This is a genomic window from Sphingomonas palmae (genome assembly GCF_900109565.1).
Lineage (GTDB): Bacteria > Pseudomonadota > Alphaproteobacteria > Sphingomonadales > Sphingomonadaceae > Sphingomonas > Sphingomonas palmae.
On sequence record NZ_FNZZ01000002.1, the window covers coordinates 284,542 to 515,227 of the forward strand.

Here is a 230,686-nt window from a genome sequence, read left to right on the forward strand (position 1 = left end):
CGTGGCTGGTCGAACTCGTCACCCGCCACCGCGCGCAGTTGATCGGCCCGTAGCTTACCGCGCCGGGTACCGCTGCTGCAGCGCACGCACGACACCGTTGGTCCAGCCGAACCCGTCCTGGGTCGGATACTCGCCGCCACCACCTGCGCGGCTCTCCTCGACGTCGTACTTCTCCAGCAGCTTGCCCGAGGCGCGATACTCGCGCTCCGCGGTCGCGACGAAGCGCCGTGCGACCGCGCGCGCCAGATCGTCGCGGCCGTAACGCGCCAGCCCTTCGACCGCGATCCACTGCAACGGCGCCCAGCCGTTGGGCTTGTCCCACTGCTGCCCGGTATCGACGGTCGTCGTGCGCAGCCCGTCGGGCGCGAGCAGCAACCGCTCGGTCGTCACCGCCACGCGCGCGCCGTGCGCCGGCGAGGCGAGCCCGGCGAACAGCGGGTAGAGCGTCGCCGCGGTCACACCGGCGCGCAGGCGCTTCTGCCGCAGATCATAGTCGCCGTAGCGATCGCCCGCCTCGTCCCACAGCCAGCGCTCGATCGCCGCCTGCCGCGCCGCCGCCCGCATGGAGAAGTCGCGCGAGCAACCGCTGTCGCCCGCGTCCGCGCAGCCGCGCGCGATCGCCTGCTCCAGCCCGAACAACAGGCTGTTGAGATCGGCCGGGACGATCTGCGTCGTGTCGATGGTGGCGAGCGTCCGCCCGTCGGCCAGCCAGCGCGAGGAGTAATCCCACCCGCTCTCCGCGCCCGCGCGCAGGTCGCGATAGACCTCCGCCACTGGTCGCCCGCTCGCCCGCGCCGTCTCGACATCCTCGCGGTACGACTCATCACGCGGTGTCGCGCGCGCGTCCCAGTAATGCTGTAGCCGGGCACCGTCCGGCATCACCGCGGTGCGCTGCGGCGTAGTCCAGTACGCCCACTCGCGCCTGAGTGCCGCCAGCCGCCGCGCCTTGACGCCCGCGTCGTTCGCCGGCGACAGCGCCATCATCGCGTACAGGAACGGCGGCTGCGAGCGGCTGAGATAATAGGTCCGCGTTCCGTTGGGGACATGACCGTGGCGCTCGACCAGCGAGACGAAGTCGTCGATCATGCTTTCGACCAGCGCATCCTCGCCGTCCGCCTTCAGCCCCAGCATCGTGAAATAGCTGTCCCAGTAATACATCTCGCGGAAGCGCCCGCCCGGCACGATGTACGCCCGCGGCAGCGCGAGCGCCGACGATCCCGCGACCGGGTCGAGCGGCGGGCGGGTGAGCACGGGCCACAAGCGGCGGATATGCTCCGCCATCCGGGCGCTCTTGCCGCCATTCGCCGGCGCGGGCGCACTGCCGGTTTCCGGCACGTCGAAGTTCGCGAGCACGAACGCGCGCAAGGCAGCATCATCCATCGCGCCGGCCGCGCGCCAGTCGCGCATGATCTCAGGCACGGGGCGCTTCGCCACCGCGTCGACGAAGGTCTTGCCGTCGGGGAAGATGCGCCGTGTCTGCACCGCCGCGAACAAGTCGCCGTACAGGTCCGCGGGCGTCTGCACGGACGCGAGGTCGGTCGCCGCCATCGGAGGTGTCGCCGGCGTCGTCGCGCAGCTGCCGACCAGGAGCAGCAGCGCCGCCGCGACCGTGCGCAGGGGAGCGGTGCGGATTGGGTGAAGCGAGATCATCCCCGCTTCTCACCACATCACGGCGCCCCGCGACAACCGCTTGTCGCCGCTACGGGTGCGCCATAGACAGCAACTCGATCGTCTCAGAGGTTACCAGCTACCATGCGCTTCGCCGTTACCGCCGCCCTGCTGCTCGCCTGCTCGGGCGCTGCCTTCTCCCAGGCGCTGCCGCCCCCCGCCCCGATGGCGGGCGACAGCGCGGAGGACGCGCGGCTCAAGCGGCTGTTCTACGACAGCGACGAGGCCAGCCTGAAGCGGAACCCGATCAACGCGATCTCGCGCGGCGACCTGCGCTACGCCGACCGGCTCGGCGATCCGCTGTCCGACGCGTCGATCGCCGCCGAGCGCGCCGCGAACGAGCGCGACCTCGCCGCGCTCAAGCAGATCGACCGCGCCAAGCTGACCCACGTCGACCAGATCGCGTACGACGTGTTCAAGTACCAGACCGAAGTCGCGCTTCGTGGGCTCCAGCCCGACATCGTCGCGCTGACGATCGTCCGTCCGCTCGACCATTTCTACGGCTTCCAGGCCTTCTACCCCGACTTCGCCTCCGGCGTCGGTGCGGCGCCGTTCAAGACAGTGGCGGACTATGACAACAACCTGAAACGCAACGCGCAATATGCTCACCTGATGGACGAGGCGATCGTCCGCTTCCGTCAGGGCATGAAGGCGGGCATCGTCCAGCCCAAGCTGGTCGTGCGCAACATGATCGAGCAGTTCGACAATCTGCTCAAACAGGGCATCGAGGGCTCGACCTTCTACGGTCCGGTCAAGAACTTTCCCGCCGGCATCTCCGCCGCCGACCAGACCCGCCTGCGTGCCGCCTACGCGCAGCAGATCCGCGACGTCATCAACCCCGCGCACAAGCGGATACGCAATTTCCTCGAAACCGAGTACCTGCCGGTCGCGCGCGACAGCGTCGGGCTGTCGGCGATGCCCGGCGGCGCCAAGCTCTACGATTACCTGATTGAATCGAACACCACGCTGCCGTTGAAGGCTGAGGAGGTGCATCAGCTCGGCCTGTCGGAGGTCGCGCGCATCCTCAAGGCGATGGAGGTGCAGAAGGCGAAGGTCGGGTTCAAGGGCACGCTGCCCGAGTTCTTCACCTATCTGCGCACCGACAAGCGCTTCCAGCCGACCTCGGCCGAGCAGCTGCGGCTCGGTTACGAGGCGATCGGTCGCCGCGTCGACGCGCGCGTGCGTGAGCAATTCTCGCTGATCCCGAAGACCAAACTGGAAATCCGCCCCGTCCCCGCCTTCCGCGAGAAGACCGACGCGGGCGGCTCCTACAACGGCGGCACCCCCGACGGGTCGCGGCCGGGCGTGTTCTACTACAACACCTACGACCTCCCATCGCGCTACATGTGGGAGATGGAGACGTTGTACCTGCACGAGGCGGTGCCGGGGCATCACTTCCAGATCAGCCTCGCGCAGGAGAATACAGCGCTGCCCGCGTTCATGCGCTTTGGCGGCAACACCGCTTATGCCGAGGGATGGGGCCTCTACGCAGAGACGCTGTGGAACGAGCTCGGCATGGAAACCGACCCGTATCAGCGCATGGGCGGGCTGAGCGACGAGATGCTGCGCGCGATGCGGCTGGTGGTCGACACCGGCATCCATGCCAAGGGTTGGACGCGCGACCAGGCGATCGAATACATGCTCGCCAACTCTCCGATGGCGCGCACCGACGCGACTGCCGAGGTCGAGCGCTACATCGCGATCCCCGGGCAGGCGCTGGCGTACAAGCTCGGCCAGCTGACGATCTCGCGGCTGAAGGCATCGAGCAAGGCGACGCTCGGCGCGAAGTTCGATCCCCGCGCCTTCCACGCGCAGGTGCTCGACACCGGCGCGCTGCCGATGCCCGTGCTGGAGCAGAAGATTAACGCGTGGGCGAAGACGGGGAAATAAGCGGGATAGAATAAAAACCCTCTCCCCGTTTGGGAGAGGGCTAACTGGTTTTCCTACTCCACCGTCTGCTCGATCACCCCGAAGATCGGGTGGTGCCGGTCATCTTCGGCCCAGATACGCACCGTGTCGCCCTTCTTGAGGAACGGCGTCGTCGCCTTGCCCGACGCGATTGTCTCGACGGTGCGGACCTCGGCGAGGCACGAGTAACCGACCCCACCTTGCGCGATCGGCTTGCCCGGCCCACCGTCTGCGTCGCGGTTCGACACCGTGCCCGACCCGACGATCGTCCCCGCGCCCAGGTTTCGCGTCTTCGCCGCGTGCGCGACCAGCGTGCCGAAGTCGAACGTCATGTCCTCGCCGGCCTCAGCGCGCCCGAACGGCTGCCCGTTCAGGTCGACGCACAACCGGCGGTGGAGCTTGCCGTCCTTCCACCAGTCACCCAGCGCGTCGGGCGTCACGAACACTGGCGAAAACGCGCTCGCCGGCTTCGACTGGAAGAAGCCGAACCCCTTGGCGAGCTCGCCCGGGATCAGGTTGCGCAAGGACACGTCGTTGGTCAGCCCGACCAGCCGGACCGCGGCGAGCGCCTCGTCGCGGCTGGCGCCCTGCGCCACGTCGCCCGTCACCACCACGACCTCGGCCTCCAGGTCGCAGCCCCACTCCTCGTCGGCGAGCGGGATCGGGTCGCGCGGGCCGAGGAAGCCGTCCGACCCGCCCTGATACATCAGCGGATCGTGCCAGAACGTCTCGGGCATCTCCGCCCCGCGCGCCTGCCGCACAAGCGCGACGTGATTGACGTAGGCGGAGCCATCCGCCCACTGGTAGGCGCGCGGCAGCGGCGAGGCGGCGTCGTGCTCGTGGAAACGCTCGCGCGGTATCGTCTGGTGCTCCAGATCGGTCGCCAGCAGCTCCAGCTGCGGCGCGACGCGGTCCCAGTCGTCCAGCGCCGCCTGCAACGTCGGGCAGATGTGCTGCGCGTCGGCGTACCAGGCGAGGTCGTTCGACACGACGACGAGCTTCCCGTCGCGACCCCGCTCGGCATTGGGCTTCAGGCTGGCCAGTTTCATGCGCATGCTCTCCTTCTACCGCCGACCATAGGAGCCATCGCGCGCCCAAGTCGAGCGATCAACCGCTACGGCAAGCGGAACACGACCGCCTGCTGGCGTCCCGCACACGCCAGCGCGCCTTCGGGACGGAAGCTGCTGGTGAAACGACTATCGCGCAGGATGCCAGTGGCCGCTTCGTCGAACACGAACGGCGGGTAGGCGATCACCGCGCGCGGTTCGATTGTGCGGCCGTCGGCGGAAATGTCGAACTCGGTCGAAACCCAGCCCTCGAACCCGTAGCGCTGTGCCGCCATCGGGAAGTCGTTGCCTGTTGTGCCGGTGCTGCGCAGCCCCGGCGTGATACCCAGCAGCGAGCATTGCTCTGCGGTCAGCCCGGTGGCGGCAAACGCCTGTTTCGCGCCCGCCAGATCGCCTTTCGCCGCGCGCACGTTCGCCTGCTGCAGCATCGCCGCGACCTTCAACGGATGCCGCTCCGGCAGGTTCGGCTCGGCGATCACCGCGTCGAGCAGTTGCGGCGCGTCGTCGGCCGGCCCGCTGCGATAGCCGGGCACCGCGATCAGCACGCGCAGCGTCGCCGCACTGAGCGGGTCGGCCGCCATCTGCGGATCGGCGAGCAGGCGCCGCAAGGCGCTGCGGTAAGCGTTGCCGTTATCCTCGTCGATCGCGTTGATCGCGGCAAAGGTGCGAACCGCCGTCGGCGCGTGAAGTGCGTTGGCGCGCGTCAGCGCCTGCGCGGCAAATTGCGCGCGCTCGTCCGCCGGGACCACCGCGTTGCGCGACAAGGCGAACAGCGTGGCGAGCTGCTGGGCAGCGGCTCCCTGGTTCATCGCCGCTCGTTGCAGCGGCAGCGCCGCCGCGTCGGACAGGTCGGCCCACGGCGGTGAAGTGGGAACGCCCTGCCCGGTGATCCACGCCTCGGTCGCGTCCGCCAGCGGCGTGACGAGCGAGGGAGCCGACGGCGTCTTCAGGCAGCGAAGCTCGACGCGGCTGGCCAGTCGGAAGAACGGCTTGATCGCCTTCACGTCATCGCTGCGCCACGACCAGTCGGATACTGCCTGCGCGAACGCGATCGCGGCAGCGCGCTTACCCGTAGTGAAGATCGGCACGGCGCCGACGACCCGACCGTCGTTGGCGAGCGAATATTCGACGATGGCGACATCCTGCGGCGTCAGGCCGGGCACGTCGGCACATATGGGCGGCTTCATCGTTACCGCCCGTGCGTAGGGCGCATCCGCCATCCGCCCTGCGCCGGTATAGGCGAGGTATTGCCGCGCATTGTCCATGTCCTTGTTGCGGAGCGCCGCGATCGCGAGGTCGGAACGCGTCGCCACGTCGTCGAGCCCGACACGCGAGGTCAGCCCGCCGCGCTTGGCCAGGCTGTCCTTCAGCACCGCGTAAGCTTCCTTGTCGCGCCCCTCGTTCATCAGCACGCGCGCGTAGATCGTCTGAACGTTCGCCACGTCCTTCTTCGACAGGCTCTGGTCGGCCAGCGCGATCGCACGCGCTTCCTGCGCGTAAGCCAGCGCTTTGCCGTCGTGATCGAACATCAGCGTGTCGGCGAGCAGCATCAGCGGGCGCAGCCGCGCCGTGCCGGTAGAGAGTGCGAGCGCGGCACGCCCATCAGCGGCCGCGGCGTCATAGTCGAAGCGCGCATGCGCCTCGCGTGCCAGCCGCAGGTGCGCGTCGATCACCTCATCGTTGAACGACGCCCCTTGCGCGGCAAGCACGGGCAGCGAAGCGCGGATCATCGCCGCGCCCTCTGGACCCCGATCGAGGTAGATCAGGCACTTGCCCTTGCGCACCCTAAGCGCCGCGGTGCCGACCGGCGACTTCGCCAAACGGGGCGCCACCGCGTCGAAGATCGCCACGGCCTCCGCGCACTTGTCCTCGCCCGCCAGCTGCGTCGCCTGGTCGAAGCGCTGCTGCAGCGTTTGCGCACCCGCGGGCGCTGCTGTTGCTGCGGCTCCTCCCGCAGCTTGACCCAGCGCGAGCAGTGCGAGCACAATCGACGACATCATCCATCCCCCCGGTTTGATCGCCAAAGGACCACGCGAACGCCGCCGTGTCGAGCAATATGTCAACACGACTGACACAGAGAAGCGCGTGGCGCCGTGGCGGCGTTTTGCTCGCCGCCGCGCTCACGTGGACCATGTCGGTCGCGACTGGCGAGCCGCCGGCTTCTCGCCCCGTCCGCGACGATCCTCGACTGCCGCCACGTTCGGTGATCGTCCTGGTCGCGTCATGGTGCGCGCCGTGCCGCGGCGAACTCTTGCGGCTCGACACGATCGCGCCGGTAATCGGTGGCCGGGCCCTGCGCGTGCTCGCGATCGACGACAGCGCCGCCACCGCGCGCATGCTACGCGTGATCGATCCCGCGCGCGTCTGGCGTCCCGACACACGTGTCGACCACGTCCGCGCGTTGCTGCTCGCGCGTACCGCCGGGCTGCCGTTCAGCGTCGTCAGCGACGGGCGCGGCGTCGTCTGCGCGCAGGAGAACGGTGGCCTCGACGCTCATCGCGCGGCCGCGCTCGTACAACGCTGCGCGACGCCATAACAAAAGTTACTTGACCGCACCGCTGGCGCCCGTGACACTCGCGCAAATCATTCGCGAGAGGGCGCCCATGACACTCGACACCGTCGCCGGCCGGCAGGCCTATACCGAGGATCACGAGGCGTTCCGCCAGACGGTACGCAGCTTCCTGGCCCGTCAAGGCCAGCCTTTCGCCGACCAATGGAACAAGGACCGGCTGGTGCCCAAGTCGTTCTGGCGGCAGGCGGGCGAGGTCGGCATGCTGTGCCCGACGGTGCCCGAAGCGTACGGCGGGCTGGGGCTCGATTTCGGCTACAATGCGATCGTCGACGAGGAGATGGCCTATGCGGGCGTCCCCGCCGGCTTCTCGCTCCAGTCCGACATCGTCGCCGGCTATATCGAGCATTACGGCAGCGAGGAGCAGAAGGCGCAGTGGCTGCCCAAGATGGTGTCGGGCGAGGTCGTCACCGCGATCGCGATGACCGAGCCGGGCACGGGCAGCGACCTGCAGTCGATCCGCACCTCGGCGAAGAAGGACGGCAATCACTACGTCATTAACGGATCGAAGACGTACATCACCAACGGGCAGAACACCGACCTGACGTTGGTAGTCGCGAAGACCGACCCCGACGCGAGCCCCTCGTGGAAGGGCATGTCGATCATCCTGGTCGAGAGCGACCGCGAGGGGTTCAGGAAGGGCCGCAAGCTCGACAAGATCGGGCAGGACGCCGCCGACACGTCCGAACTCTTCTTCGACGACGTGCGCGTGCCGATCACCAACTGCCTGGGCGAAGAGGGCAAGGGCTTCATCTACCTGATGAGCCAGCTGCCGCAGGAGCGCCTGTCGATCGCCGTCTCGGTACAGGCGACCGCGCAGAAGGCGTTCGACGAGACCGTCGCCTTCACCAAGGATCGCAAGGCCTTCAAGGGCACGGTGTTTGATTTTCAGAACACGAAGTTCGTGCTCGCCGACCTGAAGGCGAAGCTGCAGGTCGGCTGGGCGCACCTCGACTGGTGCATCAAGCGCCATCTGGCGGGCGAGCTGACCAACGAGGAGGGTGCCGCGGCCAAGCTGTTCCACACCGAACTCGAGTGGGAGGTGATGGACAAATGCCTCCAGCTCCACGGCGGTGCGGGCTATATGAACGAATATCCGATCGCGCGGTCGTGGCGCGCGGCGCGCGTCAGCCGCATTTACGGCGGCACCAACGAGATCATGAAGGAAGTGATCGCGCGCAAATTGTGACGGCGCCGGGGGATAGGGGAGCGATCGCCCCCCACCATGCGTGTTACGCCGCGGCGTCGGCGCGCAGTTCCTCCACGAAGCGATCGGTCGACTGACGCAGCCGGCTGGCGTGCGCCGACAGGCTCGCGGCGGCGCTGCGCACGTCGACCGACAGCGTCTCGGCCGCGGTCGCGGCGCTCGCCACCACCGCGATCTGCTGCTCGACGTAATCGGCGCCGCGCGCGGCCTCGTGCGCGCTGCGCTCGATCTCGACCGCCGCCGCACGCTGCGCACCCACCGCGTCGCGGATGTCGTTCGCCGCCACCGTCACGCGCGTCACCATCGCGCTGGCAGCGTCGAGGTCGCTCGCCGCCGCGGTCACGCCGTGCTGGATGCCCGAAATCAGGTCGGCGATCTTCTGCGTCGCGTGCGCGGTGCCGGCGGCCAGCTGCTTCACCTCGCCCGCGACCACCGCGAAACCGCGCCCGGCCTCACCCGCGCGCACCGCCTCGATCGTGGCGTTGAGCGCGAGCAGGTTGGTCTGCGCGGCGATCCCGCCGATCTGCTCGACGAAGCCGCCGATGTCGCCGGTTCGCACGGCCAGGTCGCGCACCGCACGGTCGCTCGACGCCGCGCTGTCGCGCGCGGCCTGCGTCAGCGCGCGCTGCTGCTCGGCATGTTCCGCCACCGTCTCCATCGATCCCGACAGGTATCGGATCGCCGACGCGACCCCCTGCGCCGCCGATGACGCCTGTACCGCCCCCGCCGCGACCTCGACCGCTTGGTGCCCCGCGTCAGCCGCCAGCTCGTTGAGCGACACCGCCGAGCTGACCAGCTGCGCCGACGCCTCGTCCAGCGCGATCGCCACCCCCGCCACCGTATGTTCGAACGCACCGGCGAGCGTCAGCAGCGCCGCGCGGCGCTCGGTCGCCAGCCGCTGTTCCGCCTCCTTGCGCCGCACGCGCTCGCGCGCCGACGTTTCCTCCGCCACCTGCGCGGCGGCGAGCGCATCGACCGCGCGTGCGGCAGCGGCTTCGGCGGCGAGCGACAGCTGCTCGCTGTGCAGCCGTGCCTGCTCCTGCGTGCGGTGCGCCTCGTCCTGCGCGATGATGAGCGTGCGCAGCGCCTGCGTGACGTAAGCGAGCGCACCGAACTGCAGCACCACCGCCACCGCGTGGAACACGACCCGGCCGAGATTGCCCGATCCGGTGAAGACCCAGTCGGGCACCACCGCCTCGAACAACAGGTGGTGCACCGCGATCAGTGCGGAGGCGAGCGCGATCGGACGCCAGTCGCACAACAGCGTCAGCGCGGCGAGCGCGACGAAGAAGTACATGTGCGCATCCATCTGCCACGCGTGCCCGCGCAGCAGGTAGACGAACAGCGCCGGCATCACCGCCGCCTCCACCGCGACCGTCAACCGCGCCGCACGATCGAAGCGGCCCTTTATCGCCACAACGGTCGGCAGGATCATCGTCAGCGCCGCGACGATCAGCTCGAACCCGACGCCGCGACGATCGAGCAACAGGTCGCCTACGACGAGCAGCGGCAGGCACAGCCATCCCGCGATCACAAGTGCGCGCACCCCGCGCCGCCTGAGCGCATCGAGTGCGACCGAACGGTGCGCCGAGGCTGAAAGAACCTCGCTCACGCTGCAACCTCCGCGCCGCACAGCGCGCTGGGCGCCGCCGTGACCAGGATGCCTGCGCGCAGCAACGCGACCGTGTCCCGCGCACCATCGCCGCGCACGACCACCGATCCGATCGGCCCGCGTGCCAGCAGCGCGAAGCCATCGGCCAGCGCCGCCTGCGCGGGCCGCGCATCCCGTGTCAGCGGTACGAACAACAGGTTGCCGCGCTCGGGCGGCGCGAAGGCGAAGGCGATCAGTGCCGCTGCGCCTCCTATGATCTGCACCAGCGGCGAAATGTAAGAAACTGCGGTTGCCATGAGCGCCCGCTACGCCCGCGATCGTTACCGAGCGGTTTAGCATGGACGCGACCTTACCTGCGGCTGGATCGATGATGCGTGACTTGCGTAGTCCCCCGACGACAGGACCAAGCGGCGACGGAGGTGACGGATGAGCGAGGCGGACGGACACGCACCCATTGAAAGCGCTGCATTTCCGGTTGGACGCACCGCCTTCGCGCTCGGCTTCGCAGGCCTGCTGCCACAGATTGCGGCGGCGCTGCTGGCGGGCCTGGGATATTTTTCCGGCGGCGCGATCGCGGTCGGCTACGCCGCGCTGATCCTCAGTTTTCTGGGCGGGATGTGGTGGGGATTGGCGATGTTCCTGCGACTCGGTCAGGGCGTGGTCGTCACGCTGGCCGTGGTGCCGAGCCTGGTCGCGGGCGCGCTCGCCGCGTTCGCCTTCGTCCACCTGCCCTCCGCACTCGTCGCGCTCGGCAGTGCGATCCTGCTGACGCTGCCGGTCGACCGCTGGCTGACGACGCGAGGGCTCGCGCCGCCCAACTGGATGAGCCTGCGCATACCACTGTCGGTCGGTCTGGGATCGCTGACGATCATCGCCGGCGTCCTCGCTGCCTGAACCCTTAATCCGCGAGCAGTAGGCTGACCTTGGCCGCGAGCGTATCCATCGCGAACGGCTTCGTCACCAGCGCCATGTGCGGCGCGAGCTGACCGTTCCCGATCACCGCATTCTCCGCGTAGCCGGTGATGAACAGCACCTTCAGTCCCGGCAGCCTCGCCAGCGCCGCATCGGCGACCTGCCGCCCGTTCATCTGCCCCGGCAGCCCGACATCGGTGACGAGCAGGTCCGGCGTCACCTCGGAGGCTAACAACGCGAGCGCACTCGCGCCATCACCCGCCTCCACCACGGTGTAGCCCTGTTCCGACAACACCTCGGCGACCAGCATGCGGATCGTCGGCTCGTCGTCGACGACCAGCACCGTTCGGCGACCATCGACACGCGCGACCGCGAGTTCGCTGCCCGCTGCAACGACCTCGCCTTCCTGCGCGCCATAGTAACGCGGCAGGTAGATGCACAGCGTCGTGCCCTCGCCCACTTCGCTGTAGATGCGTACCTGCCCGCCCGACTGCCGCGCGAAACCGTAGATCATTGACAGACCCAGGCCCGTGCCCTCCCCCATCGGCTTGGTCGTGAAGAACGGATCGAACGCGCGCGCCTGCACCTCGGGCGTCATGCCTGAGCCCGTGTCGGAAACGCACAGCGACAGATACTGCCCGGGCGTCAGGTCGCGTTCGCGCCCGGTACGCTCGTCGATCCACTTGTTCGCGGTCTCGATCGTGATCCGCCCGCCGTCGGGCATCGCGTCGCGCGCGTTGATGCACAGGTTGAGGAGCGCATTCTCCAGCTGGTTCGGGTCGACCAGCGCGGGCCACAGTCCGGCGGCGCCGACCACCTCCAGCGTGATCTGCGGACCCACCGTGCGCCCGATCAGCTCCTCCATTCCCGCAATCAGCCGGTTGACGTCGGTCGGCTTGGGATCGAGCGTCTGTCTGCGCGAAAAGGCGAGCAACCGATGCGTCAGCGCCGCCGCGCGCCTGGTCGCGCCCTGCGCTGCGGCGACATAGCGGTCAAGTTCGTTGACGCGCCCCTGCCCGACACGCAGCTGCATCATCTCGAGCGAGCCGGAAATGCCGGTCAGCAGATTGTTGAAATCGTGCGCCAGCCCACCGGTCAGCTGCCCGACCGCCTCCATCTTGAGCGCCTGACGCAGCTGCTCCTCCGTCCGCATCAGCTCGGCCGTGCGCGCCTCGACCTCGTCCTCCAGCCGCGCGTTCAGGTCGGCGAGTTCCTGCTCCGCGCGCCGCCGCTCGACCGCGTCGCGCACGCGCTCGGCCACGTCGCGGACGAAGGCGATCTCCGCCTCGCTCCACGCGCGCGGCACCGCGTTGTTGAGGTACAATAGCGCGACGAACCCGCTCTGCTCGGTGACCGGCAGGTTGATGAAGGACATCGCCGACAGCTGCCGCAGCCCTTCCGCCGTGTCGCGCGTGCGCGAGTCGTCGCGCACGTCGGCGATCGCGACCGTCACGCCTGCCTTCAGATCCTCGATATAGCTGCCATAGTCGCGGAAATGCAGCAGCGCGGGCAGCGGCACGATCCCCTCGGCGCAGTAAGCGCGCTCGGTCGTGATCGTCTCCGCACGCGGATCAACCGTGCCATAGCCTGCGCGGCTCACGTCGAGCACGCGCCCCAGCACTTCCGCCGCGGCAAGCGCCAGATCACCCGGATCGCCGCCCGCGCGCAGCCGGTCGTTGATCTCGACGATGGCGGCGAGCCGCAATTCGTGCCGCTTGCGCGCGTCGATATCGTAGCTGATGCCGGGGAAGGCGACCACCGCGCCCGCCTCGTCGCGCTCGACCCGCCCCTGTGCCACCAGCCAACGGACCTGCCCGTCGAGCCCGATGACGCGATATTCTTCCTCGAACGGCTCGCCGTTGGCGAGCGTATGCGCGATCGCTGCCTCGACGCGCGGCAGATCACCCGGGTGAATGCCGCCGAAGAAGGTCGCGATCGGCGCACCTTCCGCCGCCACCTCGGGCTCGACGCCGTACAGCGTCGCGAACGACGCGTCGGCGGTGATCCGGTCGGCGGGAACGTCCCAGTGCCAGCGGCCGATGCTCGGCGCATCGTCGAGAGGGGGAACGGGGGGCAGAACGGTCATGGTCGAAATCGACTATCCGAATTGGGCGATACTGATGGACGGAAGTGCCTGAACACGCGCTGAGCCGGCTTGTTCAACCCGCGACCTTGACTTTTTGCGGCCGATCGAGCACATGGCGGGGCATCGAGGCGTTTGCAGCGTGATCGATCCCGCAAGGGGTCCGGCTCCGCCTCGGTCGATTATCGACCGACCTCCCATGTCACGCGGGGTGTCTCCTCTACCCCCCACCCTCCTCACGCCCTTCGCGTGTCGGGGGTTCGACTATTTGGACTATATTTCCATGTCATTCGCACATCTCGGCCTCGCCGAGCCGCTCGTCCGCGCGATCGAGGCCAAGGGCTATTCCGAGCCGACGCCAATCCAGCGCGACAGCATCCCGACCCTGCTCGAAGGCCGCGACCTGCTCGGCATCGCGCAGACCGGCACCGGCAAGACCGCGGCCTTCGTCCTTCCTTCGATCCAGCGCCTCGTCGCCGCCGACAAGCGCGTGCTGCCGACACACGTCCGCATGCTCGTGCTCGCGCCGACGCGCGAACTCGCCAGCCAGATCGCGGAGAGCGCGCGCGGCTACGGCGCCTTCTCCAAGATGTCGGTCGCGACCGTGTTCGGCGGCACCAGCATCAACAAGAACCGGCAGGACGTGGCGCGCGGCGTCGACATCCTCGTCGCGACCCCCGGCCGCCTGATCGACTGCGTCGAGCAGGGCTATATCAACTTGTCGATGATCGAGATCCTGGTGCTCGATGAGGCCGACCAGATGCTCGATCTCGGCTTCATCCACGCATTGAAGAAGATCGTTCGGATGGTCCCGCGCAAGCGCCAGACTTTGTTCTTCTCCGCCACCATGCCGGTCGCGATCCGCGATCTGGCGGCGCAGTTTCTGACCGATCCCGCCACCGTCTCGATCAAGCCCGCGGCGACCACCGCCGAGCGCGTCGACCAGAGCGTGATCTTCTGCAACCAGACCGAGAAGCAGGCGCTGCTCACCATTCTGCTGCGCGAGACCGAGATCGACCGCGCGCTCGTCTTCACGCGCACCAAGCACGGCGCCGACCGCGTGGTGAAGCTGCTCGCGGGCAACGGCATCGCGTCGAGTGCGATCCACGGCAACAAGAGCCAGCCGCAGCGCGAGCGCGCGCTCGCCTTGTTCAAGTCGGGCGAAGTGCCGATCCTGGTCGCGACCGACATCGCCGCGCGCGGCATCGACGTGTCGGGCGTCAGCCACGTGTTCAACTTCGAGCTGCCCAACGTGCCCGAGCAATACGTCCACCGTATCGGTCGCACCGCACGCGCGGGTGCGAGCGGCGAGGCGATCGCCTTCTGCGCCGATGATGAGCGGCCGTACCTGAAGGATATCGAGAAGGTCACGCGCCAGAAGATCCCGTCGGTGCCGCTGCCCGACGACTTCACCCGCCGCGCCGACCAGCTGAAGGCCGAGCGCGTCAAGGCGATCGGCGCTGACCCCGCGCCGCGCGCCGACCGCCAGCGCGGTCCTGCGCGCCCGAAGGCGACGCACGCCCCGCGCCCGTCGCATGGTTCGCGCCAGCACGAGCCGCAGGCGCCCGCCCGCGCGCACGGCGGCGGTCAAGGCGGCAGCGGTCGTCCGGCACACGGTGGCCAGCGCCCGGCGCAGGGCGGCGCACATGGTAGTGCTCAGGGCGGCAACGGCGGCGCAGGTGCCAACACCGGCGGCCGCAACTACGCCAACGCGAGCGGCAACCGTCGTCGCGGCGGGCGTGGCCGCGGCGGCGCGGGTGGCGGACGCAGCATCTCCGCCTGATCCTCGCCGATCGTAAGCGGCCCGCGTGGCGCTCGCGCTCTGCCCTTTCGAGGCGAGCGCGGGAGCCGCGCGGGCCGCTGGCGTTTCGGATGCAGGAGGTCGCATCATGCATCTATCCTTTACGCCGCTCGTCGAACGCATCGCGCGCGTGCTCAGCGCATCAGCGCGAACGGCGCCGGCCAGGAAGTATCGGCGGGCAGACTGATCGACGCGAACTGGCCCGACTACCGTGACGACGCGTTGGCGTTGCTCCACACCCTGCGCGATTCTTCACGCGCGATGGCGGACGCTGGTGATCCCGCGATCTGGGAGCGCATGGTCCTCGTCGCGCTCGACGAGGCCAAACCCCACACCGCCGATTAACGCGAGCGTAGAGCGTCGACTCGGCACCATAGGACCCTACAAGGGTCGATGATGACCGATACGACTGCCACCCCGCCTCGCCCACTCGCCGGTTTGCGCGTGCTCGAACTCGCGCGCATTCTCGCGGGGCCGTGGTGCGGGCAGCTGCTCGCCGATCTCGGCGCGGACGTGATCAAGGTCGAGCGGCCGGGCGAGGGCGATGACACACGCCACTGGGGTCCGCCCTTCGTCACCGCCGACGACGGCACCGACCTGTCGGCGGCCTATTACCACGCCTGCAACCGCGGCAAGCGCTCGGTCGCGATCGACATTGCGAGCGCCGATGGACAGGCCCGCGTCCGCGCGCTCGCCGATGGCGCCGACGTGGTGATCGAGAATTACAAGGTCGGCGGTCTCGCCAAATACGGGCTCGACGCCGCCACGCTGCGCGCGGCCAACCCGCGGCTGATCGTCTGCTCGGTGACCGGGTTCGGGCAGACCGGCCCCTACGCGCACCGCGCCGGCTACGATTTCATCATCCAGGGCATGGGCGGGATCATGTCGCTGACCGGCGAGCCGGACGGCGACCCGCAGAAGAGCGGCGTCGCGATCGCCGACCTGTTCACCGGCGTCTATTCCGCAGTCGCGATCCTCGCCGCCCTGCGTGAGCGCGAGCGGACCGGCGTCGGCGCGCACATCGACATGGCGCTGCTCGACACGCAGGTCGGCGTGCTCGCCAATCAGGCGCTCAACTGGATGGCGAGCGGCGCCGTGCCCGGCCGCATGGGTAACGGCCACGCCAACCTCGCCCCGTACCAGAGCTTCCCGACGAGCGACGGCGACCTGATCGTCGCGGTCGGCAACGACCGGCAGTTCGCCAAGCTGTGTGCTGTCCTCGGCGCGCCTGCACTCGCCGCCGACGAACGCTTCGCGACCAATCCCGCGCGGGTGCGCAACCGCGCCGCGCTGCTGCCGCTGATCGTCGCGGAGTCGGTGAAGTGGGAGAGCGCACAGCTGCTCGCCGCACTGGAGCAGGCCGGGGTACCGGTCGGCCCCGTCAACCGCATCGATCAAGTCTTCGCCGACCCGCAGGTGGTGGCCCGCGGCATGCAGATCAGCGTCGAAGGGCTGGCGGGCCTCGCCGCCCCAATCACGATCGACGGTCGCCGCGTCATCGCTGAACGTGCCAGTCCCAGGCTCGGCGAGCATGCCGACGCCAACTGGGCTTGATCGCGCAATCGTTCACCTTCGCGACGTTAAGGCGATCGGGTCGCGACGTGGCTAAGGAGGTCGCTTCCCGGCCACGAGTAATCGCATGATCCGCCCCACCCTCTCGCTCGCTCTGCTGCTGGGCAGTGCGCCCCCGGCCTTCGCCCAAACGCCCGCGCCAGCCGAGCCGCTGCCGGACGAGGACATCGTCGTCACCGGCTGGGGCCTGAGCGATCGCCTCGGCGACGCCGCCGCCAGCGTGGTGACGATCAACGCCGAGCAGATCCGCAGCAACGCCGCCGACCGGCTCGAAAGCGTGCTCGCCGATGTGGCGGGGGTGCAGCAGTTCCGCCGCTCCGATTCGCGTTCGGCCAATCCGACCAGCCAGGGGATCTCGTTGCGCGGGATCGGCGGCAACGCGTCGAGCCGCGCGCTCCTGATCCTCGACGGCGTGCCGCAGGCTGACCCGTTCGGCGGCTGGGTGCCGTTTCCCGCCTACGCGACCGACCGCATCGGGCGCATTCGCGTGACCCGCGGCGGCGGAAGCGGTTACTTCGGCCCCGGCGCGCTCGCCGGCACGGTCGAACTGGAGAGCGCCACCCCGACGCAAGTGCCGCGCTACCTCGGCAGCGTCGCTTATGGCAGCCGCAACGCGCTCGACGCGCAAGGCTCCGCCACGCTCAGCAACGACGGCGGCTTCGCGACCCTGTCCGCCGCCTACGCGCGCGGCGACGGTTTCGCCCCGATCGTCGTGGAGGACCGCGGCCCCGTCGACGGTCGCGCCCCATACGAGCAGGCGTCGGGCGCGATACGCGGCGTGATCCGCACCGGCGCCGACAGCGAATTGCAGGCCAACGTCAGCGCCTTCACCGACCGGCGCACGCGCGGGCTGCCATTCACCGCCAACCGCAGCGAGGGCGCGGACGCGAGCCTGCGCCTGATCGGGCGCGGACACTGGGGCTATTCGGCGCTCGCCTATGTGCAGACGCGCGCCTTCGCGTCGCAGTTCGCCAGCGTCGACGCCGCGCGCACCACTGCAACGCCGACGCTCGACCAGTACAACACGCCCGCGACCGGCATCGGTGCGCGGCTTGAGCTGATGCCGCCGCTCGGCACGGGCGCCGACCTGCGGCTGGGCGTCGACTGGCGCGATGTCAGCGGGCGGACGCAGGAACTCTACAGCTACACGGGTGGCGTGCCGACCAAGCGCCGCGTGGCGGGCGGCAGCAGCACGACGCTCGGCGCCTTCGCCGACGCCAGTTTGGAGCGCGGCCCGCTCACGCTGACGCTCGGCGCGCGCGTCGATCGCTGGTGGATCACCGATGGACGATTGAACGAGCGCGCGCTCGCCGCCGCGACCGTCTTCACCGACGATCGCTTCGCCGACCGCGCCGGCACCGAGGCGACCGGGCGCGCGGGCGCGGCGTACCGGCTGGGCGAGCAGGTTACGTTCCGCGCCTCCGCCTACCGCGGCTGGCGACTGCCGACACTCAACGAGCTCTACCGCCCGTTCCGCGTCGGTGCCGATGCGACTGCCGCCAACGCCGCGCTCTCACCCGAGCGGCTGACCGGCATCGACGGCGGCGTCACGATCACCCCCGCCGCGCGCGTGACGCTCGCCGCGACCATATTCTGGAACCGGCTGGAGGATGCGATCGCAAACGTGACGGTCGCGCGCGGGCCCGGCACCTTCCCCGGCGTCGGCTTCGTCTCGGCGGCGGGCGTGTACCGCATCCGCCAGAACCTCGACGCGATCCGCTCCACCGGGCTCGAGGTCGACGCCGACTGGGATCTCGCGGGACCGTTGTTCGCGCGCGCGTCGTGGAGCCACGTGTCGCCGCGCGTCGAGGCATCGGGCAGCGCCGCTGCGCTGGCTGGCCTGCGCCCCGCGCAGACACCGCGCGACCTCGTCTCGGCGACGCTCGGCTGGCGGCAGGACGCGCTCACCGCGTCGGCGACGCTGCGCCACGCCGCGCGCCAGTTCGAGGATGACGCCAACACGCGCACGCTCGCCCCCGCAACGACCGTCGACGGCTATCTGTCGCTGCCGCTCACCCGCGCACTGGCGCTGGAGGCGCGGGCCGAGAACCTGTTCGACGCGCGTGTCGAGGCAGGCATCAGCGGCGCGAACCTGGTCGAACGCGCGACGCCGCGCACCTTGTGGATCGGGTTTCGACTGCGCGGATCGTGAGCAAATTCGATGCCGCCAAGTAATGCCGCGCCGTATGGAAGCGATCGAGGCTCAACACCCACAACAACGACCTTGATCGATATCAGCGTTCTTTTCCTGTTCACGGCGAAACTACCGGCTGTTCTTCCGGGTTGAGGGTGCATGTCGTGACCCCGTGCCGCGTCACCCGCCTTCCTGTCCGAATAGGAGAGAAGAGAATGAAGACACTCACCAGCATCGCCATTGCGCTGGCCTCCGTCACCGCCGCTCTGCCCGCCGCCGCGCAGACCCCGCCGCCCTCACCGCCCGCCGAGGCGAAGTCGCAGGCGATGCCCTATGTCATGGCCTCGGGCATGAGCGACCTGTACGAGATCAACTCCAGCCAGATCGCGCTGCAGAAGTCGCAGAACTCCGCGATCAAGCGTTTCGCGACGATGATGATCCGCGACCATCAGAAGACGACCACCAACACGATGGCGGCAGCGAAGAAGGCTGGTCTCACGCCGACGCCGCCGATGCTCGACGCCGGCGCGACCGCGTCAATCAACGAACTGCAGCAGGCCGCACCGGGCGACTTCGACCGCATCTATCTCGCGCAGCAGCTGCCCGCGCATCAGGCGGCACTCGACCTGCAGCAGAGCTACGCCGCCGGCGGCGATCAGGCGGCGCTGCGTGCCAACGCGAAGGCCGCAGCCCCGATCGTCAAGCGTCACGTCGACATGGTCACGAAGATGCAGGCCGGGAAGATGGATGCCGGGCACAAGATGTGACCCGCGCCGCTCATGCGCGACGCTGACCGGCTAGAAAGCGTTGCGCAGAAGCGACTGGAAGCATGGCGGCGCTCGCTGGTCGACAGCGGACGCCGCATACCGTTGTTAGACCCCGCCGACGGCGGCGCGGGCGCGCGCCTGCTGATCCTGCTCGAGACACCCGGCCCCGGTGACGACGGTGACCGTATGGTGTCGCGCGACAATCCGACCGGCACCGCGCGCAACCTGACGCGGTTCCTCCATGAGGCCGCAATCGCGCGCCGCGACACGATCCTGTGGAACACCGTGCCGTGGATCGTGCACGAACCCGGCGCGCGCAACCGCCCGCTCCGTCGCGGCGAAATACGCGAGGGGCTCACCGCCCTGCCTGATTTCCTCGCCTTGCTCCCGCACCTCCGCGTCGCCGTGCTCGCCGGCCGCGTCGCGCGCGAGGCCGCGCCGGTGCTCGCCGACTGCTGCCCTCACGCGGCGGTGCTGACGATGCCGCATCCCTCGCCCACGATCGTCTGCACCAGCCCGGAGATCGCACGCATGATCCGCAACACGCTCGCGCAGGCTGCCGCGCTGCTGGGTGCCGCGAGGTCATAGCCGAAAGCGGCGCCGGAACGCGCTGAAACAGCGAAAAACCGCTCCTCGCCCCTTCCCGTTTTCGCGCACTTCGCTAAGGTGCGATCAACCTTCGCAGAAGGTTCCATCCAGCTTGAAATAATCATCGCGCGCTCGCCGATCATGCCGGCGCGCGCGACTGCGAGACCCGCAAAGGACGCCATGTACCTGCCGACCGACGACTGCCGTACCGACCTTCCCCTCGCCACGCACGCTCCCCTGCCCGCCTACGACGTCGTCGTCCCCTGCTACAATCGCGCGCACGTCGTCGCCGATGCCTTGAAAAGTGTCCTCGCGCAGGATCACGCGCCGACCCGGGTCGTGCTGGTCGACGATGGATCGAGCGACAACAGCGCCGCGGTGATCCGACGGCTCGCGGCCATGCACGCGAACGTCGAGGCCGCGGTGCTGCCGCGAAACGGCGGCGCGTCGAACGCGCGCAATGTCGGCGTGTCGCTCTGCACTGCGCCCTGGATCGCCTTTCTCGACAGCGACGACGTCTGGCTGCCGGGTGCGGTGCGCGCGCTGCTGGAGCGATCCGCGGGCCACGACATCGTCGTCGGCTTCTTCGCGCGGGTCGAGGGCGCCGCGCCGCCGGGCGAGCCCGAGTGCGGCTGGAGTGGCGACGACATCCGCCGCGCGCTCGCCAGCGGCGGCGTGATCGGGCCGAGCTGGTCGATCGTGCGCCGCGCCACCGTGACGGCGGTCGCTGGCTTCGATCCCAGCTTCCACAATTGCAACGACTGGGATTTCTACACCCGCGCCGCTGCGGATGGCGCCCGCTTCGCGCGGATCGACCGCTGCGTCGCGCTGTACCGCACCGTCGCCGGCGCGCGACTGGTCGACGACGATGCGATCAACGCAGTCAACGCGCGCCGCGTCCGCGCGCATCCGTATCTGTCGGAGCTGCTGCAACCAGCCTGACGCCGGATCGGGGATTAGGGGGATCAGGCAAGCCGCACCGGGCGTTCGGGCCGGCAATGACGCGCTTCTTCACCGCCGACACGCATTTCGGCGATCACCGCACGATCAACATTCAGCGCCGCCCCTTCGCGTCGGTGGCGGAAATGGACGCACTGCTCGTCGCGCGCTGGAACGAGGTGATCGGCGTGGATGACGAGGTCTGGCATTTGGGCGATGTCGCGCGCCGCGCTTCGGACGTGTCCGCGCTGCTCACGCGCCTGAACGGCACCAAGCATCTGATCCGCGGCAACAACGATCCCGACGCGACGCTCACCGCACAGGGCTGGGCAAGCGTGGCCGACTATGCCGAACTGGAGGAGGACGGTCGCAAGCTCGTGCTCTGCCACTATCCGTTCCGCTCATGGAACGGGCAAGGGCGCGGCGCGATCAACCTGCACGGACACAGCCACGGCCGGCTCAAACCGATGCCACGCCAGTTCGACGTCGGTGTCGACGCGCGCGATTTCTCACCCGTCCGCCTCGCCGATCTGCCCGCGCGTTAGCGGCGGTCTTTCCCGCCACCTGCGCGCAGCGTCGGAATCGCGGCGATGAAGTTCGCGATCTCCAGCCGTCGTCGGTCCTCGTGCGCGAACTCGTCGTCGACGCCCAGCTCCCAGCGTGCGGCGTGGTCGTCGGGGTCGCGCTGGATGCGATCGAGCAGCACGGCACGCTGTTCCACCGCCGCCTCGTCGCTCGCCAGCCCTTCCTCGACCAGTGATGCGCCCTGCGCGCGGATCGCCGAGGCAATCTCGCCCGGGCTCAGCTCGGGATGATATTGCACGCCCCAGAACACGCCGTTGCCGTGCCGGATTTCCACCGCTTGCACCCGCGTCACGCCGTTCGTCGCCAGCAGCAGCGCGCCCTCGGGCAGTTCCTCGACCTCGTCGCCGTGCACCGATGCCGCATCCCACGCCGGCGCACGTCCGGCGAGCAGCGGGTGGTCGCGCCCCGCCTCGGTCGTCGTGATCCGCCGGCCTACAGCTGCCTCCAGTCGCTCGGGCATCTTGCGCACCCGCCCGCCCGCTGCCGCGACCGCGACCTGCAATCCCGCGCACGAACCGAACGACGGCACCCCGCTGTCGAACACCGCGCGCATGAAGGCGAGCTGCCGTTCGACCTCGGGCGCGTCATCGTAGACGTGTAGCGGCGATCCGGTCAGGAACACCGCGTCATAAGCGGCGATCTCGTCCGCGCTCAGTTGGTCGCCGTCCGCGTCGGCCGGCTCGACGCGCGTAACTTCCGCACCCGGCGCCATCTGCTCCAGCGTCGCCTGGAAACTCTCGCCCGAACTCTTGCCCGCCCGCTCGCGCCGGTCGGCACGGTCCTGCGCAGTCTCGCTTTCCGCCACCAGAAATCTCACACGCGTCCGATCGAATGATTGTTGTGAATGTGAGTGAACGCTTGGCGCCCCACGTCGTTCTTCCCTGCAACACATTGAAAGGAAGAAAGATGGCGATCTTCAACAAGGACATGGTCGAGCTCGCGAACAACAACGAGCTGTGGCAGAAGGAAGTGTTCCGCGACAACAAGGTGCAGGTGGTGCTGATGAGCATCCCGGCGGGCGAGGACATCGGTCTGGAGACGCACAACGCCGATCAGACCACCTTCATCGTCACCGGCGAGGCGCAGGTCACGATCGACGATCATCACACCAAGGCCGGCCCGAACCATATGGTCGTCGTGCCCAAGGGATCGAAGCACAATTTCACCAACAAGGGCTCAACCCCGCTGAAGCTATTCTCGGTCTACGCGCCGCCCGCCGAGCCCGAGGGCGCCGCGTTCAAGACCAAGGCGGAGGCCGAGGAGGCCGAGAAGGGCCTGCTCGCCAAGGCGACCGACGCGGTCAAGGACGCGATCGGCCGGTGAGCAAGCGATCCTCCATCTTACGCATCGTCATCACCGGCGCGTCGAGCGGGATCGGCGCCGCCACCGCGCTCGCTTTCGCGAAGAAGGGTGCGCACCTCGTGCTCGCCGCGCGCGGGCAAGCGGGGCTGGAGGACATTGCCGCGAAGGTACGCGCCGCGGGCGGTACCGCCGAGGTGCGATCGGTCGACGTGACCGACGCCGCAGCGGTCGCCGCCTTCGCCGCCGAAGCAAAGGCGATCCTGGGCGAGATCGACCTGTGGTTCAGCAACGTCGGCGTCGGCGTGGTCGGCAAGTACCAAGACGTGCCGATGGCGGATCACAAGCAGGTGATCGACGCCAATCTGCTGGGCCACATGAACGATGCGCACGCGGTCTGGCCGATCTTTCTCGCGCAGGACCGCGGCACCTGGGTCAACATGATCTCGGTCGGCGGCTTCTTTGCGACGCCCTATGCCGCCGCCTATGCCGCGAGCAAATTCGGGCTGCGCGGTTTCAGCCAGGCACTGCGCGCCGAAGTGTCCAAGCACCCGCACATTCACGTCTGCGACGTCTACCCGACCTTCGTCGACACGCCGGGCATCGATCACACGGGCAATTACACCGGCGCGACGCTGTCGCTGCCCCCCGGCGCGCTCGCGCCCGAGACGGTGGCGAAAGCAGTGGTGAAACTCGCCAAACGCCCTCGCAACACGACCGTCATCGGCGCACCCGCCTGCGCGATGAAGCTCGGGCAGTTCGCCGCGCCGAACCTCGGTGCCGCGATCATGAACGGCTTCATGGACGTGTGGTCCGACCGCGCCGAATCGGGTGAAGACGACGCTGGCGCGCTCCACGAACCGCCCGCGGCGGCGAGCGGGGTCGATGGTGGTCGACGTCATCCCGAGCGGCGACGCAAGGCCGGAATCGTCGCCGGCGGTGTCGCCGCCGCGGGGCTGGCCGGGCTCGCCGCATTCCTCTGGGGGCGTCACCACGACTGACCGCGCGCCCGTCACCCCGGACGGCCGCTACCTCGTCGTACGCGGTCGTTTGTGGCGGCGGAGCAACCCTGCACTATCCGACGACGCGCGCACCGCGCTGGTCGCCGAGTTGATGGACGCGCGGCGAGTCATCGGCAGCGCTGGCCGCACCGGGAACACCGAAGCAGTCGCCGCCGCACGCGGCCGGGTTCACGCCGCCAAGGTCGCGCTCGGCGAGCGTGGCCCCGTCTGGTGGAACGACGGCGCCCCCGATCTCAACCGCCACATGGCGCGCAACACACCCTACGCCGACTGGTTCGCGTCGCTGGACCTCTCCGCCGACCATCCCTCCTCGGACGGACCAGCAGGTTAGGTATCAAACCAAGCCACTCAGACCGACACTGCCGCCTCGGCTCGCCCGCCGTTACCAAAGATGCGCAGATAACGTTCGATCTCGCGCGGATCGCCCGTCGCCTTGGACGGATTGTCCGACAGCTTGACCGCGGGTCGCCCGTTCGCCTCGATCACCTTGGCGACGAGCGAGATCGGCTCCAGCGCGTGTCCGCCTTGGGGATCGCAACCGCGGAAATCGTTGGTCAGGTTCGTGCCCCAACCAAAGCTCATCCGCACCTGCCCCGCGAAGTGGCGGTAGGTCGCTTCGATCGAGTCGACATCTATGCCGTCGGAAAAGATCAGCAGCTTGGCGCGCGGATCGCGACCACGCGCGCGCCACCAGTCGATGATCTGCTCGCCCGCTTGGACCGGCGGCAAGCTGTCGGGGCGGAAGCCGGTCCAGTCGGCGACCCAGTCGGGCGCGTGCTCGAGGAACGCCTTGGTGCCGAACGCATCGGGCAGCACGACGCGCAGATTGCCGCCGTAATGCGCCTGCCATTCCTCCAGCACGCGGTACGGCGCCGCGGCGACCCCCGCATCGTCGTCGGCGAGTGCGGCCATTACCATCGGCAGCTCGTGCGCGTTGGTCCCGATCGCCTCCAGGTCGTTGTCCATCGCCAGCAGCACGTTGGACGACCCGATGAAGTGGCTGCCGAGCCCCTCCTTCAGCGCCTCGACGCACCAGCGCTGCCACAGGAAGCTGTGCCGCCGCCGCGTGCCGAAATCGGAGATGACGAGCTCGGGCAAGTGCCGCAGCCGCTCGACCTTCTCCCACAATTTCGCCTTGGCGCGCGCGTAGAGCACATCGAGCTCGAACCGCCCGCGCGCCCTGAGCGCGGCGCGGCTGCGCAGTTCGTTGACGATCGCGAGCGCGGGAATCTCCCACATCGTCGTGTCGGTCCAAGCGCCCTCGAAATGCAGCTCGTACTGGCCGTCCGCCACGCGAAGGTCGTAGTCGGGCAGCCGAAAGTCGGCCAGCCAGGCGAGGAAATCGGGCGCGAACATCCGCCGCTCGCCGTAGAAGGTATTGCCCGCCAGCCAGATCAGCTCCTTCTTCGCCAGCCTGACCCCGCGCGCGTGGTCCAGCTGCTCGCGCAGTTCCGCCTCGTCGACCGCTTCGGCCAGCCGCACCGATTTCGTCCGGTTAATCAGCGCGAAGGTCGCGCGCACGTCGCGGTGCTCGCGCCAGATCATCTGCAGCATCAGCAGCTTGTAGAAATCGGTATCAAGCAGGCTGCGGACGATGGGGTCCAGCCGCCAGCTATGGTCGTACACGCGCGTGGCGATGTCGGTCACCGCCACGCGGAGTCCTCCTCAACAGGTCAGAGGAACGGCGTACCACCCGTCACCGGGATTGTCGCGCCCGAGATATAGCTCGCCTCGTCGCTCGCCAGCATGACGTAGGGCGGCGCGAGCTCCGCCGGCTGCGCCGCGCGCCCGATCGGCGTTTCCTGCCCGAACGACTTCACCTGATCGGCGGGCATCGTCGACGGGATCAGCGGGGTCCACACCGGCCCCGGCGCGACCGCGTTGACGCGGATGCCGCGCTTGGCGAGCATCTGCGCCAGCCCGGCGGTGAAATTGTGGATCGCGCCCTTGGTGGTGGCATAGGCGAGCAAGGTCGGCAGCGGCTTGTCGGCGTTGACCGATGTCGTGTTGATGATCGACGATCCCTCGCGCATGTGTGGCACCGCGGCTTTGCAGAGATAGAACATCGCGTGCATGTTGATCGCGAAGGTCTTCTCCCATTCGTCATCGGCGATGTCCTCGATCTCGGCGAAGGTGTGCTGGTAGGCCGCATTGTTGACCAGCACGTCGACGCGCCCGAACGCCTCCACCGCCTTGGCGACGACCGCGCGGGCGTGTTCGGGATCGCTGATGTCGCCGGGCACCAGCACCGCCTTGCGTCCCGCGTCCTCGACCAGCCGCTTGGTCTCGGCCGCGTCGTCGTCCTCGTTCAGGTAGCTGATCAGCACGTCCGCGCCCTCGCGCGCGAAGGCGAGCGCGACGGCGCGCCCGATCCCGCTGTCGCCGCCGGTCACGATCGCCTTGCGGTTGTTCAACCGACCATAGCCGATGTAGCTGTCCTCGCCGTGATCGGGGCGCGGGTCCATCTGCTCGGTGTGGCCGGGCACCTCCTGCTGCTGCTCGGCGAAAGGCGGTTCGGGGCGAAAGGTCATGCGTGACTCCTGCATCTGCCGACGCACAAAGAACCGGGTCGCCGATGCGTTCCCGCACGCGGTCAGGCGACCGCGGCGGCACCCTCCCCCTCGATCCGCGCCGCGACCATCGCGCGAATGTCGACCCGCGCCTTCAACCGCGCGGCGAGCAGCGCGGTGCCGCTGATCTTGCGCTGGACGAACAGGGTGTCGATCGGCGGCACGTGCCAGGTCGAACGGTCGCGCGCCATGTCGATCGCCTGTTCGCGCAACACGCCGACGAAGGCGCGGTCGCCGAAATCGAACACGCCGGGCTGGTTGAGCTCGGACAGGATCACGTCGATCATGCGGTCGACCAGCGCGCGGTGCGCGGTCGCCGCCGCCTCGCCCATGAACCCCGCCGCGACCGCCGCCTCGCGCACCGCGTCGCGGTTCCCCGACAGTCCTGCGGCGAGCAGCCGGCGATAACCCGCGCTCGTTTCCGCCGGCACGCCGCGCGCGGCACCGAAATCGAGCAGCACCAGCCGACCGGTCTCGGGCTGCCAGCGATAATTGGCGAAATTGGGGTCGGTCTGCATCAGCCCCCAGTCGAACAGCTCGCGCAGCACCAGCGCGATTAGCCGCGCCATCGCGGCGTCGCGCACCGTCTGGTCACCGTCCTCCAGCGTCTCGATCGGCACGCCCGCGACGAAGTCCATCGCCAACACGCGCTCGGTCGTCAGCGATGGTTCGAGCTTCGGCACCACGAACCCGTCCTCGCCCGCCAGCAGTTCGCCGTAGCGCGTCAGCATCGCACCCTCGCGGCGGTAATCGGCCTCCTCGTGCAGCTGCCGCTTGGCTTCTTCCAGCAACGGCTTGATGTCGAGTTCACGCGGCAGCAGCCCCGACACGCGCAGCAGCGTCGCGACATTGTCGACGTCGGCGTCGATGCTCTCCTTGACGCCCGGATACTGCACCTTGATCGCCAGTTCGCGCCCGTCGGGCAATCGCGCGCGGTGGACCTGCCCGATCGAGGCGGCGGCGATCGGGTGCGCCTGGAAATGCGCGAAGCGCCTGCGCCAGCCCTGACCCCACTCGCGCGCCAGCACCGCGTCCAATTGCTTGGGCGGCATATGGTGCGCGTTGTCGCGCAATCGCGCGAGAATTTGCGTCAGTTCGGGCGGCAGCATGTCGCCGGCGTCCATCGACACCATCTGCCCGAGCTTCATCGCCGCCCCGCGAAGGTTGGCGAGCTGGTCGGCGACACGCGTCGCGTTGGCGGGGGTGAGCAGCAGGTCGCCCATCCGCGGGCGCTCGCCGTTCGCCAGCCGCCGCGCGCCCTCGGCAACGACGCCGCCGGCGACTCCGCCCGCCAGCCGCCCGAACGCGCTCACTCTCGCGATCCGCCCGCTCGGCACTGCGCGGCCGCCACCCGTCATCCGATCCTCGTCACTCACGCCGGCACTCCTTCACGCGCCCAACGTTCGCGAATGACGAAGGCTGCGCGAGGTGCTGGCTGGCAGAGCGTGCTGACTGGGCGGCGCGTCAGCAGCGCCGCCTGGGTCCGCTCGGCAGGTAATCGCGCGCGTCGGCAACGTTGAACGTGCCCGACTCGCTCGCGTAGGCGCGCAGCAGCGGTGCGTGCCCGCCGCCGAAGATCACCACCGTTCGGTCGCCCGGTCGACCCGCGACGCGCGCGAGATTGGCGTAGATCTTCAGATTGCGCGCGTGCCACTGCCCGACCCAGTTCGCGCCCGGGTTCTCCCGCGCGTCGCCGAAGCGCGCGATGGTGTAATAGGGTGCCTCATTACGCCGGGCGGTGTCGGGATCGGCGTAGTGACGCAGCCAGTCGCCGACCGACGAGCAGCGCTGACGTGCGCCATTCGCGTCCGCCTCAGCCTGCGCCTGGCGCTGGAACGCGGCCCACTCGGTGCTGCGCCCATGCGCCTTCATCCAGGCGACGAAATCATAGTCGGCGTCCTTGCCGGGCTTCTCACCCTGGAAGTCGACCGCGTCGACGCGCGGCAAATTCAGCTTCGCGGCGAGCCGCAGGCCCAACTGGTCGCTTTCATCGGCGGTCAGCTTGTAACGGCCGGCGCGATAATCGGCGTAGCGCTTGTCGAGCTTCGCCTGATCGGCTGTGTCCCACTCGACCGCGACATGGTTGGGGTGAAACCGTGCGAGCCGATCGACCACCGCTTCGATCTCACGCTGGCGATCAGGCGTCAGCACGTTTTCTACGCGTGTATTGCCGATGTCCTGTCCGGGATTGCCGAAGTGCGGCGATCCGACGATCAGCAACGCCGGCCTGTTGCCGGAAAAGGACACGCCCTGCGCCGCCACCACGCTCGTGATCGCACCGACCGACAGCGCCGCCAGCGCTGCCCCGAACCACTTACGCTTCATCGCATCAACTCCCCGCCGTCACCACCGTGGTACACGGCGGGGAGGATGCTTCAACCCGTCAGGTCCAGAAGGTCACACGCGCGGCGGTACGCCGGCGCGCGACGCCTTGTGGCGGTCGTAAGCCTTCTTGCCCAGGTACGCCGCGCTCGCCGCCATGCCGAGCGGCCCCATGCGCGAAAGCCCGCGCGTCAGCAGCCCGCCGATCACTGCGCCCTTCACACCGCCACCGCGATTGCTCTGGCTCACTTCGCGGCCGACCAGCGCACCCAGTATCGTCCTCAACATCACACAGCCTCCTTGATCCGGTCGCTCAGCACCGCGACGCCTTTCAACACGCCCCACCCGATCGCGTAGGTAACCGCGATCGGCAGAACCACTTTCAACACGTTTGCGGTGACCGCGCCGATCAGCGCGCCGTCCGCGGCGCTGTCGTCGCCCGACATGCCGTCGATCGCGCCGCCGATCAGTGCTCCGATGGTTGTTGCACCCATGAAATGATCTCCTTTGCCGGGGTAATGAGCGGAGGCGAGCCGCGGTTCCGGCGCGGACCTACTTCGTGCCGATCTCAGCGCCCGATCATCGATTCCGGGCGCACGACGCGGTCGAACGTCTCGGCATCGACCAGCCCGAGCGCCAGTCCCGCCTCGCGCAGCGTCAGCCCCTCGGCGTGCGCGTGCTTGGCGATCTTGGCGGCATTGTCATACCCGATCTCGGGCGCGAGCGCGGTGACGAGCATCAGCGAGCGGTCGAGCAGCTCCGCGATCCGCACCTCGTTTGGCACGATGCCGGTGACGCAGCGCTCTTCGAACGCACGCATGCCGGTTGCCAGCAGGTCCATCGATCGGAGCACGTTGCTGCCGATCAACGGCTTGAACACGTTGAGCTCGAGATGCCCCTGCATGCCCCCGACCGTCACCGCGACGTGGTTCCCCGTCACCTGCGCGGCGACCATCGTCAGCATCTCGCACTGCGTCGGGTTGACCTTGCCCGGCATGATCGAGCTGCCGGGCTCGTTCGCGGGCAGATCGATTTCGGCCAGGCCCGAACGCGGACCCGACGCGAGTAGGCGGATATCGTTGGCGATCTTGGTCAAGGCGACCGCCAGCGTGTTGAGCGCTCCCGACAGCTGCACCAGCGCGTCGTTGCTCGCCAGCGCCTCGAACTTGTTGTCCGCGGGGACGAAGCGTATGCCGGTCAGCGCCGCGATCTCGGTCGCCACGTCGCGGTCGAACTTGGGCGGTGCGTTCAGGCCCGTACCGACCGCGGTGCCGCCCTGCGCCAGCTTGTTGACGTCGATCAGCGCCGCGTCGATCCGCGCGCGGCACGCGGACAGCTGCGCGGCGTAGCCCGAGAATTCCTGCCCCAACGTCAGCGGCGTCGCGTCCTGCAAATGCGTGCGCCCGATCTTGACCAGATCGTCCCATTCGCGCGCCTTCGCGTCGATTGCGTCGTGCAGGCTGGTCAATGCGGGCAGCAGCTCCGCCGCCGCCTTGATCGAGGCCGCAACGTGCAGCGCGGTCGGGAAGCTGTCGTTCGACGACTGCCCGCGGTTGACGTCGTCGTTGGGGTGAACGGGTGTCTTGCCGCCACGCGTGCCGCCAAGCGCCTCGTTGGCGCGTCCGGCGATTACCTCGTTGACGTTCATGTTCGACTGCGTGCCCGACCCCGTCTGCCAGATGACGAGCGGGAACTGGTCATCCAGGCGACCGTCGATCACCTCGCGCGCCGCCGCCTCGATCGCGTCGGCCTTGTCCGCCTCCAACCCGTGGCGCTTGTTGACGCGCGCCGCGGCCAGTTTGACGAAAGCCAGCGCGCGGACGATCTCGATCGGCATCCGCTCGCGCGCGCCGAACGGAAAGTTCTCCAGGCTGCGCTCGGTCTGCGCGCCCCAGTAAGCGTCGGCGGGGACCTCGATCGGTCCGATCGAATCGGTTTCGGTGCGTGTGTCGGCCATGCACGATCAAGCGCGCGGGCACGCAAGTCGTTGCACGCGCCCGCGGATCAACCGCGCGTGAGCCGCCTCACTTCTTGCGCTTGAAATCCACCGCGACGACGTTGCTGCCGTCCTGCTGCTCTGCGGTCGGCGTTCCGTCATTCTCCGCCGGATCGTGCCCGCCCGGACCGTCGCCCGGCCCTTCCTGCGCCTGGAAACGCAGCTCGAAATTGACTGCGGGATCGTGAAACCCCGTAATCGCCGAATAGGGGATCACCAGCTTCGACGGCACCTGGTTGAACGACAGCCCGACCGAGAATTTCTGCTCGTCGACCAGCAGGTCCCAGAACCGGTTCTGCAGCACGATCGTCATCTCGTCGGGAAAACGCTCGATTAGTCGCTGCGGAATGTCGACGCCGGGCGCCTGCGTCTTGAACGTGATGTAGAAATGGTGCTCGCCGGGCAGCCCGCCCGTTTCCGCCACGGTGTTGAGCACGCGGCCCACCACCGCACGCAGGGCTTCCTGGACGATCTCGTCGTACGGTATCAGGCTGTCGGGCATCTCGCTCATCGCGGCGCATGGGTAGCGCCGTGGCTGGCCCGGTCAAGAGTGCGCGGCAGCCGCGAACTTGCCTGGCGCGGCGGCGGCGCTAAGGGAGCCTCCATGCGGACCGCGACCATCAAGCGCTCGACCAGCGAGACCAGCATCGAGGTTACCGTCAACCTCGACGGCACCGGCGTCTACCATGTCGCCACCGGCGTTGGCTTCTTCGACCACATGCTCGAACAACTCTCGCGTCACTCGCTGATCGACCTGGACGTGAAGACGACGGGCGATCTCCACATCGACGCGCACCACACGGTCGAGGATACCGCGCTGGCACTCGGTGCCGCGGTCGCGCAGGCGCTCGGCGACAAGCGCGGCATCCGCCGCTACGGCGACGCGCTGTCGCCGATGGACGAGGTGCTGACGCGCGTGTCGCTCGACATCTCGGGGCGTCCGTGGCTGGTGTGGCGCGCACCGTTCGGGCAGGCGACGCTCGGCACGATGGACACCGAATTGTTCGAGCATTTCTTCCACTCGTTCGCCCAGACCGCCGGCATTACGCTCCACGTCGAATTGCTCCACGGCCACAACAACCACCATATCGCCGAGAGCGCTTTCAAGGGCCTCGCACGCGCGCTGCGCACCGCGACCGAAATCGACCCTCGTAAGGCCGACGCGATCCCATCGACCAAGGGTGTGTTGTGAGCGTGCAACCGTGACGCTCGCGCTGATCGACTACGGCGCGGGCAACCTCCACTCGGTCGAGAACGCGCTTCGGGCAGCGGGCTGCACCGACCTGACGGTCACCGCCGACGCCGACACGGTCGCGCGCGCCGACCGAATCGTCCTGCCCGGCGTCGGCGCGTTCGGCGCCTGCGCGACCGCGTTGCGCGGCGTGCCCGGCATGGTCGAGGCGCTGGAACAGCGCGTCCGGCGTGAGGGCGCACCATTCCTCGGCATCTGCGTCGGGATGCAGCTGATGGCGGAAGCGGGCGAGGAACTGGGCACGCACGCCGGGCTCGGCTGGGTCAGCGGGCGCGTGCGGCTGATCGACGCCGCGGGCACTGATGCGAAGGTGCCGCACATGGGCTGGAACGACGTGGTGCCGACGCGCGCGCACCCGTTGATCGCGCCGGGCGAGGCCTATTTCCTTCACAGCTTCGCGTTCCAGGGCGACGATTCCGATGTGATCGCCACCACCGATCACGCCGGCGCCGTGACCGCCGCCGTTGCGCGCGACAACATGGTCGGCGTGCAATTCCACCCCGAGAAGAGCCAGCGCTACGGCCTCGCCCTCCTCGACCGTTTCCTGAAGTGGCGTCCATGAGTCTGATTGTCTTCCCCGCCATCGACCTGAAGGCCGGTCAGGTCGTCCGCCTCGCCGAAGGCGACATGGCACGCGCCACCGTCTACGGCGACGACCCCGCGGCGCAGGCTGCCAAGTTCGCCGACGCCGGCGCGGGCCACCTCCACGTCGTCGACCTCGACGGCGCGTTCGCAGGAGAGAGCGTCAACGGCGATGCGGTACGCCAGATCGTGACGACCTTCCCAGGTCACGTACAGCTAGGTGGCGGCATCCGAACGCCCGAGGCGGTCGCCGCCTGGTTCGACCTCGGCGTCGCGCGCGTCGTGATCGGCACCGCCGCGCTCGAGAATCCCGACTTCGTCCGCGACATGGCGCGCGACTTCCCCGGCGGCATCGTCGTCGCGGTCGACGCCAAGGACGGCATGGTCGCGACCAAGGGCTGGGCCGACGTCTCGACCGTTTCGGCGACCGACCTAGCGCGCCGCTTCGAGGACGCGGGCGTCGCCGCCGTGCTCTTCACCGACGTCGGTCGCGACGGGATGCTCAAGGGCTGCAACGTCGAAGCGACGGTCGACCTCGCGCGCAGCGTCGACATCCCGGTGATCGCGAGCGGCGGGGTGAAGGGGATCGCCGACATCCACGTCCTCGCGCTCCACGCGGGCGACGGCGTCGAAGGCGTCATCACCGGCCGCGCGCTCTACGATGGGCGGCTGGACCTCGCCGCCGCGCTGTCGGTCGCATCCGCCGCATGACCGTCCGCGCGCGCGTCATCCCGTGCCTCGACGTGGCGAACGGGCGCGTCGTGAAGGGCGTCAACTTCGTCGATCTGATCGATGCGGGCGATCCGGTCCAGCAGGCGCGCGCCTATGACAAGGCAGGCGCCGACGAGCTCTGTTTCCTAGACATCACCGCCAGTCACGAGGCGCGGGGCACGATCCTCGACGTGGTCCGTCGCACCGCCGCTGTCTGCTTCATGCCGCTGACCGTCGGCGGCGGGGTGCGCACCGCGGAGGACGCGCGCGCGCTGCTGCTGGCGGGCGCGGACAAGGTCGCGGTCAATTCCGCCGCCGTGTCGCGGCCCGAGGTGGTCGCCGACATCGCCGAGCGCTTCGGCGCGCAATGTTGCGTTGCCAGCATCGACGCGCGCCGCGTCGAGAACGGCTGGGAGGTGTTCACGCACGGCGGGCGCCGCGCGACCGGCATCGACGCTGTCGCGCACGCGCTCCGCCTCGCCGAACTGGGTGCGGGCGAGCTGCTCGTCACCTCGATGGACCGCGACGGCACGCGCGGCGGCTACGACCTCGAGCTAGTCCGCGCGATCGCCGACCGCACGAGCGTGCCCGTCGTCGCCTCGGGCGGCGTCGGTACGCTGGGCGACCTCGTCGCCGGCGTGACGCAGGGCCACGCATCCGCGGTGCTCGCCGCCTCGATCTTCCACTTCGGCGAGGCGACGATCGCCGACGCGCACGCGGCACTCGCAGCCGCGGGCGTTCCGGTGCGCACGCACTGACGCCAACCTTTCGGTGATAATCGTCTGCTAGGGCCAAGACGATGAACCCGCGCCTGCTTGCTCTCCTGCTCGCCCCCCTGCTCGTCGCGGCGAGCGGACACGACGGGCACCCGCGCCCGCGTACCGCACCCGAGTTGTCGGACGTGGCGCTGTTCGTCTTCGCGGTCATCGCGGTGTGGCTCACGCGTCGTGCGCTGAGACGCCGCGCCGCAACCCGCAAGGATTGATCGGGAGCGTCGCCGCTAAGGATTGACCCGCGTCGCGGGCGGGGGCACCCCGCGCGACATGGCCGACGACATCCTCGATCGCCTTCAGGCGACGATCGCTGAACGAAAGGGCGCCGACGCGGGCGCCTCCTACACCGCCTCCTTGTTCCACAAGGGCCGCGCGCGGATCGCGCAGAAACTGGGCGAGGAAGCGACCGAGACGATCATCGCCGCGATGGGGGACAACCCGCACGCGATCGTGCCCGAGGCCGCCGACCTCATCTACCACCTGCTCGTGCTGCTCGCCGACGCCGGGCTGAGCCTCGGCGACGTGCGGATGGAGCTTGCCAAGCGCGAGGGACTAGGCGGACTCGACGAAAAAGCCGCGCGCACCCCGGCCGGACTCCCCCTCTCCTTTCGTCCCTGATCCCGGAGCCGCAAGCATGACCGTCGACGCCACCCAACCCTACGACGACAACAACATCTTCGCGCGCCTGCTGCGTGACGAGATCCCCTCGACGCGCGTGTACGAGGACGATTACGCGGTCGTGTTCCGTGACATCGCACCCTGGGCGCCGACCCACCTGCTCGCGATCCCGCGTGGGGCCTACGTCAGCTGGGACGATTTCAGCGAACGCGCATCGGATGCGGAGATCGCCGGCTTCACCCGCGCGATCGGCCGCGTCGCGCGTGACGCCGGGCTGGTCGCCGGCGGCTATCGCCTGATCGCCAACATCGGCGGCGACGCGCACGCCGAGGTGCCGCACCTCCACGTCCACATCCTCGCCGGTCGCGCGCTCGGACCGATGCTGGTATCGAACGACAGCCGAAGCTAGTAACAACGGCTACTAACTCGGCCTTGCTTGTCATCGGGCCTACTTGTCACCGCGGGAGAGGTCGCTAGGCTCCCCGCTTTCGCATACCCGCCGGGAGGGGGCATTTTCTTGATGTTTTTCGAACGCATGAAACCATTGGACGCCATCCTGGCGACCGCGGAGGAGAAGTCGCTCCACCGCTCGCTCGGCTGGTTCCAGCTGATGCTGTTCGGCATCGGATGCGTCATCGGCGGCGGCATCTTCGTGCTGACCGCGGTCGGCGCGCAGAAGGCAGGACCCGGCCTGATGCTCGCCTTCGCGATCGCGGGCGCGATCTGCATCGTCGCCGCACTCTGCTACGCCGAGATCGCGGCGATGATCCCGGTCGCGGGCAGCGCCTATACTTATAGCTACACCACCATCGGCGAGACGATCGCGTGGACGGTCGGCTGGGCGCTGATCCTCGAATATGCGGTCGCGGCGAGCGCGGTGGCGGTCAGCTGGTCGGGCTATTTCAACGGCACGATCCTGCAGCAATTCCTCGGCATCCACCTGCCCGCTTGGGCGAGCGCGGGTCCGCTGGCGCTGGGTGGCGCGCCCGGCGGCTTCGTCAATCTGCCCGCCGTCTTCATCTCGCTGCTGATGACCTGGCTGCTGATGGTAGGCACGTCGGAGAGCGCGAAGGTCAACGCGATCCTGGTCGCGATCAAGGTCGTCGCGCTGGTGATCTTCTGCACACTCACCCTGCCCAAGATCGATACCGCCAACTACAGCCCGTTCCTGCCCGCGGGCGTGTTCGGCGGGCTCGGCACCGGCGTCGGTGCGGTCGGCGCGGCGGCGACGATCTTCTTCGCCTATGTCGGCTTCGATGCGGTCTCGACTGCGGCGGAGGAAACCAAGAACCCGCAGCGCAACGTGCCCATCGGTCTGATCGGGTCGCTGCTGATCTGCACCATCTTCTACATCGTCGTGTCGGCAGGCGCGATCGGCGCGATCGGCGGACAGCCGGTGATGAACGCGCTGACCGGCATGCCGCTCGAGGCGGGGTCGCCCGAACTCGCGCGCCAGTGCGCGCTGCCGCAGTACCGTGACGCGCTCGTCTGCTCGAACGAGGCGCTGGCGCACGTGCTGCGCGTGGTCGGCTTCGGCAAGATCGGCAACCTGCTCGGCATCGCGGCGAACATCGCGCTACCCTCGGTCATCCTCATCCTGCTGTTCGGTCAGACACGCATCTTCTTCGTGATGAGCCGCGACGGCCTGCTGCCCGAGGCGCTCAGCCGCGTGCACCCGAAGTGGAAGACGCCATATATCGTGACCGCGCTGACCGGCATCGCGGTCGCGATCGCCGCCGCCTTCCTGCCGGTCGGTCAGCTCGCCGATTGGGCCAATGCGGGTACGCTCTACGCATTCATGATGGTCGCGATCAACGTGATGCTGCTGCGCCGCCAGCAGCCGAACGCCAAGCGCTCGTTCCGCACGCCCGCGCTCTGGCTGGTCGGGCCGCTGACGATTGCGGGGTGTATCTTCCTGTTCGTCAACCTGCCGTGGCAGGCGATGCTGGTGTTCTTCGTCTGGGGCGCGATCGGCCTCGCCGTCTATTACGCCTACAGCCGCAAGACGAGCCACCTGGGCCAAGGCCGCGTCGTCAATCCCGACCTCGACGGCGACCTGACCGGCGTCCACTGATCGGAACAGCACCACTTAAGAATGGGCCGGGGGAGCGATCCTCCGGCCCGTTTCATTTTACGTACCTCACCGTTTGCCCTTCGCGCGCGCCTTCACGTGTCCTATATGGCTGACACAGACCTAGGGAGTGAGCCGAGACGATGACCAACCGTGCCGTTGCCGCCGCGCTGATGGCGCTTCCGCTCGCCGCGTGCGGGCTCAACAGCGTTCCGACCGCGGAGGAGACCGCGAAGACGCGATGGGCCGACGTCCAGAACCAGTATCAGCGCCGCGCCGACCTGATTCCCAACCTCGTCTCGACGGTGAAGGGTTATGCCAAGCAGGAATCGGACGTGCTCACCCGCGTGACCGAGGCCCGCGCGAACGCCGGACGTGTGCAGCTGTCGGCCGACGACCTGAAGGATCCCGCCAAGGTGCAGCAATATGCCAACGCGCAGAATGGCCTGAGCGTCGCGCTGACCCAGCTGCGTCCGTTGCAGGAAGCCTACCCGGACCTGAAGAGCAACGCCAATTTCATGGCGCTGCAATCGCAGCTCGAGGGCACGGAGAACCGCATTGCGATCGCGCGGCGCGACTACAATTCGGCGGTACAGGATTACAATACGCGCATCCGCACCTTCCCCGACGCGGTCGGCGCCAAGATTTTCTACGGTGCGAAGCCGATGGTGCCGTTCCAGGCGACCACGCCCAATGCGCAGACCGCGCCGACGGTGAACTTCGGCGCCTGAGCCGCCAAACGTGACCTTGCCTCCCGTGTCGCGGCTGATCCGCTCGATCCTCGCGCTGCTGCTGGTCGCGTTCGCGCTGCCGGCGGCGGCGCAGACGTTTCCCAAGCTGACCGGCCGCGTCGTCGATGATGCGCACCTGCTCTCGCCCGAACAGGTGCAGCAGCTGACGCAGCTGAGCGCGAGTGTCGAACAAGCCTCGACGCGGCAGCTGGTGGTGGCGACGATCCCCGACCTGCAAGGCTACCCAATTGAGGATTACGGCTACCGCTTGGGTCGCGCCTGGGGTCTGGGCCAGAAGGACGCGAACAACGGCGTGATCCTGCTGGTCGCGCCCAGGGAGCGCAAGGTCAGGATCGAGGTCGGTTACGGGCTGGAGCCGATCGTTACCGACGCGCTGTCCAGCGTCATCATCAACCAGACGATTCTGCCGCGTTTCCGCGACGGCGACATGGCCGGCGGCATCGTCGCTGGCGCGAACGCGATTGCGGAGCAGCTGAAACTGCCGCTCGAAGCCGCGGAGCAGCGTGCCAAAGCGGCGGGCGCCAAGCGTTCGCAAGCCAGCGGCAGCGACCGCGGCGGCCTGATCGCGGTTTTCTGGATCATGGTGGTGCTGTTCTTTGTCGTGCCGCTGATCTTCCGCCGCGCGGGCGGCCGGCGCTTTGACGACGATGACGACGACGATCATGGCAGTGGTGACGGCGGCGGTGGCCGGCGTCGTCGCAGCGGCGGCTTCGTGCCGCCGGTCGTGATCTGGGGCCCGGGCATGGGCGGCGGCTGGGGCGGTGGCGGCGGCAGCGGCGGTGGGTTCGGTGGCTTTGGCGGCGGCGGTGGCGGCTTCGGTGGCGGCGGCGGATCGTTCGGCGGCGGCGGCGCGAGCGGGGGATGGTAATGGCGACCTTTTCCGACAGCGAGCGCGACGCGATCGCCGCCGCAGTCACCGCAGCGGAGGCGACCACCGACGGCGAAATCGTGACGATCGTCGCGCAGCAGTCCGACGCCTATCACGACGTCGCACTCCACTACGCGCTCGCCGCCGTCCTCGCGGTCACCGCACTCGGTGCGATCAAGCCCGACTGGCTCACCCCGTTCGACAATGGCTGGGAGCATGAGCCGAGCATCCACGGCATGTTGTTCACGCTGCTGATCGCGCAGGCAGTCGCGTTCCTTCTTGTTCGGCTGCTGCTCGCCTATCGCCCGCTCCGGCTCGCGCTCACTCCTTCGGCGACCAAGGCACGCCGTGTTCGTCGTCGCGCGCTGAAAGCATTCCGCGTCGGCACCGAACGTCGCACCGCCGGGCACGAGGGCGTGCTGCTCTATCTCTCGCTTGTAGAACACCGTGCCGAGATCGTCGCCGACGCCGCCGTCCACGCCCGCGTCGCGCCAGAGCGCTGGGGCAAGGCGATGGCGACGCTCGTGTCCGCGATCCGCGCGGGCCGCACCGCCGAAGGGCTCGCCAGCGCAGTCACCGCGATCGGCGTCGTGCTGGCCGAGGTGCTGCCCAAGACCGACGACAATCCCAACGAACTACCCGACCGGATGATCGAGCTATGAGCGTCGAGGATGCCGACAAACCCGTCGAGGTAATGTGGGAAGGCCGCTTCATCCGCGCGGTGCGCCGCGGACGGTGGGAATATGTCGGCCGCCGCGGCGGGATCGAGGCGGCGGTAATCTACGCCGAGACTCCTGCGGGCGAAGTGATCCTGGTCGAGCAATACCGCGTGCCGCTCGGCCGCCGCAGCCTCGAACTACCCGCGGGCCTCGTCGGCGACGACGCGCAAAGCGAAGATGTGGCGAGCGCCGCCGCGCGCGAGCTGGAGGAAGAAACCGGCTACCGCGCCGGACGCATCGAGGAACTCGGCTTCTTCTACGCCTCCCCCGGCATGACCAGCGAAGGCTTCACGCTGGTGCGCGCACACGACGTGGAGAAGGTCGGCGACGGCGGCGGCGACGCGCAGGAAAATATCGAGGTCATCCTGGTCCCGCGTGCCGACCTGCCCGCCTTCGTTGCCGCAAAACGCACGGCCGGCGTCGCGATCGACGTCAAGATGCTGCTGCTACTCGGCGAGGCGTTGCTGTAGCGACGGGCTCTACTCGCGCGCGACCAACACCATCTCGAACACGCGATCGGCGTCCTCCAGCAGCAGGAACTGCGGGATAGGATCCAGCGACGGCACCCAGTAGCTGACGCCCGACCGGCCGAAGCCGAACAGCGGGGTAGCAGCACCGAAGCGGATCGTCCCACGAGCGCCCAGCTCGGTCGTCACATGTACGTCGCCGACCGCGTGCAGGTCGACGATCGTGCGCACGCCGAACGGCTCCGCGCGCTCGATCGCCGCGCGTCGCCCGGTCAGGACATACCGCGTCCGGCCGCGTAGCCAAGCGTCGACGAAGAAGCGTCCGACAAAGAAAAACAGCCCGATCAGCAGGAAGAGGAGGCCGAACAGTCGGAACGGCAACGGTGCACCGTCGCTATGACCCACGCCGATGTTCCAGAAGATGACGAAGCCGAGCCAGACCATGCTGAACGGCACCAGCATCAGGTCCCGCCGCGTCAGCCGCAACCCGCGCGCGGGCGCACCCTGCCACACGATCCGCTCGCCCGGCGCCAGTCTGGGCCAGGGCGTCGCGGACAGCGTCACCGGAAATTGTCGGCGTAGCTCTGCAGCTTGAGCTTCTTGGTCGGTGTCGGGATCACCGTATAGGCGAGCCCCTGATCCTCGGCGTAGGCGACCGCGGCGTCGCACGACGGAAAGCTCAGCTTCACCTGATCGCGCACGTCGCCGCTGCCGGCCCATCCGGTCAGCGGGTCGGCACGCTTGGGCTCGGTCGGCTCGAACTCCAGCACCCAGTGATCGGTCGCGAACCGACCCGACTGCATGGCGTTCTTCGGGCGCTGATAGATGCGGGCGTTGGCCATTAGCAAAACTCTCGAACCGGTCTCGTATGTTGCCAGATGCTCTAGCGCGCGCCGGCGTTCCGCGCATCCGCCTTTTTGGTCCTGAGCGTCGCGGTCGCTGCGGCCGGATCGTCGGGCCAGGGATGCTTGGGATAACGCCCGCGCATCTCCTTCGCCACCGCCACCCACGATCCGCGCCAGAAACCGGGCAGATCGCGCGTCGTCTGGATCGGGCGCCCCGCGGGCGAGGTGAGCGACAGCACCAGCGGCACGCAGGCCTCACCGACGACCGGGTGCTCGGCCAGCCCGAACAGCGACTGCACCCGCAGCGTGACGGTCGGGCCGGCTTCAGCGGCATAGTCGATCGCGTGCGTGCTGCCCGCCGGTGTGGTGAACTCAGGCGGCGCGAGCCGGTCGATCTGGCGCTGCGCGTCCCAGCCGATCAGGTTCCGCAACGCGTCGGTGAGCGCACCCGGCGGGATCGCGTCCAATCGCCGCCGCCCCTCGACCAGCGCTGGCAACCATTCGTCCAGCCGCTCGGTCAACATCTCATCGTCGAGCGCGACCCTCGCGAACGCTGCACGCTGCCGAAGCGCGATCGCCCCCTCGCCCCACGGCAGCAGCGCGACACCATGCGCGCGCACGCCCTCGACCAGCGCGGCGGCGATCGCTTGTGGATCGGCGCGCGTATCCGGTCCCGACGACAGCCGGATCGCCCCGAGCCGCCGCTCACGCACCGGCTGCACCGTCCCAGTGTCGGGGTCGAAGGTCGCGCTGCGTACCGTCTCGATCCGGTCGGCGAACAGCGCCTCGACCTCGGCGAGCGTCAACGCCGCCGCCGACAGGATGCGGGCGCCCGCCGCACTCCCCTGCGTTTCCGCGACCGCGAGCCATTCCGCGCGCGCGAGCGAGGCGGTCGCGTCGAGCCGGAACCCGCGCCCGCCGACCGATGCCCAGCGCTCCCCGCTAGCATCGCGGCGGCGCGAGACGCGATCGGGAAAGCCGAGCGCCAGCGTCGCGCCGATACTCGCCTCCTGTTCAACGGCGCCCTCCGCGCGTCCGGCTGAGGTCGCCCAGCGCGCCGCGAGCTTGCGCGCGCCCTCCGACTTATGCCCACGCTCGCCGCGCCAGCGTCGTAGTCGCACCTCCAGATCGGCGTCGGGGCCGCCCAGCCCGCGCTCCTGCAACAGCACCGCGATCTCGGCCGCCAATCGCTTATCGGGCGCGGCGAGCAGCATGTGCGCGAGCCGCGGCGCCATCGGCATCGCCGCGATCCGCCGGCCGTGCGGCGTCGGGCGCCCGTCCTCACCCAGCGCGCCGAGCGTCGTCAACCGCGCACGTGCCTCGGCGATCGCAGCCTCGGGCGGCGGGTCGATCCAGCGCAGCTCGCGCGGGTCGGCGACGCCCCAGATCGCGGTGGCGAGCAGCAGCGCCGACAGGTCCGCCTCCAGGATCTCGGGCGGATCGAAGCGCGGCATCCCCGCGGTCGCCGCCTCTTCCCACAGCCGGTACGCGACGCCCGGCCCCTGCCGCGCCGCACGGCCGGCGCGCTGCGTCGCCGCCGCCTGGCTCTCGCGCTCGGTCACCAGCCGCGTCATCCCCGCCGCGCGGTCGTAGCGCGGGCGCCGCGCGAGCCCGGAATCGACCACCACGCGGATGCCGTCGAGCGTCAGGCTCGTCTCCGCGATCGATGTCGCGAGCACCAGCTTGCGTGCACCATCCGGCTCGGCGCGAATGGCAGCGCGCTGCGCCGCCGGGTCGAGGCTGCCGTGCAACCGGTGGAGGGTGAAGCCGGGCAAATCGCCGAGCGCCGTCGCGGTCCGCTCGATCTCCGCGACGCCCGGCAGGAACGCGAGCACCCCGCCCTCTTCCTCCGCCAGCGCCTGCCGGATCGCCCCGGCCATCGCCTGCTCAATTCGCTGCTCGCCCGCGCGTCCGACGTGGCGCAGCGTCAGCGGGTAGCTCCGCCCCGCGCTCTCGATCACCGCCGCCTTGTCCATCAGCGCGGCGAAGCGCGCGCCATCGAGCGTCGCCGACATCGCCACCACGCGCAGGTCCGGCCGCAACCCGGCTTGCGCGTCGAGCGCCAGCGCCAGTCCGAAATCACCGTCGAGGCTGCGTTCGTGCACCTCGTCGAAGAGGATCGCCGATACGCCCGACAGTTCGGGATCGGTTTGCAACCGCGCAGTCAATATGCCTTCGGTCACGACCGTCACGCGCGTCGCCGCCGACCGCTTGCTGTCGAGCCGCGTCGCGTAGCCGAAGGTGCGCCCGACCGCTTCGTCGGCCAGCGCCGCCATCCGCTCCGCCGCCGCGCGCGCGGCCAGCCGACGCGGGGAGGTGACCAGCACCTCGCCCGTGCACCAATCCTCGGCTAGCAGCGCGGGCGCGACCGCCGTCGTCTTGCCCGCCCCCGGCGGCGCCACCAAGACCGCCGATGACCGCGCGCGCAGCGCCGCGAGCAGGTCGGGCAGAACGGCGTGGATCGGCAGCGCCGTCACGGGATTACTCCGGTCAGAGCGCCTTCTGCGCCAGCTCCTTCAGGTCCGCGATCGGACGCGCGCCGAAATGGCTGATGACCTCGGCCGCGCATACCGCGCCGAGCGTCAACGACTGCTCCAGCGTTTGCCCACGCGCCTGGCCGTGCAGGAAACCGGCGGCGAACAGGTCGCCCGCCCCGGTCGTGTCGACCACCGCGTCAATGGGCTGAGCCGGCACCGTCACGCGCTCGGTTCCCGCCTGCGCCAGCGCGCCGCGCTCGCTCAGCGTCACGACGACCAGCGGCACCTTGGGCGCGACCGCCGCGATCGCCGAGTCGACGTCCGCCGCCTGCGTCAGGAACACGATCTCCGCCTCGTTGGCGAACAGCACGTCGATCAGCCCCTGGTCGATCAGTTCCTGGAACGCGTCGCGGTGGCGATCGATCACGAACTCCGCCGACAGCGTGAACGCGACCTTGCGCCCGGCCTTGCGCGCGATGTCGATGGCGGCGCGCATCGCCGCGCGCGGCTCCTCCGGGTCCCACAGGTAACCCTCGAGGTAGAGGTAGCGCGCATCCTCGATCAGCGTGGCGTCGATCGACTCCGCCGGCAGGTAGTGCGACGCGCCCAGGAACGTGTTCATCGTCCGCTGCCCGTCTGGCGTCACGAAGATCAGGCAGCGCCCGGTGGTCGGCTGCCCCGCACGCGCCGACACGTCGAAGCGAATGCCCGCGGCGTGGATGTCGTGCGCGAACACCTCGCCCAACTGGTCGTCGGCGACCTGCCCGATGAAGGCGCACTCGCTGCCCAGCGCCGCCATCCCCGCGATCGTGTTCGCGGCCGAACCGCCCGATACTTCCTGCCCCGGCCCCATCTTGGCGTAGAGCGCGTCGGCCTCCTCGGGCGAGAACATCAGCGCCATCGCGCCCTTGGTCATGCCGTTCTCGGCGACGAAGGCGTCGTCGGCGGGCGAGAGGACGTCGACGATGGCGTTGCCGATCGCGACAACATCGTAACGGGGTTCGGTCAAAAGGGTGCTCCAACAGGGGCGCGGGCATATCGGCCGGCGCGGATGGCGCTCGCGGTAGCCAAGCGGCCGGCACGCCGCAACCATTGACGCATACACCGCAGGCAGCGATCCTCGCACCCATGTTCCGCGCGCTGCTGCTCTCGCTCGGCCAACTCGGCGACCCTGCGATCCGGCGCGTGCTGGCCAAGTCGCTGGCGCTGACGCTCGCGATCTTCGCGGCGCTCGGCGCGGCGATCTGGTGGGGGCTCGACGCGGCGCTGGCGGAATGGCGCTATCACGGGGCGCTCGCGGGTGCGGCGGCGAGCGTCGCGACGCTGCTGGCGCTGTGGCTGCTGTTCCGCGCCGTCGCGGTGCTGGTCGTAGGCGTGTTCGCCGACGACGTCGTCGCCGCGGTCGAGCGCAAGCATTATCCCGAAGCATTGGCGAGCGCTCGTGCAGTCCCGCTTCATCGCTCCATGCAGATGGGTCTGGGCTCCGCGGTGCGGTTCCTCCTCGTCAACCTCCTCATGACGCCGGTGTACCTTGCGCTGCTGGTCACTGGCGTTGGCACCGCGGCCGCGTTCTTCGTGGTCAACGCGTGGCTGCTCGGACGCGACCTGTCGGACATGGTGGCGAGCCGGCATCTGTCGCGTGCGGCGGTGCGCGACTGGCGCAAGGCGAATGCGGCCAAACGCTTCGTGCTGGGGCTTGCGGGCACGGGGTTGTTCGTGGTTCCGGTGGTCAATCTGCTTGCCCCCGTGCTCGGCGCGGCGATGGCGACCCATCTGTTCCACAGGACGCGACCATGATCCGCCGCTTGCTCCCGCTCGCTCCCTTCGCCGCCCTCGCCGCCTGCGGACCGACCGGCGTCACACCGCCACCCGCGCTCAGCAGCGCGCCGTCGCAGGCCAATCTGCCGGTGATGGGACAGGACGCCGCCGGGCTCGTCCGACTTTTCGGCGATCCCGACGCCGACGTACGCGAAGGCACCGCGCGCAAGCTCCAGTTCGAGAGCGCGATCTGCGTCCTCGACGCCTACCTCTACCCAAAAGGCAGCGGCGACCCGCGCGTCACCTGGGTCGACGCGCGCCAGCGCGACGGCAGCCCGATCGACCGCGCCAGCTGCATCGCGGCGCTGTCGAGACGCGAGGGCGGCAAGTAATCGCACCCGCGAGGACGGCAAGTAACGCTTCCGGGCCACGCAACGCCGCGCTACCACGACCGGCGAACGACGGGGGCGATGGCGTGGCAGGGGATTGGGCGGTCACCGCCGAGGGATTGGTCAAGCGCTTCGGCGAGCGCCGCGTCGTCGACGGCGTCGATCTGGCGGTTCCGGCGGGTGCGATCTACGGCGTGCTCGGCCCCAATGGCGCGGGCAAGACCACGACGCTCCGGATGCTGCTCGGCATCATCGAACCCGACGAGGGCGAGCGCACGCTGCTCGGCCGCGCGCAGCCGCAGGACGCGAGCGATCACGTCGGCTATTTGCCCGAGGAGCGCGGGCTCTACCCGGCGATGAAGGCGCGCGAGGCGATCGCGTTCATGGGCGCATTGCGCGGGCTCGACTGGCGCCTAGGGCGCACGCGCGCCAGCGAGATGCTGGAGGCCGCCGGGCTCGGCCATGCCGCCGACGAGAAGATCCGCAAGCTGTCGAAGGGCATGGCGCAGCTCGTCCAGCTGCTCGGCTCCGTCGTCCACCAGCCCGACGTGCTCGTGCTCGACGAACCCTTCTCCGGGCTCGATCCCGTCAACCAGGAGCGGCTGGAGCGCCTGATCGTCGCCGAGCGCGATCGCGGCGCGACGATCCTGTTCTCGACCCACATCATGTCGCACGCGCAGCGCCTGTGCGACCGGCTCGCGGTGATCGCGGGTGGCAAGCGCCGCTTCGAGGGCACGGTCGAGGACGCACGCGCGCTGCTGCCGCAGCAGGTCCATTATGTGCCCAATCATCCCGGCGCCGACATCGCTGCCACGCTCCCCGACGACGCGACCCGCGACGGCGAGGGCTGGCGCTTCACGCTGCCCCCGGACGGAATAGAGCGCACCTTGAAGCAGCTGATCGACGCCGGTCACGGCATCTCAGGGCTGTCGATCGAGCGGCCTGCCCTGCACGAGGCCTTCGTCCACATCGTCGGCGCGCAGGCCGTGGAGACCGCACGATGACTCGCTTCCAACGCCAGCTCCGCCAGACGCTGACGATCGCGCGACGCGACTTCATCGCGACCGTATTCACGCCGATCTTCCTGCTGTTCCTGTTCGCGCCGCTGATCATGAGTTCGTTCGGTGCGATCGGCGGGCTGGGCGCCGCGAACGCGGCCGATGGTTCGTCCGACAAGCAGCGCATGGTGCTCGTCATGCCGCTCGACGAGGCACGGCTGGTGCGCGCGGCGGACGAGCAGTTACGCGCCACCTTTCCTCGCGACGCGCGCCCCCCTGCGATCGTTGTCGTCGCCGATCCGGTTGACCCGCGCGGGCAGCTGCAACGGCGCGACTTCGACGTGTCCGCGGTGATGCAGGGGCCGCTCGACCGCCCCGCGATCTTTTACGCCGCGGGCAATCGCCGCGACGCGCGCTACCTCGCCGCCGTCGCCGACGTGGCGCTGCGCCGCCACGCGACCGGCGAGGCGCGGTTGTCGACCCCCGTGATCGAGCGAGTCAGCGTCTCTACCCCGTCGCAGGGCGGACAGAAGACCGCCGCGTTCTTCGCCGTGTTCGGCATCTTCTTCCTGACGCTGTTCCTGTCGGGGCAGGTCGTCGGCACGATGGCGGAGGAGCGCAACAACAAGGTGATCGAGGTGCTCGCCGCCGCGGTGCCGCTTGAATCGGTGTTCCTCGGCAAGCTGCTCGGCATGTTCGGTGTCGCGGTGCTGTTCGTCGCCTTCTGGGGCACGATCATCACCCAGGTGGGGCAGTTCCTCCCGGCCGATCTCGCTTCGCAGGCGGCACAGCTCGTGCCGGCGGTAGGGCTCGGCTGGTTCGCGCTGCTGTTCGTCGCCTATTTTACCACCGCCTATCTGCTGCTCGGCGCGGTGTTTTTGGGCGTTGGCGCTCAGGCATCGACGATGCGCGAGATTCAGATGCTCTCGCTGCCGATCACCGTCGTACAGGTTGGCATGTTCGCGCTCTCCAGCGCCGCCGCGTCGCGCCCGGGGACGTGGATCGCGACGCTGGCCGAGTTGTTCCCGCTCTCCTCTCCCTTCGCAATGGCGGGGCATGCCGCCAACCGACCCGAGCTGTGGCCGCACGCCGCGGCGCTCGCGTGGCAGCTCATGTGGGTGTCGATCTTCATCACCGTGGGCGCGCGGCTGTTCCGGCGCGGGGTGCTCCAGTCCGCCAGCAGCAAGCCGGCGTGGAAACGGCTTTTCGCGCGCGGCTGATCGCAACACTGTTGACAGCAATGTCAGTTAGGTTTCTTCTCGCAACCAAATAGGAGAGAGAAGATGGCGACGCTTGCGCGAGACGCTGCCCCCGCGGTCGACCCGTTCGACGTCAGCCGGCCTGAGCTCTACCGTGACGATACTTGGGCTGAGCCGTTCCGCCGCCTGCGCGCCGAGGCGCCGGTCCACAAGGTCGAGCATTCCGAGTTCGGGCCCTATTGGTCGGTGTCGACCTACAAGCCGATCGTCGAGGTCGAATCGCTCCCCGACCTCTATTCGTCCGAAATCGGCGGCTTCACCATCGCGCCGTTCGCACCCGAGGGCAGCGAGGTGCGCATGCCGATGTTCATCGGCCGCGATCGTCCCGTCCACACCGGACAGCGCCGCACCGTCGCCCCCGCCTTCACGCCGAGCGAGATGGTGCGGATGACCGCCGACATCCGCCGCCGCACCGCCGAGATCCTCGACGCACTCCCCTATGGCGAGACGTTCGACTGGGTTGACCGCGTCTCGATCGAACTGACGACGCAGATGCTCGCGATCCTGTTCGACTTCCCCTGGGCCGATCGGCGCAAGCTGACCGAATGGTCCGACTGGGCGGGCGATATCGAGATCATCAAGAACGATGCGTTGCGCGAGCAGCGGCTGGCCAAGATCTACGAGATGGGCGCCTATTTCCAGGGCCTGTGGAACGCCAAGCTCAATGCGGAGCCTACCCCCGACCTGATCAGCATGATGATCCACTCGGACGCGATGAGCCACATGGACGCGCACGAGTTCATGGGAAACCTGATCCTGCTGATCGTCGGCGGCAACGACACCACGCGCAACACGATGAGCGGCCTCGTCTACGCGCTCGACCAATTTCCCGGCCAGCGCGCAAAACTCGAGGCGGACACCGGCCTGATCGCCAACACCACCAGCGAGATCATCCGCTGGCAGACCCCGCTCGCGCACATGGCGCGCACGGCGACCGGCGACACCGAACTCGCCGGACAAAGAATCGCGGCCGGAGACAAGGTCGTCATGTGGTACATTTCCGCCAACCGCGACGAGAGCGTGTTCGGCGACAATGCCGACGACTTCCAGGTCGACCGCGCCAACGCGCGTCGTCACCTCGCCTTCGGCCACGGCATCCACCGCTGCGTCGGCGCGCGGCTGGCCGAGCTGCAGGTGTCGATCCTGCTGGAGGAGATGGCGGCAAGGCGGATGCGCGTGAACGTCGTCGGCGAACCCGCGCGCGTCGCCGCCTGCTTCGTCCACGGCTACCGCGCGCTGCCGGTCGAACTGTCGCGCTATTGAGGACTTGAGCCCCCGCCGTTTGCGGCTAGCATCGCTGCCGACAAGCGGGGGCTTCGACATGGTTGGTGAGATGGCAGCGGACGTGATGACCGGCGGCGTGATCGCGCACGCGGTCGAGCCGCGCGCAGGCGGGCACGTGGCGGCGGGTGAGTTCGAGCACGGCCTATGCCTCAACTGCGGCACCGCGCTGATCGACGCACACTGCCATCGCTGCGGACAGGCCGGCCACGTCCACCGCACCGCCGGCGCCTTCTTTCACGACATACTCCACGGCGTGTTCCACTTCGAGGGCAAGGCGTGGCGCACGCTGCCGATGCTCGTGCTTCACCCCGGCGCACTGACGCGCCGCTACGTCGCGGGCGAGCGCGCGCGCTTCGTCTCGCCGATCGCGCTGTTCCTGTTCTCGGTCTTCCTGCTGTTCGCGATCCTGGCGCAGCTGCCGATGTTCCACCTCGGCGACAGCGCTTTGCTCAAACCAGGCGCGGGGCTGAGCGAGGTGCAGGGTCGCGTCACCGCCGAGCAGCAGGCCACGCGCGAGGAGCTGGTCGGTTTGCGTTCCGCGCTCGACACCATCAAGCGCACACCGGGCAGCAACCCCGCCACTGTTGCGCACATGGAACGCCAGATCGTGGAAGCGCAGGACAAACTCTCCGGACTCCAGACCGCGCAGCGTGTGCTTCCGCGCGAAACGACGCATGTCGGCGACAAAAGCGACTGGTTCGGCGCGATGGTCGAACACGCCAAGGAGAACCCGAAGCTGCTGCTCTACAAGCTGAAGAGCAGCGGCTACAAATACAGCTGGGCGCTGATCCCCCTGTCGCTCCCCTTCCTGTGGCTGCTATTCCCGTTCAGCCGGCGCTTCGGCTTCTACGATCACGCGGTGTTCGCGACCTACTCGCTCACATTCATGTCGCTGCTGACGATCGTGACCGCACTGTTGATAACGGCGGGTGCATCGTCGTCGGTGGTGATCGTCGCGCTCGCCGCCGCAATGGTACACATCTACAAGCAACTGAAAGGTGCCTATTCGCTCAGCCGCGGCGGCGCGCTGGTGCGGACGCTGGTTCTGGCAACCTTCATCTGCTGGGCGATCGTGCCGTTGTTCCTGACCGGTCTGCTCTACCTCGGGCTCGCCGACTGATCGCGCAACCTGTGGCGGGTGTTTGCGTTACGGAACCCACCGACGATGCACCATTCACCCAGGGAGAATTGTACCATGCGTAAATTCCTGCTCACGCTAGCGGCCGCCGGGCTCGCGGTGCCGACTGCCGCCGTCGTCGCACCGACGCACAAGGCCGAGGCGCGCGAATATCATGGCAAGAGCTACAAGCACCGCCGCTACCGCGGCGCGCGTCGCTGCCGCTACTCGAGCGGTACGACCGGCCTGATCGCGGGCGGCGTCGGCGGCGCGGTACTCGGCAACGCCGTCGGCGGCGGTCTGCTCGGCACCGTCGCCGGTGGCGCGGCAGGTGCGCTCGGCGGCCGCGCGATCGACCGCACGATCACCGCGAAGAAGCGCTGCCGCTGACGTCATGCTCCTCCCGCTCACATAGGCGGGAGGACGCCATTTGGTCGATCAGTCGCGATCGCCTACGTTTGCGCTGTTCAACGCCCGCTGTAGCGCTGCCGCGATCGGCGGCATTCTCTCAGCCTCTACTCCATCAGCGTTGTGAAGTTTGCGGCCCTTCGCGGCCGAGGATTGGTCGCTCACCAGGCTTAGGATCTCTGCGCGATCTGCGCAGCGACGGCTTTTCGGCTCTTCTTTCAGGCCACCCGCATCTCGGGCGAATCTACCGATGATGACAGGTTCAGCCTGCTTTCCACCGTCCTTCGATCGGGCTGATCATGACCGGTCGGGCGTGTACCTGGACGGAACGAACCAAACGAAAAGGCCGCGGAAGGTGTCCCCTCCGCGGCCCTTTGCTGTTTCACGTACGACGGCGTGTCAAGCCCCCGCGGGTGACGGGCTGCCGAACGGACCGCTCGGCCGCTTGGTCTTCGGAATCGAGGTACCCGCACTCGGCACCACCACCGTCTTCGCACCCGGCTCGCTGCGGCCGATGTCCTCGCCCGCGATCAATCGCTTGATCTCTTCGCCATTGAGCGTCTCATACTCGAGCAGCGCACCCGCGAGCGAGTGAAGCTGATCGATGTGATCGCTCAGCACCTGCTTCGCGCGCGATAGACCGCCCTCGACGATGCCCTTGATCTCGTCGTCGATCAGCTGCGCGGTCGAATTCGACATCCGCACCGGCTGCGACGAGGAGTAACCCAGGAAGCTCTCGCCCTCGGGCTGCGCGTACTCGACCGGCCCGACCTTGTCCGACATGCCCCATTTCGTAACCATGTCGCGCGCCAGACCCGTCGCGTACTGGATGTCGCCCGACGCACCCGACGACACCTTGTCGTAACCGAAGATGATCTCCTCGGCGACGCGTCCGCCCATCGCGACGGCAAGGTTCGCGTACATTTTGTCGCGGTGATAGCTGTAGCTGTCGCGCTCGGGCAGGCGCATCACCATGCCCAGGGCACGGCCACGCGGGATGATCGTCGCCTTGTGGATCGGATCGGACGCGGGCTCGTGCATCGCGACGACGGCGTGACCCGCTTCGTGATACGCGGTCATCCGCTTTTCATCATCGGTCATCACCATGCTGCGACGCTCGGCGCCCATCATGACCTTGTCCTTGGCCTCCTCGAACTCGGCCGATGCGACCAGCCGCTTGCCCTTGCGCGCCGCCATCAGCGCCGCCTCGTTGACGAGGTTGGCGAGGTCCGCGCCCGAGAAGCCCGGGGTGCCGCGCGCGATCACGCGTGCGTCGACGTCGGGCGCCAGCGGCACCTTCTTCATGTGCACTTCGAGGATCTTGACGCGACCGTCGATGTCGGGACGCGGCACCACGACCTGGCGGTCGAAGCGGCCGGGACGCAGCAGCGCGGGGTCGAGCACGTCGGGACGGTTGGTCGCCGCGACGATGATGATCCCCTCGTTCGCCTCGAACCCGTCCATCTCAACCAGCAGCTGGTTGAGCGTCTGCTCGCGCTCGTCATTGCCGTTGCCCAACCCTGCACCACGGTGACGACCAACCGCGTCAATCTCGTCGATGAAGACGATGCACGGCGCCGACTTCTTCGCCTGCTCGAACATGTCGCGCACGCGGCTGGCGCCAACGCCGACGAACATCTCGACGAAATCCGAGCCCGAGATGGTGAAGAACGGCACGCCCGCCTCGCCCGCGATCGCGCGGGCGAGCAGCGTCTTGCCGGTACCGGGCGAGCCGACCAGCAGCGCGCCCTTCGGAATCTTGCCGCCCAGCCGCGCGAACTTGGTCGGGTCCTTCAGGAACTCGACGATCTCAGTCAGCTCGGCGCGCGCCTCGTCGATGCCGGCGACGTCGTCGAACGTCACCTTGCCGTGCTTCTCGGTCAGCATCTTGGCGCGGCTCTTGCCAAAGCCCATCGCGCCGCCCGCGCCGCCACCCTTCTGCATCTGGCGCACGACAAAGAAGGCGATACCAAGGAACAGCAGGAACGGCAGCGACTGGTAGAGCAGAACCATCCAGATCGACGGGCCCTCCTCAGGCTTGCCCGCGACCTCGACGCCAGCCTTGCGCAGCCGTTCGATCAACCCGCTGTCCTGTACCGGATAGGTGCGGAACTTGTCGCCGGACGAGAAGGTGCCGGTGATCATGTCGCGCGACACGTTAACCGTCTTCACCGTGCCCTCGTCGACCTTGTCGAGGAAGGTGGAATAAGCAACCGTGTTGCCCTGCGCGCCGCTGGTGCGTCCGTCGAACATCGTCACGACGACCGCGAGCGCCAACAGGATGCCTACCCAGATCAGCAGGCTTTTCATCCACGGGTTCGGGCCACCGGGATTGCCGCCGCCGTCACCGTTGCCAGACTGCTTGTCGTTGTCGTTCATTCGGGAGCCTTTCGTCCGCGAATATGTAGGCGCGCCGGGGTTAATGGCAATGGAACAAGACCGTTCACGATGATCGACGCGGCCGCGCCCGGACGAAGCGCCAGACCGGTCCGTCGCGCGGGTCGCGCAATGGCCGGCACAGCACCTCGCCCAGCGTCACCGTCGCGCCGCGGTCCAGCGCTGCAACGCCCCGCGCCACCGCCGATCCGCGAGGGTCACCGGCCGGATCGATCGTCAGCACACAGCGCGCGACCAGCCGACGCCGCAGATCGAACGGCAGTCCCGCCGCAGCCATGACGACTTCGCCGTCCGCCTCGGAGCACCGTTCTTCCCACATGCGCTGCGTCATCCAGTCGAGCGCTTCGTCCGCGTCCGCGAGCGCCGAGGCGCTTCGCGACCATGCCGCTGCATTGATCCAGCCCGCGCCTGCCAGTGCCGCACGCACCCGCGCCCGGTCAAAACGCGCATCACGGTTGCTCGGATCGTCGACCGGCGTAATGCTGCACGCCGCCACGATCGCTGCCAGCTCGTCGCGCCGCCAGCCGAGCAGCGGCCGGATCACGTCTCCGTTCCCGGCCCGCACCCCGGCGAGCCCCGACAGCCCGGCACCGCGATTCAGGCGCATGGCGATCGTCTCGACCTGATCGTCGGCGTGGTGCGCGGTCGCAATCGCCGCCGCTCCGACCTCGCCCGCGTGCGCGCGCAGCAACGCGTAGCGCAGCGCCCGCGCCCGCGCCGACACGTTGCGCGTGCCAGCGGCGCGCGTCGGCAGCGCACCCGTCAACACCGCGTGCCGTACGCCGATGCCCGCGCACAGATCGGCGACCCACCGCGCCTCAACAGCCGCTTCCGCGCGCAGACCATGATCGACCGTCGCCGCGACGCAGCCGTCCCCGAGCACGCGGTGCGCCAGCAGCAGCAGCGCGACGCTGTCGGGTCCGCCCGATACCGCGACCAGCAGCGGCGCGTCCGGCGTGAACGTCCGCCCGAGATCGTCCGCGAAGCGCGCGACCGCCGCGGGATCAATCGCGCGCGAACAGGTCAGCGCGAGGTTACTTGCACTTGGCGGTAACACGCGCCTTAGCGATATCGGCCTTCATACTGGCGGAGATCTTGTCGCCGTAAACGTCGGTCAGCTCGCCGTAGACCTTGCATGCGTCCGCGGGCTTGTTGAGCTTGGTCAGCGACTGTCCGAGATAATAGAGGCTATCGGGCGCGCGCTCGCCTTCGGGGAACTTCTTATAATTGTCGTAAAAAGCGATCGACGCCAGGCTCGGCTTGCCTTCGTCGAGGTAGCTGCGGCCGAGCAAATTTTGCGCGTAGCTGGCGCGGCGGTGCTTGGGGTAGGTCGCGACCACCTGCTTCAGCTGCGCCTCGGCCTCGGGATACTTGCCCGCGGCGTACAGGCGGTAACCGTAGACGTAGGCGTCCTCGCCCGCGTCGCCGGTGCTGGGCTTCTCGATCCCGCTGGCAGCAGCCGCGCGCGCCGGGGCAGCGTCGTCGGGCGGGGTCAGCACGCCGCCGCCGCGCGCGACCGGCTTGCCGCTCGCCGCCTCTGCCGCCGCCGCGCGCGGGGCCGAGGGCACCGTCACCCCCGCCGCATCGACGTCGCGCGGCGCGCCGGCGCCCTGCCCCGCGAGCTTCGCGTCGGTCGCCTTCTTATAGGCGGCGAACTGATCCTCGATCTGGCGCAGGCGATATTGCGTCTGCTCGATCTGCCCCGTCATCGTCGCCATCTGCTGCTCCAGCGCGACGACGCGGTTGTTGAGGTCGGTAACCGGACTGGTCGCCGGAGTCCCCGCGGGCACCGCCGCGCTCGTTTCGGGCGAGATCTGCGGCTCGACCATCGCGGCATTGCCGTTCGGGAACACCTTGCGCTGCACCGCGCGCATCTCGCTCTCCAGCCGGCCGACGCGTCCCTCGACGTTCGACTGCGCGGTCGCGGGCGCAATGCCTGCCACCAACATCATCGCGCCGACCGCGCTTCCCGTACCCAACCACAATCTGTTCATGCGTCGCCCCCGACCCTCGATCATCATGCGCCCCAACTCGCCCAACGCACCTGTCCCTTCGCTGAAGCAGCCTATTGCGCGGCCGGCGTGGCTGTCGCAGCCGGCGCGGCGCCCTGCGTCGCGGCACGGTTGGCAGCCGCGGCATCGTCCGCGGCCGGCGACGCGAACGCTGGCGGCAGCGCGTTGCTGCGGCGCTGACCGGCCGCACGCGCCGGCACCGCGCGCGACACGACCGGCGTCGACGCGCCCGCACTTGGTGTCGGCGATGGCGCCGCGCCCGTGGCACGCCCGGCCAGCGCGGTCGCACTGATGCCGATGTCCTTCAGCGGCCGGCTGCCGTCACCCAGCGGCGCGATCACGCGGTCGCCGACGGTGATCCGCAGCTTGTCGGGGCGCCCGACGTTGATCTTGGGATCGTTCGCGTTCGCCGGCACCTCGAACCGCTCGCCCGGCTTCATCGTGCCGATAAACAGCGTCTTGTCGGCGGCATCGTAGACGCGCAGCCAGACATCGTCGGCGGCGGTCAGCACCACCGGACCGTTCGCGGCCGGTGTCGGCACCACCGTGGGTGCGGGCACCGCGGCGGTCACCTGCGCGTTGCCGATCGCCTCCGACCCGCTATCGCCGCCGCGAAACACGCCGGTCGCGAACCACAGCAGCGCCAGGATCAGCACCGCGAGCGCCAGACCCAGCGCGACGATCACCACGGTGCGCGACGGCCCGCGCGCGGGATCGGCGATCTCCTGCACGTGATGGTGCTGGCGCTGCACCGCACCGGGTGCATTCATTTCCTCGCGTATCTCGCGGCCGATCACGACCTGGTCCATCCCCACCGCGCGTGCGTACGCCTTGGCGAAGCCGACCGCGTAGGTCGACGAGGGCAGATCCTCCAGCCGGCCGTTCTCAATCGCTTCCAGGAACCGCTGCGTGACCCGCGTGCGCGTCGCGACCTCGGGCAGCGACAGTCCCTGTGCCTCGCGCGCGGCGCGCAGCCGCTGACCGACCGTCGCCGGTTTCGCGCCCGCCATCTCGCCCAAGTCGCCGTCGCTCATCTTGTTCTCCAGCGCGCAGCCTTTCCCCGATCTGGGCCCCGATTGGCTGCAACCCGAACCTGCGTGTTTCAAACGGGCCGGTGAGTGTCAACCGGACCCGCGCGTCAGCGATCGCAGGATCACGCCAATTCGACGCCTTCGCCCGTCGCCCACTCCGACAGTGCGCCGCGGAAGTCGCGCGGCGGCTGCGCCAGCAGCGCCGTCATCCGCTCGCCAAGGCGCGCGCGGTCGATCGAGCGGATCATCGCCTTGATCGGCCCGACCGCCGCCGGGGTGATCGACAGCCGCTCTATACCGAGCCCGATCAGCGCCATCGCCTCAAGCGGCCGCCCGCCCATTTCGCCGCACACCGCGACCGGCACGCCGGCGGCACGCGCCTGATCGGACACCAGCTTGACGAACCGCAGGATCGAGGTCGACAACCAGTCGTAGCGTTCGGCCAGCTTCGGGTTGGCGCGATCGGCGGCGAACAGGAACTGCGTCAGGTCGTTGGTGCCGATCGACAGGAACTGCACGCGTGGCAGCAGCAGGTCGAGCTGATAGGCCAGACTCGGCACCTCCAGCATCGCGCCGTAGCGTATCTCATTCGGCAACCGCCGCCCGCGCGAGGCGATCCAATTGCGCTGCGCCTCGAACAAGGCCTTGGCCTCGTCGAATTCCCACGCCTCGCTCACCATCGGGAACATAACGTTGAGTGTCCGCCCCGCCGCCGCCTCCAAGAGCGCGCGCGCCTGCGCCTTCATCAACCCGTCGCGTTCCAGCGCGAGCCTGAGCGCACGCCACCCCATCGCCGGGTTCTCCTCCTCCGCGTCGTCGGAGACGAGGTAGGGCAGCGCCTTGTCGCCGCCGATGTCGACGGTGCGGAACACGACCGGCCGGTCACCCGCCGCGTCGAGCACCTCGCGGTAGAGCCGCTGCTGACGCTCGCGCTGCGGCAGGGTGGCGGATACGAGAAACTGGAATTCGGTGCGGAACAGCCCGATCCCGTCGGCACCCGTCACGTCGAGCGCCGCCACGTCGTCGCGCAGCCCCGCGTTGACCATGACGGTGATGCGGTGGCCGTCGCGCGTCTGCGGCGCCAGATCGCGCAGCGCGGCGTAGGCCGCCTTGCGCTTCTGCCGGAGCACCAGCTTGGCGTCGAACGCTTCCTCCATCGGCAGCGTCGGGCGCACCAGCACCGATCCTTCTGTCACGTCGAGCAGCAGCAGATCGCCTTCCGCGATCGTCCGCCGCACGTCGCGCACGCGCCCGAGAACCGGAACCCCCATCGCGCGCGCCACGATCGTGACGTGCGCGGTCAGCGACCCTTCCTCCAGGATTACGCCCTTCAACCGCCGGCGATCGTATTCAAGCAGCTCCGCCGGACCCAGATTGCGCGCGATCAGGATCGTGTCCTGCCTGAGCCCCAGCTGCGCCGCCGTGCCCATCTGACCCGACACGATCCGCAGCAACCGGTTCGACAGGTCCTCCAGATCGTGCATCCGGTCGGCGAGCAAAGGATCGTCGATCTGCCGCATCCGCTGGCGCGTGCGCTGCTGGACCCGCTCGATTGCGGCCTCGGCGGTCAGTCCGCTGTCGATCGCCTCGTTGATCCGTCGTGCCCAGCCCTCGTCATAGGCGAACATCTTGTAGGTGGCGATCACCTCCTGATGCTCATCGCCGACGCCGAACTCGGCCTCGCGCGCAATGCGGTCGATCTGCTCGCGCATCTTGTCGAACGCAGCGTAGACGCGGTGGCGCTCGGCCTCGGTATCCTCCGCAACCGTATGCTCGATCGTGACACGCGGCTGGTGGAACACCGCATATCCCGCCGCCATCCCGTCGACCAATTTCTGCCCCGCGGTGCGGACGGTCGCGGTCGACTGCACGCGGTCCTTCGGCCCGCCCTGATCGATCAGCCCAGCGTTGGCGATCAGTTCCGAGAGCACCATCGCCACCGTCTGCAGCGCCTCGATCTCGATGTCGGCGTAACGGCGCGGATCGGCGTGCTGCACCGCCAGCACGCCGACCGAGCGCTCGCGCCGGACGATCGGCACGCCGGCGAAGCTGTGGTAACGATCCTCGCCCGTTTCGGGCTTGTACGCGAAGTCGGGGTGGCTCGCCGCCTCGTCGAGGTTGAGGATCTCGTTCTGCTCGGCGATGGTGCCGACCAGCCCTTCGCCCAGCGCCAGCTTGGTGACGTGCACCGCCTCCGGCGCGAGGCCCCGCGTCGCAAACAATTCGAGCACGCCCTCGCGCAGCAGGTAGATCGAGCAGACCTCGCTATCGAGCGCCTCGCCAATGATCTCGACCACCTGGTTGAGCTTCGCCTGCGCCGGCGACCGCGCCGCCATCACGTCGTGCAGGCGGGTCAGGATTTCGCGGGCGGAGGCGGCAGCGGAGACAGGCATGGCCGGGAGGCTAACAGACGTGGGCCGAGGGTGCCACGCAACATATCGTTGGCGGCACCGACACGATTGTTAGCACCGCGTCACGCTGCCTCGGCCTTGTTCGCCGGCTTCGGCTTCTTCGGCTTTGGCGCTTGCTTCGGCTTGTGGGCCGCCGGCTTCTTGCCCTTCTTCGGCTTCGACCGCTCTTCCATCAGGAACACGCCCGCCGCGAGTGCCAGCGCTGCCGCCCCGACACCCACCGCTGCGCCGATCGCCAGCGCGCGGGTGTGGTCGTCCTTCGCTTTCGCCTTGGCAGCAGGCGACGCAGGCTTGTCTGCCGGCTTCGTCCCGGTATGCGAGTGCGGCGGTTCCTGGATCGGATAGGGCGACTGGTTACCCTCCGGCACAGGCGGCGTGTGGGCGTGCGACATGCAGAACTCCTTGGATTGCTGGAAAGCGCAACGCGACGGCGCCGCGTCTGCTCCCTCACGCGCACTCAGGTAAGACATGACCCACGTGCAAGACCACGTGTGCCGCCACCCGGTGCTCATCGGAACGAGGCTGTACAAACCTGAGCGATCGTGGATGATGGCCGGATAATCCGGGGGAAGCAAAGTCATGAAATGGATCATCGCCAGCGCCGTTCTGGTCACCGGCAGCACGACGCTCGCGCAGCAGAACACGCCCAGCTTCTGCGCGCGGCTCGCGCCGCAAATCGGCCTGCACGCGGCCAGTACGCCCGGCCTCTACGAAGGCCGGCTGATCTCGGGCCTGAAAGCCGCCTTTATCGGCGGATCGGCGTCGATCGCCTTCGGGGTGGAATCGGTCGGCGATGTCTCGCCCGGCGACGAGGCCGCGCTGCGCAAGGCATGCAGCGTGAAAAAGGCGGAGTATCGCTGCGTCGTCGATCGCCCGATGGTGCTGATGGTATCAAGCAGCAAGGGCGACGGTCGCGTCGAGGCACAAGCGGGCGAGAAGGCGCTGGTGACCACCAAGGGCATGCGGGTGCGCTGCGCCGACGGCGTCACCAGCTGAGCCGGCGTTCGTTAGCTACGCATCGTTGATGCCGGGTGAGCGCTGATCTGACACCTTACCCCGCGTCGAACAATCCGTCTTGACTGCCCGCCGGCGGGTTGAGGCCTAGGTGCTTCCACCCGCCCGCGTTCAGCACCCGTCCGCGCGCGGTTCGGGCGACGAGGCCGAGCTGGATCAGATACGGCTCGATCACCTCCTCGATCGTGTCGCGCGGCTCGGACAGGCCGGCGGCGAGCGTTTCCACCCCCACCGGCCCGCCGCGGTACACGTCCGCGATCATGTGCAGGTAGCGCCGGTCCATCGCGTCGAGCCCCAACTGGTCGACCTCCAACCGGTTGAGCGCGCGGTCGGCCGCGCCCGCGTCGACCACCGCCACGCCCGCCACGCTGGCGAAATCGCGCACCCGGCGCAGCAGCCGCCCCGCAATCCGCGGCGTCCCACGTGAGCGGCGCGCCACCTCGGCCGCGCCGTCCGACGCGATCGCCATGTCGAGCAACCCCGCCGCGCGCGTCACCACCCGCGTCAGTTCCTCGACCGAGTAGAATTGCAACCGCAGCGGAATACCGAACCGATCGCGCAGCGGGGTCGTCAGCAACCCCTGCCGTGTCGTCGCGCCGACGAGCGTGAAGCGCGGCAGGTCGATGCGCACGCTGCGCGCCGACGGCCCCTCGCCGATCATCAGGTCGAGCGCGCGGTCCTCCATCGCCGGGTAGAGCACCTCCTCGACCGCGGGCTGCAGGCGGTGGATCTCGTCGATGAACAGCACGTCGCCGTCCTCGAGATTTGTGAGCAGCGCCGCCAGATCGCCCGACTTGGCGATCACGGGGCCGGAGGTGGCGCGGAACCCCACCCCCATCTCGCGCGCCACGATCTGCGCCAGCGTCGTCTTGCCCAGCCCCGGCGGCCCGAAGAACAGGACATGGTCGAGCGCGTCGCCGCGCCCGCGTGCCGCATCGATGAACACGCGCAGATTCTCGCGCGCAGCCTTCTGCCCGACGAAATCGTCGAGGCTGCGCGGGCGCAGTGCCGCATCGACGTCCTCGGGCCGCCGCGCGGGCGTGAGCAGGCGTTCGGTGTCGGTCACGTGCGGGCTTCCAGTTGAGCGGCGAGCGCGGTCAGGCTGTCCGCCTCATAGTCCCAGTCCTGCCGCTGATCGCGGTCGGGCGCGGGCGCGCCACCATATTCCATCGGCCGGTCGATGTACGCGGTCATCAACCCCGCCTCTCGCGCCGCCGCCAGGTCGCTGTGGTGCGCGGCGACGAGGCAGAACTCACCCGCCTCGACCCCGCTCGCCGCCGCGGTCGCGAGATACACCTCACGCGCCGGCTTGAACCCGCGCGCGTGCTCGGCTCCCAGGATCGCGTCCCACTCGAGTCCGGCGCGGCGCGAGAGCTCGATCATCAGCGACACATTGCCGTTCGACAGCGTGACGACCGGCGCCAGTGCGCGGAGCCGCGCAAGCCCCGCGGCTGAATCAGGCCAGGGATCGAGCCGATGCCACGCATGCGCCCAGTCCGTCACCAGCACCGGGTCGAGCGCGTCCGCGTCGACGCCGTGATGGCGCAGCAGGTCGACCAGCATCTCGCGGTGGAGCACGTCGAGAATGACGAACTCGCGACGCCCATCGCGCACGTTCGCCATCGCCGGCTGGTAGCGCTGGCGCCACACATCAGCGAAGCGCTCGGCATCGAGGTCGCCGCGGCCAATCGCAGCGAGAAAGCCCGCACTCTCGCGCGCGATGCTCGTGCGCCAGTCGACGACGGTGCCGAACACGTCGAAGCCGAAGGCCTTTGGTCGCTTCATTTCGCCGCCTTCCTGAGCGCCAGCCGCACCAGCGCGTCGAGCGTCGCACTGTCGCCCAGTTCCTCCTCGGCCGCCGCCACTGCCGCACTCGCCTCGGCGGGGCGGAAGCCGAGATTGAGCAGCGCGGAGACCGCGTCCGCACCCGCGCCGACCGGCACCACCTGCGCCGCCGCCGACGGGCCGATCGCGACCCCGCCGACCTTATCCTTCAACTCGCGCACGATCCGCTCGGCGAGCTTCGGCCCGACGCCGTTGGCGCGCGCGACTGTCGCCTTGTCCTGCGCCATCACCGCGCGGCTGATATCGTTGGGCTCGAGCGCCGACAGGATCGCCAGTGCGACGCGCGCGCCGACTCCCTGCACGCCCGTCAGCAGCCGGAACCAGTCACGCTCGGCTGCGGTCGCGAAACCCACCAGCCGCAGGAAATCCTCGCCGACGAGCAAGTCGGTATGCAGCACGCACGCCTCGCCAACCGGCGCGAGCGCTGCAAGCGTCCGCGCCGATGCGCCGACGAGGTACCCGACGCCACCGACATCGATGACGGCATGGTCGACGCCCGTAGATTCCAGCCGACCCTTAAGGTGCGCGATCATCGAATGTGTGGCCCAAGGGAGGTCATGCAGCGGAACCTAACAGGAACGGGGCGACAGCGGGAGGACAAATGTCGCCCGCTGCCCGACGCCTGGTGCTTGCTACGCCATGACCCGCGCGCGCCGCATCATCCCCTCCGCGCTCGCCAGATGGTGCGCGTGCGTGATCGCGACCGCCAGCGCGTCGGCGGCATCGGGGCCCGACAGCTTCGCGCCCGGCAGCAGGTGGCCGAGCATCGCCTGAATCTGGCGCTTCTCCGCGCCGCCGGTGCCGACCACCGCCTTCTTGACCGCGCTGGGATGATATTCCCCGACGATCAGCCCCGAGGCAGCGGCGGCGAGCAGCACCGCGCCGCGCGCCTGCCCCAGTTTCAGCGTCGACTGCGCATTGCTGTTGCCCAGCACCTCCTCGACCGCCGAACTGTCGGGCTTCTCGGCGCGGATCACGTCGATCAGCGCGGAATGGAGGTTCCACAGCCGCCGGGCGAGCGGCATCGTCGTGTCGGTCTTGATCTGCCCGTTGGCGACGTGGGTCAGCCGGTTGCCTTCGGCACGGATCACGCCCCAGCCCGTGGTACCGAGCCCGGGGTCCATGCCGAGGATGATGAGGGGCTTGCTCAGCCCAATTTCTCCATCACGGCGTCGGACACTTCGTAATTGCCCCACACCTGCTGCACGTCGTCGTCGTCGTCGAGCGTGTCGATCAGCTTGAACAGGGTAGCCGCATCGCCCTCACCGACCTCGACATTGGTCTGCGGCCGCCACGCGAGCTTCGCGCCGGTCGACTCGCCCAGCACCGGCTCCAGCGCCTTGGCAACTTCGTGCAGGTCGCCGACCGCGGTCCAGATCTCGTGCCCATCCTCGCCCGAGGTCACGTCCTCCGCGCCCGCTTCCAGCGCCGCCTCGAACACCTTATCCGCATCGCCCGCGCTCGCCGGATAGGTGATGAGGCCGACGCGGTCGAAGCCGTGGCTGACCGAGCCCGCAGTGCCCAGATTACCGCCGTTCTTCGACACCGCGGTGCGCACGTTGGTCGCGGTGCGATTGCGATTGTCGGTCAGCGCCTCGATGATGAGGCTGACGCCGCCCGGACCGAAGCCTTCGTAGCGGATTTCCTCGTAGCTCTCGGTATCGCCCTTCGACGCCTTGTCGATCGAGCGCTGGATGTTGTCCTTGGGCATCGATTGCGCCTTGGCCGCAGCGATCGCGGCACGCAGGCGCGGGTTCATGTCAGGATCGGGCAGGCCCATCTTCGCCGCCACGGTGATTTCGCGGGAAAGCTTGGAGAACATGCTGGAGCGCTTCTTATCCTGCGCGCCCTTGCGGTGCATGATGTTCTTGAACTTGGAATGGCCTGCCATCTGAACCCTGCAAACTAAAGCGTTGTCCGGTCCTTAGAGCGGCGCGCCTGTTCGCTCAACCATGCCCACCCGAGTCGCCGCCTTGCTCCCGCCCCGTCCTGCGGGCACAGGCGGCCACATGACGGTACGCGTGGACATGGGGCTCGACGAGCGTGGCTCGGCGGTCGCGATGGACCTTGAGGAATTGCTCGCCACCCGCCTGCTCGTGCAGGGTAATTCGGGGTCGGGAAAGTCGCACCTGCTGCGCCGATTGCTCGAACGCTCGGCCGGTCAGGTGCAGCAGGTCGTGATCGATCCCGAGGGCGACTTCGTCACGCTGTCGGGTGCCTACGGCCACGTCGCGATCGAGGCGGCGGATTATTCGGTGCCCGAGATCGAGCGCTTCGCCGGCCGCCTGCGCGCGCACCGCACCTCCGTCGTGCTGAGCCTCGAGGGGCTGGAGGCCGAGGGTCAGATGCGCTGCGCCGCCGCGTTTCTGTCGGCCTTGTTCGACGCGCCGCGCGAGCATTGGTATCCCGCGCTCGTCGTGGTCGACGAAGCGCAATTGTTCGCGCCGACGACCGGCGGCGAGGTCGCGGAGGAGGTGCGCCGCGCATCGCTGTCGGCGATGACCAACCTCATGTGCCGCGGGCGCAAGCGCGGGCTCGCCGGCGTCATCGCGACGCAGCGGCTGGCGAAGCTCGCGAAGAATGTCGCGGCGGAGGCGTCGAACTTCCTGATGGGGCGCACCTTCCTCGACATCGACATGGCGCGCGCCGCCGACCTGCTCGGCATGGAGCGGCGGCAGGCGGAGGCGATCCGCGACCTGCCGCGCGGCACCTTCATGGCGCTAGGCCCCGCGGTTTCGCGCCGCCCGGTCAGTGTGCGCATCGGCGAGGTCGAGACCTCCGCGCGCTCGTCGAGCCCGAAGCTCGTACCGCTGCCCGACGCGCGCCCGCTCGAACTCGCCGACCTGATCGTCGAGCCCGTGGTCGACGCGCCCGAACTGCCGATGGCGCACGTTCCGCGCCCGCGCCGCGTGCCCGCGACCGAGGTCGCCGCCGACCTGTCGCGCAGCCCCGCCGCCAGCGTCGCCGCGACCGCGCAGCCCGACCGCAGCGAGGATGAGGTCGAGGCGATCTACGCCGAGGCGTTGCGCGGCGTCGTCGCCGATCCGGAGGCGTTCGGGCGCCCGGCGTCTGTCCTGTTCCAGGATTTCCAGGTCCGCTGCCGCATGGCGGGCCTCGCGCGGCCGGCGATGGACCTGACCGCCTTTACCCGCCGGCTGAGTTGCGCACGCGCAGGCATCTTCGACGTGCGCGCGGAGGAATGGGCCGATGCGCTCCGCCTCGCCGACACGCTTCCGGAGGACATGATGGGCGCGTTCCTGCTCGTCGCCCGCGCCGCGCGCGAGGGCGAGCCGTGCCCGTCGGACGAGCAACTGGCGCACACCTATGGCACCAGCTCGCTCGGCCGCGTCCGCCGCCTGATCGGCTATATCGAGAGCCGCGAACTGTTCGTCAGCCGGGTCGACCTGTCTGGCAAGCGCTCAATCACCATCCCGCACCTCGGCTGGACCACCGCGGCGGCGGAGGCGGCGTAAGGGAGCAGCACCGCGCTCCCGCGCGTTGTTGCCGAATGTTTCCCGCCTGGCTCCACCTGCTCGCTATCGCCTCACTCGTCGTCGCGGGCGCGTGCGCGCTGCTGATCGCATTCGATGAGACGCGTCGCGCGCAGAAGATGTGGATCATGTACCTGGTCTGGCCGCTCACCGCGCTGTTCGGCGGATTGCTGTGGCTATGGCTCTACTGGCAGCACGGTCGCGGCCCTGCGCCCGGCAGCGACGACGCTGGCGGCGAGACGCCGATGCGCATCGCGGTGGCGAAGGGCGCGAGCCACTGCGGCGCGGGCTGCACATTGGGCGACATCGTCGCGGAATGGCTCGCCTTTGCGCTACCCGGCATCGCGGTCGCGTTCGGCTGGGGCTCGCTGTTCGCCGAGAAGACCTTCGCCGTCTGGGTGTTCGACTATCTGCTCGCCTTCGCGATCGGAATCGTGTTCCAGTATTTCACGATTAAGCCGATGCGCGACCTGTCGGTGGCAGGCGGGATCAAGGCGGCGGTCAAGGCCGACTTCCTGTCGATCACCTCGTGGCAGGTCGGCATGTACGGCGTCATGGCGCTGCTGCAATTCGCCTGGCTGCGCCCGAGCTTCGGCCAGATCGCGCCCGTGAACAGCCCGGAGTTCTGGTTCGTCATGCAACTGGCGATGGTGGCAGGGTTCGTCACCGCCTACCCGGTCAACTGGTGGCTGGTACACGCCGGGTTCAAGGAGAAGATGTGAACCCGGCGGTCGTTCGGGCGGGGGCGCCAGTCGCGGCGCAACCCGGCCCGTACGCGGATCAGATCATGCCCAGCGCCTGCATGTAGACCTCGAGGATCGCTTCCTCTTCCTGATATTCCTCGCGCTTCTTCTTGCGGATCGACATGATCTTGCGGATCGCCTTCGGATCGTAGCCACGGCTCTTCGCCTCCGACATCACGTCCTTGATGTCGTCCTGGATACCCTTCTTCTCTTCTTCCAGCCGCTCGGCGCGCTCGATCAGCAGCCGCAGCTCGTCCGCTGCGACGTGACCGCCACCCATGCCCTCGCCCCGCTCTTCCGCCATGCTCTCTGTCCGTCCTCGTGAAAGAATAGGCCGCGCGCCCTGCCGCGCGAGAAGCGGGCGGGGTTCGGCCGGTTAACCCTGATGGGTGTGGGCGCGGCACCTAGTGGACGCCGCGCCCGCGCTCAAGCGTTAGTCGACAATCGGTTTGGCGATCTGACCACGGTGCATCACGAAATCGACGTGCTCCAGCCGCCGCACGTCTTCCAGCGGCGAACCCGTCACCGCGATCACGTCGGCGCGCTTGCCCGGCTCCAGCGTGCCGATGTCGTCGCGCCCGAGCAGGTCGGCCGCCGCCACCGTCGCGCTCGCGATCGCCTGCGCCGGGGTCATGCCGAGATCGATCAGATAGGCGAACTCGGTCGCGTTATCGCCGTGCTTGGACACGCCGGTGTCTGTGCCGAACGCGAACTTGACGCCTGCCGCCCACGCCTTCTTGTGGTTGGCATGCATCGCCGCTGCGGCCGCCTCCGCCTTGGGGATTGTCGCGGGCGGCAGCGCGCCCGATCGCGCCTGCGCGAGCGCGGCGACCGGCGCGATCTCGGTCGGGACCAGATACGCGCCCTTCGCCTTGAACAGCCGGATCGTCTCCTCGTCGAGGTAGCTCGCGTGCTCGATCGAGTCGCAGCCCGCCTCCAACGCCGCCTTGGTCCCTTCCGCCGCGTGGCTGTGCGCGGTCGCCTTGCGCCCGAGCGCATGCGCGGTCTCGACGATCGCGCGCATCTCCTCGGGCGTCATCGCGCGCCCGAGGCCACCCGAGACGTTGGAGAGGACGCCGCCGGTCGCCGCGAACTTGATCACCTGCGCGCCGAGACCGACCTGCTGGCGCACCGCGCGGCGGCAATCGTCCGGGCCGTCGCACACGTTGATCTGATGCGCGTGCACCGCATCCGCGAAGCTCTCGCCAAGGCCATTGGTGCCGTCGCCGTGACCGCCCGTGACCGAGATCATCTGCCCCGCGTTGACGATCGTCGGCCCCTCGACATCGCCGCGCTCGACCGCGTCGCGCAGCGCACGGATGCCGCGCGCGTCGCCGCCCAAATCGCGCACCGTGGTGAACCCCGCCTCCAGCGTCTTTCGCGCATTGACCACCGCGACCATCATGTCATCGGCCTGGTCCTGCGTCGCCTCGGCCAGCCGCGCGCGCATCGGATCGCCGCCGATTCCCCACAGATGGACGTGCATGTCGGTCAGCCCCGGCAGCACGAAGCGGCGCGACAGGTCGACCAGCTTCGCGCCCGCGGGCGGCGCGACGAAGCCGTCGCGCACCTCGACCACGCGTCCGTCGCGCACCACGATCGTGCTGTTTCCGCGCGGCGGCTTGCCCGGATGGTCGAGCAGCTGCCCGGCGTGGATATAGGTGACGACCGATCCGGCTGCGGGCGCGGACGTCGGCGCCGAGACCTGCGCCACCGCGGGCACCGCGAGAACCAGCGCCAGCGCGCTACCGACGAACTTCAACAACGGCCTGTCTCCCCCTGTCGCGCGCCTGCTCCGGCGCGCCTCCCGCTGGCAGCAGGTTGGCCGGTTCTCACCGCAGCGGCAAGGGGTGCGAGGTCAGGCGTTCTTCTTCACGCTCACCGCCATCCGCTCCAGCTGCTCGGGCGTCGCGTCGGCCTGATGGTTCGCCTTCCACTCGGCGTAGGGCATGCCGTAGATCGCTTCACGCGCCTCGTCCTTGCTCATCCCCGACGCTTCCTGCGTCCAGTCGGACAGGCAGTTACGGCAGAAGCCCGCCAGCCCCATCAGATCGACGTTCTGCGCGTCGGTGCGGTGGCGCAGGTGGCGTACCAGCCGGCGGAAAGCGGCGGCGGCCGCCGCGTCGTCTAGGGTCTCGAGCCGGTCCATGTGTCACTCCGTTGACGCGGTTGCGCGTCTAGTAGGTTGATAAGCCGCGGTTAGCGGTTAAGGCACGCACGCGCAAAGCAGGAAGCCTCCCCATGACCCACTCCTTCGCCCCCCGTTCGCGGAAGGTCCGCGTCCTTGCGACCCTCGGCCCGGCGAGCAACACGCCCGAAATGATCGCGCGGCTGTTCGAGGCCGGCGCCGACGCGTTCCGCATCAACATGAGCCACGGCGATCAGGCATCCAAGGTCGACGTGATCAAGGCGATCCGCGCGCTGGAGCAGGAGTTCGACCGTCCCTCCACCATCCTCGCCGATCTGCAGGGGCCGAAGCTGCGCGTCGGACGCTTCGCGGAAGGACGCGTCGTGCTGGAAAAGGGCAGCACCTTCGTGCTCGACCATGACGCGACGCCGGGCGACGCGACGCGGGTGCAGCTGCCGCACCCGGAGATCTTCGCCGCGATGGAGGCGGGCGCGCGGCTGCTGCTCGACGACGGCAAGCTCGTGCTGCGCGTGGTGGAATGCGACGCCGACCGGCTGGTGACGACGGTCGAGGTCGGGGGTCCGCTTAGCAACAACAAGGGGCTGAACGTCCCCGACGTGGTGGTGCCGATGGCGGCGCTGACGGCCAAGGACCGCAGCGATCTCGCCTTCGCGATCGACCAGGGCGTCGATTGGATCGCGCTCTCCTTCGTCCAGCGGCCCGAGGATTTGTGGGAGGCGCGCAAGCTGATCGAGGGCAAGGCCGCGCTCCTCGCCAAGATCGAGAAGCCCGCCGCGATCGAGCGGCTGGAGGAGATCGTCGAGGCGTGCGACGGCGTCATGGTCGCGCGCGGCGATTTGGGTGTCGAGCTGCCGCCGCAGTCGGTGCCGCCGTTGCAGAAGCGCATCGTCGAGACCTCACGCCGCCTCGGTCGCCCGGTGGTGGTGGCGACGCAGATGCTCGAGTCGATGATCGTCAGCCCGTCGCCGACCCGCGCCGAGGTATCGGACGTCGCCACCGCGATCTACGACGGCGCCGACGCGATCATGCTGTCGGCCGAGAGCGCGGCGGGCCAGTGGCCGGTCGAATCGGTGTCGATGATGAACGCGATCGGCGACGCGGTGGAGCGTGATCCGATGCACGGCGACCGCATCCACTTCACGGTCACGCGCCCCGACCCCACCACCGCCGACGCGCTGGCGGAAGCGGCGAAGAACATCGCCGAGACGGTGTCGGCCTCCGCGATCATCTGCTTCACGACTTCGGGCTCGACCGCTCGGCGGATCGCGCGCGAGCGGCCGGGCGTGCCGATCCTGGTGCTGACCCCGCAGCTGGAAACCGCGCGCCGCCTGGGGCTCTTGTGGGGCACGCACAACGTCCACACGCGCGACGTCGCCTCGTTCGAGGAGATGGTCGCCAAGGCCAAGCGCATCGCGCTGCGTCAGGGTGTCGCAAAGGCGGGCGACAGCGTGATCGTGATGGCGGGCGTGCCCTTCCGCACGCCGGGGTCGACCAACGTCCTCCACGTCGTCCGCATCGCCGGCGACGAACTCAAGAACTACGAGGCGGAAAAAGCGGCGCGCTGAGCGCCGCCTCCGCGGAAATCAACGCAAGCCCAGCGCCTTGTGCGTCTGGAGCGACAGCCGCCAGCGCGGGCGCTCCATCACCAGCGCGATCACCGCGTCGACGTTCGCTGCCCCGCGCGCGTCGTCCATCGGTTGCAGCAGCAGGTGACGGAAGTCCCAGCCTTCCATCGCCTCCACGTCGCTGCCCGGTTGCGGCCAGACGAGCTTCAACTCGTCGCCCGAGCGCTGCACCGTCTCGCTACCCGCCTTGGGGCTGATGCAGACCCAATCGATCCCGGGATGCACGGCAATCGTCCCGTTGCTCTCGATCGCGATCTCGAACCCGGCGGCGTGGAGCGCGTCGACCAGCGCATCGTCGACCTGCAACATCGGCTCGCCCCCGGTCAGCACGACGAAGCGACGTTTTGCGCCCTCGCCCCAGAAGCCCGTCACCGCGTCGACCAGCGCGGCCGCGTCTGCGAACTTGCCCCCGCCCGCGCCGTCGGTACCGACGAAATCGGTGTCGCAGAACCGGCAGATCGCGCGCGCCCGGTCCTGCTCGCGCCCGGTCCACAGGTTGCACCCGGCGAAGCGCACGAACACCGCGCGCCGCCCCGCCTGCACGCCCTCACCCTGGAGCGTCAGGAACACTTCCTTGACCGAATAGGTCATCGCAGGCTCATCATCAGGGTGCCGGCGGGGACACGGCATAAACGGTCGGATCGGAGACGCCGGCGTCCTCAAACCCCTTGTGACGCAGCCGACAGCTGTCGCACAAACCGCAATGCTGCCCCGCCGGGGTTGGATCGTAGCACGACCAGCTCAGCCCCATGTCGAGCCCGAGGCGTGCCCCCTCGCGCACCACGTCCGCCTTAGTCATGTGCTGCAACGGCGCGTGGATGCGGAACGGCGCGCCCTCGACGCCCGCCTTGGTGGCGAGCTCGGCCAGCCGCTCGAACCCGGCGATGAACTCGGGCCGGCAGTCGGGATAGCCCGAGTAATCGAGCGCGTTGACCCCGACGAACAGGTCACGGCCCCCTGCGGCCTCGGCCCAGCCGAGCGCGAGGCTCAAGAAAATTGTGTTGCGCGCTGGCACGTAGGTGACGGGGATCGCACCCGCCTCGACGCCGTCCTTCGGCACCGCGATGCTGTCATCGGTCAGCGCCGAGCCGCCGAATGCCGACAGGTCGAGCGGCAGGACAACGTGGCGCTGCGCCCCGACCGCCTTCGCCACGCGCGCCGCGGCGGCGAGTTCGACGCGGTGGCGCTGGTTGTAGTCGACCGAGAGCGCGAGCACCGGATAGCCCGCCTCGCGCGCGAGCGCGGCGGACACCATCGAGTCGAGCCCGCCCGAGACGAGGACGACCGCAGGAGTTTGCTGTGTCATGATCCGCGCGCCGCTAAGCCGATCAGGAGCGATACGCAACCCTTCGACACATTCGTGATACCGCGTGGATCATATGGCCGACGTGAAAAGGGCCGCCCCGTCGGGCGGCCCAGGCGGCTGCAGAAAGCCGTTTTCTTGGGAGAAAACATACTCGGATGAGGAGTATGTCAGCGGCCCTACCCTATAATCCCTACCGAAGCGTTAACAAAAAACGTTACGCTTCAACATCTTCGGCCTTGAGCGGGAAAACGGTGGCGCAGAACGCGCAGTCGACCGCGATCACGCCGTGTTCGTCCGCCATCTCCAGCCGGTCGGCGAGCGGGAATTTGGCCAGCACCGATCGGATATGCTCGGGCGTGCAGCGGCAGCCGCGCGAGATCGTCGCGCGGTCAAGCACGCGCACCTCGCTCTCCTCGTTGAACAACCGCCACACCAATGTCTCCAGCGGCACGGTCGCGTCTGCCAGCTCGTCGACCCCCATCGTGCTGCCGAGCGCCGCGACATGCTCCCATTCGGGATGGTCGAGCCGGACGTGCAACCGCTCGCGCCCCAACTCACCCTCGGGCAGGTGTTGCAGTAGCAGCCCGCCCGCGACCGTTCGCCCGTCCCCACCCTTCTTCACACCGACCCGCAGCAGCGTCGGGATCTGCTCCGATTGAAAGAAATAGCTCTGCGCCGCGTCCGCGATCGTCTCGCCGTCCAGCGGCACGATCCCCTGATACCGCTCGCCGGTGCTGGCGAGGTCGAAGGTGATCGCGAGATAGCCCTGCCCGAACAGGGCGAACAGGCTCGGCTCCTCACCAACGTCGGCGAGCTTGTCGGCGTCGAACTGAACGTAGCCGCGCAGCTCGCCGCCGCGATAGTCGCACACCATCAGCGTGACGACCCCGTTCTGCGTCTGCGTCTGCATCGTCAGCTGCCCGCTCGGGTCCTTGAGCGTCGAGCCGATCAGCGCAGTCAGCGTCAGCGCCTCGGCGAGCAGCCGCTCGATCACCGGCGGATAGGCGTGCGCGGCGAGAATCGTGTCGAGCGTCGGCCCCAGCCGCATGACGCGCCCGCGCGCGTGTCGCTCGGGGATCGCGAAACCGAGCGCGCGGTCGAGGTCGGCGTTAATCTGGTCGGTCAAGATCGGCGGCTCCGTCAGCGAATCGACGCAGACCCGTACGCCGGAAAAGGCGGCGCGACGGGCCAGCAAGTCGTGGAATGCCACCTATTTGGGAGGCTACCCGCCGGCGATCAACCGATCACCCGATCTGCCCGAAACACCAGCGCAGGATCGCCTTTTGCGCGTGCAGCCGGTTCTCCGCCTCCGCCCAGATCAGCGACTGCGTGCCGTCGATCACCTCCGGCGTCACTTCCTCGCCGCGGTGCGCGGGCAGGCAGTGGAGAAATTTCGCGTCGGGCTTGGCTTGCGCCATCAGGCTGGCGTCGACCTGATACGGCATCATCGCGGCGAGCTTGGTCTCGGCCTGCGCCTGCCCCATCGAGATCCAGGTGTCGGTGACGACGATGTCCGCACCCTCCACCGCCTCGCGGGGGTCCGCGACGACGCGGGCGCGCCCCGACGCGCGCGTGATCGCCTCGTCGTCGGGCTGGAACCCCTGCGGGCAGGCGGCGACGACATCGAAATGCATCAGCCCCGCGGCCTCGACGATCGAGGCGAGCACGTTGTTGCCGTCACCCAGCCACGCGACCTTCAGGCCGGGCAGCGACTTGCCACTCTCGATGATCGTCAAGAGGTCAGCCATGATCTGGCACGGATGCGACGCGTCGGTCAGCCCGTTGATGACGGGCACGCTCGCGTAGCGCGCCATCTCCTCGACCTTGGCATGGTCGTCGGTGCGGATCATGATCGCGTCGACGTAGCCAGACAGCACGCGCGCGGTGTCGGCCACCGTCTCGCCGCGGCCCAGCTGCATCTGCCCGGCTTCCATCACGATCGACTGACCGCCGAGCTGGCGGATCGCCATGTCAAACGACACGCGCGTGCGGGTCGAGTTCTTCTCGAAGATCATCGCAAGGACGCGCCCGGCGAGCGGCGCGTCGGCGTCGACCTGCCCCTTCGGCCAGCCGGCTCGCGCCTGCTTGCGGGTCAGCGCATCGTCCAGCATCGCCGCGATCGCGTCGGCGCCGGCATCGGACAGGTTCAGGAAGTGGCGCATCATAATATCCTCCCCGGCACGGGGAGGGGGACCAGCGCAGCTGGTGGAGGGGGTTCGCCCCACACGCACCGCCAACTCGCAATCCCCCTCCACCAGCTTCGCTGGTCCCCCTCCCCACGAGTGGGGAGGATAAAGATTATCAATCGTCGGCGGCCGGCACGAACACGCGCGCGCCGTCGCTCAGCTTGGTCACGAACTCATCGATGTGCGCTTCCTCGATGATCAGCGGCGGCAGGATGCGCACGACGTTCTCGCCCGCCGACACCAGCAGCAGCCCGTGATTGTCGCGCAGGTGCGCGACGAACTGCCGCGCGTCGGCCTCCGGCTTCAGCTTCACGCCCGTCATCAGGCCCTTTCCGCGCAGGCCCGGCTCGAACACGTGGTCGAAGTTGGGGATCATCTGCTCGAGTGCCGAACGCAGCCGCTCGCCCATCTTCGCGACGTTGTCGAGGAAGCCATCGCCCTGGATCACGCCCAGCACCGCCTCACCCGCCGCCATCGCCAGCGGGTTGCCGCCATAGGTCGAGCCGTGCGTGCCGAACACCATCCCCTTCGCGGCCTCCGCGGTCGCCAGGCACGCGCCGAGCGGAAAGCCGCCGCCGATCCCCTTCGCGACCGACATGATGTCGGGGGTGATGCCGTAATGCTCGTAAGCCCACATCTTGCCGGTACGCCCGTAGCCGCACTGCACCTCGTCGAGCACCAGCAGCAGCCCGCGCTCGTCCGCGGCCTTGCGCAAGCCCTGAATGAACTCAGGCGTCGCCGCCGACACGCCGCCCTCGCCCTGGATCGTCTCGACCATGAAGCCGGCGGTGTTGTCGTCGACCAGCGCGAGCGCCGCCTCTAGGTCGTTGAACGGCGCATAGGCGAAGCCCGGCAGCAGCGGCTCGAACCCGTCGCGCATCTTCGCCTGGTTGGTCGCGCTGATCGCGCCCATCGTGCGGCCGTGGAACGCGTTGTTGAACGTGATCAGCGTGTGCCGCTCGGGGTTGCCGTTCGCGAAATGATAGCGCCGCGCGGTCTTGATCGCGCACTCGACCGCCTCGGTGCCCGAATTGGTGAAGAACAGGGTGTCGGCGAACGACGCGTCGACCAGCTTCTGCGCGAACGCCTCGCCCTGCGGGCTGCCGTACAGGTTCGACACGTGCATCAGCGTCGCCGCCTGATCGGCGATCGCCTTGGTCAGCACCGGGTGCGCGTGGCCCAGCGCGTTGACTGCGATCCCGCTCGCGAAATCGAGATACTGCTCGCCGCGTTCGCCGTAGAGGTAGACCCCCTCGCCGCGCACCGGTCGCACGTCGCACCGCGGGTAGACGGGCATCAATGCGGGCATGGAAGCGGACACAGGGCTTCTCCTCGTTCAAACAGCAAGGGCGACCAACGCGGTCGCCCGGACACGCCTAATACCGGGTGAGTTACCGGCGAATCAACCCGGCTCCACGTTGCACGACCGCTGTATCATCCATATAACACACTAAAACTAATTCAGGAGCCTTCCATGCCGAACAGTCCCTGGTCGCACATGCGCCGCGATGGCGTCGCCGACGACGTCGATTTCGAGATCAAGGGCCAGGAGCTCCAGTTCGTCGAGATCGAACTCGATCCCGGCGAGAGCGCGGTTGCGGAAGCGGGCGCGATGGTGTGGAAGGACGCCAGCATCGCGATGACCACCGTCTTCGGCGACGGCAGTTCGTCGGGCTCGGGCGGCGGCTTAATGGGCGCGCTGCTGGGTGCTGGCAAACGGCTGGTCACGGGCGAGAGCCTGTTCACCACCGTGTTCACGCATCAAGGATCGGGCAAGGCGCGTGTCGCCTTCGCCTCGCCCACCCCCGGCTCAATCCTGCCGCTCCGCCTCGCTGATCTGGGCGGCACGCTGATCTGCCAGAAGGACAGCTTCCTCGCCGCGGCCAAGGGCGTGCAGATCGGCGTCGCGTTCCAGCGCCGCGTCATGACCGGCCTGTTTGGCGGCGAAGGCTTCGTGATGCAGCGGTTGGACGGCGACGGTTGGGTGTTCGTGCAGATGGGCGGCACCGTGGTCAAACGCGAGTTGCGCGCGGGCGAGGAACTCCACGTTGATACCGGCTGCCTCGCTGCCTATACGCCGTCGGTCGATTTCGACCTCGTTACGGTCGGCGGCGTGCGCACGATGTTCACCGGCGGCGAGGGCGCGTTCTTCGCGCGGTTACGTGGCCCCGGCACCGTCTGGGTACAGTCACTGCCGTTCGCACGCCTCGCCGGCCGAATGCTCCAGGCCGCGGGCGGACGCGGCGGCAACCGCGGCGAGGGGTCGGTGCTCGGCGGGTTCGGCGACTGGGTCGGCGGCAACGACTGATCTCCACGCTTGGATCAACGCGTCTCGCGCCAGCGGGCGACGCTGGCGTCGTAAACCTCCTGCGCACGGCGCTTCGCCCGCTCCAGCTCGGCGAGCGCCTGCTCGTGCCGCTCGGTTGCGTTCCGCCGCTCGCGGTCGAGCGCCGTCTGTCGTTCGGCAAACTCGCGCTGTTCCTTTCGCCACGCGCGCTCCGCCGTGTCGATCGCGTCCCGCGCGGCATCTAGTGCCTCGCGCGACGGCTTGGGCGCGCGCACGGGCGCAGGTTCTCGCGCCTCGACCTTGGCGCTGCGTTTCTTCGCCTTCGGCCGATCCGCCGGTAGTGCCGCGAACTGCTCCGCCGCACTGCCGCGCAACCGCTTGATCACCTCGCCGGGCCGCGCGAGCGGTTCCTCCATCAGCGCCGGGTCGGTCACCTCCTCCGCCGCCCCGCGCGCGAACAGATCGCGCTCGGCGCCCCATGCGGCGAGCGCGGCCTTCCGGCTGGTCGCGGCGACATAAGCGTCGTGGAACCCCGCGGCCGTGCGGAACACCTTCAGCTTGCGCGCCACGCTGCCCCTTAACCCCCTATTTCGCGCCACAACGCGGGCGAACACAAAAAGCCGCACGCGCGCCCCTTTTCGCATCCGCAACACACTGCTATCGCCCGCGGCGACCTTATATTCAGGCCAACCATCAGGCTATCGTCGGCGCCCGCGCGGGTCCCCCCGCCTCCCCGAGCCCGCCGATGCAACAGCAAAGGACGCCCCATGACCGCGATCGGCCACGACACGCTGAAGGCCCGCAAGACGCTCACCGCCGGCGGCAAGAGCTACGATTATTATGCGCTCGACGTGGCCGCGGCGAAGTACGGCGACGTCAGCCGCCTGCCCTTCTCGCTTAAGGTGCTGCTCGAGAACATGCTCCGCTTCGAGGACGGCGTGACCGTGACCGAGGCCGACATCCAGGCGATCGTCGACTGGCAGAAGAACCCCAATTCGCCCGATCGCGAGATCCAGTATCGCCCCGCGCGCGTGCTGATGCAGGACTTCACCGGCGTTCCCTGCGTCGTTGACCTCGCCGCGATGCGCGACGCGATCACCAAGCTCGGCGGCAACCCGGCGAAGATCAACCCGCAGGTCCCCGTCCACCTCGTCATCGACCACTCGGTGATGGTCGACGAGTTCGGCACGCCCAAGGCGTTCGACGACAACGTCGAGCTCGAATATCAGCGCAACGGCGAGCGCTACGAGTTCCTCAAGTGGGGATCGAAGGCGCTGGACAATTTCAAGGTCGTGCCGCCGGGCACCGGCATCTGCCACCAGGTCAACCTCGAGTACGTCAGCCAGGCGATCTGGTCCTCGACCGAGACGGGTGAGCACGCAACCGGCGAGAACGCGATCGCCTATCCCGACACGCTGGTCGGCACCGACAGCCACACCACGATGGTCAACGGTCTCGGCGTGCTCGGCTGGGGCGTCGGCGGGATCGAGGCGGAGGCGGCGATGCTCGGCCAGCCGGTGTCGATGCTGATCCCCGAGGTCGTCGGCTTTAAGCTGACCGGCCAGCTTCGCGAGGGCATCACCGCGACCGACCTCGTGCTGACCGTCACGCAGATGCTGCGCGCCAAGGGCGTCGTCGGCCGCTTCGTCGAATTCTACGGCCCCGGCCTCGACCAGATGACGCTCGCCGACCGTGCGACGATCGCCAACATGGCGCCCGAGTATGGCGCGACCTGCGGCTTCTTCCCGGTCGACGACAAGACGCTCGACTATATGCGTCTGACCGCGCGCTCGGAGGAGACGGTCGCGCTGACCGAGGCCTATGCGAAGGCGAACGGCTTCTGGCGCGCCGCCGACGCACCCGATCCGATCTTCACCGACACGCTCGAACTCGACATGGGCTCGGTCGTCCCCAGCCTCGCGGGTCCGAAGCGCCCGCAGGACAAGGTCAGCCTCGACACCGTCGACGAGGTGTTCAACGGCGACCTGCACAAGATCTACCACAAGGAGCGCGCTGCGCGCGTCGCGGTCGATGACCGCGACCACGACATCGGCGACGGCGACGTGGTGATCGCGGCGATCACCAGCTGCACCAACACCTCCAACCCCTCGGTGCTGGTCGCCGCCGGCCTCGTCGCGCGCAAGGCCCGCGAGAAGGGTCTGACGCCGAAGCCGTGGGTCAAGACCTCGCTCGCCCCCGGTAGCCAAGTCGTCACCGATTACCTCGACAAGGCCGGGCTGTCGGCCGACTTGGACGCCATGGGGTTCAACCTCGTCGGCTACGGCTGCACCACCTGCATCGGCAACTCGGGCCCGCTCGCCGCGCCAATCAGCAAGGCAATTAACGAGAACGACCTCGTCGCTGCCTCTGTGCTGTCGGGCAACCGCAACTTCGAAGGCCGCGTGTCGCCGGACGTGCGCGCGAACTTCCTGGCCAGCCCGCCGCTCGTCGTCGCCTATGCGCTGAAGGGCACCGTCACCACCGACATGAACGAAACGCCGATCGGTGAAGGTACCGACGGTCCGGTGTACCTGAAGGACATTTGGCCAACCAACCAGGAGGTCGCCGACCTCATGGCCGCCAACATCGACGACAACATGTTCCGTTCGCGCTACGGCAACGTCTACGCCGGCGACACCAAGTGGCAGGGCATCTCGGTCGAGGGCACCGACACCTACAGCTGGCCTGCAGCATCGACCTACATCGCCAACCCGCCCTATTTCGAGGGCATGGAGATGACGCCGAAGCCCGTCACCGACATCATCGAGGCGAAGCCGCTCGCGATCCTGGGCGACTCGATCACCACCGATCACATCAGCCCGGCAGGCTCGATTAAGGCCGACAGCCCGGCGGGCAAGTGGTTGCAGGAGCGTCAGGTCAGCCGCGGCGACTTCAACAGCTACGGTGCGCGCCGCGGCAACGACAACGTCATGGTGCGCGGCACCTTCGCCAACATTCGCATCAAGAACGAGATGGTCCCCGGCGTTGAGGGCGGCATGAGCCGCTACGACGGCGAGGTCATGCCGATCTACGACGCGGCGATGCGCCACAAGGCCGACGGTACGCCGCTGGTCGTGGTCGCGGGGAAGGAATACGGCACCGGCTCGTCGCGCGACTGGGCGGCGAAGGGCACCAACCTGCTCGGCGTCCGCGCGGTGATCGCGGAAAGCTTCGAGCGTATCCACCGCTCGAACCTCGTCGGCATGGGCGTGCTGCCGCTCCAGTTCGCCGCCGGCACCGACCGTTCGACGCTCAAGCTGACCGGAGACGAAACCTTCACGATCGAGAATGTCGCAGGCCTGCGCCCGCGTCAGGACGTGACGGTCAAGCTCGCGCGCGCCGACGGCTCGACCGAGACGTTCCAGGCGCGCTGCCGGATCGATACCGTCAACGAGCTGGAATATTTTCTCAACGGCGGCATCCTCCAGTACGTGCTGCGCAAGCTCGCCGCCTGATCGGCGCGCTTGACTGAGTGACAAGGGAGCCCGCGTCGCGAGCGATGCGGGCTTCGTTGCATTTGGGCAACGTCGACGTTCTGCTGGGCCCGACGGATGCAGCGATGCTGTTCGCGCGGCTGGGCATTTCGCCGGCACCAACCTCTTGTCATCCACGCTTTCGATTGGACCGGTTCGGTCGCTGGACGACGACACCGGTGACGGTCGAGTTCATGGACGGGTTCCGGCTGCGGGATCGTGACGGTGGATGGAGGGAAGTGCAGCCGCAAACACGCGTGCCCGTGCGTGTGGGTTGAGCGACCGTGTTCATCCCGGCACTCCAAGAGGTGCGGGACATGTTCGAGCGCTTTGGTCGCGCGAAGGACCGCGCGCGCGTCGATCTGATCGACCGCCTCCTCTGATCTCGCCGCGGCGTGAGAGGCCAGCGCCGCTGCAACTTCACGCCACGGGTAGGCAGGCAACACCAGCCAGCCGTTCCCCGAGGGGTAGTTCTGCACCCCTCGTTGCGATCCTCGTGGCGGAACCGCGGCTCGCACCCATCCGTTCGCGCCGCTCCTTCTTTCGGAAACACAGACGCTTATGGCCGACGAGACTCGCGACGCTTCCACGCTGATCGGCAGCGCACCCGCCGCGCCGACGCTCGAGACGGGGGAGATCGCGGCGGCGGCAGCGGCGTTGCTGAATGACGGCGACGTGATGATCGCGGCGGTTGACGAGGCGCGCGCGATCGCGATCGCCCACGCGCTGGCGGCGGCGGCGCCGGAGGCATGCGTGCTGTTCTGTCCGGGCAGCGACGCGCTGCCGGGTGACGACGCGCCCGCCTCCCCGGCCAATGTCGGGCAGCGCGTGTCGGCGCTGCGTCAGTTGCGGCTGCTGACCGCGAAGAAGAAGCGTGCGCCGGTCGCCTGCGTGACCACGGGCGAGGCACTGGCGCGCGCCTATCCGCCACCGGCCGAGTTCGAGGCGACGCCGCCGACGGTCGAGTTAAACGCCGCGATCGACTTGGCTGCGCTGTCGGACAAGCTGCTCGAACTCGGCTACGTCGCCGACGAGCGCGTCGACGAGCCGGGCGAGGTCGCGCTGCGCGGCGCGGTGCTCGACGTCTTCCCCGCCGACGCCGACCTGCCGCTGCGCGTCGAGATGGCGGACGGCAAGGTGACGAGCCTGCGCTGCTACGACCCCGCCGATCAGCGCACCGTGGGCGAGATCGAGCGGCGCGAGCTGGGCCGCGTATCCGAGCCGAAGCTGGGTCAGGACCGCACGACGCTGCTCGATCATCTGCCCGGCGCGCGCGTGGTGATCGGGGCGGCCGCGGACGAGCGGCGGCGGCGCTTTCTCGCGCTGTCGGCGGACGCGGAGAAGCGCCGACCGCGGCGTGCGCTGAGGGAAGTGGTCGACGAGCGCGCCTGGGCGAAGGCGCTCGGGAAGGTCGAGCAGGTGACGATCGAGCGCGAGGGCGACCTGCCGCCGCGCTTCGTCGAACAGAAGGCGCCGCTGCGCGCCTTTGCCAAGGTCGCGCGCGCGACGTGGGACTTGGGCGAGCGCGTTGTGTTGATGGGCAGCGCGCGCGATCTGCGCTTCCTCCGTCGCCGCGTCGCCAAGGCGGTGAAGCGCGAGCCCGAGCAGGTTGCATCCTGGGCCGAGGTGGAGAAGGCGAAGGGCGACGCGTTCCTGCTGCTGGAGATGGCGACCGACCGCGGGTTCCGGCGCGAAGGCGTGCTGGCGATCGCCGCCGCCGACCTGCTCGGCAGCCGGGCGGAACGCGACACGACCTCGACCGGACCGGCCGACACCGCGTTGTTTGACTTCGGCGAGATCCGCGTCGGCGACGTGGTGGTGCACGAGGAGCACGGCATCGGCGTGGTCGCGGGGCTGGAGCGGATGACCGCCGAGGAGGGCAGCATGACCGGTGACGCGATCAAGCTGACCTATGCCAACGACGCCACGCGACTGGTGCCGGTGACCGAGGCCGACCGCATCTGGCGTTATGGCGCGGAAGCGGACGCGGTGACGCTCGACAAGCTCGACGGGTCGAGCTGGCAAAAGCGCCGCGGCGAGATCGAGCAGACGATCGCGAAGGATGCCGAGGCGCTGACCGCGCTGGCGAAGGAGCGGGCCGAGCGCGAGGCGCCGGTGCTCGATCCCGACACGGCGGCGTATGAGCGGTTCGCGGCAGGTTTCCCATTCACAGAGACCGTCGACCAGGCGCGCGCGATCGCGGCGGTGCGCGCCGATCTCGCCTCGGGCAAGCCGATGGACCGGCTGGTGATCGGCGACGTGGGATACGGCAAGACCGAGGTTGCGCTGCGCGCCGCCGCACTCGCCGCGCTGGCGGGGGGTCAGGTCGCGATTGCCGCGCCCACGACGGTGCTCGCACGCCAGCATCTGGAGAGCTTCACCAGCCGGTTCGAGGGCAGCGACGTGGTCGTCGCCGGGCTGTCGCGCTTGTCGACCGCGGCGGAGAAGAAGCGCGTCAAGGCGGGGCTCGCCGACGGCAGCATCCACGTCGTTGTCGGCACCGGCGCGGTCGCGGGCAAGGGCGTCGACTACCACAATCTCGCGCTGGTCGTGATTGACGAGGAGCAGCGCTTCGGCACGGCGGACAAGCAGCGCTTGCGCGACCTGTCGGCGGGGCACGTGCTGTCGCTGTCGGCGACGCCGATCCCGCGCACGCTGCAGTCGGCCTTGGTGGGATTGCAGCAACTCTCCGTCATCGCGACGCCCCCTGCCCGCCGCCAGCCGATCCGCACCGCGGTGGCGAGTTTCGACGCCGAGGTGATGCGCGCGGCGCTGCTGCGCGAGAAAGCGCGCGGCGGGCAGAGCTTCGTTGTCGTGCCGCGGATCGAGGACATGGCGCCGCTCGCCGACAAGCTGGCGCGGCTGGTGCCCGAGCTCGAGCTGTTGCAGGCGCACGGCAAGATGCTGTCGAGCGAGATCGACAATGCGATGGTTGCGTTCGGTCGCGGCGACGGCGACGTGCTGCTGGCAACCAACATCATCGAGGCGGGGCTCGACGTGCCGCGCGCGAACACGATGGTGATCTGGCGCGCCGATCGCTTCGGGCTGTCGCAGCTGCACCAGCTGCGCGGTCGCGTCGGGCGCGGCAACCGGCGCGGGCAGGTGCTGCTGTTCACCGAGCCCGATCACGAGATCGCGCCGCGCACGCTGAAACGGCTGCGCACGCTGGAGGCGTTCGACCGGCTGGGCGCGGGGTTCGCGATCAGCGCGCGCGACCTCGACATGCGCGGCGCGGGCGACCTGCTGGGCGAAACTCAGGCGGGGCACATGAAGCTGATCGGGATCGACCTGTACCAGCAGCTGCTCGAGGACGCGCTGCGCCGCGCGCGCGGCGAGGAAGCCGACCGCTGGACGCCCGAGCTGCAACTGGGGGTAGAGGGATGCCTGCCCGATACGTGGATCCCCGACGAGGAGTTGCGCGTGTCGATCTACGGCCGCATCGCGCGACTGTACGATGCCGAGGCACTCGACGCGCTGGAGGAGGAACTGGAGGACCGTTTCGGTGCGATGCCAGAGGAAGCGCGCACGTTGATCGCGGTGGCGCGGCTGCGCGCGGAGGCACGCGCGGCGCAGATCCAGCGCATCGTTGCGGGGCCTGCTGCGATCGCACTGGAGCCGCGGCCGCGCGTGACGCTGAGCGCCGACGCGCTGGAGGAGAAGAACGGGCGTTACCTGCTGCGCGAACGGATCGAGGATGCCGACACGCGGCTGGCAAAGGTGCAGGAGGTGGTCGCCGCACTGGCGGAGTGACGCACGCTGGCGCGACACTGCTGGCGTTCCGCGCGCATATACCACTTGTTGCGAGCGCCGGCGATACGTGTCGGCGACCGGCACCAATGCGGCGTCAGAGGTTCGCCTGTTCGTCCTGCGGCAGATCGGCGTCCGGACCGTAATATAGCTCGGCGCACTCCTGTCGCAGGCAGCCGCCCTCGATGGTGATGTCGTCGCGGTAGGCGTGCGTGACGAAGGCGAGCGTGTCGACCCCGTGCGCCTCGAAATACATCGGGTGCACGTCTGCACCCTCGGCACCGTAGACGACGCGGCCGACCTTGGACCAGATCGAGGCCATCGTGCACATGCCACACGGTTGCAGCGTCGAGTAGAGCGTCGCCCCGCGCAATTCCATGTCGCCCAGTTCCTCGCACGCGCGACGGATCGCCATCATCTCTGCGTGGGCAGTGGCGTCGGGCAGTTCGTGCGTCTGGTTGCGCTCGGCAGCGAGCACCTGCCCGTCGCGCACGATCACGCAGCCGAGCGGCGAGGTCGAGGGATCGGACCCCTTCGCGCGCGCGACCTCCAGCGCCAGGCGCATCCAGCGTTCGTCATCCTCGGTCATCGGCAATCCCTTTCGCGCGAACGAACGTGCGACGCGGACGAAAGACGCGTTCGATCGACCACGAGGTCGGAAGCGACGAGGCCACAAACGCAGACGCGCCCCTGCCGGGGGGCGGCAGGAGCGTGTCGCGTTCGGCTCAGATACGCGCCTGGATCAGGCGAGCGTCAGGCCGACATCCAGATTACCGCGAGTGGCATTCGAATAAGGACAGATTTGATGCGCGGTGTCGACCAGCTTATGCGCATCGGCACGATCTATTCCAGGCAGATCGACGACGAGGTCGGCGGTGATGCCGAAGCCGCCTTCGCTGCGCGGGCCGATGGCGACCTTGGCGGTGACCTGCGTTTCCGCCGGCACCTTGAGCTTTAGCTGACCGCCCGCGACCTTCAACGCGCCGATGAAGCACGCGGCATAGCCGGCCGCGAACAGCTGCTCCGGGTTGGTGCCATCACCGCCTGCGCCGCCGAGTTCCTTCGGCGTCGACAGCTTGGCCTCGAACGCGCCGTCCTCGCTGCGGGCATGACCGTCGCGCCCGCCTGTCGCGGTTGCCTTGGTCGCATATTTCACATCGACTGCCATGATCGTGATCCTAGTGAGCTTACAACATCGTTGTTTATCGCGATAAGTATTATCTAGGATTGCAGTCGACCCTTGTCCAGCGATTTATTTGTCGCGATATGCTTTCGAAAGGCCGGATCGTCGCCGGCACGGAGAACGCTCATGTCCGCCCCGCTGCCGCTGGACCAGCAGCTCTGCTTCTCGCTGTATGCGACGTCGATGGCGATCAATCGTGCCTACAAGCCGCAGCTCGACGCGCTGGGCATCACCTACCCGCAATATCTGGTGCTGCACGCATTGTGGGAGGAGGACGCACGCACGATCGGGCAGATCGCGGAGCGGCTGGCGCTCGAATCGAGCACCGTGACCCCATTGGTGAAGCGGATGGAGGCGGCCGGGCTGATGACGCGGACGCGCAATCCGGCGGACGAGCGGCAGGTGCAGGTACGGCTGAGCGAACGCGGGTGGGCGCTGCGGGAGGAATGCGGGTGCCTCGGCGAGACGCTGGTCGGGCGATCGGGGATGACGCTGTCCGAGGTGGAGGCGCTCAACCGACAGGTCCAGCAACTTCGCGACGCGCTGGCAACGTCGGGTCGATAGGCACGGGCGGAGCAGCGCTCCGCCCGCACCGCTCAGGTCAGCGGCAGACGCGTACCTGGCGATGGTTGCGCCACGTCACGTAGCAGCGATTGCGCCCATAACCATTGTAGCCATAGCGGCGGTAATCGCGTCCATAGTGGTGGCCGCGATCACCGCGCCAGTCGCGTCCGCGGTGATGGTCGCCGCGCCAGTCGTGGCGGCCGGGTCCACGATCGGGACCGCGCCCCGGGCCGCGATCATCCCAGTGGTGATCGCCGCGCGGACCGGGACCGTGCGGACCGCGCGGCCCCTGCGCGTCGGCGGTAGCGGACACGCCCAGGCTGGCGATGACGAGGCCGGCAGCGGCGAACATGCGTGTAAGCTTCATGGCGTATCTCCTTGCCCGATAACCGGGTTGCCCAACGCCTAGCCGAGCCGATCGGCACCGCGGCTGAACCGCCCTGTAGGCTCCGGTACATGTTGCGCGCCGCAGACGGCGCACGCGCGATCACCCGCGCCGGTTGCCCGACGCGGGTGGGTACGCTGCCTGTCGGGGGTTCGGATCAGGCGGCGAACTGGTTCCCCCTCGCTGCCCTCAGGCGGCGAACTGGTTCATCGTGTTGTGCGCGCCGCCGGCCTTGAGCGCCGCCTCGCCCGCGAAATATTCCTTGTGGTCGTCGCCGATGTCGGAGCCCGACATGTTCTGGTGCTTGACGCAGGCGATGCCCTCGCGGATTTCCTTGCGCTGCACGCCCTTGACGTAGCCGAGCATGCCGGCTTCGCCGAAATATTCCTTGGCCAGATTGTCGGTCGACAAGGCCGCGGTGTGATAGGTCGGCAGCGTGATCAGGTGATGGAAGATGCCGGCGCGCGCCGCCGCGTCCTTCTGGAAGGTGCGGATCCGCTCGTCGGCCTCGGCCGCCAAATCGGTGTCGTCATAGTCGACGCTCATCAACCGCGCGCGGTCATAGGCCGACACGTCGCGCCCCTCGCCCGCCCAGGCGTCGAACACCTGCTGGCGGAAGTTGAGCGTCCAGTTGAAGCTCGGCGAATTGTTGTAGACGAGCTTCGCGTTGGGGATCACCTCGCGGATGCGGTCGACCATCGAGGCGATCTGCTCGATGTGCGGTTTCTCCGTCTCGATCCACAACAGGTCGGCGCCGTGCTGGAGCGAGGTGATGCAGTCGAGCACGCAGCGATCCGCGCCTGTCCCCTCGCGGAACTGGAACAGGTTGGATGGCAGTCGCTTCGGGCGCATCAGACGCCCATCGCGGTTGATGATGACGTCGCCGTTGACGCTCGACAGGTCGGTGATCTCCTCCGCGTCGAGGAAGCTGTTGTACTGGTCGCCGATGTCGCCCGGTTCCTTCGAGAATGCGATCTGCTTGGTGAGGCCTGCGCCGAGCGAGTCGGTGCGCGTGACGATGATCCCGTCCTCGACGCCCAATTCCAGGAAGGCGTAGCGGCAGGCGCGGACCTTGGCGAGGAAGTCGTCGTGCGGCACGGTGACCTTGCCGTCCTGATGGCCGCACTGCTTCTCGTCCGACACCTGGTTCTCGATCTGGAGCGCGCAGGCGCCCGCCTCGATCATCTTTTTTGCGAGCAGATAGGTCGCCTCGGCATTGCCGAAGCCGGCGTCGATGTCGGCGATGATCGGCACGACGTGGGTCTCGTAGTGGTCGATCGCGTGGATCAGCCGCTGCGCCTCGATCTCGTTGCCTGCGTCGCGTGCCTTGTCCAGCTCGCGGAACATCATGCCCAGCTCGCGCGCATCCGCCTGCTTGAGGAAGGTGTAGAGTTCCTCGATCAGCGCAGGGACGCTTGTCTTCTCGTGCATTGACTGGTCGGGGAGCGGTCCGAAATCGCTGCGGAGTGCGGCGACCATCCAGCCGGAGAGATACAGGTAGCGGCCCTTGGTGGAGCCGAAATGCTTCTTGATGCTGATGAGCTTCTGCTGCCCGATGAAGCCGTGCCAGCACCCGAGCGACTGCGTGTAATTGGCAGGATCGGCGTCATAGGCGGCCATGTCGCGGCGCATGATGCCGGCGGTGTACTTGGCGATGTCGAGCCCGGTGTTGAAGCGGTTCTGCAACCGCATCCGCGCGACTGCTTCGGCGTCGATCCCGTCCCACGTGCCGTTCTGACGCGCGATCAGCTGGCCGATCTGGCTGGTGTGCTCCCCGTAGGTCATGGCTTTTGCCCCTTGTCTGCGTGTGTGGTCGGGGCGTGTCGAAATGGTCGCCGACGCGTTGCCGCGCCGGCGAACCACCTTTCCTCCCCAGGAACTTGGTCGCCCGTGCGGGACGGGCGTTCGCGTCAGCCGAGCCGGCCGAGGCGGTGGTAGAGGTTGGAGAATTTGGCCGAGCGGGGATCGTCCGCGATCTGGCGGACGTAATTCGCGACGGCTTCCTTCATCAGCCCGAAGTCTTCGGTCGAGAAGACGGCACGGCTGCGCTGCGGTTCGGTCGGCATGGACGGTCTCCTCTGATGTTGCACTACCCGGCGGGTGTTCCGCCGTTGAGGAATGGATAAGCCGCCGAATCGCGTAGCGTGAACAAGGATTGACAAAGTTTCGTGTCGTCGGGTCGGCGAAACGAGCGTAGAAGCTGTCACGCTGTCAATTTCTTTACAGGCAAGGCATGGCGCGCGAGAAGGTGATGGGTGGGCACGCGGTCAGACGGCTGAGGCGCCGTACCGGGCTGACGCAGGCGGCGATGGCGGAGATGCTGGGCGTATCGCCGAGCTACCTCAACCTCATCGAGCGCAACCAGCGCGCGTTGCCGACCGGGCTGCTGGTCCGGATGGCCGAGGTATTCGACTTCGACCCGCGCGCGCTGGTGGCGGGGGAGCCGGGCGGCGGAGCGGAGGCGATCCGGCGGCGCCTCGCCGATCCGCTGTTCGCCGATCTGGAAATCGACCGCAGCGAGGTGGAGGAATGGTTCGCTGCCGCACCCGGCGGAGCGGAAGCGTTCGCGCGCGCGTTCGACCGCGCTGGCGTGGCGAGCGTCGCGACTTCGGGCGATGGCGACGATCCGACGGTGGCGGTCCGGCGTGAGATCGACCGCTGGCGCAACCATTTTCCCGATCTCGACGGTGCGGCAGAGGCAGTAGCCGACGAGCTGCGGCTTGCGGGGGCTGATCTGTACGGCGCGCTCACCGAGCGGCTCCGCGTGCGCCACGGCCTCGCGATTCGCATCCTGCCCGCCGAGGTCATGCCCGACCATCTGCGCCGGCTCGACCTGCACGCGCGGCAGTTGCAGCTGGGCGAGATGCTGTCGCCGGCGAGCCGAGCCTTCGCGCTGGCGTTCCAGCTGGCGCAATTGGAAGCGCGCACCGAGATTGATGCGCTGGCGCGCGGTGCGGCATTCGCCAGCCGGGTTTCGGAGCGGCTGTTCCGGCGACATCTCGCCGGCTACTTCGCCGCGGGCGTCATGATGCCCTACGCCCGGTTTCTGCGCGCGTGCGAGGGGAGCGGCTATGACCTGGCCACGCTACAGCATCGGTTCGGCGCGAGTGTCGAGCAGGTCGCGCATCGTCTGACGACCCTGTCACGGGTCGGCGCGCGCGGGCTACCGTTCTTCCTGCTGCGGGTCGATCGCGCCGGACAGGTGTCGAAGCGCTTCGCCGGGGCGAGCGGTGCCGCGCTGGTCGCGGCCGAGGCGCGCTGCCCGTTGTGGCGGGTGCATCACGCGTTCGACCGGCCGGGTATGGCAATCGCGCAGTTGATCGAGCTTGAGGACGGCACGCGCTGGTTCACGCTGCAGGTCGCGGTGTCGGGTACGCGCTCGGTCGGCATAGGTGCGAGTGCAGTTGCGGCGGAGTTCGCGCTATCGATCGGCGTGCCCGCGGAGCAGGCCGCGACGCTCGCCGCGGCGCGCGGGCTTGACTTGGCGGGTGCGGCGACGCCGATCGGGCTCGGATGCCGCGCATGCCTGCGCCCCGATTGCCCGCAGCGCTCGCTACCACCCGCCGCGCGCGCACTGGTGATCAACGAGCGCGAGCGGCGGGTGTCGGCGCTGAGCTTCGTTGCCGGCTAGGCTTACGGACGACGACCCTGCGGCTTGCGCGGGTTGGTCGGGCGCGCGCGGTGCATCGGTGCGCCCCGCGCGCCGCCGGTCCGCGGAGCGCCACGCGGCGCACCGTTGCCGCCGGGCGCGGGACCGTTGCCCGGGATGATGCGGATGCCGCTCTCATCCTCGCCGTCCTCGCGCGCGGTACGCTGCACCGCGGCGTTGAACTTGGCGGCGATGCCGGTCGGAACCTGGAACCAAGTCTCGTTCGGACCGATGCGGATCGCGCCGATCTCGTTGCGGGTGATGTGACCGCGGCGACAGAGCAGCGGCAGCAGCCAGCGCGGATCGGCATTCTGGCGCCGTCCGATGTCCATCACGAACCACTGCGTGTCGTCGAAGCCGGGACGGTGGCGATCGGCCTGTGCGGCGCGCTGCGCCTCGGGCGTCGCGGCGACCAGCTCCTCGGGCTCGGGCAGACGCGCGCGGTGTGCCTGAACGAGCATTGCGGCAATATCCTCGGGCGATTTCTCCGCGATCAGACGCTGGGCGAGCGCGCGGTCCTCCTCGTCGATTTCGACCGGCTCGAGCAAAGTCGTGATCAGCCGCTCGCGGTCGCTGGCGCGGATGTCGTCGGCGGTCGGCGGGTTGGTCCACTCGACGTTGATCTTGGCGCCGCGCAGCATCATCTCGACGCGGCGGCGGCGCGGGTACGGCACCATCAGCACCGCGGTGCCCTTGCGACCCGCGCGTCCGGTACGGCCCGAGCGGTGCTGGAGCGTTTCGGCGTCGCGCGGCAGCTCGACGTGGATGACGAGGCTCAAGCTCGGCAGGTCGATGCCGCGCGCGGCGACGTCGGTCGCGACGCAGACGCGCGCCCGCTTGTCGCGCAGCGCCTGGAGCGCGGCATTGCGCTCGTTCTGACTGTGCTCGCCCGACAAGGCGACCGCGGCGAACCCACGCTCGACCAGGCTGGCGTGGAGCCGGCGGACGTTGTCGCGCGTGGCGCAGAACAGGATCGCGGTCTCCGCCTCGTGCAGGCGAAGCAGGTTGATTGCGGCATGCTCGATGTCCGCCGGCGCGACCGTCACCGCGACGTAGGAGATGTCGCCGTGACCGCGGTCCTCGCCCTTGGTCTCGATCCTGAGCGCGTCTTTCTGATAGCGCTTGGCGAGCGCGACGATCGGCTTGGGCATCGTCGCGGAGAACAGGAGCGTGCGACGCTCGGCGGGCGTCGCGTCGAGGATTTCTTCCAAATCTTCGCGAAAGCCCATGTCGAGCATCTCGTCCGCCTCATCGAGCACCGCGGCACGCAAGCTCGACAGGTCGAGTGCGCCGCGCTCGAGGTGATCGCGCAGGCGGCCCGGCGTGCCGACGACGATGTGTGCGCCGTGTGACAGTGCGCGGCGTTCGCGCGACGCGTCCATGCCGCCGACGCAGGTCGCGATGCGCGCGTGTGCAGACGCGTAGAGCCATTGCAGCTCGCGGCTGACCTGCAGCGCCAGTTCACGCGTCGGCGCGATAATGAGCGCGAGCGGGGCGGCGGCGGGCGGCAGTTGGCCCTCCGGCATCAGCTCGCCCGCCATTGCGAGGCCGAAGGCGACCGTCTTGCCCGAGCCGGTCTGCGCCGAGACGATCAGGTCGCGCCCATGCGCCTCGGGCTCGATCACCGCCGCCTGAACGGGAGTGGGAGCGGCGTAACCGCGCGCGGACAGCGCCTCGGCGAGAGGCTGGGGAAGGTTCGGGAAGGTCATGAGGCTTTCAAAATTGGGTGGCTGCGCGTTGGCTGCAAGGGCAGCACGCCGCTTCGGCGCTCGCGCATGTTCGTTCAGGACAAGTTCGGGCAGGTAGCGCTAAGAGGCGCGGGTGTCGAGCAGGATCGGTAAATGGTGGTGGGCGGCGCTGGCCGCACTCGTCGGGTGTGCGGTGCCCGTGAGCGCGCAGGTGCCCGCCACTGCGCTGCCGCCGCCGGCGGCCACCCTGCCGCTTCGGCAGTCGGGCGCGGACGCGATCGCGCAGGACGCGGGCGAGTATGCGCGGATGTACAATGTCTCGCTGCCGGAGGCGCGCGCGCGGCTGCTCGCGCAGGAGGAAACAGTGCCCTTCACCGACGCGCTCGCGATCGAGCTGGCCGACCGGCTGGCGGGGATCGCGATCGAGCATCGGCCGACATACCGCATCGTCGTGCTGCTGACCGGGGACGAGCCGCTGCCCGACCGCGTCGTCGTGGCGGGCGGGATGAGCGTAGCGATCACGTTCCGCACCGGTGCGCGCGCGACGCGCGCCGCGCTCGAACTCGCGCTCGCCTCGCACCAGGCCGAACTCGCCGCGGCAGTGGCGCATCCGCCGGGCATGGGGATCGACCTCGCGGCCGGCGAACTGGTCGTGGTCGTCAACCCGGGCGACGTCGACCGCGAAGGCGTCGACGCGCTGACCGCGCGTCTGTCAGGAATCGCGGGCGTGCCGGTGCGCGTGCGAAGCGACCGTGTCGTCGCGAGCGCGGACATGGCGGCGGAAGGCGGCGCGCGTGTCGTCGGCGTCGATCCGGCGGATGGGCGCCGCTACGCCTGCACCACCGGTTTCGTCGTGACTGATGGTACGCGCACGGGGATCGCGACCGCGGCGCACTGCCCCGACGCGCTCAGCTACGTCGGCCCGAACGGCGAGACGCAGGCGCTCTCCTTCGTCGGACAATGGGGCTGGGGTTATCAGGACGTGCAGGTCAACGCGAGTGACGTGCCGCTGCAACCCGTCTTCTACGCCGACACGGGCAAGACGGTCAGCCGCGCGGTCGCGGGGCGGCGCGCGCTGACCAGCATGCGCGCGGGTGATATGGTGTGCCACCGAGGCGAGCGGACCGGCTACAGCTGCGCGCCCGTCGAGCTCGTCTCGTTCGCCCCCGCCGGGCAATTGTGCGGCGGCGCGTGCCTGCCGACGTGGGTCACCGTTGCAGGGCCGAACTGCCAGGGCGGAGACAGCGGCGCGCCGGTGTTTCTGGGAACACGTGCCTTTGGTCTGGTGAAGGGCGGCAGCTATCGCAGTGACCGGACGTGCGCCTTCTATTTCTACATGTCGACCGACTATCTGCCGACCGGCTGGCGCTTGCTGGAAGAGCCGTTGCCTACGCCGATCACGCCCGGCGCACCGCCCGCGCCGGCACCACCGCCCTTCTACCCGGCCCAGGCGCGACCGCAGCGCTGATCGCTCACATGGATTATGTCGAAAGGTTGCTGATCCGCGGAACGCCACCTTCTCCGCTCACGTTCTCACCGGCGTAACGAAGGAGAGTATCGATGTTGTGGACAATCGCGGTGATCCTGCTGGTGCTGTGGCTGCTAGGCTTCAGCCTTCACGTCGCGGGCGGATTGATCCACATCCTGTTGGTGGTCGCGATCATCGTCGGGCTGGTGCAGCTGTTCCGCGGGCGCGCCGTCTAGGGAAATCGGCGCCGTAGCGATCAGGAGCGACGGCGCGGGTACGAGGGTCAAGCGTGCCAGTTACACGCCGCTTAGACCGGTCTCATCGATCTTCGGGTGTGCGCTGCCGATAGCGCACACCCTGATGTAGGGATCAATCAGCGAACAGCAGGACTGGCGTTTCGAGCAGCTTCTTGAGCGCCTGGACGTAGCTGGCCGCGTCCCAGCCGTCGACAACGCGGTGGTCGCAGCTGATCGACAGGTTCATCAGCTTGGCGCGGACGATGTCGTCGCCGTGGAACACCGGACGCTCGACGATCTTATTCGGGCCGATGATCGCCACTTCGGGCCGGTTGATGACCGGCGTCGTCGCGATGCCGCCGAGCGGCCCGAGCGAGGTGACGGTGATCGTGCCGTTGCCGAGTTCGTCGGGCTTCAATTTGTTCGCGCGCGCCGCCTCGGCCAGCCGCGTGATCTCGGCGGCGAGTTGCCACACGTTCTTGTCCTGCGCGTCGCGGATCACGGGCACAGTGAGGCCGGCGTCGGTCTGGGCCGCCATGCCGAGGTGGACGCGGCCCGACCGCGTCACCACGCCCGCCTCGTCGTCGTAGCGCGCGTTGAGCATCGGGAAGTCGGGCAACGTGCGGCAGATCGCGACGATCATCAGCGGCAGCATGGTGAGCTTGGGCCGGTTGCCGCGGTTGGCGTTCAGGTCGGCGCGGACGCGCTCCAGCTCGGTCACGTCGATCTCGTCGACGTAGGTGAAGTGCGGGATGTGGCGCTTCGACGCGGCCATGTTCTCGGCGATACGGCGGCGCATGCCGATGACGCGGACCTGCTCGTCGTCGCGCGCGCGGCTGGTGTGCGGGGCATGATAGCCCTGCCCCGAGCCGTAGCGCAGATAGGCGTCGAGGTCAGAGTGGCGCAGGCGGTCGCCCTCCGCCTTCACCTCGGCGAGGTCGATGCCCAGGTCACGCGCGCGCGCGCGGACCGCGGGGCTGGCGAGCACGGCGCGTGCGGGCGTAGCGGGCTGCTCGATCGTGGGCGCACGCGGCGCGAGCGCTGCGGCCTCGTAGGCCGGGGTCCCGCCGCGCGCGTCGGCGACGCCGGGGTTCTCGGCCTCGACGTTGTTCGTCTCGGTTGCCGGGGCCGGTTGCGGCTGCGCGGTCGACGAGGTGTCGGACGCAGCGGCTGCGGGCTTGGCCGGGGACAGGTCGCTGCCCGTCTCGTCGGTCGGCTGCACGACTGCCTCAGCCTCGCCGCTCTCGGCCGCGTCGGTCTCGATCACCACCAGCGCGGCGCCGATCGACACCTGGTCGCCGACCTCGCCCGCGAGTTCGACGACGGTGCCCGACACCGGCGATTCCATCTCAACGGTCGCCTTGTCGGTCATCATGTCGGCGAGCTGCTGGTCCTCCTCGACACGGTCGCCAACGGCGACGTGCCACGCGACGATCTCGGCCTCGGAGATGCCTTCGCCGATGTCCGGCAGCTTGAAGGTGAAACGCGCCATCGCCCTTAGTCCTTCAGAATCTTCTTGAGCGCCTGTCCGATGCGGACCGGGCCCGGGAAATACGCCCATTCGAGGCTGTGCGGATACGGCGTGTCGAACCCGGTCACGCGCTCCACCGGCGCCTCCAGGTGGTAGAAGCAGCGCTCCTGCACGAGCGCGGACAGTTCGGCGCCGAAGCCCGCGGTGCGCGTCGCCTCGTGGACGATCAGGCAGCGGCCGGTCTTCTTCACCGACGCCTCGATCGTCTCGATGTCGAGCGGCACCAGCGTGCGCAGGTCGATGATCTCCGCGTCGACGCCGGTGTCGGCGACGACCTGAGCGCAGACGTGGACCATCGTGCCGTAGGCGAGCATCGTCACCGCCTGGCCCTCGCGCACCACGTTCGCCTTGCCCAAGGGTATTTTGTAATAGCCCTCGGGCACCGCTCCCGCCGGGTGCTTGGACCAATTCTCCGCCGGGCGGTCCCAATGGCCGTTGAAGGGGCCGTTGTAGATGCGCTTGGGCTCGAAGAAGATCGTCGGATCATTGTCCTCGATCGCCGCGATCAGCAGCCCCTTGGCGTCATAGGGGGTCGAGGGGATCACCGTCTTGATCCCCGACATGTGCGTGAACAGCCCTTCGGGTGACTGCGAGTGCGTCTGCCCGCCGAAGATGCCGCCGCCGAATGGCGAGCGCACCGTGATCGGCGCGGTGAACTCACCTGACGAACGGTAGCGCAGCCGCGCCGCCTCGCTGACCAGCTGGTCGAGCGCGGGGTAGATATAGTCTGCGAACTGGATCTCGGGGACTGGACGCAGGCCGTAGGCGCCCATGCCGACCGCGACGCCGATGATCCCGCACTCGGTGATCGGCGTGTCGAACACGCGCGTCTTGCCATATTTCTTCTGCAGGCCAGCGGTCGCGCGGAACACGCCGCCGAAATAGCCGACATCCTCGCCCATCACGACCACGCCCGCGTCGCGCGCCATCATGACGTCCATCGCGGAGTTGATCGCCTGGATCATGTTCATGCGGGCCGTCTCGCTCGCCTGATCCGCGCCATCCTGCGGCACCTGCTCGCTCACGGCGCTTTGCGTATCCGCCATCGTCACTTCCTCGCCCACGGCCGGCCGCTCGCTTCTTCCTCGTCGATCATCTGCTGGCGCTGTTCCTTGAGGTGCCACGGCATGTCCTCGAACACGCCGTCGAACAGCGAGTCGAGCGGCTGGTGCAGGCCGTGACCGAGGATGCCGTTCTTCTCGGCTTCCTTCTGCGCCGCCTTCACTTCCTCTGCGACCTCGCGGTCCATTGCCGCCTGCCGCTCGTCGTCCCACTCGCCCAGCGCGATCAGGTGATCCTTTAACCGCGTGATCGGGTCACCCAGCGGCCACGCCGTCGGCTCGCCGGCCGAGCGGTATTGCGTCGGATCGTCGGAAGTCGAGTGACCCTCGGTGCGGTAGGTGAAATGCTCGATCAGCGTCGGCCCCGCATTGGTGCGCGCGCGCTCCGCCGCCCAGGCGGTGGCGGCGTAGACCGCGAGCGCATCGTTGCCGTCGACGCGAAGCCCCGCAATCCCGTAACCGACCGCACGCGCGGCGAAGGTCGTCGCCTCCGCGCCCGCGAACCCTGAGAAGCTCGAGATCGCCCATTGGTTGTTGACGACGTTGAAGATGACGGGCGCGCGGTAGACGGTCGCGAAGGTCAGCGCGGAGTGGAAGTCGCCTTCCGCGGTCGACCCCTCGCCGCACCACGTCGCCGCAATCTTGGTGTCGCCCTTCGAGGCCGATGCCATCGCCCAGCCGACCGCCTGCGGGTATTGCGTCGTCAGATTGCCCGAGATCGAGAAGAAACCGAACCTTTTCTCCGAATACATGATCGGCAGCTGCTTGCCCTGCAGCTTGTCGCCCTTGTTCGAGTAGATCTGGTTCATCATGTCGACCATCGGGCAGCCGCGCGCGATGAGCAGCCCCTGCTGGCGATAGGACGGGAAGCACATGTCGTCGTTGTCGAGCGCGTGCGCGCCCGCCACCGCGACTGCCTCTTCGCCCAGCGATTTCATGTAGAAGCTGGTCTTGCCCTGCCGCTGCGCGCGGAACATCCGCTCGTCAAAGGCGCGAACGGTGGCCATGTGGCGCAGCATGCGGCGCATCTTGTCGGGCGACAGCTGCGGGTTCCACGGGCCGACCGCCTGGTTCTGCTCGTCCAGCACGCGCACCAATGTGTAGGCGAGGTCGGTGAACTGGCTCGCAGCCTCCGCGGTGTCGGGGCGGCGCGCCGAGCCCGCGGGCGGCACGTCGACATCGGCGAAGTCGACCGCGTCGCCGGGCCGGAACTTTGGCTCCGGGACATGGAGCGAGAGGCGCGGCATGTTCTGGCGCGGCATGTCGGCGCTTGGCAGATTGGTGGGCGCGTTGCTCGCCACGTCACTCTCCATCATGCGGCTGCTTCACGCGTCCGCGTTGTGCGTTTCCGATACCGAACGCTCGAGAACGCTTTAGGCGCACTTGTAATTATGTTTCAAGAGCGCGCGCCGCTGCCGGACAGGCGGCACAGCGACGCTGCGGCATGGCATGGCGCGGCAAGATCGTGGCGGGCAAGCGGGCGTACACGACTGCTGACGCGCGTCGCTGCGGCATGAACGGCAACAAAGCTGCGGGCACCGCATGAAGGTGGGCCCGTCGGGGCGACGTGGCCTGCGAAAAAATTATCCACATCCAAATGCCTGCACCGGGACAATCGCGGTCGCGAGGCGGATTGACAGCGTCGTGTTCAAGAGAACAAAATAGGAACAACAGCCGCAACGAGTCGTATTGTTCATCGTGTCACAGCCCGCCGAACCACTGCCGGATACGCAATCTGCCGTGCTCGCGCAGCTGCGCGAGACGCTGCGCGCGATCGAGGGTGACGGGCATCGCCGCCGCCCGGTGCTGCCCTTCGGCGCCGGTGGGATCGACGCGCGGCTCGCCAACAACGGCCTTCGTCTTGACGCGCTGCACGAAGTGACGGCGGCCACCCCGTCGCTGGGCGACGATGCCAGCGCGACCTTGTTCATGGCGGGCATCGCGGCGCGCGCCTGGGGACCGATATTATGGGTGGTGCGCCGCCGCGACCTGTTCGCGCCCGCGCTCTACCAGGTCGGGCTCGCGCCCGAACGCGTGCTCTACGCCGAGGCCGCCGACGATGCCGAGGTGCTGGCGTTGATGGAGGAAGGATTGCGCCACCGCGCGCTCGGCGCCGTGATCGGCGAGGCGCGCCGCGTCGGCATGCCCGCGACGCGGCGGTTGCAGCTCGCGGCGGAAGGCGGGCGCACGATCGCGCTGTTGATGAAACGCCACGCACGCGAGGGTGCCGACACGCTCGGCGCGCCGTCCGCCGCGGTGACGCGCTGGCGCATCGGCTCCGCGCCCAGCACGCCGATCCCCACCGCCGGGATCGGGCGCGCGCGCTGGCACGTCTCACTCGTCCGCCAGCGCGGCGGCGAACCCTTTCAACTCACAGTGGAGGCCTGCGATGAAACGGGTCGCATCGCTCTACCTGCCAAACTGGTCGATCGATCGCATCAGGCGGGCGGAGCGGCAGCACACGCCGCCGCCTGAGCGCGCTATCATCGGAGCGGCCGGACTCGCCGCGCTGAAACAGGCGAGCGACGCCGAGCAGGGCGGCAAGCAGTGCGACGCGCCGCGGGGCAGTGGCTGGCGCCCTGGCGCGCGCTGGGCTCGCAGCGATGCGGCCGCAGACGTGCGCCCCTTCGACCGCCCGCTCGCCGGCAAGGACGAGCGCGCGGGCGGCGGCTCGGCCTGCTGGGCGGGCGAGACGCGCGCCGACGTCGAGCAGCGCATCGCGCGGATGCAATCGCACCAGCGTCCGCCGATGCGCGAAATGGGTCGCCGCAGCGAGGCGGCGGAACACGCGTTCAAGCGGCTGCCCGGCGACGATGGCGGCAAGTCGAGCGGCTGGCCCGAACCGGGCTTTGCAGGGGTGCCGGGTGCCCGTGGCGGGATGGTCGCGATCCGCTTCGGCGGCGAGGGCGTGCGCCCGACCTCGATCCAGCGGCGACGCGATCCTGTCGTGCGGACGGAGCCCCTGCCCTCAACTTCTGCTTCGCCCGACGCAGGTGCGGTCACCGCGGTAGCGCGCGATGGCGGGCGGGTCAGTCACGCCGCCGGATCGATCGCTGCGCCGACCGGACCGGCACCGATGTGCCGCAGCGTCGACCTTCACGACCGCACAGCGACGCGCGAGACGCCGTTGCCGCGCGTGACAGGTGACCGGACACCGCGCGTCGATCCGGGCGGGCCGCTGCCGGCACTTCACGGCCGGTCGGATGCCGGCGTGCGTTCGGCAGCGACGATCGTTGGACGCGCCGACTATCCCGATATCAGCGCATCAACACGCCACGCCGCGTCGCGCCGTGATCCGCTCGCGATTGCGTCGCCGGGTATTACGACCGATCCCTCACTCCCGGCCCTGCGGCTCGTCGGAGTGGCCGGCGCCATAGAGTCAGCCGCATCGATCGGAGCGACGACGAGCGACGCCGAGCCGGCGCGCGTGCGACGCAGTGAGAGGCCGGCGATCGTGCCGCACGCGCTTCGCCCCGCGGTGAGCACGATCCGCTACCCCGGCGATGGCCCGCACCCCGACAAGCCGAGCGGCGGAAAGGGCATCGGCGAGCGTCGCGTGACGAACGGCCGCGTCGGCTCGAACGACGCGGGCGCGAGTGTGCTGCCGGTCGCGCCGTTCTTCGACACCGGGCGCAGCACCGCGGGCACGGTGGCGCGGGTCTGCCCGCCGGACACGCCCACACATCCTCATGCAATGCCGCCACACCTGTCGGTGCACGCGCCGCTGGTCACCGTCCACAAGGTCGGCAGCCGGGTCGAGGTCGCCGCCGCCTGCCCCGCCGCGCGGATGCTGGGGATCGAGTGCGGCATGGCGCTGACGCAGGTGCGCGCGGCGACCCCCGACGTGGCGGTACGCGACGCCGACGCGGTTGGCGACCGCGCCGCGCTCGACCGGCTCGCGACTGCGCTGGCGCGGCGCTGGTCGCCGGGCGTGTCGGTGTCGGATGCGCCACCCGACACTATCTCGGGCGAGGCCGGACTGTTCATCGACCTGACCGGAGTCGCGCACCTGCACGGCGGCGAGGTGCCGATGGCACGTCGGATCGTGCGATTGCTCGCGCGGCTGGGCTATGACGCGCGCGTCGGCATTGCCGATACGCCCGCCGCCGCCTGGGCGCTGGCACGGTTCGACGCCGCCCCGGTTACCGCGCTGCCGCCCGCGCACGGATTGTCGCCGTTCGCCGGTTATCCGGTCACCGCGCTCCGGCTCGATCCGGCCGCGGCGGAGCTGATGCGGCGACTGGGGATCGACCGCGTGGGTCAGCTCGCCCAAATGCCGCGCGCGCCGCTCGTGCGCCGCTTCGGCCGCGCGGTCGCGACCCGGCTCGACCAGCTGATCGGCGCGGTGGCGGAACCGGTCGTTCCGGTCGTGCCGCGCGATCCCGCGATGGTAGAGCAGCGTCTGGCCGAGCCGATCCTGACTGCCGAGCCGATCGCCTATTGGATCGCGCAGCTGAGCGGGCAGCTGGCGCAGGCGCTCGCCGAGCAGGGGCGCGGCGCGCGCGCGCTAGTGCTCGCGCTCACCCGCGTCGACGGCGAGGTGCAGGCAATCCGCGTCGGCTTTGCGCGCGCGACGCGCGATCCGCAGCACATGGTGCGGTTGCTGGCACGACGCATCGAGTTGATCGATCCGGGTTTCGGGATCGAGGTGGTGGCGCTCCACGTCACCCGCGACGAGGCGCTCGGCCCCGAGGCGCTGGCAGGCGACCTGGAGGAGCAGGTGCCCGATCTCGCCGCACTGGTCGACGCGATCGTCAACCGCATCGGTGCCGCGCATTTGTGGCGCACCCGCGCGGTCGAGAGTGACGTGCCCGAACGCTCGGTCGCGCCCGCCGCGCCGCTCGACCACGCGGTGGAGGCCGGCGCGCGGCTGTTGCGCGACGACGTGCGCCACCTCGACACGCGCGGCGCGGCGCATCCGTGGCACCCGCGCTGGCCGCGCCCGACGCGGCTGCTGCGCCGGCCCGAGCCGATCGACCATGTCATGGCCGAACTGCCCGATTCCTACCCCAGGCGCTTTCGCTGGCGCGGGCAGATGCACCAGGTCGTGCGCGGCGACGGACCGGAACGGATCGCGGGCGAATGGTGGCGCCGCACTGCCGAGCGCCAGGCGGTGCGCGATTATTTTCAGGTCGAGGACGAGGCGGGCCAGCGTTTCTGGCTGTTCCGCCGCGGCGACGGCCAGCGCCCCGAAACCGGCGACATGACGTGGCATTTGCATGGCACGTTCGGGTAAGATCGCGCGACCGGCTGCGCGTGGCCAGCAGCGTGCCCACGCCCGTGCCCGCGTGCAGGTCCGGGCGTGGGCACGCACGAACCGCGACCAAGGCCGCCGCGCATGACCTACAGCGAGCTGCAGGTGACGACGCATTTCTCGTTCCTGCGAGGTGCCTCGTCGTGCGAGCAATTGTTCGCCACCGCCGCGGCGATGGGGATGCCCGCGCTCGGGGTCACCGACCGCAACTCGGTCGCGGGCGTGGTGCGTGCGCTCTACGCCGCGGACGAGGTGCGCAAGGATACCGGGCTGGTGATCCGCTCGATCCCTGGTTGCCGGCTCGATCTCGTCTCGGGCGACTCGCTGCTGGTGTGGCCCGAGGATCGCGCCGCATGGTCGCGGCTGACCACCTTGCTGACCAGTGGCAAGGCGCGGGCCGATCGCCGCCGCGGCGAGAAGGGACAGTGTTTCCTGCACTGGGAAGATGTCGCCGCGCATCACGAGGGACTGGTTGCGGCGCTGGTGTCGGGCGTCGACCTGCCGGACGAAACCGCACTGCGCTGGATGGCGGACCTGTTCCCCGACCGCGGTCACGTCTGCCTGACGCACTGGCACCGGCCCGGTGAGGCCGCTCGACTGGACGCCACTGCCGCGCTCGCCCGGCATTACGGCCTGTCGCCGCTCGCAACCGGAGACACGCTGTACCACGCGCCCGACCGTCGCATGTTGCAGGACGTTGTCAGCGCGATCCGCGAAAAGTGCACGATCGATCAGCTCGGACTGCGGCGTGAGCTGCATGCCGATCGCCACCTGCATCCGCCGTCCGAGATGGCGCGGTTGTTCCGTCATCATCCAGACGCGCTGGCGGCCGTCGAGGCAGTGGTGGAGCGCTGCACCTTCTCCCTGCGCGAGCTCAAATACCAATATCCCGAAGAACGCGTGATGACCGCGCACAGCCCGCAAAAGGCGCTGGAGAAGATGGCGTGGCGCGCACTCAACATGCGTCACGATCATCGTCCCCCGGGTGCGTACCGGGCGTTGCTGCGCAAGGAATTGAAGCTGGTGCGCAAGCTGGAATACGCGCCCTATTTCCTGACCGTTCACTCGATCGTGCAGTTCGCACGCAGCCAGCGCATCCTGTGCCAGGGACGCGGGTCGGCCGCCAATTCGGTGATCTGCTTCGTGCTCGGCATCACCTCGATCGATCCGATCAAGCACCAATTGTTGTTCGAGCGCTTCATTTCGGAGGATCGCCAAGAACCACCCGATATCGACATCGATTTCGAACACGAACGGCGCGAGGACGTGATCCAGTGGATCTACAAGACCTACGGTCTCGACCATGCCGCACTGACCGCGGTGGTCAGCCGCTTTCGCACGCGCGGTGCGATCCGGGAGGTCGGCAAGGCGCTGGGGCTGCCGGAGGACATGACCGCCGCGCTGGCGGGGCAGGTATGGGGTTGGTCGAGCGAGGGTGTGCCGACCGAACACGTCGAGGCGCTCAATCTGGACGCGGGCGAGCCGCGACTGGCGCTCGCGCTCGAGCTGGCACGCGAACTGATCGGAACGCCGCGGCATCTGTCGCAGCATCCCGGCGGATTTGTGCTGACGCGCGATCCGATCCACCAGCTCGTACCCGTGGAGCCTGCCGCGATGGTCGATCGCCAGGTGGTCGAGTGGGATAAGCTCGACATCGAGGAACTGGGCCTGATGAAGGTCGACATCCTGGGGCTGGGCATGCTCGGCTGCATGCGTCGTGCGTTCAACCTTCTGGTCGAACACAAGGGCATCGCACTGACGCTCGACCATGCGGACCTGCAGGACGACGACGAGGCAACGTTCGACATGATCTGCGACGCGGACACACTGGGCGTGTTCCAGATCGAGAGCCGCGCGCAGATGAGCATGTTGCCGCGCATGCGACCGCGCGAATTCTACGACATCGCGATCCAGGTCGCGATCGTGCGCCCTGGCCCGATCCAGGGCGACATGGTCCATCCCTATCTGAAGCGTCGCGACCTGAGCAAGGAACAGCGCGCACGGATCGATTATCCCAGCCCGGCTCTCAAGGCGGTGCTCGCCAAGACATTGGGCGTGCCGTTGTTTCAGGAACAGGCGATGCAGGTCGCGATCATCGGCGCAGGCTTCACGCCGGGTGAGGCCGACCAGCTGCGCCGCGCGATGGCGACGTTCAAGATGACGGGCGGGGTCGGCCCATTCCGCGAACGGTTGATCGCAGGGATGCGTCGCAACGGCATTTCACAGGCCTTCGCCGAGCGGCTGGTCAAGCAGATCGAGGGGTTCGGCAGCTACGGCTTTCCCGAGAGCCACGCGGCGAGCTTCGCCAAGATCGCCTACGCCTCGTCGTGGATGAAATGCCACCACCCCGACGTGTTCTGCGCCGCGCTGCTCAACGCGCAGCCGATGGGCTTCTACGCCCCCGCGCAGATCGTGCGCGACGCGCGCGAACACGGCGTCGTCATCCGTCCGGTCTGCGTGATGGAGAGCGAGTGGGACACGAGCCTGGGTGACGCGCCGCCGCATGAGGCGCCCTCCCCGCCGCCGAGACGTTTCACGCAGACGCGCGGGCTTCTGCCGCTCCGGCTCGGCTTGCGCATCGTCCACGGACTGTCGGGCGAGGACGCGGGACGCATTCTGGCGGCGCGCGCCGAGCGTGCGTTCCGCTCGGTCGAGGATCTGTGGCGGCGATCCGGCGTGCCGCTCGCCTCGCTGGAAAAGCTTGCCAAGGCGGACGCGTTCGCCGGGCTCGGGCTCGACCGGCGGCAGGCGTTATGGGCGATCCGCGGGCTGGGCGAGAAACCGCTGCCGCTGTTCGCCGGGATCGAGACGCCCGAGGCATCGGTCACACTCACCCGGCTGACGCAGGGGCGCGAGGTGGTGGAGGATTACCGCGCGACGCAATTGTCGCTGCGCGCGCATCCGCTGCGTTTCCTGCGCGGGCTGCTCAGCGAACGTGGCATGGTGCCGTGCGAGGCGCTGGAACACCGCGACGGCAAATGGGTCGAGGTCGCGGGCATCATCCTGGTGCGGCAGCGTCCCGGAAGCGCGAAGGGCGTGCTGTTCCTGACGATCGAGGACGAGACCGGGGTCGCGAACGGCATCCTGTGGCCCGACCGGTTCGAGGCGCAGCGCCGCACCGTTATGTCCTCGGCGATGGTGAGCTTGCGCGGGCGCGTGCAGAAGGAGGGTAAGGTAACGCACGTGATCGTCGACCGCGTGACCGACCTGACGGCGATGCTGCGCACGGTCGGCGAGATCGACCTGCCGCGCTTCACCTCACCCGGCGACGGCGCAACCAACGGCGGAACACCCGACGCGCGCGACCCGAAATGGCGCCCGCAGATCCGCTCCGACTATCATTTCCGCGACTCACCGGAGCCGGTGATCCCGATCAAAAGCCACGATTTTCACTGAGCGTGCCGCTTACGGATGGCAGGCGTGCGGCTGCCCGGCTATGCAAGCGGCGAACCGCTACCCGCCACGCGAGCCCATGACCCCCGATCAGACGCCGACCAACCCCTTGCCGCGCGCGCTGCGTTTCCTGGCGGGCGGCGGTGCGGCGACCGCGCTGATCCTGGCGCGCGACTGGAGCGAGCATCCGCTGGGCCCGCCCGAGCATTGGCCGACCTCGCTTAAGACCGCGCTCAGCCTGATCCTCAATTCGCCCGAATCGATGATCCTGTGCTGGGACCGGGACGACCTGTTCTTCTTTTTCAACGAAACCTATTTTCCGCTGCTCGGCCCCCGGCTCGACTGGGCGATGGGCGCGCGGTTCGACCAGGTCTGGGCCGACGCGCTCGACCAGGCGATGCCGATCGTGCGCGACGCATTCGACGGGCGCAGCCAGCGCTTCACCGACTTGCCGTGGAAACTCGACACCGATCGTGGCGCGGCCGATACGTGGTGGACCTTCTCCTACTCGCGCGTGCTCGACGACGCGGGCGAGATCGCCGGACTGTTCATCTTCACCAACGAGACGACGACGCGCGTGCTCGCCGACGCCGCTTTGCGCGAGAGCGAGGAGCGCCTGCGGCTGGTGATCGAGAGCGCGACCGACCACGTCATCTTCACGACCGATCCCGGCGGCGTCATCACAAGCTGGTCGGCGGGTGCGCAGGCGGTGCTCGGTTGGACCCCGGCGGAGGCGATCGGGCAGCCCATGTCGATGATCTTCACACCCGAGGACCGCGCCGCCGGTGCCGACGTGCGCGAACTGATCGGCGCGGCGCGCGACGGCGGCGCCGCCGACGAGCGCTGGCAGGTACGGCGAGACGGGTCGCGCGTGTACCTGAACGGCTCGGTTCACCCGCTGCCCGCCGACGCGCAGGGCAAGGAGCGCGGCTTCATCAAGATCGCGCGCGACGAAACGCAGCGGCGCGCGGCGCGCAAGCAACTGGAAGAACTCGCCCAGACGCTCGAACGGCAGGTGGCGGAGCGGACCGCCGACCGCAACCGGCTGTGGCAATTGTCGAGCGACCTGATGCTGGTCGCGCGCGTCGACGGCACGATCGAGGCGGTAAATCCGGCGTGGACGCGCGTGCTCGGCTGGTCGGAAGCCGATCTGCTGGGGCAAAACTTTCTGCCGCTGACGCATCCCGACGACCTGGAGCGGACCGCGGCAGCGGCCGCCGGGATCGGCGCGGGCGAGGCCTATACCCGGTTTGAGAACCGCTACCGCCACAAGGACGGCAGTTACCGCACCATCGTCTGGGCGGCGGGTCCGGGCGACGGCCTGATCATCGCGGTCGGGCGCGACGCGACCGAGGAGCGCGCGCAGGCACAGGCACTCGCCGCGACCGAGGGCCAGCTGCGTCAGGCACAGAAGATGGAGGCGGTCGGGCAGCTGACCGGCGGGCTGGCGCACGATTTCAACAACCTGCTGACCGCGGTAAACGGCGGGCTCGAACTGCTCGAACATCGCATCAACGCCGGTCAGTACGACAAGCTCGACCGCTACATGACGATGGCGCGGACGGGCGCGCAGCGCGCGGCGGCACTGACGCAGCGGCTGCTCGCCTTCTCGCGGCGTCAGACGCTGGCGCCGACCGCGACCGACACGGGCGTGCTAGTGGCAGGGATGATCGACATCATCGACCGGACGCTCGGCCCCGAGATCGAGCTGAGCGTCGAGACCGGGCGCGAGCTGTGGCCGGTGCTGGTCGACGCGCCGCAGCTGGAGAATGCGCTGCTCAACCTGTGTATCAACGCGCGCGACGCGATGCCCGACGGCGGGCGGCTGGCGATCGCGACGGAGAATGTCGTCGTCGCGGCGGGAACGCCCGGGCACGACCTGCCCGCGGGTGAGTATGTCGCGCTGCACGTGACCGATACCGGCACCGGCATGTCGTCCGAGGTGATCGAGCGCGTGTTCGATCCCTTTTTCACCACCAAGCCGATCGGCGAGGGCACAGGCCTTGGCCTGTCGATGATCTACGGTTTCGTGCGTCAGTCGGGCGGACAGGTGCAGGTCAGGTCGGTGGTCGACGAGGGCACGACGATGTCGCTGTTCCTGCCGCGGCTGGTCGGGCCGCAAGCGACCCACGCCCTGCCCTCCTCACCCATGCCGCGCGCGGACGAGGCTACCCTTGAGGAAGCTGGCCGCACGATCCTGCTGGTCGAGGACGAGGTCGCGATCCGCGATCTGGTGAGCGACGTGCTGATCGATGCCGGATACCGCGTGGTGACCGCGCCCAATGGGCCGCGCGGCGTCGCGATCCTCCAGACCGCGGCATCGATCGACCTGCTGATCACCGACGTCGGCCTGCCCGGCGGATTGAACGGTCGGCAGGTCGCGGACGCGGGACGCAGCGTCCGACCGTCGCTGCGCGTGCTGTTCGTCACCGGCTACGCCGCCAATGCCGCGGTCGGCGCGGGGCAGCTCGAGCACGGCATGACCGTCATGACCAAGCCGTTCGACACGCAACAGCTGAAGCGTCGGGTGGCGGAGATGCTCGCTGATTGAGCGCACGGCACCGGTGCCGTCGGACCCGTCCGGCTGGACTCTCGCGCCGTTTCAATTATATACCAAGCGTTATGGAAACTGCCGTCACCGATGCTCCTGCCACGACGCCGTGCGCCGCACCCAAGGGGCGCCCGCGCGAGTTCTGCGTCGACGCCGCGCTGACGGCCGCGCTCGGCGTGTTCTGGTCGAAGGGGTACGAGGGCGCGACGATGGCCGACCTCACCCAGGCGATGGGGATCACCAAGCCCAGCATCTACGCCGCGTTCGGCAACAAGGAGTCGCTGTTTCACAAGGCGCTCGACCTCTACGAGGCGGAGAAGCTCGCCTATACGCGCGAGGCGTTGAAGCAGCCGACCGCGCGCGCAGTGGCCGAGCATCTGATGCGTGGCGCGATCGACGCGCAGGCGAACGACTGCGGGCCGAGCGGCTGCCTCCGCGTCATTACCTCCAGCGCGTGCGGCGCCGAAGGAGAGTCGATCAAGGCCGACGTGATGAAGCGGCGTGCCTCGTCGCAGGCGGCGCTGGTGGAACGGTTTCGCACCGCGCAGACCGATGGCGACCTGCCCGCGCATTTCGAGCCCGAGGCGCTAACCGCCTATATCTACGCGCTGGTGCAGGGCATGGCAGTGCAGGCGGGATCGGGCGCGACCCGCGCCGACCTGGAGCGCGTGGTCGACACCAGCCTGGCGATGTGGCCGACGCGCTGACCGTACGCGCCGCAGCTATCCAGCCGATAATTATTTTACCGCCCGGTACACAAAGCCGTTGACCTGAGCCGCAGCCCTTTCTATACCGCTAAGTACAGAAACGGTAGCTTACCTGATCGGGGCGGCCACCACCCACCTGCGACCGGCCCCACGCCGATCGTCATCAACGCCGACGCGCGGTCCATTTCGGTGAGCCGCGTCAATACAACGAACCCGGACATGGTCCCGACCATGATCGCGGTCCCGCGTGCGCGCACGCAGCAGGGAGAATTGTCATTGCCTATATCGATTTCGCCGCCCAGCACGACGAGCTGCTCGCGCTCGCCCCGCGTCACGATCCGCTGCCGGTCGAGGCGCCGGCCACCAAGCTAAGCGCACTCGAATGGTCGGTCGTCGCGATCGCGCGCAACGACCGCTTGTCGTCACTGCGCGCACCGTCGCGGCTGTCGGTCGCGATGGGCGGGCTGTTCGGTGCGCGTCACAATCCGCGACTGGCCGACCCGAAGCTGGAAGCGCTGCGGCGCATGGCGGTGCTCAGCTGGCATCACGGCTATACCGTGCCGACCAGCGCGCTGACCGCGTTCACCGACGCGGGCTACACGATCGCGCAGTACGAGACGTTGCTGGGCAGCATCGCCTCGGCCCGCCTGGCGCGCAAGCCGCAAGCCTGACGCTCAACCGATCCTGATCCGCGGCATTGGCCAGCGTCGCGGATCGGAACCTAGCTTTTCAAGTCGCGAAGCACATCGTTCGCGTCTTTCAGCGTTGTTACTCAAACATCCACTGCCCTGCGGCTCCGAAAGCCGCCCCGCCGCTCAGCCACGGCCACCCTCGCCCGCACTGGCGAAGGCGCGTAAACAAGGTTAACCTGCGTTCCTCATCTGGCGGCGATCCGGGACGAGCCATGCCATCCACGACACACGACGGCCTGCAAGCCCTGACCGCGCGCGAGCGTGAGGTGCTGCGTCTGTTCGCGCAAGGGCTGGAAGGTCCCGAGGTCGCGCGCGCGCTCAACCTGTCGGCGAAGACGGTGGAAACCCACGTCCGCAACGCACGCGCCAAGCTCGGCGGCGTCCGTCGTCCCGCCGCCGCGCGCATGGTGGCGGAGGATGAGCGGTCGCGGGAAAGCGCCGCTTTTCCGTCACTTGCGCCGTCGTCACCTACCAATGCGTCCCCTAAGGCATCGTCTGGTATCCCCGACACGCCCCCGCCCGGCCATCAAGCGGGGGTCGATGCGCTGGGGGGCGGCGCGGAGATGGTGCGGGAGGATCGAGCGATCTTCCTGCACCTACCCACACCCGCCCCGTCCCAGTTCACCGACCGCAACACGGCGGACCAGCATCCGCCCGCGCTGACCAGGTTGCTCGCGATTGCGGGACTCGGGTTCGCCGTCATGGCGGCGCTCGCGCTCGTCGCGCCCGTGACCGACGGCATACAGCGCTGGGCCGACGCGATCCACCGGCACAGCAGCAACTAGCCGGGGTGCGAATGCACTTCCGGCGAGGCCGGGAGTTCATTCGCATGTCGCATCTTCGCCACCAGATCGCACTCGACGTCGGCGCATCCTTTCTTCCCGCCAAGCGCCAGGCGATCGACGCCGCCGCCGCCAGCTTCGAGTGCGTGGCGACGCTGTTGAAGGCGCGGCAGCGCGCGCGGTTCGCACCCGACGAGGCGGGCGATGTCGTCGCACTCGCGGTGGAGGCGGCCAACGCGTCCTTCGCCGCGCAGGACGCGCTCTACCGCGTTCACGCGCGCCTGGCCGAATATCGCGCCGCGTGGCAGATCGCGCCGGGCGCGGTCGGCCCCGACGAAACGGTCGCGCCAGAGCGTACCGCGCCGACGCTGACGCTGGCCACGCAAGCCGCGGCCTGATCGTTCGCGCGACGCGCGCACCTGGGGCTTGACCCGGCGCGCGCGCGGTGATGGGTCAGCATCCATGCCGTGGTACGTCGCCTGTTTCTGGATCGTCAGCGCGTTGCTGGTCCTCGCCGCGTGGTTGCGCGGCGAGTGGCCCGAACGGGTGATCGCCACCACGCTGTTCGTCGGCGTGGTGCTCACCCGCCTCGTACGCTCGCCGCTCGCGATCCGTTACCACCAGCTCGAATGGCGCATCCTGGTGCTCGACCTGATCACCTTTGCGATCTTCGTGCTGGTGGCCGTGAGATCGGATCGCCGATGGCCGCTGTTCGCCGCCGCACTGATGGTGCCGTCCCTGCTGGCGCATCTGGGACACCTGATCAATCCGGGCTTTCACGCCGACGGTTACTCGATCGCGGGGCTGACGACCTACCTGCTGCTGCCGGTGATCGCGGGCGGGATCTGGCGGACGGCGCGACGGAGCCGGGCTGCGTCAGCGTGCGAACGCGGGAGTGCGCCCGCCAGCTGAGCTACCTGCTGCGCGACCTGCCCGATGCGACGCACGAGGCATGGGCGCTGGCGGCGGAGTTCGAGACGGTCGCGGCGACGCTGGCGGCCAGCCCGCACCGGATCAACGCGGTGGTACGCGATGGCGCGGCAGTCAGCGCCGCGCTCGCCTCCTTCGCCGAGACGATGCGCGAGGTGCTCGCGTGCCGCGTCGAGGACCGCCCGCTCGTGTCCGATTCGGCGGCACTGCACGACCTACTGCGCGCGCAGATGGCGTTCCTGCCGCGCGAGGAGGTGCGCGCGCTGTTCCTCGACGCGCGCAACCGGCTGATCCGGTCGGAGGTGATGGCGCGCGGAACGATCGACGCCGCGGCGATCCACGTGCGCGAGCTGATCCACCGCGCGCTCGACCTCGGCAGCACCGCGATCATCCTGGCGCACAACCATCCGTCGGGCGACCCGACGCCAAGCGCGCACGACGTGTCGCTGACGCGCGCGGTGATGAGCGCCGCCGCGCCGCTCAACATCACCGTTCACGACCATGTCGTCGTCGCGCGCGACGGGCAGGTCAGCCTGCGCGCCGTGGGGCTGATCTGATGCGCAGACGCCGCCCGCTCGACGTGATGGTGATCGAGCAGTCGCTCGATCCCGAACTGCCGCTCAGCCTCTACGAGCGGCTGCGCACCGCGATGACGATCCGTTCGGTGCCACACGGCGCCCAGGCGATGCGACTGATCGAGGCGGGCGACGATCCCGACATCATCGTGGTCGACCGGCGTGCGCCGGGCATCGACCTGCGCGCGATGCAGCGCCTCTTGCAGCAACGTACCGACCGGGCGGAGGCCGCGATTTCCTTGATCGATGGCGGGCGCGCGCTGATCCACGTCGGCGATTCGGCCGAGCCGATCGCGCTGCTGCACGACCTTGGGACGCTTCATGAGCCGGGCGAGGATGACGGCTGAACTGCTGCGCGTCTGTAACGCTGCATTGCAGCAAAAAAACGTCACGGCGCGATCACACGCGTGCGACGACGCCGACGTAAATGGAGCGGCCATTCAAGGAGGTTGCCCCGATGCACGAGTCCCCGCGTCACCGTAGCCTGATCGAGTCGATCCGCGCGTCGTTGCTGATGCTCGGGTTCGGATTGAGCGTGCTCGCATTCCTGATCGCGATCGATCGTCCAGAATGGTTCCACCTGCGCCCGGCCACCGGCACCGCCGCCGCAATGGCGAACGCCTCGACGCCGCCCGCGACGCAGACCGCGCAGCGCGTGGCCCCGGCGCGCGTCATCGGCTGACCCGGCCGGTCGGCGGCGTTACTTCGCCGCCACCAGCTTTCTGAAGCGATCGATCCCGCAGCGCGAACCGCTGCGCGACCGCAGCAGGTCACGGCGCGCGCAGATTTTGCCGTCCGCAGTCGGTTTCAGGTAGAAGCCCGAGTAGAAGTTCATCGCCGGGCACTCGTCGTCCAGCTTGGCACGGATGCGGCGCACGCCCTCGACGATCAGGTCGACATCGCCATCTTCGCTGATCGCGGCACCGGTCAGCGACTTCATCTCGACGCAGTGCGGCCCCTTTTTCTCACGCCACACAGGCGTAATCGGCGTCGCGCGCGCGCGCATGGGCGACACGCGCGGGATGCGGATGATCAGGCGTTCGTGGATGGTGAGCTGCGCCAGCTCGCTGCCCGCCCACGCGGGCGCTGCTTGTGCCGACACGAGCAACGGCGCCGCCGCGACGAGGAGCACGGGGGCAAGCAGTGCAGAACCCGGCAGCGAAGAAAGACGAACGCGCGTGAACATCGGCCTCGGTTGATTGCGTCCAAACGTTTGAACCTTTGATGAATTCGCCGCAAGACGCGGCGATGACACCTGCGCTGCGCGACCTCGCCACCACCTTGTCCGCCGATCTGCCGGCGCGCGCGATCGTCACCGACGCGGAGGCGATCGCACCGTGGCTGGTCGACTGGCGTCGCCGCTACCAGGGCCACGCCGACCTGCTGATCGAACCGGAAGATACCGCACAGGTGCAGTCGGTCGTCCGTGCGGCGGCGGCACACCGTGTGCCGCTGGTACCGCAAGGGGGCAACAGCTCGATGGTCGGCGGCGCGACGCCTCCCGCCGATGGCAGCGCGGCGATCCTGTCGCTCAGGCGCATGAAGCGGATGCGGCGGCTCGACCCCGACGCGGGGCTCGCGGTGGCGGAGGCGGGCGTGATCCTGGCCGAGCTGCACGAGGCGGCGCTGTCGGTCGGCAGGCGTTTCCCGCTGACGCTCGGCGCACGCGGATCGGCGACGGTGGGCGGCCTCGTTTCGACCAACGCGGGTGGCACGCAGGTGCTGCGCTTCGGGACGATGCGCGGGCTGGTCGCCGGGGTCGAGGCGGTGTTGCCCGATGGATCGCTCCACGATGGCCTGTCGCCGCTGAAGAAGGATAATCGCGGCTATGACCTGAACCAGCTGCTGATCGGGGCGGAGGGAACGCTCGGCATCGTCACCGCCGCCGCGCTGCGGCTGGTGCCCGCAATCGCCGCGCGTGCGGTCGCCTGGGTCGCGCTCGCGTCGCCCGACGACGCGCTGGCGCTGCTGCGACGCTTCCAGGCGGCGAGCGACGCGATCGAGAGCTTTGAATTGCTACCGCGCGAGTCGCTGGCCGCCGTGCTCGCCTATCTGCCCGACGCGCGTGCGCCGGTTGCCGCCGAGGCACCCTGGCATGTTCTGGTCGAAGTCACCGCCGCCGACGCGGGCGCGGATCCGGCCGGGATCGTCGAGCGCGTGCTCGCCGCGACATTGGCGGATGGCCTGATCACCGACGCGACGATCGCGGCGAGCGAGGCGCAAGCCGACGCATTCTGGCGCATGCGCGAGGCAATCTCGGATGCCGAGCGCGCGACCGGACCCGCCGCGCAGCACGACATCTCGGTACCCGTAGACACGATGCCGCGCTTCATGGTCGATGCCGCCGCTGCCTGCGAGGCGCGCTTCCCCGGCACGCGCGCGTCGGGGTTCGGGCATCTGGGCGACGGCAACGTTCATTTCCACGTTCGTGCGCCAAAGGGGACCGCCCCCGCACATTGGTACGGCGAGGAGGTACCGGTCGTCTCCGCCTTCGTCCACGATCTGGTGGTCGCGGCGGGCGGGTCGATCTCGGCCGAACACGGCATCGGGCAGATGAAGATCGCCGAGCTGGCACGTCTGTCGTCGCCCGCGCGAATGGGGGCGCTGCACGCGATCAAGCAGGCGCTCGACCCAAACTGGCTGTTCAATCCGGGCAAGCTGATCGCGCGCTGACGAGCCCGCGTCGGGGTCGATCGACCCGATCGTGCTTGCGCGCGCCACCCGCACCGAATAACTCGCGAAAAAACAACGCTCGTCCGGGAACTTTCCCGAACCGACACGATAACGAACACACCTGGAGATACGTTAATGGCCAGCGCGCCGCAGCTTCCGCTCTTCTACAATGGCCTGGAGCCGCTCTCGAGCGAGGCCCACGCGAACTATCGCATTCGCCCGGCGAACGTCGCCCCCTTCCTCGCGCAGCAGCACGCCGTGCCGCTGACCGTAGAGGAATTCCCGCTGGTGCAGCGTTTCATGCCGATCGTCTTCTCGGTCGGCGACGATGCGATCCCGATCGGGTTGATGGGGCTGAACGAGGGCGTCAACGTCTTCGTCGACGACGAGGGCAAGCTGATCCAAGACGATTTCTACGTTCCGGCCTATATCCGCCGCTATCCGTACATGCTCGCGCGCCTCAGCCCCGACGCGCAGGAACTGTCGCTGTGCTTCGATCCCACGTCGGATACGATCGGCCCGTTCGAAGACGGCGAGCCGATGTTCGCCGACGGCAAGCCGACCGAGATCGTGCAGAACGTGCTGCAGTTCACCGAAAGCTTCGAGCAGGCGGGTGCGCGCACCAGTCAGTTCATGAAGGAGCTGCGCGAGATGGACCTGCTGATGGATGGCGAGGTGTCGATCCAGCAGGAAGGCGTCGAGCAGCCGTTCGTGTATCGCGGGTTCCAGATGGTCGACGAGCAGAAGCTGGCCGACCTGCGCGGCGACCAATTGCGCAAGATTTCGCAGTCGGGCATGCTACCGCTGCTCTACGCGCACCTGTTCTCGCTCGCGCTGATGCGCGAGATCTTCTCGCGTCAGGTACGCCTGGGCAAGATGCCGCAGCCGCAGCTGTCGTTCTGACCGGAGACTGACATGACGCGATACGTCACCGACACCAACCGCTACTCGTCGGTGGCGATCGCGTTCCACTGGACCATCGCGCTGCTGGTGATCGCCAATCTGGTGATCGGCATCGGTCACGAAGGCGTTCCGGCGCTGCGCAAGCTGATGGGCGCGCACAAGGCGATCGGCATTACCGTGCTGGCGCTGTCCATTGCCCGCGTCGCGTGGCGGCTGACGCATCGGCCGCCACCGCTGCCCGCGAGCACACCCGGCTGGCAGCGCGGCACCGCGCACCTGACGCATTGGGCGCTCTACGCGCTGATGATCGCGATGCCGCTGACCGGTTGGGCGATGGTGTCGGCTCCTGACGCGACGCGACCCTTGAGCTGGTTCGGGCTGTTCAACGTGCCGTTGCTGCCCTTGTCAGGCGGCGCTGCGGACGCGGGTCATAGCGCGCACGGCGTGCTCGGCTGGCTGATGCTGGCGCTGGTCGTGCTGCACGTCTGCGCCGCGCTTTACCATCATTTCGGGCGCCGCGATCACGTGCTGGCGCGGATGGCGCCCGCGCTGCACCGCTGAGATCGAGCGTTGCAGAGAAACGGTGATTTTCTCGCCGCTTGCTTGAAACCTTTGCCGCCCGTCTTATGTTTGTTGCGTACGGTTCTTGTGTCCCCCCTTTCGCAAGGCCGTACGGCACATCTTCGATGTGCCTCCTCCCTGAACCTCGGCCACCGTGCTTTTAGCACGGTGGCTTTTTTTCATTCTGCCGCCTGTGCCAGGTCGTTCGGGGCAACGGCTGACAGAGCCTCGTCGCGCAGCGCGTCGATGATCGCGCGGACGAGCGCAACTGTCCGGTCCAGCCCTGCTCCCGGCAGGTCGAGCCGCGCGTCGAGGTAGAGCGCGCGATCAATCTCCAGCTGCACCGCGTGGATGTGCGCCGCGGGCTCAGCGTGCCGCTCGAGAATGTGCCCGCCTGCGTAGGGCGTATTGAGCGCGTGGATGAGTCCGGCCGCGGCGATCTCCGTCTCGACGCGCTGCACGAACCGACCCGCGGCCGAACGCCCGAACCGGTCGCCTACCACCACGCTGGTCCGCCCGCCCGGCAGCGGCGGCATCGAATGGAGGTCGAGCAGCACCGCGACGCCGAACCGGTCGCGCGCACGCTCGAGTATCTGCGCCAGCGCCGCGTGATAGGGGCGGTGATCGGCCGCGATCCGCGCCTCAACCTCGTCCGCACGCAGCCGGCGCCGCCAGATCTCGCCGGTGGCGCCCGTTCGTCGCGGCACGATGCCCAGCCCCGCCCGCACCTTGGCCGACAGGTGCGACCGCTTGGCTCCGTCGTCGAGCAGCGGATCACGCTCGTGCTCGGCGCGGTTGAGGTCGATCCAGGCGCGCGGTGCATCCTGCACTAGCAGCGTCTCGTCGCCGCGTGCCGGTAGCACGACCGCGTCGATGTAACGGTCCTCGAGCGCGCGCAGGCTGTCGCGCGAGGCATGCAGCGCGGCGTAGAGCGCGGCGGGATAGTCACGCCCGGCATGCGGCACCGACAATACCACCGGACTGTCGGGCACGGTGCTGCCGATGATGCGAAACGGTGCCGTCATGGATCGCCGACGGTATGGGAGCTTCGCCGCAGGAGCAACACCATGTGCCGCGTTGCGACGGCGTTCACCATTTCCGGCGGTGGAAAGTTACCCGTTCCGCAGGCATAGTCACGGTCGTTCGATCGAGGGTGATGATGATCAAGATTCTGCTGGCCGAGGACGACGCGGTGATGCGCGAATATCTGACGCGCGCGTTGGAACGGTCGGGCTATGCGGTGAAGGCGGTCGATCGGGGTACCGCGGCGCTGCCGCTGCTGGAGGAGGAATCCTTCGACCTGCTGCTGACCGATATCGTTATGCCGGAAATGGACGGGATTGAGCTGGCGCAGAAGGCGTCGGAGTTGGTGCCGTCCTTGCGCGTGATGTTCATCACCGGCTTCGCCGCGGTCACGCTGAAGGCGGGCAGCGCGATGCCGCAGGCGCGCGTCCTGTCCAAGCCGTTCCACCTGCGCGACCTGGTGCTGGAGGTCGATCGACTGTTCAACGTCGACGCATTGAATGAATTTAATTGAGCGCTTGCCATGCCTGGTGACCCCGGCTAGAGGCACCCCCCTCGGGCGTGTAGCTCAGTGGTAGAGCACTGTGTTGACATCGCAGGGGTCGCAAGTTCAATCCTTGCCACGCCCACCATGAAAGACCCGCTAGGCCGCCGGCTTAGCGGGTTTTTTCATGCTCCGTCCCGCTCGCAGCGAGATAGTTACCGCTGTGACTTGCGGGCGCGCACGGGGGTGTTAAGCCGGTAATACGCTTTCCTCGCGTTGCTTGCGGAGTTCCGATGCGCCTGATCCCCCTCGCCGCCCTCCTGCTCGCGACCGCTGCCCCGGCGTTCGCGCAGACGATCCATCAATATGGCGCGCTCGCGATCGCGCCGACCGGTGATCGGGTCGCGGCTGTAGAGAATGGCGCGGCGCGAGGCGTCATTACGTTCCGCAGCGCCGCCGACGGCCGCATCCTCAGGACGATCGATCCGTGCGCGACGTGTACCTATTCGGGCCTGACCTTCGCACCGAACGGCGACCTCGTCTTTCTGGCGCGTGATGCGAAGGCCGGCAACGTCCGCCTGATGGACGCCGATGCGAAGGCCACACGCACGATCGCGACGGTCGCGGGCATCGCACAGACGCCGCGCGTGTCGCCGGACGGAAAGCGCGTCGCGCTGCTCGTCACGCTGGGTGCGGCCAAGGAGGCGGGCGCGACGCAGGCGGGCGTGCGGATGGTCGGCGAGATCGGCGAGAAGAACGACGAGCAGCGCCTGGCCGTGTTCGACCTGTCTCGCGAGGCGAACGCCGTGACGCCGCTGTCGCCCGCGGGCCGCTACATCTACGAGTACGACTGGACGCCCGACGGGCGCGGCTTCGTCGCGACGACGGCGCTCGGCAACGGCGACAACAATTGGTGGGTGGCGAGCCTCGACGCGATCGATGCGACCACCGGGGCGGTGCGCTCGATCGCGAAGCCCGCGATGCAGCTCAACCAGCCGCGCGTCTCGCCCGACGGGCGCACGGTCGCGTTCATCGGCGGATTGATGAGCGATTTCGGCTCGATCGGCGGCGACGTGTTCACGGTACCGCTGGCTGGAGGTACCCCGCGCAACATCACCGAGGGCGCGAAATCGACCGTGACGACGATCGACTGGACGACGGGCGGCCTGCGCGCGGTGACGCTGGCGGGCGATCAGTTGCAGTTCGGCACGCTGACCCCCGGCCAGATGGTCAAGCCCGTCTTCTCCAAGCCGGCAAGTTCGGCTGCGGGTGACGGTCGCGCGGTGTTCTCCGCCGACGGGCGCGTCGCCGCCGCGGTGGTGCAGGATTACGAGCATGCGCCCGCGATCTACGCCGGGCCGCTGGCAAGCGTGCGGCAGATCACGCACGACAATGACACGCTGACCGCGCCCGGCACCGCGCGCAGCGTGTCGTGGAAGAACGAAGGCTTCGACGTGCAGGGCTGGCTGCTCGCGCCCAAGACGGCGATCGCGGCGACCGGCAAGACGCCGATGATCACGATGGTGCACGGTGGGCCCTCGGCCGCGAACATGCCGGGCTATCTCGCGCCGACCACCATGAACGCGGCGCTGCTGAACGCGGGCTATTACGTCTTCCTGCCCAATCCGCGCGGCAGCTACGGTCAGGGCGAGGCGTTCACCGCGGCCAACAAGCGCGACTTCGGCGGCGGCGACCTGCGCGACATTCTGGCGGGCATCGACGCGGTCGAGCGGGTCGCACCGGTCGACAACAATCGGCTGGGCCTCGGCGGCTGCAGCTACGGCGGGTTCATGGCGATGTGGGCCAACACGCAGACCAACCGGTTCAAGGCGATCGTCGCGGGTGCGGGGCTGTCGAACTGGGTCAGCTATTATGGCACCAACGGCATCGACCAGTGGATGCTGCCGTTCTTCGGTAAATCGATGTACGACGACATGAAAGCGTACGAGGACGTGTCGGCGATCTACCAGGCGAAGAAGGCAAAGACGCCGACCTTCATCTACGTCGGCGAGCGCGACATCGAGGTGCCGCCGACGCAGTCGATCGAGTGGTGGCACGCGCTGAAGAACCAGAACGTGCCGGTCAGCCTGGTGATCTATCCCGACGCGGGTCACTGCGTCAGCGGCGCGGAGCAGTCGAAGGATGTGCGCGCGCGTTCGATCGCGTGGTTCGACCGCTACGTGAAGGCGGCGCGCTGATCGCCATTGCGGGCTCTAACTCGCAGGACGAAGGTCCTGCGGTTGGCTTTTCCTTGACTTTGCGCGGTTAATCATCAAGCGGGCAGGCTCAGGAAGAACGGTTGCGAACACCGCGCCGGGCACCAATCGGACAATTGCATGAGCTTCGCCGACCTCGGCCTCTCCGACGAACTACTCCGCGCGGTGGGTGACACCGGCTATACCGAGCCGACGCCGATCCAGGCGTCCGCCATCCCCTCCGTGCTGATGATGCGCGACATGGTCGCGATCGCTCAGACGGGCACGGGCAAGACCGCGTCGTTCGTGCTGCCGATGATCGACATCCTGGCGCACGGGCGCAGCCGCGCGCGAATGCCGCGCAGCCTGATCCTGGAGCCGACGCGCGAACTCGCCGCGCAGGTCGCGGAAAACTTCGAGCAATACGGCAAATACCACAAGCTATCGATGGCGCTGCTGATCGGCGGCGTGCAGATGGGCGATCAGGTCAAGGCGCTGGAAAAGGGCGTCGACGTGCTGATCGCGACGCCGGGCCGACTGATGGACCTGTTTCAGCGCGGCAAGATCCTGCTGACCGGCTGTTCGATGCTGGTGATCGACGAGGCCGACCGCATGCTCGACATGGGGTTCATTCCCGACATCGAGGAAATCTGCACCAAGCTGCCGGCGCAGCGCCAGACCCTGCTCTTCTCCGCCACCATGCCCGCGCCGATCAAGAAGCTGGCCGATCGTTTCCTGACCAACCCGAAGACGATCGAGGTCGCGCGCCCCGCCACCACCAACACCAACATTACGCAGTGGGTGGTGCCGGTGAAGGGACAGGCGTTCGAGAAGCGCAAGGTCGTGCGTCAGCTGCTGCGCGGCGAGGACGTGCGAACCGCCATCATCTTCTGCAACCGCAAGACGACGGTGCGCGAGCTCAACAAGAGCCTGCAAGGTCACGGCTTCAAAAGCGGCGAGATCCACGGCGACATGGACCAGTCGGCCCGCATTGCCGAGCTAGAGCGGTTCAAGAACGGCGACATCAACATCCTCGTCGCCTCCGACGTCGCCGCGCGCGGTCTCGACGTGAAGGGGGTCAGCCACGTCGTCAATTTCGACGCGCCGTGGCACCCGGACGATTACGTCCACCGCATCGGCCGCACCGGCCGCGCGGGCGCGACTGGCGTCGCCTACACGCTGGTCGGCCCCGACGACGCCGAGAACATCCAGAACATCGAGAAGCTGACCGGCGAGAAGATCAAGACGCTCGATGCGCTGCCTGGCGAGCCCGAGGAGGAACGTCCCGCCCGCGCGCCGCGTCGCGAGCGCGCGCGGCGTGACGAGCCGGTCGCCGCACCGGCCGACGAGGCAGCGCCGCCGAGCCGCCGCACGCGTAGCGAGCAGCGTGAACCTGCCCCGCGAGCCGAGGCGCCGGCGCGTCAGTCACGCGAGCGGCCGGATCGCACGCGCGGCCAGTACAACGAGCCGCGTCGCGGTCGCCGCGACCGCGACGACGGCCCCGATGACGGCTGGAACGGCCCCATCCCCGACTTCCTGCAAGTGACGCTCACCAGCTGATCGAGCGCATGCAGCTGCCCACCGGAACCGTTGCGTCGCGGTAACGGTTCATCGCAACTGGTCGCGGACCCGATCCCGGGTCGATCGCGCGGCGTCGTAGGGGGCAGTCACACATGGCATTGAACGCGCGACGGATCGAGAATGGCGGTCTGGTGCTGTTCGCCGTGCTGGTCACGCTGTTCCTGGGCGCGATCGTGTCGAGCTTCGCCGCAGCGCTGTTGTGGAGCGTGCTGGCCGCGATCCTGTTCCAGCCACTCTACCGCCGCCTGCGCGCGCGCTTTCCGAACCGGGCGAACACCGCCGCGCTGCTGACGCTGCTGATCATCACCGTCGCGGTGGTCATTCCCACGCTGATCATCGGCACGATGGTGATCGATCAGGCGAGCGGCGTCTTTCAGAAGGTACGCAGCGGGCAGATCAACTTCGCAGCCTATTTCCAGCAGGTTCACGACGCGCTGCCGACCAGATTGCAGCAGCTGGCGGACAAGTCGGGTCTCGACAGTTTCGAGCGGACGCAGGCGCAGATCTCGAACGCGATCGGCAGCCGCGTCAGCCTGATCGCCAGCCGCGCGCTGTCGATCGGCGCCGACGCATTCGCCGCGATGATCGCGTTCGGCGTCGGGCTGTACGTCACCTTCTTCCTGCTGCGCGACGGCGAGCGGCTCGGCCCCGCGGTGTGCCGAGCGATTCCGCTCGAGCGCGGCGTGACCGAGCGGCTGGTCGATCGCTTCGTCTCGGTGATGCGCGCGACGATCAAGGGGTCGGTGATCGTCGGCCTGGTTCAGGGCGCGCTGGGTGCGATCACCTTCTGGCTGGTCGGGCTGCCCGCGGCGATGCTGTGGGGGCTGTTGATGGCGATCGCCTCGCTGCTGCCCGCGATCGGCCCCGCGATCATCTGGGTTCCGGTGGCGATCTACCTACTCGCGACCAGCGCGGTTTGGCAGGGTGTGGTGGTGATCGTGTCGGGTGCGCTGGTGATCGGCAGCGCGGACAATATCCTGCGCCCGATCCTGGTCGGACGCGACACCGGCATCCCCGACTGGGTCGTGCTGGTCACCACGCTGGGCGGCATCGAAACGCTGGGGTTGAGCGGGATCGTCGTCGGCCCGGTAGTTGCAGCGCTGTTCATCACCGCGTGGCAGATCATGACCGAGCAGCGCGAGCGTGGCGTGGCCACGCGGGACGACGACAAACACGGCACCGTCGATATGGCCGCCGACAACCGTTGACCGACGCCCCGCCCTCCCCGTGCATCCTCGTCTGCACGATGGATCGCGTGAGCGGGCTCTGCCTCGGCTGTTATCGCACAATCACCGAGATCACCGGCTGGTCGCGCGCTGACGACGACGAGAAGCGCGCGATCCTGGCGCGCGTCACGAAGCGCCGTGCCGCGCCTTAGCGCTGCGCCGCCGCGATGAGGGCATCGTCGATCTCGCGCGCACGCGCCCAGGCCGGCCGTTCGCGCAGGCGATCGACGTAGCGCGCGAACGCCTCGCGCTTCTCCAGCATGCCGAACTGCATGTAGAAGTCGATCGAGCTGCCGACATAGACATCAGCGGCGGTGAAGCGCGGACCCGCGACATAATCGTGCGCCGACACCGCCCCCTCCAGCACGTCGACCGCGCGCGCGAGATTGCCGTAGCCGATCATCGCCTCCTTCTCGGGCGGCAGCGTGACGCCCAGATGGCTGTCCATCATCGCGGACTCGATCGGGCCCGCGGTAAAGAACATCCAGCGGTAGTAAGCGGCACGCTCCTCCGCGCGGGGTGCAAGCTCTGCGTCCGGGAACGCCTCGGCCAGATAGGCGCAGATCGCCGCCGTCTCGCTCACCACCGCACCGTCGTGGATGATCGTCGGCACCTTGCCGAGCGGGTTGGCGGCGAGCAGGTCGGCCGACGCTGCGCCCCACTGCGTGACCACCGTCTCGCACGGCGCGCCGACCTCCTCCAGCATCCAGCGGACGATCCGCCCGCGCGACATCGGGTTGGTGAAGAAGGTCAGCATGATCGGCTCCGCTACAGGAACATCAAGAGAACACGGGCGGGATCAGGCGTCAAGGTAGCGGTGGAGGAACGCGATCGTGCGCGACCATGCGAGATCGGCGGCGGCCTTGTCGTACCGCTGCGCCGAGGTGTCGTTGTTGAACGCGTGGTCGACGCCCGGGTAGGTGTAGGCCTCAACCGGCTTCCCCGCCGCCTTCAACGCCGCGACCCACGGCTCCCCGGTCTGCGCGACGCGCGCGTCCTTGCCGGCATAGTGAAGCAGCAGCGGCGCGCTCACCTTTACGGCCTCGGCGGGATCGGGTGCGGGACCGTAGTAGGCTATACCCGCGCTCAACCGGTCGCCCGCCGCAATCGCGACGCGGTTGACGAGTGCCCCGCCCCAGCAGAAGCCGATCACCCCGACCCGCGTCGGCGGCGTGCCCGTGCCCGCGAAATGCCGCACGGCGCCCGCGGCCTCGCCGACTATCGTGTCGAGGTTCGCCGCTCCGATCATCTCGCGCGCGCGGTCCTCGTCCGCCGGCGTGCCGCCTTCGTCGAAGAGGAAGTCAGACGCGACCGCGAAGAAGCCGGCGAGCGCGACGCGCCGCGCGACATCCTGGATGTGCGGCGTCAGCCCGCGGTTCTCGTGAAACACCAGCACGGTCGCGGTCGGGCGCTTGCCGCGTGGGGCGGCGATATAGCCCTTGATCGGCTTGCCGCCGGCAACGGGTATGCGTGCGTTGGGGAAGGTCTTGAGCCTTTTGTCGTCGGGCGCGACGATCGCGGCGGTGGCGGGGGACGCGGCGATGCCACCGATCAGCACCTCGGCGGCGAGCGCGCTGCCGGTCAGCAGCGTCATCTCGCGCAGCAGCGTGCGTCGGTCGTGGTGCTCGTGGGTGAAGCGGTCGTAGATCGCGACCGCGCGGTCGCGGATGTCGTCGGTCATGCTCGTCTCCTGCGCGTCGTGCGAGAGACTAGCCGCGCACAGGCAATTGCCAAGCCGCTAAACCGGACGGGTCAGGCCTTCTCCAGCGTGCATTGCAGCGGATGCTGGTGCTGGCGTGCGAAATCCATCACCTGCCCGACCTTGGTCTCCGCGACCTCGTAGGAGAAGACGCCACACACACCGACGCCCTTCTGGTGGACGTGGAGCATGACGCGCGTCGCTTCCTCTGCGTTCATGCGAAAGAAGCGCTGCAGGCACAGCACGACGAACTCCATCGGCGTGTAATCGTCGTTGAGCATCAGCACGCGGTACGGCGTTGGCTTCTTCGTCTTGGCGCGCGTCCGCGTGGCGATGCCGACCCCGGTGCCTTCGCCATCGGAGTCGTCACCACGCCGCTCGGCCATGAGCAGCGGTGTCAGGGATCGTTGATCGGTCATCACGCGCACGTCGCAAAATATGGCAAGCCGGCGCCCGAGGGCAAGGCCCGCGGACACGAAAAGGGCGACCGGGCATGTCGCCCGGCCGCCCCTTCCAACATTCGATCGGCAGATCAGGCGGCGGTACGCACCTTCTCGGCCGCAATCGCGACGCGGTTCTGGATCGGCTGCGCGATCTCGCCGACAAGCTTCAGCGTCGCCTCGGTCGAGCGCGAGGTCTCGGCGACCAGCGCGTCCATCGAGGTGCGCAGATACTCGCCCTGCAGCTTGAACAGGTCGGCAGGCGAGCGAACCTCGGCCATCGACTTGAGCGTCTGCACGGTCGCGTCGAACGACTGCTTGGCGAAGGCGGCGCGCGCCTGCGCCATCGCTTCCATGCCCTTGAACGCAACGCGGGTCGACTCGACCATCGCCTCGACGTTGCCCTGACCGAAGGCGGTCATGTCGTCGAACGCCTGCTTGCCCTTGCCCATCGCGCCCTCGGCCTTCGCCTGCATCGTCTCGGCGGTGTTCTGCATCGTGTCGGTCATAATATGGTTCTCCTGGCTGGCGGGTGCCGTCGTTGCGGCGGTCGGTTGGTCGTCGCTGGGATGGGGAGCGTCCGTCGTCGACGTGGCTTCGTCGATCGGCAGGTGCGCGATGGCTTCGATGACTTCGTCGATCGGCTTGTCGGCATTCGACGTTGCCGAAACCGGCTCAACGCCAGCGGCGAACGGCACGGCTACAGCCCCGCTCTTGGACGCACGCGATGTACGCTTCGGCTTGATGGTCGACTCGGGCAAGACGCTTCCTCACCTATCCTTGCTGCACTGCACAATAGCGAGCGGAAGCGGCCGGTTCAAGCCTATTGTGCAGTGCAGCAAGGAAAATCAGCGCTGGCGCACGTAGCTCCCCGGCGCAGGCTCGATCGCTGGCAACGCGCCCCGGCCCGGCTGACGCGCCCCGGCCGCCTCCACCATCTCGGTGCCGCGGCTGCGTAGCCAGGCGATCCAGTCGGGCCACCAGCTTCCCTTCGTCTCGCGCGCCCGTGCGACGAAGTCGGCGAGCGTGTCGGGCGGTGCCGCATCGTCGTCGAGCGTCCAATGCTGGTATTTGTTGGCGGCGGGCGGGTTGACCACCCCGGCGATATGCCCCGACCCGGCGAGCACGAAGCGCGTCGGGCCGCGGAACTGCCGCGTCAACTCCCATACGCTCTCCGCCGGCGCGATGTGATCCTCGCGCCCCGCCTGAATGTAGGTCGGCGTCTCGACGCGCGTGAGGTCGAGCGGCGTGCCGTTCACCGACAACCGGCCGGGCTCGACCAGCAGATTGTCGCGGTACAGATCGGTCAGATAGCTGTGGTGCCAGCCTGCGGGCAGGTTGGTCACGTCGCCGTTCCAGTGGAGCAGGTCAAAGGCGGCGTAATCCTTCCCCAGCAGGTAGTTGTTGGTGACGTAGTTCCAGATCAGGTCGCGCCCGCGCAGCAGATTGAACGTCGCCGCCATGTAGCGCCCGTCGAGGAACCCCTCGGGCGACAGCGAGCGGATCAGCGCCAGCTGCTCGTCGGTGACGAAATGCTTGAGCTCGCCCGCGTTGGCGAAATCGACCTGGGCGGTGAAGAAGGTCGCGCTCCTGACCTTCTCCGCCTCTCCGCGCGCGGAAAGATAAGCGAGCGTGGCGGCGAGCGTCGTGCCCGCGACGCAGTAACCGATCGCGTGCACGTCCGCGACGCCCAGCAGGTCGCGGATCGTATCGACTGCATCGATCTGCGCGGCGACGTAATCGTCCCAGGTCACGTCGGCCATCGACGCGTCGGCCGACTTCCACGACACCATGAACACGCTGACGCCCTGCTCCACCGCCCAGCGGATGAAGCTCTTCTCCGGCGAGAGGTCGAGAATGTAGAAGCGATTGATCCACGGCGGAAAGATAACCAGCGGCGTCTCCAGCACCTGCTCGGTCGTCGGCGCATAGTGGATCAGCTCATAGAGGCGCGTCCGCTTCACCACCTGCCCCGGCGTGGTGGCGAGGTTTCGGCCGATCTCGAACGCGGTCTGGTCGGTGTGGGTCAGTTGCCCGCGACCGAGATCGGCGACGAGGTTCTGCATCCCCTTGACCAGGTTCTGGCCGTTGGTGGCGAGCGCCTCCTGCATTACCTGCGGGTTGGTGAAGGGAAAGTTCGACGGGCTCATCGCCTCGACGAAACCGCGCGCGGCGAAGCGCAACTGCGCGCGCTGTACCTCGTCGACGCCGTCGAGCGCGTCGACGCCGCGCATCAGGTGATCGGACAGGAGCGCGTAGCTCTGCCGGATCCAGTCGAACGCCGGTGTCTGCCAGCTCGCGTCGGCGAAGCGCTTGTCCTTTTCCGGCGCGCGCGCGGCCTCGCCTGCGGGAGCCACGAAGCGTTCCCACAGTCCCAGCTGGTCGCGCCAGAAATCGGCCACCTGCCTTGCCGCCTGCCCCTGCGCGACGCCGGGCAGCGCCTTGCTCGCCTCGACCATCGCGGTTTGCGCCTGCGTCATCAGCGCGGTCCACTGCTCGACCGCCAGCGCGGCAGGCGACCTGGTTGCGCCGTCTCCGGTTCCGGCGCTGCTCGATCGATCGGCCACCCGCGTCTCTCCCGTCTGTTGCCTGCCCGCGTTGCTTATCTTTGCCGCCGCGAAGCAGAACCGCATTTGGTATCTAGCGGCGTTCACCTTTATAGGAAACGTGCGAAAGGGAGCATGATGTCCGACGAATTCTACCGCATGAAGCGTCTGCCGCCCTACGTGATCGCGGAAGTGAACGCGATGCGGGCCGCGGCGCGCGCGGGCGGGGAGGACATCATCGACCTCGGCATGGGCAACCCCGACCTGCCCCCGCCCGACCACGTGATCGACAAGCTGGTTGAGGTCGCGAAGAAACCCGACGCGCATGGTTATTCGGCATCGAAGGGCATTCCGGGCCTGCGTCGCGCTCAGGCGAATTATTACGGTCGCCGCTTCGGGGTAGACGTCGATCCCGAGACCGAGGTCGTCGTGACGATGGGATCGAAGGAAGGGCTCGCCAGCCTCGCCACCGCGATCACCGCGCCCGGCGACGTCGTGCTGGCGCCCAACCCGTCCTACCCGATCCACACGTTCGGCTTCATCATCGCGGGCGCAACGATCCGCGCGGTGCCGACGACGCCCGACGAGCGCTATTTCGAGAGCCTCGAACGCGCGATGAACTTCACCGTGCCGCGCCCCAGCGTGCTGGTGGTCAATTACCCGTCGAACCCAACCGCGGAGGCAGTCGACCTCGCCTTCTACGAGCGGCTGGTCGCCTGGGCGCGCGAGAACCAGGTGTGGATCATCTCCGACCTCGCTTATTCCGAGCTGTATTTCGACGGCCGCCCAACGCCGTCGATCCTGCAGGTCAAGGGCGCGAAGGATGTCGCGATCGAGTTCACCTCGCTGTCCAAGACCTATTCGATGGCGGGCTGGCGGATCGGTTTCGCGGTCGGCAACAAGACGCTGATCGCGGCGATGACGCGGGTGAAATCCTATCTCGATTACGGCGCGTTCACCCCGATCCAGGCAGCCGCCTGCGCGGCGTTGAACGGTCCGCAGGACATCGTCGAGAAGAACCGGCAGCTGTATCATAAGCGCCGCGACGTGATGGTGGAGAGTTTCGCACGCGCGGGCTGGGACATTCCCGCACCCCCCGCGAGCATGTTCGCCTGGGCGCCACTGCCGCCCGCGCTCGCGCATCTGGGCAGCCTCGAATTCTCCAAGCAGTTGCTCACCCACGCCAAGGTCGCGGTCGCGCCTGGTGTCGGTTACGGCGAGAACGGCGAAGGCTTCGTGCGCATCGCGATGGTCGAGAACGAGCAGCGGCTGCGCCAGGCGGCGCGCAACGTGAAGCGCTACCTGCAATCGATGGGCGTCAACACGCCCGGCCGCGTTAGCGTTTGACGCGCTTGAGGTACGATGAAGCGAGCACCTGCGCGGTGAGCGGATCGTCCACGCTGCCGCAGGATCGGCTCGGACGATGACGGTCACCCCGCTCTATTCGCTCGCCGGGGTGCTCGTCGGCATGCTGGTCGGATTGACCGGCGTCGGCGGCGGGTCGCTGATGACGCCGCTGCTGGTGCTGCTGTTCGGCTTCCACCCGACCACCGCGGTCGGCACCGATTTGCTCTACGCCTCGGCGACCAAGGCGGTCGGGACGGGCGTCCACGGATCGCGCGGCACGGTCGCCTGGCATGTCGTTCGCCGGCTGGCGCTCGGCAGCATTCCCGCCACGCTCGCGACGCTGCTGGTGCTCAGCCGCGTGCCAAAGAGCGATCAGACCAGCAGCGTCATCGCGCTGATCCTCGGCGCCGCGCTGGTTGCGACCGCGGTGGCGCTGTTCTTCCGCCAGCGGATCGTCGCGCGGCTGGCACCCCGGTTCGAGCGATTGCCCGCCCACCGGCTGGCACAGCTGACCACCTTGCTGGGCGTGGCGCTGGGCGTGATGGTGTCGCTCACCTCGGTCGGGGCGGGTGCGCTGGGCATGACGGCGCTGCTGATCCTGTACCCGCATCTGCCGGTCAAGCGGCTGGTGGGATCGGACATCGCGCACGCGGTGCCGCTGACGCTGATCGCGGGGCTGGGGCATTGGTGGATCGGATCGGTTGATGTCGGGCTGCTCGTCTCGCTGCTGCTCGGATCGGTGCCCGGCATCATCACCGGCAGTCTGATCGCGACGCGGGTGTCTGACCGCGTCCTTACCCCCGTGCTTGCGGTTACGCTGGCGATCGTCGGCGTGAGATTGCTGTTCTGATGCGCGCCACGCCCCTCTTGACCCGCCCCGGCTTCGCTTTCTCGACGCTGTTCAAGGTCCGCTACGCCGAGATCGACGGGCAGAAGATCGTCTTCAACTCGCGCTATCTCGAATATGCCGATGTCGCAGTGACCGAGTTCTGGGACTGGACCGGCATCGCCGAGGCGGTTGAGGAGTGGCGGCACACCGAGTTCAACGTGCGCCGCGCCGAACTCGATTACCTCGCCCCCTTCCGCCTCGGCGACGAGGTCGAGGCGTTCGTGCGGATCGAGAAGCTCGGCACTACCAGCATCACGAAGCGGTTCGAACTGGCGAACCCCGCAACCGGCACATTGTGCTGTGCGATCACGATGGTGAGCGTTCACGTCGATCTGGCGAGCGGCCGTCCCGTGCCGCTGCCGCCGGCGATCCGCACGTACCTGGAGCGACTGCCGACCGGCGTCAGCTAGCCGCCTGCTCCTCGACGTCGCCGGGCAGCGCCCAGTGCAGGTCGCCCTTGCCAAGCGCGCGGCCGTCGTGGCTCAGCACCGCGACCTGCTGGATCGGACGCCCGTCGCGCACGTCGACCAGGATCGGGAACGCCGGGCTGCCCGTCTCCCAGCGCTCGCCCCATTGCCTGAGCGCCACCATCGCGGGCAGCAGCGCGAACCCCTTGTCGGTCAAATTGTAGACGATCTTGCGCCGGTCCTCCGGCACGCTGGCGCGCGCCATGATGCCGTGTTCGACGAACCGCGCCAGCCGGTTGGCGAGGATGTTGCGCGCGATGCCGAGTTCCTGCTGCAGTTCCTCGAAATGGTGCAGCCCGTTGAAGCTGGCGCGCAGGATCAGGAACGCCCAGCGATCACCCATCAGCTCCAACGCCGCGGGCAGCGAGCATTCCGCCAGATTTTCACGCACTTGACCCATCACGCATCCTCTTCGCAGCCCAGCCTAGCTCAACGTCAAGGCGGGCTGAACCGCTTTTCAAGTTCTCTGACATAGGTTCGTGATCGCAACTCGCATATGCGAGTTTCTGCTTGAAACTGTTTATGGAGGAGAATAAGTAGCGATTCGCAACTTCTTTCAACGGAGCCTCCCCATGATCCGTCGTATCGCTTCCGCCGTCATCGCCACCGCCGCCATCATCGGGGCGACCGGCGTACAGGCACAGGTGCCGGGCTATTACGTCGCCACGCCGATCGCGAAGGTCGCGAAGACCCGCCTGATCACCCGCTCGACGCTGTGGTCGCAGCAGAACGGCGCGTTCGTCGCGATGCGCGCGCCCGAGCGCGACACGGTGCTATGCCAGCTGGTCGCGCGCGATGTCGGCGGGCTGTCCTCGTTCGTCGTCGGCGGCAAGGCCTATGACGCCGCGCAACTCGACAAGTGCAACGGCAAGGCAGGCCTTGCGGCGCAGAGCGTCGCCGCCAACTGATTAACACCGTTTACGCCATCGCGGCGCCCTCTCCAGCCGCGAGATCGTGAGCCCTGGTCGCAACTCCCGCGACCGGGGCTCTTTTTTGCGCGCTCGATCAGCCAGAGCGAAGCAATTGTGTTGCAAAGCAGCAGCCAATCATCCCATCGTAGCATTGTGCTCAGACAGTACGAACTGGTCGACCGGGTGCTCGACTACGACCCCGACGCCAACGAGGCGATGCTCAACCGCGCCTATGTCTTCTCGGTCAACGCGCACGGAACGCAGAAGCGCGCCAATGGCGACCCGTATTTCAGCCACCCGATCGAGGTCGCGGGCATCCTGACCGAGCTTCATCTCGATGACGAGACGATCGCCACCGCGATCCTCCACGACACGGTCGAGGACACGGTCGCGACGCCGGAAGAGATCGAGCGCATCTTCGGCGGCAATGTCGCGCGGCTGGTCGACGGCGTGACCAAGCTGTCGAAGATCGAGGCGCAGACCGAGAGTGAGCGCGCGGCGGAGAACCTGCGCAAGTTCCTGCTCGCCATGTCGGGCGACATCCGCGTGCTGCTGGTCAAGCTCGCCGACCGGCTCCACAACATGCGGACGCTGCACTTCATCGCCAAGCCCGAGAAGCGCCGTCGCATCGCCAAGGAGACGATGGACATCTACGCCCCGCTCGCCGAGCGGATCGGGATGTACGAGTTCATGAAGGAGATGCAGACGCTCGCCTTCCAGCAGCTCGAGCCCGAGGCGTACGAATCGATCACCAAGCGGCTGGCGCTCCTGAACGAAGGCGGCGGCGATCGTATCGCCAAGATCGGCTCGGGCCTGCACCTGCTGCTCGCGCGCAAGGGGATCGAGGGCGAGGTGTCGGGGCGGCAGAAGCACCCGTACAGCATCTGGCGCAAAATGCAGGAGCGCCACATCAGCTTCGAGCAATTGTCTGACATCATGGCGTTCCGCGTCATCGTGCCGACGGTCGAGGACTGCTACAAGGCGCTGGGCATCATCCACGGGCGCTGGCCGATGGTGCCCGGGCGCTTCAAGGACTTCATCTCGACGCCCAAGCGCAACGGCTACCGCTCGCTCCACACCAGCGTGATCCATGCCGAGAACCGTCGCATCGAGATCCAGATTCGCACCGAGGAAATGCATGCCGAGGCCGAATACGGCCTCGCCGCGCATTGGGCATACAAACAGGCCGGCGACCACGCCGCCCCCGCCGGACCCGACAACCGCCCGAGCTGGATCGCCGACCTGGTCGAAATTCTCGACAATGCCGAGACGCCCGAGGAACTGCTCGAGCATACGCGCATGGCGATGTACCAGGACCGCATCTTCGCGTTCACGCCGAAGGGCGAACTGATCCAGCTGCCCAAGGGTGCGACGCCGATCGACTTCGCCTACGCCGTCCACACCGATCTGGGTGATCAGGCGGTCGGCGCGAAGATCAACGGCCGCGTCGTGCCGCTGCGTACCCCGATCGAGAACGGCGATCAGGTCCAGGTTCTGCGCAGCAAAGCACAGGAGCCGCAGGCGAGCTGGCTGTCGTTCGCGATCACCGGCAAGGCGCTGGCCGCGATCCGCCGCCATCTGCGCATTACCGAGCGCGAACAGTCGATCACACTCGGGCGCAAGCTGTTCGACGACATCGTCCACCGCTTGCCCGCGACGCTCGCAGCCGACGCGATGACCCATGCGCTCGCGCGGTTGAAGCTGCCCGACGAGGGCGCGCTGATGCAGGCGATCGCGCGCAAGACGCTGACCGATCAGCAGGTCATGGAGGCGCTGATGCCGGGTTCGGCGGGCGCCGATGTCGCGCACGCGCCGCAGTCGAGCGCGATCTCGATCGAGGGGCTGGCGCCCGGCGTCGCCTATGAACTGGGCACCTGCTGCCATCCGGTGCCGGGCGACCGCATCGTCGGGTTGCGCCGCCCCGACGCGTCGATCGAGGTGCACGCGATCGATTGCGCGACGCTCGCCGATCTGGCCGAACGGTCGGAGGAGGAAACCGACTGGATCGACGTCAAATGGGGCAACAAGACCGAGGGCGCGACCGCGCGCATCTCGGTCGAGGTCAAGAACGAGCCCGGCACGCTCGGCAGCCTCGCCACCATCATCGGCCAGCACAAGGCCAACATCATCAACATCCGGCTCGACAGCCGCGACACGCAATTCCACACCAACACGATCGACGTCGAGGTACACGACGCGCACCAGCTGATGCGGCTGCTCGCCGCACTTCGCGCCGCCGACATGGTGAACGCCGCCGAACGCGTGTGAAGCGCGCACGACGGGAGACGTGTCTTAGCCTCTTGCAACACCGGCGCGGAGGGTTAGGCTCACACACCTGACCTTTCTCGCGCACAGGATGCACCCGCATGGATCGCCGCTCTTTTCTCGCCGCCGGAACCGCGACCGCGGCGCTCAGCGCACTGCCCTTCTCGCGCGCGATCGCGCAGACCGCCGGCGCCCCCGCGGCTGCCGCAGCCGCGCCGGGTGACGCGAAACTGACCGCCGCGTTCGACCGCGTGCTGGCGCAGACGGTCGCCAACTCGCCCGAGTTCGCGACCTCGCTCGGCTTCGACAAGGGTGCCAACGCGCACCTGCGACACGAATTGAGCGACAACGGCCCCGGCGCGCTCGCCAAGGATCTGGCGCTCTACAAGCAGATGCGCGCGGAGGTTGCCGCGATCGACCCGAACACGCTGTCGCCGCAGGCGAAGATCGACCGCGAGGTCGTGCTCTACAACATCGATTCGCAGATCGTCGGCCCGGAACGGTTCGGGCTCGGCTCGCCGCAGGGCCCCTATCCGATCACGCAGCAGGACGGCGTATATTTCTCGCTTCCCGATTTCCTCGCCTCGACCCACCCGGTGCAGACCGCCGACGACGCGGAGGCATATCTCGATCGCCTGTCGCTGATGGACCGCCAGCTCGACGGCGAGAGCGCGGTGCAGCGCGAGCAGGCGGCGAAGGGACGCGTCGCGCCCGATTTCTCGATCGACCTGACGCTCGGGCAGATGGCGAAGCTGCGCGGGGTGCCGGCGGGCGAGAACGGGCTGGTCCAGTCGCTCGTCACGCGCGCGAAGGCGGCGAACCTGCTCGGCGACTGGCAGGCGCGCGCGACCAAGATCGTCGAGAGCCAGGTCTATCCCGCGCTCGACCGGCAGATCGCGCTGATGAAGCAGCTGCGCACCGGCGCGCGCTCGGCCGCGGGCGTGTGGGCGATCCCCGGCGGCGACGCGATCTACGCCGCCGCGCTCGCGCAGGCGACCACCACCACGCTGACGCCCGACGAGGTGCACCGCATGGGGCTGGAGCAGGTCGCCGACCTGTCGGCGCAGCTCGACACGATCCTCAAAGGTCAGGGCATGACGCAGGGCAGCGTCGGCGCACGGCTCGACCAGCTCAACAAGTCGCCGGCGCAGCTCTATCCTGACAGCGATGCGGGCCGCGCCGCGCTGCTCGCCAGCCTGAACGAGGGCGTGAAGTCGATGCAGGCGCGGCTGCCACGCGTATTCAGCAGCCCGCCCAACGCGCCGCTCGAGATCAAGCGCGTCGACCCCTCGATTCAGGACGGCGCCCCGAACGGTTATTACTTCCGCGCGCCGCTCGATGGCTCGCGCCCGGCGATCTACTGGATCAATCTGAAGAGCGTCGGCGACTGGCCCAAGTACACGCTGCCGAGCCTGACCTACCACGAGGGCGTGCCGGGGCATCACCTGCAGATCTCGACCGCGCAGCGCGCACCGACGCACCCCTTGCGCAAGATCGCCTTCTTCAACGCCTATCTGGAAGGTTGGGCGCTCTACGCCGAGCAATTGGCGGACGAGATCGGTGGCTACGCGACGCCGGTCGAACGCGCGGGGTACCTGCAGAGCTTCCTGTTCCGCGCCGCGCGGCTGGTCGCCGACACCGGCATCCATACCAAACGCTGGACCCACGCGCAGGCGACCGATTACTTCGTCAACACGGTCGGCTTCGCGCGTGGACGCTCGCAGCGCGAGGTCGAGCGCTACTGCGTCTCGCCGGGGCAGGCATGCTCCTACAAGATTGGACACGCCGCATGGCTGCGCGCGCGCGACAATGCCAAGCGGATCGCGGGCGCAAAGTTCGACATCAAGCACTTCCACGACGTGCTCGAATCGGGCGCGATGCCGCTGTCGATGCTGGAGCGGATCGTCGAGGAGCGCGCGCGCTCGGTCGCCTGATCGGTCGTGGCGGGGCCGGGCTCACCCGCGCCCCGCTTGCAACCCTCTCCCCTCCTCCCGCATTGTGACCGGATCGGGAGGACCACCATGCGTTATCTGTTCGCCGCTACCGCGCTCGCCGCGGGCACCATCGCCACGACCGCGACACCCGCGGTCGCCCAGTCGATCTCCGCCAGCGACAAGGCGCAGGGCGCACAGGCGAACCCGCAGCTGCTCGCCGAGTTCGGCGGCGCCTATGACGGGCCGCAGGCCGCCTATGTCGAGCAGGTCGGCAAGCGCGTCGCGGTGCAATCGGGGCTGTCGAACGCGCAGGGCGACTTCACCGTCACCCTGCTCAACTCGCCGGTCGAGAACGCGTTCGCGATCCCCGGCGGCTACATCTATGTCACGCGACAGCTCATGGCGCTGATGAACTCGGAGGCCGAACTCGCCTCGGTGATGGGCCACGAAGTCGGCCACGTCGCCGCCCGCCACTCCGCCGGGCGCAACCGCACTGCGTCGATTGGCGGGCTGCTCGCCGGCGTCGTCGGCGCGGTCGCGGGCAACGGTGCGCTGGGGCAATTGGTCGGCCGCGGCGCGCAGCAGGCCGCCTCGCTCTACACGCTCAAATACGGCCGTGATCAGGAATATGCCGCCGACGGGCTGGGGGTGAAGTACATCACCGCCGCGGGCTACGATCCCTACGCCGCCGCCGACATGCTGGCGCAGCTGAATGACGAGACGGCGTTGCAGGCGCGCGTCGCCGGGCGCGATGCGAACGCGGTGCCGACCTGGGCCTCGACGCACCCGAACGGCGCCGACCGCATCCGTCGCGCCCGCGCGCTCGCGCAGGCGACGGGACGCAGCGAGCCGGCGGCGCAGCAGGACACCGCCTTCCTGCGCCGGCTCGACGGGCTGCGCTACGACGACGACCCCGCGCAGGGCGTGATCGACGGGCAGACGTTCCGTCATCCCGCGCTGCGTGTTAGCTTCACTGCCCCCGCGGGCTATCAGATCAATAACGGCACCGACGCAGTGACCGTATCGGGCAGCGGAGGTCAGGCGCAGTTCCGCACCGCTGCGGCGACCAGCGACCTGCCCGGCTTCATCGCGCAGCGCTTCTCCAGCCTGGGCGCATCCGCCAGCGGCGAGGTGCGGACCGGACGTACGAACAACATCGCTTACGCTTACTCAACCGTCGGCGCATCGGCGAACGGTCGGGCCGTTGACGCGACGATCGTCGCCTATAGCTTTCCCAACGCCACCTACAATTTCACGCTCGTCACCCCGCGCGGCGCGGGCATCGGCGCGTTTGAACCTCTGATCGAGAGCCTTGCACCCTTGAGCGCCACCGAGGCCGCGGCGATCAAGGGCAAGCGCATTCGCGTTGCGACCGTCAAGGCCGGCGACACGGTCGATAGTCTCGCACGGCAGATGGCGTACCCGAACTACCAGCGCGAGCGGTTCCTGACGCTCAACGGCCTTGGAGGCGACGCGCGCCTTACCCCCGGCATGCTGGTGAAGCTGGTGGTCGCGGGCTGATCCGCATCTGACGAACGGCGCGCGGCGCGGGGCCAGCCGCACGCGCGCCTTTGCGTTCGCGCCAACGGTGCTTTACCCGAGCGACCATGTCCCGCCCGCTCGCAAACCACGCCGTCGCCCGCCGCCCTGCCATCTCGGTCGTCATCCCGTGCTACAACGAGGAGGCGACGCTGCCGCTGCTTCACGCGCGTGTGTCGGCGGCGGTGCGCGGCGTCGTCGGCGACGATCACGAGATCGTGCTGGTCAACGACGGCTCGCGCGATGGCAGCTGGGGGGCGATGCAGCGGCTGGCGAGCGAGGATTCGCACGTCGTCGCGGTCAATTTGTCGCGCAATCACGGTCACCAGCTGGCGCTGACCGCGGGGCTCGACCTGTGCGCGGGCCAGTATATCCTCATCATCGACGCCGACCTACAGGACCCGCCCGAGCTGCTCGGCGATATGTGCGAGGCGATGGCGCGCGAGGGCGCCGACGTCGTCTACGCGGTGCGGCGCAAGCGGCAGGGCGAGACGTTGTTCAAGAAGGCGACTGCCGCGGCCTTCTACCGCGTGCTCGACCGCGTCACCGACACGCCGATCCCGCTCGACACCGGCGACTTCCGCCTGATGACTAGGCGCGCGCTCGACGCATTGCTGTCGCTGCCCGAGCAGGCGCGCTTCATCCGCGGCATGGTCGCCTGGGTCGGCTTCCGCCAGGTGCCCTTCCCCTACGACCGGGCCGAGCGGCACGCGGGCGAGACCAATTATCCGCTCGGCAAGATGGTGCGGCTCGCGCTCGACGCCGTCACCGGCTTCTCGACCGCGCCGCTTCGCTGGGCGAGCCATTTGTCGGTGGTGCTCGCGGGCGTGTCGCTGCTGCTGCTGTTCTACATCGCCTGGGGCTATTTTGCGGGCGACCGGGTGCAGGGCTGGACCTCGACCATGCTCGTCGTCGTCGTGCTGAGCTCGATTCAGATGTTCGTGCTCGGCATGATCGGCGAGTATCTGGGGCGGCTCTACATCGAGGCGAAGCGGCGCCCGCTCTATCTCGTCGCCGACATCGCGGGGCCGGTGCACGGCCGCGCGACGCTGGGGTTCCAGGCGGAGGCGACGATAGTCCCGTCGGAGCAGGTCGCGGGCGAGCGCGTTGCGTAAGTCGCGCGGCAAGCCGGACAGCGCAACACGCTTTCCCTTTGTGTTGCCGCCGCGCTTGACCTAGATCACCCGGCGCACCGCTTGGGGACTGGATTGGCGACACAACCCGCCTTGTTCGACGCCGGCACCCACGCGCGCCGCTGGGTCGGCGATTATTGCGCGACGGCGGGTGGCGCTGACGTGCTGTGCGGCTCGGGCGACCTCGCCTGGACCGCGATGCTCGAGGAGCTCGCCGCGGTCGCGGGCGACAATCTCGGCCACGCGCGCGAGCGGGTGCAGCGTCACTCGGTCGATATCGGCACTGGTTTCCGCGTCATCGGCGAGGCGAACGAGCGGCCGTGGCCCCTGTCGCCCGTGCCGATGCTGATCGACAGCGACGAGTGGCAGCAGATCGAGCGCGGTGTGGTGCAGCGTGCCGAGTTGCTCGAACTGATCCTGGGCGACCTCTACGGCCCCGGCAATCTCGTGTCGCGCGGGCACCTGCCCGCGGCGCTGGTGACGGGCAGCCCGCATTTCACGCGCCCACTGGTCGGGCTCGCGCCACCGGGTGGCCACCACCTTCACTTCGTCGCAGTCGAACTCGGGCGTGGCCCCTCGGGCGAGTGGCGCGTGCTCGCCGACCACCTGCGTATGCCCACCGGGGCGGGCTACGCGCTGGAGAACCGGCTGGCGGTCAGCCGCACGCTCGGCGGTCTGCAGGCGCGGCTGAACGTGCGCCGCCACGCGCCCTTCTTCGCCGCGTTCCGCGATGGCCTCGCCGCCGCGTGCCGGCGCAGCGACCCGCGGATCGGGCTGCTGACCCCTGGCCGCTACAACACGAGCTATCCCGAACAGGCGCATCTCGCGCGCTATCTGGGGCTGCTGCTGGTCGAGGGCGACGACCTCGCCGCGCTGGAGGACAAGGTCTACGTTCGCACGATTGCGGGGTTGAAGCGGATCGATGCGCTGTGGCGCCGCGTCGACCCGCGGTTGTTAGACCCGCTCGCGTTCGACAGCCATTCGCGGATCGGCGTGCCCGGGCTGATCGACGCTTATGCGGCCGGGAACGTCGTGCTCGCCAACGCGCCGGGCGCGGGCGTGCTGGAGAGTGCAGCAATGGGCGCATTCCTGCCGCAGCTGTGCACGCGGCTGACCGGAGATGAGTTGCACCTGCCGCAGATCGCGACCTGGTGGTGCGGCCAGCCGTCCGAGTGCGCGCACGTCGCGGAGGAGCATCGCTCGATGCTGCTCTCCTCCGCCTTCGGCAGCGCGACGCTCGGCCTGCCGGGCGAGCGCGCGGTGGCGGGCAGCGATCTGGACGACGAGGCACGCACGCGCTTCCTCGCCGACCTCGACCGGCGCCCGCAGGATTATGTCGGTCAGGAGGTGGTACGGCTGTCGACCATGCCGGTCGTCGTCGGCGACGCGCTGGTGCCGCGTCCCTTCACGCTGCGCGTCTTCGCCGCGCGCGACGGCGAGGGGCGATGGCAGGTGCTGCCCGGCGGCTTCGCGCGGATCGGTGAGCATGCCGACAATCGCGCCGCGGTGATGGGCGAGGGCATGTGGTCGGCCGACGTCTGCGTCCACGGTGAGGAGCCGGTACCATCACTCTCGCTGCTGCCCGCGATCGATGCGCAGCAGATCCGGCGCAATCCCGGCACGCTGCCGAGCCGCGTCGCCGACAATTTCTTCTGGCTCGGCCGCTATCTGGAACGCGGCGAGGCGCTGTTGACCGCGATCCGCGTCATGCTGGGCAATTCGATCGACGCCGACGCCGGTGCGGCGCTCGGGCTCGACACGGTAGCGCGGCTGGTATCCGAGATCGTAGCGAGCGGCGCCGCCCCTGCCCCGCCGTCGCTGCGCCGCGCCGACCTGACGCAGTTCGCGCGCACCGCGATGGAGGCGCCCGAGTGGCAGTCGGTGCGCACGATCAACGGTCACACCAACCGGATCGCCGGCGGCTGCCGCGACCGGCTGTCGGCCGACATGGTGCGGCTGCTCGACGCGCCGTTCCCGACGCATCGCGGGATGCTCGACCGAGCGGGCTCGCTCCAGCGTCGCTACGCCGCGATCGCGGGACTGTCTGCGGAGCATATGGGGCGCACCGCGTCGTGGCGGTTCCACGATCTGGGTCGTCGGATCGAGCGTGCTGGCGCAATCGTGCGCGCAGGCCGCGCGTTCGGCATGGTTGGCGGCAGCCAGGATGACGTGTCGACGCTGCTCGACCTCGCCAACAGCCAGATCAGCTACCGCCAGCGTTACCTGACCGGGGTCGCGCGCGTGCCCGCGATCGACTTGGTGCTGCTCGACCCGAGCAATCCGCGCGCGCTGGCGTTCCAGGTCGAGGCGATCGGCGAGCACCTGTCGGCGCTGCCGGTGCTGGGCGACGACGGCATGGCCGAGCCGCAGCAGATCGAGGCGACCGAGTTGAAGGCGCTGGTCGCGACCGCGCGTGCGGCGACGATCGATGCCGACCTGCTGAGCGAGGTCGAGCGACGCCTGGCGCGCATCTCCGACGCGGTCGCGCGGCGATATTTCCTGCAAGGTGCGGAGCCGCTGCGCGCCAGCGGGCTGACGTTGGCGTGATTTACGACATCGTCCATGTCACGCGGTTCGACTACGGCAACGCGGTCAAGTTCGCGCGCTGCAACCTGCGGCTGCGCCCGATCGACTGGCCGGGACAGACGGTCGAGGAGTACGAGCTGCGCGTCAGTCCGTTCGGGCGCACCTACGCCGCGGTGGCGGAGGCCGGGCTCGCGAACGTCACGCGGCTAGTCGTCGAGCAGCCGGTGCGGCGGCTGACGATCGAATCGATGGCGCGCGTGCGGGTCGATCGGCTGGTGCCGGTGCCCGGCGATGGCGACCCGACGCTCGAACAGATCGCCGCGCTCGCGCGCTCATCGAGCGATCTGTCGGCGGCGAGCCCGGCGAATTACCTGTTCCCCTCCCCGCTGATCCCGCTTGACCAGGCGATCGCCGATTACTGCGCGCCCGACCTGCCGCCGACGTGCGGGTGCCTGGAGGCGGGCATCGCGCTCGCGCGGCGGATCCAGCGCGATTTCGCGTTCGACGCGACCGCGACGCTGGTCGACACGCCCCCGCACGAAGCCTTCGCGAAACGCCGCGGTGTGTGTCAGGATTTCGCGCAGATCATGATCACCGGGCTTCGCGCCGCCGGGCTCCCCGCCGCCTATGCCTCGGGTTATATCCGCACGATCCCGCCGCCCGGTCAGGAACGACTGGTCGGCGCCGATGCGACGCACGCCTGGGTGCTTTTGTGGTGCGGACCCGATCACGGCTGGGTCGGGCTCGATCCCACCAACGGCATCTGGATGGCGGGCGATCACGTCGTCGTCGCGGTCGGGCGCGACTATGCCGAGATCGCGCCCGTCGACGGCGTCGTGCTCGGGTCGGGCGCGCAGTCGATGGAGGTCAGCGTCGACGTCGCCCCCCAGGAAATGCCGGCGAGGCAAGTGCCGGCGTGATTGCACTCATCACCAACCTGCCCCACATAGTCGGGTAACACACTCAACGGGGAATAGATGGCCGATCCGTACCAGACCTTGGGCGTCGCGCGGGGCGCGTCCGAGGCCGACATCAAGAAAGCGTATCGCAAGCTCGCGAAAGAGCTGCACCCGGACCGCAATAAGGACAATCCCAAGGCGTCCGAGCGGTTCAGCCAGGTAACGAGCGCGTACGACCTGCTGACCGACAAGGACAAGCGCGCGCGCTTCGACCGCGGCGAGATCGACGGCGACGGCAACCCGGCCGCGCCGTTCGGTTTCGGTGGCGGTGGCATGGGCGGCGGGCCACGTCCCGGCGGGATGGGCGGCGGCTTTCAGGGGCAGCAGTTCGACTTCGGCGGCGAAGGCGCGGACATGTCCGACATCTTCGAAGGGCTGTTCGGCGGACGGCAGGCGGGCGGCGGCGGCTTTGCTAGCGGTTTCGGCCGACGCCAACAGGCACCGCGCGCGAAGGGCGCCAACGTGCAATATCGCCTGCGCGTCCCCTTCGTCGACGCGGCCGCGCTCGCAGCCCAGCGGATCACGCTCGGCGACGGCAAGACGATCGACCTGAAACTGCCCGCGGGCGTCGAGGATGGCACGCAGATGCGGCTGACCGGCAAGGGTGAGCCGGGGCCGGGCGGCGCCGGCGACGCAATCGTGACGATCGAGGTCGTGCCGCACCGTTTCTTCACCCGCGACGGCGACGACGTGCGGCTTGATCTGCCGATCACGCTGTTGGAAGCGGTGCTGGGCGGCGCTGTGAAGGCGCCAACAGTCGAGAAGCCGGTCATGCTGACGATCGCGCCCGGCGCGACCAGCGGCAAGACGCTGCGGCTGAAGGGCAAGGGGTTCCACAAGAAGGGCGGCGGTCGCGGCGACCAGCTCGTCACGCTGATGGTCGACGTGCCCGCCGACGACGCGGCGTTGAAGGCGTTCATCGCCGACTGGTCGCCCGAGGACCGGAACCCGCGCGAGGCGATGGGAGTCTGAGGAAGGGTGACCGATGCAGCTCTTGACACTGACGCACCGCCCTCACTGACGCCGGAGGATCGCGCCCGGCACCATGCCCGCGCGCGCGCGATGGTGTCGAAGGAATATGCCCGCGTGAAACCGGGCAGCACCTTCTTCGAGGTGATGAAGCGAGCCGGGATCGGCGTCTACAACGACGGGTTCATCCACGCCGGCAATCTCGCCTATCTCGCGTTGATGACGCTGTTTCCATTTTTCATCGTCGCGGCGGCGGTGCTGTCGCTCGTCGGGCAGAGTACGGAAACGCAGCGCGCGGTGGCGAGCTTCCTGTCGGTGCTGCCACCTGAATCGGCCGAGCTGCTGCGTAAGCCGATCGCCGACGTGCTGCAGGCGCGGACGGGGTCGCTGCTGTGGCTGGGTGCGCTCGTCGGATTGTGGACCGTCGGCAGTTTCGTTGAGACGATCCGCGACATCTTTCGCCGCGCCTATGGCACACACGCGACGCAGTCGCTGTGGCGCGCGCGGCTGGGTCTGACGCTGGCGATCGTCGCCTCGGTGCTGGTCGCGCTCGTCTCGTTCTTCGTGCAAGGGCTACTGACCGCGGCCGAGCAGTTCATCTACCGCCTGCTGCCGTTCGCGCAGAACGTTGCCGGATGGCTCGGGCTCGCGCGTTTCGTGCCGGCCGCGATCATGTTCGGTGCGCTCTACATGCTGTTCTACTCGGTGACGCCCGGCAAGTACCGCCACAGCGACAATCGCAAGTGGCCGGGGGCGCTGTTCACCACGATCTGGTGGGTCAGCATGACCGCGGGATTGCCGTGGGTGCTCTCGAAGCTGGGCGGTTACGACCTGACCTACGGCAGTCTGGCGGGCGTGGTCGTGATGCTGCTGTTCTTCTACCTGATCGGGCTCGGCCTCGTGTTCGGCGCGCATCTGAACGCGGCACTGGCGGAACCGCCCGAACCGGTTGTAGAGGGGATGCAGGCACAGAATGTAGCAGGGACGGCGACGGCGTGAACGGATTAATGGCGGGCAAGCGCGGGCTGATCATGGGGCTCGCCAACGATCGGTCGCTCGCATGGGGTATCGCGAAGAAGCTGAGCGAGGCGGGCGCTGACCTCGCCTTCTCCTATCAGGGTGACTCGCTTGAGAAGCGCGTGCGCCCACTCGCCGAGCAGCTCGGCTCGAGCAAGCTGATCGACTGCGACGTGTCGGACATGGCGCGGCTCGACGCGGCGTTCGACACGCTCGCCGCCGACTGGCCAACGCTCGACTTCGTCGTCCACGCGATCGGCTTTTCCGACAAGAACGAGCTGCGCGGCAAATACGTCGACACCAGCCTCGACAATTTCCTGCTGACGATGAACGTGTCGGCGTACAGCTTCGTCGCGGTGGCGAAGCGCGCGCGCGCTATGATGGCGAATGGCGGCAGCCTGCTGACGCTGAGCTATTACGGCGCGGAAAAGGTCGTGCCGCATTACAACGTCATGGGTGTGGCCAAGGCCGCGCTGGAAACCAGCGTCAAATATCTGGCGATGGATCTGGGGCCTGAGAACATCCGCGTCAACGCGATCTCTGCGGGTCCGATCAAGACGCTGGCGGCGAGCGGGATCGGCGACTTCCGCTACATTTTGAAGTGGAACGAGCTCAACTCGCCGCTGCGCCGGAACGTCACGATCGACGATGTCGGCGGCGCGGGGCTGTACCTGCTGTCCGATCTCGCGTCGGGGGTGACGGGCGAGATCCACCACGTCGATGCCGGCTACAACGTCATCGGCATGAAGGCCGAGGACGCGCCCGACATCGCGCTGGCGTGAGCGGGCGCGACGCCGCGCTTGGTCAAGCTCCGGGCGACACGGGCATGATCGCGATCGCACCCGCTAGCGGACACGACGTTGCCCCAATCGACGCACTGTTGCGCAGCAGCTTCGCGCGGGCGGAGGAGGCCGATCTGGTCCGCGACCTGTGTATCGCGGGCGACATGGTGCTGATGCTCGCCGCGCATGACGAGGGCACGGGCACGCTCGCCGGAACAGTGGCATTCAGCCGCATGGACGTGGCGGTCGCGGGCAAGCCGATCCCCGCTGTCGCGCTGGCACCAGTGGCGGTCGCACCCGATTACCGCGGTGGAAATGTTGCCGAGGCACTGATCCACGCAGGAATCGAGCGGCTGGAGCAGGAAGGCGTCGTGCTGTGCTTCGTGCTGGGTGAGCCCGCCTTCTACGCGCGGTTCGGGTTCGATGCTGATTTCGCGCGTAATTTCACCTCTCCCTATGCGGGCGATTACCTGATGGCGCTGCCGCTCCAGGGCGGGTTGATGCCGTGCGGGGTGCGCGAACATGCCCATCACGCACCCGCATTTGCCAGATTGTCGCAACCATGAGCTTCAACACCTTCGGGCGCGCGTTCCGCTTCATGACATGGGGCGAGAGCCACGGGCCGGCGATCGGCGCGGTGGTCGATGGCTGCCCGCCGGGGATCGCGCTGACCGAGGGCGACGTCCAGCCGTGGCTCGACCGGCGGCGCCCGGGCACCTCGCGCTTCACGACGCAGCGACGCGAGCTCGACGAGGTGCGCATCCTGTCGGGCGTGTTTGAGGGACGCACGACCGGCACGCCGATCAGCCTGATGATCGAGAACGTCGACCAGCGATCGAAGGATTATTCGGAGGTCGCGCAGGCCTATCGCCCCGGACACGCCGATTACGCCTATGACGCCAAATACGGTTTCCGCGACTATCGCGGCGGCGGGCGGTCATCGGCACGCGAAACCGCGTCGCGCGTCGCGGCGGGTGCGATTGCGCGGCTGGTTGTGCCGCAGGTGCGTATCCGCGCCTGGGTCGAGGCGATCGGCGGCGAAGCGGTCGATCCGGCGAATTTCGACGATGCGCAGATCGATGCCAATCCGTTCTTCTGCCCCGACGCCGCGGCCGCCTCGCGCTGGGAGGAGAAGGTCGATGCGGCGCGCAAGGCGGGGTCATCGCTCGGTGCGGTGGTCGCGTGCGAGGCGACGGGTGTGCCCCCCGGCTGGGGCGCGCCGCTCTACGCCAAGCTCGACAGCGAGCTCGCCGCCGCGGCCATGTCGATCAACGCAGTCAAGGGCGTCGAGATCGGCGACGGCTTCGCTGCCGCGGCGCTGACGGGCGAGCAGAATGCCGATGCGATGCGTCCCGGTGCCGATGGCCCTGCGTTCCTCGCCAATCACGCCGGCGGGATCGCGGGTGGGATCGCGACCGGCCAGCCGATCCGGCTTCGCGTCGCGTTCAAGCCGACCAGCTCGATCCTGAACCCCGTCGAGACGATCTCACGAACCGGCGAAGCGGCGGAGATCGCGACCCGCGGCCGCCATGACCCGTGCGTCGGTATTCGTGGCGTGCCGGTGGTGGAGGCAATGGTCGCGCTGGTGCTCGCCGATCAGGCGCTGCTACACCGGGCGCAATGCGGATGATTGTTGCCATACAGTAATAAAGCTTGCCTCCACGACTACGCCGCCAAGTACAATTGGCTGATGATGGTGGTTGATTCGCACTGATCCACCGCAAGTCTTGGGCGCTCTGCCCATCTTGTCGCACAACCACCCGGCCGCAGCCGCTGCTTGGCTCCGGAACATCTTGCAACAGCCCTCGTTGAGCCTTCTGATACGAAGGAGAGACTGAGATGCGTTACATGATCCCGCTCGCCGCGGTGGCGCTTGCGCTCCCCGCAATGGCTTCTGCGCAGACGACCGGCGGTACCGCCGGCGGCACGATGGGCACCGGCACCACGACCGGCACGATGGGCACCCAGACAGGAACGATGGGCACCCAGACGGGCACAATGAACCCGACGTCGCCGAGCACAAGCAGCACGATGTCGACCGATTCGACGATGAGCACGCCGTCGACCACCACGACGACGCGGTCGAGCCGCCGCAGCACGCGCAAGGGCACGATGTCGTCGCCCAGCACGATGCCGAGTACGTCTACGTCCGACTCGACGATGACGCCGTCGACCGATCCGATGAGCACGACGCCGAACACCACCGGCAGCACGCCGCGCTGATCGTCAGCTCGACGTAATCAGAACAGGCCCGGGTTCATCCCCGGGCCTTTTCATTTATGGTCAGTCGGCGAAGGGATCGCGGACCAGGATGGTGTCCTCGCGCTCCGGACTGGTCGAGACGAGCGCGACCGGGCAGCGGATCAGCTCCTCGACGCGGCGGATGTACTTGATCGCCTGCGCCGGCAGATCGGCCCAGCTGCGCGCACCCGCGGTCGACCCAGACCAGCCGTCCATCACCTCGTAGACCGGCTCGACCTCCGCCTGATCCTTGGCATGCGCGGGGTAATAGTCGAGCTCTTGCCCGCGCAGGCGGTAGCTGGTGCAGATGCTGATCGTCTCGAACCCGTCGAGCACGTCGAGCTTGGTGAGCGCAATGCCGGTGATGCCGCTGACCGCCGCCGACTGGCGCACCAGCACCGCGTCGAACCAGCCGCAACGACGCTTGCGCCCCGTCACCGTGCCGAACTCGCGCCCACGCGTGCCGAGCCGCTCTCCGGTCGCGTCGTCGAGCTCGGTCGGGAACGGCCCCGATCCGACCCGCGTCGTGTACGCCTTGGCGATGCCAAGCACGAAGCCGACCGCTGCCGGCCCCAGCCCCGACCCGCCGGCCGCAGTGCCCGCGATCGTATTCGACGAGGTGACGTAAGGGTAGGTGCCGTGATCGACGTCGAGCAGCACGCCCTGCGCGCCCTCGAAGAGGATGCGGCGACCGGCGGTCCGCGCTTCGTTCAGGTCGCGCCACACCGGCTTTGCGAACGAGAGCACGAAATCGGCGATCTCGCGCAGGTCGGCGAGCAGGCGCTCGCGGTCGATCGGCGCCTCACCGAAGCCTGCACGCAGCGCGTCGTGGTGCGCGCACAGGCGGTCGAGCTGGGGGCCGAGATCATCCAGATGCGCGAGGTCGCAAACGCGCAGCGCCCGCCGGCCGACCTTGTCCTCATACGCCGGACCGATGCCGCGACGCGTGGTGCCGATCTTCCCCGCCCCGCTCGCATCCTCGCGAAGCGCGTCGAGATCGCGGTGAAACGGCAGGATCAGCGCGCAGGTGTCCGCGATCCTGAGCGTGTCGGGGGTGGCGACGACGCCCTGCTCGCCCAGCCTCTGTACCTCGTCACGCAGCGCCCAGGGATCGAGCACCACGCCGTTGCCGATCACCGACGGCGTACCGCGCACGATACCAGAGGGCAGCAGCGACAGCTTGTAGACGTTCTCGCCCACCACCAAGGTGTGACCGGCATTGTGCCCGCCTTGGAAACGGACGACCACGTCGGCGCGCTCGGCAAGCCAATCGACCACCTTGCCCTTGCCTTCGTCGCCCCACTGGGCGCCGACCACCGCTACATTCGCCATGAGATACAGAACTCCGCCTGCCGCGTGCGGTTCGCGCGCCCTTCGACAGGGCTCGGCGCGCGAACGGTTCCGAATTGTCCGCGGCGCGGGTAGCCGCGCGGGCGCGGCGGGTCAACCGGGTGGAAGGTCACTAAAGTCACACCCCTACGCATGTGCGCGCGCGAGGCGACGGAGAGGCGAGACCTATTGGCCGGGCGCGAGAATGGAATTGCATGCCCGCTGCCTGTCACCAGTCGTGCATGTAGGACAGCGACATAGGCTCGCCCTGCTACTTGGAAGGAGGTGTGGCGCCTTTCTCGACGAACTCGATCGTACGCCAGCGTGCGCCGCGCACCAATTGGCCAGCCGCATCGCCGATCGGCTCGGTGGCGGTCAGCTGCGCGCCGACTGTGTAAGCCGCGCGATTGAGCGCCGCCGAGGGGCTCGGCTTCACGACATCGCAGGTTTCCTGGCTGCCGTCCGAGCGCTGGATCTGGCGAACGACGACTTTCGCGTCGGCCGCTGGCACCGGCAGCTTGGCGACCTCTACCTCCATGTCGGGCGGGGTAATGGCCGCCTCACGCTGGCCATTACCCAATCGCCAGCTCACACGTTGGCGATATATCGCGAAGATCGGCTTGCCTGCCATATCGAGCGTTGGCTCCCACTTGCCTCGACGTGCGAAGGCGGCGCATGCCATCTGATCGAGTATAGTGACCCCCGAGCTGGTCACGGTGCGACAGCGAGCCGCGTGCCCGGTCGGATCAACCGATATCTCGATCTCCGTTCGTCCCTCCTTGGCCGCGTTCAGCGCGGCCGAAGGATAGTCCGCCCATGATATCCACGTTAGCGGATCGCCGATCGGTGTTGGTCCCGAGTAAGTCACTGCCGCGCCGGCAAGCGCCACCAACATCAAACTGCCCATCGGTTACCTCCGCCGCGTTGATTGCGCATCGGTTTAGGCATGGCAACGTTTGCTTGAGGTTCTTAGTCGTGCAGCATCCTGACCTCGCCCGCCGACCAGACGTGCGTGCACAATTGCGCTTGCGGCGTGTCGCTCGCCTCCAGCGCGGCGACGGTAACCCAGCCCGCGGCGCGCATCGCTGCGCCCTCCTCGGGCGCCGTGCCGAGCGGCAGGAACAGTCGGCGGCGCTCGGGTGCGGGTTCACTCGCCAGTCGGTCGCCGTAGAGCGAGAAGCCTGTCGCCGCTTCTTCCGCGCCGCCTTCGTGGACGATCGTGTAGGTGCCGCCGCGGCCGATCTCCGCGCCGGCGCCGCGCGCGAACAGCGAAAAACCGAGCCAGGTCTGATATTCGAACCCGTGCCGCTCGGTCGGGTCGAGCGTCAGCGCGACGCGGCCGTCGACCGCGCGCGCGATCTCCGCCAGACCGTCGAGCCGCGAGGCCAGCACGCCCGAAGTGTCGAGCGCGCGCAGCCGCGCGAGCGCCTGATCGAACGGCCCGGCGGCCTCGACCAGCGGCAGATAGGCGGGCGCGATCTGCGCGACGCTGCCGGCATCCTTCGCGTCCAAGCGGTCGCGTAGTTGCTCGAGGTGATCGGCAGCGACCGGCATCGGGCCCGCCGCGAGCGCGTCGACCAGGTCGGGCAGCGTAAAGTCGATCGACACGCCCGAAACGCCCGCGGCCTCCAGCGCCTCCACTGCGACCATCACGACCTCTCGCGCGGCGGCGACCGAGTCGAGTCCGATCAGCTCGGCCCCGATCTGGCGCAGCTCGCGCGCAGGCGAGAGTTGTCCGCCGCGCAGTTTCAGGATCGAGCCGGCGTAGCTCATCCGCACCGGGCGCGGATGGTGCGCCATCCGCGTCGCCGCGATCCGCGCGACCTGCGCGGTCAGATCGGGCCGGACCGCGAGCGTGCGTTGCGACACCGGATCGACGAAGCGAACGGCGTCGGTCAGGCCACCCGCCTTCAAGCGCGTCGACAGGCTCTCGGCATATTCGGCCAGCGGCGGGTCGACGCGTTCGTAGCCGTGCAGGCGAACGGCGGCGAGCAGACGCGCCTCGACCGCGGCGGCGGCGTCGGCGTGGGGCGGGAGGCGATCGCGCAGACCCTCGGGAAGGAGCGCGGTCACTTAAACCCTCTTCCCTCAGCAGAGCGTCGGGTCGGTCGTGCTCCCAGCACGACCTTCACCTTGCGGGGCAAGGTGAACCCGACGCTGGTCGGGAGAGGGGCGGCACGGTACGCTTCCTCGATAACCAACAGCACACCTTCCAGATGGTGCATCACGTCCGCGTTGTTGAACCGGATCACATGGTAGCCCTGTTCTGCGAGCCACGCCGTCCGTCGCTCGTCGCGTGCCTCGTTGCCGGCGTGGGTGTCGCCGTCAACCTCGATCGCGAGTTTGCGTGCGCGCGCAGCGAATTCGAGGATGAAGGGGCCGACCGGAACTTGGCGGCTGAACTTTACGCCGTTGAAGCGGTGAGCTCGAAGCGCGGTCCACAACTCGCGCTCTGGCTGGATCATCTCGGACCGCATCGCCTTCGCTCGCCGCAGCGTTTCGCCGTTAAACACGTCGCTCCCCTCTCCCATACCCTCTCCCTAAAGGGGAGAGGGCTTCTGGTCATCAGAACGTCAGCCCCATTGCGGTCCTGACGCCCGGCAGCGCCTTGACGCGCGCGAGGAGATCGCCGTCGACGCGCTCGTCGACCGAGAGCAGCAGCACCGCCTCGCCGCCCGCCTGACGCCGGCCGAGATGGAAGGTGCCGATGTTGACGCCCGCCTCACCCAGCAGCGTGCCGAGCCGCCCAATGAAACCGGGCGCGTCCTCGTTGACGACGTAGAGCATCGGGCCCGCCAGATCGGCCTCGACCTTGATCCCGAACAGCTCGACCAGCCGCGGTGCCGCGTCGCCGAACAAGGTGCCCACGACCGAGCGCTCTCCGTCCGCGGTGCGGACTGAGACGCGGACCAGCGTGTGATAGTCGCCCTCGCGCTCGCTCCTGATCTCGCGCACTTCCATGCCGCGGTCGCGCGCGAGCAAGGGCGCGTTGACCATGTTGACGGTCGCGGTCTGTGTGCGCAGGAAGCCGGCGAGCACTGCGCTCGTGATCGGCTTCTGGTTGAGTTCGGCCGCGGCACCTTCGGTGTGGACGGAGATACGATCGATCGCGCCGGTCGACAGCTGTCCGACGAGGCTGCCGAGCTTCTCGGCCAGCGCCATGTACGGCTTCAACTTGGGCGCTTCCTCCGCCGACAGGCTCGGCATGTTGAGCGCGTTGGTGACGCCGCCCGAGACGAGGTAATCGGCCATCTGCTCGGCGACCTGGATCGCGACATTGACCTGCGCCTCGGTGGTCGAGGCGCCCAGATGCGGGGTGGAGACGAAATTGGGCGTGCCGAACAGCGGCGACGCCTTGGCCGGCTCCTCGACGAACACGTCGAGCGCGGCGCCCGCGACGTGGCCCGAGTCGAGTGCGTCCTTCAATGCCGCTTCGTCGATCAGCCCGCCGCGCGCGCAGTTGATGATCCGGACGCCCTTTTTCGTCTTGGCGATGTTCTCGGCCGACAGGATGTTGCGCGTCTGGTCGGTCAGCGGCGTGTGGAGCGTGATGAAATCGGCGCGGGCGAGCAGCTCGTCGAGCGTCAACTTCTCGACGCCGATCTCGACCGCCCGCTCGGGGGTGAGGAACGGGTCAAACGCAACGACCTTCATTTTCAACCCGCGCGCGCGATCGGCGACGATCGAGCCGATATTGCCCGCGCCGATCAGCCCCAGCGTCTTGGAGGTCAGCTCGACCCCCATGAAGCGGTTCTTCTCCCACTTGCCGGCCTGCGTCGACGCATCCGCCTCCGGCAGCTGGCGCGCGAGTGCGAACATCAGCGCGATGGCGTGCTCGGCGGTGGTGATCGAATTGCCGAACGGCGTGTTCATCACGACTACGCCCTTCGCCGATGCTGCGGGAATGTCGACGTTATCGACGCCGATGCCGGCCCGACCGACGACCTTCAGATTGGTCGCGTGCTCGAGAATGTCGGCGGTGACCTTGGTCGAGGAGCGGATCGCGAGCCCGTCGTAGTCGCCGATGATCGCCTTCAACTCGTCCGGCGTCTTGCCGGTGATCTCATCGACCTCGACGCCGCGCTCACGGAAGATCTGCGCCGCGCGCGGGTCCATTTTGTCGGAAATCAGTACCTTGGGCATGGGAAAGCTCCGGTGTGGGAGTGAGTAACTCCCTCTCCCCGCCGGGGAGAGGGTCGGGGTGAAAGGCGCGTGTCTCACCGAGAGCAGCGTCTCGGACGGCCCCTCACCCAACCCTCTCCCCACAGGGGAGAGGGCTTTAAAAAATCACGCCTTGGCGCTCGCGTAGGCCCAGTCGAGCCACGGCCCGAGCGCCTCGATGTCGGCGGTATTGACCGTCGCGCCGCACCAGATGCGCAGGCCCGGAGGAGCGTCGCGGTAGCCCGCGATATCGTACGCGGCGCCTTCCATCTCCAGCAGCGAGGCCATCTTCTTGATGAGGCTTTCGTCCGCGCCGGCGACCGTCAGGCAGACGCTGGTCTTCGAGCGCGAGGCCTCGTCCTCCGCAAGATGCCCGAGCCAGTCGCGGTCGGCGACGATCCGGTCGAGCGCGGCGGCGTTGGCGTCGGACCGCGCGATCAGCCCGCCTGCGCCGAGCGACTTCGCCCATTCCAAGGCCCAGATCGCGTCTTCGACCGCGAGCATCGACGGCGTGTTGATCGTCTCGCCCTTGAAGACGCCCTCAGACAATTTGCCCTTGCTCACCAGGCGAAACACCTTGGGCAGCGGCCAAGCCGGGGTATAGCTTTCCAGCCGCTCAACCGCGCGCGGCCCGAGGATCAGCACGCCGTGCGCTCCCTCGCCGCCAAGCACCTTCTGCCAGCTGAACGTCGCGACGTCGATCTTGTCCCACGGCAGGTCGTAGGCGAACACGCCGCTGGTCGCGTCGGCGAACGACAGCCCCTCGCGGTCATCCGCGATCCAGTCGCCGTTCGGCACGCGCACGCCGCTGGTCGTGCCGTTCCAGGTGAACAGCACGTCGTTCGACCAGTCGACCCGGGCGAGATCGGGCAGTTGGCCATAGTCGGCGCGAATCACGGTGGGATCGATCTTGAGCTGCTTGACCGCGTCGGTCACCCAGCCCTCACCGAAACTCTCCCACGCGAGCGCGGTGACGGGGCGTGCGCCCAGCATCGTCCACATCGCCATTTCGTACGCGCCGGTGTCGGAGCCCGGGACGATACCGATCCGGTGCGTGTCAGGCAGGCGGAGCAGCTCACGCATCAGGTCGATGCAATATTGCAGCCGCTGCTTGCCGAGCTTCGAGCGGTGCGAGCGGCCGAGCACGTCGGTGGCGAGCTTGGCGGGATCGTAGCCCGGCGGCTTGGCGCATGGACCCGACGAGAAATGCGGGCGTGCCGGCTTGGTGGCGGGCTTCGCGCCATCGGTTTTCGGCGCAGTTGTGGCGTCGGCGAAAGTCTGGTCAGTCAATGTATAACTCTCCTCACAGAGAGCACGCGCGGCGTTGGGACCGCGTGGCCCGTCGACCGCGCTGCAGCAAATGGCGGCGGGCGTCAACCGCCGAGCGCACGGGTTGCTCCGCGCAGACCCGAGGCGCGCGCACGCTCCGTCCGCCACGGATACCGCCCTGCCGCAGCGCGCAACATCGTTAACGCGGCGGCAGGAAAGTACCGCCTACGCCACTCGTTCGAGCGGAGTGTAGGTAGCGTGCGTAGCGGAAGAATGATGGCCGAGATCCGGCACGCAGGTGCCGCCTGCGCCACGCCAATGCGAAACTCAAAGTTTCGCAGACAGACGTTCGCGGCCGTCTCGCTGCTGCTCGCGCTCGCCGCCTGCGGGCGTACCGAGCGCCCCGCGACCGCGCCGCGCATCACCGAGGCGCCGAGCGTGCGCGAGACGCAGCGCTGCTTCGCCGACCTGCGCGCGATGGGCGTCGATTTTCAGCCGCTGCCCGACCGCCAGACCGGACCGGGCTGCGGACTGACCGGCACGGTCAAGCTGCTCGACATCGGCGTGCCGACCGCGAACCTGGGCGCGGTCCGCTGCGGCGAGGCGCGCGCGTTCGCGGCCTGGGCGCGCAACGGCGTCGCGCCGGCGGCGTACCAGATTCTTGGCTCCGAACTGTCGCGCATCGTCAGCATGGGCAGCTACGCCTGCCGCAACACCGTCGGCACGCGAGGTCCGGCGCGCCGGTCGGGGCACGCGATCGCCAACGCGATTGACGTCGCGACCTTCGAGTTGAAGGACGGGCGCCGCGTCAGCATCCAGCACGACTGGAACTCGCCCGACGCCGACGTGCGCCGGTTCCTGCAGACGATCCACACCAGCGCGTGTCGGCGCTTCGGGACCGTCTTGTCGCCCGACTACAATGCCGCGCATCACGATCACCTGCATTTGGAGGACGATCGCACCAGCTTCTGCCGCTAGCGCGTCTTGCAGCCGTCACGCGCGCGGCTTATCGCCTGCGAATGACAGAAACCCGCGTACCAAGCCGCGTCTTCCCGCGCGCCAAGCAGGATGCCGACGCTGCCCGTCAGAGCATCTCCACTCCGCAGACCGAGAGCCCGGCGTACAAGCTGGCGTTCCAGGATATGGACTTCCTCGTGCGCGAGGATTTGCGCCCGGTCCGTTTTCAGCTCGAACTCCTGAAGACACAGCTGATCCTGGAGGAAGCACATATCGGCTCGACCTTCGTCTTCTACGGCTCGGCACGCATTCCCGAGCCTGCCAAGGCGCAGGCGCTGCTCGATCTCGCGACCGACGAGAACAGCCGCCGCATTGCCGAGAGCCTGGTCGCCAAGTCGAAATATTACGACATGGCGCGCGAGCTGGCGCAGCTGTGCTCCAACTTCCCGCGTGACGAGGCGGGCAAGCGCCACTTCGTCGTCTGCTCGGGCGGCGGTCCGTCGATCATGGAAGCCGCTAACCGCGGTGCGACCGACGTGCACGCCGAATCGATCGGATTGAACATCGTCCTGCCGCACGAACAGGCGCCCAACCCGTACGTGACGCCGTCCTTGTCGACACAGTTCCACTATTTCGCGCTGCGCAAGATGCACTTCCTGCTCCACGCGCGCGCGCTGGCGGCCTTCCCGGGCGGGTTCGGCACGTTCGACGAACTGTTCGAGCTGCTGACGCTGATCCAGACCGGCAAGATCGAGCCGATGCCGGTGCTGCTGTTCGGACGCGAATTCTGGGAGCGGGTCGTCAATTTCGACGCGCTAGTCGAGGAGGGCGTGGTGTCCGAACGCGATCTGGGCATCTTCCGCTACGTCGAGAGCGCGGCCGAGGGCTGGGCAGTGGTGCAGGACTTCTACCGCGAGCGGCAGGAAAAGACGCCGCAGCCGCCGCGCTGACGCGCGCTCGCGTGACCTGCCGCTCGCTCGAAGCGGCGGCAGGTCGCTCGTTTGATCAATGCTAGCGAGCCGGGCGGACCTGATCGAACGTGGTTTGCGTCGATAGCGTGCCCGACTTGCCCATCAGCGATCCCGCGGTGCGGCTCGATACCGACGCGGGCACGACCAAGCCACCCGCCAGCGCGGTGTAGCGCGCGTCGGCGGAGAGGCTCTGCACCGACGCGACCAGCATCATGCGGAACGGTTTGTTCGTGTTGAAGCGAACACGCTCCACGAAGGGGACCGCGGCGCGCGTGTTCACGATTGCCTCGGCCTGCGTGTCGGCGGAGGCATCGTGCGACCCGATCTTGAGCGTGCCGGCGGGCAATCGCGCGAAGCGGTAGGTCGTCACCCCGCCCGCGTCGGTGCGCGTGGCCGGCGCGCCGAACCATTTCGCATTCTCGGCATAGGACGGCACGTGGTCGCGCTTGATCTTGCGCCAGCCCGACAGATCCTTGTCGCTCGGTGCGTGACCGTCGACCGAGACGAGCGACCAGCGCGCTGCGCCTGCGCGGCGCGGGTCGAACTGCTCGACCAGCACCTTTCGTTCGGCACCGGTCCGTTCGACCACGGTCGTCTGGCGGAACGCGAAGCCGTCACCCAGCGTCGCGCGCATCGCGGCGAGCAGTTGCTGCTGCAACGCATCGGCCTGCGCTACCGGGACGATCGCCGCCGAGGCGATCCCCAGCAACAGCGCGCCGCCGACGATCCGCGCGATCAACGGCCGGCGCATCGATCGGTGGCTCAGCGCTTGGCCGGCGGGGTGATGCCGAGGCCCGGCTCCTTTGCCGCGTTCGGATCAACCGAGGGCGCGCCCGATGCGGGCGTGCCGGTGTTGGCGATATCGGCGGTGCTGCCCTTCACCGCCTCGGTCACGTTGGCGACCGCGGCGTCGTTGCCACCGGCTTCCGCACCCGGCGGCGGGGCGGCGGGCAGCGGCAGGTTCGAGCCCTGCTGGTTCAGGTACGCGATGACGTTGGCGCGGTCCTCGGGGCTCGACAGGCCGGCGAAGGTCATCTTGGTGCCGTTGGCGAACTTGCGCGGGGACGTCAGCCACGCGTTCATGCGCTCGAAATCCCAATTGCCGCCGACCGACTTGAGCGCGTCGGAGAAGGCGAATCCGCCCTTGCCCTGCCCGATCGGCTCACCCAGCGTACCGTACAGATTGGGGCCGACGCCGTTCGCGCCGCCCTGGTTGATCGTGTGGCAGGCGGCGCACTTCTTGAACACCTCGGCGCCCTTCGCCGGGTCCGCGGTCGGGAGCAGCGACGCGATCGGCACCGCCTTCGCCTCACCGCCGCCACCGGCTTCCTCGACGCCCTCGATCGCGTAGCCCATCTTCTCGGGACGCTCACCGTGGAAGATCATGCCGCCCACGATCGAGAGCCCCAGCGCCGCACCGCAGCCCGCCAGCACCCAGCCCGCAATCGTGTTGTTCCGATCGTCCATGTCGTAGAACCGCCCCTAATTGTGGCCAACCCATAGAAAAGCACGGCCAGCACCGCAAGCGCACTTGAGCGCCCCGCCCCCGCGCCCTACCCGCGGGCGGCCACCATGCAGAACTACGCCGCCCCCGCCCGCCCGATCGTCGACGCGATGATCGCCGCCGCCGCCGCCGATCCCGAGCGCGCGGTGTCGTTTCAGGGCGCGCCGGGCGCGAACAGCCATGTCGCGGTCGCCGAGGCTTTTCCCGAGGCGCTGCCGCTGCCGTGCTTCTCGTTCGAGGACGCGCTCGACGCGGTAAAGGACGGGCGCGCCGCCCACGCGCTGATTCCGATCGAGAACTCGCTCCACGGCCGCGTCGCCGATATCCACTTCCTGCTGCCCGAATCCGGGCTGGTCATCACGGGCGAGCACTTCCTGCCCATCCGCCACGCGTTGATGGGGGTCGGCACGCGCGACGACGTGGCGGAGGCGATGAGCCATCCGCAGGCGCTGGGTCAATGCCGCCACTGGTTGCGCGCGCACGGCATCCAGCCGGTCAACTATCCCGACACGGCGGGCGCTGCCGCGATCGTCGCCGAATTGGCCGATCCGCGCGTCGCCGCGCTCGCGCCGCCGGGTGCCGCCGCGCTGTATGGCCTGAACCTGCTCGGTGTCGACATCGCCGACGCGGAGCACAACATGACGCGTTTCGTGGCGCTGGCGCGTGGCAGCCGTCCGGCGGTCGGCGCGGACGAGTGGATGACGACCTTCATCTTCGAGGTGAAGAACGTGCCCGCCGCGCTGTACAAGGCGATGGGTGGGTTCGCGACCAACAACGTCAACATGACCAAGCTGGAAAGTTACCAGCGCGGCGGCAGTTTCGCCGCGACCGAGTTCTTCTGCGACGTGGAAGGCAAGCCGGGCGAGCCGGGGTTCGACCGCGCAATGGAGGAACTGGGTTTTCATTCGAAGTGGGTGCGCGTGCTCGGTACCTATCCGCAGGCGCGCCGCCGCGGCTGACCCGCTTCTCCTACTTGCGCTGACCCGCGGCGCTCGTATCGTGCGCGACGATACGAAGAGGGGTGGGATCATGAAGAAGCAGCTGCTCGCCGGGAGGATGCTGGCGCTGGGAACCGGGCTGGCGTTCGGAACCGGGCTGGCGCTGCCGTCCGGTGCCTCCGCCCAGACGGCGCAACCGCCCCGCGCCGAGAAGCGACCGTATCAGGTCACCTCCGCCAACGGGAACCGCGAAGACGATTATTACTGGCTGCGCGACGACAAGCGGCAGAACGCCGACATGCTGGCGTATCTACGCGCCGAGAACGCCTATGCCGACGCGCAGCTCGCGCCGCTGAAACCGCTGGAGGCGAAACTCTACGCCGAGACGGTCGCGCACATCAAACAGGACGACGACAGCGTTCCGTACCGGGAGAACGGATATTGGTACCAGACGACCTGGGCGACGGGTGCCGATTACCCGCAGGTGATCCGTCGCAAGGGCATTGTCACCGCTGCGCCGGTCGTTTTGTTCGATCAGCCAGCGATGGCGAAGGGGCACAATTTCTTCCAGATCGGCGGCTGGCAGGTCAGCCCCGACAATGCCCGCGTCGCTTGGGCCGAGGACACGGTCGGCCGCCGCCAGTATGTGCTCAAGGTGAAGGATATCGCGACCGGGCAATTGCTCAGCGACCGCGTCGCCAACGTCGAGGGCGGCCTGGTCTGGTCGGCCGACGGCCGCACGATCTTCTACGTCGAGAAGGACCCGGTCACGCTGCTGTCGAAGCGGGTCAAGGCGCACGTGCTCGGAACGCCGGCCAGCGCCGACCGGCTGGTGTACGAGGAGGGGGACGACAGCTTCTACATGGGTGTCGGCCAGACGAGCGACCGCCGCTATATCTGCATCCACCTGCAGAGCACCGTCAGCGACGAGCAGCGCTGCGCCCCCGCCGCCAACCCCGCCGCGTTCACCGTCGTCGCGCCGCGCGCGCGCGAGTTCCGCTACAACGCCGACCATATCGGCAACCGCTGGATCATCCGCACCAACGCAGGCGGTGCCAAGAACTACAAGCTCGCAACCGTCGCCGACGTCGATGCGGCGAAGGGCACATCGGCGTGGCGCGACGTGGTGCCGGCGAGCGCGACGACGTTCATCGAGGACTTCAAGCCGTTCGCCGGCTTCGTCGCGATCGAGCAGCGCGCGGGCGGGAACAAGGGCGTCCGCCTGCTGACCGACGCGGGCAAGTCGATCCCGGTTGCCGCCGACGAGCCCGCCTACGCGATGGGGCTGTCGGTCAACGAGGAGGTCGACACGCCGTGGGTGCGCTACAGCTACACCTCGCTCGTGACGCCCACGACCACCTACGAGATCAACGCCAAGACCGGCGAGCGCCGCACGCTCAAGGTGCAGCCGGTGCCGGGTTACGACAAGGCGAACTACGTCACCGAGCGTGTCTGGGCGACCGCGCGCGACGGTGTGCGCGTGCCCGTCTCGCTGATGTACCGCCGCGGCACCAAGCGCGACGGCACCGCGCCGTTGTTCCAATATGCTTACGGCAGCTACGGCATCTCGAGCGATCCGGGGTTCAGCGCGGGAAATCTGGCGCTGGTCGATCGCGGCGTCGTCTACGCAGTGGCGCACATCCGCGGCGGGCAGGAGATGGGGCGCGACTGGTACGACCAGGGGCATCTGCTCAACAAGAAGAACAGCTTCAACGATTTCGTCGACGTGACGCGCTACCTCGTCGCCAACAAATATGCCGCGCCCGGCCGCGTCGCGGCGATGGGCGGCAGCGCGGGCGGGCTGCTGATGGGCGGCGTCGCCAATCTGGCGCCCAAGGACTACGCCGTGCTGGTCGCACAGGTGCCGTTCGTCGATGTCGTGACGACGATGCTCGACGCGTCGATCCCGCTGACCACCAACGAGTATGACGAGTGGGGCAACCCGGCCGACAAGCGCTACTACGACTACATGCTCAGCTACTCGCCCTACGACAACGTCGCGAGGAAGGCGTATCCGGCGATGTACGTCTCGACCGGGCTGTGGGACAGCCAGGTTCAATATTACGAGCCGACCAAGTGGGTCGCCCGCCTGCGCGAGATGAAGACCGACAAGAACCCGCTGATCTACCGCGTCAATATGGAGGCGGGCCACGGCGGCAAGTCGGGCCGGTTCGAACGCTACCGCCAGGCAGCCGAGTGGCAGGCGTTCGTGCTGCAGCAGTTGAAAGTCGCGCCGTGATAAGACAGCAACCGACCGGCTATCGTCCAGTCTGAAGCGAACCGATTACCCCACCGGCCCGGCTACAGCGAAGTCGCGGGTCATCGGCGATTGCGCATTCTAGTTCGTGACGTTCACCGTGATCGTGTCCGACCCGAGTTGGGCGTATCGCACCGGTTCTTCGGGAGTGGTGAAGAGAAAGATACGGGCTCTTACCCGGTAGCGGCCGGGTCCGGGAAAGATGCTGCGCGCGTCCTCGTTCGTCGCGACGTGATAGGGCTTGGCCGCCGTCAACGCGACCAACTCTCCTGTGGCTAGCGGGGGCGGCGGTGGCGAGCCGACCATCGGCGCGGCAGGGGCAACAGGCGTTCCATTCTGCGACGTCACCTCGAACGCGATGCCGCGCGTGGGTTGCAGGAACGGCGAGATCGAGCATGAATTTGTTATTGCGGTGAGGTCGAGTGCGATCGGCGCTTTTCCACGCATGGTAGCGGTGCCGGCGTGTATGCGCACCTTCACGGGCGGTTCTTTGCCCGACCATGCCGCCTGAGCGGGTGGGCTCCAGGCTGCCGTCGCCTGAGCGGCGAGAAGAAAAGCGACCAGCATGTCGATCCTCATTGTTGGCCGCCCTCACGGCAGCAGGAACGTGCCCTCGATCACCGTCACGCATGCGCCGCCGAGCACCACGCGGTCGCCGTCCAACCGGCATGAGAGCCGCCCGCCGCGCGCCGATGCCTGATAGGCGCTCATCCGGTCGCGTCCGAGCCGCTGGGCCCAGTAGGGCACCATGACCGCGTGAGCGGAGCCGGTCACCGGGTCCTCGTCAATGTCGAACGCGGGGACGAAGACGCGGCTGACGATGTCGGTCGTCTCGCCGGGCGCGGCGACGATGATGACGAAGGGGCCGAGCGGGGCGAGCGCGCGCATGTCGGGCGCGCAGTTGCGCACCTGCGCTTCGTTCTCGACGACGACCAGCGCGTAGCCCTTGTCGTGCCACAGCGTCTCCTGCACCGCGCCTTGCGGTAGCTCGAGCCCGGCGACGATCTCGGGCAGCGGCTTCGCCTGCGGCACCCAGGCGGGCAGCGCCATCGCGTAGCGGTGCGCGTCGCGCGCGACCTCGAGCACGCCGGCCTGGCGCGTGCGAAAGCGCACCGACGCGCGGTCGGTATCGGACGACAGCACGACATGCCCGCTCGCCAGCGTCGCGTGGCCGCACAAAGCGACCTCCGCGCCCGGCGTGAACCAGCGCAGCTCGTAATCCGCCTCACCGCTCGCGTCGGGCACGAGGAAGGCGGTTTCCGACAGGTTGTTCTCGACTGCGATGCTGAGCAGCGTGTTGTCGTCCAGCCACTTGGGTAACGGCATCACCGCAGCCGGATTACCCTTGAACGCTTCCTCGGCGAAGGCGTCGACCTGGGTGAAGGGAATGCGCATGAACCTGTCCTCGCGAGCAGTCGGTGAGTGGCGCAGCGAGGTTACAGCCGCTTGCCGAACCAGTGCGGTGTCGCCTCGGCCTCGACCAGCGGATTGTCGGTGTCCTCGTGCCCCTCGGGATCGAGGTGGATCAGCGTCTCGACCTTGGGGAAGCTGCGGCGCAGCGCGATTTCGACCGATTCGACGATGTCGTGCGCCTCGCGCACGGTCAGGTCGGCGTCGACCTCCATGTGGAATTGCGCGAAGTCGTGGCTGCCGGCGCGGCGGGTACGGAAATCGTGGATGCCGCGGATGCCGGGCTGGCGCGCGGCGACCTCCATGAAGGCGTCGCGCTGGTCCTCCGACCATTCCTTGTCCATCAGCATGTCGATCGCCTGGCTCGATGCCTGGAACGCGCCCCAGGCGAGCCAGGCGGCGATCGCGATGCCGAACACCGGGTCGGCACCCTTCACGCCCAGATACTGGTCAATCACCAGTGCCGCGATCACCGCGACGTTCAGGAGCACGTCCGACTGGTAGTGGACGTTGTCGGCCAGGATCGCGACCGATCCGGTCTTGCGGATCACGCTGCGCTGGTAGCCGAGCAGCACCAGCGTCGCGGCGATCGCCAGCACCGACACGCCGATGCCGAGCCCCGCGTCCTCATTGACCTGCGGCGCGGAGAAACGCTCCACCGCGCGCCACGCGATGCCGATCGCGGAGGCGGTAATGAGCACGACCTGGAACAGCGCGGCGAGCGCCTCCGCCTTGCCGTGGCCGAAGCGGTGATCGTGGTCGGCGGGCTCGGCAGCGAGCTTCACGCCGTAGAGCGTGACGAGGCTGGCGAGCAGGTCGAGCCCGGTGTCGGCGAGCGAGCCGAGCATCGCGACCGAGCCGGTGTGCCAAGCGGCATAGCCCTTTATCACCAGCAGACTGGTCGCCATCGCGACGCTCGCCAGTGCGGCGCGCATCGCAATCGGGATCACCCGGCGGCGTTCATTCTCGGTCATGGGAATAGCAATCCTTCGTTCCAGCCATCGCCGGCGCGCGTGAACAGGCGGCGTTCGTGCAGACGGTGCGCACGGTCCTGCCAGAATTCGATCCGCTCGGGCGTCACGCGGTAGCCGCCCCAATTGGGCGGGCGCGGCACGTCCTGCCCCTCGAAGCGGGCCTTCATCTCCTCGAATCGCGCCTCGAACGTTTCGCGCGCGTCGAGCGGGCGCGACTGGTCGGACGCCCAGGCGCCGAGTTGCGAATCGCGACCGCGCGTCGCGAAATACGCGTCGCTCTCCGCGTCGCTGGCGAAGCTGACCGGGCCGTCGATGCGGATTTGTCGGCGCAGCGACTTCCAATGAAACAGCAGCCCCGCCTGCATGTTCTCGGCCAGCGCCTCCGCCTTGCGGCTGCCGCGGTTGGTGTAGAACACGAAGCCGTCGCTGCCGTGGCCTTTCAGCAGCACCATGCGCACCGACGGGCGACCGGCGGCGTCGGCGGTGGCGAGCGCCATCGCGTTAGGGTCGTTGGGTTCGCTCGCCCTCGCCTCGGCAAACCAGGCGTTGAACAGCGCGAAGGGATCGTCACTCATGTGCCTCCCATAGCGCAACCTGGATCAGCGCGGAACAACCGCGTCACCGGCCTCGCGGAACGACTCCTTCGCCCGTGATTTGAATCGCTTACGCAACGAGAGGGGTTCAGGCATGGCCGCGCGCGCTTACTGGCAGGGGCAGATACGGCTCGCGCTCGTCTCGATCCCGGTCGAGATCTATTCGGCGACCAAATCGGGCGCGCAGATCGCGTTTCACCAGATCCACGAACCCTCGGGCGAGCGGATCAAGTACGAGAAGGTCGCGCCGGGCATCGGTCCCGTCGACGCCGAGGAGATCATCAAGGGCTTCGAGGTCGAGAAGGGCGAGTACGTGCTGCTGGAGCAGGACGAGATCGACGCGGTGAAGCTCGAATCGAAGAAGACGCTGGAATTAACGCAATTCGTCGACCAATCCGAGATCGACGTGCTCTATTACGAGAAGCCGTATTTCGTCGTCCCCGCCGACGATCTGGCGGAGGAAGCGTTCATCGTGCTGCGCGAGGCGCTCAGGCGGACGAAGAAGGTCGGGCTCGGGCAACTCGCGATGCGCGGGCGCGAATATATCGTCAGCCTGAAACCGTGCGGTCGCGGGCTGATCCTGGAGACGCTGCGCTACGCCGACGAGGTCAACAAGGCGCAGGGGTATTTCCGTGACATTCCCGACAGCAAACCTGACGCGGAGCTGCTCGACCTCGCCGAGGCGTTGATCGATCGCAAGACCGCGGCGTTCGATCCGCAGGAATTTCACAACCGCTACGTCGATGCGCTGAAGGAGTTGATCGAGCGCAAGCGCAAGTCCAAGAAGAACACGAAGATCATCGAGGACAAGGATGAGGGCGGGCGATCGGCGTCGAACGTCGTCGACCTGATGGCGGCGCTCAAGAAATCGATGGAGGGCAAGTCGGGCGGCGAGCCGGCGAAGAAGGCACCGGCCAAGACCGCCGCCAAGAAGCCCGCTGCCAAGAAACCGGCGGCAAAGAAGCCGGCGCCGGCCAAGAAGCGCGCCTGACCTGATGATGGCCGCCACCGACCCCCTCGCCCGCTATAACGCCAAGCGCGACTTCACGCGCACCGCCGAGCCTGCGGGTACGCTGGCGAAAGGCCACGGCAACAGCTTTGTGGTGCAGAAGCATGATGCGACGCGGCTGCACTGGGACTTTCGCCTCGAGGTCGACGGCGTGCTGAAAAGCTGGGCGGTGACGCGCGGGCCGAGCCTCGACCCCGACGAGAAAAGGCTCGCCGTCCGCACCGAAGATCACCCGCTCGACTATGGCACCTTCGAGGGCACGATCCCCAAGGGCGAATACGGGGGCGGCACGGTGATGCTGTGGGACCGCGGCACCTGGTCGCCGATCAAGGGCAAGAGCGCGAAGGATCTCGACGCCGGGCACCTCCATTTCGTGCTCGACGGTGAGCGGATGCGCGGCGAGTGGCTGCTGATCCGGCTCAAGCCCAGGCCCAAGGAGAAGCGCGAGAACTGGCTGCTGCGTAAGATCGGCGATGCGGAGGCCGGTGGCACCGACACTTTGGTCGAGACCGCGCTGACCAGCGTCTCGACCGGGCTGACAATGCAGGAGATTGCGGAAGGCAAGAAGCCGAAGCGCAAGCCTGCGCGAAAGGCTGCCAGACCTGCCGCCCTTCCCGCCTTCACCGAACCGCAGCTCTGCACGCTGGTCGACACGGTGCCGACCGGATCGGCGTGGCTGCACGAGGTCAAATACGACGGCTATCGCGCGCTCGTCGCGGTGGCGGGCGGCGAGGCCAAGGTATTTACCCGCAGCGGGCTCGACTGGAGCGACAAGTTCCCCGGCATCGCCGATGCCGCAGCGGCACTCGATGTGAAATCCGCGCTGATCGACGGCGAGATCGTCGCGTTCAAGGACGGACGGCCCGACTTCTCGACGCTCAAGGAGGCGATCGCGTCGGGCGGCGACATGACGATGTTCGCGTTCGACCTGCTGAGCCTCGACGGCGAGGACCTGACCGCATTGCCGACGACGACGCGCAAGGCGCGGTTGCAGGCGATCATCGGCGACGACGCGCGGCTCCACTATGCCGAGCACGTCGTCGGCAGCGGCGAGCGGTTGCTGGAGAAAATGTGCGCCGAAGGGCTGGAAGGCGTGGTGTCGAAGCGCGCCGACGCACCCTACCGCGGTGGTCGATCGTCCGACTGGCTCAAGATCAAATGCACGCGGCGGCAGGAATTCGTGATTGTCGGCTGGCTGCCCTCGACCAAGAAGCGCGGGTTCAAGTCGCTGCTGCTCGGTGTGCACGAGGGAGGCCAGCTACGCTACGCCGGCAAGGTCGGCACCGGCTTCACGCAAGCGCTGATGAACGACCTGCGCGAGAAGCTCGACCGCCGCGCACGCAAGACCGCGCCGGTCGATGCGCCGCGCGCAATGGTCAAGGGCGCGCACTGGGTCAGACCCGATCTGGTCGCGGAGATCGCGTTCACCGAGACGACGCCCGATGGCCTGTTACGCCACCCGAGCTTCCTCGGCCTGCGCGGCGACAAGGCGGCGTCCGACGTCGTGCTCGAACAGCCGCAACCGATCGCCGCTACGCCAGTGCCGAGCGTGAAGATTACCAACCGCGACCGCGTGATCGATCCCGACACGAAGGTGACCAAGGGCGACCTCGCCGATTATTACGCCGCCGTCGCCGCGATCATGCTGCCGTGGAGCGGGCACCGCCCGATCAGCCTGGTGCGCTGCCCACAAGGGCGCGCGAAGCAGTGCTTCTTCCAGAAACACGATGCGGGATCGTTCGGCGACGCGGTGCACCGCGTCGCGGTCGCGGAGAAGGACGGGTCGAGCGAGGATTACCTCTGGGTGGACGACGCCGCGGGGCTGCTGACCTGCGTGCAGATGGGAACGATCGAGTTCCACGGCTGGGGCTCGCGCGTCGACGCGCTCGAGCGGCCCGACCGGATGATCTTCGACCTCGATCCCGACGAGGGCCTCGATTTTGCCGATACGAAGAAGGCGGCGGAGTTCGTCCGCGACCAACTCGGCGAGATCGGCCTTGCCAGCTTTCCACTGCTGTCGGGCGGCAAGGGCGTCCACGTCGTCGTGCCGCTGACCCCGCAGGCCGAATGGCCCGCGGTACGCGACTTCGCCGAGCGGTTCGCGCGCGCATTGGCGCAAGGCCACCCCGATCGCTTCGTCGCCACCATGAGCAAGGCGAAGCGCAAGGGTCGCATCTTTATCGACTATCTACGCAACGGACGCGGATCGACCGCGATCATGCCTTATTCGGCACGCGCGCGCGCCGGCGCACCGGTCGCCGCACCCGTGACGTGGAGCGAGCTGCGCGATCTCGACAGTGCGGCGAACTGGCATGTCGGCGACGCGGACGCGCTGATCGCGCGCGCGAACGCGCCGGCAATGTCGGGCTGGGGCATCGCCGATCAGGTGCTGCCCGACCTGTGAGGCCGGGCGCGGTTCAGCGCGTTGACGTGGCAGGGACCGGCGGCGCCGCTACCGCTGCCTGCCCCGGCGTACCCGTCCCGCGGTAGCGGTCGAACCACGCGAGGATCGCCGACGCCTTCGCCGCCGACTGGCTCGGCCGCGCGGTGAAGCCACCGTGGCTGGCCCCCGGCACCTTGACCAGCGCGGTCGGCACGCCGCGGATTTGCAGCGCAGCGTAATATTGCTCCGCCTCCGAGACGGGCGTGCGGTAATCCTCGCTGCCGACGACGACCAGCGTCGGCGTTTTGACGTTGCCGACCAGGCTCAAGGGCGAGTGCCGCCAATAATCCATCGGGTCCTCCCACGGCAGCTTGTTGAACCAGTAGCGCGAGGTGAACAGCGTCGCGTCCATCGTCAGCGCCTCGCTGATCCAGTTAATCACCGGTTTCTGCGTCGCCGCCGCCTTGAAGCGGTTGTTCTTGCCGACGATCCATGCGGTCAAGACGCCGCCGCCCGACCCGCCGGTGACGAACAGGTTGTTCGGGTCGGCGGTGCCGTCGGCGATCGCGGCGTCGACCGCGGCCATCAGGTCGTCATAGTCGGCGCTGGGGTAGTTCTTGTCGATCAGATTGGCGAATTCGGCGCCGTAGCTGGTCGAGCCGCGCGGGTTGGTCCACAGCACGGCGTAGCCGTCGGCGGCGTAGAGCTGCATGTCGGTCGCGAAGCTGGGGCTGTAGGCCGATTGCGGGCCGCCATGAATTTCGAGGATCAGCGGCACGCGCGTGCCCGGTCGCCAGCCCGGTGGAGTCGCGATCCACGCATCGATCGCGCGGCCGTCGGGTGCGGTGACCGCGAGCTTGCGGATCGGCGCCAGTGCCTTTGCCTCGAGCATCGTCGCGTTCAGGTCGGTCAGCCGCCTGGGCTTGCCGCTAGACACGACCCAGATATCGGCGGGCGCGCTGCCGTCACCGCCGGTGTAGGCGACCACCCCGCCCCGCGACACCGAGAAGTCGCCGCCGGTGTAGGGCCGATCGAGCCCGCCGCCCTTCAGATTGTCGGCGAGCACGGTCACGCCGCCATTGTCACCGACGCGCGCTATCTTGCGCAGCCCGTGATCGTCATAGGACGCGTAGAGCGTGTTGCCCGCCCATTGCACGTCCTCGATCGAGCGGTCTAGCGCGCGGGTCAGCGACCGCGCGCCCGCGGCGCTGCGATCGCCGACGTAGAGCTCGCTGTTCTCGTACGCGCGGCGGTGGTCGTCGAAGCCGAGCCACGCGACACGCGAGCCGTCGGGGGAGAAGCGCGGCGACGCATCTGGCCCGTCGCGGGTGGTCAGCTGCATCAGCGTGCCCGTGTTGGCGTCGACCGCGTAAAGGTTGCTGTCCATCACGCGGCGGTCGGCGTCCTTGCCGCGGATGCCTGAGAACAGGATGCGCGATCCGTCCGCGCTCCACGATAGCGGCCCCGCATCGTCGTAGCCGCCGAAGGTCAGCTGCCGCGCCGCGCCGCCGTCCGCCGCCACGACGAAGACGTGGTCGCGGCCGGGCTTGATGTAGCCGGGCCCGTCGGCACGGTAGGTGATCCGGTCGATCACCTGCAGCGGCTCGGCCCATTTCGCGCCTTCGGGCTTGTCGGGCGCGCGGCCGAGCTTCGCGCCGTCACCCATGACGGTCGCGGTGAAGGCGAGCCGGCGGCCGTCGGGCGACCAGGCGAGTGCACCCGGATCGCCCGGCAGCGAGGTAATGCGCGCGCTGGCGTCGTTCGACAGCCAGCGGACGAACAGCTGGCTGTTGTCGCCATCGCTCGCGGCATAGGCGATCCGCGTGCCGTCGGGCGACCAGCGCGGCGACGAGCCGCTGGCGGCGAAGGGCGTCTGTTTGCCGGTGCCGATGTCGACCAGCCACAGCGACGATCGCATCCGGTCGGTCATCACGTCGCCCGAGCGGCGGACGTAGACGATCGTGCGCCCGTCGGGGCTGATCTGCGGATCGCTCGCCATCTGCAACCCGAACAGGTCGTTGCCGGTGAAGGCGCGGTTGGCGGCGTCGGCAGCGGGAACGGGACGGTCCTGCGCGGCGGCAGGGGCGAGCGCGGCGAACGTGGTGGTCGCGAGAGCGAGGAGGATCGTGCGCAAGGGCGGGCTCCGTGGTCGAGAGGGCGCGAACATGCCCGATCCGCGGCCGCGCGCAAGGGGCACGAAGCCTGCCGCTTGCTGCAACAGCGTCAGCGCGAGCGCAGTGGATACAAACAGTGGGGAGGACACCGCCGGTACTTGCTGCGCAGCCCCGTCGCGCCCGAAAAAATGAGCGACGATCAGTCGCTGGCGTGCGCCTGCTCCGCCACCGTCCGCCACGCCGCTACCTCATGCTCGTAACGGTGCAGCACCGTCACCTCGCCCGCGCGCTCGACGGCGAGATCGACCTCAACCTCGCCGTCCCATTCCCATGTCGCATTGCCGTGGAGCGTCACCATCGCATCGACCTCGGCGCGCGCGCGCACCATGCCGCCGCGGTTGAGCACGATGATCTCGCGCCCGAACTCGACACGCCCGGTCAGGCACGCAGCGTAGGTCGATGCCGCCATCGCGCTGCCGCAGCTGTTGGTCAGGCCGACGCCGCGCTCGAAGGTGCGGACGAACAGCGTATCGTCGGCGCGACGCTCAACGAACGAGACGTTGGCGCGGTTGGGCAGCCAATCGGGTGCCGCCTCGCACGCCTGACCGACCGCGACCAGCTCGGCCTCGTCAATTGCCTCGACGAAGGTGATGAAATGCGGGTTGGGGATCGCGACCGCGGTGAAGGCGCGCCGGCTCGGCAATCCGGGCACGACCGCGTCGATCAACCGTTCAGGGGCGCCGATGATCGGCCAGTCCGCCGTCGCGAGCGAAGCCGGTCCCGCAGTTTCGGCGACCGTGTACACACCGGGCGAGAGATCGCCGACATGCTCGACCTGCGCATGCGCGGTCTTCAGTCGCGCGGTGGCGGTCTCGACGCCGGCCGCCGCGAACCCGGCGCGCGCGACGCAGCGCAGGCCGTTCAGGCACGTCTCCGCCTCCGATCCGTCGCTGTTGAACATCCGCATGCCGAACGCTGCCGCGTCGTCGCCCGCCACCAGCGCCAGGATGCCGTCGCCGCCGACCGGCCCGTTGCGCGCGGCGAGCACGCGCGCGAGGCTGGCCCACTCAGCGTCCGACAGCGTCCAGTCGCGCGCGTCGACTAGCGGGAAGTCGTTGCCCGAACCGTGGCATTTGGTGAAGCGCACCAGCATCAGCGCGCGGTTCCGCTGGCGTATTGATCGGTCAACATGGCCACTCCTATCGACGCGAACGGCCAACCTGTTCAAGCCGCCTTGGTTGCGCGTTCACCGGCCCTCCCCGCGTCATGGAAGCCGATAATGATCGGCGAGCCGGTCGAGTGCGAGCCCGAGTACCAGCCGTCCGCTGCGCGCGGGCCAGCCAAGCTCGCGCTCGGCCGCGGGCAGCGCCTCGCCCGCGCAGATCACGCGCCACAGGATGTCCGACAATCCCCTGCCCGCCGCCGCCACGCCCGCGTCGAAGCGCCGCTTGGCCGCGAGTTGGCGCTCGCCCGCGCTCAACCCGTCGCGCGAGCCTCCGTCGACGCGCGCTTCCCAGCGCATCGTCACCGAGGGCGCGATCGCCGCCGTCTCGTAATCGGCGCGCAGCCGCTCGCCCGCCTCCGCCTGCCGCGCGGTCACCAGCCCGCGCGCGGTGAGCCAGGCGAGCGGCGACTCGCGCAGGTTGACGGTGACGCTGCGTCCGCCCGCGCGCCGGCCGGGCGGCACCGGGCGCTGTTGTCCGTTCGCGTCGATCGTTCGCTCCACCAGTTCGCGCATGTCGCCTCCCACATCTGATCCGGCGCGGGCGTTGGCATGATCGGGCACGTGTAGGACAGCGGCGTGTGGTGGTGGCGCAGTTGCGGACGGCGGCGGGGGGCGTCTCCGGGCCGCGCCGCCAACCTTAACAGTGCGAACGAGGCGCAACTGGCTCCTCTCGTCAATATTCTTGCCCGCTGATGTATAAAGCCGATGCTCTGATCGGACTATTGGAGCTTAGACACTGCCTATCAGAAAGGCGTCGATCAGCTCTCTACTTCGTCGATCAACCAGCGTCCTGCGGCAATCACTATGAGACCGGCTGGAATGAGCAGCCAGATCGATGCAAGGAGCGCCGACCTGAAGCCCTGCACACCTTGTGTCTGCGAGAAGATGTCGCTCAATGAGCCAGTCAGCAGCGGCCCGAAGGTCATGGCGATCATGTTGAGGCTGCCGAACAGAAGTGCGGTCGCGAGCGCACGACGCCCCGGTCCGCACACCGCCTGCAACGCGGCGAACAGGATGGGCAGGCACGCCGACAACACTCCTACCAGGAGGGTGCACGCCACTATGAACGTCGCGCTGTCGTTCGCGCGGAACGCGAGCAGCCCGATCGGTGTCGATGCCAGAAGCCCCAATCCCGGCAACCGAACGAGCCAACGCGCATCACGCCGGCTCAGGCGATCACCCAACAATCCGCCCAGCAGCGAGCCGATGAGGGTGCCTGCCCCGAGCGCCGGTCCGAACGTGAGTCCTACCTGCGCCACGTCAACGCGAAGAACTCTGATCATATATGCCGGTGCGAGCAGCAGGGGCCCATAGGCGACGAACCCGTAGAGAGTGACTCCGAAGACGATCAGCACATACGACCGCTTCGCAGCGAGTGCCCGTACCTGCCGCAACAAATCGGTCTTTGCAGGGTGCTCGCCACGTCTAACGATCGTCGCAGCGCGAGGTTCGACCAGGACGAGACAGGCGAGAACGAGCACTGGCAAGGACAAGAGCGCCATTCCGAGGAATGCCGCTCGCCAGCCATATCGTCCCGCTACCAATCCGCCGGCCGTGAGCGCGACGAATCCTCCCACCGCTGCCGATGCGGTCAACGCCGCATAGGCACGCGATCGCTGCTCAGGCGGACAATAATCAGCCGCCAGCGAGTGGCTGGCAGGAGCGGTTCCCGCCTCCCCTACGCCGACCAGCATGCGGGCGATCACCAGCATCCAGACGCCCCCCGAGATGCCGCACAGGATCGTAGCGACACTCCAGACCAGCAGGCAGACGATGAGTACGACCTTGCGACTGTGAAGGTCAGCCAGACGCGCGACGAATATGCCCGACAGCGCGAAGAGGATCGAGAACGGCGCCCCGATCAGCAATCCCACCATCGTATCGGAAAGTGCGAAATCACGCTTGATCCCTTCGATCACGACCGACAGCACGTTGCGATCGGCGTAGCTCAGCATCGAAACCAGGAACAACGTGGCGACGAGCCATAGTCGCTGCCGGTCAGAAAAGCGTTCGTGCAAGATCACCGATCACGAGCTTTGCAAGGCGCGATAGACGAGTTCCTGCGAGATCACGTCGATGGGCCGTAAGTTACCCTGTTCACGTTGAACGTGGGTCATGCCGACGAACAGGATGTCGTGTTCCGGATCGACCCAGAACCATGTGCCAAAGGCGCCGCCCCATTCATACGTTCCCCGGCCGACCGGGCGCCCCGCCCGCGCGGGATCGACACACACGAGGCCGTTTAACGCGTGCCCGTTTCCGTTCCCGAGCTGATAATGCTGAACGCCGCGCGGTGTCTGCAGGAACTCCTCCGACAGCTGATTGGTCAGCATCAGCTCGACCGCTTCGCTGGAGAGAACGCGCGTGTCGCCAAGCGTACCGCGCTTCAGCAGCATGCGCGCGAACCTCGCATAATCCATCGCCGTGGACTTGAACGAGGTTCCTCCCATCGGAAAGGTCGACTCCAGTCGTTCGGCATCGGTCGCGGCCCGCAGACTTTTGGTTTCGGGTACGCGTATGTGACCGGTGACCAGCCGGCGGGCTTGTTCGTGATCGAGCTGGAAAGCGGTATCGACCATGCCCAGCGGGTCGAACAGGCGACGTTGCATGAACAGGTCGAAGCGCTCTCCGGTCAGCCGCTCGACGATTTCGGCCTGCAGGTCGGTGGCAACGCTATACTGCCAATCTTCGCCGGGCTGATAAGCGAGCGGCATTTCGGCATAGCGGCCGATCAGTTCGGTCAAGGAGCGCGCGTTCGACCAGCCGATGCGACGCACCGTCTCCATCACCTCTTCCGGCGTGCGCCCGAAGGAGAAGCCGGCCGTGTGCGTGAACAATTCGCGCATCGTCGGTCCACGCGTTGCGCCACTCCCCGGCAGCTGCGCGATGTCGGCGAATTCCGGCAGATAGCGTTCGACCGGGTCGTCAAGCTGCCACCGGCCTTCGTCGTAGAGCAGAAGAATACCCGCCGCCGTCAGCGGTTTGGTCATCGAGTACAAGGTGAAGATGGCGTCGCTGTGAAGCGGGGTTCGCAGCGCAACGTCGGCGTATCCGGCTGTGTCGAAGAAGACCAGATCGTCCCCGCGCGCCAGCAGCATCACGGTGCCGGGCAGATCGCCCATCGCCGTCCTGACGTCGGCATAGGCGGCGAGTTCGGCCAGCACCGCGGGTGTGAAGCCGGCTTCGCTGGCGGGACGAGGCGTGAACGAGAATGTCGGCATGGGATCAGCCTTTCGAATGGCAGGCAGAGGTCAGCGGGGAACGACGCGAACGGTAGACCAACCGGCAAGGTCGGTGGCATCGTCGGTGGTCAGACGGGCATTCAGCCCCTGGCTGGTGTTACAGCGCTCGACATAGGCGATCACCTCCTGCCCTTCGGCGCTGTCGCGTTGCACCGGCTCGATCCGCCCATCCGGACGCAGCCGACACGGCACGAAGCCGATGTCGCGAACGCCCTCCGCATCCGCTCGGGCGTAGGCGAAGATCGTCATGCGCGTGTCGGGGTGCGTCGGCAGCAGGGGCCAGCCGTCACGCGGAAAGATGCCGAAGCTCTCCGGATCGGTGCCGATCATCGCCTTCGCCTCTTCGCTGACCTCAAGCCGCGCATCGAAGACGAAGTGACCCAGGCCGTAGAAGATCGGCTTTCCGTGGTACCATTCGATCCCGCGAAGGGCGTGATGGTGATGCCCGACGACCAGGTCCGCACCGTTGTCGATCGACCAATAGGCTGTGCGACGCTCATGATCGGAGAGGTGAAATGGGCGAAGCATGTCGCCCCAGTGGTAACTGGCCACGACCAGGTCGGCTCGTGACCGAGCGTCCGACAAGTCGCTGGCGAGATTGGAGAGGTCGCCGTCGTCCGGCACCGTTTGCGCGCGGGGCGGCACGCCGGGAATGTAGTAATTGTCCAGGAACGGACGCCAGAGATCATAAGCGCGCAGTGGTGCAATCCCCGGCACGTTCGATCGCGCTTCGTAACCCATCGGGAACACCGAAGCCCTCGCGACGAAGCCGGTCGTAAGCCCCTTGGCCGTAACAAAGGCGGTCTCGCGCGCCGCGGTCAGGTTCGCACCCGCGCCGGCCGTATGCACGCCTTGTGATCGAAGCCGCGCGATATTGTCCAGCATCGCCGCGTGACCGGCATCGACCATGTGGTTGTTCGCCAGTGACAGAACATCGAAGCCGGCTCGAACGAAGGCATCCAGATTGTGTGAGCCGGGGTAGAGTGGCGTAGCCCCGCTCGGTGAGGGATGAGGATCGTCGGTGAAGCAAGCCTCCAGGTTGCCGAACATGATGTCCGGAGTGTTCAGCAACGGCAGCGCAGGTGCGAGCGGCTCGTCTGGCTGATCGCGATCGATCAGCAGGTCGCCCACCATCCCGATCAGGAGTTCGGTCACGGCCGATCCCATACGATCACCATCTGCAAACCTCCTCATCCAACAGCGCCGACGGTAGGAGCCGCCGCGCCGTGCCACAATAGAAAAGATTGCGCTCGCTCTCTATCATGTGTTTGGTTGCGGGCTGGGGTTAGGTAAAGATCGACAAGAGGCTGCCGACTGTCCGCACCGGCGTATCAGCGATCGCGATAATGTGGCCGCTTGCTAGTGCGGGGTTGATGAGCGAGGATCGAACAGGAACGCCCAATGCCAAAACGCAGCCGTGAGTATATGGACAACCAGCGGCTTCGCTTCTGCAAGGCGGCAATGGCCTGTTTCAGCCGCAAGGGCGTCGCGGCGTCGAACCTGACCGACATCTGCGAGGAGGCCCAGCTCAGCATGGGCGCGCTCTACAAACATTTCACCAGCCGCGACGACCTGCTCGCAGCCGTGCTGCAGCTGCGGAGCGAACGCCGCAACAGCCTGCTGCATGGCGACAGTTGGAGCGAGCTGCGCAGCGCGATCGTCGCCTATTGGCAGGAGCTGCAGGAACTGCCGTTCTGGCGAGAGTTCCAGGGCATCACGGACTGGAACGAGGAGTTGAGAAGCGCGCGAGTCGCTCAGGCCCAGATCGTCCTCAAGCAGATACGGGAACAACTCGAGCGCTTCGCGGACCGCGCCGAGATCGAACCGCCGTTCGACCTCGAGCGCACGGCACAGCTCGTCAGCATCATCTTCGACGGCTCCATCATCGGCATCCGCTCGACAGGTGACCTGCACATCATGCTGGACGATCTCACCGACTATCTCGACCTAGCCGTCGGAGCACGGCCTTGTTCGGCGGCGACGCCACCCGGGGCAGCGTCAGTCGGCGTGCCGGTGCCCCAATCCGTCTAGCCACGCGTCCAGCAGCGCCACGCCGTAACCGGTCGCGCCAGGCTGCGAGCGCGGCGTCCGGCGCGTCGCCCAAGCCGTTCCGGCGATGTCGATATGCGCCCAAGCGGTTCCCCGCGCGAAGCGCTCGATGAACTTGGCGCCTGCCGCCGGCGAGCCGTAACCCAGCCCGAGAAAACCCGAAGCGCCGACGTTTGCCAGATCCGCCACGCTGGACTCGACGAGATAATCCTGTGTCGCGACCAGCGGCATTCGCCACAACAGCTCGGACGTCGCATTTCCCGCGTGGAGCAGAGCGTCGGCAAGACCGTCGTCCGACGCGTAAAGCCCGGCATATTCTTCGTGCAGCACGCCCGTGATCATGCCTGTCAGCGTCGCCACGTCGACCACGTTGCGTGGTTGGTAGTGGTTGATCGCGTAAGTAACGCCGTCGGCGAGAAGCAGGCGCCCCTCCGCGTCGGTGTTCCCGATCTCCACGGTCAGTCCCGACATCATGCGGATTACGTCACCCGGGCGCATGGCGCGACCGTCGATCACGTTCTCGGCCATAGGGACGATCGCAACGACATTGACCGGCGCCTTGCGCGACGCGGCGAGTTCCAGCGCACCGAGGACCGCGGCCGCCCCTCCCATGTCGAATTTCATCTTCTCGATGATCGGTCGCGTCTTGATGTTCAGACCACCGCCGTCGAACGTCACGCCCTTGCCGACGAGCGCCGCGTCCCAGCCCGTCCGCTCAGACGCACCACGCCATTCGGCGACGACCAGCTTGGGTTCGTGTTCGGAGGAGCGACCAACCGCGAGCAGTCCGCCCATGCCGATCTGCTCGAGCTCCGCCGCCCCGAGCGTCGTGACTGTTACTCCGTACCGCTCGAGTGCCGAGGCGGCTTCCTGCGCGAACACCGCGGGCGTGAGCAGGTTAGCGGGTTGCTCCGTCCAGGCCCGTGCCCGGTTGATCGCGGTCGCAACACGGATCGCTTCGTCCGCGGCCGCCTGATCATCGCCAGTGATGACCAAGGACGTCGGCCGGAACGCGCCCTCCACTGCAGCGCGCTCCTGGTGAAGACGATAGCCGTGAAGGAGCGCACCCAGGAACAGCCACTTGATCGCGCTGGGGTCACCGAGGTGCTCGCCTTTGGGCAACCGAACCGCGCTGATCCGAAGTGCGCGCATTGCGTCGACGAGTCGCCCACCTGCTGCCAGCCAGCGATCGCGCGGTGCTTGTGCGGTCTCTACCGAGACGATGACGATTCGAGCTTCCCCGAACTCGCCGATCACGTCCAGCCAACTGCCAGGGAGTGCTTCGAAACGCGCGGCGCGGCGTGCCTCCTCGGCGCGCTCGATGCATGCGCTCGCGCCGATCAGCGCTCCGTCACCACACGCAAACACGACGTCCGCATCATGGTCGATGTCGGGGGCGATGGAGAGCGAGAGCCATTTCGTCATGAGCTCTTCTCTAACCCGCTTGCATCTTAAAAGAAAGCGAGCATAATCTTTTTCAAAGATCAGGAGAGGTCAGATGGCGATCAAGAGTGAGGGGAACGTTGCCGCAGCGGGTAGGCGACATCGCGCGGCGCAGCGTCTCTTGTTGAACGGCTCGGCAGCAGCCCTGCTGACCTGCCTCCCCGGACTGGCAACCGCCCAGACCGTGCCGATAGAAGCGACGACCGGCGCAGCCGATCGGACGAACCCGGATGCGAGTAACGGCGGCTCGGGTGACATCGTCGTCACGGCGCGCAAGCAGTCGGAGCGACTGCTCGACGTTCCGCAGTCGGTCACCGCACTCTCGGGCGCCGACCTTGGAAAGCTGAACGCTACGCAGTTCCGCGACTTCGCCAACACGGTGCCGGGCCTTCAGTTCACGACGTCCGGCGCGGGTCAGACGCAGGTGAACATTCGTGGCGTCACCACCGGTACCTCGGGATCGCAGACCGTCGGCATCTACGTCGATGATGTCCCCTACGGCGCCAGCACGTCGTTCGCCCAGGCAGGACAGCTTGCACTCGATCAGGGTCTGTTCGACCTTGATCATGTCGAGGTGCTGCGCGGCCCCCAAGGCACGTTATACGGGGCGAGCGCCTTGGGCGGCGTCATCAAGTACGTGCCCAACGCCCCCGATCTGAACGACTTCGGCGGCACCGGTCAGGCCGGCGTCTCTTCAACGCGGGGCGGCGGCACGAGTTACAACGGAGCCGCCGCGGTCAATGTGCCGCTCGCCTCCGACGTCGCCGCACTTCGCGTCGGCGGCTATTACTCCCGCGACGGCGGTTTCGTCGACAACGTCGCACTCGGTGACCGCGACGTCGATCGCTCACGCGTGTATGGGGCTCGGCTCGACCTGCTCGTCAAACCGACCGACCGGCTCAGCATCCGTCTGGTCGGCACGGGACAGAACATTCGTCGTGAGGGGCGTGGAACGGTCGACTATGATTTCGACCGCTCGCCGCGCTTCGGCGACCTCCAGCAGAACCGCCTCGTTCCGGAGCCCTTCGATCAGGAGTTCCGCCTCGCGAGCGGCACGATCAGCTACGATTTCGGCGGCGCAGAGCTGACGTCGATCTCCAGCTACCAGACGGTCAGGTCGACGCTGCACCTCGATTATTCGGCGCTTTTCGTGCCCTTGCTGGGTGCCACCGCCGGTATTCCCCTGCGATCGGCAGAGGTGACGATCGATCCGCGCACCGACAAATTCGCCCAAGAGGTCAGACTGCAGTCGAGCGGCACCAGGACGCTGGAATGGCTCGTAGGCGGTTTCTACACGCACGAGAGCAGCAACTCGCACCAGCTCATCGCGGGGACGAACCCGAACGGAACGGCGTTCGCCGTGCCGATCCTCGATATTCAACTGCCGGCCAAGTACAAAGAGATCGCAGGGTTCGGCAACGTGACCCTGAACGTCACCGACATGCTATCGCTCACCGGCGGGATCAGATACGCTCACAACGAGCAACGCTTCGCACAGACGGGCGGCGGTCTGCTGGGCGGCTCGACGCCGACCCGCCGCTCCGATGAAAACGTCACGACCTGGCTCGCCAGCGCCCAATACAAGTTCAGCCAGGACGCCAACATCTATGCGCGATACGCGACCGGTTATCGGCCCGGGGGTCCCAATGCGGTCTCCAACGATCCCGCAACGGGCCAGCCGCTGGCGCAGCCGACGTTCGGTGCCGACCGGCTCAAGAACTATGAACTAGGCTTCAAGGCACAGACCGCCGACCGCAAGTTCGCGATCGATCTTGCCGGCTACCGCATCGATTGGAGCGACATCCAGCTCGTCGTGACGCGGAACGGATTGAGCCTCATCTCCAACGCGGCCGGTGGCGCGCGCATCTGGGGCAGCGAACTCACCCTGACGGCGCGCCCGACACGAGATTTCGTCGTGACCGGCGCGTTCGGCTACACCGACGCGAAGCTGCGCGCTGCCGATGCCGATCTCGGCGCGCGCAAGGGCGAGCGTCTCCCGGACGTGCCGAAGTTCACGGCGGCAGTGTCGGCGGACTACGGTCTGCCGGATGTGGGTATCAAGCCTCGTGTCGGAGCGACGGTGCGGTTCATCTCCGACCGGGAGACGAGCTTCGATGCGAGCCCGAACGCACCGCAGTACGATCTCGGTGACTATGTGTCGGTCGACCTGCGCACGGGAGTGTCCCTAGGAAGCGTAGAAGCGCAACTGTTCGCGCGCAATCTGTTCGACGAACGCGGTCAGTTGTCGGGGGACGCCAGATTGTCGCTACTCGGTGGGCCGGTTCAGGTGGCGGTTCTCCAGCCGCGCACGATCGGGCTCAGTCTGTCGAAGCGGTTCTGAACGTGTGGCAGACACGCGACCGTAAGGCTGAGCACCCATGAAGGGCGCCTTGTCCCGAGCGAACAACATCGCCGATCTTCGGGTCCTCGCCAGAAGAAAGCTGCCGCGTCCGGTCTTCGATTACATCGACGGAGGGTCGGACGACGAGGTCACGCTCAGGCGCAACGCATCCGCGTTCGAGCACTACGAACTGGTGCCTGACGTGCTTACCGACGTTTCGCGCATCGAAACCGGAACGACGCTGTTCGGCCAGCGCGTCCGATGGCCATTGATGCTGTCTCCGACAGGGCTGACCCGCATGTTCCACGGACATGCAGAACTGGCGGTTGCACGCGCGTCGGCGAAGCACGGCCTCCTCTACAGCCTGTCCACGATGGGAACGACGCGCCTCGAAGAGCTCGCGGAGGCATACGGCGGGCCCAAGGTGTTCCAAATCTACATCTTCAAGGATCGCGGACTGACCGCCGAGTTCGTCGCTCGGTGCCGCGAAGCTGGCTTTCACGGGCTGACGCTCACCGTCGACACCCCGGTCGCCGGCAACCGGGAGCGCGATCGCGTCAACGGTCTTTCACTGCCGCCCCGCCTGACGATGAAGTCGATGCTCAGCTTCGCGCTGCATCCAGCATGGTCGCTGCCCGCGGTGACCGGGTCCAAGTTCGACCTGGCGAACGTCAGCCACCGCGTCGACGCGCTGGCCGCCGGGCCGATTAGCCTGTTCGACTACATCGGGGGACAATTCGATCGCACGGTCACCTGGCGCGACGTCGAATGGCTCGCGGCCGAATGGAACGGGCCTTTGGCGATCAAGGGCATCATCACGCCCGAGGATGCCAAGCGCGCCGTTGACTCAGGGGCGACCGGTATCGTGATCTCCAATCACGGCGGCCGGCAACTGGACGGTGCGCCCGCGCCCGTCGATCAGATCGGCCTGGTTCGGGACGCGATCGGCACCGGGCCGGACGTGATCTGCGATGGGGGCATTCGGCGAGGGTCGGACGTGGTCAAGGCGGTGGCGCTCGGCGCGACCGCCTGTTCGATCGGGCGACCCTACCTCTACGGTCTGGCCGCTGGTGGGGAAAGTGGCGTCGATCGCGCGCTCTCGCTGTTGTTCGAGGAGTTCGAGCGCACCATGATCCTTGCCGGCGTGAACGACGTGGCCAAGCTCGACTGCCGCCATGTCCGTCGCCCACAAGAGCTGTGGTAGAGCTGCCTCGAACTTAGCCACGCACGCGCTGCTATCGATGAAGGAGGACGCTGTTGCCCCCCGACACACCTTCACCCGTCACGCCGTTCGAGATCGTCCTGCCGATCGTCGTGGGGTTGGTCCTGATCGCCCTGATATCGCTTCTGCGCGAACCCTCGCGACAGAAATTCAGCGCAGTCTTCGTCGCCGGTGCTGGTGCTGCCTATTTCGGCGGCGGCTTCGGACCGTTGGAGCTTGGCTTCTGCGCGGTCGTCACGCTGCTCGCGTACCGCGGCCTGACCAGTTATCGCGCCATCGGCATCGCCTGGCTGCTTCATAGCGGGTGGGATCTGGCGCACGATCTCTGGGGCAATCCGATCATTCCGTTTGCGCCCACCTCATCGTTTGGATGCTTCGTGTGCGATCCCGTGCTCGCGGCTTGGTATCTGATCGGCGCTCCGGACCTGTGGCGGCGCTGGCGAGGTGCTCCTGCCGGGAAGTGATGACCCGTCTGCAGGTCCAGACAATCGGGGATGTCGCTACAGCCGTGCCGCAGGAAGGGTAAGGATCGCGAGAGTCCCTCCACCGGGCGCTTCGGCCAAGGTGAAGCTGCCTTTGTGACGATTGGCGAAGTCGCTTACGATGCTGAGCCCTAGACCCACCCCGCCCGTCTGCCGGTTGCGCGACGACTCGCCCCGCTCGAAGGGGCGGAGCAGGCGCGCTCGGTCCACGACGGCGATCCCCGGTCCGGTGTCAGCAACAGAGATGCACACCTCGGCACCGTCGCGTTCGATCGCGATCGTTCCGCCACCTGCATAATCGACCGCGTTCTGCAGCAGATTTTCGATCGCGCGTCTGAACCCGGGCGGTGAAACCGATACGTTGGCCTCGTCGCCACTCAGAAGACGCAGCGATTCTCCTTGTCCATGCATGTCTGCAAGGACGGTGACCAGCGTCGGCCGCACATCGATCGTCTCGATAGGAGTCGCCGCCTCACGAGCGAAGGTCAGCACTTCACCGATCATCGACTGCATGCGGTCGAGATCGGCGATCATGCGGGCACGCTGCGGTTCGGGGGAAGACTCCACGCGTAAACGCAGACCGGTCATGGGCGTGCGGAGATCGTGCGCGATCGCCGTCAACATGCGCGCGCGTTCCGTGGCCTCTCGGGACAGCCGGTCGCGCATGGCACCGATCGCCGCCGCCGCCTCGCGCAGTTCGCGGGGGCCGGCTTCCGGAACGACGTCGTCCTGGTCGCCAAGCGCGCCGGCAAGCACACGAAAGGGTCGTGTCATGCGCCGCGCGAAGACCCAAGCTAGCGGTACGAGCAGCAGCAGGGTGACCGCGAGCGATACAAGCATGTTACGCTGCCAGCCGGTCAGAAACGGCCTGGTCGGCTGGACGCTGATCCAATTTCCACTGTTCCGGCGCACGCTCAACACAAACGCAGGACGCGTCATCTGGACTGCCGAACGGCGATACTCGGCAGACCTGACGTTAGGATCGAGCATCTCGAACAGGCCGTTCTTGCGCGATCGAAAAACAAGAGTGCGACCGCCAAGTGGGTTTTCGCGATCGTTCGCCGCCTGCTTGCCACCCTTGGGATCGAGTCCGACCAGTGGTTGGATATTCTCGAGCCAGGTGACCCGCACCGATCGCGGGTCAAGCCGTAGTTCCGCTGCGATCAACTCCTCCAGGTTCGGCACGCGCGTGCCCTGCGATGGAAGTTCCACCATCTCGCGCTCGAACGCGGCGCCCGGTCTGCTCAATGCCCCGATCGCCTCCGCGGCACTCATCCGCAGCGTCGGCGGCGGCGGCGCGAGCACCACGATCGAGGCGGTCGTGGCCACGCTAAGCATCGCCACGGCGGCGCCGAAGCCACCGATGGAAACCAATGCGCTTGGCGCGCGCCTCACGACGAGCGCACCGATGGCACGAAGCGGTACCCGACGCCGCGGATTGTCTCGATCAGCGGCGCCGGGTCGGCCTCCGTCAATTTCCGTCGAAGACGACTTACCGCCACATCGATTGCACGATCGTAGCTGGCCGCCTCCAGCCCACGCGCCAGATCGAGGAGGGTGTCCCTCGTCAAGATCCTACCCGGTCGAAGGACGAAGGCGGCGAGCAGGGCATGCTCTCCTTCGCTAAGCGGAACACCTCGACCGGCCGGATCGCGCAGTCGCCGCTCCTCGATGTTCAACCACCAACCGGCGAAGGTCACGCCTCCGGCGGGCGACTTCGCTACCACGCGTTGCGTCCCTGGCCTGCGCAGGAGCGCACGGATCCGTGCCAACAGTTCACGCGGTTCAAAGGGCTTCGTCAGGTAATCCCAAGCCCCGACTTCCAGACCAACGATCCGGTCGGTCACATCGTCCAGCGCGCTCAGCATCAGGATCGGCGTTCCGCCGGGAGCCAGCCGACGACACAATGACAGTCCATCCTCGCCTGGCATCATCACGTCCAGAACGATCAGGTCCGCCGCCGCTTCCTGCAACGCCCGCTCGCAAGCCGCCGCGTCGCCCGCAACGCGGGTTCCGAAGCCATGGTCTTGCAGAAACTCGGCGATGGCCTCGCGAATGCTCGCATCGTCGTCGACTACGAGGATGCTGTTTGTGGCGACGCTTCCGGGTTCCATTCTGGCATCATAGCCCGCGCTTGTAGCATTCACGTAACAACCGTCGCTACCGAGCAGTCATCTCCAAGCTACCCGCTTCCGCTTGAATGCCGCTTCACGATCAAGGCGGGAAGGTGGATATGAAGCGAGAAGTCGGGTTGATGGCCGCACTGCTGACCGGGTCATGGACCAGCGAAGCATCGGCAGGCACCGGCCACGTCGACGTTGCATCGCCGCGCTCATCGGTTTTGGCCGCGGCCTCGCAGAAGCAGGCGATCGAAAAGTCCAAGGTCCCGACGGAAAAAGGTGCTCAGGTCAACGCGACGGCGCAGCCCGTTCGAGCAGCGCCTTCCACGCAGGACGATCTAGTCGTCACGGGTCACCGGCAGCGCGGATCGGTGGTCGGCAACATCCGACCGGAGCGCACCTTTCGCTCAGCCGACATAAGGGCATTCGGCGTGGACAACGTCGAGGCCTTGCTGGGGGCGGTGGCGTCGCAAACGGCCAGCAATCGGGGTCGCGGAGACGACGCACCGGTCACGCTGCTGAACGGACGACGCGTGGCGAACTTCTCCGAGATCGCCCGCATCCCCGCTGAGGCAATCGAGCGGATGGAGATCCTGCCTGAGGAGGTGGCGCTCAAATACGGGTATCGCGCCGATCAGAAAGTGGTCAACATCGTCACGTTGGAACGATACCGATCGTTGATCGCGCGGGCGGCGCTGTCCGTGCCGACGCGAGGTGATCGCAGTGAGGGCCAGGCTGACGCCGACTTCCTGATCATCCGCGGCGACAGCCGGGTGGGGCTTGGCGCGACATACGGTCGCTCCTCCCGGTTGCTCGAACGTGATCGGGGTGTCCGACAAGCTCCCGGCATGTCCGATGCGGGTCGCTTCAGGACACTGCTGCCATCGACCGAGCGCCTTTCGCTAAATGGTGTCGTCGGAAGCCAGATGACGAAGGACGTGTCGGCGACCGTGAACGGACGCTACGAGGAAAACCGGAGCACCAGCCTTCTCGGCCTATCGGGCTCCACTCCGCTGAAACGTAAGGACGATCGGAGCACCTTCCATCTTGGGACAACGGTAAACGGAGCGGTCGGGGCCTGGCGGTGGAATGTGCTCGCCAACTATGACCGGGCCGCCAACGATACGCTGACCCTGCCCGCTCTGCCCTCCGGGGAGCATCAGGAGACCCGATCAACGGACACCGCCGGGACCGCCGATCTCGTTCTGTCTGGTCCGGTCACGTCCTTGGCGGCAGGACCGCTGTTCGCGAGCGTGCGGGCGGGAGTCAGGCTTCGTGATTACGAAGCACACTCACACACCGGATCGTCAGCCACGAGCACGGCGCTCGACCGCAACGAAGCGGGCCTTCAGCTCAACCTAGACGCGCCCCTCTTGGGAACAGCGGCACAATCCTCTCCGATCGGGCGCTTGGGGGCCAACGCGAACGTCGCCGTCAGCGCTCTGTCCGACACGAGTGCCGTCTGGACGTTCGGAACCGGTCTGAACTGGTCTCCGATCAGAGCGATCGGCATCATCGTTTCTGCGACCAGCGAGCAAGGCGCAGCGACGTTGGAGCAGCTTGGCGCCCCCGCGCTGTTTACGCCCAACGTGCGAACCTTCGACATTGGCAGAGGAGAGGTCGTCGACATCACGCAGGTCACCGGGGGAAATCCGCTGCTGCGCAACGACGAACGCCACGTGCTTCGGATCGGCACGATCGTTCGTCCGCTATCTCGCACCGATCTGACGTTTAGCTTCGACTACGTGGATGCGCACATCGATCGTCCGATCTCGGAGTTCCCGGTCGTGACGCCCGCATTGGAGGCGGCGTTTCCGGATCGCTTCACGCGCGCGCCCGACGGCCGTCTGCAACGGATCGATGCCCGCCCAGTGAACTTCGCCTCCTCGCAACAGCGACAGCTCCGTTCGGGGATCAACCTGACGAAGCCGCTCGGAAAGACGCCGCCGGGCATGGAGGACGGCATGATCCGCATACCGGCGGATCAGACGGCACAGATGACGCGCAATCCCAACGGAACCTTTACGTTCACGCCGCAGCCCGGAAGCGCGTTCGCACGCAACCTGTCGACGGCGTCCAGCCGCCTCTTCATCAGCCTCTATCACAACTGGACCTTGAAGGACGTCGCCCTTCTTCGTCCGGGCCTTCCCGCGCTTGACCTGCTCGACGGTGGTCAGCTCGATCTCGCCGGTCGTCGGCGCCACGAGATCGAGTTGCAGGCCGGTGCCTACAAACACGGCTTAGGTGCCCGCCTGTCCGCCAAATGGCAGAGCGCGACCCAGATCGGCGGCGCAACAAGTCAAGCAGACCGCCTGAGCGTCGCCGATCTCACCACTGTCGACCTGAACCTGTTCGCGAATCTGACCGACGGGATCGGCGGTATCCAGTTGCCGCGATGGCTGCGCGGCACGCGTTTGAGCTTGGATGTAAAGAACTTTCTGGATACGCACCCCGTTGTGCGCGACCGATCGGGGGACACCCCGCTCAGCTATCAGAGCGCCTACCTCGATCCGCTCGGCCGCTCCGTGACCTTCAGCCTGCGACGAAGCTTATAGGTCGAGGCGATCAGCCGCGCCGTGACGGATGGTCAGGGATCGGTGGTGAGGTCCGATTGACAAAGGACTTCAACGCGAAGCTGCTGTGCAGGTGAGCGATCCCCGGAATCGCGGTGACGCGTTGGATGAAGCTCCGGTAGTGTTCCAAACCACGAACGACGATGCGAAGCAGCATGTCCGCATCGCCCGACATCTGATGACCGGTCATCACCTCCGGCATGATCGCGAGCTGTTCCTCGACACGCTGGATAACCTCGCTGGTCTGTCGTTCCAACGTGACCGAAAGAAAGATCACCATCGACCCCAAGAGAAGCCTCTCATCGATCTGAGCGGCATAGCCGACGATGATCCCGCGCTCTTCGAGGAGACGTACACGCCTGAGGGTGGGCGTAAGCGACAGGCCGATCTTTTCGGCCAGATCGCGCCAGCTCATGCGACCATCCTGCGTCAGCGCGAGCAGAATGCGCCTGTCATATTCGTCGAGTGCGGTAATCTGGTTCATCTGACAACGAACACCCTCAACCGTTAGTCCATCTGCGCTATTATTCAGGCTGACCGGAAGAGCAATTGGACGATATCATCGTCAACCATCCGCTATCCTGCTGCTGACCGATATCGCAGCAAGGAGGTTGCACGTGGATCGCTTCAGCATCAGCCCCAATCCGGTCCCGACATCGCCCGAACAGCGCGCCGCCCTGACCTTGGATCCTCGTTTTGGCACGGTCTTCACCGATCACATGGTGACACTGCGCTGGCGTGCCGAGGACGGTTGGCACGACGGCAGAGTGGAGGCCTTGGCGGCGATCCCCTTCCATCCGGGAAACGCGGCCTTCCACTACGGACAACAGATATTCGAGGGTCTAAAGGTCTTTCGCGGTTCCGACGGCGACGCCCTGCTCTTCCGCCCACGAGAAAACGCCAGGCGGATGCAGCGGTCCGCGGCTCGGCTCGCCATGCAGTGCCCGCCGGAAGACGTATTCATCGAAGCGCTCGAACAACTCGTCTTGGCAGATGCAGGCTGGATACCGGAGGGCGACGGCAGTCTGTACCTGCGGCCCTTCATCGTCGCCGACGAGGTCTTCCTCGGAATGCGGGCCGCCGCACGCTACCTGTTCTGCGTCATCGCGAGCCCGGTGGGCCCGTATTTCTCAGGCGGCAACCGCGCCATCGACGTCTGGGTATCAGAGACGTTCAGCCGTGCGGCACGCGGTGGAACCGGTGCGGCAAAGTGCGGGGGCAACTATGCGGCGAGCCTCGTGGCGCAAGTCGAGGCGGTGGAGCGCGGGTGCGATCAGGTTGTCTTCCTCGACGCAGCCGAGAGCCGGTGGATCGAGGAACTCGGCGGAATGAACATCTTCTTCGTCATGCGCGATGGCGAGGTCATCACGCCCCCGCTCGGAACCATCCTGCCGGGTGTAACACGAGATTCCGTGATGACGCTGGCGAGCGCGGCGGGCCATCGCGTCGTGCAGCGCCGCTACTCGCTGGAGCAATGGCGCTCGGACGCGGAGTCTGGTCGCCTCGTCGAGACGTTCGTCTGCGGAACCGCCGCCACAATTGTTCCGATCGGGCACGTGCATCACGGTGCCGGTCGGTTCGCCATCGCGACTGGCGCATGCGGCCCTTTGACCGCCAAGCTGCGCACCGATCTTCAAGGCATACAGCGAGGCCGCGCGGCGGATCCACATGGGTGGCGACACCCTCTCCGACTGCCTGCGTCGGCGGTCCGCTAACATGGTCAACTTGGACTGGCGTCTCGCCACACCTAAGCCAACCGGAAATGACGACGCGTTCTTTTCATGGACGAAGCGCATGCTGCTTCCATCGGACATGGTCTGTTACTTCAATCCGAAGCAACGCAATGAGATGGTTCGCCGCCGCGTCATGGTGTTCACGCCGTTCGATGATCATCCAGGCGTCACGATCTCACGCTCCGATGGTTCGAGCCCTGAGGGTGATGGTCACCTGGCCGTTGCCCTGCCGCCGACAGAAGCCGAAGATCATTGGCTCCGCCTCCCCGCCGGTAGCTGGCATCTCGCACCGGAGTTGAGACTCATCCTCAAAGATGCGCTCACGCGCGCGGACCTGGACGGAGTATCAGGCTTGTACGTGCAGGCGAAATTCCTCGAGCTGACGTGCCGCGTCTCCGAGATGCTGAACGCCGGCGAACTGACCCCGCTATGTGGGTCAGCGAAACTCGACGAATTCGACACCCGCCGCATCGTCCGCGCCCGCGATCTCATCCATGAGCATTTCGGAGAGAGCCTTACCCTCGCCCGCATTGCCAAGGAATGCGGGCTGAACCGATCGCTGCTGAGCCGCGGCTTCCGCCTGATGTACGACACGTCCGTTTTGCGTTACGTTGCGGAGACCCGCCTCGGCGCGGCGACTCGCCTGTTGCTGACGTCGAATGCAGGCGTCGCTTCGATCGGTCACCAGTGTGGCTATTCCAACAACGCCGCGTTCACCCGCGCATTCAATCGCCGCTATGGTATGTCTCCTTCGACGATGCGCCGCCAAGCGCCTGTTGGCGCCTCGCATCGGTCGGCGCCGACACGCCCCCTCCTGGTGAGCAGTCGGGTCTGCTCCCGAGGCTAAGGAGTGGCGTAGGCGGCAAGCTCATCGGGTGATCCGGTCGGAAATGCCTCGGAGAGGTGATCAAGGAACGCCTTCACGCGCAGACTAAGCAGGCGGCGCGTCGGATAGAGCGCCCACAATGCGATCTCCGGTGTATCGACCTCGCCCCAACTCACCAGCGTGCCGTCCGCCAGGTCACGGCTGATCAGCGAGAACGGCAGGCGCGCTGCGCCGACACCGGTTCGGACCGCGTCGCGAACCATGATGAGCGAAGACAAGGCCAGAACGGGCTCGACGGCGATCGTCCTCGATCCGGCATCCGACTTGACCTGCCACCGCTGCCGATCTTCGGCCGTGCGGACCACCGCCGGCACGGGCACGTCGGCTTGGGGGAGAGCCAAGGCGGGTGTAGCGACCACCACCAGCCGGTCGCGCAGGAACACGCGGCCGACCAGCGCATCATCCGGCGCGGGATTGACCCGGATGACGAGATCATAGCCTTCCTCGATCATATCCACCCCACGGTCGTCGGTCGTCACCTCCAGCCGCACGGCCGGGTATGCAAGCGTGAACTCGGCAGCCAGTCGCCCCATCGCCGTCTGCGCGAACACCAGCGGCGCACTGATGCGCAGCCGTCCCTTGGGCGTGCCTCCTCCCGCTGCGATCGCGGCGGCTGTTTCCTCCAGCTCTCCGAGCAACACGCCGGTGCGTTCGAACAGTGCTCGCCCTTCCTCCGTCAGTTTGAGCATTCGTGCGCCGCGCTCGAACAATCGCAGGTCGAGGGCGGCCTCCAGCTCGGCGACACGACGCGACAGCGTCGCCTTGGGTCGGTTTGCAGCGCGTGCAGCGCGGCCGAAACCCCCGTGACGGGCAACAAGGGTGAAATCGGCGAGCGCCAAGAGGTCCATGACCGTCTCACTAGCGAGACGCCCCGTCCAAATACAGCGCCTATTCGCAAGATGGTGGATCACTCATCTTGCACTCAGCCAAACGGGCTCAACGCAAAGGAGTGACCCTCATGACCATCCTCGTTACCGGCGCCACCGGCAATGTCGGCCGCAACGTCGTCGATCAACTCGTGCAGCGTGGCGCGGACGTCCGCGCCATCGTCCGCAATCCCGCCAGCGCGAACCTTCCTGCCGGCGTCGAGGTCGTTCCGGGCGATCTGCTCGACGTCGACGCGCTTCGGGGTGCCTTTCAGGGCGTCAGCACGCTGTTTCTGCTGAATGCGGTCGTAGCAGATGAATTCACCCAGGCACTGCTGACGTTGGGCATCGCACGAGAGGCCGGCGTGCGCCGCGTCGTGTACCTGTCGGTCATTCACAGCGACGTCTACGTCAACGTGCCCCATTTCGCGGGCAAGTTCGGCGTCGAGCGCATGATCGAGGCGATGGGGTTCGAAGCGACGATCCTGCGTCCCGCCTACTTCATGGACAACGAGCACACCATCAAGGACGCGATCGCGGGCTACGGCATCTATCCCATGCCGATCGGAAGCAAGGGCGTGGCGATGATCGACGCGCGCGACATCGGGGAGATCGCCGCCATCGAACTGGTGCGTCGCGAGCAGTCAGCCGCACCGCTTCCGTCCGAGCGCATCAATCTGGTCGGACCCGACACGCTGACGGGCTCGGATGCCGCGGCGATCTGGTCGGATGTGCTCGGGCGCACGATCATCTACCCGGGCGACGACGTTGCCGCGTTCGAGCAGAACCTGCGCCAATTCATGCCGTCGTGGATGGCGTTCGACATGCGCCTGATGGGCGAGCGCTTCATCAGTGACGGCATGGTGCCGGAACATGGCGACGTCGACCGCCTGACGACGCTGCTCGGCCGTCCGCTGCGCACCTATCGCGCGTTCGTCACCGCGATCGCCGGCTGATCCTCTCACCAGACTTCAACACCCATCAGGAGACCACCGATGATCTATTCAACCGCCACCGTGCCGGTGAACCCCGCCGGAGAGATCCCGCTTACCCGAGCTCAAGCCTGGCGAGGCCTTGAGCGCAAGGCACGCGACGCACGCCTGTTCCTGCCGCCGGGACTTTGCACCCGCTGCGACGTGACCGAGGAGACCGACACCCACTTCGTTCGAGAGGCAACGATCGCGGGCGTTGACCTGCGTGAGATCATCACGCTGGAACAGGAACGAAAGGTCACCTTCTTTCAGGCGACCGGCCCGCGTGAGGGCGCGATCATCAACGAACTAGTCGAGGATGATGATGGAGCGCTTCACCTGCGCTTTTATTGCTACCTGGGTCTACGCGGAAAGGAGTCCGGCGGCACCGAGGAGCGGAACGAGCAGGCACAGTTCGACAGCGAACAGGGTTACAAGGCCGCGCTGCTCTCAACGCTGAAACGCACACGCGAGCTGCTGGCCGACGGCTCGCTGTGATGATGCGCGGCAGAAGGCGGAACGACGACGCAGGTCGTGCCGCCTTCTCCAGGCTGCTATAATCTTGCCAGAACCCGCTTCGTGCGACTTTGACTTTTGAAGCCAGCGCCAAAGCGGCTGCGCCAGTGACGACCATGATGCTTCAAGCCAATCGCAGCGGCGCTCATGCTTGCTGACGGAACCCGACATCCTCACTTCTCGCCCTGTCATAAGCCACTTGCGCCATCGTCATTTTACCTCCGTTTGCAAGCGACCAGTTATACAGCGCCGCAAACGGCTCCCTAAGAGAAGCGCCAAGCGGAGTAATGGTATACTCCACGCCAACCGGCTGTGTTGGCAATATTGCCCGGCTTATCAGACAGTCACGCTCCAAACGCTTGAGCGCGTCAGACAATGACTTGTGCGTGATACCATCAAGCCTTCGTTTCAGGTCATTGAAACGGGATGGCTGGTTGCACAACACGCTGAGGATCAGCACCGCCCACTTGTTCGCGATCTGCTCGAGGATGGGTCTGGTTGCTTCAACATCAAGTGGCAGGTCGAGCGTGGCGGTCGACATAGGTTTACGCATCCATATCTAGTCACACCAAAGTGCGTTCTTGTGCGTAGATATAGAGGCGATATCTCCATGTCACCATCAAACGTGAGGCCATATGAATACGCTCTCAGGTAAGATCGCCGTCGTCATCGGCGGCCAGGACGGAATCGGCGGCGCGATTGCACAGCGCTTCGCAGCGGAGGGTGCGACGGTCTACGTGACCAGTCGCCGTGCCGATGAAGGCGACCATGATTTCGGCAGCGGCACGCTGCGCGCTCGGCGGATCGACGCATCGGACGTAACGGCGCTGTCGACCTTCTTCGAAGCCGTGCGCGTCGAAGTCGGGCGGGTGGACGTGCTCGTCGTCAACGCCGGCCTCTCCGAATACGCGCTGCTTGAGGCGATCGATGAGGAGCACGTCGACCGCGCTTTCGGCCTCAACGTACGTGCGCTTCTGTTCGCCGTTCAAGGCGGAACGGCAGTCATGCCTGATGGAGGCTCGGTGGTGCTGGTGGGCTCAATTGCTGCCGGCATCGGCACCAAGGGCTACGGTGTCTACGGAGCGACCAAGGCGGCGGTGCGGTCGTTCGCCCGCACCTGGGCCAACGAACTCGCGCCGCGGAACATCCGTGTCAACGTAGTCGCACCCGGACCGACCGATACCGCGATGATGGCGGCAACCACCCCGGATGTGCGTGAGGTTCTGACCCAACTAATACCCCTGGGCCGGATGGCTCGGCCGGACGAGGTGGCGGCCGCGGCTTTCTTCCTAGCCAGCTCCGAAGCCAGCTTCATCACTGGAGCGGAGCTGCCGGTCGATGGCGGCATGGCGCAGATCTGATGCCGATCGACTGGAGGTCTCAAACCATGCATAAATCGTCGCGAAAGGCTCGCGTTCTCGGCGCCGGCATCGCACTCCTGCTCGGCGGCCAGGTTGGGCTGCCGACTACCGCGGCAGGTGCCGGCTCTTCACCGATCGCGTTGAAGTCGGCCGCGAAGCGACCGTCGGTCGTCGGGATCGACGCCGACGTTCGCCTTCTTCACCACACCATGATCGGGATTGGTGGCAAGCCGGTGCCCGCCACGAGCCTGCTGCTGACACCCAGAGGCTCGCCGCCCCCCGGTGGCTGGCCGATCGTTGCTTGGGAGCATGGGACGACTACGCCAGGCCAGAAAGCGTGCGCCCCGAGCCAGACACCGGAGCTGGATGGTGGCCTGACCCGCGACGGCTTCACGAGCGACTATGCCTGGCAGATCGGGCAATTCATCGACGCCGGTTTTGCCGTGGTCGCGCCGGATCTCGAAGGGCTTGGCCCCGACGCCACTACCCCTTACCCCTACTACAATCTCTCGAGCCTCGCGCGCTCGTTGATCGCCGGCGTCGTCGCTGCGCGTGCCGCCGAACCGCACTTGTCGAACCGCTGGGCAGCGGTTGGCCATTCCGATGGCGGTCACGGCGTGTTGGGCGTCGAGGCGTTGGCGCACGAGGCGCCTGGTCTAGTCTTCGCGGGCACCGTCGCTTCTGCTCCGTATGTGGCGATCAAGGCGCATGCCGCGCGCTTCGGCGCCGATGGAGCGGCGGCGTCCAACGACACTGCGGCGCATCAGGGTTTGATGATGCAGCAGTTTCAGGGCGCGCTGATGGCGACCGGACTGAAGGTCGTGCGTCCTTCCTTCGATCCCGCATCGGTTATGGGACCAGATCTGGTCTCAGCGTTGCCGCGCTTTCGTGTGCTCTGTTCGGTCGCAGCCATCGGCTCGATCGACGCGGCAGTCAGGGCGAGGAGCAAAGCATTCAAGGGTCTGACTGCAGGCTGGGCGGAGCAATCGGAGATGCGCAACTTTCTTGCTGGCAACGATCCCGCGGTGAAGCACGGCTTCACGTTGCATCGGCCGGTTCTAATTGTTCAGGGCGACGCAGATCCCTTCGTCCTCGAAGCCCTGCAAACGCCATTCGCGAACAAGCCGAAGGCTAGCGGCGCGCCCCTTCTCTACAAGGTCTATCAAGGCGCCGACCACTTCAGCGTCATACGCCGCGCGAACACGGACGTGCTGACCTTTCTACATCAACTGTTCGCACGATGAACCAAGTTGCGAGCGTCGACCGCCGATGCCGCAACCACTCGGAGGCAGTTTGTGACCGAACTTCAGAATGAACAAGTGCATCTGGTCAGAAGACCGCAGGGCGCACCCGTGGCTGAGGACTTCCGTGTCGTACGCGGTCCTGTGCCGGTCCCAAATGACGGAGAACTCCTGCTCCGCAATCTCTATCTCTCGCTCGACCCATATATGCGCGGGCGGATGGACGACCATCACGACTCCTATGCGCCACCCTATGCGCTTCACGCGCCGCCAGGCGGGGGAACGGTCGCGCGCGTGGTGCAATCGCGGCGTGATGACTTTGCCGAAGGCGACCTGGTGGTTGCGCCTGACGCAGGCTGGCGAACCTTCGCGATCTCGAATGGAGCCGACCTCCGGCGTTTGCCGAGTGACATAAAGCAGCCGTCACGAGCGCTCGGCGTTCTCGGCATGACGGGTTTCACGGCCTGGTGGGGGCTGACCGCGATCGGAAAGCCCCGCTACAATGAGACGCTGGTCGTATCCGCCGCGGCGGGTGCGGTCGGTTCGGTCGCGGGGCAAATCGGCCGCCTGCTGGGATGCCGCGTCGTCGGTATCGCTGGTGGGGCCGAGAAGTGCCGCCGAGTGGTCGAGGATTTAGGTTTCGACGCCTGCCTCGACTATCGCGCACCGGATCTTGCCGGTCGGCTAGCCGAGGCGGCAAGTGACGGGATCGACGTCTATTTCGAAAACGTCGGAGGCATCGTTCAGGAAGCCGTTTGGCCGCTGCTCAACAACGGTGCGCGCGTGCCGGTGTGTGGATTGGTTTCGGGCTACAACGGTGCTCCCGATGCATCCGGCAGCATCCATGCCCTGCTCATGTCGTTGATCGTGAAGCGCATCAGGGTTCAAGGCTTCTTGAACGCAGACCATCTTAAGCACTTCGGCGAGTTCGAGCAGGAGATGCAGCGGTGGCTCGACACCGGGCAGCTTCGTGCCCACGAGACGATCATAGACGGGCTCGATCAAGCGCCCTCCGCTTTCGCGAGCCTGTTCGAAGGAGCTAATTTCGGCAAGCTGGTGATCGAACTGCCGGCCTGAGATTGGAAGCAGCGAGAGCTCGTGCAGCGTATATCAGTGAAGTCGATTAGTGTCGAAGGCGACGTTGAAGGCGATCCGCTTTCAATCAGGCGCCACGATCCTGAACCACCACTTCTACCCGTCCAGCGCCTGCTGATCGAATGCTGCTCGAGCCTTCTCGATCGCCGTTAAATTTTCCCCTGCCCAGACCCACACGCCGCAGAACGCGGCGCCGAGCGTTTGTCCAAGCTCGGTCAACTGATATTCCACTTTAGGTGGGATGACGGGATAGACTGTTCGATGGACCAACCCGTCCCGCTCCATGATTCGAAGGGTCTGCGTCAGCATCTTCTGGCTGACGCCGCCGACCGCTTCAGCCAAGCGGCTGAAACGAAGCGTTCCCTTCTCGGCCAGCGCCTCAATAACCAACATCGTCCACTTATCCGCTACACGGGCGATAAGCTCGATTACCAAAGCCTCTACCTGCGGATCGATCTCGTCAGGTGGTGACGACGCCGCAAGCATTTCCGCAGTTGCGATCTCATCGCTGGTAAATCTGGCATTGATCGTCATTGACGGTTTCCTGACGGTAAGTATGGCGCGAAAAGGTGCCTTCTTCCCGTCCGCAACAATAATCTGCATCGACGCCCACAGCAAACATGCTGTGGGAAATTAAGATGAAGTTGACAGGTCGGACGGTGCTGATCACCGGCGGGAGCAGTGGGATCGGTCTGGCGCTGGCAGAAGCATTGTTGGCGCGCGGCAATGTTGTGATCGTCACTGGACGCAGGAAAGAAGCGCTCGAGGCTGCGAAGCGCCAGCATCCCGACCTGCACATCTATGCAAGCGACGCGGCGGATCCCGATTGCATCCGAAACCTGCATGACACCCTGATACCGCGTTTCCCTACTCTAGACACCTTGGTCAACAATGCCGGCATCATGCGCGCATTGAGGCTGGCCGAGGATCGCCCGTTAACAGAAGTAACGCAGGAGATAGATGTCGATCTGAGTGCGCCCATCCAGATGGTGCAGCAATTCCTTCCACATCTTCGCTCCCGACCGGAAGCGATGATCATCAACATCTCATCCGGCTTGGCATTCGTGCCGTTCACATTATCGCCGATCTACTCGGCCGCGAAAGCCGGTATCCACGCTTATACAAGGTGCTTACGTCAGCAGCTTCGCGATACGTCCGCCAAGGTGATCGAAGTAGCACCGCCTCTGACCGAGACCCCCTTGTTCGAGACGGAGTTCAAGCAGCACATGCCCGATCAAAGCGGCATGTCCGTTCATCAATTGGTGGGGCACATGATCAGGGGCATCGAGGCGGGCCGCGATGAGATCAGACCAGGGCAGAGTAAAATTCTGAAGATCGCAAACCGCTTAGTGCCTAAACTTATTTTCCAACAGCTAGCAAGAGTGGGTGAGCCTTGGGTGAGACAACCTTAGGCGATGTTGTTATGATTCCGGCTAGTCGCAACCCGGCTTGACCTTACACTCGATTAATCGGCTTATAAGACGGAGCGATTACACCATTTCTTCACGAGCTGAAACAGCCAGAACGAAGCGTCTAGCAGCCTTGGCGCGAGATGGCTCATCAACTATCCCGTGACAGCCAGAAGTCCGCGGCGCTCGCGCGAACGCGGCCTTCTGTGCCGCAAGGGATAGCTTATCCACTTATTCGCCGATCGACGATTACCTGAACGCCTCCCCTCGCCATCGTGAAGGCAGACCTTCAGGCCGCGAGCTTGAGCGAGGCAACGATCGCTGCACCTCATCGTTGGACGCGCAATCCTCGATGGCAAAGGACTGCTCGTGTTCAATCACACCAAGAAGATACGCTACGCCGTCGTCGGCGGCGGGCAGATTTCTCAGCAGGCGTTCATGCCTGGCATCGCCCGCACCAACAATTCCGAACTCGTCGCTTTGGTGACCGGCGATCCCGTCAAGGCCGACAAACTCGCCAGCCTGTATGGCATCAAGTCATGGTCGTACGAGGAATATGACGCGTTGCTCGCATCAGGTGAGATCGACGCGGTCTATGTCGCGACGCCCAACTTCCTCCACATGCAATATGCCGTGCCTGCGCTGGAGGCAGGCATCCACGTGCTGCTCGAAAAGCCGATGGCGTCGAGCGTCGCCGAGGCCGAGCAGATCATCGCGGCGCAGAAGACGCACGGCGCCAAGCTGATGATCGCCTATCGCCTGCATCACGAGCCCGGCACGGTCGAGATGGTGACGCGCGCACGTGCCGGTGAGTTCGGGGATCTGCGCAGCTTCTCGTCGGTTTTCGCGCAGAATGTCGCGGAAGCGAACTCGCGCGGGCACAACGGTTTCTGGAGTGGGCCGGTGCCGGACATGGGGACCTATCCGCTGAACGCGGTCCGTAACTTGTTCGGCCAGGAGCCGATCGCGGTTTATGCAGTAGGGACCAAGGCGCCCGATCGCGGTTTCAACTTCCACGACACCGTCGCCGTCACGCTGCAATTCCCGGACGAGCGACTGGCGCAGTTCACGGTCAGCTACGCTACCGCATCATCGGAGTTCTTCGAGCTCGTCGGGACAGAGGCGAGCATCCACTCGTCGCCCTGCTACATGTTCGGACCGAAGACCGGCATCTCCTATACGGAGAAAACCGCCGCCGGCAGCAAGACGCACAGCTTCGACCCAGTCGAGCAATTCGGCAACGAGACGCAGTATTTCTCCGACTGCATCATCAACGACCGGCAGCCGGAAGCCGACGGCGAGGAAGGCCTGCTCGACATGCGGGTGCTGGCGGCGGTCGAACGCTCGCTCGCCACGGGTGAAACCGTGCCGCTCGAGCCGGCGCATCGATCCCGCTGTATCGATCCAGGCCAAGCATTGCAGCTCAAGCCGGCCAAGGAGCCGAGCGAGGATGAGATGATCAGTATCGTGCCTCAATCAGCTTAGCCTGATTGTCTCGCTACTCGCCGAGGATGTGATCTTGCCGTCCGAACACCGTCATGGCCCCACATGATCGGCAGAGGACTGTTCGAGCAGGCACAGCCTAGCATGTCAGCTCGGACCGCGAACATCAGACATCGTGGGGTCAAGCATGCAGCGTTCACGCTCGCGGCTCGACTTTAGGTCACCCCAAAACCGATCCGCTCCAGACCATGCGGCAGGTCCTGCGATCCGGTGATCAGCCGAAAGCGACGAAAGATATCGCCTCTCCGAGAGCCGATTGCCTCATCGCCACCTGCACTACGAATGGAGCGAAGCAGGCGGTGCTGACCATTTGCTGGCCACCAGCCTGCGCACGATATCAACGCCGACCAAGACAAAGGCCCCTACACCCTTGCTATAGCTAGCTTTTCGGTGGTGGGCGCTGACGGGTTCGAACCGCCGACCTACTCGGTGTAAACGAGCCGCTCTACCAGCTGAGCTAAGCGCCCGTCGCATCGGCGACGTGGGCGATGCGTCTAGGCCGGGGCGGCGGGGTTCGCAAGAGCCGGAACGCGCTTCGTGCGCGAACCGTTCAGTTCATCCAGCAGGAGCGACGCCATGAACGAAGACGCCAAGGACGCCGAAGCCATCAAGCCGACGACCGAGACCGAACGTCCCAACCTGTCGACCGAGCACCAGCGCGACGGCGATGCGAGACGCCCGAGCGACACGCTCGACAAGGGGCAGCCGAACGAAGAAACGATCCCGCGCAAGTCTTCATTGCTCTGAGGATCGCCTGATCGGGCGCAAGCGCGCCCGGTCGGGTCCTTGGGTCAGACCCTCGGATCAGGGTCCCTCGTCGCTCGCGTGCGTTTCGACGCGCAGCGCCTTGCCCGCCTTGAACCCCAGCGCCTCGCCGACGCGGTCGTCCCAGCCGTAGGGGTCGTTGCGCACGATTGGCTCGCCTGAGTCGTCAAACAGCACGGTCTGGTAGAGCATCCTGACCGGGATCTGCTTCGGCAGCTTGACGAACGTCTCCTTGCCGGTGCCGCGCGCCTGGTGCCACTCGTCGGTCACGCCCTCATCGCGCGCGAGCATCTCGGCGAAGCCCAGCGCGTCGTCGACGCGGACACAGCCGTGGCTGCGCTGGCGCTGCGTCATCTGGAACAGCTGCTTCGCGGGCGTGTCGTGCAGGTAGATCGCGTGATCGTTGAGCATGTCGAACTTGACGAGGCCGAGCGAGTTCTTCGGCCCCGGTGCCTGCACCAGCCAGCCGTCCTTGCGCGAGATATTGTTGGCCTTGAGATAGGCCGCACCCTTCGCCGCCGTCTCGTCCTCGATCGAGCGCGGAATCGTCCAGGTGGGGTTCGCGACCAGGCGGTAGATCGGCGATCCGAGCTGCGGCGTTTCGCGGTCGGGTTCGCCGACCACGACCTTGCGGCTGTCGGCGATCTTGCCGTCGCGCCAGTAGGTCAGCCGCGCCGCCGCCACGTTGACGTCGATCCGGGTCGCGGGCGGCGTGCGTTCCAGCCAGCGCAGCCGCTCCATCGCGATCGCGACCGCGCGCGCGCGGTCGGCGTCGGACATGTTCAGGATTGCCAGTGCCTCCTGCCCGATCACGCCGTCGGGCTTCATGCCGTAATCGGCCTGCATGCCGCGCACCGCCTGCACCATCGCGGGCGTATACTGCTGCCCCTGCGCCGCCTTGGGATCGAGATAGTCGAGGATGACGAGCTGCCGCGCGATCACGGGCACGCGCGGGTCGGTCGCGCCGGGCTTGATCGCGTCGCCGTTCGCCGGAATGTTCGTCGCCGGCGCGCTCGGCTGCTTGCGGAATGCCAGATACGCCTTGGACAACCGCTGGTAATTGTCGTCGGCGGGCGCGAGGCTGGCGAGCCAGCCCTTCACGTCGCCCTTGCTTAGCGCATTGGCCAAGCCGGCCTGTAGGTCGGGGTTCGGGCGCGGCACCGTGTAGACGTCGTACAGCTTGGTCGGGTCGGTCGCACCGCGCGCCAGTGCGCTCGCGTAGGCGAGTGCCTGCTTGGTCAGCCCCGCCGGATCGGTCGCGTCGCTGGCGAAGCTCATCTGGTCGAGACCGTGCGCGGCGCGACCATCGATCGCCTGCCGCAGCTGCGCGCGCGTGGTGTCGCTCCACTGCGCCGGTCCGGCGGGCTCACTCGCGTTCGCGGCGCTCGCCTGATTGTCGGGCGCGACCGATACGCTGCACCCTGCCAGCAGCAGTGCCACGGCCGATATTGTTCCCCATGATGTTCGCACGCGACACTCCCTTTGTTTCGCAACCAGAACGCACGCGCGCCCGGTCCGCTCCCGCGCCCTTCTACGAGCGGCGATATGTACGACCGACAACCGCTTGAGCGCGGGCGACGATTATGGTGTGAGCGGCACCATTGGCGCATCAAGGGCGCGACGTGAAAAGGGGCATGAGGATGAACAGGCACGCGGCGCTGATCGGCGCATCATTGCTGGCACTCGCCGGCGCGGGCGCGGCAACCGCGCAGCAGGCGCGAACGCGTGCCGGCACGACCGCGCCGCGCGTGGACGCCGCGGCCGCGCGCACCCGCGCGCAGGGCGTCGTCGCGCGCATGACGCTCGACGAGAAGATCGCGCTGGTCCACAGCCTGTTCCCGCCGATGGCAGCGGGCAAGACCATCAACGAGCTGATCCCGTCGGCGGGCCACACCGACGGCATCCCGCGCCTGGGCGTGCCGCTGGTGCGCGAGAGCGATGCGTCGCTGGGCGTCGCCAACCAGGTCGAGCAGCGCAAGGGCGACGTCGCGACCGCCCTCCCGTCCGGGCTCGCCACCGCGTCGAGCTTCGATCCCGAGATTGCGCGCGCGGGCGGCGCGATGATCGGCAGCGAGGCGCGATCGAAGCGGTTCAACGTGCTGCTGGCAGGCGGCGTCAATTTGACGCGCGATCCGTGGAACGGGCGAAATTTCGAATATCTCGGCGAGGATCCGCTGCTGGCGGGCGAGCTGGCGGGCGCGCACATCAACGGCGTGCAGTCGAACCGGATCGTGTCGACGATCAAGCATTTCGCGCTCAATTCGCAGGAAACCGGCCGCACCGTTGCCGACGCGCGGATCGGCGAGCAGGCGCTGCGCGAAAGCGACCTGCTGGCGTTCGAACTCGCGATCGAGCGCGGCCATCCCGGCTCGGTCATGTGCGCCTACAACAAGGTCAACGGCGACTGGGCGTGCGAGAACGACTTCCTGCTCAACCGCGTGCTGAAGCGCGACTGGGGCTATCCGGGGTGGGTGATGAGCGACTGGGGCGCGGTGCACTCGACCGTCAAGGCGGCGAACGCGGGGCTCGACCAGCAATCGGGGCAGGAACTCGACAAGGCGATCTTCTTCGGGCCTGCCTTGAAGCAGGCGGTCGAGGCGGGTCAGGTGCCGATGCAGCGGCTGGACGACATGGTGGTTCGTTACCTGACCGGGCTGATCGCGACCGGTGCCTATGACACGCCGGTGCCCTCGACCGCGCAGACCCCGCCCTACGCGCAGCACGCCGAAGTGGCGCAGCGCGCGGCGGAAGCCGGTATCGTGCTGCTCAAGAATGACGGCAACCTGCTGCCGGTGGCGCGCACCGCCAAGCGGATCGTGCTGATCGGCGGGTCGGCCGATGTCGGCGTCCTGTCGGGCGGCGGGTCGAGCCAGGTCCGCTCGGTCGGCGGCGCGCCGATCGAGATCCCGCTGTCGAGCGGCGGCGCGTCGTCGTTCGCGCGCATCACCTATCATGCCTCCTCGCCGTTGCTCGCGCTGCGCAAGGCACTGCCCGGCGCGCAGATCAGCTACGTCGACGGGCGCAACCTGAACGCGACGCTGGAAGCGGCGAAGAACGCCGACATGGCGATCTTCTTCGCGACGCAGTGGACGACGGAGGCGCAGGACGTCGCCGACCTGCGCCTGCCCGACAACCAGGACGCGCTGATCGCGCGCGTTGCCGCGGTGCAGCCCAAAACGGTGGCGGTGATGGAGACGGGTGGCCCGGTGCTGATGCCGTGGCTCGATCAGGTGCCCGCGGTCGTTCAGGCGTGGTACCCCGGGCAGCGCGGCGGCGAGGCGATCGCGAACGTGCTGACCGGCCGCGTCAATCCATCCGGCCGGTTGCCGATCACCTTCCCGGCTTCCGCTGCGCAGCCGCCCCGCGCCGCCCCGGTCGGGCTCGACCGGCTGACCTCGATCGAGGCGCAGGCCGCGGCCGATCCGGGCACCGCCAGCAACGCCGTGCTGCCGAGCTTCCCGATCGACTACGTCGAAGGGTCGGACGTCGGTTACCGCTGGTACGAGAAGAAGGGCATGAAGCCCATGTTCGCGTTCGGCCACGGGCTGAGCTACACCAACTTCGCGTATCGCAATCCGGTGGTGAGCGGCGGCAAGCGGCTGTCGATCACGTTCGACGTGGTCAACACCGGCCGCACCGCGGGCGCGGACGTGCCGCAGATGTATGTGGCGCGCGAGGCTGCGAACCAGCCGATGCGCTTGGCGGGCTTCACCCGCGTAATGCTGAAACCCGGCGAGACGCGTCGCGTGACGCTGACCGCGGAGCCGCGCATCATCGCCGACTACGACACCAAGCTGCCGGGCTGGCGCGTGCGTGCGGGTACCTACCGCGTCGCGCTGGCGCGCGACGCGAGCGACCGGACGATGGTGTCGAGCGCGTCGCTCGATGCCGCGACGATGAAGCCGTGACGTGACGGCGGGCGGCGTACGTGCCGCCCGCCTCACCCAGGACGAGCCGGTGCTGGCATCGGTCCGATCGTCCGTCGATCACGCGCGCGAGCGAACCAGTCCGCCTGCCGCACGTTGGGGCTGCTCAACAGTGCATCGGACCAACGGCAATGGCGCGGCAGACCAGCGACTTCTTCGTCGAACGGCTCAAGGCGTGGGGCGTCAAGCGCATCTACGGCTACTCGGGCGACGGCATCAACGGCGTGCTCGGCGCGCTCCAGCGCGACGAGGGCAGCCCCGACGCGGTCGAGTTCGTCCAGGTCCGCCACGAGGAGATGGCGGCGTTCATGGCCGCGGCGCACGCGAAGTTCACCGGCGAGATGGGCGTGTGCCTGTCGACCGGCGGGCCGGGCGCGACGCACCTGATCACGGGGCTGTACGACGCGAAGAGCGACCACGTCCCCGTGCTCGCGATCGCCGGGCAGGCCGAGGTGACGGTGCGTGGTGCCAGCTATCAGCAGGAACTGAACCTCGATCGCATGTTCGCCGACGTGGCGGACTACGTGCAGGAGGTCGGCGCGCCCGCGCAGGTCCGCCACGTCACCGATCGCGCGATCCGCGTCGCCACCGCCAATCGCGGCGTCGGCGTAGTGATCCTGCCCAAGGACGTGCAGGACATGCCGTACGAGGAGCCGAAACAGGCGCACGGCTTCACCCGCTCCGGCCCCGGCTACTCGGCCCCGCGCGTCGTGCCACACGACGCCGACCTCGCCCGCGCCGCGGCGATCCTCAACGAAGGCAAAAAAGTCGCGATCCTGATCGGCGCGGGTGCGCGCGGTGCCGCGTCCGAGGTCGAGCATATGGCCGAGAAACTCGGTGCCGGTGTCGCCAAGGCGCTGCTCGGCAAGGACGTGCTGCCCGACGATCTGCGCTTCGTCACCGGCGCGATCGGCCTGCTCGGTACGCAGCCGTCGTCCGACATGATCCAGGGATGCGACACGCTGCTGATGATCGGCACCGGCTTTCCCTGGGCCGAGTTCCTGCCCGCCGACGGCAAGGCGCGCGCGGTGCAGATCGATCTCGCGCCCGAGATGCTGGGGCTGCGCTATCCCGTCGACGTCAACCTGCACGGCGACGCCGCGGAGACGCTACGCGCGCTCCTGCCGCTGGTCGAGCACAAGAGCGATCGCGATTGGCAGCACGGCATCGTGTCGAACATCGAGAAATGGCGCGAGACGCTGAAAGGCCGCGCGCTGGCGGATGCCAAGCCGGTCAACCCGCAGCGCGTCGTCTGTGAGATGTCGCCGCGGCTGCCCGACGACGCGATCGTGACCTCGGACTCGGGCTCGTGCTGCAATTGGTACGCGCGCGACTGGCAGGTGAAGCGTGGGCAACGCGGGTCGCTGTCGGGCGGGCTCGCCTCGATGGGGGCGGCGGTGCCCTACGCGATCGCGGCGAAGTTCGCGCATTCCGCCCGTCCGGTCGTGGCGCTGGTCGGCGACGGCGCGATGCAGATGAACAACATGGCCGAGCTGATCACGATCCAGAAATACTGGCAGCGCTGGGCCGACCCGCGGCTGGTCGTGTGCGTGTTCAACAACGAGGATCTGAACGAGGTTACCTGGGAACAGCGGATCAACGAGGGCAACCCACGCTTCGACGCGTCGCAATCGCTGCCCAACGTACCCTACGCACGCTTCGCCGAGCTGCTGGGGCTGACGGGCATCTACGTCGACGATCCCGCGCAATTGGGCGACGCGTGGGACCGCGCCCTCGCCGCCGATCGCCCGGTGGTGCTCGAGGTCAAGACCGACCCCGACGTGGCGCCCCTGCCCCCGCACGTCACATTGGAGCAGGCGAAGGGCTTCCTGTCCTCGCTCGCGGGCGGAGATCGCGGCGGCGCCAGCGTCGTCATGGAAACCGCGCGCCAGATCATCGGCGGCGTGCGCGAGCGGCTCTGAACTTTCACCAAGCGAGAAGAATCATGGAATATACCAAGCTCGGCACCACCGGCCTCGACGTGTCGCGGCTTTGCCTCGGCTGCATGACCTTCGGTGTCTCGGATCGCGGCAATCATGCTTGGACGCTGGACGAAGAAGCGAGCCGTCCGATCCTGAGCCGCGCGGTCGAGGCGGGAATCAACTTCTTCGACACCGCCAACGTTTATTCGGACGGCACTTCGGAAGAGATCGTCGGGCGCGCGCTAAAGGAGTTCACGCGGCGCGAGGAGGTGGTGATCGCGACCAAGGTCCACGGGCGGATGCGGCCGGGTCCGAACGGCGCGGGCCTCAGTCGCAAGGCGATCATGACCGAGATTGACGCGAGCTTGTCGCGGCTCGGCACCGACTATGTCGACCTCTACCAGATCCACCGCTTCGATTATGACGTCGGAATCGAGGAAACGCTGGAGGCGCTGCACGATGTCGTGAAGGCGGGCAAGGCGCGCTACATCGGCGCGTCGTCGATGTACGCGTGGCAGTTTGCGACGATGCTGCACGTGGCGGAAGCGAACGGCTGGACGCGCTTTTCGACGATGCAGAACTACCTCAACCTGCTCTACCGCGAGGAGGAGCGCGAGATGCTGCCCTTGTGCGAGGCGGAGGGCATCGGCGTGATCCCGTGGAGCCCGCTGGCGCGCGGACGGCTGACGCGCGACTGGGACGAGACGACCGAGCGGTCGCAGACCGACGAGTTCGGCAAGACGCTCTACGCGCACACCGCCGACGCCGACCGGCGCGTGGTGGAGGAAGTCGCGAAGATCGCCGCCGAGCGCGGCGTGCCGCGCGCGCAGGTCGCGCTCGCCTGGGTGCTCGCCAAGCCCGAGGTGTCCGCCCCGATCGTCGGCGCGTCGAAGGCCGCACATCTCGACGACGCGATCGCCGCGTTGGAACTGGGGCTGACCGAGGGCGAGATCGCCCGGCTGGAAACGCCGTACGTGCCGCACGCGGTGGTCGGCTTCAAGTGATCGCGGCCAACGACGCGCTCATCATCGTCGATCCGCAGGTCGACTTCTGCCCGGGCGGGCGGCTGGCGGTGGCGGACGGCGACGCGGTGATGGCGCCGATCGCCGCGTTGGCCGAGCGGTTCGCGCACGTCGTCGTGACGCAGGACTGGCACCCGGCGGGCCATTTATCGTTCGCGAGCAGTCATCCCGGCGCGCAGCCCTTCGACGTAATCGCGATGTCGTACGGCGAGCAGGTCTTGTGGCCGGACCATTGTATCCAGAACACGCCCGGCGCCGAGTTCCACCCCGCCATCCTGCCCGCGGCGGCGCGTGCCGACCTGATCGTGCGCAAGGGCAGCAACCCGGCGGTCGACAGCTATTCCGCCTTCTTCGACAACGATCACGCGACCCGCACCGGGCTTGCCGGCGCACTGCGCGACCGCGGGGTGACCCGCTGCGTCTTCGTCGGGCTGGCTTATGATTTCTGCGTCGCCTGGTCCGCGCTCGACGCGCGGGCGGAGGGGTTCGAGGCAGTGGTGCTGCGCGAATTCACCCGCGCGATCGCGATGCCGCTGGCGCACGGAACCAGCGTCGACGCGGCGGAAGCACGCTTTGCCGCGGCGGGGGTAAGCGACACGCTCTGATGCTGCTTTCGCAGCCGCACTGGTTGTTTGGCCGGCATGCGAGCGGCTAGTCGCGCGGGTCCATGATCGATCGAATGACCTGCACGTCCGCTCCGCTCCTGCTTCGACCCCGAGCTTTCGCCACCTCCATGTTCGCCCTGCTCCTGCTCGGTGGCTGCACGCGCCTGCCACCGATGCGGCTGGACACGGAACGAACCAAGCCTGCCAACGCCGCAATTGCGCGCGATGCCGGTAGTGCAACGATCGACGTGCTGACCTTCAACATCGAGGGGCTCGGCTGGCCTGCGCGGAAGGGCCGTCAGGCGCAGTTGCAGCAGATCGGCGCGACGCTTGCCGCGCTGAACGCGCGGGGACAGGCGCCCGACGTGGTGCTGGTGCAGGAGATGTTCAGTCCCGCCGCGGTGCGCGCGATCGATGCCGGAGGCTATCGCTACCGCGCTTGGGGTCCGTCGCGCACGCAGCGGCGACGGCTGCGGTCCAAAACGCGGATGCCGGGTCCGTTCCGGTGGAAGAAGGGCGAGGTCGGCGTGCATCTGGTCGGATCGGGGCTGGCGGTGCTGAGCCGCTATCCGATTGTCGCGGCAAGATCGGAACCGTTCGGCAGTCGACACTGCGCCGGGCTCGACTGTTTGAGCAACAAGGGCGTGCAGCACGTCCGCATCCGCGTGCCCGGCGTGCCCGAGCCGGTCGAGATCTTCAACGCGCACCTGAACTCCCGCTCGGCCGCGCGCGTGCCGGCAGAGCGCAGCGCCGCCGCGCACGCGATGCAAGTGGGCGACGTGGCGGCTTTCATCGGTTCGGTTGCGCCCGCAGGACCGGTGATCCTCGGCGGCGACTTCAACATGCGCGGTGACGCGGGGCGGCTGGCCCGCTTCGACGCGGCCCTTGGGCAACTGACGCTGGTGCAGCGCTACTGCGTCGTCGCGCGCAACGGATGCGACGTGCGCGTGTCGTGGGACGGCGACGAGCCGTGGATGGACACCGAAGACCTGCAACTCTTCGCCAGCGGCGGCGCGGTCAGGATCACGCCAACTCGGGTCGAGGCGATGTTTGACGGTGCCGAAGGCTCGCCGCACCTGTCCGATCACGACGGCTTTCGCGTTACCTATCGGCTGGACTGGGGCGCCGTCCGATGACCGCACCTGATTGCGCGGGCGGCGCGGCGCGGTAAAGCGTGCAGGTGGCACCCTTCCCTCCCCGCTTTCGTGTCGCAACTGCCGCTGCTGCGCTCGCGCTGCTCTTCGGCACAAACTTCGCTCGTGCGCAGGGTAACGCCTTCGACCTGACCGGCCCGGCATTGCAGGTCAGCGTGACGCACCGCGGCGAGGCGGGCGAGCGCACGCTGCCGCTCTCGCAAGTGCCCAACCTGAGTGCGGGCGACCGGCTGCGGATCGCGGCGGTGCTGCCGAGCGATCAGGGCGCGCACTACCGCATGGTGCTCGCCTTTCTGCGCGGCGCGACCAACCCGCCGCCCGAGGAGTGGCTCAGCGAAGCGCGGACGTGGAAGCCGAAGGACGCGGTGATCGACGTGGGCGTGCCCGCGGGCGCGCAACAGGCGCTGGTCTTCCTCGTACCCGATACGGGTGGCGCGTTCGCCGCGGTCCGCTCCGCCGTGCGCCAGCGCCCCGGCGCGTTCGTGCGTGCGTCGCAGGACCTCAACCAGGCGATGCTCGATCGTACCCGGCTCGAGAGCTTCGTTGCGCACCTGCGCGGGAAGTCCGCCGACGAGGTCGCGCGCCTGTCGCCCGTGCTGGCGAAGAGCCTGGCGGTGAAGCTCGACCCCGCGTGCCTGCAACCGGGCGAGGACCCGCGCGCTGCCTGCCTGACCCCGGGACAGAGCGCGGCGGTGCTGGCGGACGGGCAAACCAGCTCGATCGCGCAGACGCTCGCGGGCGCGCCCGCCAACATCGCGCTGCAACTCGCCGCCACGCCGCAGGCGGGTTACGGTTACTACAGCGCCTATATCGGCGTGTTCCGCGATCTGGCGCGGATGCTGGGCGCGTTTCAGTCGGCGCAGCTGCAATTCATCCCGGCGCTGAACGTGCAGCAGGGTGCGCGCACCGACCTGCTGCTCAACACGGTGCCGTCGTTCCGCAAGCCGCAGTCGGTGCTCGTCGCCGCACTGCCGACGGTGGCGCCACCCGCGCGTCCGCCGCTGGAGGCGGGCACGACCGGTCCGCTGTGCCTCGACCGCCCCGACCTGGTGCTACCGGTGAGCGGGGCGCCGCTCGTCTTCTCGACCGATTACGCGCGTGACATGCGGCTGCGCGTGGCGACCCGCGCGGGCAGCGTCGACGTGCCGATCAGCGCCGACGCCGCCCGCGGCGGCTTCGTGGTCGGGGACCGGAGCGCGCTGGTGCCCGACGCGGCGTTGCGCGCGCAGCTGCACGGCGCCTGGGGCTTCGCTCCGTTCGAGGGTCCTACGTTCAAGCTGGTCTCACCCAGCGCTGCGGCGTGGAGCGCGGGTGACGCGACGCTCGTGGTCGGGCGCGACGCGCCGCTGACGCTGACCGGCGGCGCGGCGGCATGCGTGTCGGCGATCCGCGTGACCCGTGAGGGGCTGGACCGTGCGGTGCCGTTCGAGGTGGCGGGCGACACACTGCGGCTGAAGGTACCGCTCGGTGACGTGAAGCCCGGCATGCTGACGCTGGAGATCGAGCGTTACGGCAGCACCGAGCCGCAGCGACTGCGGCTGCGCGGCTATGCCGAGGCGAGCCGGATCGATGGTTTCACGCTGCACGCCGGCGACGCAGCGGGCGTGATGACGGGAGCCCGGCTCGATCAGGTCGCGAGCCTGGCGGTCGGTGACACGGTGTTCCTTTCCGGTGCGCTGACCCGATCGGGGACGAGCGACCGGCTGGAGCTGGCGGCACCGGCGGCGGCGTTCACCGCCGGACAGACGCCAGCGGCGACCGCGACGCTGAGCGATGGACGAAGCGTCGCGGTCGCCGTCAAGGTCGCACCGCCGCGGCCGGGCGCGACATTGCTCAGCCGATCGAGCACCCCCCTTCGACCGCGCGCAGTGCCGACCCGCCTCCGCGATGACACGGTGATCGCGTCGGACGCCCGCCTCACCTTCTCGCTCCGCGCTGACGCGGGCACGACCTTTCGCAACGGCGACGTGATCGAGGTCGCGGCGGACGGCGGCGCGACCCGGCTGCCGGTGCAATTGCAGGACGACCGCGTCGCCGTCGCGTCGCTCGATCCCGCCGCGCTTGGCGTGGGCGCGCATGGGCCACTTCGCTACCGCGTCGTGCAGGGCGAGGTGGCGGGCGATTGGCGCTCGCTCGGCACGCTGGTGCGATTGCCGACGCTGACCGGCGTGTCGTGTGCCGGTCCGGGGGCGGGCGCGACCTGCACGATCGCGGGCAGCGCGCTGTTCCTGCTGCGCTCGGCCGGCGGGACCGACGTGCCCGATGGTTTCACCGGCGCGACGATCACCGTGACGCGCGCGCCGACTGCCACGCTGGTGCTGCGCGACGCGCCGGATGCGACTGCGGTGATCGATCTCCCCGATGCACGCTGAGGCGAGCGGCAGACCTCTCGGCACCCTCGGCCTGCTGCGCTACGCGGCGGCCTCGACCGGCGGCGTCATCGGCTACACCCCGCTGCTCACGCTGCTCCTACCAATCAAGCTGCAGGCATTCGCACCCAACGATCGTTACACATTGCTGGTCTGGTGCAGCGTCGCGGGGGCGCTCACGGCGGGGTTCGCCAACATCGCGTTTGGCTGGCTCGGCGACCGATCGGTTGCGCGCGGCGGCGGGCGGCGCGGGTGGATGTTCGCCGGACTGATCGCGACCGCGGCGTCGTTCGTGGGGATCGCGAGTGCGCGGAGTGGCGCCGCGATCGTCGTGGCAATGGTGGCGTTCCAGGTCGCGGTCAACGCGCTGCTGGCGCAGGTGTCGGCGCTGATCGCCGAGGAAGTTCCTGCCGCGCAGAAGAACACTGCCGCCGCACTGCTGACGATCGGCGCACCGCTCGCCGCGGCGGCATCGGCGCTGGTGGTTGCGCTCGCGAGCCACGAGGGCGCGCGGCTCTCCCTCGTTGCCGCCATGATGGCGGTCTGCGTCGCGCCGCTGTTGCTGCACGCTGCGCCAATCGTTGCGACCGTCACGTCGGCGGAGGCGGAGCCGCTGCCCGTGCGCCGCGCGCTCGCGGTTGCGTGGACGACTCGGCTGCTGGTGCAGATCGCCAACAGCGGGGTCAGCCTGTACCTCTTCTTCTTTCTCGCCCGCGCGATCGGGCAAAGCGGAGATGCGGCCGCGATCGTCGCGCAGTTGCTCGTCGTCGCGACGCTGGTGCCGGTGCCGCTCGCCCTGATGCTCGGCCGATGGTCGGACCGGGTCGGAAAACGCGAGCGCTTCCTCGCCGCCAGCGCGCTGATCGCCTGCACCGGACTCCTCGGCATGGTGCTGTCCGGTGGATGGCAGGCGGCAGGGATGTGCTACGTCGCGTTCGCGAGCGGCGTCTCGGTCTTTCAGGCGCTCAACACCGGACACGCGATGTTGCTGCTGCCGGCCGGTGCCGGACCCGGGCGCAACCTGGGCGTCCTCAACCTCGCCAACACGCTGCCGCAGGTCGTCGCACCCTTGCTGGCGCTGTCGGTCACCACGGACGATTTCACCACGCTGTTCGCGCTGTTCGCTACACTACCCCTCGCCGTTACATTGCTGCCGACGCTGCTGCCTATGTTATTGGGCGCATTCACGTGGCGGCGTAGGGAGCCGAGCTGCCGCGGATGACGAGTTCGTAGGGGAGGATGCGGCAAGGATTGCCCGCGCCGCCCGCCGCCTGTTGCTGAATCACGAGGTCGACCGCCTGCGCGCCCATCGCGTGATTGGGTTGGCGGATCGTTGTCAGTTGCGGCCACGCCATCCGCGCGATCTCGGCGTCGTCGAACCCGACGATCGACACGGCACGCGGCACCGCGATCTGCCGGCTCATCGCCGCGACCATGACGCCCAGCGCCATTTCGTCGTTGCTGGCGAACACCGCGCTCGGCCGCGAGCCGCGGTCGAACAACGCCTCCGCCACGTCGAAGCCTGAGCGGAAGCGAAAGTCTCCCTGCACGATCCGCTCTGGCGGCGGCGTCAGCCCGGCCGCGCTCATCGCGTCGGCAAACCCCTGCCAGCGCCGCTCGGTTGCGCTATGCGTGGGATTGCCGCGCACGAAGGCAATGTCGCGGTGGCCGAGCGCCAACAGATGCTCGGTCACGACGCGCGCCGCGTCGCGGTCGTCCATCCGCACTTGCGGCGTGCGGTCGAGCTCGGCGCCCGGTGCAATCCGCACCACGGGGACGTCGTGCTGCTCGAAGATGTCGAGTAGGTCGGCGCGGTCGCAGATCGGCGAGGTGAGGATCGCCCCGCCCAGTCGCAGCGCGTGAAGGCTGTCGACCAGCCGTTCGCGCCAGTCGGAGCGTTTAAAGGTGATCGCCTCGATGACGATGTGTTGGCCGAGCGCGCGTGCCTGCTCGATCGCGCCGCGCTGGATCGTCGCGGCATAGCCAGAGGCCGGATCGTCGAAGAACAACCCGACCAGGAACGCGCGCGAGCTCGACAGCCCGCGCGCGAAGGCGTTGGGGCGGTAGTTCATCTCCGCGACGACGCGCGCGACGCTCTCGCGGATCTCCGGGCGAACGTGCGCCTCGCCGTTGATGACGCGCGACACCGTCTTGGGCGACACGCCCGCGCGCTCGGCGACATCCTTGATCGTGATCGGCTTCATGACTGGCAGCTCAACGACGGAACGAACGCCGTTGGTGTCGCCTGTGCCGCGTCCGATTCGGTCGCGCATCAGCTGCCCTACGCTCGTTGACATCGATGTCGGACAAAGTGACGGTCAGGTCAAGCGGTCGCTGCGGCGGTGCGCCGGACAATGCTCCGTCAGGCCGGGCGCATAGGTGTGCATTCTTGTCACATTCGCGCACAAAACAAGCTGGCGCATGGTCGTATGTTGACATCGATGTCGGCTTCGATACGACGCGAGGCAGTACGTAACAGAAGATTGCGCCCGGGTTGACGGCTGAGGGACGGCCGCCGGGTTCAAAGGGGAAGGATGATGAAAGCGATGAAGCTGTCGTGCGCACTTGTGCGCTCAACCTCGATGATCGGCCTCGCCGCCGGCCTGATGATGGCCAGCGCCGCGAACGCGCAGACCACGACCGATGCGCAGGCGACGAACCCCGCCGCGCCGGCCGATCCGCAGCAGGGCACGCCGCAGGCCGACACCACCCCGGCCTCGAACATCGGCGCGCCGACCAGCGCGAGCAACCCGGTTCCCGACAGCCAGCCCGCCGACGGCGACATCGTCGTCACCGGCGTTCGCGCCTCGCTCGAACGCTCGATCGCGATCAAGCGCGATTCGAACGGCGTCGTCGACGCGATCAGCGCCGAGGACATCGGCAAGTTCGCCAACACCAACCTGGCTGAATCGCTCCAGCGCATCACCGGCGTGTCGATCGACCGTCGCAACGGCGAAGGCTCGACCGTCACCGTTCGCGGTTTTGGCGCGCAGTACAACCTCGTCACGCTGAACGGTCGCCAGCTCGCGACCTCGAACATCGTCGCGGTCGGCGGCGACCAGGGCGGCGACGGCGCGGGCGGCTTCGGGCGCTCGTTCGACTTCTCCAACCTGGCGTCCGAAGGCGTGAAGACGCTGGAGGTCTACAAGACCGGCCGCGCCGCGATCCCCTCGGGCGGCATCGGCGCGACGATCAACGTCGTCAGCCGCCGTCCGCTCGACAGCCGGGACTCGGGCTTCCTCGGCTCGATCGGCGCGAAGGGCAGCTACGACAACAGCTCGTCCGACTGCCTCGACTGCGGCGCGCGCGTGACCCCCGAAGTGTCGGGCACCGCATCGTGGTCCGACCCCAACCAGCGGTTCGGCGTGTCGCTGTTCGGCAGCTACCAGAAGCGCAATTTCAGCTTCCCGAGCGTCGCACCCGACAACTGGAACATCCGCTCATTGAGCGACTTCCTCAATCCCTCGAATGGCTTCGTCAACGCGGCGACCAAGATCAACAACCGCCCGACCGGCAACCCGCTGGTGTCGGTGCCGAACGACTCGCGCTACCACTTCTCCGAGGCGAGCCGTGAGCGCATCAACGGTCAAGCGATCCTGCAATTCCGCCCGACCGACACGCTGACCTTCACCGCCGACGGCCTGTACGCGCAGCTGAAGCAGTCCGAGCGCCGGTCGACCCAGTCGAACTGGTTCAACCGCCCGTTCAGCGAAGTGACCTTCGACGACGCGAGCAACGGCGTCGCCACCACGACCTTCCTCGCCGAGACGATCAACGGCGTGAAGGACGCCGCGTTCGAGCAGGCGTATCGCGCGCAGAAGAACAAGCTGTACGACTTTGGCGGCAACATCGAGTGGAAGCCGACCGACCGCTTCTCATTTGCGATTGACGGTCACATCGGCAAGGCGGACAGCCTGCCCGACAACCCGAACGGCCAGACCTCGACCACCGTCGCGTTCAACGCGCCGGTCGTCGCCGCGCAGTCGCTGACGCTCAGCGACAAGGGTTTCCCGACGCAGTCGATCACGATCAACGACGGTGTCGCGAGCGTGACGCCGGCGGGCGTTCCCTTCATCAAGGGCAACAACAACGGCGTGATCGACGCGGGCGACCTGTCGAGCGCGGTGCAGCGCCAGTTCGCGTCGACGCAGACGCAAAGGATAAAGGAGCTGCGCGCCGACGCCGGGTGGGAGCTGAATGACCAATTCCGCATCGACGCGGGTGGCGACTATCGCCAGACCAAGACGCGCCAGACGCAGTTCAACACCAACCAGACGCTGGGCGACTGGGGCAACTCGCTGCCGCCCGACATCCAGCGTCTGGCGCCGGGTCAGGTGTTCCAGTTCTGCAGCGTGTGCAAGTTCGAGAACAACAATCCCGGCGTGACCGGCAGCTCGCTCGTCGCCTTCCGCACCGAAGACGCGACCAAGCTCTACAATACGCTGTTCAACTATTACAGCGGGATCACCAACGACGGGGTGAACCACACCAACAACATCGAGGCGAACAACGACAACCGCGTTCGCGAGAGCATCTGGGCGGGCTACATCCAAGGTTCGTGGAGCGGCCAGGTGTTCGGGCGCAACGCCAACGTCGTCGCGGGTGTCCGCTATGAGAACACGAAGGTGCGCGCGACCTCGCTGCAGGTGGTGCCGCAGGCGATCATCTGGACCTCGGACAACGATTTCCGCATCAGCTACTCGACCGACCAGCAGGCGGTCTCCGATCGCGGCAGCTACGACAACTGGCTGCCGGCGGTCGACGCGAAGATCGAGGTGATCGACAACCTGATCGCCCGCGCGTCCTACAGCAAGACGATTGCGCGCGCGCCGTACGGCAACCTGTTCGCCACGACCGGCGTTGGTGCGCCGGGCCGCCCAACCGCGATCGGCGGCGTCGCGACTGGCAGCGCCAACAACACCAACCTGCTGCCGCTGTCGTCGGACAACATCGACGTGTCGCTCGAATGGTATCCGCGCAAGGACGTGTTCCTGTCGGCAGGCTTCTTCGACAAGCGCGTGCACGACTTCATCGGCAACACGGTGGTCAACCGCAACCTGTTCGGCCTGCGCGACCCGACCTCGGGTGCGGCGGGCACGCGTTCGGGCACCGCGCGCGACCAGCTGGCGAACACGTTCCGCGCCGACATCACCGACGTGAACCTGTTCACCTATACCGCGCTGTTGCAGGCCAATAACGGCAACATCGCGAACACCAATGCGCAGTTCGCGGCCAATTACAACGCTAACACGCGGTCGCTGAACCAGGGCTTCGTCGACCAGGTGCTGGGCCAGTACGACATCACCGCGAACGCGCAGGACCCGCTGTTCAACTTCGCGGTCAACACGCCGATCAACAACCGCGACGCGCACATCTACGGCGGTGAGTTTGCGGGCCAGTACTTCCTCGGCAACACCGGTTTCGGCATCGCGGCGAGCTACACGCTGGTGCGCGGCAACGTCGGGATCGACGTGGCGGCACCGCCGACCGCCAACACCTTCGCGCTGGTCGGCCTGTCCGACACCGCGAACGGCACGCTGATCTACGACAAGAACGGAACCTCGATCCGCCTGTCGTACAACTGGCGCGCGAAGTTCCTGGCCGACATCAACCGCGGCGGCAACGATCGCAACCCGGTGTTCGTGGCACCGTACGGCCAGCTCGACCTGTCGATGAACTTCGACCTGACGCCGCGCTTCTCGCTCGGCTTCGAGGCGATCAACCTGACCGAGGAGGGCGTTCGCACCTACGGGCGCGACAAGAGCAACGTCTGGTACCTGGCGGAAGGCTCCGCGCGGTACCTGGTCGGCGCGCGCTACCGCTTCTGACCTGACAGACCCGACAAGGCCGCTGACGCAGGCGGCCTTGTTAGGGTAGGAAGCACCCATGCCTGCCGTCCTGCTCAACAACGTCGACCACCGCGACCTTCGCGTCGCGGTCGGTCACCACGCGCGCTACGGCGACGCGATCAACCAGACCCGCGTGTTCCCGGCCGAGTTCGAGGAAGCGCAGCGCGAGTATGCGATTCTGCTGCGCCGCGACGATGCCGGGCAATTCCTGGCCGTCGTGCTGCTCGGGCTCGACGCGGACGAGAACCTGTTCCTGTCTGGCGAGCAGTGGGATGCGCGTTACGTGCCCGCGACGCGCGCGCGCGGCCCCTTCTCGATCGGTGTCGACGCCGACGGCGAGCCGATGATCCACGTCGAGGACGATCATCCGCGCATCGACGCGAATGGAGCGCCTGTATTTCGCGAACATGGTGGCAACGCAGCCCTGCTCGACCACGTGTCGGCGATGCTGCAGCGTATCTACACCGGGCTGCAGGACGAACAGGCGCTCTACGCCGCGCTGTCCGACGCGGGGCTGCTGACCCCAGCGACGCTGCAGCTCGAAGTCGGCGAAGGGCGTCGCTATAATCTGCCCGATCACTGGACCGTCGATGCAGAGCGGCTCGCGGCGCTCGGCGGCGACGCGCTGGCACGACTGCACCGGGCCGATCACCTGCGCGCCGCGGTATGGATCGCCTCCTCGCTCGGCAACGTACGGCATCTGATCGACCGCAAGCTCAGGGCGGAGCTGCATGGCTGACACGCCGCGCGTGACGCGCGCCGTGCGCGAGGTCGTGGCGCGCGATCGCCTCGATCCGGCTGCGCTGATCGCGTTGAACGAGCCCGTGATCCTGCGCGGGTACGCCGCCGAGTGGCCGCTGGTACAGGCGGGGCTCGCGTCGGCGGAACAGGCGGCCGACTATCTGCGACGCTTCGACGCCGGGCACCGCGTGACCGGCTATGTCGGCGCGCCAGAGATCCGCGGTCGGTTTCATTACGACGACACTGCCACCGCGATGAACTTTGCGGCCGAACAGATGACGCTCGGCGCATTGCTCGACGGCGTGCTCGCCGATTCTGGCACGGACGCGTCATCGCTGTACCTCGGCTCGACCGACCTCGACACCTATCTACCCGGCTTCCGTCGCGAGAACGAGCTGGCGACCGAAGGCGACACCTTCGCGCATCACCCCCCGCTCGCCAGCATCTGGATCGGCAATCGCACGATCGCCTCGGCGCATTACGACCAGTCGAACAACGCCGCAGTCTGTGCGGTCGGACACCGGCGCTTTACCCTGTTCCCGCCCGCGCAGGTCGCCAACCTCTACCCCGGCCCGCTCGCGCCGACGCCGGGCGGGCAGGTCGTCAGCATGGTCGATTTCGCCGCACCCGACCTGGCGCGTTATCCGCGCTTCGCCGACGCGCTCGCGGCGGGCCAGGTGGCGGAGCTGAACCCGGGCGACGTGCTCGTCTACCCGGCGCTCTGGTGGCACCATGTCGAGGCGATGGACGCGTTCAACGTGCTGGTGAATTACTGGTGGAACGCCGCGCCTGCGTTCATGGACACGCCGATGGACACGATGCTCCACGCCTTTCTCTCGCTGCGCGACCGTCCGGCGCAGGAGAAAGCGGCATGGCGCGCGATCTTCGACCATTACGTCTTCGGTGACGCGGAAAGCGTCGCGGCGCACCTACCTGAGGGCGCGCGCGGTCCGCTCGCGCCGATCAACGAAGGCATGGCGCGGCAGCTGCGCGCCTATCTGCTTGGACGATTGAACCGATGACCGACACCGACAAGCCGAAGCCCACCCGCGTCGTCATCGCGGGCGGCGGCACCGCGGGGTGGATCGCCGCCGCCGCGCTCACACGACAGCTGGGCAAGCTGATCGAGTTGACGCTGGTTGAATCGGACGAGATCGGCACCGTGGGCGTCGGCGAGTCGACCATTCCGACTGCGCGCGGCTTTCACGCCTTCATCGGCGTCGATGAGGCTGCGTTCATGCGCGAAACGCAGGCGACGTTCAAACTCGGCATCTCGTTCGAGAACTGGCGCCGGCAAGGCGACGCCTATTTCCACCCGTTCGGACAAGTCGGCCGGTCGGTCGCGATCGCCGACTTCCAGCATTTCTGGCTCCAGGCGCGCGCGCACGGCATTGCTGGCGGGTACGGCGACTATTCGCTCGAGCAGCAGGCCGCGGCGGCGGGACGGTTCGGGCTCGATGCGCAAGGGTCGCTCGCCTACGCCTATCACCTGAACGCAACCGATTATGCGCGCTTCCTGCGCGGCGTGGCGGAGGGCGCGGGCGCGACCCGCGTCGAGGGACGGATCGAGCGGGTCGAGTTGGGCGAGAACGGCGACATCGACGCGCTGGTGCTGGCGTCCGGCACGAGGATCGAGGGCGACCTGTTCATCGACTGCACCGGCTTTCGCGCGCTGCTGATCGAAGGTGCGCTGAAAACCGGGTACGACGACTGGAGCGAGTGGCTCGCGACCGATCGCGCGCTGGCGGTACAGACGGAGACGGTGCGCGCGCCGGTTCCGTACACCCGCGCGGTCGCGCATGGGGCGGGCTGGCGCTGGCAGATCCCGCTGCAATCGCGCGTCGGCAACGGAATCGTTTATTCGAGCGCCCACATGAGCGACGACGAGGCGCGCGCGACGCTGCTCGCCGGGCTGGACGGTGCGCCCTTGTTCGAGCCGCGCCCACTGCGCTTCACCGCGGGTATGCGCCGCCGCAGCTGGAACCGTAACTGCGTCGCGCTCGGCCTCGCCGGCGGGTTCATCGAGCCGCTGGAATCGACCAGCATCCATCTGATCATGAACGCGGCGACCCGGCTGATCCAGCTGTTCCCCTTCCGCGGCGACGACCGGAGCGCGCTCGCTGCGCGCTTCAACGCGCAGTCGCGACACGAGTGGGAGCACGTGCGCGACTTCATCATCCTGCACTATGTCGTGACCGAGCGCGACGATACGCCGTTCTGGCGCGAGCGGCGCGCGATGAACATTCCCGACACGCTGGCGGAGCGGATCGCGCTGTTCACCGAAAGTGCGGGCGCTTGGCAGGGACAGGACGATCTGTTCCGGATCGACTCTTGGATCGCGGTGATGCTGGGCCAGGGGATTACGCCGACCGCGCACCACCGCGTCGCCAGCCTGCTCGGCGCAGAGGCGTTGAAGGGGTCGCTCAGCGACCTCACCCGCTTGATCGCGGCGACCGTGCAGATGCTGCCGACACACGCGCGCTTCCTGCAGCATTACTGCCCCGCCTGATCCGCAATGGAACGTTACAGGGGAGGAACGTCCGCGACACACGAGCGTTCAGCGACCAACACAGATCAGGTTCTGCCCGTCATCCCGTCGTGCAGGCTTGTTGGCGCGCATCCAGGGGGCTTGCTTGAGCGGGGACGACAACGACGCGGCCAACGGCGGCGCGACGAACGAAGGCAAGGACGAGCAGCGCGGCGGGCAGACGCACGAGGATCGGTCGGACAAAGTGTCGAAGAAGGACGGCGGTGACGACGGCGATCAGAAGAAGCACGATCCGGACGCGGACGAGGACAGCAAGAAGAAGGACGACGACGAGCAGTCGGATGATGATTCATCCGACGACGACGAATCCTCCGACGATGATGACGACAGCGACGACGATGAAGACGAGGACGACGGCAAGCCGCCGCTCTACAAACGTCCGATCTTCTGGATCGTGGTCGCGATCGTCGCGGCGGTGCTCATCATCGGTGGCGTGCTCTACTGGCTCCACGCGCGCCGATTCGAATCGACCGACGACGCCTTCATCGACGCGCATATTGTCCGCATCGCCGCGCAGGAGAACGGCCAGCTGACCCTCGTCGCGCCGCTCGACAATCGGCATGTCAGGGCGGGGCAGCTGCTCGCGGTGATCGAACCCGGCACCGCGCAGGCGACCCGCGCCGAGGCGGTTGCAGGGATTTCGGAGGCCGACGCACAGATCAAACAGGCCGAGGCCGGCGTCCTCGCCGCGCTCGCCGGCGTGCGGCAGGCGCGCGCGCAGGCGGCGGTGCCGCTGGCGGAGGCGCGCCGCGCGACCGACGATTACCAGCGCTATGCGACGTTGCGCCGGCTCGACCCGCTCGCCGCCGCGCCGACGCAGATCGACCAGGCGCTGGCGCAGGCTCAAAGCGCACAGGCGCAGGTCCGCGCCGCGCGCCAGCAGATCGGATCGGCCGAGGCCGACGTGCTGACCGCGCGCAAGCGGGTTCAGGCCGCGCAGGCGCAACGCCGCGCGGCGCAGGCGCGCGTGGCGCAGAGTGACGTATCGGTGCGCCACCTGGTCATCCGCGCACCGATCAGCGGACAGGTGGTCAACCGCTCGGTCAATCTGGGCAGCTACGTCGCGCCGGGGCAGCAGTTAATGGCGATCGTCCCCGACGACCTGTGGGTCACCGCCAATTTCAAGGAAACGCAGCTGACGCTGATGCGCGCAGGCTTGCCGGTTCGGATCGAGATCGACGCCTTTCCCGGCCGCGATTTCGCCGGTCACGTCGAATCGATCCAGCGCGGGGCGGGGCAGGCGTTCGCGCTGCTGCCGCCGCAGAACGCGACGGGCAATTACGTGAAGGTCGTGCAGCGTGTGCCGGTCCGCATCCGCTTCAACAACAACGACTGGCAACATTACGCGATCGGGCCGGGCATGTCGGTCGTGCCGCGCGTGACCGTTCGCCCGTGATCCGCGGGTCGGTGCAGGACACGCCTGCGCGATGAGTGGATGGAGCAACGAACGCTCGGCCGCCGGAGATCGCAACCCGTGGCTGATCGTCGGCGTCATCAGTCTCGCCACCTTCATGGAGGTGCTCGACACCTCGATCGCGAACGTCAGCCTCGATCATATCGCAGGCGGGCTCGCCGCCAGCCGCGACGAGGCGACCTGGGTGCTGACGAGCTACCTCGTCTCCAACGCGATCGTGATCCCGATCTCGGGCTGGTTGTCCGACGTGATCGGGCGCAAGCGCTACTACATGATGTCGGTGGCGCTGTTCACGCTGTCGTCGCTGATGTGCGGGTTCGCGCCCAACCTGTCGTTCCTGATTTTCGCGCGCATTCTGCAGGGGATCGGCGGCGGCGGGCTGGCGCCATCCGAGCAGAGCTTCCTCGCCGACAGCTTCCCGCCGGAGAAGCGCGGCGCTGCGTTCGCCGCTTACGGCGTCGTGGTCGTCTGCGGACCTGTGCTCGGTCCGACACTCGGCGGATTTATCACCGACAATATATCGTGGCACTGGATCTTCCTGATCAACGTGCCAATCGGCATCATCTCGCTGCTACTGGTCAACACGTTCGTGATCGAGCCCGAGATACTGCAGAAGGAACGCCGCCAGCGGCTGCGGCGCGGCCTGCGGGTCGATTATATCGGCTTCGCGCTCGTCGTTTTGGGGCTGGGCGGGCTCGAGCTTATCCTCGATCGCGGCGAGCGCGACGCGTGGCTGGAGAGCACCTTCATCCTCGGCCTTGCGGTGACGGTCGCCGTTTCGCTAGGCTTCCTTGTCTGGTGGGAGCTCGCGCGCAAGGATCCGATCGTCAACCTGAAGCTGCTCGCCAATCGCAATTTCGCGATCACCTTGCTGTTCATGACGACGACCGGGGCAGTGCTGTTCGGCACCACCACGCTGATCCCGCAGATGCTGCAGGAGGTGTTCAACTATAACGCGACGAACGCCGGCCTCGCCTTGACGGTCGGCGGCATCGCGACGCTGGTCGCGATGCCGGTGGTCGGCACGCTAACGGGGAAGGTCGACACGCGGTTCCTGCTGATGCCCGCGCTGCTGCTGCAGGCGGCATCGCTCTGGTACATGTCGGGCTGGAACAGCGAGCTGACGTTCGGACAAGCCTCCACCGCGCGACTGATCTCCGCGGTCGGACTGCCGTTCCTGTTCGTGCCGATCAACGCCGCCGCCTATGTCGGGTTGAAGCCGAACCAGACCAGCGACGCCTCCGCGCTGCTCAACGTCGCGCGCAACCTGGGCGGCAGCATCGGGATCGGTGTCGCACAGGCGATCCTGATCTCGCGCGGGCAGTACCACCAGGATCGCATCGTCGAGGGGCTGAACCCGCTCAATCCCAGCTACGTCGAGGGTGTCAACCAGCTGTCGCGCACGGTGGGCGGCACGGGCGGTGACCAGAGCATGACGACATTGTCGGCATTGATGCAGCAGGTACGCGAGCAGGCGCAGGTGCTGTCGTACATCGACGTGTTTCACGGCTTCATGATCTTCGTGCTGCTGGTGACGCCGCTCGCGATCTTCCTGCGACAGGGCAAGGCAAAGGAGGGCGCCGCGTGACGCGCGCAACGAGGATGAGGGCGCCGGCGCTGCTGGCGGCGATGGCGGGCGTGACGCTGGCGGGGTGCACCGTCGGCCCGAACTATCGTCCGCCCGAGGCGAGCACCCCTGCCCGCTTCGGCGAGGCGGTGACCGACACGCAGCCCGCGCCGGTGCTGTCGGGGTGGTGGCACCAGTACCAAGATCCCGAGCTCGACCGGCTGGTCGCTACCGCGCTGGCGCAGAGCCCCGACATCGCCGTCGCGGTGGCGCGCATCCAGCAGGCGCGCGCCCAGGAACGTATCGCCCGCGCCGCCTATCTGCCGCAGGTCAACGCGACCGCGGGCACGACGTACCAGCGGTTCAGCAAAAACGCAGGCTTGGCCTCGCTCGCCAGCCTGTTCGGCGGTGGCTCGGGAGGCGGTGCCGGCGGCGGTGCGAGTGGAGGCGGTTCTGGCAGCGGCGGGTCAGGTGGCTCAGGCGGCGGTATCAGCTCGCCCGGCAGCTCGATCCAGACCTATTCGGCCGGTTTCGACGCCAGCTGGGAACTCGACCTGTTCGGGGGCGTGACGCGTCAGGTCGAGGGATCGCGCGCGCGGACGGAAGCGGCGGTGTGGAACGCACGCGACGCGCAACTGTCGCTGGTGGCGGAAACCGCCGACGCCTATCTGCAACTGCGTAGCCTGCAGGAGCGTGAGGCGATCGCGCGGAACGAGGTCGCGCGACAGGAAGGCAATCTGAAGATCGCGGCCGACACCAGCCGTGCCGGGTTGATCGCGGAGGGCGATTTCGTGCGCCAGCGCGCCGAACTCGCCAGCGCGCAGGCCGCGCTCGGGCCGATCGTGGCGGAGGGCAAGGCGCAGATGCACGCGATCGCGGTGCTGACCGGGCAGACCCCCGACGCACTGATCGTCGAGCTGTCGCGTCCGCGCCCGGCGCTGGCCGTGCCGCCTGCGGTGCCGCCGGGATTGCCGAGCGAGCTGCTGCGCCGCCGCCCCGACGTGCGCGCGGCCGAGCGCAACCTCGCCGCCGCCACCGCCGACATCGGCGTCGCGGTCGCGGACCTTTATCCGAAGTTCAGCCTGACCGGCATGGCGCAGCTGATCTCGACCGCGCTGTCCAACCTGTTCACCGGTGATAGTTTGCAGCTGACGGGTGCGGCCAATGCGACCTTCCCGGTGCTCGATTTCGGGCGGCGCAAGGGACAGGTCGCGATTCGGCAGGCCGCCGCTGACGAGGCCTATGCGCAGTACCGTCGTACGGTGTTGATGGCGCTGCGTGACACCGAGGACGCACTGATCCGCATCCGCACCGAGCAGGACCGGCGCACGGTGCTGATCGCCGGGCTGACCGATGCGCGGCGCGCGGTCGGCTCGGTTGAGGCGCGCTGGCGTAGCGGGCTGACCGATTTCGGCGACGTGCTCGCGGCGCGGCAGTCGGTGCTGTCGGCGGAAGATCAGGTAGCGGAGAGCAACGGCAACCTGCGCCGCGACCTGCTGTCGCTCTACAAGGCGCTCGGCGGCGGCTGGGAAGACCTGCCGCTCACCGTGCCAGCACCGGGCAATGCAGTGTCGGCGTACACGCGGGCGAAGTCGAAGGAATAGGGTTTCTCGCGCCCGCTGCCGGTCCGGTCACCGCTAGCAGGGCTGGACGGATCGGCGGCAGAAATGCGGCCGGTCAGCGTGGGCCGCTACCCTGCTGCCTGATCCCGGTCGCGTCGTAGCTGGTGCGCGATCCGGACGTCATCCCGGAGCCGGAGCCGGTGCTGCCGCTCGTGCTTCCAGCGCCCATGCCGCTGCCCATCACGCCGGTGCCGTTCATGTTGGCCGTCGTCGAGCCATTCTGCCCGGCCATGCCACCCTGCCCGCTCATGCCGGACTGCATGCCTGCCATCGATCCGCTTGTTCCGCTCGCGCCGCCACCTCGGCTGCTGGTGAGCGTCATGGCGTTGGTCGGCGTGGCGGCGCCGCTTGACGGGAACCGCGTCATGCCGCCGCTGCCGCTCGCGCCCATTGCGCGACGCATCGCCGAGTTCATCGGCGGCTGCGACACGCGCCCGCTCGCACCCGAGCCACCCACGCTCGCGCTGCTGGACGTGCTCACCCCGCCTGACGCACTCACCCCGCCGGACGCACCCGAGGCCCCGGCCGGCGCACCCGCCTGCAGCATCAAGCCGATCACCACCGCCGCAATCACGCTAGCACCATTGTCGATCCGATCATTACCGCACTGCCTGCTGCCATGTTTGAGCGTAAAGGCGCCTGCCCACGCGCCGGTTCCCGCCGCCCACACGAACATTGGCAACGAGCCCGCGTCACGCTACAGCGGCGCGGCGGATCGCGGTGCGGTTCGCAGATCGCGCTGGTGCCCCGAAAGGGGCGTAAACGGGAATGCGGTGAAGGGCTTAGGTCCCAATCCGCGGCTGTCCCTGCAACTGTAAGCGGCGAGCGACGGGCACGGGCCTTTCTTTGGTGAAAGGCGGCCACTGGAGGCGGGTTCATGCACCCGCGCCGGGAAGGCTGTGATCCGAAGCGACGACCCGCGAGCCAGGAAACCTGCCAGCGTTCTGGTCGCTCTTGCGTCGGTCCAGGGGATGGCCGGGGCACGGTGTTCCGTCTGAGCGACGAAGCCCAAGCGCGGTGTGGGGCCGCACCGAAGCGCCACGGGCACGCGAGCCGTCCGTCGCGCGCGTCGGTACCGATCGACCCCCACCCGCGTCGTCGCCGTTGGCGCTCGCGAAGGAACTGCCCGTGACCAATCTTGCCTCGCCCACCAACACCGCCGCGCGCGATCTCGCCAAGGTACCCGTGACCATCGTCACCGGCTTCCTGGGCGCGGGAAAGACGACGCTGATCAGCCACCTGATCCGCAACGCGAACGGCCGCCGGCTGGCGGTGGTCGTCAACGAGTTCGGCACGTTGGGCGTCGATGGCGACATCCTGAAAGCTTGCGCCATTCCCGACTGCCCGGCGGAGAATGTCGTCGAGCTCGCCAACGGCTGCATTTGCTGCACCGTCGCGGACGATTTCATCCCCACGGTCGAGCAGCTGCTGGCGCTCGAACCGCGACCCGATCACATCCTGATCGAGACCTCTGGCCTCGCACTTCCCAAGCCGCTGCTGAAGGCGTTCGACTGGCCCGCGATCCGATCGCACATCACGGTCGACGGCGTCGTCGCGCTCGCTGACGCGGAGGCGGTTGCCGCGGGCCGTTTCGCGCCCGACGTGGCGGCGCTCGACGCGCAGCGCGCCGCCGACCCCGGCATCGACCACGAGACGCCCTTGTCCGAAGTGTTCGAGGACCAGCTCGCCTGCGCCGACATCGTGCTTTTGACCAAGGCCGATCTGGCTGGCGCGGATGGCGTCGCCGCCGCGCGCGCGGTGATCGCGGCGGAAGCACCGCGCCAGATGCCGGTCGTCGAGCTGGTCGACGGCGTGATCGATCCCGCGGTGATCCTGGGGCTGGACGCGAAGGCAGAGGACGACCTTGCCGCCCGCCCGTCGCACCACGACGGCGAGGACGACCACGAGCACGACGATTTCGACAGCATGGTGTTCGACGGCGTGGAAATCGACGATCCCGCCACGCTGGTCGCGCGGATCGAGACGCTGGCGCGCGAGCAGGACGTGTTGCGCGTCAAGGGCTATGCCGCAGTGAAGGGCAAGCCGATGCGGCTGCTGGTGCAGGCGGTCGGCGCGCGCGTGCGGACGCAGTATGATCGGCCTTGGGCGCCGGGCGAGCAGCGGCAGACGCGGCTGGTCGTGATCGCCGAGCATGACCGCATCGACCAGGCGCATATCGAGGCCGCGCTGAACGGCTGAGGCGCCAGCGGTGCACGTCGTCTTTCGCGAGCAGCACGGGCTGGAGGAAGCCGACGCCCCGCGCGACCTCGCGCAGGACCCGGCCGATCTGGTGGTGCTGTCGTTCTCCGACAGCGATCTGGGCGCGTTCGCGGCCGGGTGGCATGCAGCCGCGCCCGGCGCGCTGCCGACGCTCAGGCTCGCCAACCTCGCCGACCTGACGCACCCGTTGTCGGTCGACACCTATCTCGAGCGCACCTTGTCGGGCGCGCGCGGCATCCTGATCCGCTTGATCGGCGGACGATCGTACTGGAGCTACGGCCTCGCGCAGGTCGAGAGCTTGGCGCGCGCGAACGGGATTGCGCTCGCCGTACTCGCCGCCGATGGGCGCGAGGACGATCGGTTGCGCGCGGCCTCGACGTTGCCCGCCTCGACGCTCGATCGGCTCGCGGCGTTGTGCGACAGTGGCGGTGCGGTGGCGGCGCAGGCGGCACTCGCGCAACTGGCGCTCGCCGCGGGCTTGCGCGCGGCACCGGTGCGAGGGGCGGCGGCGCTGGGGCAGGTTGGCGCGTGGTTGCCGGCGAGCTGTCCGGCCTGCCCGGCCGCAATGCTGTTTGCGCCCGATCCACGGCCGCGCGTGCTGCTGACCTTTTACCGCTCCTACCTCGCCGCCGCCGATCTCGATCCCGTCGCCGCGCTCCATGCCGCGCTGTCGGCGCGCGGGTTCGACGTGGTGCCGCTATACGTGCCGTCGCTGAAGGACGGCGACACTCGCGGCTGGCTAGCGCGTTGGGTGGCGGCGCTCGCCCCCGTCGCCATCGTCAACGCGACCGCCTTCTCCGCGCGCGGCGGCGATGAGGCCACCTCGCCGCTCGATGCCAGCGACGCGCCGGTGTTCCAGGTCGCGCTCGCTACCTCGGGGCGGCAGGCCTGGACGGAGGCGACACGCGGCCTCTCGCCTGCCGATCTAGCCATGCACGTCGTGCTGCCCGAGGTCGATGGCCGCGTCTTCGCCGGGGTCGCGAGCTTCAAGGAAGCGGCGGTGCGCGACCCCGCCTTGCAGCACGCTCGCCGTGCGCATCGCGCCGCGCCCGAGCGCGTCGCGGCGATCGCCGACCGAGTCGCGGCGTGGGTCCACCTGCGCCAGACGCCCGCACGCGACCGACACGTCGCGTTGGTGCTGTCGACCTACCCCGGCAAGACGCACCAGATGGCGCACGCGGTCGGTCTCGACGCGCTCGCTTCCGCCGAGGTGATTCTCGATGAACTGGGTGCGCCAGCTGGCGGGTCGCTCGCCCATGCGCTGAATAGCGAGACACTGCGTTGGCCGATCGCCGCGTACCACGCCGCACTCGCACGCCTGCCGCAGCGATTGCGCGACGATCTGTCCGCCGCATGGGGTGACGCGGGTGACGATCCGGCGGTGAGCGGCGACGACTTCGCCTTCCCCGCCGTCCGACGAGGCAAGGCGCTGGTGGCATTGCAGCCCGAACGCGGCGAGCCGCGCGAGCGTGCGGGCGAGTATCACGACCTCTCGCGCGTGCCGCGGCACGGCTACGTCGCTTTCTACCTGTGGCTGCGCGAACAGGCGATCGACGCGCTGGTCCACGTTGGCGCGCACGGCACGCTCGAGTGGCTGCCGGGCAAGGCGGTCGCGCTCTCGGATGATTGCTGGCCCGAGGCGCTGACTGGCGCGCTGCCGGTTATCTACCCGTTCATCGTCAACGATCCGGGCGAGGCGGCGCAGGCGAAGCGCCGCGTGGGCGCGGTGACGCTCGGCCACCTTCCGCCACCGCTGGTTACGGGCGAAGGCGGCCCGGGGCTCGGGCGGCTGGAGGCGCTGCTCGACGAATTTTCCAATGCCGACGGGCTCGATCCGGCACGCCGCGACCGATTGCAGCGCGACATCGCCGAAGAGGCCGACGCGATCGGGCTGTCGGCCGAACTGGGGCTCGCCGACGCGGCCAATGCGGCAGAGGCGATCACACGCATCGACACCTTCGTGTGCGACGTGAAGGACACGCGCTTCGGCGACGGTCTCCACGTCTTCGGGGAAGGCCCGTGCGGCGCGGCGGAGCGTGACGGGCTCCACGCCGCGCTGTCGGGATGGCGCGTGGTGCCCGGACCAGCTGGTTCGCCGTATCGCGGACGCAAGGACGTGCTGCCGACCGGGCGCAACCTGTACGCAATCGACCCGCGCGGCGTGCCGTCGCGCTCGGCGCATGCTCAGGGCAAGCGGCTGGCCGACGAGCTGGTCCGCCGCCATCTGCAGGACGAGGGCGATTATCCGCGCGCGCTGGTGGTCGACCTGTGGGGATCGGCGACGATGCGCACCGCGGGCGAGGAGTTCGCGATGGCGCTCCACCTGCTCGGCGCGCAGCCGGTGTGGGATACCGGATCGGACCGCGTGACCGGCGTCGAGATCCTGCCGCTCGCGATGCTCGACCGCCCGCGCGTCGACGTGACGCTGCGGGTTTCGGGACTGTTTCGCGACACGTTCGCGCAATTGTGCGCGCTGTTCGGGCAAGCGGTACGCGCGCTCGCCGCGCGCGACGAAGCGCCCGAGTGGAACCCGTTCGTCGGTCAGAGCGGCGCTGAAAGGGCGGGCGCGCGCGTCTACGGTCCGGCACCCGGCAGCTACGGCCTTGGCATCGGCGACGCGGCCGACACCTACACCGACGCAGCTCGCGCCGCGGCTGGTGAGGCGTGGCTCGCCGCGTCGTCGTACAGTTTCGATGCGGGCGAGGTTGCCGATCCCGCCGGCATCGCCGCGCGCGTCGCCGCCGCCGACGCCTTCGTCCACATACAGGATTTGCCCGAAACCGACCTGCTGATCGCCGCCGATTACGCCGGGCACGAAGCGGGTTTCGCCGCGGCGCAGGGCGTCGTCGGCGGGCACGCGGCGCTCTACCATCTCGACGCGCGCGACCCCGGTCGCCCGCGCGCGCGTCCCCTACGCGAAGAGGTGGCGCGGGTCGTGCGCGGGCGCGCCGCCGATCCGGCCTGGATCGCCGGCATGATGCGCCACGGCTACCGCGGCGCGGCGGAGATTGCAGGCACGCTGGACCATCTCGGCAGCTTCGCGCATCTGGCGAACGTGGTGACACCCGAACTAATCGACCTGTACCATGACGCGACGATCGGGCGCGACGAGGTGCGCGCATTTCTGGCCGCGGCCAACCCGGCCGCACTCGCCGCGATGGAGGCGCGCTTCGCCGCGCTCCTCCGGTCGGGGCTGTGGCCGACCAGGCGCAATTCGATCCTGGCGACACTGGGACTGCCAGCATGAGCGTGCGGCGCGGCTGGTGCCCGACCGCATGGCGGCCGATGGCGGCGGGCGACGGCCTGCTGCTGCGCGTCCGCCCGTCTATGGGGCGGATCACGGCGGAACAGGCGCGACTTATCGCAGATATCGCGGCGCTTCACGGTAACGGCGCGATCGACCTGACCAACCGTGCCGCGCTGCAATTGCGCGGGCTGGACGAGGCGGGGTGGCGCGCCGCAATCGACAGGCTCGTCGCTGCCGGACTGGTCGACGCCGATCCTGCGCGTGAGACGCTGCCGCTATTGGTTGCGCCCGATTGGCGCGAAGGCGACGACACGCACCGGATCGCGACCGCATTGTCGGCGCGGTGGGCTGAGTTGCCGCCGCTTCCGGACAAGTTCGGGATTGCGATTGATGCCGGCCAGGTCTGCGTGCTGGGCGACGCTTCGGCCGACCTGCGCGTCGAGCGTGCGGACACCGGCGCGCTGATGCTGCGCGCGGACGGGCGCGCGACCGGCATCGCGGTCCCGGTCGGCGAGGAAGTCGACGCGATCCTCGCGCTGGCGGACTGGTTCGTCGCCAGCGGCGGTACGGCGGCGGGGCGGATGGCGCGTCACAACGCCGCCCTGCCCGATTGGGCAACGGGCGGGCTGTGCCCGCGCCGGTCGACAGGCGCGCCAGCGGACGATCCGCCCAGCTATCCGCTCCCGTTCGGCCGCATCGACGCCGATGCGTTGACGGCGCTCACCCAGCGAGTCGGACTCGCTGCGCTGCGGCTGACACCGTGGCGCACGCTGCTGCTCGAAGGAGCGCCCGCGCCGAAGTCCGACTTAGGCTACCTACGGGGAATCGATGCCTGCGTCGGCGCGCCCGCCTGTCCGCAGGGGAGCGTCGCGACACGCCCGCTCGCCACCGAACTCGCGCCACTGATCGCGGGCACGCTCCACGTGTCGGGCTGCGACAAGGGGTGCGCGCGGCGTACCCGCGCCGATGTCGTGCTGACCGGTCGCGACGGCCGGTTCGATCTGGCGCTGAACGCGCGCGCCGACGCGCCGCCCGTCGTGTGCGGCCTCACCTACGAGCAGGTGCTCGCCCACTTCAAAGGTTTCCCTCGTGCCGCATAGCTACGAAACCGACGGCGCAGCGATTTACCGGCAATCGTTCGCGATCATCCGCGCCGAAGCCGAGCTCCAGCGCTTCTCCGCCGAGGAGGAGCCGGTCGCGGTGCGGATGATCCACGCCGCCGGGCTGGTGGAGCTCGCGCCGTTTATCCGCTTCACAGCCAACTTCGCGCAGGTCGCGCGCGCGGCGCTCGCGGCAGGCGCGCCGATCCTGTGCGACGCGCGAATGGTGAGCGAAGGGATCACGCGCGCGCGGCTGCCGGCCGATAATCAGGTGATCTGCCCCTTGCACGACGCGAGCGTCCCCGCACTGGCCGCCCGCATGGGCACGACGCGCTCCGCCGCCGCGCTGGAGCTGTGGCGACCACATATGGCGGGCGCGCTGGTCGCGATCGGCAACGCGCCGACCGCCTTGTTCCACCTGCTCGACATGCTGGAGGACCCCGCCTGCCCGCGCCCCGCCGCGATCATCGGCTGCCCGGTTGGCTTCGTCGGCGCGATGGAGTCGAAGGCAGCGCTGTGGGCCGAGCAGCCGGTGCCGTGCGCGATCGTCGAGGGACGGCTGGGCGGCAGCGCGATCACCGTCGCTGCGATCAACGCGCTGGCGAGCCGCGCCGAGTGAGCCGTCACCCCCCCGGCACGGTGCACGGCGTCGGTCTCGGCCCCGGTGCCGCCGACCTGATGAGCGTGCGCGCCGACCGGCTGGTGCGCGCGGCGCGCCACGTCGCCTATTTCCGCAAGGCGGGGCGCCCGGGTCGCGCGCGCCGGCTGGTCGAGGGGATGCTGCGCCCCGACGCGGTCGAGTTCGCGATGGACTATCCGGTCACGACCGAGATTCCGGTCGGGCCAGCCTATAACGACTGCCTGTCGCGCTTCTACGCTCGCTGCACCGATCACCTCGCGCGGCTCGCGCTGACGGGCGAGGACGTAGTGGTGCTGTGCGAGGGCGACCCGTTCTTCTACGGCTCGTTCATGCACCTGCACGCGCGATTGCTGGGGCAGGTGCCCGTTCAGGTCGTGCCCGGCATTACCGGCATGTCGGGCGCCTGGACCGCGAGCGGCGTGCCGATCACCTGGGGCGAGGACGTGCTGACGGTCGCAACCGCGACGCTGCCCGAGGACGAGCTTACCCGCCGCATCGCCGATACCGACGCGCTGGTGGTGATGAAGATCGGGCGTCACCTGCCCAAGCTGCGGCGCGCGGTGCTGGCCGCGGGACGTGGCGACAATGCGTGGCTGGTCGAGTATGCCGCCATGCCCGAACAGCGCGTGCGCCGGCTGGCAGAGGTCGGCGACGAAGCGCCCTATTTCTCGATCCTGTTGATCCACGGTCAAGGACGGCGACCGTGAGCGCGGGATGGCTGGCGATCGCGGGGCTGGGGCCGGGCGACGAGGCGCTGGTCACGCCCGAGGTCAGCGACGCGCTGGCGCAGGCGACCGACGTGATCGGCTACATTCCCTACGTCGCGCGCGTGGCGCCGCGCGATGGACTGGCGCTGCACGCGTCGGACAACCGCGTCGAGCTCGACCGTGCGACGCTGGCGCTCGAGCTGGCGGCACGCGGTCGACGCGTCGTTGTCGTTTCGTCGGGCGATCCCGGCGTTTTCGCGATGGCGGCGGCGGTGTTCGAGGCGCTGGAGGCGGGCGACGCATCGTGGCGCGAGCTCGACATCCGCGTGCTGCCCGGCATCACCGCGATGCTGGCGGCGGCGGCACGTGCAGGCGCGCCGCTGGGACACGATTTCTGCGCGATCAATCTGTCGGACAATCTGAAACCGCGGAGCGTGGTGGAGCGCCGCGTCGCGCTGGCGGCAGAAGCGGATTTCGCCATCGCCTTCTACAACCCGCGGTCGCGCGCGCGCCCCGACGGGCTTGGTCGCGTCTTTGATGTGCTGCGCGAGGTGTGCGGCGACGCGCGACCGGTGCTGTTCGCGCGGGCAGTGACGACGCCTGAGGAGTCGCTGCGTATCGTGGCGCTGCCAGACGCGCGCGGCGAGATGGCCGACATGCGCACGATGGTGATCGTCGGGTCGAGCCGCACCCGCGTGATCGAGCGGGTGGGCGCGCCGATCCTCTACACGCCGCGCTGGATGCCTGAGGGAACGCCGTGAGCGATCCAGTCGAAGACCGCCGCCACGTCGTGCACTTCGGTGCGCGGCGGCAGCGCGGGCCGATCAATCATCAGCACTTCCAGGCCGAGCGCGCGCGCCGCCGCGATCTTCGCCGACGCGCCGCTGCCGCCGGCGTTCTTGGCGACGACCAGGTCAATGCGGTGATCGACCATCAGCCGTCGGTCGCTATCGACATCGAACGGTCCGCGGTCGATCACGAGATCGTAGTGCGGCAGCGGCGGAGCCACGTTTGGCCGATCGACGAAGCGCAGCAGGTAATGGTGCTGCGGCTGCGCGGCGAAGGCGGCGACGTGCATCCGCCCGAGCGCGAGCATGACGCGCCGCGCTGGACCGGCGAGCGCCGCCACCGCCGCATCCACGTCGGCGACGTGCGTCCAGCGATCGCCCGCGATCGGCGTCCAGGCGGGACGCGTCAGCGCGATCAGCGGCACACCCGCGCGCTGTGCGGCGGTGACCGCGTGCGCGCTCATCTGCGCGGCGAAGGGGTGTGTCGCATCGACGAGATGCGTGACGTGCTCGCGCTTCAGATAGGCGGCGAGCCCCGCCACCCCGCCGAAGCCGCCGACGCGGATCGGCACCGCCTGCGCCGCCGGGGCCGCGGTGCGCCCGGCGTAGCTCAGCACCGCCTCCACCCCTCGGAGCGCACACGCATCGGCGAGTGCACTCGCCTCGGTCGTGCCGCCCAGGATCAGGAGCTTGGTCATGGGTGAGCGCGGGCCTTGGCTGACGATTGTCGGGATCGGCGAGGATGGACCGGACGGGTTGTCGGCGGCAAGCCGCGCGGCGCTCGATCGAGCCGAACTGGTGTTCGGCGCGACGCGTCACCTGTCGTTGCTGCCTGATCTGATGGCGGAAACGCGCACTTGGCCGGTGCCGTTTGAGGTCGGTATCGCCGACCTGCTGGCCGAGCGCGGACGCCGCGTGGTCATGCTCGCCTCGGGCGATCCGTTCTGGTTCGGCGCAGGCGCGACGCTGTCGCGTCACCTATCGCCCGACGAATGGGTCACGTATCCCGCGCCCTCGACCTTCGCGCTCGCGGCGGCGCGGCTCGGCTGGCGGGTGGAGGAGACGGTCTGCCTCGGCCTCCATGCCGCGCCGGTCACGCGGATGCGTCCGCATCTCGCAGCCGGAGCGCGCATCGTCGGGCTGGTGCGTGACGGCGCGGGCGCGCGCGCGCTGATCGACTATGTCGCTGAGCAGGGCTTCGGCGCGTCGTCGGTGACGGTGCTGGAGGCGCTGGGTGGTCCGCGCGAGCGGGTGCGCACGACGCGCGCCGACGCCGCTCCTTTGGCCGACATCGCGCATCCCCTCGCGGTCGCGATCGAGGTGGCGGGCAGCGGCGAGACGCTGCCGCTCGCCGCCGGACGCCCAGACACATGGTTCGACCACGACGGGCAGATCACCAAGCGACCCGCACGCGCGCTCACGCTGTCCGCGCTTGCACCCCGCGCGGGCGAGTTGTTGTGGGACATCGGCGCGGGCTCGGGCTCGATTGCGATCGAGTGGCTGCTCGCGCACCCGTCGACCCGCGCGGTCGCTTTCGAGCGCGACCCGACCCGCGCCGACCGCGCGCGTGCCAACGCCGCGACGCTCGGCGTCGACCGGCTGGTCGTCACTGAGGGCGCCGCGCCCCTGATCCTCGCCGACCAGCCCGCACCGGCGGCAGTGTTCGTCGGCGGCGGATTGTCGCTCGCGCTGCTCGACTGGCTCGACGCGCATCTGCCCGCGGGCACGCGCGTCGTTGCCAATGCGGTAACGCTTGAGTCGGAGGCGCTGCTCGGCCAATGGCACGCGCGGCGTGGCGGTTCGCTCCTGCGGATCGAGCTCGCCGAGGCCGCGCCGATTGGTACGCGACGCGGTTGGCGCAGCGCCTATCCGCTGGTGCAGTGGAGCGTGACGTGGTGATCGTCGCGGGCTTCGGCTGTCGTGCGGGTGCAACGACCGACGCCTTCGCCGCGGCGCTGGCGGCGACCGGCGTACCCTACGTCGATCGCTTCGCCGTGCCGGCAGACCGGGCGGCGTTGCTCGACGCCTTCGCGCGCGAGCACGGGGTTCCGCTAATGGTGATTTCACCCGACAAGCTGCGCGGCATCGCCACGCCGACCCGATCCCCCATCAGCCTCGCCGCGCGTGGCACCGGCAGCGTCGCGGAGGCCGCGGCGCTGGTCGCTGCCGGCGTGGGCGCACGCGTCAGCATTACGCGCTGCATCTCGCCCGACCGCAGCGTCACCTGCGCGATCGCCGTTTCAGGAAGCCACGCATGACCGTCCACTTCATCGGCGCAGGCCCTGGTGCCGCCGACCTGATCACGCTGCGCGCGCGCGACCTGATCGCTGCCGCGCCGGTGTGTCTCTACGCCGGATCGCTCGTTCCCGCCGCGCTGCTCGGCCATTGCCCGGCGGGCGCGCGGATCATCAACACCGCACCGCTGTCGCTCGACGAAATCATCGCGGAGATCGCGCGCGCGCACGCCGACGGCCACGACGTCGCGCGGCTTCACTCGGGCGACCTGTCTATATGGTCGGCGTTGGGCGAGCAGTTGCGGCGGTTGCGCGCGCTCGGCATCCCGTTCGACGTGACGCCGGGCGTGCCCGCCTTCGCCGCCGCCGCCGCCGCGCTGGAGGCCGAGCTGACGCTGCCGGGTATTGCGCAGTCGTTGATCCTCACCCGCACGCCTGGTCGCGCCAGCGCCATGCCCGCGGCGGAGACGCTGGAAGCGTTCGCCGCCACCGGCGCGACGCTCGCGATCCACCTGTCGATCCACCGCTTGAGTGAGATCGTCACCGCGCTGACGCACACTCACGGCGCCGATTGCCCGGTCGCGATCGTGTGGCGCGCGAGCTGGCCCGACCAGCGCATCGTGCGCGGCACGCTCGCGACGATCGAGGCGGCGGCCGCGGGCGGGCCGGAGCGGACCGCGCTGATCCTGGTCGGACGCGTGCTCGCCGCCGAAGACTTCGCCGAGAGCAGCCTCTACGCGCCCGGCTATGACCGCCGCTTCCGTCCGCAATCCGCGACCTCGCGCTTCGCCGGAGAGAGCGAATGACCGCCGGGCTGATGATCGCTGCGCCCGCGTCGGGCACCGGCAAGACCACGGTGATGCTCGGCCTGCTGCGCGCACTCGCCAATCGCGGTGTCGCGGTGCAACCGTTCAAGTGCGGTCCCGACTATATCGACCCTGCCTTTCACCGCGCGGCGAGTGGGCGCGCGTCGTTCAACCTAGACAGCTGGTCGATGCCGCCGGCGCTGCTCGACGCGCTTTGCGCGCACGGAAACGACGCCGACCTGATCCTGGCCGAGGGATCGATGGGCTTGTTCGACGGCGTGGCGAAACCGGGTGCGACCGGGAACGGCGCCAGCGCCGACATTGCCCGGCGTCGCGGCTGGCCGGTCGTGCTCGTCATCGACGTGTCGGGGCAGGCGCAGTCCGCCGCGGCGACCGCGCTCGGCTTCGCGCGCTACGATCCGGAGGTGCGCGTCGCCGGCGTGATCCTCAACCGCGTCGCCAGCCCGCGCCACGACCGGCTGGCGCGCGCGGGGATGGCGGCGGTCGGCCTGCCCGTATTCGGTAGCCTGCCGAGGCGCGGCGACCTGAAGCTGCCCGAGCGGCACCTGGGGCTCGTCCAGGCGGTCGAGCACCCGGATCTCGACGCCGCGGTCGCCGCCTACGCCGCCTTCCTCGCCGAGCACGTCG

The 230,686-nt window shown here is 68.0% G+C and carries 211 protein-coding genes, 2 tRNA genes and 1 riboswitch (2 of these 214 running past the window's edge); of the genes, 126 read left to right on the top strand and 87 right to left on the bottom strand.

Annotation, left to right across the window (positions count from 1 at the left end):
- Positions 1–53, top strand: partial view of a LysR family transcriptional regulator gene (locus BMW51_RS05880; protein ID WP_093005074.1) — the 3' end only. The gene continues 844 nt to the left of window position 1, outside the view; only the last 53 of its 897 coding nucleotides appear in the window; its start codon lies beyond the left edge, outside the window; it ends in the stop codon at positions 51–53.
- A gap of 1 nt (position 54) precedes the next feature.
- On the opposite strand, the gene treF is transcribed toward BMW51_RS05880, so the two are convergent.
- Entirely contained in the window at positions 55–1,650 is a 1,596-nt protein-coding gene (gene treF / locus BMW51_RS05885; protein ID WP_093004352.1) for an alpha,alpha-trehalase TreF, read from the bottom strand.
- Positions 1,651–1,752: 102 nt separating this feature from the next.
- On the opposite strand from treF, the gene BMW51_RS05890 reads away from it, so the two are divergent.
- Positions 1,753–3,558 (top strand): DUF885 domain-containing protein, encoded by a 1,806-nt coding sequence (locus BMW51_RS05890; protein ID WP_093004354.1) that lies wholly within the window; start codon positions 1,753–1,755, stop codon positions 3,556–3,558.
- 53 nt (positions 3,559–3,611) lie between these two features.
- Here BMW51_RS05890 and BMW51_RS05895 read toward each other — a convergent pair whose 3' ends face one another.
- On the bottom strand, positions 3,612–4,625 hold the full coding sequence (locus tag BMW51_RS05895) for a fumarylacetoacetate hydrolase family protein (protein WP_093005076.1): 1,014 nt from the start codon (positions 4,623–4,625) through the stop codon (positions 3,612–3,614).
- A gap of 65 nt (positions 4,626–4,690) precedes the next feature.
- Positions 4,691–6,640, bottom strand: coding sequence for an energy transducer TonB (locus BMW51_RS05900; protein ID WP_143051818.1), 1,950 nt, complete (start codon positions 6,638–6,640; stop codon positions 4,691–4,693).
- A 134-nt stretch (positions 6,641–6,774) separates the two neighbouring features.
- On the opposite strand from BMW51_RS05900, the gene BMW51_RS05905 reads away from it, so the two are divergent.
- Positions 6,775–7,179 (top strand): thioredoxin domain-containing protein, encoded by a 405-nt coding sequence (locus BMW51_RS05905; RefSeq protein ID WP_143051819.1) that lies wholly within the window; start codon positions 6,775–6,777, stop codon positions 7,177–7,179.
- 67 nt (positions 7,180–7,246) lie between these two features.
- Positions 7,247–8,401 carry an acyl-CoA dehydrogenase family protein gene (locus BMW51_RS05910; RefSeq protein WP_093004360.1) on the top strand — a complete coding sequence of 385 codons (1,155 nt, stop codon included), beginning with the start codon at positions 7,247–7,249 and terminating at the stop codon, positions 8,399–8,401.
- Positions 8,402–8,444: 43 nt separating this feature from the next.
- Here the strand turns inward: BMW51_RS05910 and BMW51_RS05915 are convergent, their stop codons facing one another.
- Together BMW51_RS05915 and BMW51_RS05920 are read right to left on the bottom strand one after the other, a co-directional pair.
- Entirely contained in the window at positions 8,445–10,031 is a 1,587-nt protein-coding gene (locus BMW51_RS05915; protein WP_093004362.1) for a methyl-accepting chemotaxis protein, read from the bottom strand.
- Positions 10,028–10,327, bottom strand: coding sequence for a hypothetical protein (locus tag BMW51_RS05920; RefSeq protein WP_093004364.1), 300 nt, complete (start codon positions 10,325–10,327; stop codon positions 10,028–10,030). The genes BMW51_RS05915 and BMW51_RS05920 overlap by 4 nt, the downstream gene beginning before the upstream one ends.
- Before the next feature lie 130 nt (positions 10,328–10,457).
- Here BMW51_RS05920 and BMW51_RS05925 point away from each other — a divergent pair, with 130 nt between their 5' ends.
- Complete coding sequence (locus BMW51_RS05925) at positions 10,458–10,925, top strand: DUF3429 domain-containing protein (RefSeq protein ID WP_093004366.1); 468 nt, start codon at positions 10,458–10,460, stop codon at positions 10,923–10,925.
- Positions 10,926–10,929: 4 nt separating this feature from the next.
- Here BMW51_RS05925 and BMW51_RS05930 read toward each other — a convergent pair whose 3' ends face one another.
- Positions 10,930–13,029: a hybrid sensor histidine kinase/response regulator gene (locus tag BMW51_RS05930; RefSeq protein WP_093004368.1), complete on the bottom strand. Its 2,100-nt coding sequence runs from the start codon at positions 13,027–13,029 to the stop codon at positions 10,930–10,932.
- A gap of 280 nt (positions 13,030–13,309) precedes the next feature.
- Here BMW51_RS05930 and BMW51_RS05935 point away from each other — a divergent pair, with 280 nt between their 5' ends.
- The 7 genes from BMW51_RS05935 to BMW51_RS05970 all read left to right on the top strand — a co-directional run bounded on the left by BMW51_RS05935 (position 13,310) and on the right by BMW51_RS05970 (position 21,372).
- Positions 13,310–14,809, top strand: a complete 1,500-nt coding sequence (locus BMW51_RS05935; RefSeq protein ID WP_093004370.1) for a DEAD/DEAH box helicase — start codon at positions 13,310–13,312, stop codon at positions 14,807–14,809.
- Positions 14,810–15,223: 414 nt separating this feature from the next.
- On the top strand, positions 15,224–16,381 hold the full coding sequence (locus tag BMW51_RS05945) for a CaiB/BaiF CoA transferase family protein (protein WP_093005078.1): 1,158 nt from the start codon (positions 15,224–15,226) through the stop codon (positions 16,379–16,381).
- 85 nt (positions 16,382–16,466) lie between these two features.
- The gene (locus BMW51_RS05950; protein ID WP_093004372.1) at positions 16,467–18,551 is read left to right on the top strand and encodes a TonB-dependent receptor; all 2,085 of its coding nucleotides are present in this window, start codon (positions 16,467–16,469) and stop codon (positions 18,549–18,551) included.
- A 197-nt stretch (positions 18,552–18,748) separates the two neighbouring features.
- On the top strand, positions 18,749–19,300 hold the full coding sequence (locus BMW51_RS05955; protein ID WP_093004374.1) for a DUF4142 domain-containing protein: 552 nt from the start codon (positions 18,749–18,751) through the stop codon (positions 19,298–19,300).
- A 12-nt stretch (positions 19,301–19,312) separates the two neighbouring features.
- Positions 19,313–19,888, top strand: coding sequence for a uracil-DNA glycosylase (locus BMW51_RS05960; RefSeq protein ID WP_093004376.1), 576 nt, complete (start codon positions 19,313–19,315; stop codon positions 19,886–19,888).
- Positions 19,889–20,068: 180 nt separating this feature from the next.
- Entirely contained in the window at positions 20,069–20,830 is a 762-nt protein-coding gene (locus tag BMW51_RS05965) for a glycosyltransferase family 2 protein (protein WP_093005080.1), read from the top strand.
- 56 nt (positions 20,831–20,886) lie between these two features.
- A complete protein-coding gene (locus tag BMW51_RS05970) occupies positions 20,887–21,372 on the top strand; it encodes a metallophosphoesterase family protein (protein WP_093004378.1) in 486 nt (161 codons plus the stop codon).
- Here BMW51_RS05970 and BMW51_RS05975 read toward each other — a convergent pair.
- A complete protein-coding gene (locus BMW51_RS05975) occupies positions 21,369–22,229 on the bottom strand; it encodes a type 1 glutamine amidotransferase (RefSeq protein WP_093004380.1) in 861 nt (286 codons plus the stop codon). The genes BMW51_RS05970 and BMW51_RS05975 overlap by 4 nt on opposite strands.
- 89 nt (positions 22,230–22,318) lie before the next feature.
- On the opposite strand from BMW51_RS05975, the gene BMW51_RS05980 reads away from it, so the two are divergent.
- The 3 genes from BMW51_RS05980 to BMW51_RS05990 are packed head-to-tail and all read left to right on the top strand — an operon-like array spanning position 22,319 to position 24,064.
- Entirely contained in the window at positions 22,319–22,735 is a 417-nt protein-coding gene (locus BMW51_RS05980) for a cupin domain-containing protein (protein WP_093004382.1), read from the top strand.
- The gene (locus BMW51_RS05985) at positions 22,732–23,712 is read left to right on the top strand and encodes an SDR family oxidoreductase (RefSeq protein ID WP_093004384.1); all 981 of its coding nucleotides are present in this window, start codon (positions 22,732–22,734) and stop codon (positions 23,710–23,712) included. Before BMW51_RS05980 ends, BMW51_RS05985 begins: the two co-directional genes overlap by 4 nt.
- Positions 23,651–24,064, top strand: a complete 414-nt coding sequence (locus BMW51_RS05990; protein WP_342723448.1) for a hypothetical protein — start codon at positions 23,651–23,653, stop codon at positions 24,062–24,064. The genes BMW51_RS05985 and BMW51_RS05990 overlap by 62 nt, the downstream gene beginning before the upstream one ends.
- 17 nt (positions 24,065–24,081) lie before the next feature.
- Here the strand turns inward: BMW51_RS05990 and pncB are convergent, their stop codons facing one another.
- The 8 genes from pncB to BMW51_RS06030 form a co-directional block, all read right to left on the bottom strand.
- Entirely contained in the window at positions 24,082–25,386 is a 1,305-nt protein-coding gene (gene pncB, locus BMW51_RS05995) for a nicotinate phosphoribosyltransferase (RefSeq protein ID WP_093004388.1), read from the bottom strand.
- A gap of 20 nt (positions 25,387–25,406) precedes the next feature.
- Positions 25,407–26,264: a glucose 1-dehydrogenase gene (locus BMW51_RS06000; RefSeq protein WP_093005082.1), complete on the bottom strand. Its 858-nt coding sequence runs from the start codon at positions 26,262–26,264 to the stop codon at positions 25,407–25,409.
- Positions 26,265–26,326: 62 nt separating this feature from the next.
- The gene (locus BMW51_RS06005) at positions 26,327–27,661 is read right to left on the bottom strand and encodes an ABC1 kinase family protein (RefSeq protein ID WP_093005084.1); all 1,335 of its coding nucleotides are present in this window, start codon (positions 27,659–27,661) and stop codon (positions 26,327–26,329) included.
- Between the two features lie 106 nt (positions 27,662–27,767).
- Entirely contained in the window at positions 27,768–28,628 is an 861-nt protein-coding gene (locus BMW51_RS06010) for a DUF5694 domain-containing protein (RefSeq protein WP_093004390.1), read from the bottom strand.
- Positions 28,629–28,700: 72 nt separating this feature from the next.
- Positions 28,701–28,913, bottom strand: a complete 213-nt coding sequence (locus BMW51_RS06015) for a hypothetical protein (RefSeq protein WP_093004392.1) — start codon at positions 28,911–28,913, stop codon at positions 28,701–28,703.
- Positions 28,913–29,119: a hypothetical protein gene (locus BMW51_RS06020; protein WP_093004394.1), complete on the bottom strand. Its 207-nt coding sequence runs from the start codon at positions 29,117–29,119 to the stop codon at positions 28,913–28,915. Before BMW51_RS06020 ends, BMW51_RS06015 begins: the two co-directional genes overlap by 1 nt.
- 74 nt (positions 29,120–29,193) lie before the next feature.
- Positions 29,194–30,582 carry a class II fumarate hydratase gene (gene fumC, locus BMW51_RS06025; protein ID WP_093004396.1) on the bottom strand — a complete coding sequence of 463 codons (1,389 nt, stop codon included), beginning with the start codon at positions 30,580–30,582 and terminating at the stop codon, positions 29,194–29,196.
- A 67-nt stretch (positions 30,583–30,649) separates the two neighbouring features.
- Positions 30,650–31,132 carry an SspB family protein gene (locus BMW51_RS06030; protein ID WP_093004398.1) on the bottom strand — a complete coding sequence of 161 codons (483 nt, stop codon included), beginning with the start codon at positions 31,130–31,132 and terminating at the stop codon, positions 30,650–30,652.
- Positions 31,133–31,225: 93 nt separating this feature from the next.
- On the opposite strand from BMW51_RS06030, the gene hisB reads away from it, so the two are divergent.
- The 12 genes from hisB (at position 31,226) to BMW51_RS06090 (ending at position 39,437) form a co-directional block, all read left to right on the top strand.
- Positions 31,226–31,813 (top strand): imidazoleglycerol-phosphate dehydratase HisB, encoded by a 588-nt coding sequence (hisB, locus tag BMW51_RS06035; RefSeq protein WP_093004400.1) that lies wholly within the window; start codon positions 31,226–31,228, stop codon positions 31,811–31,813.
- 10 nt (positions 31,814–31,823) lie between these two features.
- Positions 31,824–32,435, top strand: coding sequence for an imidazole glycerol phosphate synthase subunit HisH (gene hisH / locus BMW51_RS06040; protein WP_093004402.1), 612 nt, complete (start codon positions 31,824–31,826; stop codon positions 32,433–32,435).
- A complete protein-coding gene (hisA, locus tag BMW51_RS06045; RefSeq protein WP_093005086.1) occupies positions 32,432–33,166 on the top strand; it encodes a 1-(5-phosphoribosyl)-5-[(5-phosphoribosylamino)methylideneamino]imidazole-4-carboxamide isomerase in 735 nt (244 codons plus the stop codon). The genes hisH and hisA overlap by 4 nt, the downstream gene beginning before the upstream one ends.
- Complete coding sequence (gene hisF / locus BMW51_RS06050; RefSeq protein WP_093004404.1) at positions 33,163–33,924, top strand: imidazole glycerol phosphate synthase subunit HisF; 762 nt, start codon at positions 33,163–33,165, stop codon at positions 33,922–33,924. The genes hisA and hisF overlap by 4 nt, the downstream gene beginning before the upstream one ends.
- A gap of 41 nt (positions 33,925–33,965) precedes the next feature.
- The gene (locus tag BMW51_RS06055) at positions 33,966–34,151 is read left to right on the top strand and encodes a hypothetical protein (protein WP_093004406.1); all 186 of its coding nucleotides are present in this window, start codon (positions 33,966–33,968) and stop codon (positions 34,149–34,151) included.
- A 58-nt stretch (positions 34,152–34,209) separates the two neighbouring features.
- Entirely contained in the window at positions 34,210–34,557 is a 348-nt protein-coding gene (locus BMW51_RS06060) for a phosphoribosyl-ATP diphosphatase (RefSeq protein WP_093004408.1), read from the top strand.
- Between the two features lie 16 nt (positions 34,558–34,573).
- Complete coding sequence (locus tag BMW51_RS06065) at positions 34,574–34,966, top strand: HIT domain-containing protein (protein WP_093004410.1); 393 nt, start codon at positions 34,574–34,576, stop codon at positions 34,964–34,966.
- Between the two features lie 111 nt (positions 34,967–35,077).
- Complete coding sequence (locus BMW51_RS06070; protein ID WP_093004412.1) at positions 35,078–36,631, top strand: amino acid permease; 1,554 nt, start codon at positions 35,078–35,080, stop codon at positions 36,629–36,631.
- Positions 36,632–36,771: 140 nt separating this feature from the next.
- On the top strand, positions 36,772–37,359 hold the full coding sequence (locus tag BMW51_RS06075) for a LemA family protein (protein ID WP_093004414.1): 588 nt from the start codon (positions 36,772–36,774) through the stop codon (positions 37,357–37,359).
- 34 nt (positions 37,360–37,393) lie between these two features.
- Positions 37,394–38,248 (top strand): TPM domain-containing protein, encoded by an 855-nt coding sequence (locus BMW51_RS06080; RefSeq protein WP_093005088.1) that lies wholly within the window; start codon positions 37,394–37,396, stop codon positions 38,246–38,248.
- On the top strand, positions 38,248–38,910 hold the full coding sequence (locus BMW51_RS06085; RefSeq protein WP_093004416.1) for a TPM domain-containing protein: 663 nt from the start codon (positions 38,248–38,250) through the stop codon (positions 38,908–38,910). The genes BMW51_RS06080 and BMW51_RS06085 overlap by 1 nt, the downstream gene beginning before the upstream one ends.
- Positions 38,907–39,437: an NUDIX hydrolase gene (locus BMW51_RS06090; RefSeq protein WP_093004418.1), complete on the top strand. Its 531-nt coding sequence runs from the start codon at positions 38,907–38,909 to the stop codon at positions 39,435–39,437. The genes BMW51_RS06085 and BMW51_RS06090 overlap by 4 nt, the downstream gene beginning before the upstream one ends.
- Positions 39,438–39,446: 9 nt before the next feature.
- Here BMW51_RS06090 and BMW51_RS06095 read toward each other — a convergent pair whose 3' ends face one another.
- From BMW51_RS06095 to BMW51_RS06110, 4 genes are read right to left on the bottom strand one after another with little or no spacing between them, the layout of a single operon-like run.
- Entirely contained in the window at positions 39,447–39,998 is a 552-nt protein-coding gene (locus BMW51_RS06095) for a hypothetical protein (RefSeq protein WP_093004420.1), read from the bottom strand.
- A complete protein-coding gene (locus BMW51_RS06100; RefSeq protein WP_093004422.1) occupies positions 39,995–40,276 on the bottom strand; it encodes an ETC complex I subunit in 282 nt (93 codons plus the stop codon). Before BMW51_RS06100 ends, BMW51_RS06095 begins: the two co-directional genes overlap by 4 nt.
- A 41-nt stretch (positions 40,277–40,317) precedes the next feature.
- Positions 40,318–42,756 carry an ATP-dependent helicase HrpB gene (gene hrpB / locus BMW51_RS06105; protein ID WP_093004424.1) on the bottom strand — a complete coding sequence of 813 codons (2,439 nt, stop codon included), beginning with the start codon at positions 42,754–42,756 and terminating at the stop codon, positions 40,318–40,320.
- 13 nt (positions 42,757–42,769) lie between these two features.
- Positions 42,770–43,765: an adenosine kinase gene (locus BMW51_RS06110; RefSeq protein ID WP_093004426.1), complete on the bottom strand. Its 996-nt coding sequence runs from the start codon at positions 43,763–43,765 to the stop codon at positions 42,770–42,772.
- Between the two features lie 119 nt (positions 43,766–43,884).
- Here BMW51_RS06110 and BMW51_RS06115 point away from each other — a divergent pair, with 119 nt between their 5' ends.
- The 7 genes from BMW51_RS06115 to BMW51_RS06145 all read left to right on the top strand — a co-directional run bounded on the left by BMW51_RS06115 (position 43,885) and on the right by BMW51_RS06145 (position 49,951).
- Positions 43,885–44,553 (top strand): EI24 domain-containing protein, encoded by a 669-nt coding sequence (locus BMW51_RS06115; RefSeq protein WP_093004428.1) that lies wholly within the window; start codon positions 43,885–43,887, stop codon positions 44,551–44,553.
- Entirely contained in the window at positions 44,550–44,906 is a 357-nt protein-coding gene (locus BMW51_RS06120) for a hypothetical protein (protein WP_093004430.1), read from the top strand. The genes BMW51_RS06115 and BMW51_RS06120 overlap by 4 nt, the downstream gene beginning before the upstream one ends.
- A gap of 83 nt (positions 44,907–44,989) precedes the next feature.
- Positions 44,990–45,907 carry an ABC transporter ATP-binding protein gene (locus tag BMW51_RS06125; protein ID WP_093004432.1) on the top strand — a complete coding sequence of 306 codons (918 nt, stop codon included), beginning with the start codon at positions 44,990–44,992 and terminating at the stop codon, positions 45,905–45,907.
- Positions 45,904–47,121: an ABC transporter permease gene (locus BMW51_RS06130; RefSeq protein ID WP_093004434.1), complete on the top strand. Its 1,218-nt coding sequence runs from the start codon at positions 45,904–45,906 to the stop codon at positions 47,119–47,121. Before BMW51_RS06125 ends, BMW51_RS06130 begins: the two co-directional genes overlap by 4 nt.
- Before the next feature lie 63 nt (positions 47,122–47,184).
- Positions 47,185–48,423 carry a cytochrome P450 gene (locus tag BMW51_RS06135; protein ID WP_093004436.1) on the top strand — a complete coding sequence of 413 codons (1,239 nt, stop codon included), beginning with the start codon at positions 47,185–47,187 and terminating at the stop codon, positions 48,421–48,423.
- 70 nt (positions 48,424–48,493) lie between these two features.
- Positions 48,494–49,564 carry a DUF3667 domain-containing protein gene (locus BMW51_RS06140; protein ID WP_245708303.1) on the top strand — a complete coding sequence of 357 codons (1,071 nt, stop codon included), beginning with the start codon at positions 48,494–48,496 and terminating at the stop codon, positions 49,562–49,564.
- Positions 49,565–49,639: 75 nt separating this feature from the next.
- Positions 49,640–49,951, top strand: coding sequence for a hypothetical protein (locus BMW51_RS06145; protein ID WP_093004440.1), 312 nt, complete (start codon positions 49,640–49,642; stop codon positions 49,949–49,951).
- 417 nt (positions 49,952–50,368) lie between these two features.
- Here BMW51_RS06145 and ftsH read toward each other — a convergent pair whose 3' ends face one another.
- The 6 genes from ftsH to BMW51_RS06175 all read right to left on the bottom strand — a co-directional run bounded on the left by ftsH (position 50,369) and on the right by BMW51_RS06175 (position 58,212).
- Positions 50,369–52,348: an ATP-dependent zinc metalloprotease FtsH gene (gene ftsH / locus BMW51_RS06150; RefSeq protein WP_093004442.1), complete on the bottom strand. Its 1,980-nt coding sequence runs from the start codon at positions 52,346–52,348 to the stop codon at positions 50,369–50,371.
- A 64-nt stretch (positions 52,349–52,412) separates the two neighbouring features.
- On the bottom strand, positions 52,413–53,423 hold the full coding sequence (gene tilS / locus BMW51_RS06155; protein ID WP_245708304.1) for a tRNA lysidine(34) synthetase TilS: 1,011 nt from the start codon (positions 53,421–53,423) through the stop codon (positions 52,413–52,415).
- Positions 53,401–54,360, bottom strand: a complete 960-nt coding sequence (locus tag BMW51_RS06160) for a tetratricopeptide repeat protein (RefSeq protein ID WP_245708305.1) — start codon at positions 54,358–54,360, stop codon at positions 53,401–53,403. The genes tilS and BMW51_RS06160 overlap by 23 nt, the downstream gene beginning before the upstream one ends.
- Positions 54,361–54,431: 71 nt before the next feature.
- Entirely contained in the window at positions 54,432–55,412 is a 981-nt protein-coding gene (locus tag BMW51_RS06165) for a helix-turn-helix domain-containing protein (RefSeq protein ID WP_093004444.1), read from the bottom strand.
- 119 nt (positions 55,413–55,531) lie between these two features.
- A complete protein-coding gene (ptsP, locus tag BMW51_RS06170; protein WP_093004446.1) occupies positions 55,532–57,802 on the bottom strand; it encodes a phosphoenolpyruvate--protein phosphotransferase in 2,271 nt (756 codons plus the stop codon).
- Positions 57,803–57,882: 80 nt separating this feature from the next.
- The gene (locus BMW51_RS06175) at positions 57,883–58,212 is read right to left on the bottom strand and encodes a hypothetical protein (protein ID WP_093004448.1); all 330 of its coding nucleotides are present in this window, start codon (positions 58,210–58,212) and stop codon (positions 57,883–57,885) included.
- Positions 58,213–58,399: 187 nt separating this feature from the next.
- Between BMW51_RS06175 and BMW51_RS06180 the strand changes: the two genes are divergently transcribed.
- Complete coding sequence (locus tag BMW51_RS06180) at positions 58,400–58,816, top strand: hypothetical protein (RefSeq protein WP_093004450.1); 417 nt, start codon at positions 58,400–58,402, stop codon at positions 58,814–58,816.
- Positions 58,817–58,871: 55 nt separating this feature from the next.
- Here BMW51_RS06180 and ruvB read toward each other — a convergent pair whose 3' ends face one another.
- From ruvB to BMW51_RS06205, 5 genes are all read right to left on the bottom strand, one after another.
- Entirely contained in the window at positions 58,872–59,900 is a 1,029-nt protein-coding gene (gene ruvB, locus BMW51_RS06185) for a Holliday junction branch migration DNA helicase RuvB (protein ID WP_093004452.1), read from the bottom strand.
- On the bottom strand, positions 59,897–60,619 hold the full coding sequence (locus BMW51_RS06190) for a haloacid dehalogenase type II (RefSeq protein ID WP_093004454.1): 723 nt from the start codon (positions 60,617–60,619) through the stop codon (positions 59,897–59,899). The genes ruvB and BMW51_RS06190 overlap by 4 nt, the downstream gene beginning before the upstream one ends.
- Positions 60,616–61,212, bottom strand: a complete 597-nt coding sequence (ruvA, locus tag BMW51_RS06195; protein WP_093004456.1) for a Holliday junction branch migration protein RuvA — start codon at positions 61,210–61,212, stop codon at positions 60,616–60,618. The genes BMW51_RS06190 and ruvA overlap by 4 nt, the downstream gene beginning before the upstream one ends.
- Before the next feature lie 99 nt (positions 61,213–61,311).
- Positions 61,312–61,803: a crossover junction endodeoxyribonuclease RuvC gene (gene ruvC, locus BMW51_RS06200; RefSeq protein WP_019517777.1), complete on the bottom strand. Its 492-nt coding sequence runs from the start codon at positions 61,801–61,803 to the stop codon at positions 61,312–61,314.
- A 23-nt stretch (positions 61,804–61,826) separates the two neighbouring features.
- Complete coding sequence (locus BMW51_RS06205; protein WP_093004458.1) at positions 61,827–62,570, bottom strand: YebC/PmpR family DNA-binding transcriptional regulator; 744 nt, start codon at positions 62,568–62,570, stop codon at positions 61,827–61,829.
- A 118-nt stretch (positions 62,571–62,688) separates the two neighbouring features.
- On the opposite strand from BMW51_RS06205, the gene BMW51_RS06210 reads away from it, so the two are divergent.
- Both BMW51_RS06210 and BMW51_RS06215 read left to right on the top strand, forming a co-directional pair.
- Positions 62,689–64,152, top strand: a complete 1,464-nt coding sequence (locus BMW51_RS06210; protein ID WP_093004460.1) for a helicase HerA domain-containing protein — start codon at positions 62,689–62,691, stop codon at positions 64,150–64,152.
- A 35-nt stretch (positions 64,153–64,187) separates the two neighbouring features.
- Entirely contained in the window at positions 64,188–64,892 is a 705-nt protein-coding gene (locus BMW51_RS06215; RefSeq protein WP_093004462.1) for a DUF4396 domain-containing protein, read from the top strand.
- A 58-nt stretch (positions 64,893–64,950) separates the two neighbouring features.
- Here BMW51_RS06215 and BMW51_RS06220 read toward each other — a convergent pair whose 3' ends face one another.
- The 3 genes from BMW51_RS06220 to BMW51_RS06230 all read right to left on the bottom strand — a co-directional run bounded on the left by BMW51_RS06220 (position 64,951) and on the right by BMW51_RS06230 (position 67,062).
- On the bottom strand, positions 64,951–65,217 hold the full coding sequence (locus BMW51_RS06220) for a DUF2312 domain-containing protein (protein WP_093004464.1): 267 nt from the start codon (positions 65,215–65,217) through the stop codon (positions 64,951–64,953).
- A 129-nt stretch (positions 65,218–65,346) separates the two neighbouring features.
- Positions 65,347–66,678, bottom strand: coding sequence for a metal-dependent hydrolase family protein (locus BMW51_RS06225; RefSeq protein WP_093004466.1), 1,332 nt, complete (start codon positions 66,676–66,678; stop codon positions 65,347–65,349).
- Positions 66,679–66,771: 93 nt separating this feature from the next.
- A complete protein-coding gene (locus tag BMW51_RS06230) occupies positions 66,772–67,062 on the bottom strand; it encodes a DUF1244 domain-containing protein (protein ID WP_093004468.1) in 291 nt (96 codons plus the stop codon).
- 92 nt (positions 67,063–67,154) lie between these two features.
- On the opposite strand from BMW51_RS06230, the gene pyk reads away from it, so the two are divergent.
- Entirely contained in the window at positions 67,155–68,627 is a 1,473-nt protein-coding gene (gene pyk / locus BMW51_RS06235) for a pyruvate kinase (protein ID WP_093004470.1), read from the top strand.
- Between the two features lie 18 nt (positions 68,628–68,645).
- Here the strand turns inward: pyk and queE are convergent, their stop codons facing one another.
- The 5 genes from queE to BMW51_RS06260 all read right to left on the bottom strand — a co-directional run bounded on the left by queE (position 68,646) and on the right by BMW51_RS06260 (position 73,488).
- Positions 68,646–69,278, bottom strand: a complete 633-nt coding sequence (gene queE, locus BMW51_RS06240; protein ID WP_093004472.1) for a 7-carboxy-7-deazaguanine synthase — start codon at positions 69,276–69,278, stop codon at positions 68,646–68,648.
- Positions 69,279–69,291: 13 nt separating this feature from the next.
- Entirely contained in the window at positions 69,292–69,993 is a 702-nt protein-coding gene (gene queC / locus BMW51_RS06245) for a 7-cyano-7-deazaguanine synthase QueC (protein ID WP_093004474.1), read from the bottom strand.
- Positions 69,994–70,207: 214 nt separating this feature from the next.
- Positions 70,208–71,119, bottom strand: a complete 912-nt coding sequence (hslO, locus tag BMW51_RS06250; RefSeq protein WP_093005093.1) for an Hsp33 family molecular chaperone HslO — start codon at positions 71,117–71,119, stop codon at positions 70,208–70,210.
- Positions 71,120–71,237: 118 nt separating this feature from the next.
- Entirely contained in the window at positions 71,238–72,155 is a 918-nt protein-coding gene (gene argF / locus BMW51_RS06255) for an ornithine carbamoyltransferase (RefSeq protein WP_093005095.1), read from the bottom strand.
- Between the two features lie 139 nt (positions 72,156–72,294).
- Positions 72,295–73,488: an aspartate aminotransferase family protein gene (locus BMW51_RS06260; protein WP_093004476.1), complete on the bottom strand. Its 1,194-nt coding sequence runs from the start codon at positions 73,486–73,488 to the stop codon at positions 72,295–72,297.
- A gap of 165 nt (positions 73,489–73,653) precedes the next feature.
- Between BMW51_RS06260 and BMW51_RS06265 the strand changes: the two genes are divergently transcribed.
- A complete protein-coding gene (locus tag BMW51_RS06265) occupies positions 73,654–74,487 on the top strand; it encodes a TIGR00266 family protein (RefSeq protein WP_218139366.1) in 834 nt (277 codons plus the stop codon).
- Positions 74,488–74,501: 14 nt separating this feature from the next.
- Here BMW51_RS06265 and BMW51_RS06270 read toward each other — a convergent pair whose 3' ends face one another.
- Complete coding sequence (locus tag BMW51_RS06270; protein ID WP_093004480.1) at positions 74,502–75,035, bottom strand: hypothetical protein; 534 nt, start codon at positions 75,033–75,035, stop codon at positions 74,502–74,504.
- 198 nt (positions 75,036–75,233) lie between these two features.
- On the opposite strand from BMW51_RS06270, the gene acnA reads away from it, so the two are divergent.
- Positions 75,234–77,921, top strand: a complete 2,688-nt coding sequence (acnA, locus tag BMW51_RS06275) for an aconitate hydratase AcnA (protein WP_093004482.1) — start codon at positions 75,234–75,236, stop codon at positions 77,919–77,921.
- Positions 77,922–78,500: 579 nt separating this feature from the next.
- Entirely contained in the window at positions 78,501–81,689 is a 3,189-nt protein-coding gene (locus tag BMW51_RS06280) for a TRCF domain-containing protein (RefSeq protein WP_177171556.1), read from the top strand.
- Positions 81,690–81,783: 94 nt separating this feature from the next.
- Here the strand turns inward: BMW51_RS06280 and BMW51_RS06285 are convergent, their stop codons facing one another.
- Together BMW51_RS06285 and BMW51_RS06290 are read right to left on the bottom strand one after the other, a co-directional pair.
- The gene (locus BMW51_RS06285; protein ID WP_093004484.1) at positions 81,784–82,275 is read right to left on the bottom strand and encodes a nucleoside deaminase; all 492 of its coding nucleotides are present in this window, start codon (positions 82,273–82,275) and stop codon (positions 81,784–81,786) included.
- 153 nt (positions 82,276–82,428) lie between these two features.
- On the bottom strand, positions 82,429–82,854 hold the full coding sequence (locus tag BMW51_RS06290; RefSeq protein ID WP_093004486.1) for an organic hydroperoxide resistance protein: 426 nt from the start codon (positions 82,852–82,854) through the stop codon (positions 82,429–82,431).
- Between the two features lie 141 nt (positions 82,855–82,995).
- On the opposite strand from BMW51_RS06290, the gene BMW51_RS06295 reads away from it, so the two are divergent.
- The gene (locus BMW51_RS06295) at positions 82,996–83,433 is read left to right on the top strand and encodes a MarR family winged helix-turn-helix transcriptional regulator (protein ID WP_093004488.1); all 438 of its coding nucleotides are present in this window, start codon (positions 82,996–82,998) and stop codon (positions 83,431–83,433) included.
- 37 nt (positions 83,434–83,470) lie between these two features.
- Here BMW51_RS06295 and BMW51_RS06300 read toward each other — a convergent pair whose 3' ends face one another.
- The 3 genes from BMW51_RS06300 to BMW51_RS16050 form a co-directional block, all read right to left on the bottom strand.
- Positions 83,471–83,800: a hypothetical protein gene (locus tag BMW51_RS06300; RefSeq protein ID WP_093004490.1), complete on the bottom strand. Its 330-nt coding sequence runs from the start codon at positions 83,798–83,800 to the stop codon at positions 83,471–83,473.
- A 207-nt stretch (positions 83,801–84,007) separates the two neighbouring features.
- Complete coding sequence (locus BMW51_RS06305; protein WP_093004492.1) at positions 84,008–85,603, bottom strand: isocitrate lyase; 1,596 nt, start codon at positions 85,601–85,603, stop codon at positions 84,008–84,010.
- A gap of 125 nt (positions 85,604–85,728) precedes the next feature.
- Positions 85,729–85,884 (bottom strand): hypothetical protein, encoded by a 156-nt coding sequence (locus tag BMW51_RS16050; protein ID WP_019515726.1) that lies wholly within the window; start codon positions 85,882–85,884, stop codon positions 85,729–85,731.
- Positions 85,885–86,051: 167 nt separating this feature from the next.
- Between BMW51_RS16050 and BMW51_RS06310 the strand changes: the two genes are divergently transcribed.
- On the top strand, positions 86,052–87,449 hold the full coding sequence (locus tag BMW51_RS06310) for a helix-turn-helix domain-containing protein (RefSeq protein WP_093004494.1): 1,398 nt from the start codon (positions 86,052–86,054) through the stop codon (positions 87,447–87,449).
- A gap of 2 nt (positions 87,450–87,451) precedes the next feature.
- Here BMW51_RS06310 and BMW51_RS06315 read toward each other — a convergent pair whose 3' ends face one another.
- Complete coding sequence (locus tag BMW51_RS06315; RefSeq protein WP_093004496.1) at positions 87,452–89,176, bottom strand: DEAD/DEAH box helicase; 1,725 nt, start codon at positions 89,174–89,176, stop codon at positions 87,452–87,454.
- A 112-nt stretch (positions 89,177–89,288) separates the two neighbouring features.
- Here BMW51_RS06315 and BMW51_RS06320 point away from each other — a divergent pair, with 112 nt between their 5' ends.
- Complete coding sequence (locus tag BMW51_RS06320) at positions 89,289–90,623, top strand: chymotrypsin family serine protease (RefSeq protein ID WP_245708306.1); 1,335 nt, start codon at positions 89,289–89,291, stop codon at positions 90,621–90,623.
- Positions 90,624–90,715: 92 nt separating this feature from the next.
- Positions 90,716–90,859: a lmo0937 family membrane protein gene (locus BMW51_RS15840; protein ID WP_143051820.1), complete on the top strand. Its 144-nt coding sequence runs from the start codon at positions 90,716–90,718 to the stop codon at positions 90,857–90,859.
- Positions 90,860–90,992: 133 nt separating this feature from the next.
- Here the strand turns inward: BMW51_RS15840 and BMW51_RS06325 are convergent, their stop codons facing one another.
- The 3 genes from BMW51_RS06325 to BMW51_RS06335 form a co-directional block, all read right to left on the bottom strand.
- Positions 90,993–92,351: a dihydrolipoamide acetyltransferase family protein gene (locus tag BMW51_RS06325; RefSeq protein ID WP_093004498.1), complete on the bottom strand. Its 1,359-nt coding sequence runs from the start codon at positions 92,349–92,351 to the stop codon at positions 90,993–90,995.
- A 5-nt stretch (positions 92,352–92,356) separates the two neighbouring features.
- A complete protein-coding gene (locus tag BMW51_RS06330; RefSeq protein ID WP_093005101.1) occupies positions 92,357–93,361 on the bottom strand; it encodes an alpha-ketoacid dehydrogenase subunit beta in 1,005 nt (334 codons plus the stop codon).
- Between the two features lie 77 nt (positions 93,362–93,438).
- Positions 93,439–94,713 carry a 3-methyl-2-oxobutanoate dehydrogenase (2-methylpropanoyl-transferring) subunit alpha gene (locus tag BMW51_RS06335; RefSeq protein WP_177171583.1) on the bottom strand — a complete coding sequence of 425 codons (1,275 nt, stop codon included), beginning with the start codon at positions 94,711–94,713 and terminating at the stop codon, positions 93,439–93,441.
- A 436-nt stretch (positions 94,714–95,149) separates the two neighbouring features.
- Here BMW51_RS06335 and BMW51_RS06340 point away from each other — a divergent pair, with 436 nt between their 5' ends.
- From BMW51_RS06340 to BMW51_RS06395, 12 genes are all read left to right on the top strand, one after another.
- Positions 95,150–95,926: an ImuA family protein gene (locus tag BMW51_RS06340; protein WP_093005103.1), complete on the top strand. Its 777-nt coding sequence runs from the start codon at positions 95,150–95,152 to the stop codon at positions 95,924–95,926.
- Complete coding sequence (locus BMW51_RS16235; RefSeq protein WP_245708307.1) at positions 95,841–98,687, top strand: Y-family DNA polymerase; 2,847 nt, start codon at positions 95,841–95,843, stop codon at positions 98,685–98,687. The genes BMW51_RS06340 and BMW51_RS16235 overlap by 86 nt, the downstream gene beginning before the upstream one ends.
- A 102-nt stretch (positions 98,688–98,789) precedes the next feature.
- On the top strand, positions 98,790–102,101 hold the full coding sequence (locus BMW51_RS06350) for an error-prone DNA polymerase (RefSeq protein ID WP_093004502.1): 3,312 nt from the start codon (positions 98,790–98,792) through the stop codon (positions 102,099–102,101).
- A gap of 76 nt (positions 102,102–102,177) precedes the next feature.
- Positions 102,178–104,649, top strand: coding sequence for a PAS domain S-box protein (locus BMW51_RS06355; protein ID WP_177171557.1), 2,472 nt, complete (start codon positions 102,178–102,180; stop codon positions 104,647–104,649).
- A gap of 71 nt (positions 104,650–104,720) precedes the next feature.
- The gene (locus BMW51_RS06360) at positions 104,721–105,356 is read left to right on the top strand and encodes a TetR/AcrR family transcriptional regulator (protein ID WP_093004506.1); all 636 of its coding nucleotides are present in this window, start codon (positions 104,721–104,723) and stop codon (positions 105,354–105,356) included.
- Positions 105,357–105,772: 416 nt separating this feature from the next.
- A complete protein-coding gene (locus BMW51_RS16240) occupies positions 105,773–106,027 on the top strand; it encodes a hypothetical protein (protein ID WP_245708308.1) in 255 nt (84 codons plus the stop codon).
- Positions 106,028–106,260: 233 nt separating this feature from the next.
- Positions 106,261–106,833 carry a response regulator transcription factor gene (locus tag BMW51_RS06375; protein WP_093004512.1) on the top strand — a complete coding sequence of 191 codons (573 nt, stop codon included), beginning with the start codon at positions 106,261–106,263 and terminating at the stop codon, positions 106,831–106,833.
- A gap of 44 nt (positions 106,834–106,877) precedes the next feature.
- Positions 106,878–107,228 (top strand): hypothetical protein, encoded by a 351-nt coding sequence (locus BMW51_RS06380; protein ID WP_093004514.1) that lies wholly within the window; start codon positions 106,878–106,880, stop codon positions 107,226–107,228.
- Between the two features lie 64 nt (positions 107,229–107,292).
- Entirely contained in the window at positions 107,293–107,742 is a 450-nt protein-coding gene (locus BMW51_RS16055; protein WP_177171558.1) for a hypothetical protein, read from the top strand.
- Entirely contained in the window at positions 107,712–108,317 is a 606-nt protein-coding gene (locus BMW51_RS06385; protein ID WP_177171559.1) for a JAB domain-containing protein, read from the top strand. Before BMW51_RS16055 ends, BMW51_RS06385 begins: the two co-directional genes overlap by 31 nt.
- A complete protein-coding gene (locus tag BMW51_RS06390) occupies positions 108,317–108,682 on the top strand; it encodes a hypothetical protein (RefSeq protein ID WP_093004518.1) in 366 nt (121 codons plus the stop codon). The genes BMW51_RS06385 and BMW51_RS06390 overlap by 1 nt, the downstream gene beginning before the upstream one ends.
- A gap of 110 nt (positions 108,683–108,792) precedes the next feature.
- A complete protein-coding gene (locus BMW51_RS06395) occupies positions 108,793–109,017 on the top strand; it encodes a hypothetical protein (protein WP_093005107.1) in 225 nt (74 codons plus the stop codon).
- A gap of 18 nt (positions 109,018–109,035) precedes the next feature.
- Here the strand turns inward: BMW51_RS06395 and BMW51_RS06400 are convergent, their stop codons facing one another.
- Positions 109,036–109,521, bottom strand: coding sequence for a hypothetical protein (locus BMW51_RS06400; RefSeq protein ID WP_093004520.1), 486 nt, complete (start codon positions 109,519–109,521; stop codon positions 109,036–109,038).
- A gap of 38 nt (positions 109,522–109,559) precedes the next feature.
- Between BMW51_RS06400 and BMW51_RS06405 the strand changes: the two genes are divergently transcribed.
- The 3 genes from BMW51_RS06405 to BMW51_RS06415 all read left to right on the top strand — a co-directional run bounded on the left by BMW51_RS06405 (position 109,560) and on the right by BMW51_RS06415 (position 112,472).
- Entirely contained in the window at positions 109,560–111,008 is a 1,449-nt protein-coding gene (locus BMW51_RS06405) for an FAD-binding oxidoreductase (RefSeq protein WP_093004522.1), read from the top strand.
- Positions 111,009–111,143: 135 nt separating this feature from the next.
- Positions 111,144–111,911 (top strand): SapC family protein, encoded by a 768-nt coding sequence (locus tag BMW51_RS06410; RefSeq protein WP_093004524.1) that lies wholly within the window; start codon positions 111,144–111,146, stop codon positions 111,909–111,911.
- Positions 111,912–111,923: 12 nt separating this feature from the next.
- Positions 111,924–112,472: a cytochrome b gene (locus BMW51_RS06415; RefSeq protein WP_093004526.1), complete on the top strand. Its 549-nt coding sequence runs from the start codon at positions 111,924–111,926 to the stop codon at positions 112,470–112,472.
- 179 nt (positions 112,473–112,651) lie between these two features.
- Here BMW51_RS06415 and BMW51_RS06420 read toward each other — a convergent pair whose 3' ends face one another.
- Positions 112,652–113,497, bottom strand: coding sequence for an N-formylglutamate amidohydrolase (locus tag BMW51_RS06420; RefSeq protein WP_093004528.1), 846 nt, complete (start codon positions 113,495–113,497; stop codon positions 112,652–112,654).
- 134 nt (positions 113,498–113,631) lie between these two features.
- Here BMW51_RS06420 and cpdR point away from each other — a divergent pair, with 134 nt between their 5' ends.
- The 6 genes from cpdR (at position 113,632) to BMW51_RS16330 (ending at position 119,133) form a co-directional block, all read left to right on the top strand.
- Positions 113,632–114,009 carry a cell cycle two-component system response regulator CpdR gene (gene cpdR, locus BMW51_RS06425; RefSeq protein WP_093005109.1) on the top strand — a complete coding sequence of 126 codons (378 nt, stop codon included), beginning with the start codon at positions 113,632–113,634 and terminating at the stop codon, positions 114,007–114,009.
- Between the two features lie 43 nt (positions 114,010–114,052).
- A tRNA-Val gene (locus tag BMW51_RS06430) sits at positions 114,053–114,127 on the top strand.
- 145 nt (positions 114,128–114,272) lie between these two features.
- A complete protein-coding gene (locus tag BMW51_RS06435; protein WP_093004530.1) occupies positions 114,273–116,177 on the top strand; it encodes a S9 family peptidase in 1,905 nt (634 codons plus the stop codon).
- Positions 116,178–116,315: 138 nt separating this feature from the next.
- Entirely contained in the window at positions 116,316–117,734 is a 1,419-nt protein-coding gene (locus BMW51_RS06440; RefSeq protein WP_093004532.1) for a DEAD/DEAH box helicase, read from the top strand.
- Between the two features lie 113 nt (positions 117,735–117,847).
- Positions 117,848–118,963, top strand: coding sequence for an AI-2E family transporter (locus tag BMW51_RS06445; RefSeq protein ID WP_093004534.1), 1,116 nt, complete (start codon positions 117,848–117,850; stop codon positions 118,961–118,963).
- Positions 118,870–119,133, top strand: a complete 264-nt coding sequence (locus BMW51_RS16330; protein WP_281243241.1) for a DUF1289 domain-containing protein — start codon at positions 118,870–118,872, stop codon at positions 119,131–119,133. Before BMW51_RS06445 ends, BMW51_RS16330 begins: the two co-directional genes overlap by 94 nt.
- Here BMW51_RS16330 and BMW51_RS06455 read toward each other — a convergent pair.
- The 5 genes from BMW51_RS06455 to BMW51_RS06475 all read right to left on the bottom strand — a co-directional run bounded on the left by BMW51_RS06455 (position 119,130) and on the right by BMW51_RS06475 (position 123,687).
- Positions 119,130–119,738 carry a glutathione S-transferase family protein gene (locus tag BMW51_RS06455; RefSeq protein ID WP_093004538.1) on the bottom strand — a complete coding sequence of 203 codons (609 nt, stop codon included), beginning with the start codon at positions 119,736–119,738 and terminating at the stop codon, positions 119,130–119,132. The genes BMW51_RS16330 and BMW51_RS06455 overlap by 4 nt on opposite strands.
- A gap of 42 nt (positions 119,739–119,780) precedes the next feature.
- A complete protein-coding gene (locus BMW51_RS06460) occupies positions 119,781–120,662 on the bottom strand; it encodes a dienelactone hydrolase family protein (RefSeq protein WP_093004540.1) in 882 nt (293 codons plus the stop codon).
- A gap of 71 nt (positions 120,663–120,733) precedes the next feature.
- Positions 120,734–121,066, bottom strand: coding sequence for an ATP-dependent Clp protease adapter ClpS (gene clpS, locus BMW51_RS06465; RefSeq protein WP_093005111.1), 333 nt, complete (start codon positions 121,064–121,066; stop codon positions 120,734–120,736).
- Positions 121,067–121,212: 146 nt separating this feature from the next.
- Entirely contained in the window at positions 121,213–121,881 is a 669-nt protein-coding gene (locus BMW51_RS06470) for a phasin family protein (RefSeq protein WP_143051821.1), read from the bottom strand.
- An 87-nt stretch (positions 121,882–121,968) separates the two neighbouring features.
- Positions 121,969–123,687: a PHA/PHB synthase family protein gene (locus BMW51_RS06475; RefSeq protein WP_425440972.1), complete on the bottom strand. Its 1,719-nt coding sequence runs from the start codon at positions 123,685–123,687 to the stop codon at positions 121,969–121,971.
- Positions 123,688–123,804: 117 nt separating this feature from the next.
- Between BMW51_RS06475 and BMW51_RS06480 the strand changes: the two genes are divergently transcribed.
- The 3 genes from BMW51_RS06480 to BMW51_RS06490 all read left to right on the top strand — a co-directional run bounded on the left by BMW51_RS06480 (position 123,805) and on the right by BMW51_RS06490 (position 126,312).
- Positions 123,805–125,013 carry an LL-diaminopimelate aminotransferase gene (locus BMW51_RS06480; RefSeq protein WP_093005115.1) on the top strand — a complete coding sequence of 403 codons (1,209 nt, stop codon included), beginning with the start codon at positions 123,805–123,807 and terminating at the stop codon, positions 125,011–125,013.
- Between the two features lie 76 nt (positions 125,014–125,089).
- Positions 125,090–125,863, top strand: coding sequence for a sulfite exporter TauE/SafE family protein (locus BMW51_RS06485; protein WP_093004544.1), 774 nt, complete (start codon positions 125,090–125,092; stop codon positions 125,861–125,863).
- A complete protein-coding gene (locus BMW51_RS06490; protein ID WP_093004546.1) occupies positions 125,863–126,312 on the top strand; it encodes an acyl-CoA thioesterase in 450 nt (149 codons plus the stop codon). The genes BMW51_RS06485 and BMW51_RS06490 overlap by 1 nt, the downstream gene beginning before the upstream one ends.
- Here BMW51_RS06490 and BMW51_RS06495 read toward each other — a convergent pair.
- Entirely contained in the window at positions 126,305–126,769 is a 465-nt protein-coding gene (locus BMW51_RS06495) for a winged helix-turn-helix transcriptional regulator (RefSeq protein WP_093004548.1), read from the bottom strand. The genes BMW51_RS06490 and BMW51_RS06495 overlap by 8 nt on opposite strands.
- A 172-nt stretch (positions 126,770–126,941) precedes the next feature.
- On the opposite strand from BMW51_RS06495, the gene BMW51_RS06500 reads away from it, so the two are divergent.
- From BMW51_RS06500 to aroC, 12 genes are all read left to right on the top strand, one after another.
- The gene (locus BMW51_RS06500; protein WP_093004550.1) at positions 126,942–127,277 is read left to right on the top strand and encodes a CC_3452 family protein; all 336 of its coding nucleotides are present in this window, start codon (positions 126,942–126,944) and stop codon (positions 127,275–127,277) included.
- A 156-nt stretch (positions 127,278–127,433) separates the two neighbouring features.
- Positions 127,434–129,548: a RelA/SpoT family protein gene (locus BMW51_RS06505; RefSeq protein ID WP_093004551.1), complete on the top strand. Its 2,115-nt coding sequence runs from the start codon at positions 127,434–127,436 to the stop codon at positions 129,546–129,548.
- Positions 129,549–129,646: 98 nt separating this feature from the next.
- Complete coding sequence (locus tag BMW51_RS06510) at positions 129,647–131,479, top strand: DUF885 domain-containing protein (protein ID WP_093004553.1); 1,833 nt, start codon at positions 129,647–129,649, stop codon at positions 131,477–131,479.
- A gap of 87 nt (positions 131,480–131,566) precedes the next feature.
- Positions 131,567–133,000 carry a M48 family metalloprotease gene (locus BMW51_RS06515; protein ID WP_093004555.1) on the top strand — a complete coding sequence of 478 codons (1,434 nt, stop codon included), beginning with the start codon at positions 131,567–131,569 and terminating at the stop codon, positions 132,998–133,000.
- Positions 133,001–133,086: 86 nt separating this feature from the next.
- The gene (locus tag BMW51_RS06520) at positions 133,087–134,133 is read left to right on the top strand and encodes a glycosyltransferase family 2 protein (RefSeq protein WP_093004557.1); all 1,047 of its coding nucleotides are present in this window, start codon (positions 133,087–133,089) and stop codon (positions 134,131–134,133) included.
- A 93-nt stretch (positions 134,134–134,226) separates the two neighbouring features.
- Complete coding sequence (locus BMW51_RS06525; RefSeq protein ID WP_093004559.1) at positions 134,227–136,698, top strand: circularly permuted type 2 ATP-grasp protein; 2,472 nt, start codon at positions 134,227–134,229, stop codon at positions 136,696–136,698.
- On the top strand, positions 136,695–137,597 hold the full coding sequence (locus BMW51_RS06530) for a transglutaminase family protein (RefSeq protein WP_093004561.1): 903 nt from the start codon (positions 136,695–136,697) through the stop codon (positions 137,595–137,597). Before BMW51_RS06525 ends, BMW51_RS06530 begins: the two co-directional genes overlap by 4 nt.
- A 57-nt stretch (positions 137,598–137,654) precedes the next feature.
- Positions 137,655–138,608, top strand: coding sequence for a DnaJ C-terminal domain-containing protein (locus BMW51_RS06535; protein WP_093004563.1), 954 nt, complete (start codon positions 137,655–137,657; stop codon positions 138,606–138,608).
- 90 nt (positions 138,609–138,698) lie between these two features.
- The gene (locus tag BMW51_RS06540; protein ID WP_245708341.1) at positions 138,699–139,604 is read left to right on the top strand and encodes a YihY/virulence factor BrkB family protein; all 906 of its coding nucleotides are present in this window, start codon (positions 138,699–138,701) and stop codon (positions 139,602–139,604) included.
- Entirely contained in the window at positions 139,601–140,404 is an 804-nt protein-coding gene (gene fabI / locus BMW51_RS06545) for an enoyl-ACP reductase FabI (protein ID WP_093004567.1), read from the top strand. The genes BMW51_RS06540 and fabI overlap by 4 nt, the downstream gene beginning before the upstream one ends.
- Positions 140,401–140,970 (top strand): GNAT family N-acetyltransferase, encoded by a 570-nt coding sequence (locus BMW51_RS06550; RefSeq protein ID WP_093004569.1) that lies wholly within the window; start codon positions 140,401–140,403, stop codon positions 140,968–140,970. The genes fabI and BMW51_RS06550 overlap by 4 nt, the downstream gene beginning before the upstream one ends.
- On the top strand, positions 140,967–142,034 hold the full coding sequence (aroC, locus tag BMW51_RS06555) for a chorismate synthase (RefSeq protein WP_093004571.1): 1,068 nt from the start codon (positions 140,967–140,969) through the stop codon (positions 142,032–142,034). The genes BMW51_RS06550 and aroC overlap by 4 nt, the downstream gene beginning before the upstream one ends.
- Positions 142,035–142,248: 214 nt before the next feature.
- On the opposite strand, the gene BMW51_RS06560 is transcribed toward aroC, so the two are convergent.
- The 7 genes from BMW51_RS06560 to BMW51_RS06590 form a co-directional block, all read right to left on the bottom strand.
- On the bottom strand, positions 142,249–142,617 hold the full coding sequence (locus BMW51_RS06560; RefSeq protein ID WP_093004573.1) for a hypothetical protein: 369 nt from the start codon (positions 142,615–142,617) through the stop codon (positions 142,249–142,251).
- A 70-nt stretch (positions 142,618–142,687) separates the two neighbouring features.
- Positions 142,688–143,977 (bottom strand): adenylosuccinate synthase, encoded by a 1,290-nt coding sequence (locus BMW51_RS06565; protein ID WP_093004575.1) that lies wholly within the window; start codon positions 143,975–143,977, stop codon positions 142,688–142,690.
- Between the two features lie 268 nt (positions 143,978–144,245).
- A complete protein-coding gene (locus BMW51_RS06570) occupies positions 144,246–144,881 on the bottom strand; it encodes an energy transducer TonB (protein ID WP_093004577.1) in 636 nt (211 codons plus the stop codon).
- A 62-nt stretch (positions 144,882–144,943) separates the two neighbouring features.
- Entirely contained in the window at positions 144,944–146,047 is a 1,104-nt protein-coding gene (locus BMW51_RS06575; RefSeq protein ID WP_093004580.1) for an ATP phosphoribosyltransferase regulatory subunit, read from the bottom strand.
- A complete protein-coding gene (locus BMW51_RS06580; RefSeq protein WP_425440973.1) occupies positions 146,044–146,505 on the bottom strand; it encodes an endonuclease domain-containing protein in 462 nt (153 codons plus the stop codon). Before BMW51_RS06580 ends, BMW51_RS06575 begins: the two co-directional genes overlap by 4 nt.
- A gap of 34 nt (positions 146,506–146,539) precedes the next feature.
- Complete coding sequence (serA, locus tag BMW51_RS06585) at positions 146,540–148,117, bottom strand: phosphoglycerate dehydrogenase (RefSeq protein WP_093004582.1); 1,578 nt, start codon at positions 148,115–148,117, stop codon at positions 146,540–146,542.
- 144 nt (positions 148,118–148,261) lie between these two features.
- Positions 148,262–149,425, bottom strand: a complete 1,164-nt coding sequence (locus tag BMW51_RS06590) for a phosphoserine transaminase (RefSeq protein ID WP_093004584.1) — start codon at positions 149,423–149,425, stop codon at positions 148,262–148,264.
- A 297-nt stretch (positions 149,426–149,722) separates the two neighbouring features.
- On the opposite strand from BMW51_RS06590, the gene BMW51_RS06595 reads away from it, so the two are divergent.
- Positions 149,723–150,382, top strand: a complete 660-nt coding sequence (locus BMW51_RS06595) for an extensin family protein (RefSeq protein ID WP_177171587.1) — start codon at positions 149,723–149,725, stop codon at positions 150,380–150,382.
- A gap of 41 nt (positions 150,383–150,423) precedes the next feature.
- Entirely contained in the window at positions 150,424–151,311 is an 888-nt protein-coding gene (locus BMW51_RS06600; protein WP_093004586.1) for an LOG family protein, read from the top strand.
- A 61-nt stretch (positions 151,312–151,372) separates the two neighbouring features.
- On the opposite strand, the gene BMW51_RS06605 is transcribed toward BMW51_RS06600, so the two are convergent.
- Positions 151,373–152,083, bottom strand: a complete 711-nt coding sequence (locus BMW51_RS06605; RefSeq protein WP_093004589.1) for a hypothetical protein — start codon at positions 152,081–152,083, stop codon at positions 151,373–151,375.
- Between the two features lie 11 nt (positions 152,084–152,094).
- Complete coding sequence (locus BMW51_RS06610; RefSeq protein ID WP_093004592.1) at positions 152,095–152,799, bottom strand: c-type cytochrome; 705 nt, start codon at positions 152,797–152,799, stop codon at positions 152,095–152,097.
- A 105-nt stretch (positions 152,800–152,904) separates the two neighbouring features.
- On the opposite strand from BMW51_RS06610, the gene BMW51_RS06615 reads away from it, so the two are divergent.
- Complete coding sequence (locus BMW51_RS06615; protein WP_093004596.1) at positions 152,905–153,795, top strand: prephenate dehydratase; 891 nt, start codon at positions 152,905–152,907, stop codon at positions 153,793–153,795.
- A 70-nt stretch (positions 153,796–153,865) separates the two neighbouring features.
- Positions 153,866–156,013, top strand: coding sequence for a S9 family peptidase (locus tag BMW51_RS06620; RefSeq protein ID WP_245708310.1), 2,148 nt, complete (start codon positions 153,866–153,868; stop codon positions 156,011–156,013).
- A 99-nt stretch (positions 156,014–156,112) separates the two neighbouring features.
- Here the strand turns inward: BMW51_RS06620 and BMW51_RS06625 are convergent, their stop codons facing one another.
- The 4 genes from BMW51_RS06625 to pdxH are packed head-to-tail and all read right to left on the bottom strand — an operon-like array spanning position 156,113 to position 158,990.
- A complete protein-coding gene (locus tag BMW51_RS06625) occupies positions 156,113–156,610 on the bottom strand; it encodes a hypothetical protein (protein ID WP_093004599.1) in 498 nt (165 codons plus the stop codon).
- A 12-nt stretch (positions 156,611–156,622) separates the two neighbouring features.
- Positions 156,623–157,426 carry a PhzF family phenazine biosynthesis protein gene (locus BMW51_RS06630; RefSeq protein ID WP_093004603.1) on the bottom strand — a complete coding sequence of 268 codons (804 nt, stop codon included), beginning with the start codon at positions 157,424–157,426 and terminating at the stop codon, positions 156,623–156,625.
- Positions 157,427–157,467: 41 nt separating this feature from the next.
- Positions 157,468–158,415, bottom strand: a complete 948-nt coding sequence (locus BMW51_RS06635) for a cation diffusion facilitator family transporter (RefSeq protein ID WP_093004606.1) — start codon at positions 158,413–158,415, stop codon at positions 157,468–157,470.
- Complete coding sequence (pdxH, locus tag BMW51_RS06640) at positions 158,412–158,990, bottom strand: pyridoxamine 5'-phosphate oxidase (protein ID WP_093004609.1); 579 nt, start codon at positions 158,988–158,990, stop codon at positions 158,412–158,414. Before pdxH ends, BMW51_RS06635 begins: the two co-directional genes overlap by 4 nt.
- Before the next feature lie 112 nt (positions 158,991–159,102).
- Here pdxH and ku point away from each other — a divergent pair, with 112 nt between their 5' ends.
- Both ku and ligD read left to right on the top strand, forming a co-directional pair.
- Complete coding sequence (ku, locus tag BMW51_RS06645; RefSeq protein WP_093004612.1) at positions 159,103–159,999, top strand: non-homologous end joining protein Ku; 897 nt, start codon at positions 159,103–159,105, stop codon at positions 159,997–159,999.
- Positions 160,000–160,006: 7 nt separating this feature from the next.
- Entirely contained in the window at positions 160,007–162,421 is a 2,415-nt protein-coding gene (gene ligD, locus BMW51_RS06650; protein WP_093005123.1) for a DNA ligase D, read from the top strand.
- 13 nt (positions 162,422–162,434) lie between these two features.
- On the opposite strand, the gene BMW51_RS06655 is transcribed toward ligD, so the two are convergent.
- From BMW51_RS06655 to BMW51_RS06680, 6 genes are all read right to left on the bottom strand, one after another.
- Positions 162,435–164,525: a S9 family peptidase gene (locus BMW51_RS06655; protein ID WP_425440977.1), complete on the bottom strand. Its 2,091-nt coding sequence runs from the start codon at positions 164,523–164,525 to the stop codon at positions 162,435–162,437.
- Between the two features lie 188 nt (positions 164,526–164,713).
- Complete coding sequence (gene dapF / locus BMW51_RS06660; protein WP_093004615.1) at positions 164,714–165,667, bottom strand: diaminopimelate epimerase; 954 nt, start codon at positions 165,665–165,667, stop codon at positions 164,714–164,716.
- Between the two features lie 111 nt (positions 165,668–165,778).
- Positions 165,779–166,252 carry a DUF6456 domain-containing protein gene (locus tag BMW51_RS06665; RefSeq protein WP_093004618.1) on the bottom strand — a complete coding sequence of 158 codons (474 nt, stop codon included), beginning with the start codon at positions 166,250–166,252 and terminating at the stop codon, positions 165,779–165,781.
- Between the two features lie 245 nt (positions 166,253–166,497).
- Positions 166,498–167,763: a spinster family MFS transporter gene (locus tag BMW51_RS06670; RefSeq protein WP_093004621.1), complete on the bottom strand. Its 1,266-nt coding sequence runs from the start codon at positions 167,761–167,763 to the stop codon at positions 166,498–166,500.
- A 3-nt stretch (positions 167,764–167,766) separates the two neighbouring features.
- Positions 167,767–168,903 (bottom strand): serine hydrolase domain-containing protein, encoded by a 1,137-nt coding sequence (locus BMW51_RS06675; protein ID WP_177171560.1) that lies wholly within the window; start codon positions 168,901–168,903, stop codon positions 167,767–167,769.
- An 87-nt stretch (positions 168,904–168,990) separates the two neighbouring features.
- Positions 168,991–170,136 carry a CapA family protein gene (locus tag BMW51_RS06680; RefSeq protein WP_177171561.1) on the bottom strand — a complete coding sequence of 382 codons (1,146 nt, stop codon included), beginning with the start codon at positions 170,134–170,136 and terminating at the stop codon, positions 168,991–168,993.
- A 246-nt stretch (positions 170,137–170,382) separates the two neighbouring features.
- Between BMW51_RS06680 and BMW51_RS06685 the strand changes: the two genes are divergently transcribed.
- The gene (locus tag BMW51_RS06685; protein ID WP_093004631.1) at positions 170,383–171,012 is read left to right on the top strand and encodes a TetR/AcrR family transcriptional regulator; all 630 of its coding nucleotides are present in this window, start codon (positions 170,383–170,385) and stop codon (positions 171,010–171,012) included.
- Here BMW51_RS06685 and BMW51_RS06690 read toward each other — a convergent pair.
- Complete coding sequence (locus BMW51_RS06690; protein ID WP_093004634.1) at positions 170,980–172,455, bottom strand: leucyl aminopeptidase family protein; 1,476 nt, start codon at positions 172,453–172,455, stop codon at positions 170,980–170,982. The two genes, BMW51_RS06685 and BMW51_RS06690, sit on opposite strands and share 33 nt — an antisense overlap.
- A 73-nt stretch (positions 172,456–172,528) precedes the next feature.
- On the opposite strand from BMW51_RS06690, the gene BMW51_RS06695 reads away from it, so the two are divergent.
- Genes BMW51_RS06695 through BMW51_RS06705 form a run of 3 tightly spaced genes read left to right on the top strand, consistent with a single transcriptional unit; the run spans position 172,529 to position 176,500 of the window.
- A complete protein-coding gene (locus BMW51_RS06695; protein WP_093004636.1) occupies positions 172,529–174,814 on the top strand; it encodes a TonB-dependent receptor in 2,286 nt (761 codons plus the stop codon).
- Positions 174,815–174,851: 37 nt separating this feature from the next.
- Complete coding sequence (locus tag BMW51_RS06700; protein WP_093004639.1) at positions 174,852–176,018, top strand: alpha-hydroxy acid oxidase; 1,167 nt, start codon at positions 174,852–174,854, stop codon at positions 176,016–176,018.
- 53 nt (positions 176,019–176,071) lie between these two features.
- A complete protein-coding gene (locus BMW51_RS06705) occupies positions 176,072–176,500 on the top strand; it encodes a DUF6010 family protein (RefSeq protein WP_218139368.1) in 429 nt (142 codons plus the stop codon).
- 36 nt (positions 176,501–176,536) lie between these two features.
- On the opposite strand, the gene BMW51_RS06710 is transcribed toward BMW51_RS06705, so the two are convergent.
- Entirely contained in the window at positions 176,537–177,856 is a 1,320-nt protein-coding gene (locus BMW51_RS06710) for a sensor histidine kinase (protein ID WP_245708345.1), read from the bottom strand.
- Positions 177,857–177,909: 53 nt separating this feature from the next.
- The gene (locus BMW51_RS06715; RefSeq protein WP_093004647.1) at positions 177,910–178,632 is read right to left on the bottom strand and encodes a response regulator; all 723 of its coding nucleotides are present in this window, start codon (positions 178,630–178,632) and stop codon (positions 177,910–177,912) included.
- A gap of 140 nt (positions 178,633–178,772) precedes the next feature.
- On the opposite strand from BMW51_RS06715, the gene BMW51_RS06720 reads away from it, so the two are divergent.
- Positions 178,773–181,193: a TonB-dependent receptor gene (locus BMW51_RS06720; RefSeq protein WP_177171562.1), complete on the top strand. Its 2,421-nt coding sequence runs from the start codon at positions 178,773–178,775 to the stop codon at positions 181,191–181,193.
- Positions 181,194–181,203: 10 nt separating this feature from the next.
- On the opposite strand, the gene BMW51_RS06725 is transcribed toward BMW51_RS06720, so the two are convergent.
- Positions 181,204–181,695 (bottom strand): Lrp/AsnC family transcriptional regulator, encoded by a 492-nt coding sequence (locus tag BMW51_RS06725; protein WP_093004653.1) that lies wholly within the window; start codon positions 181,693–181,695, stop codon positions 181,204–181,206.
- A 133-nt stretch (positions 181,696–181,828) separates the two neighbouring features.
- On the opposite strand from BMW51_RS06725, the gene BMW51_RS06730 reads away from it, so the two are divergent.
- A complete protein-coding gene (locus BMW51_RS06730; RefSeq protein WP_093004656.1) occupies positions 181,829–182,926 on the top strand; it encodes a branched-chain amino acid aminotransferase in 1,098 nt (365 codons plus the stop codon).
- Between the two features lie 10 nt (positions 182,927–182,936).
- The gene (locus BMW51_RS06735; RefSeq protein ID WP_177171563.1) at positions 182,937–183,791 is read left to right on the top strand and encodes an AraC family transcriptional regulator; all 855 of its coding nucleotides are present in this window, start codon (positions 182,937–182,939) and stop codon (positions 183,789–183,791) included.
- On the opposite strand, the gene BMW51_RS06740 is transcribed toward BMW51_RS06735, so the two are convergent.
- On the bottom strand, positions 183,788–184,678 hold the full coding sequence (locus BMW51_RS06740; RefSeq protein WP_093004662.1) for a LysR family transcriptional regulator: 891 nt from the start codon (positions 184,676–184,678) through the stop codon (positions 183,788–183,790). The two genes, BMW51_RS06735 and BMW51_RS06740, sit on opposite strands and share 4 nt — an antisense overlap.
- A gap of 110 nt (positions 184,679–184,788) precedes the next feature.
- On the opposite strand from BMW51_RS06740, the gene BMW51_RS06745 reads away from it, so the two are divergent.
- Together BMW51_RS06745 and BMW51_RS06750 are read left to right on the top strand one after the other, a co-directional pair.
- A complete protein-coding gene (locus BMW51_RS06745) occupies positions 184,789–185,652 on the top strand; it encodes an SDR family oxidoreductase (protein WP_093004665.1) in 864 nt (287 codons plus the stop codon).
- Positions 185,653–185,691: 39 nt separating this feature from the next.
- Positions 185,692–186,165 (top strand): SRPBCC family protein, encoded by a 474-nt coding sequence (locus BMW51_RS06750; RefSeq protein ID WP_093004668.1) that lies wholly within the window; start codon positions 185,692–185,694, stop codon positions 186,163–186,165.
- Between the two features lie 163 nt (positions 186,166–186,328).
- Here the strand turns inward: BMW51_RS06750 and BMW51_RS06755 are convergent, their stop codons facing one another.
- Positions 186,329–186,724, bottom strand: a complete 396-nt coding sequence (locus tag BMW51_RS06755) for a winged helix-turn-helix transcriptional regulator (protein WP_093004671.1) — start codon at positions 186,722–186,724, stop codon at positions 186,329–186,331.
- 94 nt (positions 186,725–186,818) lie between these two features.
- Here BMW51_RS06755 and BMW51_RS06760 point away from each other — a divergent pair, with 94 nt between their 5' ends.
- The 3 genes from BMW51_RS06760 to BMW51_RS06770 are packed head-to-tail and all read left to right on the top strand — an operon-like array spanning position 186,819 to position 189,862.
- Complete coding sequence (locus tag BMW51_RS06760; RefSeq protein ID WP_093004674.1) at positions 186,819–187,544, top strand: SDR family NAD(P)-dependent oxidoreductase; 726 nt, start codon at positions 186,819–186,821, stop codon at positions 187,542–187,544.
- The gene (locus BMW51_RS06765) at positions 187,544–188,788 is read left to right on the top strand and encodes an alpha/beta fold hydrolase (protein ID WP_143051822.1); all 1,245 of its coding nucleotides are present in this window, start codon (positions 187,544–187,546) and stop codon (positions 188,786–188,788) included. The genes BMW51_RS06760 and BMW51_RS06765 overlap by 1 nt, the downstream gene beginning before the upstream one ends.
- A 51-nt stretch (positions 188,789–188,839) precedes the next feature.
- Complete coding sequence (locus BMW51_RS06770; RefSeq protein ID WP_093004680.1) at positions 188,840–189,862, top strand: NADP-dependent oxidoreductase; 1,023 nt, start codon at positions 188,840–188,842, stop codon at positions 189,860–189,862.
- A 114-nt stretch (positions 189,863–189,976) separates the two neighbouring features.
- Here the strand turns inward: BMW51_RS06770 and BMW51_RS06775 are convergent, their stop codons facing one another.
- Positions 189,977–190,414, bottom strand: coding sequence for a winged helix-turn-helix transcriptional regulator (locus tag BMW51_RS06775; protein ID WP_093005127.1), 438 nt, complete (start codon positions 190,412–190,414; stop codon positions 189,977–189,979).
- Between the two features lie 104 nt (positions 190,415–190,518).
- Here BMW51_RS06775 and BMW51_RS06780 point away from each other — a divergent pair, with 104 nt between their 5' ends.
- Together BMW51_RS06780 and BMW51_RS06785 are read left to right on the top strand one after the other, a co-directional pair.
- Positions 190,519–191,292, top strand: a complete 774-nt coding sequence (locus BMW51_RS06780; RefSeq protein WP_093005129.1) for an SDR family oxidoreductase — start codon at positions 190,519–190,521, stop codon at positions 191,290–191,292.
- Positions 191,293–191,658: 366 nt separating this feature from the next.
- Positions 191,659–192,774, top strand: coding sequence for a Gfo/Idh/MocA family protein (locus tag BMW51_RS06785; RefSeq protein WP_093004683.1), 1,116 nt, complete (start codon positions 191,659–191,661; stop codon positions 192,772–192,774).
- Positions 192,775–193,183: 409 nt separating this feature from the next.
- Here the strand turns inward: BMW51_RS06785 and BMW51_RS06790 are convergent.
- Positions 193,184–193,259, bottom strand: a tRNA-Val gene (locus tag BMW51_RS06790).
- 109 nt (positions 193,260–193,368) lie between these two features.
- On the opposite strand from BMW51_RS06790, the gene BMW51_RS16060 reads away from it, so the two are divergent.
- The gene (locus BMW51_RS16060; RefSeq protein WP_177171564.1) at positions 193,369–193,539 is read left to right on the top strand and encodes a hypothetical protein; all 171 of its coding nucleotides are present in this window, start codon (positions 193,369–193,371) and stop codon (positions 193,537–193,539) included.
- 57 nt (positions 193,540–193,596) lie between these two features.
- On the opposite strand, the gene BMW51_RS06795 is transcribed toward BMW51_RS16060, so the two are convergent.
- Positions 193,597–194,997, bottom strand: coding sequence for a L,D-transpeptidase family protein (locus BMW51_RS06795; RefSeq protein WP_245708312.1), 1,401 nt, complete (start codon positions 194,995–194,997; stop codon positions 193,597–193,599).
- A gap of 194 nt (positions 194,998–195,191) precedes the next feature.
- On the opposite strand from BMW51_RS06795, the gene BMW51_RS06800 reads away from it, so the two are divergent.
- From BMW51_RS06800 to BMW51_RS06830, 7 genes are all read left to right on the top strand, one after another.
- The gene (locus BMW51_RS06800) at positions 195,192–197,465 is read left to right on the top strand and encodes a beta-glucosidase family protein (RefSeq protein WP_425440974.1); all 2,274 of its coding nucleotides are present in this window, start codon (positions 195,192–195,194) and stop codon (positions 197,463–197,465) included.
- Positions 197,466–197,614: 149 nt separating this feature from the next.
- Complete coding sequence (locus BMW51_RS06805) at positions 197,615–199,405, top strand: thiamine pyrophosphate-requiring protein (protein WP_093004691.1); 1,791 nt, start codon at positions 197,615–197,617, stop codon at positions 199,403–199,405.
- A 23-nt stretch (positions 199,406–199,428) separates the two neighbouring features.
- Positions 199,429–200,409, top strand: coding sequence for an aldo/keto reductase (locus BMW51_RS06810; protein ID WP_093004694.1), 981 nt, complete (start codon positions 199,429–199,431; stop codon positions 200,407–200,409).
- On the top strand, positions 200,406–201,032 hold the full coding sequence (gene pncA / locus BMW51_RS06815; protein ID WP_093004696.1) for a bifunctional nicotinamidase/pyrazinamidase: 627 nt from the start codon (positions 200,406–200,408) through the stop codon (positions 201,030–201,032). The genes BMW51_RS06810 and pncA overlap by 4 nt, the downstream gene beginning before the upstream one ends.
- Positions 201,033–201,160: 128 nt before the next feature.
- Positions 201,161–202,168 (top strand): endonuclease/exonuclease/phosphatase family protein, encoded by a 1,008-nt coding sequence (locus BMW51_RS06820; RefSeq protein ID WP_245708313.1) that lies wholly within the window; start codon positions 201,161–201,163, stop codon positions 202,166–202,168.
- A 44-nt stretch (positions 202,169–202,212) separates the two neighbouring features.
- Positions 202,213–204,558 carry a hypothetical protein gene (locus BMW51_RS06825; protein WP_093005133.1) on the top strand — a complete coding sequence of 782 codons (2,346 nt, stop codon included), beginning with the start codon at positions 202,213–202,215 and terminating at the stop codon, positions 204,556–204,558.
- A complete protein-coding gene (locus BMW51_RS06830; protein ID WP_093004698.1) occupies positions 204,548–205,777 on the top strand; it encodes an MFS transporter in 1,230 nt (409 codons plus the stop codon). Before BMW51_RS06825 ends, BMW51_RS06830 begins: the two co-directional genes overlap by 11 nt.
- Here BMW51_RS06830 and BMW51_RS06835 read toward each other — a convergent pair.
- A complete protein-coding gene (locus BMW51_RS06835; protein ID WP_093005135.1) occupies positions 205,740–206,759 on the bottom strand; it encodes a LacI family DNA-binding transcriptional regulator in 1,020 nt (339 codons plus the stop codon). The genes BMW51_RS06830 and BMW51_RS06835 overlap by 38 nt on opposite strands.
- 333 nt (positions 206,760–207,092) lie before the next feature.
- On the opposite strand from BMW51_RS06835, the gene BMW51_RS06840 reads away from it, so the two are divergent.
- The 7 genes from BMW51_RS06840 (at position 207,093) to BMW51_RS06870 (ending at position 218,278) form a co-directional block, all read left to right on the top strand.
- Positions 207,093–210,383 carry a TonB-dependent receptor gene (locus BMW51_RS06840; RefSeq protein WP_245708315.1) on the top strand — a complete coding sequence of 1,097 codons (3,291 nt, stop codon included), beginning with the start codon at positions 207,093–207,095 and terminating at the stop codon, positions 210,381–210,383.
- A gap of 58 nt (positions 210,384–210,441) precedes the next feature.
- A complete protein-coding gene (locus BMW51_RS06845) occupies positions 210,442–211,143 on the top strand; it encodes a SapC family protein (RefSeq protein ID WP_093004702.1) in 702 nt (233 codons plus the stop codon).
- Entirely contained in the window at positions 211,136–212,167 is a 1,032-nt protein-coding gene (locus tag BMW51_RS06850; RefSeq protein WP_093004704.1) for a cupin-like domain-containing protein, read from the top strand. Before BMW51_RS06845 ends, BMW51_RS06850 begins: the two co-directional genes overlap by 8 nt.
- On the top strand, positions 212,164–213,654 hold the full coding sequence (locus tag BMW51_RS06855; RefSeq protein ID WP_093004706.1) for a tryptophan halogenase family protein: 1,491 nt from the start codon (positions 212,164–212,166) through the stop codon (positions 213,652–213,654). Before BMW51_RS06850 ends, BMW51_RS06855 begins: the two co-directional genes overlap by 4 nt.
- 124 nt (positions 213,655–213,778) lie before the next feature.
- The gene (locus BMW51_RS06860; RefSeq protein WP_093004708.1) at positions 213,779–215,089 is read left to right on the top strand and encodes an HlyD family secretion protein; all 1,311 of its coding nucleotides are present in this window, start codon (positions 213,779–213,781) and stop codon (positions 215,087–215,089) included.
- A 31-nt stretch (positions 215,090–215,120) separates the two neighbouring features.
- Positions 215,121–216,695, top strand: a complete 1,575-nt coding sequence (locus tag BMW51_RS06865) for a DHA2 family efflux MFS transporter permease subunit (protein ID WP_093004710.1) — start codon at positions 215,121–215,123, stop codon at positions 216,693–216,695.
- Positions 216,692–218,278, top strand: coding sequence for an efflux transporter outer membrane subunit (locus tag BMW51_RS06870; RefSeq protein WP_245708318.1), 1,587 nt, complete (start codon positions 216,692–216,694; stop codon positions 218,276–218,278). The genes BMW51_RS06865 and BMW51_RS06870 overlap by 4 nt, the downstream gene beginning before the upstream one ends.
- 73 nt (positions 218,279–218,351) lie before the next feature.
- On the opposite strand, the gene BMW51_RS06875 is transcribed toward BMW51_RS06870, so the two are convergent.
- Entirely contained in the window at positions 218,352–218,978 is a 627-nt protein-coding gene (locus BMW51_RS06875; protein ID WP_143051823.1) for a hypothetical protein, read from the bottom strand.
- 41 nt (positions 218,979–219,019) lie between these two features.
- Positions 219,020–219,251, top strand: a riboswitch (cobalamin riboswitch).
- 173 nt (positions 219,252–219,424) lie between these two features.
- Here BMW51_RS06875 and cobW point away from each other — a divergent pair.
- From cobW to cobJ, 6 genes are read left to right on the top strand one after another with little or no spacing between them, the layout of a single operon-like run.
- A complete protein-coding gene (gene cobW / locus BMW51_RS06880) occupies positions 219,425–220,495 on the top strand; it encodes a cobalamin biosynthesis protein CobW (protein ID WP_093005139.1) in 1,071 nt (356 codons plus the stop codon).
- 10 nt (positions 220,496–220,505) lie between these two features.
- Positions 220,506–223,763, top strand: coding sequence for a cobaltochelatase subunit CobN (gene cobN, locus BMW51_RS06885; RefSeq protein ID WP_093004714.1), 3,258 nt, complete (start codon positions 220,506–220,508; stop codon positions 223,761–223,763).
- Positions 223,760–224,863, top strand: a complete 1,104-nt coding sequence (locus BMW51_RS06890) for a cobalamin biosynthesis protein CobG (protein ID WP_245708319.1) — start codon at positions 223,760–223,762, stop codon at positions 224,861–224,863. The genes cobN and BMW51_RS06890 overlap by 4 nt, the downstream gene beginning before the upstream one ends.
- A complete protein-coding gene (locus tag BMW51_RS06895) occupies positions 224,853–225,482 on the top strand; it encodes a precorrin-8X methylmutase (protein ID WP_093004718.1) in 630 nt (209 codons plus the stop codon). The genes BMW51_RS06890 and BMW51_RS06895 overlap by 11 nt, the downstream gene beginning before the upstream one ends.
- Positions 225,479–226,210: a precorrin-2 C(20)-methyltransferase gene (gene cobI, locus BMW51_RS06900; RefSeq protein ID WP_093004720.1), complete on the top strand. Its 732-nt coding sequence runs from the start codon at positions 225,479–225,481 to the stop codon at positions 226,208–226,210. Before BMW51_RS06895 ends, cobI begins: the two co-directional genes overlap by 4 nt.
- Positions 226,207–226,971: a precorrin-3B C(17)-methyltransferase gene (gene cobJ / locus BMW51_RS06905; RefSeq protein WP_093004722.1), complete on the top strand. Its 765-nt coding sequence runs from the start codon at positions 226,207–226,209 to the stop codon at positions 226,969–226,971. Before cobI ends, cobJ begins: the two co-directional genes overlap by 4 nt.
- Here cobJ and BMW51_RS06910 read toward each other — a convergent pair.
- Positions 226,935–227,696, bottom strand: coding sequence for a cobalt-precorrin-6A reductase (locus tag BMW51_RS06910; protein ID WP_093004724.1), 762 nt, complete (start codon positions 227,694–227,696; stop codon positions 226,935–226,937). The two genes, cobJ and BMW51_RS06910, sit on opposite strands and share 37 nt — an antisense overlap.
- On the opposite strand from BMW51_RS06910, the gene cbiE reads away from it, so the two are divergent.
- The 4 genes in view from cbiE to BMW51_RS06930 are tightly spaced (each overlapping or abutting the next) and all read left to right on the top strand, a layout consistent with a single transcriptional unit that may run on beyond the window.
- A complete protein-coding gene (gene cbiE, locus BMW51_RS06915; protein WP_093004726.1) occupies positions 227,695–228,897 on the top strand; it encodes a precorrin-6y C5,15-methyltransferase (decarboxylating) subunit CbiE in 1,203 nt (400 codons plus the stop codon). The two genes, BMW51_RS06910 and cbiE, sit on opposite strands and share 2 nt — an antisense overlap.
- Positions 228,894–229,256: a cobalamin biosynthesis protein gene (locus BMW51_RS06920; protein ID WP_093005141.1), complete on the top strand. Its 363-nt coding sequence runs from the start codon at positions 228,894–228,896 to the stop codon at positions 229,254–229,256. The genes cbiE and BMW51_RS06920 overlap by 4 nt, the downstream gene beginning before the upstream one ends.
- Positions 229,253–230,038 (top strand): precorrin-4 C(11)-methyltransferase, encoded by a 786-nt coding sequence (gene cobM, locus BMW51_RS06925; protein WP_093004728.1) that lies wholly within the window; start codon positions 229,253–229,255, stop codon positions 230,036–230,038. The genes BMW51_RS06920 and cobM overlap by 4 nt, the downstream gene beginning before the upstream one ends.
- On the top strand, positions 230,035–230,686 hold the 5' end (the start) of the coding sequence (locus tag BMW51_RS06930) for a cobyrinic acid a,c-diamide synthase CobB (RefSeq protein ID WP_093004730.1). It continues 659 nt past the right edge of the window; only the first 652 of its 1,311 coding nucleotides appear in the window; the start codon lies at positions 230,035–230,037; its stop codon lies beyond the right edge, outside the window. Before cobM ends, BMW51_RS06930 begins: the two co-directional genes overlap by 4 nt.

Coding starts and splice junctions, on each gene's coding strand:
- treF (WP_093004352.1), bottom strand. CDS start 1,650: ATGATCTCGCTTCACCCAATCCGCACCGCTCCCCTGCGCACGGTCGCG.
- BMW51_RS05890 (WP_093004354.1), top strand. CDS start 1,753: ATGCGCTTCGCCGTTACCGCCGCCCTGCTGCTCGCCTGCTCGGGCGCT.
- BMW51_RS05895 (WP_093005076.1), bottom strand. CDS start 4,625: ATGAAACTGGCCAGCCTGAAGCCCAATGCCGAGCGGGGTCGCGACGGG.
- BMW51_RS05900 (WP_143051818.1), bottom strand. CDS start 6,640: ATGTCGTCGATTGTGCTCGCACTGCTCGCGCTGGGTCAAGCTGCGGGA.
- BMW51_RS05905 (WP_143051819.1), top strand. CDS start 6,775: ATGTCGGTCGCGACTGGCGAGCCGCCGGCTTCTCGCCCCGTCCGCGAC.
- BMW51_RS05910 (WP_093004360.1), top strand. CDS start 7,247: ATGACACTCGACACCGTCGCCGGCCGGCAGGCCTATACCGAGGATCAC.
- BMW51_RS05920 (WP_093004364.1), bottom strand. CDS start 10,327: ATGGCAACCGCAGTTTCTTACATTTCGCCGCTGGTGCAGATCATAGGA.
- BMW51_RS05925 (WP_093004366.1), top strand. CDS start 10,458: ATGAGCGAGGCGGACGGACACGCACCCATTGAAAGCGCTGCATTTCCG.
- BMW51_RS05930 (WP_093004368.1), bottom strand. CDS start 13,029: ATGACCGTTCTGCCCCCCGTTCCCCCTCTCGACGATGCGCCGAGCATC.
- BMW51_RS05935 (WP_093004370.1), top strand. CDS start 13,310: ATGTCATTCGCACATCTCGGCCTCGCCGAGCCGCTCGTCCGCGCGATC.
- BMW51_RS05945 (WP_093005078.1), top strand. CDS start 15,224: ATGACCGATACGACTGCCACCCCGCCTCGCCCACTCGCCGGTTTGCGC.
- BMW51_RS05950 (WP_093004372.1), top strand. CDS start 16,467: ATGATCCGCCCCACCCTCTCGCTCGCTCTGCTGCTGGGCAGTGCGCCC.
- BMW51_RS05955 (WP_093004374.1), top strand. CDS start 18,749: ATGAAGACACTCACCAGCATCGCCATTGCGCTGGCCTCCGTCACCGCC.
- BMW51_RS05960 (WP_093004376.1), top strand. CDS start 19,313: ATGCGCGACGCTGACCGGCTAGAAAGCGTTGCGCAGAAGCGACTGGAA.
- BMW51_RS05965 (WP_093005080.1), top strand. CDS start 20,069: ATGTACCTGCCGACCGACGACTGCCGTACCGACCTTCCCCTCGCCACG.
- BMW51_RS05970 (WP_093004378.1), top strand. CDS start 20,887: ATGACGCGCTTCTTCACCGCCGACACGCATTTCGGCGATCACCGCACG.
- BMW51_RS05980 (WP_093004382.1), top strand. CDS start 22,319: ATGGCGATCTTCAACAAGGACATGGTCGAGCTCGCGAACAACAACGAG.
- BMW51_RS06000 (WP_093005082.1), bottom strand. CDS start 26,264: ATGACCTTTCGCCCCGAACCGCCTTTCGCCGAGCAGCAGCAGGAGGTG.
- BMW51_RS06005 (WP_093005084.1), bottom strand. CDS start 27,661: ATGACGGGTGGCGGCCGCGCAGTGCCGAGCGGGCGGATCGCGAGAGTG.
- BMW51_RS06010 (WP_093004390.1), bottom strand. CDS start 28,628: ATGAAGCGTAAGTGGTTCGGGGCAGCGCTGGCGGCGCTGTCGGTCGGT.
- BMW51_RS06015 (WP_093004392.1), bottom strand. CDS start 28,913: ATGTTGAGGACGATACTGGGTGCGCTGGTCGGCCGCGAAGTGAGCCAG.
- BMW51_RS06020 (WP_093004394.1), bottom strand. CDS start 29,119: ATGGGTGCAACAACCATCGGAGCACTGATCGGCGGCGCGATCGACGGC.
- fumC (WP_093004396.1), bottom strand. CDS start 30,582: ATGGCCGACACACGCACCGAAACCGATTCGATCGGACCGATCGAGGTC.
- BMW51_RS06030 (WP_093004398.1), bottom strand. CDS start 31,132: ATGAGCGAGATGCCCGACAGCCTGATACCGTACGACGAGATCGTCCAG.
- hisB (WP_093004400.1), top strand. CDS start 31,226: ATGCGGACCGCGACCATCAAGCGCTCGACCAGCGAGACCAGCATCGAG.
- hisA (WP_093005086.1), top strand. CDS start 32,432: ATGAGTCTGATTGTCTTCCCCGCCATCGACCTGAAGGCCGGTCAGGTC.
- hisF (WP_093004404.1), top strand. CDS start 33,163: ATGACCGTCCGCGCGCGCGTCATCCCGTGCCTCGACGTGGCGAACGGG.
- BMW51_RS06055 (WP_093004406.1), top strand. CDS start 33,966: ATGAACCCGCGCCTGCTTGCTCTCCTGCTCGCCCCCCTGCTCGTCGCG.
- BMW51_RS06060 (WP_093004408.1), top strand. CDS start 34,210: ATGGCCGACGACATCCTCGATCGCCTTCAGGCGACGATCGCTGAACGA.
- BMW51_RS06065 (WP_093004410.1), top strand. CDS start 34,574: ATGACCGTCGACGCCACCCAACCCTACGACGACAACAACATCTTCGCG.
- BMW51_RS06070 (WP_093004412.1), top strand. CDS start 35,078: ATGTTTTTCGAACGCATGAAACCATTGGACGCCATCCTGGCGACCGCG.
- BMW51_RS06075 (WP_093004414.1), top strand. CDS start 36,772: ATGACCAACCGTGCCGTTGCCGCCGCGCTGATGGCGCTTCCGCTCGCC.
- BMW51_RS06085 (WP_093004416.1), top strand. CDS start 38,248: ATGGCGACCTTTTCCGACAGCGAGCGCGACGCGATCGCCGCCGCAGTC.
- BMW51_RS06090 (WP_093004418.1), top strand. CDS start 38,907: ATGAGCGTCGAGGATGCCGACAAACCCGTCGAGGTAATGTGGGAAGGC.
- BMW51_RS06100 (WP_093004422.1), bottom strand. CDS start 40,276: ATGGCCAACGCCCGCATCTATCAGCGCCCGAAGAACGCCATGCAGTCG.
- BMW51_RS06115 (WP_093004428.1), top strand. CDS start 43,885: ATGTTCCGCGCGCTGCTGCTCTCGCTCGGCCAACTCGGCGACCCTGCG.
- BMW51_RS06120 (WP_093004430.1), top strand. CDS start 44,550: ATGATCCGCCGCTTGCTCCCGCTCGCTCCCTTCGCCGCCCTCGCCGCC.
- BMW51_RS06130 (WP_093004434.1), top strand. CDS start 45,904: ATGACTCGCTTCCAACGCCAGCTCCGCCAGACGCTGACGATCGCGCGA.
- BMW51_RS06135 (WP_093004436.1), top strand. CDS start 47,185: ATGGCGACGCTTGCGCGAGACGCTGCCCCCGCGGTCGACCCGTTCGAC.
- BMW51_RS06140 (WP_245708303.1), top strand. CDS start 48,494: ATGGCAGCGGACGTGATGACCGGCGGCGTGATCGCGCACGCGGTCGAG.
- BMW51_RS06145 (WP_093004440.1), top strand. CDS start 49,640: ATGCGTAAATTCCTGCTCACGCTAGCGGCCGCCGGGCTCGCGGTGCCG.
- ftsH (WP_093004442.1), bottom strand. CDS start 52,348: ATGAACGACAACGACAAGCAGTCTGGCAACGGTGACGGCGGCGGCAAT.
- BMW51_RS06160 (WP_245708305.1), bottom strand. CDS start 54,360: ATGAACAGATTGTGGTTGGGTACGGGAAGCGCGGTCGGCGCGATGATG.
- BMW51_RS06165 (WP_093004444.1), bottom strand. CDS start 55,412: ATGAGCGACGGCGACTTGGGCGAGATGGCGGGCGCGAAACCGGCGACG.
- ptsP (WP_093004446.1), bottom strand. CDS start 57,802: ATGCCTGTCTCCGCTGCCGCCTCCGCCCGCGAAATCCTGACCCGCCTG.
- BMW51_RS06175 (WP_093004448.1), bottom strand. CDS start 58,212: ATGTCGCACGCCCACACGCCGCCTGTGCCGGAGGGTAACCAGTCGCCC.
- BMW51_RS06180 (WP_093004450.1), top strand. CDS start 58,400: ATGAAATGGATCATCGCCAGCGCCGTTCTGGTCACCGGCAGCACGACG.
- BMW51_RS06190 (WP_093004454.1), bottom strand. CDS start 60,619: ATGAAGCGACCAAAGGCCTTCGGCTTCGACGTGTTCGGCACCGTCGTC.
- ruvA (WP_093004456.1), bottom strand. CDS start 61,212: ATGATCGCGCACCTTAAGGGTCGGCTGGAATCTACGGGCGTCGACCAT.
- ruvC (WP_019517777.1), bottom strand. CDS start 61,803: ATGGACCCCGGGCTCGGTACCACGGGCTGGGGCGTGATCCGTGCCGAA.
- BMW51_RS06205 (WP_093004458.1), bottom strand. CDS start 62,570: ATGGCAGGCCATTCCAAGTTCAAGAACATCATGCACCGCAAGGGCGCG.
- BMW51_RS06210 (WP_093004460.1), top strand. CDS start 62,689: ATGACGGTACGCGTGGACATGGGGCTCGACGAGCGTGGCTCGGCGGTC.
- BMW51_RS06215 (WP_093004462.1), top strand. CDS start 64,188: ATGTTTCCCGCCTGGCTCCACCTGCTCGCTATCGCCTCACTCGTCGTC.
- BMW51_RS06220 (WP_093004464.1), bottom strand. CDS start 65,217: ATGGCGGAAGAGCGGGGCGAGGGCATGGGTGGCGGTCACGTCGCAGCG.
- BMW51_RS06230 (WP_093004468.1), bottom strand. CDS start 67,062: ATGGACCGGCTCGAGACCCTAGACGACGCGGCGGCCGCCGCCGCTTTC.
- pyk (WP_093004470.1), top strand. CDS start 67,155: ATGACCCACTCCTTCGCCCCCCGTTCGCGGAAGGTCCGCGTCCTTGCG.
- queE (WP_093004472.1), bottom strand. CDS start 69,278: ATGACCTATTCGGTCAAGGAAGTGTTCCTGACGCTCCAGGGTGAGGGC.
- queC (WP_093004474.1), bottom strand. CDS start 69,993: ATGACACAGCAAACTCCTGCGGTCGTCCTCGTCTCGGGCGGGCTCGAC.
- argF (WP_093005095.1), bottom strand. CDS start 72,155: ATGCGCCACTTCCTGAACCTGTCCGATGCCGGCGCCGACGCGATCGCG.
- BMW51_RS06260 (WP_093004476.1), bottom strand. CDS start 73,488: ATGCCCGCATTGATGCCCGTCTACCCGCGGTGCGACGTGCGACCGGTG.
- BMW51_RS06265 (WP_218139366.1), top strand. CDS start 73,654: ATGCCGAACAGTCCCTGGTCGCACATGCGCCGCGATGGCGTCGCCGAC.
- acnA (WP_093004482.1), top strand. CDS start 75,234: ATGACCGCGATCGGCCACGACACGCTGAAGGCCCGCAAGACGCTCACC.
- BMW51_RS06280 (WP_177171556.1), top strand. CDS start 78,501: ATGGCCGACGAGACTCGCGACGCTTCCACGCTGATCGGCAGCGCACCC.
- BMW51_RS06285 (WP_093004484.1), bottom strand. CDS start 82,275: ATGACCGAGGATGACGAACGCTGGATGCGCCTGGCGCTGGAGGTCGCG.
- BMW51_RS06290 (WP_093004486.1), bottom strand. CDS start 82,854: ATGGCAGTCGATGTGAAATATGCGACCAAGGCAACCGCGACAGGCGGG.
- BMW51_RS06295 (WP_093004488.1), top strand. CDS start 82,996: ATGTCCGCCCCGCTGCCGCTGGACCAGCAGCTCTGCTTCTCGCTGTAT.
- BMW51_RS06300 (WP_093004490.1), bottom strand. CDS start 83,800: ATGAAGCTTACACGCATGTTCGCCGCTGCCGGCCTCGTCATCGCCAGC.
- BMW51_RS06305 (WP_093004492.1), bottom strand. CDS start 85,603: ATGACCTACGGGGAGCACACCAGCCAGATCGGCCAGCTGATCGCGCGT.
- BMW51_RS16050 (WP_019515726.1), bottom strand. CDS start 85,884: ATGCCGACCGAACCGCAGCGCAGCCGTGCCGTCTTCTCGACCGAAGAC.
- BMW51_RS06310 (WP_093004494.1), top strand. CDS start 86,052: ATGGCGCGCGAGAAGGTGATGGGTGGGCACGCGGTCAGACGGCTGAGG.
- BMW51_RS06315 (WP_093004496.1), bottom strand. CDS start 89,176: ATGACCTTCCCGAACCTTCCCCAGCCTCTCGCCGAGGCGCTGTCCGCG.
- BMW51_RS15840 (WP_143051820.1), top strand. CDS start 90,716: ATGTTGTGGACAATCGCGGTGATCCTGCTGGTGCTGTGGCTGCTAGGC.
- BMW51_RS06325 (WP_093004498.1), bottom strand. CDS start 92,351: ATGGCGCGTTTCACCTTCAAGCTGCCGGACATCGGCGAAGGCATCTCC.
- BMW51_RS06330 (WP_093005101.1), bottom strand. CDS start 93,361: ATGAACATGATCCAGGCGATCAACTCCGCGATGGACGTCATGATGGCG.
- BMW51_RS06335 (WP_177171583.1), bottom strand. CDS start 94,713: ATGCCGCGCCAGAACATGCCGCGCCTCTCGCTCCATGTCCCGGAGCCA.
- BMW51_RS16235 (WP_245708307.1), top strand. CDS start 95,841: ATGAAACGGGTCGCATCGCTCTACCTGCCAAACTGGTCGATCGATCGC.
- BMW51_RS06350 (WP_093004502.1), top strand. CDS start 98,790: ATGACCTACAGCGAGCTGCAGGTGACGACGCATTTCTCGTTCCTGCGA.
- BMW51_RS06355 (WP_177171557.1), top strand. CDS start 102,178: ATGACCCCCGATCAGACGCCGACCAACCCCTTGCCGCGCGCGCTGCGT.
- BMW51_RS06360 (WP_093004506.1), top strand. CDS start 104,721: ATGGAAACTGCCGTCACCGATGCTCCTGCCACGACGCCGTGCGCCGCA.
- BMW51_RS06375 (WP_093004512.1), top strand. CDS start 106,261: ATGCCATCCACGACACACGACGGCCTGCAAGCCCTGACCGCGCGCGAG.
- BMW51_RS06380 (WP_093004514.1), top strand. CDS start 106,878: ATGTCGCATCTTCGCCACCAGATCGCACTCGACGTCGGCGCATCCTTT.
- BMW51_RS16055 (WP_177171558.1), top strand. CDS start 107,293: ATGCCGTGGTACGTCGCCTGTTTCTGGATCGTCAGCGCGTTGCTGGTC.
- BMW51_RS06390 (WP_093004518.1), top strand. CDS start 108,317: ATGCGCAGACGCCGCCCGCTCGACGTGATGGTGATCGAGCAGTCGCTC.
- BMW51_RS06395 (WP_093005107.1), top strand. CDS start 108,793: ATGCACGAGTCCCCGCGTCACCGTAGCCTGATCGAGTCGATCCGCGCG.
- BMW51_RS06400 (WP_093004520.1), bottom strand. CDS start 109,521: ATGTTCACGCGCGTTCGTCTTTCTTCGCTGCCGGGTTCTGCACTGCTT.
- BMW51_RS06405 (WP_093004522.1), top strand. CDS start 109,560: ATGAATTCGCCGCAAGACGCGGCGATGACACCTGCGCTGCGCGACCTC.
- BMW51_RS06410 (WP_093004524.1), top strand. CDS start 111,144: ATGGCCAGCGCGCCGCAGCTTCCGCTCTTCTACAATGGCCTGGAGCCG.
- BMW51_RS06415 (WP_093004526.1), top strand. CDS start 111,924: ATGACGCGATACGTCACCGACACCAACCGCTACTCGTCGGTGGCGATC.
- BMW51_RS06420 (WP_093004528.1), bottom strand. CDS start 113,497: ATGACGGCACCGTTTCGCATCATCGGCAGCACCGTGCCCGACAGTCCG.
- cpdR (WP_093005109.1), top strand. CDS start 113,632: ATGATCAAGATTCTGCTGGCCGAGGACGACGCGGTGATGCGCGAATAT.
- BMW51_RS06435 (WP_093004530.1), top strand. CDS start 114,273: ATGCGCCTGATCCCCCTCGCCGCCCTCCTGCTCGCGACCGCTGCCCCG.
- BMW51_RS06440 (WP_093004532.1), top strand. CDS start 116,316: ATGAGCTTCGCCGACCTCGGCCTCTCCGACGAACTACTCCGCGCGGTG.
- BMW51_RS06445 (WP_093004534.1), top strand. CDS start 117,848: ATGGCATTGAACGCGCGACGGATCGAGAATGGCGGTCTGGTGCTGTTC.
- BMW51_RS06455 (WP_093004538.1), bottom strand. CDS start 119,738: ATGCTGACCTTCTTCACCAACCCGATGTCGCGCGGGCGGATCGTCCGC.
- BMW51_RS06460 (WP_093004540.1), bottom strand. CDS start 120,662: ATGACCGACGACATCCGCGACCGCGCGGTCGCGATCTACGACCGCTTC.
- clpS (WP_093005111.1), bottom strand. CDS start 121,066: ATGGCCGAGCGGCGTGGTGACGACTCCGATGGCGAAGGCACCGGGGTC.
- BMW51_RS06480 (WP_093005115.1), top strand. CDS start 123,805: ATGTCCGACGAATTCTACCGCATGAAGCGTCTGCCGCCCTACGTGATC.
- BMW51_RS06485 (WP_093004544.1), top strand. CDS start 125,090: ATGACGGTCACCCCGCTCTATTCGCTCGCCGGGGTGCTCGTCGGCATG.
- BMW51_RS06490 (WP_093004546.1), top strand. CDS start 125,863: ATGCGCGCCACGCCCCTCTTGACCCGCCCCGGCTTCGCTTTCTCGACG.
- BMW51_RS06495 (WP_093004548.1), bottom strand. CDS start 126,769: ATGGGTCAAGTGCGTGAAAATCTGGCGGAATGCTCGCTGCCCGCGGCG.
- BMW51_RS06500 (WP_093004550.1), top strand. CDS start 126,942: ATGATCCGTCGTATCGCTTCCGCCGTCATCGCCACCGCCGCCATCATC.
- BMW51_RS06510 (WP_093004553.1), top strand. CDS start 129,647: ATGGATCGCCGCTCTTTTCTCGCCGCCGGAACCGCGACCGCGGCGCTC.
- BMW51_RS06515 (WP_093004555.1), top strand. CDS start 131,567: ATGCGTTATCTGTTCGCCGCTACCGCGCTCGCCGCGGGCACCATCGCC.
- BMW51_RS06520 (WP_093004557.1), top strand. CDS start 133,087: ATGTCCCGCCCGCTCGCAAACCACGCCGTCGCCCGCCGCCCTGCCATC.
- BMW51_RS06535 (WP_093004563.1), top strand. CDS start 137,655: ATGGCCGATCCGTACCAGACCTTGGGCGTCGCGCGGGGCGCGTCCGAG.
- BMW51_RS06540 (WP_245708341.1), top strand. CDS start 138,699: ATGGTGTCGAAGGAATATGCCCGCGTGAAACCGGGCAGCACCTTCTTC.
- aroC (WP_093004571.1), top strand. CDS start 140,967: ATGAGCTTCAACACCTTCGGGCGCGCGTTCCGCTTCATGACATGGGGC.
- BMW51_RS06565 (WP_093004575.1), bottom strand. CDS start 143,977: ATGGCGAATGTAGCGGTGGTCGGCGCCCAGTGGGGCGACGAAGGCAAG.
- BMW51_RS06570 (WP_093004577.1), bottom strand. CDS start 144,881: ATGGGCAGTTTGATGTTGGTGGCGCTTGCCGGCGCGGCAGTGACTTAC.
- BMW51_RS06580 (WP_425440973.1), bottom strand. CDS start 146,505: ATGGGAGAGGGGAGCGACGTGTTTAACGGCGAAACGCTGCGGCGAGCG.
- serA (WP_093004582.1), bottom strand. CDS start 148,117: ATGCCCAAGGTACTGATTTCCGACAAAATGGACCCGCGCGCGGCGCAG.
- BMW51_RS06595 (WP_177171587.1), top strand. CDS start 149,723: ATGCGAAACTCAAAGTTTCGCAGACAGACGTTCGCGGCCGTCTCGCTG.
- BMW51_RS06600 (WP_093004586.1), top strand. CDS start 150,424: ATGACAGAAACCCGCGTACCAAGCCGCGTCTTCCCGCGCGCCAAGCAG.
- BMW51_RS06605 (WP_093004589.1), bottom strand. CDS start 152,083: ATGCGCCGGCCGTTGATCGCGCGGATCGTCGGCGGCGCGCTGTTGCTG.
- BMW51_RS06610 (WP_093004592.1), bottom strand. CDS start 152,799: ATGGACGATCGGAACAACACGATTGCGGGCTGGGTGCTGGCGGGCTGC.
- BMW51_RS06615 (WP_093004596.1), top strand. CDS start 152,905: ATGCAGAACTACGCCGCCCCCGCCCGCCCGATCGTCGACGCGATGATC.
- BMW51_RS06620 (WP_245708310.1), top strand. CDS start 153,866: ATGAAGAAGCAGCTGCTCGCCGGGAGGATGCTGGCGCTGGGAACCGGG.
- BMW51_RS06625 (WP_093004599.1), bottom strand. CDS start 156,610: ATGAGGATCGACATGCTGGTCGCTTTTCTTCTCGCCGCTCAGGCGACG.
- BMW51_RS06630 (WP_093004603.1), bottom strand. CDS start 157,426: ATGCGCATTCCCTTCACCCAGGTCGACGCCTTCGCCGAGGAAGCGTTC.
- BMW51_RS06635 (WP_093004606.1), bottom strand. CDS start 158,415: ATGACCGAGAATGAACGCCGCCGGGTGATCCCGATTGCGATGCGCGCC.
- pdxH (WP_093004609.1), bottom strand. CDS start 158,990: ATGAGTGACGATCCCTTCGCGCTGTTCAACGCCTGGTTTGCCGAGGCG.
- ku (WP_093004612.1), top strand. CDS start 159,103: ATGGCCGCGCGCGCTTACTGGCAGGGGCAGATACGGCTCGCGCTCGTC.
- ligD (WP_093005123.1), top strand. CDS start 160,007: ATGGCCGCCACCGACCCCCTCGCCCGCTATAACGCCAAGCGCGACTTC.
- dapF (WP_093004615.1), bottom strand. CDS start 165,667: ATGCTGGTGCGCTTCACCAAATGCCACGGTTCGGGCAACGACTTCCCG.
- BMW51_RS06665 (WP_093004618.1), bottom strand. CDS start 166,252: ATGCGCGAACTGGTGGAGCGAACGATCGACGCGAACGGACAACAGCGC.
- BMW51_RS06685 (WP_093004631.1), top strand. CDS start 170,383: ATGCCAAAACGCAGCCGTGAGTATATGGACAACCAGCGGCTTCGCTTC.
- BMW51_RS06690 (WP_093004634.1), bottom strand. CDS start 172,455: ATGACGAAATGGCTCTCGCTCTCCATCGCCCCCGACATCGACCATGAT.
- BMW51_RS06695 (WP_093004636.1), top strand. CDS start 172,529: ATGGCGATCAAGAGTGAGGGGAACGTTGCCGCAGCGGGTAGGCGACAT.
- BMW51_RS06700 (WP_093004639.1), top strand. CDS start 174,852: ATGAAGGGCGCCTTGTCCCGAGCGAACAACATCGCCGATCTTCGGGTC.
- BMW51_RS06710 (WP_245708345.1), bottom strand. CDS start 177,856: ATGCTTAGCGTGGCCACGACCGCCTCGATCGTGGTGCTCGCGCCGCCG.
- BMW51_RS06715 (WP_093004647.1), bottom strand. CDS start 178,632: ATGGAACCCGGAAGCGTCGCCACAAACAGCATCCTCGTAGTCGACGAC.
- BMW51_RS06720 (WP_177171562.1), top strand. CDS start 178,773: ATGGCCGCACTGCTGACCGGGTCATGGACCAGCGAAGCATCGGCAGGC.
- BMW51_RS06725 (WP_093004653.1), bottom strand. CDS start 181,695: ATGAACCAGATTACCGCACTCGACGAATATGACAGGCGCATTCTGCTC.
- BMW51_RS06740 (WP_093004662.1), bottom strand. CDS start 184,678: ATGGACCTCTTGGCGCTCGCCGATTTCACCCTTGTTGCCCGTCACGGG.
- BMW51_RS06745 (WP_093004665.1), top strand. CDS start 184,789: ATGACCATCCTCGTTACCGGCGCCACCGGCAATGTCGGCCGCAACGTC.
- BMW51_RS06750 (WP_093004668.1), top strand. CDS start 185,692: ATGATCTATTCAACCGCCACCGTGCCGGTGAACCCCGCCGGAGAGATC.
- BMW51_RS06755 (WP_093004671.1), bottom strand. CDS start 186,724: ATGTCGACCGCCACGCTCGACCTGCCACTTGATGTTGAAGCAACCAGA.
- BMW51_RS06760 (WP_093004674.1), top strand. CDS start 186,819: ATGAATACGCTCTCAGGTAAGATCGCCGTCGTCATCGGCGGCCAGGAC.
- BMW51_RS06765 (WP_143051822.1), top strand. CDS start 187,544: ATGCCGATCGACTGGAGGTCTCAAACCATGCATAAATCGTCGCGAAAG.
- BMW51_RS06775 (WP_093005127.1), bottom strand. CDS start 190,414: ATGACGATCAATGCCAGATTTACCAGCGATGAGATCGCAACTGCGGAA.
- BMW51_RS06780 (WP_093005129.1), top strand. CDS start 190,519: ATGAAGTTGACAGGTCGGACGGTGCTGATCACCGGCGGGAGCAGTGGG.
- BMW51_RS16060 (WP_177171564.1), top strand. CDS start 193,369: ATGAACGAAGACGCCAAGGACGCCGAAGCCATCAAGCCGACGACCGAG.
- BMW51_RS06800 (WP_425440974.1), top strand. CDS start 195,192: ATGAGGATGAACAGGCACGCGGCGCTGATCGGCGCATCATTGCTGGCA.
- BMW51_RS06805 (WP_093004691.1), top strand. CDS start 197,615: ATGGCGCGGCAGACCAGCGACTTCTTCGTCGAACGGCTCAAGGCGTGG.
- BMW51_RS06810 (WP_093004694.1), top strand. CDS start 199,429: ATGGAATATACCAAGCTCGGCACCACCGGCCTCGACGTGTCGCGGCTT.
- BMW51_RS06820 (WP_245708313.1), top strand. CDS start 201,161: ATGTTCGCCCTGCTCCTGCTCGGTGGCTGCACGCGCCTGCCACCGATG.
- BMW51_RS06830 (WP_093004698.1), top strand. CDS start 204,548: ATGCACGCTGAGGCGAGCGGCAGACCTCTCGGCACCCTCGGCCTGCTG.
- BMW51_RS06835 (WP_093005135.1), bottom strand. CDS start 206,759: ATGAAGCCGATCACGATCAAGGATGTCGCCGAGCGCGCGGGCGTGTCG.
- BMW51_RS06840 (WP_245708315.1), top strand. CDS start 207,093: ATGAAAGCGATGAAGCTGTCGTGCGCACTTGTGCGCTCAACCTCGATG.
- BMW51_RS06845 (WP_093004702.1), top strand. CDS start 210,442: ATGCCTGCCGTCCTGCTCAACAACGTCGACCACCGCGACCTTCGCGTC.
- BMW51_RS06850 (WP_093004704.1), top strand. CDS start 211,136: ATGGCTGACACGCCGCGCGTGACGCGCGCCGTGCGCGAGGTCGTGGCG.
- BMW51_RS06855 (WP_093004706.1), top strand. CDS start 212,164: ATGACCGACACCGACAAGCCGAAGCCCACCCGCGTCGTCATCGCGGGC.
- BMW51_RS06865 (WP_093004710.1), top strand. CDS start 215,121: ATGAGTGGATGGAGCAACGAACGCTCGGCCGCCGGAGATCGCAACCCG.
- BMW51_RS06890 (WP_245708319.1), top strand. CDS start 223,760: ATGAGCGTGCGGCGCGGCTGGTGCCCGACCGCATGGCGGCCGATGGCG.
- cbiE (WP_093004726.1), top strand. CDS start 227,695: ATGGGTGAGCGCGGGCCTTGGCTGACGATTGTCGGGATCGGCGAGGAT.
- BMW51_RS06910 (WP_093004724.1), bottom strand. CDS start 227,696: ATGACCAAGCTCCTGATCCTGGGCGGCACGACCGAGGCGAGTGCACTC.
- cobM (WP_093004728.1), top strand. CDS start 229,253: ATGACCGTCCACTTCATCGGCGCAGGCCCTGGTGCCGCCGACCTGATC.